Source organism: Rhizobium sp. UGM030330-04, from assembly GCF_003208455.1.
Lineage (GTDB): Bacteria > Pseudomonadota > Alphaproteobacteria > Rhizobiales > Rhizobiaceae > Agrobacterium > Agrobacterium rhizogenes_A.
Genome location: NZ_QKML01000009.1, coordinates 1 through 230686, shown reverse-complemented (window position 1 = coordinate 230686; position 230686 = coordinate 1). Strand labels below are relative to the sequence as shown.

The following is a 230686-nucleotide window of genomic DNA, read 5'->3' as shown; positions in this document are numbered from 1 at the left end:
AGCAGAAGATCGAGACCATGAAACTCCCGGTGGCCGAGGATGCGATGAACCGGCTCCCCCCCGGCCCGCCTTTCGACCATGGCGGCGATGCGGGCCTGCTCTTCGCACGTAAGCGGATGGTCGGGCTTCATCACGAAATCGGTCAATGAAAAGCCGATGATCTCCGCGATCAACAGACGCGCATCGAGAAACGGATCGGACACGCCCGCCACCTGCAGCCGTTTGCGGGCGGCGGCAAGTTCGGCCGAAACGGTTCCTTCAGCGCCGCTCAAGGCTGCTGTTCGCCAAGAAGTGCGAGCTGGCCGGCCTGGTAATCGGCGATCAGCGCATCCACAAGCTCATCGATTTCGCCTTCGATCATCCGGTCGAGCTTGTAGAGGGTGAGGTTGATGCGGTGATCGGTGACGCGGCCCTGCGGGAAATTATAGGTGCGGATGCGCTCGGACCGGTCGCCCGAACCGACCTGGCTCTTGCGGTCGGCCGAACGTTCGCTGTCCACCTTCTGGCGCTCGATGTCGTAAAGGCGCGAACGCAGAACCTGCATGGCCTTGGCGCGGTTCTGGTGCTGGGATTTCTCCGAACTGGTGACGATCAATCCCGTTGGAAGATGGGTGATACGAACCGCGGAGTCGGTGGTGTTGACGTGCTGGCCACCAGCGCCGGAAGCGCGCATGGTATCGATGCGGATGTCTTCCGGGCGGATCTCGATGTCGATATCTTCCGCTTCCGGCAGCACCGCAACCGTGGCAGCAGAAGTATGGATGCGGCCGCTCGCCTCCGTTTCCGGTACACGCTGAACGCGGTGCACGCCGGATTCGAATTTCAGCTTGGAGAACACCCCTCGCCCGCTGATCGTGGCGATGATTTCCTTGTAACCGCCCGCTTCACCTTCACTGGCGGAAAGAACTTCCACCTTCCAGCCCTTGGTCGATGCGAAGCGCTCATACATGCGGAACAGATCGCCGGCGAAAAGCGCCGCCTCGGAGCCGCCGGTGCCGGCGCGGATTTCAAGGATCGCGCTTTTTTCATCGGCCGCATCCTTGGGAAGCAGCAGGACCTGCATGTCCTTCTCAAGCTCGCCGATGCGGATCTCGATCTCCGGCAGTTCCATTTCCGCCAGATCGCGCATGTCCCTGTCGGTTTCCCTGTCGGCAAGCAGCGCCTCAAGATCGGCAGCCTCGGCAATTGCCTTCTCATAATCGCGGATCTTGTTCACCACCGGCTGGAGTTCGGAATATTCCGAGGCCAGCTTCACATAGACATCCGCTGCCGGGCCGGCCGACATCCGCGCTTCGATCTCTCCGAAACGCCTTTCCAACTCGCGCATTTTTTCGACGGGAAGCTTCGCCACCAGTCACTCCGATAATAAAATAAGTCTTTTAAATGGGAATGGAATGCGCTGCGGCAAAGCGTAACAACACCTCGCGCCCGCTTTCCAGCGAATTATGATCGTCGAGCACGGCATTCAGCTCATCGGCCAGACGCGCGGCGTCGAGGCCGAGCAGCATGGCCTTGACCGGGCCGATTGCCGTCGGCGACATGGAAATCGACCGGAAACCAAGACCGATCAGCGCCATGGCGGTCAGTGGCTTGCCCGCCATCTCGCCGCACAGTGTGACCGAGGTGTGATGCCTTTCGCCAGCCCGGACGATATCCCGCAGGATGCGCAGGAACGGCTTGCCGAGATTGTCGAAACGATCCGAAACCCTTGCATTGCCACGATCGACCGCCATGGAGAACTGGAACAGGTCGTTCGAACCGACGGAAACGAAATCCACCTCCTGCATCAGCTCGTCGAGCTGCCACATCAGCGATGGCACTTCCAGCATCGCGCCGAATTGCAGCTTCTTCGGCAGCGCATGGCTGAACTTCGAAAGATGCTGCACTTCCTTCTGCAACAGATCGCGTGCCGCGCGGATTTCGGACACTTCCGTCACCATCGGCAACATCATCCGCAGTTCCGCTCCGGAGGCAGCCCGCAGCAACGCCCGCATCTGCGTGCGCATCAGGCCCGGCCGGTCGAGCGACAGGCGGATCGCCCGCCAGCCCAGCGCCGGGTTTTCCTCTTCCTGGCCGCGCATATAAGAAACGACCTTGTCGCCGCCGATATCCAGCGTGCGGAAGGTGACGCTCTTGCCCTTGGCCTGCCGCAGCACGGAGCGGTAGAAGGCCTCCTGCTCCTCGCCCTTCGGCATGTTGGAGGCGATCATGAATTGCAGCTCGGTGCGGAACAGGCCAATGCCGTCGGCGCCGGATTCGTCAAGCTGCGGCAGGTCTACCAGAAGGCCCGCATTCATCTTCAGATTGACCTTCTGGCCATCCTTGGTGATCGGCTCGACATTGCGCAGCGCGCGGAACTGCTCCTGCCGCCGGGCGCGAAGCCGCACTTTTTCCTCATAGGCGCGCTGCAAATCCGACATCGGGCGCAGATGCACCTGACCGTCATCGCCATCGATGATGATGGGATCGTTGTTTTCGGCGAGTGCGACGATACCGGTCGCCTGCCCGATGATCGGAATGCCCATGGCACGCGCCACGATGACGACATGGCTCGTCACCGCGCCATCTTCCAGCACCAGACCGCGCAATTTTTCGCGCGGATAATCGAGCAACTCGGCAGCGCCCATGGCGCGCGCAAGCACGATGGCGTCGAGCGGGAAATCCTGCTCCGGTCCACGTCCGCCGAAACCGATCAGCTGCCGCAGCAGCCGGTTGGCGAGATCGTCGAAATCATGCATGCGCTCGCGCAGATAAGGATCGGTCAGGCGCATCATGCGCGCCTTGGTGTCGCTCTGCACCTTCTCGACCGCCGCTTCCGCCGTCAGGCCGTTGCGGATCGCCTCTTCCATGCGCCGCACCCAGCCCTGATCATGGGCGAACATGCGGTAGGTCTCGAGAACCTCGCGATGCTCGCCTTCGGTCGGCACGTCGCGGCGCTGCAACATGTCGTCGATGGAGAGCCGCAGCGAACCGATGGCATCGGCAAGACGCCGGATTTCCGTGTCCGCATCCTCATTGAGCAGATTGGTGACGACGATGCGGGGATCGTGCAGCACGACGTGACCAAGACCGATACCCTCACCATAGGCGTCGCCATCGATGGAGACGGCGCGCGTCAGGTCCAGCTCCACGCCGGGGCGGGTGATCTTCTTCAACTCGCCGCTCGCCACTATTTCAGCGATAAGCATCGCGGTTGTCTCGAGCGCTTCAACTTCATCCTCCCGGTACGTTCGGCTGGCCTTGTTCTGGACCACAAGAACGCCAAGAGTGCGACCGGAGCGCAAAATCGGCACGCCGAGGAAGGAATGATAAATTTCCTCACCGGTTTCAGGAAGATAGCGGAAAGCGGGATGCGCCTGCGCATCGGAAAGATTGAGCGGCTGGGCGGAAGCGGCGATGGTGCCGACAAGACCTTGCCCCATTTTCAGCTGGGCAAGATGCACGGCATCCTTGTTGAGACCTTCGGTGGCGTAAAGCTCCAGCACGCTGTCGGAACGCAGCACGTAGACCGAGCAAACCTCCGCCACCATGTTGCTGGCAATCTGACGGACGATCTGGTCCAGACGATCCTGCGGTTCAAGGTGCTCCGCCATCATTTCGCGCAGCCGCTTGAGCAGGACGCGCGGACCTGCGGAAAGGTCTCTCATCGCGTTTGCTCCCCGACACTTCCGATCCGAATGTCATAATATTCGAGAATCGAAACGTCATTTAAAAATTTATAGCGCCAGAAGCGCGTCCCGCAAGGGACACGCTTTCATGAAACGCCACATCGGAAGAACGCAACTCCGAAGAATCGGAGTATCGGGAACCGATGTCTCGGCTTAGCTCTTATCGAGACCGTAGGCGGAATGCAAAGTGCGAACCGCAAGTTCGGCATAGGCGCCGTCGATCAGGATCGAAATCTTGATCTCCGACGTCGTGATGGCCTTGATGTTGATGTTCTTCTCGGCAAGTGCCTTGAAGGCGCTTGCGGCAACGCCGGCGTGGCTGCGCATGCCGATACCGATGACCGAAACCTTGGCGAGACCCGTCTCGTTCTGCGCGACATCGAAACCGATCTGGGCCTTGTTGTCTTCCAGAACCTTGAGCGCCTTGGCAACGTCGCCCGAAGGAACGGTGAAGGTCATGTCGGTGCGCGAGCCGTCTTCGGAGATGTTCTGCACGATCATGTCGACATTGATATGCGCTTCCGCGAGCGGACCGAAGATCGCGGCGGAAACGCCCGGACGGTCGGCCACGCGGCGCAGCGAGATCTGTGCTTCATCCTTGGCATAGGCGATGCCGGTTACGACTTCCTGTTCCACGATTTCATCCTCGTCACAAATCAAAGTACCGGGCGGGTTGATGAGGTCGCCCATGCCCGGCGCATCGGGATCCTCGAAACTGGAGCGAACGAAGGTGCGCACCTTGTGTACCATGGCAAGCTCGACCGAGCGAACCTGCAGAACCTTAGCGCCGAGAGAGGCCATTTCGAGCATTTCCTCGAAGGCGATCTTCTTCATGCGGCGAGCCTTGGGCTCGATGCGCGGGTCGGTGGTGTAGACGCCGTCGACATCGGTATAGATGTCGCAACGGTCCGCCTTGACGGCGGCGGCAATCGCAACGGCGGAGGTGTCCGAGCCGCCGCGACCGAGCGTCGCGATGCGATTATCCGGGCCGATGCCCTGGAAACCGGCAACGACGGCAACCTGTCCCTCACCCATGCGCTTGACGATGTCGGACCCGTCAATCTCGAGAATACGGGCGGCGCCATGCGCATTGTCGGTACGGATCGGAATCTGCCAGCCCTGCCAGGAGCGTGCATTGATGCCCATGGATTGCAGGGTGATCGCCAGCAGACCGGAGGTGACCTGCTCGCCGGATGCGACAACCGCGTCATATTCGCGCGCATCATAAAAAGAGGCGGCGTTGGTGCCGGCCACTTTCGCAGCATTCTGCACCCAGTCCACCAGCTCGTTGGTTTTGCCGGACATGGCGGAAACGACCACGGCCACTTCATGGCCGGCATCCACTTCGCGTTTCACATGCCGTGCGACATTGTGAATGCGTTCGAGGTTCGCGACGGACGTGCCGCCGAATTTCATGACAATGCGAGCCATAGCCTTGACCAGTACCATCCCATTTTCCCGCCGGCTCGTTCAAAGAGCGGACGGACAAGAACAAACCCAGTCGGCCCTTCCTGACAAAGAGCCTCAAGTTGCGGGTCTCTTAGCGAAAAGGAGGGGGGCACGCAATGCCGTTTATGAACCATGCGGTACGCCTTTTTCGCAGCGCCGGGCGTGAACAATGGCGCGATGAAAACGGCGGGCGGATAAAGCACCCGTAAAAGAGCGTACCGCAGTGCACTGTACAAACCGGCCCATTCGCAGTATGAGCGCGGCAATGCAACCGGCCAGATGGCCGAAATGGCCTGTATCGGCTGCCCCGGAGACTTTAGGACCTATTGGTTTCGGGCGGATGCGGGCAGCTTCATATCCGAAAGACGGTAGATGACAGACACCCAGGGTATCGCCCCGGCGATCGCGCAGGCGTTGGAAAAACGCGGCTATAAAGACTTGACCCCCGTGCAGAAGGCCATGCTTGCGCCGGAACTGGCCGAAAAGGACGCGCTGGTTTCCGCGCAGACCGGTTCCGGCAAGACGGTCGCCTTCGGCATTGCACTGGCGCCGACCCTTCTGCCGGAGAATGGCCGCTTCGGTCAGGCTTCCGCACCGCTGGCGCTTGCCATCGCGCCGACCCGCGAACTGGCCATGCAGGTGAAGCGCGAGCTGGAATGGCTTTACGAATTCGCCGGGGTCTCCATCGCATCCTGCGTCGGCGGCATGGATATCCGCACCGAGCGCCGGGCGCTGGAGCGTGGCGCCCATATCGTCGTCGGCACCCCCGGGCGTCTGTGCGACCACATCAAGCGCGGCGCGCTTGATCTCTCCTCGATCCGCGCCGTGGTGCTGGACGAGGCGGACGAGATGCTCGATCTCGGTTTCCGCGAGGATCTGGAATTCATTCTGGAGGAATCCCCGGAAACCCGCCGCACCCTGATGTTCTCGGCCACCGTGCCGCGCAGCATCGCCAAGCTGGCCGAAAGCTACCAGAAGAACGCAGTACGCATCGCCACCGCTTCCGAACAGAAGCAGCATGTGGATATCGAATATCGCGCCATGCTGGTAACGCCGGCCGACCGCGAGAACGCCATCATCAATGCGCTGCGCTTTTACGAAGCCCGCAACGCCATCGTCTTCTGCTCCACCCGTGCGGCAGTGAACCATCTGACGGCGCGGCTCAACAATCGCGGCTTTGCCGTCGTTGCTCTCTCCGGCGAACTCACCCAGAACGAGCGCACCCACGCGCTGCAGGCCATGCGCGACGGCCGCGCCCGCGTCTGCGTGGCGACCGACGTTGCCGCCCGCGGCATCGACCTGCCGGGTCTCGAACTCGTCATCCATGCCGACCTGCCGACCAATTCCGAAACGCTTCTGCACCGCTCCGGCCGTACCGGCCGCGCCGGTCAGAAGGGCGTCAGCGCCATCGTGGTACCGGTCAACCAGCGCCGCAAGGCAGAACGCCTGCTGGACGGCGCCAAGGTCAGCCCGGCATGGGTACGTCCGCCTTCCGCCGAAGAGATCGTCGAGCGTGATGGCGCCCGTCTTCTGGCCGATCCGTCGCTCACCGAGGCCGTGGCCGAGGACGAACGCGATTTCGTCACCAGACTGCTCGAACAGCACGGCGCGGAAAAAGTCGCCGCCGCTTTCGTGCGCCTTTACCACGCCGGACGTTCCGCGCCCGAAGACATCGCCGAAGTCTCGCTGGACAACAATCGCAAGCCGCGCCGCGACAGTTTCGAGACGGTCGAAAACAATGCGCCGCGCCGCGAACGCTCTGATTTCGCCGACAGCGCCTGGTTTTCGCTGTCCGTCGGCCGCAAGCAGAGCGCCGAGCCCCGCTGGCTGATCCCCATGCTCTGCCGTTTCGGCAAGATCACCCGCCAGGATATTGGCGCGATCCGCATGCAGCAGACGGAGACCTTTGTGGAACTGGCGGCCGATGCCGTCGATCGCTTCACCTCCGCCATCGGCAAGGACATGACGCTCGAAAAGGGCATTCGCCTGAAGGCGCTCGAAGGCAAGCCGGAAATGACCGGCGGCTTCCGCGAAGACACGCGCCCGGCAAAGGCGCAGCGCAAATTCGGCAAATCGGACCATGCCGGCGGCGAGCGTGACGACCGCAAGGGTGGTGACGACAAGCCCTGGAAAAAGAAGAAGCCCTTCGGCGACAAGCCGAAATACGAGGGCAAGAAGGACAAGCCCTTCGAAAAGCGTGGACCGAAGCCGACGAAGGGCTGAGGACGCCCCGGCTTTCAGGTTTATCGAGATAAAGGTCCCGTTTGCACGGGACCTTTTTTATTGCGCCATCGCAACGCGACCGCTGCCGACATTCCTGCGATCAGTCTTTGGTTGTCACTTCGACAAGAGCCGTGACCGGCTTGCCGTCGACCAGAACGGGCCGGTGGTGGTCATCTGCCAGCAGAATGCCGATGACGTGCCGGCCGGTTGGGCTTGGGCAATGTCCGAACCTTGCCTTGATGAGATCACCGCCGAAGTCGCTGTTCATGCTGTTATAGGCCCGGCCGGGAATGTTGCATGTATCACCCGAAGGGTCGATTTTCATATGCACATGGCCGCATTGGCCGTCTCCTCCACACTGCCCGGCGGGAAGCAGCTTGAAGCTGCTTTTCACGACGACGCCGATGGCCCGTTCGGGATCATGGCCCAATTCGATGACATCGCCCGCTTGCGGCCACACGATTTCCAGCTTCGGGCTGTCCTGCGCATGGGCGGCGGCGATCGGGAAAAATGCAAATGCGAGAGTGATTTTTAAAACCGGGTGCACCATTGAAATCTCCATATCTCAATGTAATCGATGCTTACATCAAGCTTCATTTCGACGCAATAAAATAATCAGTGATTACATCTCGATTTGGTGCTACCCCAAGGCCCATGGAAAAAGCTCAGGACAAGAAGACGGGACGCGACAGGCCCTACCACCACGGCAATCTCGTCGATGAACTTGTTGCGGCAACGATCGCAATCATCGAGGAACGGGGCGCTGAAAATGTTTCCGTCCGTGAGGCCGCCAAGCGTGCCGGCGTCTCGCCGGGAGCGCCATTCAGGCATTTCCGTTCAAAAGCGGCCTTGATGACCGCTGTTGCGGAGCAGGCCATGAACCGGCTGACGGAATCCGTCGAAATCGCGAGAGCGCAGGCCGGCGATGAGGACCCGCTTGTCGCCTTCGAAGCCATTGGCCACGGTTATCTGCGCTGGGCGCTGGCCAATCCGACGCATTTTGAGGTCATAAGTTCGCGAACGCTGATCGACTTCAATTCGTCCGATATTTTACGTGAGCAGAACGACGCCATAAGGCGCCTGATGATCAGCCTGTTGATGCGGGCGCGTGAAAACGGCCAGCTCCCCCACGGCCTCGATCTGGATCAACTCGTGCTGGGCGCCCGCGCGCTGGTCTATGGCCTTGCCCGCATGGCAATCGATGGACATTTTCCGGAATGGCATGTTGCCGAGCCCCCTTCGGAGGCAATGCACAAAACGCTGCATCTGTTCATAGGGCAGCTCACCAGAAGCTGAGGCCGCCATTAAAAAGCCCCGCTTTCGCGGGGCTCCATTGTCTCGACAGATCAGAGCACCATCACTCAGAATGTGAGCGCGCGGTCGCCGTTCTCGTCCTTGATGCGGTTCGGCAGGCCGATCCTGTTCAGGAGGTTGAGGAACGGCTTCGGCGGCAACTCTTCCACATTGGCCATCTGCTTCACGTCCCATTCACCTGTCGCGATGAGCATGGCAGCGGCGACCGGCGGAACGCCCGCGGTGTAGGAAATGCCCTGCGAGCCGACTTCTTCGTAGGCTTCCTTATGGTCGGCCACGTTGTAGATGAAGACTTCGCGCTCCTTGCCGTCCTTGATGCCCTTGACGATATCGCCGATGCAGGTCTTGCCGACGTAATCGGGCGCCAGCGAAGACGGATCGGGCAGCACGGCCTTGACGACCTTCAGCGGCACGACTTCGAGACCTTCAGCCGTCTTGACCGGCTTTTCGGACAGAAGGCCGAGGTTCTTCAGCACGGTGAAGACGTTGATGTAGTGATCGCCGAAGCCCATCCAGAAGCGCACATCCGCGCCGTCCATGTTCTTGGACAGCGAATGCACTTCGTCGTGACCCGTCATATAGGCCTTCTGCTTGCCGACGACCGGCAGGTCGAATTCCTGGCCGACTTCGAACATCTGGTTCGTCTGCCACTCACCCTTCTGCCAGGAATAGACAACGCCCGTGAATTCGCGAAAGTTGATTTCCGGATCGAAGTTGGTCGAGAACCAGCGGCCGTGGCTGCCGGCATTGATATCGACGATATCGACCGAAGTGACCTTGTCGAAATACTCGTCCTTGGCGAGACGCGCATAGGCGTTCACCACGCCCGGATCGAAGCCGACGCCGAGAATGGCGGTCAAGCCTTTTTCCTTGCACTCTTGCGCGCGCTTCCACTCGTAGTTTCCATACCACGGCGGCGTCTCGCAGATCTTGGTCGGATCCTCGTGGATCGCCGTATCCATATAGGCAACACCCGTGTCCATGCAGGCACGAAGAACGGACATGTTGACGAAAGCCGAACCGACATTGATGACGATTTCCACGCCGGTTTTCCTGATCAAGGCCTTCGTCGCCTCGATATCCATCGCGTCAAGCGCATGGGCCTCAAGTTTCACATCTGTCTTGAGGCTCTTCTTTTCGCGTACGGACTCGACAATCTTGCGGCACTTTCCCAAAGTCCGTGACGCAATATGAATGTCTCCCAATACATCGCTGTTCTGGGCGCATTTATGCGCCACGACCTGTGCTACGCCACCGGCGCCGATGATCAGAACGTTCTTCTTCATTTCAGGTGATGCCTCCTTTTCCCCGCGGGGATGAGCTTCGTTTCATGTTAAAAACAGGGTTTAAGACAGGCTTTGCTCGAAATCGGCAAAGTCGAATTCACGAACGGCGCGAACGGTGCCGTCCAGTTCCTTGATGGCGATCGCCGGCATCTTCACGCCGTTGAACCAGTTCTTCTTGACCATGGTATAGCCGGCCGCATCCTGGAAGGAGATGCGGTCGCCGACCTTCAATTCCTTGTCGAAGCGGAAGTCGCCGAAAATATCGCCGGCAAGGCAGGACTTGCCGCAGACCATATAGGGATGCTCGCCTTCGTTCGGCGAAACCTTGGCGGTTTCGCGATAGATCAGCAGATCGAGCATATGGGCTTCGATGGAGCTGTCGACGATGGCCAGATTCTTGCCGTTGAACAGCGTGTCGAGAACCGTCACTTCCAGCGTCGTGCTCTTCGTAATCGAGGCTTCGCCCGGCTCCAGATAGACCTGCACGCCGTATTTTTCCGAAAACGCCGCCAAGCGGTCGCAGAACTGGTCGAGCGGATAATTGTCACCGGTGAAGTGGATGCCACCACCGAGGCTCACCCATTCGGCGCGCGACAGCAGCGATCCGAACTTTTCCTCGATCTGCGTCAACATCCGGTCGAACAGGGAGAAATCGCCGTTTTCGCAATTGTTGTGGATCATGAAGCCGGAAATGCGGTCCATGACCTTGTCGACCTTGGCCACGTCCCATTCGCCCAGCCGGCTGAACGGGCGCGCGGGATCGGCAAGATCGAAGCTTGAGGAGCTGACCTGCGGGTTGAGGCGCAGACCGCGCGTGATACCGGAAGCCTTGTCGGCGAAACGCTCCAGCTGACCGATCGAATTGAAGATGATCTTGTCGGCATTCGCAATCACCTCGTCGATTTCATAATCGGCATAGGCGACGGAATAGGCATGGGTCTCGCCGCCGAATTTCTCGCGGCCGAGACGCACCTCGTATAGCGAGGACGAGGTGGTGCCATCCATATATTGCGACATGAAATCGAACACCGACCATGTGGCGAAGCATTTCAGCGCGAGCAGCGCCTTGGCGCCGGATTTTTCCCGCACATAGGCAATCTTCTCCATGTTGCGAAGAAGTTTTGTCTTGTCGATGAGGTAATAGGGCGTCTGGAGCATGTCGTTTCACATATTGATTGAAGTCAAGGTACGTCTCGATGATGGGCCTTATAGGATGCTTGTGACAGGAAAACAAATGTCCGGCACCGAATTCCCGGAAAATCGCCCCCGAGCCGAAATGCCCATGAAGAAAACACCTCCCCTTGCGGAACCAAGCCGGCATGGGTGCGTTTGAATGGCGGACAGGCGGGTGTTCCGCCGCCGTAACGAAGGTTCGTGAGCGGCGGCAGTCTGGAACATGCCGCCATTCCCATCAACGATGTTCAGGAAGGACTTCACCTATGGCAAGCGTGCGTAGCAGCGTGAATGACAAGATCCAGCAATCCCTCGAAAACGGTGATGCGGCCGATGTGGCAGCGCAGCTCGCCCAGCTTCGCGAAGATCTGGCAAATCTTGCCAAGAGCGTGAAGGCGCTCGGCGTCGGAGCATCGCACGAACTGAAGGCGCAGGCAGCCCGGGTGGCCGATGATGCGCTCACCGCTTCCGGAGAGATGGCCGACAGCGTCCGCAGCGAAATCTCCACGCTGAACGACAATCTGACAGACCACGTCCAGAAAAATCCGCTCCAGTCCCTCGGCATCGCCGTCGGCGTCGGTTTCGTGCTTGCCCTTCTCACACGTCGATAAGGCGGCCGCTCATGCTTGAGGCATTGCTGGTCTATCTGGGAGACACCCAGCGCGAAGGACGCGTGGTCACACGGCGCCTGCGCGCCACCATCATCCTCTGGGTGTTGACCGCGGTCTTTTTCCTGATCGCCTTCGTGGCCGCGGTGGTGGCGGGGTCCATTTACCTCGCGCATCATGTCGGGGCAGGCCCGGCGGCGCTGGTCGTTGCCGGCTCGGCCTTCCTGCTTGGCGTCATCATGCTGGTGGCGCTGGCGATCGTTAAACGCCCGAAAGCCTATGCCGCAAGACCGGTCGCGCCGCTGACGGCCGCTGCTCCGCTAACGGCAGCGCCTCTGGCCCTGCAGTCGCTGCTGACCCTTGCCATTCAGGCACGGCCCTACGCAACGCTAGCCGTGGCTGTCGCTGCCGGTTTTCTGGCCACCAGGGTCAATACGAAAAAGCCCAAGTAACTTCTTGGCGGCATGACAGGGCAAACCGCGCATCCACAGCATGGATGCGCGGTTTTTTTTATGTTACCCGCGAAGGATAGATTGGTTGATGGCATCCTGCGCCACGCCGCCCTTATTTGAACAAAGTGACATACAGTCTCGGCGCGTCCGTAATTTTCTGAAAGGCGATTGATGAAGAAGAAAGTCCTTGTCGTCGGCGGTGCCGGCTATATCGGTTCGCACACCTGCCTTCTCCTGTCTGAGCGAGGATATGAACCGGTCGTTTTCGACAATCTGTCCAACGGGCATGAGGAATTCGTCCGCTGGGGGCCCTTCGAACAGGGCGATATCCGCGACCGGGCGCGGCTCGACGAAGTCTTCGCCAAACACCGGCCGGAAGCCGTTCTGCACTTCGCCGCGCTGATCGAAGTCGGCGAATCGGTCAAGCAGCCCGTCGCCTTCTACGATAACAACGTCATCGGCTCGCTCAACCTGCTCTCGGCCGCCATCGATGCCGGCGTCACCGCCTTCGTGTTTTCCTCCACCTGCGCCACCTACGGACTGCCGGAACAGGTGCCGATCGACGAGACGCACCGGCAGGTGCCGATCAACCCCTATGGCCGCACCAAATGGGTGGTGGAGCAGGCGCTGAAGGACTACAGCACCTATAAGGGGCTGCGTTCGGTCATGCTGCGCTACTTCAATGCCGCGGGCGCGGATTTCGAAGGCCGGATCGGCGAATGGCACAAGCCCGAAACCCATGCGATCCCGCTGGCCATCGAGGCGGCTCTCGGACGGCGTCAGGGCTTCAAGGTGTTCGGCACGGATTACGACACGCGCGACGGCACCTGTGTGCGTGACTACATTCACATTCTCGACCTTGCCGATGCGCATGTGCGGGCGGTGGATTATCTGCTCGCCGGCGGCGAAACCGTGGAACTCAATCTCGGCACCGGCACCGGCACCACGGTAAAGGAACTGCTGGCAGCAATATCCGACGTTTCCGGCCGCCCCTTCCCGGTCGAATATACCGGGCGGCGCGACGGCGATTCCACCACCCTTGTCGCCAATAATGACAAGGCGAGAGAAGTTCTCGGATGGGAACCGCGTTATTCGCTGTCGGATATCATCAGATCCGCCTGGGCATGGCATTCCTCGCGCAACGCCGGAGATTGAGCAGCCCGCAGGCCAAAACAAAAAGACACCGGCCGAGGGCCGGTGTCTCCCGCGGGACGGCTTTTAAGAGCCCGGTCCCGCTCCTGCCTCCCAGGTATGGGATCAAGGCTTGGTCGCGGATGTCGTCGTGCTGTCCGGCGCCGCCGGAGTTGCCGCATTCTTCTCGCTGGCCTTCTGTTCCAGCGTCTTGAATTCGGGCGCAGCCTTCAGCGTTTCCGCCGTTTCCGTGGTTGTCAGACGGATGGTACCGTCCTGCGCATTGCGGGTCATCGTCACCTTGTCCATCGGCACGGCCACATCCTTTGCGCCGATGCCGAGGAAACCGCCGACACCGATCACGGCCGCGACGAGGCCGCCATCTTCTTCCATGATGAGATTGGTGACGTTACCGATGCTCTCATCGGCTGCGGTGTAGACCGACTTGCCGATATAGTCATTGGCGCTGATCTGGGTTTCGCCCTGCTCGGTTATATAGGCGCCGCCCGTGGTCGTGGCAGCGCTGTCATTGGCCGAAGGGGCGGCAGGCGTCATCGGAGTTGCAGGCGGCGTTGCCGGCTCTGTCTGCGCGCCCGGATTTGCCGGTGCGGGCTGGGTGGTGCCCTGAGCGATGGCCAGCGGCGCGAAAGCCGTCGTGCCCATCAGGGCGGCGGTGACGAGTATCGTAAGTTTCTTTGTCATTTCGTACCTTCCTTTCATCGTTCTCAACTGGCCGGGCGATGATTGATTTTACTTTCGCTCCCGGGCCGGTTCGTTTTGCAAACGGGCTCGTCGTTGAAATAGTTCCGATTTTTTCCGGTCACGCCGATGCAATTGTCGCGTGTTGCAACAACCGAAGGTAAAAAACAGGCATTGCTAACGGGGGACAGCGCGCTATTATCCCTGCCGTAACAATGCCATAACTGCCGGAGTTTTTTGTATGCCTCCACCCGGCGACAGACTGAAAGACATGATCTCGGCTTTGCGTCGGCGCAGCGCGAATTTTTTCCCGACCGCCTCAATCGGCACCTATCTGGTGGTGATGGCAACCGTCATCACCCTGCCGCTGATTCTTTTCGTCGGCTATCTGATGCTGCGGCTTGAAGCCGAAAAACGCGACGACCTGCAGAGGGAAACCATCGAGGATGTCCGGGTCGTCAGCCGCAACATCGACCGTCGCCTGCAGGAAATGGCCACCTCGCTCAACCTGCTGTCGCAGTTTCCCGAGCTTGAGAGCGGCAATCTCGCGGCGTTTCAGGGGCGTGTCGCCGAAAGCCTGAAAAGGGAGGGCCTTTACGCCCTTCTTGCCACCAAGGACGGCCAGCAGCGCCTCAACACCCGGCTGCCCTATGGCCAGCCTCTCGGCAAGGTGCCGGCCGAGGCAAATCTGGCCAGGGCGATCGATTCCGGCCGTATCACCGTTTCCGACATGTTTTTCGGCTCCACCAGCAAGGAATGGGTATTTAACGTCACCATGCCGCTCGATCCGGACCTTGGATCAGCCGGCGACGCGCTGATCCTGACGCAGAATGCCAGCGATCTCAGCCGGCTCATTCCCACGGAAAACCTGCCGCGCAACTGGGCGGTCGCCATCATCGATGGCACCAACCGCGTCGTCGTTTCCAGCGCGCAGGATGAGGCGGAAGTGGGCAAGCCCTTTGTCAACCCCGCCATACTTTCGGAAATGCAGGCCTTCAGCGGCAATTTTTTCGATGGCAAGGGCAATCTCTATGCCTATGCGCAATTGCCGGGCTGGCAATGGAAGACCGTGATGTGGGGACCGCTGGCCGCAAGCCAGGCGGCGCTGATCGACACCTGGCGGCAGATGATGATCGGCAGCCTTGTGCTGGTGCTGATCGCCATCGGCGGCGCCTATCTGGTCGGGCGGCAATTGCGCAGCTCCATCCGCGATCTGACCCACATGGCCGAGCGTATCGGTGAAGGCGAGATCGTGGCCCCCGTCGATACCAAGATAAAGGAGGCCAACCAGGTCGCCATCGCGCTTTCCAACGCCTCCTTCGACAGGAGCCAGTCGGAAGAGCGGCTGCAACTGCTGCTGCACGAACTGGTTCACCGCTCCAAGAACATCCTGACGCTGGTTCAGGCGATGATACGGCAACTGGGCCGGGAAAATAAAAGCATTCCGGAGTTCCAGAAGGAGGTCGACCACCGCCTGCGCGGTCTCGGCATGTCCATCCGCGCACTGGCGGAGGTTCAGTGGCAGGGCCTGCCGATCCGCAAGCTGATCGAGACCCATCTCGACGTTTTCGGCACCGTGGCCGAACGTGTCGTGCTGGAGGGAGAGGATTTCATGCTTTCGCCGGAAGCGGCGCAGAATTTCGGGCTCGTGGTGCATGAGCTGACGACGAACTCCATCAAATATGGCGCCCTTTCGGTTCCGGCCGGAAAGATAATTGTAAGCTGGAAGCCGCTCGAAAAAGACGGTCGGCAAATGCTGCATCTCGTCTGGACGGAAACAGGCGGGCCGCCCGCGACCGAGCCGAGCCGCAAGGGTTTCGGTACCACCGTCATCAAACGACATGCGGAAGGCGCGTTCGGCGGGCATGTGACGACGGAATATCGCGACACCGGTTTTGAATGGTCTCTGGAAGCGCCGATGCGCTATTTCGCCCCCAAGCGGCCCGAGCAGACGCATTGAGGCATCCCCTCGCGGGCCGCTTGAATTTGGCCCCTGAATTTGGCCATTGTCAAAAAAATTGCATTTTCCGGGAACCGAATGCGGCAGTGCGCATTTTTACTGCAGGCCAAGCAATTCCCCCGTCCCCGCCTGAAGCTTGGCTGAATATAAACGGGTTTCGCCCCTGAAAACCCGTCATAAAATAGCACGGCTCTCCTATGGGCCGTGCTTTTTTATTATGGTCCTGCGCTATGGGAGACGGGCGCCCGGCATCATCCACGCCCCCGCAATTCTGTCAGGAATCCGCGCCGTCACCCGAAGGGAACTTCAGGCGGTAGACGATCCGCTCCGGTGTCAGCTGGTATTCGGCGCTCCCTCCGAGAGCCGATGGCACCACCTTTTCCAGCACCACGCTGCCGAAGCTGCCGCGCCGGGCCTCCACCGGTTCCTTCGACGGCATCATCGGCTCGTTCCATTCGACGATATAAAAATCGCCGTCCTGCCGACACTGAAGAGAGATCGGCGGATGATAGGCGAGATTGCCGCTGTGGCTGACGGTATTGACCACCAGTTCGTGAAAGGCGAGCCCGATATAAAGCGCCCCGTTCGGGTTGAGCAGAAGGTTCTCGCCTTCCATGTGGATGAGGTTGGGATATTCCGGCACATAGAGATCGAATTGCTGCCGCAGAAGCTCGAATATGCGCGCGCCGCGCCAGTCCGAATCCGTGATGAGATCCTGGCTCTGGGCAAGCGCGTGCAGGCGGCCCCGGAACTTGCGCAAAAAATCATCCTTGGTGAGGCTGAAACGGGCCGTCTGGCCCGCAAGGCTCTGGATGATCGCCAAAAGGTTCTTGGAGCGGTGGCTGACCTCGCGCAGCAGCGAGCGCAAAAGCTGCTCGCGCCGCCTTTCCGCCGTCACTTCGCGAATGGTGGTTTTCATCACCATCTGGTTTGACTGATTGAAGGTCGAATGGACCTGGAACTGGAAGACACGGTCCTTGCCGGCATTGACTTCCAGCATGCCACGGCTGCCCGCCGTCACCATATCCTTTTTCAGCTCGGCAAGCCGAACCGACAGGTCATTGCCGAACAGAATTTCATCGGTGGGATGGGAATCGGCTGGCAGCTTCCAGACATCGGGAAGATTGGCAACGAATATATAGTCGCGGTTCCAGTCCTGAAGCAGGACTGTCTCACCTGAATCGAGCAAGGCAAGGATAAGCGAATCGTGCAGCTCGCCCTCGTCCCTCTCCGCGTTATGCCATGCCAGCCGATGCAAATTCGTCTCCTTGCAGAAAGCCGCAGGTCAAGCCCACGACCGTAACCGCCAACGCCCGGGGACCGTACTGGTTCCCGGCCCGCCCGCAGTTTCGGCAAATTTCACGCTGCGACGCGAGAGCTTTCGTTGAAAAACAGGGCCTGGCTGATAAGCGCTTTCACCATGTCCGGATTGAAGGGTTTCGTCACAAGGAATGTCGGCTCGGGCCGCTCGCCCGTCAAAAGACGTTCGGGGAAGGCCGTGATGAAGATGACCGGGAGGGTGGTCATCTGCAGGATGTCCTTCATCGCGTCGAGACCGGAACTGCCGTCCGCAAGCTGAATATCGGCAAGGATCATTTTCGGCTGGGTACGGTGGAAAAGGTCGAGCGCCTCGGTATGCGTGCGGGCGATGCCGGTGACACGGTGGCCGAGATCGGTGACCATCTGTTCGATATCCATGGCGATGAGGGGTTCATCCTCGATGATCATGATATCGGTCGCGACCTGGCGGGCGATTTCGGAAGCCGCTTCGTCGATCAGTCCGCCGACCTGGTCTTCCGACACTTTCAGAACCTCAGCGGCCTCCGAAGGCGTGAATTCCTCAACCGTCGTCAGCAGGAAGGCCTGGCGGGCAAGCGGCGGCACGGCGGAGAGGTTCGCGGAAGCGCGCTTTTCCCATCCCGACAGGTTTTCGTCGGCCTTAATATTGATCGTGACGGAACTAAAGATCGATACGAACAATTGATAGAGCGAAACGCGATCGCTGGTTGTCTGCGGGAAGATGCTGATATCGGCGATCAGAGCTTCGAGTGTTGCCGCAACATAGGCATCGCCCGTGGATTGTGAGCCGCAAACGGCACGCGCGAACCTGCGCAGATATGGCAGGTGCGGTGCGATGCGTGTAGAAACTGACATGGAATTCTCCCCTTTCATGCGGTCTGCAACGCAAACCCAAGATAGCAACGTGCGCATCGCAAAAAAAGTTCCGGGCCGCCGGAACTATTTTTTTCACCGCGCATTCTTTGCCACGACACAAAAGGAATACCGGACGTTATGAGCATATTTCAATCGGACCAAGATCAGCCGGATAATTCGGCCGCCCCCCAGGTTCCGCACTCCGGGCGGGCGGTGATTTCCCGCAAGCTCAGGGAGCTTTATGATGCCGTTCAGGATGAAGGCATCCCTGACAAATTCCTCGACCTTCTCGAAAAACTCGATGAAGCCGAAAGCAAAGCCAAAATGAAGGCTTCGGAGGAATGATGGCGAAAGAGCCGGAGCAGACAGAATACAATTTCAAGCGGGAAATGCTGGCGGCGCTGCCGAACCTGCGCGCCTTTGCGATTTCGCTCATCCGCTCGCGGGACCGTGCCGACGACCTCGTGCAGGACACGATCATGAAGGCATGGGCGAAACAGGACAGCTACCAGCCGGGCACCAATATGCGGGCATGGCTGGTGACGATCCTGCGCAACGAATTCTACAGCCAGATCCGCAAGTCGGGACGTGAAGTGCAGGATACGGATGGGGTCTATACGTCGCGCCTTTCAGTGCCGCCGGAACAGCATGGTTCCGTGGACCTTCAGGATTTCCGCGCCGCGCTCGCAAAGTTGCCGGATGACCAGCGGGAAGCGATCCTGCTGATCGGCGCCTCGGGTTTTGCCTATGAGGAAGCCGCCGAGATTTGCGGTTGCCCGGTCGGCACGATCAAGAGCCGCGTCAGCCGCGCAAGACTGCGCCTGCAGGAATTGCTCGGCATCGAAAACGAAAACGAATTCGGCCCGGACGCGCAGATGAGCGCGGTCACCGCCGCCGCGACGGCACGCTGAGAGCGCTGAATTCGAACAGTGGCGAACGGGCAGGCCTGCGTCTGCCCGTTAAAACGATGACAAAGGCCGCAAACCTCTCCTCCGTCATGCCGGACTTGATCCGGTATCCAGCCACGGCGCGTCTGCGCCGTGAAAAGACTCTCTCGCGATCAATGACTTGATCGCACTGGACCCCGGATCTAGTCCGGGGTGACGGTGTGCGGATGATACGGCGAGCGCGCGCCAACCACTGTCTCCGTGTTACCCCTTCAGATACCCGTTTCCTTGACCGATTGCATGACCACGAAGGTCGAGGTGTTGGCGACCGATGGCAGGCTCGAGATTTTCTCACCGAGCACCCTTCGGTACTTGCGGATATCGCTGGTGCGCACTTTCAGGAGATAATCGAAGGCGCCGGCGATCATGTGGCACTCCTCCACCTCCTTGATCTTGCGCACCGCCGTGTTGAACTCCTCCAGAGCCTTTTCGCGCGTATCGGAAAGCTTGACCTCGGCGAAGGCGATATGATCGACGCCGAGCTTGTGCGGATTGAGCACGGCCCGGAAGCCAAGAATATAGCCCTCGTCCACCAGCCGCTTCAGCCGTGTCTGGCACGGGGTCTTGGAAAGACCGACCCTCTTTGACAGTTGCAGCACGGACATGCGCCCGTCCTCGCTGAGCGCCTCGAGAATCTTGAGATCGAAATGGTCCAGATCGTCTGTTTTTTGACTATTTGCCATGTCTTTTTACGCCATATCCGAATAATAAAAGTGCATATTACCTGTTTTATCCTGAAAATAAGGCCATAGCAATTTCCTCTGTGATGCTATTGTCAGCGGCAGGATGAAAAGCGGCGGGCGGAGGACACGCGGCCGCCGAAGGTCTGTCTTCAACAGCGTTTTCAGGATTTTCAGAATGGCCGATGGTGCAAGCAACGCCGGTGTAGTGGCGAACGGTATTTTCCAGAATTTTGCGCCGCCGGTGCGCGAGCAGAGCCTGCTGCGCAAGGCGATCACCGCCGCCTATCGCCGCCCGGAGGAAGAATGCCTGGCGCCGCTGATCGAGGCGGCAACGGTGACGGCTGAGGAGGCGAAAGCCATTCGCGACACCGCCCGCAAGCTGATCGAGGCTCTGCGCGCCAAGACCAGGGGCACCGGCGTCGAGGGGCTGGTGCAGGAATATTCGCTTTCCAGCCATGAGGGCGTGGCGCTGATGTGCCTTGCCGAAGCGCTGCTGCGCATTCCCGACACCGCCACCCGCGATGCGCTGATCCGCGACAAGATCGCGCGCGGTGACTGGAAGTCCCATATTGGCGGCGGGCGCTCGCTCTTCGTCAACGCCGCCACCTGGGGCCTCGTCATCACCGGCAAGCTGACCTCGACGGTCAATGACAGAGGCCTTTCGGCGGCGCTGACCAAGCTGATCGCCCGCGCCGGCGAACCCGTCATCCGCCGTGGCGTCGATATGGCCATGCGCATGATGGGCGAGCAATTCGTGACCGGCGAAACCATCGGCGAGGCGATCAAGCGTTCGAAGCCGCTGGAAGAGCAAGGCTTCCAATATTCCTACGACATGCTGGGCGAAGCCGCGACCACCGCCAAGGATGCGGAGCGTTATTACAAGGACTACGAAAACGCCATCCACGCCATCGGCAAGGCGTCCGCCGGCCGTGGCATCTATGGCGGCCCGGGCATTTCCATCAAGCTTTCGGCGCTGCATCCGCGTTACGCCCGCGCGCAGGCCGAGCGGGTGATGGCGGAGCTTCTTCCGCGCGTCAAATCGCTGATGCTGCTCAGCAAGAAATACGATATCGGCCTCAACATCGATGCGGAAGAAGCCGACCGGCTGGAACTGTCGCTCGATCTTCTGGAGGAGCTGGCGCTCGACAGGGACCTCGCAGGCTGGAACGGCCTCGGTTTCGTGGTGCAGGCCTATGGCCGCCGCTGCCCCTTCGTTCTGGACTACATCATCGATCTCGCCCGCCGCTCGGGCCGCCGCATCATGGTGCGTCTTGTCAAGGGCGCCTATTGGGATGCGGAAATCAAGCGCGCGCAGGTGGAGGGGCTGGAAGACTTCCCGGTCTTCACCCGCAAGATGCACACCGATGTTTCCTACATTGCCTGCGCCCGCAAGCTGCTCGACGCGCGCGATCTGGTCTTCCCGCAATTTGCGACCCACAACGCGCAATCCATGGCGACGATCTACCATCTCGCCGGCCCCGGCTTCAAACTCGGCGACTATGAGTTCCAGTGCCTGCACGGCATGGGCGAACCGCTTTACAGCGAAGTCGTCGGCAAGAAGAAGCTTGACCGGCCGTGCCGCTTCTATGCCCCCGTCGGCACCCATGAGACGCTGCTGGCCTATCTCGTTCGCCGCCTGCTGGAAAACGGTGCGAACTCTTCCTTCGTCAACCGCATTGCCGATCCCGCCGTGCCGGTGGATTCGCTGCTGGAAGACCCGGTCACGGTGGTCAAGGCCTATGCCGTACCCGGCGCGCGTCACGACCGCATCGCCGCACCCGAAGGCCTGTTCGGCCCGGAACGCAAAAATTCCGCTGGCCTCGATCTTTCCAGCGAAACGACGCTCGCCGCATTGGACAAAACCCTGAAGGCTGGTGCTGCGACGGAGTGGAAAGCGTCGGCACCGCAGGCAGGTGGCAACACGCGCCCGGTTCTCAATCCCGGCGACCACAATGATATCGTCGGCCATGTGACCGAGCCGACTGAAGACGATGTCGAAGCTGCAATGCAGCGGGCAGCGGCCTCAAACTGGCCCTCCACCCCGGTGGAAGAACGCGCCGCCTGCCTAGAGCGGGCCGCTGACGCCATGCAGGCCGAAATGCCCGCCCTGCTCGGCCTCATCATGCGCGAGGCGGGAAAATCCATGCCGAACGCCATTGCCGAGGTGCGCGAGGCCATCGACTTCCTGCGTTATTACGCGGCGGAAGCCCGCAGGAACTTCAAGAGCGGAGAAACCCCGCTCGGCCCGGTCGTCTGCATCAGCCCATGGAATTTCCCGCTCGCCATCTTCATCGGTCAGGTGACGGCGGCGCTGGTTGCCGGCAATCCGGTTCTGGCAAAACCCGCCGAAGAAACGCCGCTGATCGCGGCGCAGGGCGTGCGCCTGCTGCATGAGGCCGGCGTTCCGCAGGATGCCGTGCAGCTTCTGCCGGGCGACGGCAAGACGGGTGCCGCACTTGTTGGCTCACCCCTTACAGCCGGTGTGATGTTCACGGGCTCGACGGAAGTGGCGCGGCTCATTCAGGGCCAGCTTGCCGGCCGGGTTCTCGCCAATGGCCAGCCGGTGCCGCTGATTGCCGAAACCGGCGGCCAGAACGCCATGATCGTCGATTCCTCCGCACTCGCCGAACAGGTCGTCGCCGATGTCATCGCATCCGCCTTCGACAGCGCCGGCCAGCGCTGCTCGGCATTGCGCATCCTCTGCCTGCAGGAAGATGTGGCGGACCGCACGCTGACCATGCTGAAGGGCGCGCTGCATGAATTGCGCATCGGCCGCACCGACAAGCTTTCCGTCGATGTCGGCCCCGTCATTACCGCCGAGGCGAAGGGCATCATCGAAAAGCACATCGAGGGCATGCGCGGGCTCGGCCATCGCATCGAACAGATCACGCTTGCCGGCGAAACCGGCAAGGGCACCTTCGTGCCGCCGACCATCATCGAGATGAAATCGCTCGCCGATCTGAAGCGCGAAGTCTTCGGTCCGGTGCTGCACGTCATCCGCTTCAAGCGCGACAATCTCGACCGGCTGATCGATGAGATCAACGCCACCGGTTACGGCCTGACCTTCGGCCTGCATACCCGTCTTGACGATACGATCCAGCATGTGCTGTCACGCGTCGCGGCCGGCAATCTTTATGTGAACCGCAACATCATCGGCGCGGTTGTCGGCGTGCAGCCCTTTGGCGGGCGCGGCCTTTCCGGCACCGGCCCCAAGGCCGGCGGTCCGCTCTATCTCGGCCGCATGACACAGATTGCCCCAAAGATAGACCGGGTTGCGAGCCAGCAGGATCAGGCCGCAGTCGATCTTGCCCGCTGGCTGGATGAAAACGGCGAAACCGTTGCGGCCGAAGCCGCACGGCAGACGGCAGTTCTTTCCGGCCTCGGCTTCGAAACCGAGCTGGCGGGTCCCGTCGGCGAGCGCAATGTCTATGCGCTGCATCCGCGTGGAAAGGTTCTGCTGGTCCCGGCAACCGAACAGGGGCTTTACCGCCAGCTTGCGGCAGCGCTCGCGACCGGAAACGCGGTTGTCATCGACAATGCTTCGGGACTGGAAAAGTCGATCTACGGCTTGCCGGCAACCGTGACCTCTCGCATCGTCTGGGCGGATGACTGGGCGAAGTCCGGTCCCTTCGCCGGCGCGCTGGTCGAGGGCGATGCGGAGCGTATCGTGGCCGTCAACAAAAAGATCGCCGCCCTGCCCGGCCCGCTGGTTCTCGTACAGGCCGCGACGACGGAAGTGCTTTCCGGGGAAAGCCAGCCCTATAATCTCGACTGGCTGGTGGAAGAAGTCTCCGTCAGCGTCAACACCACGGCCGCCGGCGGCAATGCCAGCCTGATGAGCATTGGTTAAATCAGGTTCGGGCGGGGTCTCGGCCCTGCCGGCTCATGCCTCACCCGTTGCTGTCGCCACGGCCGAAGAGCTGGTTCAGAACCTGCTCTTCCAGCCTTGCGAATTCCGCCGTGCCATGACGGCGCGGACGCGGCAACTTCACATCGAGATCGAGCGCGATGCGCCCTTTATCGATGACGACAATGCGATCCGCAAGCGCCACGGCCTCCGAGACGTCATGGGTGACGAGAACGGCGGTGAATTTCTGCTTGCGCCAGATGCGCTCCAGCAGAAGCTGCATTTCGATGCGGGTGAGCGCATCGAGCGCGCCGAGCGGCTCATCCAGCGCCAGGATTTGCGGATGGGCCACCAAGGCACGCGCCAGCGCCACGCGCTGTTTCTGGCCGCCGGAAAGCACATAGGGCCATTCGCCAGCCCGGTCCTTCAGTCCCACCTCGTCGAGAATGGCAAGCGCCTGTTCCTGCGCCGCCTCGCCTCTGGCGATGCCGGTCAGCCCCACGGAGACGTTGCTCGCGATACGTTCCCACGGCAGAAGGCGCGGCTCCTGAAACATCATGCGGGTGCGGCTCGATACATCCTTCGAGACGGTTCCGGTCGTCGGCGTGTCGAGGCCGGCCAGAATACGTAAAAGCGTGCTCTTGCCGCAGCCGCTCTTGCCGATGATGGCCAGAAACTCGCCTTCCCGCACATCGAGATCGATGCCGCGCAGAACCGGTTTGTCGCCGAAGCTCTTCACCACATTGCGGAAGCTGAAGGCGACCTTGCCTTCGGTCGTTTTCTCGCGTTGTTCGATTTTCCCCTGCGACGGGAGGGATGGCGGGGCATCCGGGCGTCTCAGCGTCGTCACATTGCCGGTCGACATGGGTTACCTCAGACTTTCTTGAAGGCTGGATGCCATTGCAGGAAGATGCTTTCGAGGAAGCGGGCGAAACTGTCGGCCAGCTTGCCTAGAAGCGCATAGATGAGGATCGACAGAACCACGACGTCGATCAGCAGGAACTCGCGCGCCTGCATGGCCATATAGCCAAGGCCGGACGAGGAAGAGATGGTTTCGGCCACGATGAGCGTCAGCCACATGATGCCGAGCGCATACCGCAGGCCGGTGAAAATGGCGGGCAGCGCGCCGGGCAGGATGACCCGCCGGAACAGCGTGAAGGGCGACATGCCATAGGTGCGACCCATTTCCACCAGTTGCGGATCGACACCCTGAATGCCGAGCAGCGTGTTGATGTAAATCGGGAAAAACACCCCGAGCGCGACGAGGAAAAGTTTCGCCTCCTCATCGATGCCGAACCAGAGGATGACCAGCGGAATGAGCGCCAGATGCGGAATGTTGCGGATCATCTGCAGCGTCGTATCGGTGAAACTGCGGGAGAATTTCGAGAGGCCATTGGCCAGCCCGAAGATGAAGCCGATGGAACCGCCGATAGCGAAACCAGCCAGTGCGCGGGCGGAACTGACACCGATATTGGCGACAAGCTCCCCCGATAGCAGAAGCCGCCAGAAGGCTTCCGCGACGGCGGAAGGGGCCGGCAGCACATTGGCGGAAATCAGGCCGGCGCGCGCCGCCGCCTCCCAGCCTGCAAGAATGAGTGCGGGAAGCAGCCAGCCCGTGGCTCCGTCAATCCCGATGCGCTTTGTGGTGCTCACGGCGTTTCCTCCGGCTCAGTTCGTCGCGCCCGACCAGACGGCATCCTTGATGCTGATCTGTTTCGGGATCAGGCCGAGACCATAAAAGCGATCGGCGGTTTCCTGCTGGCGGGTGATGGCTGGCATTTCATCTCCTTGTCACCAGCCCCTCTGGCCAGCCTGCGATATGGAGCAATGCTAGGTTTTTCTATTAAAACGATAGAGAGACGATAATTCAATGTGAGCAATGTTGCGGGAATAAAATTTCGCGCAAATGCATCTTTTCCGCAAATCGTCGTGAACGTTCCCGCCTGAGCCATCGCATGGAAATGCCGGCGCGGATGACGCCGCGCCGGCATGATGGATCAATTTCTCTATCGCCGATGCGATTGGCGGGGCGATTATTCGATATCGAAGGAAACGCCCTGCGCCAGCGGCAGAGCCTTGGAATAATTGACCGTGTTGGTGGCGCGGCGCATATAGGCCTTCCACGCATCCGAACCGGACTCACGGCCGCCACCGGTTTCCTTCTCACCGCCGAAAGCACCGCCGATCTCCGCGCCGGAGGTGCCGATATTGACATTGGCAATGCCGCAATCGGAGCCTTCCGACGACAGGAACCGTTCCGATTCCTGAATGTCGCGGGTGAAGATCGACGACGAAAGGCCGGCGGCGACGGCGTTATGGGCGTCGATTGCCTGATCCAGATCGCTATATTTCATGACGTAGAGGATCGGCGCGAAGGTCTCTTCCAGCACGGGGCCAACCTGCTTCGGCATTTCGACCAGAGCGGGCTTCACATAATAGGCATCCGCCGCGCCGGTATCCACGCGGCCGCCGCCATTCACCACGCCGTCATGGGCTTTCGCCGCTTCGAGCGCCTTCTGCATGCCATCGAAAGCCGCCTTGTCGACCAGCGGGCCGACAAGTGCCGATGTTTCCAGCGGGTTGCCGACGGAGACGGAGGCATAGGCCTTTTTCAGGCGCGGCACGAGCTGGTCGTAAACGCTGTCATGCACGAAGAGACGGCGAAGCGTGGTGCAGCGCTGGCCGGCCGTGCCCATGGCGCCGAAGGCAATGGCGCGCAGCGCCATGTCGAGATCGGCGGAAGGGCAGACGATGCCGGCATTATTGCCGCCGAGTTCCAGAATGGCGCGGGCAAAACGTTTCGCCAGACGCGGGCCGACATCGCGGCCCATGCGGGTGGAGCCGGTGGCGGAGACGAGCGGCACCTTGGGATTGTCTACCAGAGCTTCACCCACGGCGCGATCGCCGATCAGCAGCTGGGACAGACCTTCCGGCGCGTCGCCGAAACGGGCGGCGGCGCGTTCGAAGATGCCCTGAACCGCCAGCGCCGTCAGCGGCGTCTTTTCCGAAGGCTTCCAGACCACCGAGTTGCCGCAGACGATGGCGAGCGCTGCATTCCACGACCAGACGGCGACGGGGAAGTTGAAGGCCGAGATGACGCCGACGACGCCGAGCGGATGCCAGGTCTCCATCATGCGGTGGCCGGGACGTTCGGTGGCGATGGTCAGGCCATAAAGCTGGCGGGAAAGACCGACGGCGAAATCGCAGATATCGATCATTTCCTGCACTTCGCCGAGACCCTCGGACGGGATCTTGCCCGCTTCCAGCGACACGAGACGGCCGAGATCGGCCTTGAAGGCGCGCAGCTCTTCGCCGAGCAGCCGGATCAACTCACCACGACGGGGTGCCGGCACGTTGCGCCACTGCTTGAAGGCGGCATCGGCCCGGTCGACCACGGCTGCGACACCTTCAACCGAAACGGTCTTGAGACTGGCTACCTGCTCACCCGTCACCGGGCTGAAGGACGCCATATCGCCACCGGTATAAAGATCACGGGCAACGCCCATCCTGTCGAGCAGGGCGGCGGCTTCCTGTTTCACGTCAAGCTTCGTGGTAGCATCCATGTCCATGGTCCTTTTGGTTGAAAGGGGAGGAAAGGCCGTTTCGATACGGCGCTTTCAACTCCCGTCACTCGTCTTTCCCCGAATTTGTCATTCGTTCTGTGAAACTGGCGTTTTGCACCGTTCCATTCTTTCCCGTAATCATATATGGCCATAATGACCCTTTTCCAATGAGGAAAGCGGGTAAGTTGATGCGAGAATGGAATGGATCCGCGCAGAAGACTGGTCCCTGACATCGTCACCCTGCAGGCGTTCGAATGCGCGGCACGGCATGGCAATTTTACGCGTGCGGCGGAAGAACTCAACCTCACGCAGAGCGCGGTGAGCCGGCAGATCGGCGAACTGGAAGCACAGACAGGAATGCAGCTGTTCGAGCGCATCCGCAGGCGGGTCGTGCTTTCGGAGGCGGGGCGCAAATTCCTGCCGGATGTGCGGCGCCTGTTGCAGCAATCCGAGCAGCTGATGGTGCGCGCGGTGTCGGCCGGAACATCGCACGCATCGCTTTCCGTCGCGACATTGCCGACATTCGGCAGCCGCTGGCTGATGCCGCGCCTCCACCGCTTCATCGACACCAATCCGGAAATAACGATCACCATCGGCTCGCGCTCGCATCCTTTCGATTTCGACGAGGAAGGGTTCGATCTCGCCATTCATTATGGCCAGCCGGTCTGGGCGCATGGCACCTGCACATTTTTGTGCAACGAGGTGATCGTGCCAGTAGCAAGCCCCGCCCTTGTGCGCCGCGCCGGAGTGAACCAGCCGCAGGATCTGACGGGGCAGCCGCTCTTGCATGTGACGACGCGGCCGAAACTGTGGACGGAATGGCTGGAGATGAACGGGGTGACGGCGGACAATGCCTATCAGGGCAGCCGTTTCGACCAGTTCTCGATGATCATCGAGGCAGCCGCAAGCGGCATCGGCTTTGCCCTTTTGCCGAAATATCTCATCGAGGCGGAAATCGTCTCGGGCCGCCTCGAAATCGTCTTCGACATCCCCCTGCAGACCGACAAGAGCTATTACGTCGCCCTGCCGGAAGGACGGCAGGACAATGCACTCGCCCGCGCCTTTCAGGCCTGGCTGCTCGAGCAGGTCGGCAAGCCGGTGTAATCCGTCATCCGCTCAGTTCGAAGGGCGGAGGGAAACATCATCCAGCCCCGGAAGATCGGGACCGACGGGCACGATACGGGTCGGATTGAGCGCCTTGATGGAATAATAACCGCGCTTGATATGGTCGATATTGACCGTGTCGCGCACGCCCAGAACGTTCAGTATCCGCATCATATAGGCCTGCAGCGCGGGATAATCAGCGATGCGGCGAAGATTGCATTTGAACAGGCCGTAATAGGCGGCATCGAACCGCACCAGCGTCACGAAAAGCCGGACGTCCGTTTCGGTCAGCAGATCGCCGAACAGGAAAGGCCCGCCTGAGACGAGGCGCTTTTCGAGTTCCTGAAGTGTTTCGAACACATCGGCGAAAGCCTCTTCATAAGCAACCTGCGTGGTGGCGAAACCGGTTCTGTAAACGCCGTTGTTGAGACGCGGATAGATGTGGTCATTGAGAGCGTCGATCTCATCCCGCAGCGCTTCCGGATACAGGTCCAGGCTATTGTCGGCCAGATCGCCGAAACCGGAATTCAACATGCGCAGAATATCGGCGGATTCGTTGTTGACGATGGTTTTCGTCTTTTTGTCCCATAGCACGGGCACGGTGGCGCGGCCGGTATAATGGGGATCCGCGCTGGTATAGACCTCATGCATATAGGTGAAACCGTTGAGCGCATCGCGGTCCGAGCCCGGATAGTCGCCGAATTTCCAGCCCTCGTCGGAAAGGGCGGGCTCGACAACGGAAACGGAAATCACCTCTTCCAGCTTCTTCAGCTTTCGGCCGATCAGCGTGCGCGATGCCCAGGGGCAGATCAGCGCGACGTAAAGATGATAGCGGCCGGGCTCGGCCGCAAAACCGCCCGCACCCGTCGGCCCCGCCGAACCGTCAGGCGTCACCCAGTTGCGGAAGCCGGAGGTCTGACGGACAAAGCCGCCCTTCCTGTCGGTCGCCTGCACCGGATGCCATTCGGCGGTCCATTTTCCATCCACGAGCATTTGCGGCTCCCCGTTCATCTAGAGATGAAAGCCTTATGGGCCGGGTTGCCGCCGCTTCACAAGCCGCGCTTCGGTTGACGCACTGTTTCCGATCAAGGGTGAATTCAGAGACGATTGCGGAAAAACGGGTTCCAGCGCACGGTGCCAAGCCTCACCTTTTCGCGGATCATCGTCAGCAGTCCCGATGCGGCGATGACGGCCAGACCAAGCACGGCGACCGCATCCGGATATTCGTGGAAGAAGGCCATGCCGATCGCCACCGCCCAGAGGATTTGCGAATAATGCGACGGCGCGATCTGGCTTGCCGGCGCGATGCGGGTTGCGACCAGAAGGGTGATCTGCCCAGTCGCCGTGCAAAGGCCGATGAAGGCGAAGGCCAGGAGCTGGTGCAGGTTTGGCATGACGAAATCGGGAATGGCGGCAATACCATTGAAGGTGAGGCCGTAGATCAGCAGCACACCCATGATCGAGGTGCGCTTTTCCTTGCCCGCAAGCGAGCGCAGCAAAACGATGGTCATCGCCGCGAGGAACGCGACGCCGATGGCGGCGAAATGCCCGAGTTCGAGTGTCTTGAAGCCCGGCCGCACGACGAGGATCACGCCGACGATGCCGGCCAGAACCGCCGCCCAGCGCCATGGACCGATGTTCTCCTTCAGGACCACGGCGGAAAGCACGGTGACGAAGAGCGGCGACAGGAAGATCAGCGCATAGGCCTCCGCCAGCGGAATGGTGGTGAAGGCATAGATGCCGAAAATACCGGCGAAAAGGCCGGAGATGGCGCGCCCGTGCACGGCGAAGGGCCGGCTCATGCGCCAGAATTCACGCCACCTTTCCTCACGCGGCTTGCTGAAGAAAATGAAGATGCCGGAAAACAGAATGCTGAAGAAGCCGATTTCGAAAACGCTGATCTGCGATCCAAGCGACTTGATGGTGGCATCGCCCATGGAAAAGGTCGCATAAGCGAACAGACCGAGCAGAAAACCCTTTTGCATTTGACCTCCCCGAACACCGACCGCAACGCAAAGTTTCTCCCGGCCGCGTTAAACGCGACCCGGACGCCCCTTTGTGGGACAGACAGTCTGGCAGATTTGATCCTCACCCTATGGCTAGACCCGGCTACCTATGAGTGCAAGCCGGAAAAACCGCAAAATGACCCGATTGAACACGACCGGTGCAAATGGCTGCAAGGTGCGGCAAATTTGTCCCGCCATGGCCATCACATCCCCGTCATGGAAAGAGGTTAGCCGGTGTTGATCGTGGCGCTTGGCGACGGGCATGAAGGCGGCTAAATATTATCGTGTGTTTTTCGCCCGCCGGTTTCCCCGGCTGGTATTGCCGCGTTAACATGGCCTCGCTAACCGAAAGGAATAAGAATGCGGATTGTAATGATCGGTTCGGGTTATGTCGGCCTCGTGTCCGGCGCGTGTTTTGCGGATTTCGGCCATGACGTGGTCTGCGTCGACAAGATGCCGGAGAAGATCGAAGCCCTGAAAAATGGCCACATCCCGATCTTCGAGCCGGGTCTCGATGTCATCGTCGCCAACAATGCCAAGGCCGGGCGGCTGAGCTTCACCACAGACCTTTCCGCAGCCGTCGCCAATGCCGATGTCGTCTTCATCGCGGTCGGCACGCCCTCGCGGCGCGGCGATGGCCATGCCGATCTCGGTTATGTCTATGCGGCGGCGAAAGAGATCGCCCATGCGCTTGATGGTTTCACCGTCATCGTCACCAAATCCACCGTTCCCGTCGGCACCGGTGATGAGGTGGAACGCATCATTCACGAGGAAAACCCCTCGGCCGATTTCGCCGTCGTCTCCAACCCGGAATTCCTGCGCGAAGGCGCCGCCATCGAAGATTTCAAGCGGCCGGACCGCATCGTCGTCGGCCTTTCGGACGAGCGTGCCCGCCCCGTCATGACCGAGGTTTACCGCCCGCTTTACCTCAACCAGTCGCCGCTGCTCTTCACGACGAGGCGCGCTTCCGAACTGATCAAATATGCCGCCAATGCCTTTCTGGCGATGAAGATCACCTTCATCAACGAAATGGCGGACCTGTGCGAAAAGGTCGGCGCCAATGTGCAGGATGTTTCGCGCGGCATCGGTCTCGATGGCCGCATCGGCTCGAAATTCCTGCATGCCGGCCCCGGTTATGGCGGCTCCTGTTTCCCGAAGGACACGCTGGCGCTTGCGAAAACCGCGCAGGATTATGATGCGCCGGTGCGGCTGATCGAGACCACCATCGCCATCAACGACAACCGCAAACGCGCCATGGGCCGCAAGGTCATCAATGCGGTGGGCGGCGATGTGCGCGGCAAGAAGATCGCCGTGCTTGGCCTGACCTTCAAACCGAATACCGACGACATGCGCGACAGCCCGGCAATCGCCATCATCCAGACCCTGCAGGATGGCGGCGCGAAAGTGGTCGGTTACGATCCGGAAGGCATGGCGAATGCACGCCACCTGATGGAGGATATCGAATACGCGGCCGGCCCCTACGAAGCGGCGGAAGACGCTGACGCCGTGGTGATCGTGACGGAATGGAACCAGTTCCGCGCACTCGACCTGCCGCGCCTGAAGGCAATCATGAAAAGCCCTGTTCTGGTGGACCTGCGCAATATCTATCGCACGGATGAGGTCGCCGCGCATGGCTTCATCTATGCCGCAGTCGGTCGCCCGCACGAAGGCGGTTCCGGCAACGGCGCTTAAGGGTTTCGCTTCGCAATTTCATTAAAAGGTTTTTTGCGCTTCGGTCAGACCGCAAACGCACCAACGGATTCGGGATATAATCATCATGCGTTATCTGGTTACCGGCACGGCTGGCTTCATCGGCTTTTACGTCGCAAAGCGGCTGCTGGATGCCGGCCATTTCGTGACCGGCTTCGACGGCATGACGAAATATTACGATGTCAGCCTGAAAGAAAAACGCCACGCCATCCTTTCCCGCTCCAACGGTTTCCGGGCCGAAATCGGTATGCTGGAAGATACGGATGCGCTGAAGCGCGCGGCGGAGGCCGCCGAACCTGAGATCATCATCCACCTCGCCGCACAGGCAGGCGTCCGTTACAGCCTTGAAAATCCGCGCGCCTATATCGATTCCAACCTCATCGGCTCGTTCAACATGCTGGAGCTCGCCAGAAGCCTTGAGGTCAAACACCTGATGCTGGCATCCACCTCCTCCATCTACGGCGCCAACGAGAAAATACCCTTCGCGGAAAGCGACAAGGCCGACGAGCCGATGACGCTTTATGCCGCCACCAAAAAATCGATGGAGCTGATGGCGCACAGCTATGCCCATCTGTACAAGCTGCCCACCACGGCCTTCCGTTTCTTCACGGTCTACGGTCCATGGGGACGGCCGGACATGGCGCCGATCAAATTCGTCGACGCCGTTTCCAACGGCCGGCCGATCGACATTTACGGGCAAGGCAATATGAGCCGCGATTTCACCTATATCGATGATCTCGTGGAAGGCATCGTCCGGCTGAGCGCGGTCATCCCTTCCGAGGAAAACCGCGTCACGCAGGAAGGCGTCATCGATACGCTCTCGCACCACGCGCCCTTCCGTGTGGTCAATATTGGCGGCGGCCAGCCGGTGGAACTAATGCATTTCGTGGAAACAGTCGAAAAGGCGGTCGGAAAACCGGCGATCCGCAACATGCTGCCGATGCAGCAGGGCGATGTGCCCCGCACATTCGCCTCGCCGGATCTGCTGAGAGCCCTCACCGGTTACGTGCCGCAAACCCCGGTCGAGGAGGGCATCAAGGCCCTCGTCGCCTGGTATCGCGAGATGCATCCGGCCGAATTACGGGAATAACCTCACAGCGTCGCCAGCAGGCGGTTGGATATGGTGCCGCCGGAAGCGCTCTGCATGGTAATCTTGGTTTCCACGGCCTCGATGATCGTGTCACTGAAATCCATCTCGGTGAGATCACGGATATTGGAAAGTCCGCCCGGAGAAAAGACGTTCACTTCCAGTATTTTGTCACCGACGATATCGAGCCCGACGAGGAACATGCCGTCCTCCACCAGCTTCGGTCGCACCATTTCGGCAAGCGCCACGATCTCATCCGTCACCTTCACGGCCTCGGCGGTGCCTTTGGCATGGATGTTTGAGCGCAGATCGCCCTTGGCAGGCACACGGCGAAGGGCGGCATATTTGCCGTCCCGCATCAGCGGACGGCCATTCATCATGAAAAAGCGGATATCGCCGTCCTTCGCAGCCGGCAGATAGGCCTGCGCGATCAGATAACCCTCAAGGCTGACCGCCTCGAAAATCTGGTTGAGATTGGTCTCCTTGCTGGAGCCGATCTTGAAGACATTCTTGCCGCCGGAACCCTGCAGCGGCTTGACGATGACACCCTTGGGGTGCGCATCGGCAAAGGCGCGGATTTCCTCGACATTGCGCGAAATGATCGTGGTTGGGCGGACAATTTCGGGAAAGCTCTGAAAATAGAGCTTGTTCTGCGCCAGCGCCAGACCTTCGGGATCGTTCAGCACCACGACGCCGCGCTGTTCGGCAAGCCGCCCGAACAGGATGCCGGCATGCACCGCCCATGGCCGCGTCGTCTGGTCGAGCGAGGGGTCGTTGCGCAGCATCAGCGCATCGATTTCCTCGACATCCATGGTGCGCCGCTCCAGCGCCTTGTCCTGAAGCGTGGAATGGAACGTCTCTCCTTTCTTGATTTTACCCTTCGGCAGCACGGTGGCATGAATGGTCAGGCTGTCATCCGAGCGTAATGTGAAATCGCCGGGCGTCAGATAGACCACCTCATGGCCGCGATTGAGCGCCGCCATGGCAAGCAGGCCGGTCGCGTAGTTCGGTCCTTCTGTTTCGATGGAATTGACGAAAAATGCGATACGCATGAAGCCCCTCCTATAATGTCGCCAGTTCGGCAATGGATAATCCCGCCCGTATTTTTTCCAGCCGTTCATTGGCCTTGGCGGGCAGCAGGAATGCGGGTCTGACGCCCGGCGGGCGAAGCAGGCCGCGCAGGGCCAGCTCCTGCATCACCGGAAAATGGGCGGCGGCAATCTTGCCCATCCAGAACGGATCGAGCGCCCCGCCCCTGCGCAGATGGTCCAGCACTTCAGCCAGCCCGCGCAGATAGATCGCGTCCTTGGAAAGACCGCCGCCGCGATAGATGCGCAGCACCATGTTGAAGGCGCCAGCCTCATCGAAACCGTGCTCGCGGGTCATGGTGCGGAAGGTCTCCACGAAAGTCGCCCCATCCAGCATGGCTGCGCAGCCGACGACACGGCCGGCGATCAACCGCAGACGCTCACGCGTCATGCCACCGGCCAGATATTCCGCCAGCACCGCCAGTCCCTCCTGCACGCCCTCATAACCGGAAAGGCCGGTGCGGAAGAGCCGCAGCCCCTGAAACGAGCCGTTGAAATAGGTGAGAAGATGCACGCCGATCTCATGCGACAGCAGCGCCTCGACACGACGCTGTTCCATGACGGTATGGCGGGAAATCAGAAGCTTCTCGCCCGTCACCATCAGGCCCGGCGGCAGGTCGTCGCGAATTTCGACGCGCGCCTTGAACTCCGGGTCTTCGGCAAGATAGGTCTCGACCATTTCCCGTGACTTTTTGGCGACGGCGTAACAATCAACCATGGCGATTTCGCCGCCCTCCTCCCTGCGCGGGCAATCCGCAAGTACGCGTAGCGCCAGTGTCAGGAGCGCCGGTTCGACCGCACCGTACAAGGCACGCGAAAAATCGGTGAAGGTGCGATGATGCAGGTTCGCGAGCATCGTCAGCTGCAGATCGATTTCCTGCTGTTTTTCCCGGTAGAGATGATAGAGTACGGGATCTTCCAGATGGTCGAAGACGACGGAATAGAGCTTGCGTTTCTGCTCCTCGACATCGACGCCGAGCGGTCGGTAAAGCAGGCGGGGCGCGAACTGGAAGCCGCCGTCGCGAAATTCCTCGAAGGCCCGGCGGGCGTTGATGGGCGTGACGGACAAAAGAAAATCGAAGGATGAGACAATATCGTCGATCGACCGGTCGGCGCGTCTGACGGCATCGACAAAGGCCTTGCGGCCAAGCGCCCGGTGGCTGGTGACCTTCAGTGCATCCATACCGGAAGAGAAGGACGAGAAGGCCTGCAGACCCGCATCGAAAAGATCGGCGATCATCGTCTCGCGCAGGCCGGGATAATCGGCACCGGATTCCGGCTGGCGATAGATCGGCGCAAACCGCACGCTGATGCAGGGGAAATCCAGACCGGCATTCTGAAACCTGAGGATCGGATCGGATTCCGGTTCCGGCCGGGTGATGCGCGGCGTGCGAAAACGCACTTCGGCATCGCAGACCGCTTTGATGAAGACCCGCCGTGCTTCCTGCGTTTCCGGTTCCGAGGTCGCCGAAACGGAAACCTCATAATGTGGAAGGAAAGGCGAGTCGTCCGCCAGCAGGATATCGTGTTCCAGCTCGCCGATATCGAGAACGATGAAGGCGCCGAAACGCTGCCACATGGCAGCACCAACCGCCTTGATCAGCGGTGCGGCCTCCTGAATGGTGGAAGCGATGAGATAGGAGGCATGGGCAGCGGCGATATCGCGCGCGGCGAGATCTTTCGTGCCACCGGTCAGATGCAGACAGAGGAACGGCAATGGCCGGTCGATATGCAGCCGGCCGTCCTTTCCGAGATCACGGCGGATCGCCTTGCCCGACGCCAGGCAGGACACGACATCATCCACCAGATCGGCAAGGGGGGCAGGTGCGCTGCGAGCGGAGGAAACGCTCATCGCCGCGACCTCAGGCATTCTTCGAGAACCGGCTGAAGGGCTGCGATCGTATCGCCGATATCCGCGATCACCCGCGTATCCGGCTTTCCCGTCCATTCGTCCATGAAGAATTTCTTGAACTCAATCGCAATGGCGCAGCCGTTTTCGGCAAAACGCTCATGGATGAAACGGGTCTGCTCGCCCTTGCCCTGAAAGGCGACATTCTCGCGAACATCGAGGCGGCGTCCGCCGATGGTCGCCGAGGCGAAATGGCGCCCGACCGTGCTCACGATATCGCCCCAGCGGCTGCGATCCATGGAAAAGGTGCCGATATTGATGTCGGGCGCCTCCGCCTGTGCCGTCGGCGGCGCGGCAGCGCCCTGCCGGCGATGATTGTAGCTGTGCACATCCAGCACCACGAAAACGCCGTGCCGTCGCTCGACAGCTGAAAGAACCGCTTCAAGCATCGCGTAATAATCCGCATGAAAATCAAGCGATTGCCGGACCGCCTCTCGCGATGGCTCCTCCTTCCAGACCTCAAGCCCCCAGGATTGTTCCGGCTTCAGATAGATCGCCTGATCGGCGGCACGGTTGAGATCGATTTCGAAACGGGAATGGTGAACGACGAGACGGTTCGTCAGCCCCGCGATCATCTGTCCGGTAAAGGGGTCTTCCTCCCGCAGCCGCCCGTCGGCGGATAGAGCCATGCGGCCGGCTATGTCGGGGCGGATGAAATGACCGTCGTGAATGGCCGTTCCGACAACGGGCGAATGGCCGAAGTCGATCGACCAGAACCCCCTGTGTTCATCGTTGCCTGTGTATTCACCGCCGCTCTGTCTGGCTGTCATGCCGCCTCCCCTGCATCAGGGGTAAGCCGCCCCTGCATCGCGGATAAAACAGCGCGACTTGCCCGTTTGTTCCGGTAAAAATTGCGCGCTATTCATTTGCGCCCGGCGATGACACCCCTTGAAAAACTGCGGAACCACACCGGAAAGCTGACATCGTTCTGGGAGAAGCGCCGTGTCAAACGGAAGCGATGGCGCTGAAGGACATCGGGATTTTTCCGTTTTCTCTGGGTGGCTCCGGCAAACGGGCGCGCGCCAGGACTTCGGTCAATGCCGCCGCCCGGAAAAAGGCGGCGTGAGGCCATTCAGGACATGCAAAAGAAAAACCGGAATGGTCACCCATTCCGGTTTTTATTGTCTTGAAGCCGGTGAAAATTACGGCAGCGTGTAGGCGATCACGTAATCGCCCGGCTTGGTTCCAACCGAACCGTGGCCACCCGCAACCATAACGACATATTGCTTGCCGCTATCCAGCGCGTAGGTCATGGGGGTGGCCTGTCCGCCGGCCGGCAGACGCGCTTCCCACAGCTGCTTGCCCGTGGTGAGGTCATAGGCGCGCAGGTAGTTGTCGACGGCAGCGCCGAGGAAAGCCACGCCGCCCTTGGTGATCATCGGACCGCCAATGCCCGGCACGCCAACCTTGAAGGGCAGCGGCAGCGGTGTCATGTCATAGACCGTGCCGTTCTTGTGCTTGTAGGCGATATCGCCGGTGCGCAGATCGGCACCCGCGACATAACCCCATGGCGGCGCCTGGCAGGGGATTTGCAGCGGACCGAGGAACGGCCCCATGAAGACGCCATAGGGCGCGCCATCATTGCGGTTCAAGCCCTGCTCGCTGCCTTTCTCATCCTGCCCCTTCGGCGGGATCTGATCGCGCGGAACGAGCCTGGAGGTGAAGGCAAGATATGTCGGCATGCCGAACATGACCTGACGTTCCGGATCCACCGCCACGCTGCCCCAGTTGAACGTGCCGAAATTACCCGGATAGATGATCGAGCCATTGAGCGAGGGCGGCGTATAGCGACCCTTGTAGTTCAGCTGATGGAAACGGATACGGCAGGCAAGCTGGTCGAACATGGAGACGCCCCACATGTCCTTTTCCTGCAACGGCGCCGGCTTGAAAGACAGGGCCGTCGTCGGCTGCGTCGGGGAGGTGAAGTCCTCCGGGATCGCCCCGCCCGGTGCCGGTTCTTCCGTGATCGGCAGAAGCGGCTCGCCGGTGCGCCGGTCCAGCACATAGATGTCGCCCTGCTTGGTGGGTCCGACAAGGGCCGGCACGGTCTGGCCGTCCTTGGTGATGTCAAGCAGCACCGGCTGAGCCGGAACATCCATGTCCCAGAGGTCGTGATGGACCGTCTGGCGCACCCACCGGTCCTTGCCCGTGTTGATGTCGAGCGCGACAATGGAAGAGGAGTATTTCTCCACATTCTCGCTGCGGCCCATACCGAGCTGGTCCGGCACCTGATTGCCGAGCGGAACGTAAACGAGGCCAAGGCCCTCGTCATAGCTCAGTACCGACCAGCTGTTCGGCGAGTTGGTGGTATAGGTCTCGCCCGCCGCAATCGGCTCGGTCTTTTCCGGATTGCCGGAATCCCAGTTCCAGATCAGCGCACCGCTGTTCACATCGAAAGCACGGATGACGCCAGACTGTTCCTGCGTGGAATAGTTGTCGTTCACCGCGCCGCCGATGATGATCTTGCCCGCCGCGATGACGGGCGGCGAGGTCGAATAATAATAACCGGCAGGATTGTATTTCATGCCCTGTTCGAGATGCAGAACACCCTGATCGGCAAAGGAGGTGCAGACCTGACCGGTCGCGGCATCAAGCGCGATCAGCCGCGCATCCGAGGTCGGCAGGTAGACGCGCTCGGCGCATGCCGTGCCTTGGGCGGCATTCGGTTCGGCATAATAGGAAACCCCGCGGCACGTCTGGTGCTGGCGGTCCGGATTGAGACCGACATTCGGGTCGTATTTCCACTTTTCCTCGCCGGTTGCCGCATCGATGGCAATCGCCCAATTATGCGGCGTGCAAATATAAAGCGTGTTGCCGACCTTCAGCGGTGTCACCTGATAGGTGGTTTCGCCGACATCGTCAGGCAGCTTCACGTCGCCCGTCTGGTAACGCCAGGCTTCCTTGAGCTGCGAAACATTGTCGACATTCACCTGGGTCAGCGGTGAATAACGCTGGCCATAGGGCGTGCGGCCATATTGATGCCAGTCGCCATCGGGCACGTTGCCACCATAGGCCGGCGCCGCGGACGCCGTCTCCTGAGGCAGGGAACCCGCCTGATCATGCGGATCCTGCGTCATGGAATATCCCGCCACCACGATGGAAGCGAGAACCGATAGCGCAAGCGGCCAGGCATTGGGACCGTAATTCAGGCCGGTCGGGCTGGCAAAACCAAGCGGCCTTCTCACCCACGGGACCAGAAGCCACAGGCCAATGAGAATGATGAGGCCGCCACGCGGGCCAAGCTGCCACCAGTCGAAGCCGACTTCCCAGACAGCCCAGACGAGCGTCGCGACAATGAAGACAGCATAGACATGGAGTGCGGCGCGATTGCGCTTGAACAGCAGAATGGCCGTCAAAAGGAAGGCCAGTCCGGAAAGAACATAATAAAAACTGCCGCCCAGCATCACCAGCTGGGAGCCGAAACCGAACAGCGCAAGGCCGATCAGCGTAAGAACAACTGCAGTGACGGTGACTGCCATGAATGAAACCCCCGATTCCTGTCACTTTGCGTGAAATGAAATCGGGGCCAATCTGGTTCCATACAAACTGTTCATTTGTCGTGAAAAATTTCACGCCATGGTCGTTACGGGTTCTGCGGCGCCCCCGTCGAGTCCTGACGCGAGGGGTTTGCGTCCGTCGAGGCGGGCGGCGAAGCGCCGCCATTGGCGGGATTGTTGTCGAAGCTTCCCGTTCCGGAAGGCTGCTGCGGCACGGGCGCAGTCTCGGTCTGCGTGTTTTGCGGGCGGTTTTCATCCGGTTCGAAAACCGAATATTCGACGACCGCCCAGACCACCAGCGCAAGAAGAAAGCTGACAATCAGGATCACAAGCACCGGGCGTCCGCTGGACCCTTGCCGTGCCCGTGTTGCCGTCTCTCTTTTCGGTGCGTCGCGACCGTGAAGATAGCTGGCATTTTCTCTGGCCATGTCGTTTACTCCCTGTAACCCTGTCGATTTAATCCACAGGGTCACAGTTTGGTTCCAGACAGCCCGGGAACGCCTTCAGTTACATTCTGCCGGATGGCAGCCGACATCCGGATCGCCGCCGGCAGCCATATCGACCGCGCTGAAGTTCTGCCCAAGCCCCAGCCAGGAAAGTGCCTGCCGCGCATCGGCATCTTCCATGTCGGGCAGCGTATCCGGCAAGGTTTCGGTTCCCGCCGCGCCGGCAAAGGTCTGATTTGGCCGCAAAGGCACGCGTGCCGCGCCGAGTTCGAAATGTCCGCCGGCGGCCCGGTATTTTTTTGCCTCAATGCGGCGGCTGCGCCATACCGGCAGCATTTCCAGAAAAGTAAGAATTCTAAACATCATGATTGTCGGAAATAAATATCAACTAAAACAGCGTTCCCACTGTGACATGTTCGCCGGCAATGTGCACCCCCCGTGGCTTCACAACCACAGCGAATGGTCAGATTGTGCCAGCAAACCGGCATAAAGTGTCAGATCAACCGCAAAAACCGTTGTCAGCGGCCAAGCTGCACGATCCATCGCGTCCATTCGGCGCTGTCCGGCTTCAGTATATCCGATGTGGCGTCACGGCTTTCCGACGCGAAATGACGCAGCTGGCGCGGCGACAGACCAAAGGTCTTTTTGAAGGCGCGGCTGAAGTTTTCCGGATTGGTGAAGCCATAGGTCGCGGCCACCTCCGCGATTGTCATATGGCCCGATTGCGGTGACCGCAGGAAATCCATCGCCCGCTCAAGCCGCCGATGGGTGATACATGCCGAAAAACCGCCCAGCGGCTCAAAAAGCCGATAAACGGTGCGGCGCGACACCCCGAATTCGGCCATGACCTTCCCCACTGAAAGGGCAGGATCGAGAAGGTGACTGTCGATATAACGCCGGATGGATGCCCTCAACGCACGCTGGACGCCTTCGGCATTGTCCTCCCGAACGTGATTGTTGATGGCAGCCGCGGCGAGTTCCAGCAGCGGCGAGACCGTGGCCGCGCCGTCGCTGGCGGTCATGACATCGAAATGGCGGTAAACGCTCGTCATCGTTTCCCGCAGCAACGATACCAGCGGCAGACCCGCCGGCAGCACGCGCTCATGATGATTGCCGGAGCCGATGAGCCTGCCCTCCAGCAGACGGCGCGGCACGACAAGGCTCAGGTGATCGTGATCCGTCGTGGCTGTGGCGAGGGGCTGCGCCATGTCGATGATATAGAGATCTCCCGGACCGGCGGTTTCGCCCGTTCCGCGCCGCGACATGCTTTGTCCCCGGGCATAAAACTGCAGGAGAAAACCGTCCATGCCGTCGCGGGCCAGCTTGTGGCGCGAACGGTCGAAATCCTGTGCCGATGACTGGGTGCGGCCGAGCGCGACATTGCCGATGAAAGCGGCGTCCACGCTTGCAGAGAAACCGTCATCCGGCGATCTGCGCAGGCGCGCGTCAAACAGCACGTTGATCGAATCCTGCCACAACGTCAGCGCATCACGTTTCGGCACCTGACGTGTATCGAAGCGCGAGCGCGCCAGCGGCGCTTCAAAAGACCCTGTGTTCATTATTATCAGCTGTTCCGTGAACACGGCGCTGACCCCGCCGTCCGCGAAAACTATACAGGATTGAAATCGCCTAACAATGCCGGATGCCGGCGAGACGGTTCGCCGGAGGCGGGTGCGCGAAAATTATTTCGCGGTCCAGCCGCCGTCGATGGAAATAGTCGTTCCCGTGATCGACCGCGCCATGTCGCCCGCAAGATAAAGCGCCATTTCCGCCACTTCTTCCGGTTGCACAAACCGTCTGGTCGGCTGCGGCGCAAGCATCACCTTTTTCACCACCTCCTCCTCGCTCATGCCATGCACCCGCGCCTGATCGGCAACCTGTGCGGCGACAAGCGGCGTCCAGACGTAACCGGGGCAGATGGCGTTGCAGGTGATGCCGAGTTCGGCCACTTCCAGCGCCACGCTTTTCGTCAGCCCCACCACCGCATGTTTGGTCGCGACATAAGGCCCCTTGAAGGGCGAGGCGCGCAGGCCGTGGGCGGAAGCGATGTTGACGATGCGGCCCCAACCCCTTTCCTTCATGCCCGGCAAGGCCGCATGGATGGTGTGAAACGCGCTGTCGAGCGAGATAGCGACGATGCGGGAGAAATCGGCGAAATCGAACTCGTCGATCGGCGCGACCTTCTGGATGCCGGCATTGTTGACCAGCACATCGATATGGCCGAATTCGGCGATGACGGTTTCCGGCAGATGGGCGCTTTCGTCGTAGTTTGCGAGGTTGGCCGAAAAATAGACCGGCCTGTGCCGTGCCACCTTCGCGACCGCCTCCAGCGCCTGCCTCGCCTCCTCCGCCGTCTCTATGCCATGCACAGCAACCAGAAATCCCGCCTCGGCGAAACGCTTGGCGATGGCGAGCCCGATGCCGCTGGTGGAACCCGTGACGAGCACGGTTTTCGGTTGATCCTCCATCGGCCTAGTCCTTCAGCTGCGGCAGGTTGCGGTAAAGTTCGAGCGCTTCGGGATTGGCAAGCGCATCGGCATTCTTCACCGGCCGGTCATGGATGGTGTCGCGCACCGCGATTTCGGAAATCTTGCCGGAGCGTGTGCGGGGAATGGCGCTGACGGCAATGATCCTTGCCGGCACATGCCGTGGCGTCGCGCCCGAACGGATGCGGCTGCGGATGGTCTTTTCCAGCTCCTCCGTCAGGGCCGTACCTTCCTTCATGCGCAGGAAAAGGATGACCCGCTGGTCGCCCTCGATATCCTGCCCCACGGCGATGGCTTCCTCGACCTCTGGCACGGTTTCCACCTGCCGGTAGATTTCGGCCGTGCCGATGCGAACACCACCGGGATTGAGCGTCGTATCCGAACGCCCATGGATGACATAACCGCCGGATGGGCGCATTTCGGCAAAGTCGCCATGCGCCCATATGCCCGGAAACCGGTCGAAATAGGCGGCCCGATACCGTGAACCGTCCTCATCGCCCCAGAATTTGACCGGCATGGACAGATGCGCATTGCGGCAGACGAGTTCGCCGGCAACGCCGCGAACGGAACGGCCCTCGTCATCAAGCGTGTCGATATCCATGCCGAGCATCGCGCCCTGCAATTCGCCGCGATGCACGGGCTGCAACGGATTACCGCCGAGGAAACAGGCGCAGATATCCGTGCCGCCGGAGATGGAGGCGAGATGCACGTCGGCCTTCCAGTCGCGATAGATATAATCGAAGGATTGCGGGATGAGCGGCGAGCCGGTGGAGAGAATTGTCCTCAGCGACGAAAGATCGTGGCTTTCGCGCGGCTTCAGCCCGGCCTTCAGGCAGGCGTCGATAAACTTCGCCGACGTGCCGAAAGTGGCGATCCGTTCGGCGTCGATGAGATCGATCAGCCGCGCGGGGTTGGGATAACCGGGATTGCCGTCATAGGTGACGAGCGTTGCGCCGAGCGCCAGACCGGAAACCTGCCAGTTCCACATCATCCAGCCGCAGGTGGTGAAATAGAAGAAGCGCTCCCCTTCCTGAATATCGCATTGCAGTTTCAGCTCCTTCATGTGCTGAAGAAGCAGACCGCCGCCGGAATGGGTGATGCATTTCGGCTTGCCTGTCGTGCCGGAGGAATAAAGGATCGCCAGCGGCGCCTTGACGGGCAGACGGTTGAAGGCAATCTCGCCCGCCGCATAGGGCGCGACGAAATCCGTAAGCGTCACACAGCCGAGATCGGCAAGGCTTTCGGGAACGGCATCGCAGATCAGCACGATCTTTTCAGGAGCCGCACTTTCCGCCACGGCGCGGATGGTCGGGCCGACATCGATGCGTTTGCCGGCATAACCATATTCCGGCACGGCGATGAGGATTTTCGGGCCGATCTGCGACAGGCGGTCGGAAGCTCCCGCCGGGCCGAAATCCGGCGAACAGGAGGACCAGATCGCCCCGATGGCGCTGACAGCCAGATAGCTGACGATCGCCTCGATATCATGGGTGACGATGGCCCCGACGCGATCGCCTTCCTTCACGCCGGCATGGGTAAGCGCCTGCACCATACGAGACACTTCCTCGTAAAGCTCTCTGCGGCTTATCTCGCGCCGTGTGCCGTCGTCGCGATGGGCGATGATGGCCAGCCGTTCATCCGCATCGCGCAGCAGGTTTTCGGCATAATTGAGCCTCGCGCCCGGATAGAACTCGGCCTCCCTTATCGTCGCGCCCGGTTTGAACGCGGTTTCGCCGCGCGTGCCGATAATGCCGAGTTCATCCCACAGCGCATTGTAAAATTCATCCGGCGCGTCGATGGACCAGCGCAACAGGCCGGCATAGTCATCGGCGGCCACCCCGTGCAGTTTTGCCGTTTTCGTCGCGAAGGCGAAAAGCGCCGAACGCTCCACCCTCTTCTCCGGTGGCACCCATAAGATGTCGGATGGCGCGGCGTCCGTCATGCTTCGCCCCCGCGCAGCATTTCGACGATGGCGGAAAAATCACGTCCGCCGCCGCCTTCGCCGACAAAGTTCTCATAAAGCGTCGATGCCGCTGCGCCGAGCGGGGTGGAGGCTCCGGCTCCACTCGCGGCCTCCTGCGAAAGCTTCAGATCTTTCAGCATCAGGGCCGCCGCAAATCCGGGCTGGTAATCCTTGTTGGCGGGCGATGTCGGCACCGGCCCCGGCACCGGGCAATAGGTGGTGAGCGACCAGCATTGCCCGGAAGAGGTGGAGGCGACATCGAACAGCGCCTGATGCGAAAGGCCGAGTTTTTCGCCAAGCACGAAAGCTTCGGAAACGGCGATCATGGAAATGCCGAGGATCATGTTGTTGCAGATTTTCGCCGCCTGGCCGTTGCCGCCCTTGCCGCAATGCACGATCCTCTTGCCCATCGCCTCCAGCACCGGCTTTGCCGCAGAGAAAGCCGCAGCCTCGCCGCCGCACATGAAGGTCAAAGTGCCCGCCGCCGCCCCACCCGTGCCGCCGGAAACGGGTGCATCGACCGAGGGGCAGTGGGCGGAAGCGGCCAACTCATGCGCCTTCAGCGCGCTATCCATATCCACCGTCGAGCAATCGATAAGGAGCGTGCCGGCAGGGATTTTCCGAACCAGATCGCCATAGACGGAAACGACATGTTCGCCCTTCGGCAGCATGGTGATGATCACCTCGGCAGCTTCGATGGCCTCTGCGGAACCCGCAGCAACGGGAATGCCCGCCTCTCTCGCCGCCGCGCGGCAGGCTTCGGAAAGATCGTAACCCTGAACGGCATATCCGGCCTTGACGAGATTGGCGGCCATGGGCAGGCCCATATGTCCCAGCCCGATAAAAGCGACGGTCTTCATGGAAGCGCTCCTTTCAGCGATTATCCGCAAGGATCATGTCGGCGGCCTTTTCGGCAATCATGATCGTCGGCGAATTGGTATTTCCGGATGTGATGCGTGGCATCACCGATGCGTCGGCGACGCGCAGCCCGGCGAGCCGGCGGAATTTCAGCCTGTTATCGACAACGCTTTCCACATCCGACCCCATGCGCAGCGTGCCGACAGGGTGGAAGATGGTGGTGCCGATATCGCCCGCCGCCCTGGCGAGATCATTGTCGTTTTCGAAGGAGGGACCCGGCTTGTATTCCTGTGGCTTGAACCGGGCAAAGGCCGGCTGGGCGACGATGCGGCGCGTCAGCCGCATGGAATCGATGGCCACCTGGCGGTCGCCTTCCGTGGAAAGATAGTTCGGGCGGATTTCCGGCTGCATGGCGAAATCCGGTCCTTTCACATGCACTGAGCCCCGGCTTTCCGGCCGCAGATTGCAGACACTTGCGGTAATGGCCGGAAAAGTGTGAACCGGATCGCCGAACTTGTCGAGAGAAACCGGCTGGACATGATATTCCAGATCGGCGGTTTCTTTTTCCGGCGAAGAACGGGTGAAGACACCGAGCTGGCTCGGCGCCATCGACATCGGCCCGGAGCGGGTCAGCGCATATTCAAGGCCGATCCTCGCCTTGCCGAACAGGGTGGAAGCCCTTTCATTCAGCGTCAGAACACCGGAGACCTTGTAGACCATGCGCAGTTGCAGATGGTCCTGCAGGTTTTCGCCCACACCCTGAACCTCCGCCACCGTATCGATACCGGCCGCCTGAAGCACATCGCCACGGCCGACGCCGGAAAGCTCCAGAACATGCGGCGAACCGATGGCGCCGGCAGACAGCACCGTCTCGCGCCGCGCCCGCATCTTTTTCAAGACGCCGTCATGGTGGAATTCGACACCCGTAACGCGGCCTTCTTCGATGACAAGCCGCTTGACGTGAGCCTTGGTCAGAACCGTCAGGTTCTTGCGGCCAAGCGCCGGTTTCAGGAAGGCTTTCGCCGTGTTCCAGCGCCAGCCGGCCCGCTGGTTGACATCGAAATAACCGGCGCCCTCATTGTCGCCCCGGTTGAAATCATCGGTCGCGGGAATGCCGGCCTCGCCCGCCGCCTTCTGGAAGGCATCCAGCACATCCCAGCGCACACGGGCCTTTTCCACGCGCCATTCGCCGCCGGCGGAATGCATCTCGCTCTTGCCGCGATAAAAATCCTCCGACTTCAGGAAATAGGGCAGGATATCGTTCCACCCCCAGCCCTCGCAGCCGAGCTGCCGCCACATATCGTAATCGCGCGCCTGGCCGCGCATATAGATCATGCCATTGATGGAGGAGCAGCCGCCCAGCACCTTGCCGCGCGGATAGATCAGCGAACGGCCGTTAAGGCCCGGTTCTTCCGCTGTCTTGAAACACCAGTCGGTGCGCGGGTTGTTGATGCAATAGAGATAACCGACCGGAATATGGATCCAGTGGTAATTATCGTTGCCCCCCGCTTCCAGAAGCAGCACCCGGTTGTTCGGATCTTTCGAAAGGCGGTTGGCGAGAACGCATCCGGCACTCCCCGCTCCGATGACGATATAGTCATATTCGCCCATGCTCTTCTCCATACGCCGCCCTTGCCGCGTCGTCCCGGACGCGGGGGGAGGCCTTGCCTGTGTTTTCAAAAATATCTAGCCGCGGTGCTGGAAGCCGAGTTTTCTCCCGAGCCGCGACGCGTAAAATTCACCGATCAGACCGCGCCGGAACACCAGAACACAGGCCATGAACACGAGGCCGGTGATGATGGTGACCGGGAAATCCGATGTCGCGAGATAGTTCTGCAAAGTGACCACGAGGCCCGCACCAAAAATCGGGCCGATCATGGTGCCGATGCCACCGAGCAGCGTCATCAGGATCACTTCGCCCGACATCTGCCAGGTCACATCGGTCAGCGTGGCGAACTGGAAGACCAGCGCCTTCAGACCGCCCGCAAGCCCGGCAAGCGCCGCCGACATGACGAAGGCGCCGAGCTTGTAACGCTGCACGCTGTAACCCAGCGAAATGGCGCGCTGCTCGTTTTCGCGGATGGATTTCAGGATCATGCCGAAGGGCGAGTTGACGAAGCGCCAGATGACCAACAGCGCCAGAACAAAGGCCGCCAGCACCGTGTAATAGATGTTGAGTGGCGCGTTGAGATCGAGAAGGCCGAAGAGATGGCCGCGCGGCACGCCCTGCAACCCGTCCTCGCCATGGGTAAACGGCGCCTGAAGGCAGAAGAAATAAAACATCTGCGACAGCGCCAGCGTGATCATGGCGAAATAGATGCCCTGACGGCGGATGGCGACAAAACCGATGACGAGCCCGAGAAGGGCCGCCCCCGCCATGCCGATGACAAGGCCGATCTCCGGCGTCACGCCCCATTCCTTCACCGAATAGGCGGTGAAATAGGCGGCCCCGCCAAAAAACGCCGCATGGCCGAAGGACAGCAGTCCCGTGTAACCGATCAGCAGATTGAAGGCACAGGCAAACAGCGCAAAGCACAGGAGCTTCATCAGAAAGATCGGGTAAACGAACATCGGCGCAGCGATGAGCACGGCGAGCCCCGCCAGAATGAGCACGGTCTTGATGGTTCCGGCAGTCGTCGAAACTTCCGTCTGCGGCATTGCTCCAGCGGTGGGGCTATGGGTGGCTTTGGACATATCAGGCGTCCTTTCCGAAAAGTCCGGCGGGGCGGATGAGCAGCACAAAGGCCATGATGACGAAGATGACGATGTTGGAGGCCTCAGGGTAGAACACCTTGGTGAGGCCTTCAGCGACGCCCAGCATGTAACCGGTGACGATGGCCCCCATGATTGATCCCATGCCGCCGACCACGACCACGGCAAAGACGACGATGATGAGGTTGGTGCCCATCAACGGCGAGACCTGATAGATCGGCGCGGCGAGAACCCCGGTGAAACCGGCAAGGCCGGCACCCAGCGCGTAGGTCAGCGTCAGGAGAACAGGCACGTTGATGCCGAAGGCCTGCACTAGCGTCGGGTTTTCGGTGGCAGCGCGCAGATAGGAGCCGAGACGCGTCTTTTCGATCAACGCCCAGGTGGCAAGGCAGGCAACCAGCGAAATGACGACAACAAAGGCGCGATAATTCGGCAGGAACATGAAGCCGAGATTGGTGCCGCCGGCAAGCTCGCGCGGCACCGAATAGGGCTGGCCGGCAGCGCCGTAAAGCCAGCGGAACGTGCCTTCCACCACAAGCGCCAGGCCGAAGGTGAAAAGCAGCCCGTAAAGCGGATCAAGATCATAAAGCCGCGACAGCAGGAAGCGTTCGACGATCGCCCCGAACAGCGCGACGACGAGCGGCGTGACGACAAGCGCCATCCAGAAATTGATGCCGAAATATTGCAGGCCGAGGAAAGCGACGAAAGCGCCGAGCATATATTGCGCCCCATGCGCGAAATTGATGACGCGCAGCAGGCCGAAAATGACGGCAAGGCCGAGCGACAGCAGCGCATAAAACGACCCGTTGATGAGGCCGATCAGCAATTGCCCGAGCAGGGCCTGAATTGGAACGCCGAAGATCATCGTCATCGTTAAACCCCCAGCACCTTGTTGAGTTCGCCCATGCGGCCGGAAAGTTCGCTGACCGGAAAATTGCCGACCATCTGGCCGTGATCCATCAGGTAGAAGCGGTCGGCGATGCGGCTTGCAAACCGGAAATTCTGTTCGACCAGAACAATGGTCATGCCACGGCTCTTCAGCTTCTGCAGCACTTCGCCGATGCGTTGCACGATAACCGGGGCGAGCCCCTCGGTCGGTTCGTCAAGCAGCAGCACCTTCACGCCGGTGCGCAGGATGCGCGCCATGGCAAGCATCTGCTGCTCGCCGCCGGAAAGCTTCGTGCCGGGACTGGTGCGGCGTTCGTGAAGATTGGGAAACAGCTCGTAGATTTCATCGAGCGTCATGCCGCCGGATGCAACCACGGGCGGCAGCTTCAGGTTTTCCTCGACGCTCAGCGTCGCGAAGATGCCGCGCTCTTCCGGCACGAAACCGATGCCGTATTTCGCCGTGCGATGCAGCGGCACCGGCATCATATCCTTGCCGCCCAGCTTGATCACACCCTTGCGGTTGCGGATGATGCCCATGATGGTGCGCAGCGTCGTGGTCTTGCCCACGCCGTTACGGCCGAGAATGGTGATGGTTTCCCCCTCGCCGACGGTCAGATCGACGCCGTGCAGGGCCTGGCTTTCGCCGTACCAGGATTTCAGGTTGGAGACTTCGAGCATTGCCGCCATATCAAGCCTCCTCCGTGCCCATATAGGCCGTGCGCACACGCGGATCGGCGGAAACGGCGGCATAATCGCCCTCCGCCAGAATTTCACCGCGCTGCAGCACCGTGACGTGGTGGCAGATATCGGCCACGACTTTCAGATTATGTTCGACCATCAGCACCGCGCGTGTCTTTGCCACCTCGCGGATAAGCTCGGCGACGTGGGAGACATCTTCCCCGCCCATGCCGGCCATCGGCTCATCCAGCAGCAGAACCTTCGGATCGAGCGCCAGCGTGGTGGCGATTTCGAGAACCCGCTTGCGGCCGTAGGAAAGATCGGCCGCAAGCGCATGTTTTTCCCGTGTCAGGCCAACCGTCGCGATCAGCTCCTCGGCGCGGGCATTCAGCCTGTCGAGCGAGGAGAGCGGCAGCCAGAATTGCGTTGCGAGGCCATTCGGCCGCTGCAACGCTACCCGCACATTTTCCAGAACCGTCAGATGCGGAAACACCGCCGATATCTGGAAAGACCTGACGAGGCCGAGACGCGCCACCTTGTCCGGCGGCGTCCTTGTTATGTCCGTTCCCATGAAGGTGATCGCCCCGCCTGTCGGCTGGAGAAACTTGGTCAACAGGTTGAAGACCGTAGTCTTGCCGGCGCCGTTTGGGCCGATCAGCGCATGAACGCGGGCATGGTGGACGTCGAGATCGACGTTTTTCACGGCCGCGAATGCGCCGAAGGTCTTGGTGAGACCGCGCGCCGAAAGAACGACACGGGGTTCCGCCTGCCCGGCAAGGGCGGGAGCGATCGTCATGACTTTCCCCTTTTTTCAGTTTCTTATTGCGTCACCAGCGGGCAGCCGCTTTTTGCGGGGTCCATGAAGGCTTCCTTGCCGGGGATGGTGGCGAGAACCTTGTAATAATCCCACGGCTGCTTGCTCTCATCCGGCTTCTTCACTTCCATGAGATACATGTCGTGGATCATGCGGCCGTTAGCGGCCACATGGCCGTCCTTGGAGAAGACGTCGTTGACGGGCATTTCCTTCATGGCCTTGGCGACGGCATCGGCATCGTCGGTGCCGGCCTTTTCGATGGCCTTCAGATAGTGCAGCACGGCGGAATAGGTGCCGGCATGCACCATGTTCGGCATGGCGCCGGTGCGTTCCTTGAAGCGTTCGCCGAACTTGCGCGATTCATCGTCGCGGTCCCAGTAAAAACCTTCCGTCAGCGTCAGGCCTTGAGCCGCCTCAAGGCCGAGGCCGTGGACTTCGGCGAGCGTGAAGAGAAGCGCCGCAAGCCGCTGGCCGCCGGCGACGATGCCGAATTCGGCCGCCTGCTTGATGGCGTTGGAGGTATCGAGACCGGCATTGGCAAGACCGATGACCTTCGCGCCCGAAGACTGCGCCTGCAGCAGGAAGGAGGAATAATCCGTCGTGGCGAGCGGATGGCGCACGGAACCCAGAACCTTACCGCCATTGGCCTTGACGAAATTGGCGGTGTTTTCTTCCAGCGAATAACCGAAGGCATAATCGGCGGTCAGGAAGAACCAGCTGTCGCCACCCTGCTTGACGAGCGCGCCGCCGGTGCCGACCGCCAGCGAATAGGTGTCATAGGCCCAGTGGAAACCATAGGGGCTGCACTGCTTGCCGGTCAGTTCGGTGGTTGCCGCACCGGTATTGATGGTGATCTTCTTTTTGTCCTTCGACAGCGCCTGCACGGCAAGGCCCACCGACGACGAGGTCAATTCCATGATCGAATCGACCTGTTCGGTGTCATACCATTGCCGGGCGATGTTGGAGGCGACATCCGCCTTGTTCTGGTGGTCGGCGGTCACAACTTCCACCGGCGCGTCCAGCACCTTGCCGCCAAAATCCTCGACCGCCATCTTCGCGGCTTCATAAGAGTATTTGCCGCCGAAATTGGCGTAGACGCCCGACTGGTCGTTCAGAATGCCGATCTTGACCTTGCCGTCCGAAATCTCGGCGGCATAAGCGGCGGTGCCGGCGGCCAGTGCCATGGCCGTGGATAAAACGATACTCTTGCGCATGACTTCTCCTCCCAGAGATGATTGCGAGCCTCAGATTGTCTGTGCAGGGGTGAACGAAACCCCGTAGCGGGCTTCTTCATCCTTGCAGCGAAACGGTCACGCCGCCCTCCTCAAAGCGGCGCATCCTGAGCCTAGACTTCTCGAATTCGGCCGTTGACACAAGAGCGGGGCATCATCAAATTGCGAACAGGAACTGTTCATTTTTGAACAGAACTCGTGATGGAGACGGAAATGGCCACGCCTTTTACCTGGGACGACCTGCAATATTTCCTGGCCGTGGCCCGCACGGGACAACTTTCATCTGCGGCGAGAAGCCTGCGCACCAGCCACGCCACCGTCTCCCGCCATATCGACCGGCTGGAATTCTCGCTTAAAACCAAGCTGTTCGAGCGCAACCCGCGCGGTTACGAACTGACGACGGTGGGACGGCGGCTGGTCGATACCGTCGAGCGCATAGAAGCGGAAGCCGAAAGGTTGCAATCGGATATTTCCGAAAGCGGCAGCCTGCTGCGCGGCGTGGTGCGCTTAAGCGCCCCTGAAGGTTTTTCCAATTTTTTCTTCGTAGAAAGGCTGAAAGACTTCGCCGTCACCCATCCCCACATCATGGTGGAGATGGTGACGATCCAGCAAATCATGGCGCTGTCCAAAAAGGAGGCGGATGTGGCGGTAACGCTCGATCCGCCAAAGGCCGGTCCCTACATCAATGAACAGATCATCGATTACACGCTGCATATCTATGCCTCGCGTTCCTATCTCGCCGGGCGGCCGAAAATCGTAAAGCGCGAGGACCTGCTCGACCACTTCTTCATCGGCTACGTACAGGACCTGATCTTCTCACCGGGCCTCGATTATATGCGTGACGTGCTGCCGGGTCTGCGGCCGAGTTTCCAGTCCTCAAGCATTTTTGCGCAGCTGACCGCAACGCTGAGCGGCAGGGGGCTGTGCATCTTGCCGAATTTCATCGCCGCCCGCTTTCCGGATCTGCAAATGGTGCTTCCCGGTGAAGTGGAGCTGCGGCGAGGCTATTGGCTGACGAGCCACCAGGACCTTGCCAACGTGCCGCGGGTGCGCTCGCTCATGGATTTCATTCTCACCACGGCCCGCGCCCACCAAAATCTCTTCGTTCTCGACCGAAAGACGACCGCCTGAGCGGCATCGTTCACATTTCGGCGACACCGTGTTTACGGGTGGCCGATTGGAGGATGCGCCCGGTTGCCTATATGAATGACAACAACGAAGCCGGTTTGTGAAAGCCGGCATCCTCCGACATCTGGAAGGTCATCATGAAAAAGATCGGATTCCTGTCCTTCGGCCACTGGACACCCTCACCCCAGTCGCAGACCCGCTCGGCTGCGGACACGCTGCTGCAATCGATAGACCTCGCCGTGGCCGCGGAAGAACTGGGCGCCGATGGCGCCTATTTCCGCGTGCACCATTTCGCCCGCCAGCTTGCTTCGCCCTTTCCGCTTTTGGCCGCCATCGGCGCCAGAACGAAAAAGATCGAGATCGGCACCGGCGTCATCGACATGCGTTATGAAAACCCGTTTTACATGGCGGAGGATGCCGGTTCGGCCGACCTCATCGCCGGTGGACGCCTGCAACTCGGCATCAGCCGTGGTTCACCGGAACAGGTGATCGATGGCTGGCGTTATTTCGGCTTCCGCCCGGCCGAGGGCGAGAGCGAAGAAGACATGGCGCGGCAACATACCGAGGTCTTCCTGGAGCTTCTGAAGGGCGAAGGTTTCGCCCAGCCGAACCCGAGACCGATGTTCCCGAACCCGCCCGGCCTTTTGCGCCTGGAACCCCATTCCGAAGGGCTGCGTGAGCGCATCTGGTGGGGTTCGAGCTCCAATGCGACGGCGGTGTGGGCGGCAAAGCTTGGCATGAACCTGCAAAGCTCCACCCTGAAGACGGATGAAACGGGCGAGCCTTTCCATGTCCAGCAGGCGCAGCAGATCCGTATCTTCCGGGAAGCCTGGAAGGAAGCCGGACATGCCCGCGAGCCGCGTGTATCCGTCAGCCGCAGCATCTTCGCCCTCGTCAGCGACCGTGACCGGGCCTATTTCGGTTACGGCAATGAAGGCGATGACAAGATCGGCTATATCGACGACAAGACGCGTGCGATCTTCGGGCGCAGCTATGCCGCCGAGCCTGAAGCGCTGATCGAACAGCTGAAAGCCGATGAAGCCATTGCCGAGGCCGACACGCTGCTCCTGACCGTGCCGAACCAGCTGGGTGTCGACTACAACGCCCATGTGATCGAGACGATCCTGAAGCAGGTGGCGCCGGCTCTCGGCTGGCGCTAACGGCTGGTCCTGAAAATGAGCAAGGCGGCGCAGTCTCTGCGCCGCCTTTTTTATTTCACCGCCTTGCCATAACGGGCAAAGCTTTCCGCCAGCGGCGTCGTGCTGGCACCGGGCTGCTCCGGCCTCCTGTAAACGCCATCCCGGACATGGATCGGCTCTTCGAAATGATCCTTGATCCACGGAATATATTCGAGAATGGTCGAAGCCGGATGCCAGTAGCTCAGATGCACATGCACCTGGCTCATCTCACCCGCATGCGGCACCACCGGCAGGCGATGGGCGAGTGCGAGATCAGCCACCTGAATATATTCGGTGATGCCGCCAAGCCGGGTCACATCCGGCTGGACATAAGCCACCGCGCCGGCATCGATGAATGAGCGGAACGCATCCACCGTATAAAGCTGCTCACCCAATGCAATGGGAATGGATGTATTGCGCGCCAGCCGGGCGTGGCTGGTGACGTCGTCATACCACAGCGGTTCCTCGAACCAGTAGATATCCAGATCCTTCGCCGCGGCGCAGAAGCGCTGGCATGTCGGCAGGTCCCACTTGCCATTGCCGTCAATGGCGATGCGGATGGAGGAGCCGACACGCTGGCGGACGGCGGCAAGCCGGGCAATGTCGATATTCGGATCATCATGACCGACCTTGAGCTTCAGGCGGGTGAAGCCATCCTCCTCCACGGCCTTTGCACTGCCGGCCAGCAGGTTTTCCAGCGTAAAGGAAAGCCAGCCAATATCGGTGTTATAGGCTTCCACGCCTGCCGTGCGCGCACCGCCGAGATATTGCCAGAGCGGCACGCCCGCCTTTTTCGCCTTCAAATCCCACAGCGCCACGTCGATGGCGGCAAGCGCCAGATGGGTGATGCCGGCCCGGCCGACCCATTGCAGCGAGGGATAACGGGCGAGCTTCGTCCAGAGCCGTGAATGGTCGGACGCATCCTCACCCAGCAACAGGGGCGCATAACAATCGCTGATGCAGGCGGTGATCAGCCTGTCGGACGGCAGATGCGCGTGGGTGCCGGTGAAACCATAACCCTCAATGCCGTCACTCGTCGTGATTTTTGCCCCGACGACGCCCCAGTGGGTGATGCTGTGGGTGGAATCGGAAATCGACTCCGACGTGAGCGGCAGATGCAGGATGAAAGGTTCGACAGCGGTAATTTTCATGATCGGTCATTCCTCGATGCTTGGACGCTTCTGGGGAGGAAAGGCGGAAGTCCCTTTTCTGAGCGGCGCTTCGCCGACTGGCGGGTGAAGTCGCGTCATTGTCCCGCGCCCAATGGTTGCGGGAACTGAAACGTCAGGGGATCGCCGGACCGCCCTCCTCCGGCAGCCGGCTTCCGATGACAGATAGAGCTAACGGAAAAACGGATTTTGTAAAATAAAAAATTTTTTATTTTTAATATTTGATTGTTGCCTGTCTTCCGAAGCTGGGCAATGATGCGGCCATGAACACACTCGTCAAAGTCACGCTCGCCGAACAGGCGCACCGGGAACTGCGCGCCCGCATCGTCAGCGGCAGATTGCGCGGCGGCGAAAGGCTGCTGCCCAACGAGCTTGCCGCCGATCTGGGCATCAGCCCCACCCCGGTCAAGGAAGCCTGCGTGAAACTCGAGGCCGACGGGCTGGTGGTCAATTCCTCAAGGCGCGGCATGGTGGTGCGTGATTTCACGGTGGAGGATGTGGAAGAGCTCTACGCCGCCAGAATGCTGCTTGAAAAAGGCGCCGTCGAAGTGGCGTTCGATGCCGGGCAACTGGACGGGACGCTGCATGCGCAGCTGCTGGAAAGCCTTGCCAAACATCGCGAATTCGCCAAAGGCCCGACGCTCGACGAATTGTCGAAAGCGCTTTTTTACGACCGCAGCTTTCACACGACACTGGTTTCAGCGGCCCGCATTCCGGTCATTTCCGGTTCGCATGAGCGTATCCTCGACCAGACCCATACGGTTTTCGTATCGATTCTGGGTGATTACGCCCGTTCGGTGGAAGAGCACCAGAATATTGCCGACGCCATCGCCGCCGGCAGCAAGGCCCAGATCGTCGATGCCCTGTGGCGGCATCTCGAGCGCAGCCGCCAGAACACGCTGCGTCAAGTCCGGCTGCTCAAAGAAGCCGGTGCCTGATCCATTCAGAAAGCAGGGGAGGAACTGACATGCGCGAAAACCCGAGCGCCGTAAGTCCGGCGGGGCGAACCACAACTGGCTCGTTCCAGACGGAGATTTCGCATCGATGACAGACCGCCTTTCCGCTGCCGCCCTTCCCCACCTGCCACAATCCGTTGCAAGGCCCGCCTATGACCGCCGGACCGTAACGCCCGGCATCGTTCACCTCGGGGTCGGGGCCTTTCACCGGGCGCATCAGGCGGTTTTCATCGACGATTGCCTCAATCGCGGTGAGACGCAATGGGGCATCGTCGCCGCATCGCTGCGCAGCCCGGAGACGCGCGACGCCATCGAGCCACAGGACAATCTCTACACATTCTGCCTGCGTGACGGAAAGAGGGAGCGCCTGCGCATCATCGGCTCCATCATGGAAACCATCGTCGCACCGGAAAATCCCGAACGGCTTGTGGACAGGATGTCCGATCCGCGCGTTCTCATCGTTACCCTGACCGTGACGGAGAAGGGTTATGTCACCAATCTCGCCTCCCGCAGCCTGCTGCGCGATCACCCCGATATCGTCCACGATCTTGAAAATCCGGACCGGCCACGCTCGATCTTCGGTTTCATTCTGGCTGCCACACGGCGCAGGCGCAAGGAAGGCTCCCTGCCGCTAACGCTTCTTTCCTGCGACAACCTGCCCGCCAACGGACATGTGTTGCGAAAGCTGCTGCTGGAGTTCGCCGCACTTGCCGATCCCGAACTGGCCCCGTTCATCGAAGCCAATATTGCCTGCCCCTGCTCCATGGTGGACCGCATCGTTCCCGCAACCACCGACGCGGATCGGGGCACGATATCGGCAGCACTTGGGGTGCGCGATGCCTGGCCGGTGGTGGCGGAGCCCTACTTCCGCTTCGTCATCGAGGACGATTTTCCGCATGGAAGACCGGCGCTCGAGAGATCGGGCGTGGAGTTCGTCAGCAATGTCGAGCCCTATGAACATATGAAGCTCAGAATGCTGAACGGCTCCCACAGCGCCATCGCCGCCATAGGCCAGATCGCCGGCCTTGCGACGGTTGCCGACGCATGGGGCGAAAAACCCGTGCGTGATTTCATCGACGCCTATTGGCGCGAAGTCGACCGGACGCTCGATCCCGCCGTCGACGGCACCGAATTTGCAGCCGGTCTCAGGGAGCGCTTCGCCAACCCCTCCCTGCAACACAAGACGATGCAGATCGCTTCCGATGCCTCGCAGAAGGTGCCGCTGCGTATTCTTGGCCCCTTGCGCGAATTGTTGGAAGAAGAGGCCGCCAGTCGCGCCGTTATTTTTGCCGTCGCTTTATGGATCAGATCCTGCGCAGACCGGGATGAAAAGGATCAGCCGATCACCATACTCGACCCCGCTTTCAAGGAATGGGATGCGCCGGACCAGCTGGCAATGGCGCCGGATGCTGTCGTGGACCGGTTCCTCACCTTCAGGCGCACATTCGGCGATGACCTGCCGGGCAACGAAAACTTCGTGTCGACACTGAAAGCCGCTTATCGCGACATTCGGGAACTTACTGCGCTGGGCGCCATTGAGCGTTTTTTGAAGTCCTGAAAATGAGTGGGCGAGAAACGCTCCATCGTCATGCTCGGGCCTGTCCCGAGCATCTGCGCCGTTCCGATTTACGATACGTGCGTGGATCCTCGGGACAAGCCCGAGGATGACGTCGCGTGTGAGGGAAGTCTGTCAGCAGCCTAAGCCGGGAGGCTTAGCCTGCAACTACAATCCCGCCGCTCAGGCCGTGGCGGCCTGCCGCGCCGCCTTGCGGCGCTCCACGCGGGCGCGGATGGCATCGACATCCGTGATCGGTGTCGCCGCAAAGAGCTGGCGCGTATAGGGGTGCTTCGGATCGGCGAAAAGTTCCTCGCGCGTTCCCTGTTCGACTGCCTCACCCTTGGAAATGACCATCACATCGTCGGCGATGTAACGGACCACCGAGAGATCGTGGCTGACGAAGACATAGGTCAGTTCGAATTCCTCCTGCAGATCCCGGAGCAGGTTCAAGACCTGCGCCTGCACCGAAAGGTCGAGCGCGGAAACCGGCTCGTCCAGCACCAGCAGCGCCGGATTGAGCATCAGCGCGCGCGCAATGGCGATGCGCTGGCGCTGGCCGCCGGAGAACATGTGCGGATAGCGGTTGAAATGTTCAGGACCGAGGCCGACCTTCACCAGCATGGCTTCGGCCCGCTCGCGGCGCTCGGAGGCCGGAATTTTCGTGTTGATGACCAGCGGCTCCATCAGCACGTCACCCACCTTCTGGCGCGGATTGAGGCTGCCATAGGGATTCTGGAACACCATCTGCACCTTGGAGCGCATCTGCGTGTCCGGACGTCGCCTGGCGATATCGACCGGCTGGCCGTCGATCTTCAGCTCGCCGCCGGATGCCGGGTCGATCAGGGCGATGATGCGGGCAAGCGTCGACTTGCCCGAACCGGATTCGCCGACGATGGCGAGCGTCTTGCCACGCTCGACGGCAAAATCGATGCCTTTCAGGGCCTGAACAGTCTTGGCGCCACCGAACAGGCCGCCGGGAACGTGATAATCGCGGGTGATACCCTTGCCTTCGACAACGATACTCATTGAACGCCCTCCTTGCCGAAGAAATCGGAAACCGTGGGCAGGCGGTCGCCGGTGGCGTTTTCCGGCAGGGCCGAAAGCAATGCCTTGGTATAGGGATGCTGCGGGGCTTCAAAGAGGCTCAAGACATCCGCCTCCTCCATCTTGCGGCCCTTATATTGCACCACGACGCGGTCTGCGGTTTCCGCCACCACGCCCATGTCATGGGTGATGAGGATCAGCGCCATGCCGTATTCCGCCTGCAGGTTCATCAGGAGATCGAGGATCTGCTTCTGAATCGTTACATCGAGCGCGGTTGTCGGCTCGTCGGCAATCAGGAGACGCGGTTTGGAGGCGATCGCAATCGCGATCATCACACGCTGGCACTGGCCACCGGACATCTGGTGCGGATAGGCCTTGAGCTTGGCTTCCGGCTCGGGAATGCCGACCGCGCGGAACAGTTCCAGCGCCCGCGCCCGGGCGGCGGAGCCACTCATGCCGAGATTGAGGCGCAGCACCTCCTCGATCTGGAACCCGACCGTGAAGGACGGGTTGAGCGAGGCGACAGGTTCCTGGAAGATCATGGTGATCTCGCGGCCGATCACCCTGCGGCGCTCCTGCGGCGACATGGTCAGCAGGTTCTTGCCGTCGAAGGTCATCTCATCGGCGGTGATCGTCGCCGTATCGGGCAGAAGCCCCATGACGGCGAGCATCGATACCGACTTGCCGGACCCGGATTCGCCGACAATGGCCAAGACTTCGTGCTTGTCGACGGAGACATCGATGCCGTTGACGGCGGTGAAGGCGCCGGTGGCGGTGGCGAATTTAACCGTGAGGTTCTTGATTTTCAGCAGGCTCATCGCTCAGCTCCGCTTCAGTTTGGGATCGAGCGCATCGCGCAGGCCGTCGCCCATCAGGTTGATGGCGAGCACCGAGATCAGGATCGTCAGACCGGGAAGGGTGACAACCCACCAGGCGCGCAGAATGAATTCACGCGCTTCGGCCAGCATCGTTCCCCATTCGGAGGCGGGCGGCTGGGCGCCCATGCCGAGGAAGCCGAGGGCGGCCGCATCGAGGACCGCGGACGAGAAGGACAGCGTTGCCTGAACGATCAGCGGCGCAAGGCAGTTCGGCAGGATGGTCTTGAACATCAGCCGGAAATTGCCAGCGCCGGCCACACGGGCGGCGGTGACATATTCGCGACGCAACTCGCTCATGACAGCAGCACGCGTCAGACGCGCGAAATGCGGCTGGTAAACGATGGCGATGGCGATCATGGCATTGGTGAGCCCCGGCCCGAGGATCGCGACCAGCACCAGCGCCAGAAGCAGCGACGGAAACGCCAGGATGACGTCCATCACGCGCATGATGACGGTATCCACCCAGCCGCCGAAAAAGCCGGCGACGAGGCCGATGACGATGCCGCCGACAAGGGCGATGGAAACAACGACGATGCCGATGAACAGCGAATATTGCGCGCCGTAGATCAGGCGGGACAGCATGTCGCGACCGACGGCATCGGTGCCGAAGAAGAAGCCGGCGCGGCCGCCTTCCTGCCAGACCGGCGGGACGAGCAGCGCATCGCGATATTGCTGTGTCGGATCATGTGGCGCGATCAGCGGCGCGAAAACCGCCACCAGCACCAGGAGAATGAAGACGGCAAGGCCGATGACGGCACCGCGGTTCTGACGGAAGTAGAACCAGAAATCGGCGAGCATCCGGCGGCGGATGGCGGCGTCCGAAAGGCGGACGCCGGGGGTGGTGGTCACATCGCTCATTTGTGACGGATCCTCGGATTGATGAGGCCATAGGTCAGATCGACAAGCAGGTTGACGACCATTACCAGACCCGCGATCAGCAGCAGGCCGCTCTGCACGACCGGATAGTCGCGGCGCGAGATGGAATCGATCATCCACTTGCCGATGCCCGGCCAGGAAAAGATGGTTTCGGTCAGGATGGCACCCGCCATCAGCACGCCGATCTGCAGGCCGATGGTGGTGATGACCGGGATCATGGCGTTGCGCAGCGCGTGTACGCCGACGACGCGGGAGGCCGACATGCCTTTTGCCCGTGCCGTGCGCACATAATCCTCACCCAGGACTTCCAGCATGGCCGAGCGCGTCTGGCGCGCGATGACGGCAAGCGGAATGGTGGCAAGCACCACCGACGGCAGGATGAGATGCGACAGGGCCGAGACGAAAGCGCCCTTCTGCCCCGAAATCAGGCTGTCGATCAGCATGAAACCGGTGACGGAGGGGAAGAAATACATCAGCGAGATGCGTCCCGACACCGGCGTCCACTGCAGGATGCCGGAGAACATGATGATCAGCAGCAGGCCCCACCAGAAGATTGGCATGGAGAAACCCACCAGCGCCGTCGTCATGGAAATCTGGTCGAACCACGAGCCACGGCGGATGGCGGCGATGACGCCGACCGGCACGCCGATCAGGGTGGCGATGATGATGGCAACAAGACCAAGCTCGACCGTCGCGGGGAAGAGCGACAGGAACTCGGTCAGAACAGGTTTCTTGGTGACCAGCGAATTGCCGAGATCGCCCTGAAGCAGCCGTCCGAGGAAATGAAGATATTGCTGCCAGACAGGCTGGGCAAAGCCGAGCTGTTCGGCAAGCTGCGCATGCCTTTCAGGCGATATGCCGCGTTCACCCGCCATCAGCAGCACGGGATCGCCCGGCAGGACGCGCACGAAGGCGAAGGCGACAATGGTGATCCCGAGGAATGTCGGAACGAGATAAAGAAGTTTGCCGAGAATGAACCGGATCATGGTTTTTTCCTGAAAAGACGCGCGGAAGAACAGGGTTCTTCCGCGCGTCCGGTTGTTCGGGATTACTCCGCGATGTCGACGTTTTCGAAGGTGAAGTCGCCAAGCGGGCTCATGGTGAAGCCGGAAACCTTGGCGGACATCGGAACGAACTGGGTGGAGTGCGCAAGCGTCGCCCACGGAGCCTGTTCCTTGAAGATCACCTGCGCCTGCTCATAAAGCTTGGTGCGCTCGGCAACATCAGTGGTCTGCTTTGCCTTGGAAAGCAGCTCGGAGAACTCCTTGTTGCACCATTGCGCACGGTTCGCACCGCCTTCGCCGGTTGCGGCGCAGGAGAGCAGAACGCCCATGAAGTTGTCCGGGTCACCGTTGTCGCCGGTCCAGCCGAGGATGACGGCGCCGTCGCGGTTCACTTCGGTCGACTTCTTGAGGTACTCACCCCACTCGAAGGAGACGATCTCGGCCTTGACGCCAACCTTGGCGAAATCCGACTGGATCAGCTCGGCCGTGCGGCGTGCGTTCGGCATGTAGGGACGCTGAACCGGCATCGCCCAGATCTTCATCGACAGATCCTTGACGCCAGCGGCTTCGAGAGCCTTCTTGGCGGCTTCCGGATCGTACGGATCGTCCTTGATGCTGTCGTTATAGGACCACATGGTCGGCGGGATCGGGTTCTTGGCAACCTGGCCGGCGCCCTGGAACACGGCGTCGATGATCGCCTGCTTGTTCATCGCCATGTTCAGCGCCTTGCGGACTTCCGGCTTGTCGAAAGGCGCAACGGTCGTGTTGTAGGCGAAGTAGGCGACGTTCAGACCCGGCTGCTCATCGAGCTTGAGGTTGGAATCGGCGCGGATGGCGGCAAGGTCAGCCGGGGCCGGGTAAGGCATCAGGTGGCATTCGCCGGCCTTCAGCTTCTGCAGGCGCACGGCGGCGTCAGGCGTGATCGCGAAGATCAGGTCGTCGATCTTCGGCGCTTCGCCCCAGTAGTCGGCGTTCTTCTGGTAGCGGATGACCGCGTCCTTCTGATAGGCGACGAACTTGAACGGACCCGTACCGATCGGCAGGTTGTTGAAGTCTTCCTTGGTGCCGGCCTTATCAAGCGTATCGGCATATTCCTTCGATACGATCGATGCGAAAGGCATGGCGATGTTGGCGAGGAACGGCGCTTCCGGGCGCGTCAGCACGAACTTGACGGTGTAATCGTCGACCTTGACGATTTCCTTGATCAGCGACGGCATTTCCATGGAATTGTAATATTCGTAGGTGATGCCTGCGATATACTGGTTCCACGGGTTTTTCGCGTCGCCCTGGCGGTTGTAGCTGAAGATCACGTCATCGGCGTTGAAATCGCGGCTCGGCGTGAACTTCTCGTTGGAGTGCCACTTCACACCCTTGCGCAGGTGGAACGTGTATTCGAGGCCATCGCTCGAAACATCCCATTTCTCGGCAAGGCCCGGCTCAACTTCGGTCGTGCCCTTCTTGAACTCGGTCAGACGGTTGTAGACCGGATGCGCGGAAGCGTCGAAGGTGCCGCCGGCGGTGTAGGGCGACGGATCGAAGCCTTCCGGCGATGCCTCGGAGCAATAAACGAAGGTCTTCGCCATGGCAGGCATGGCGGAAGTGATCGCAATCGCAGAGGCGATAAGCAAACTGCGGGTCAGCGTTTTCATCTGGTGGTCCTTTCCCTCTTTTTCTGAGTTCCTGCGGCCCCGTTCGGGGGCCTACCTCTTCTGGTCAGCGGCGACGCGCAACCCGTGTCGCCGTTCGGTCCTTTGCCTCCCGACCAATTACCCGGCGACCGGCTGAAACAGCCGGTCGAGGTTCGTTTCCGGCGGGCAGAACCAGCGCGGTCCCGCCTCCGTCATATATACGATATCTTCGAGACGGACGCCGCATTCGCCATAAACGCACAGCATCGGCTCGATGGAAAAGCACATGCCCGGTTGAAGAGCCGTGGCATTTCCAGCAACGATATAGGGTTCTTCGTGAATATCCAGCCCAAGCCCGTGGCCTGTGCGATGCGGCAGGCCGGGAAGCTGGTAATCCGGGCCGAAACCGGCCGCTTTCAGGCTGTCGCGCGCGGCCCTGTCCACATCGGAACAGGCAGCGCCGATACGGGCCGCCGCGAAGGCCGCCGCCTGCGCGTCGCGCTCGGCGTTCCAGAGGAAACGCTGACGCTCTGTCGGTTTGCCGAAGACATAGGTTCGGGTGATATCGGAACGATAGCCGTGAAGAATGGCGCCGAGATCGACCAGCACCATATCGCCTTCGTTCAGCGTCTGCGCATAGGGCACGCCGTGCGGATAGGCCGTCGCCTCGCCGAACTGCACCGCCACGAAAAGCGGCTTCAGGCCAAGCGCGATATGGGCGGCGTTGACGAAATCCGCCACTTCAGTGGTGGAAATGCCCGGACGCAGCCCTTCGAACACCGCCTTCTGCACGCCATAGCTTGCATCCATCGCCGTCTGGATAAGGGCGATTTCAGCGGCGGACTTGACCTGCCGCTGGGCAACGATCAGCGGCTGGGCGGAAATGATCCGCCCTTCCAGACGCTGCATCAGGGCCGATGCGAAAACGAAGGGCGTTGCGGGATCGATGGCGACAAGATGACCGGGACAGGCAAGAGAGCCGATACGTCCCGCCATCAGATCGAAAGGACTTTCATCCTCTTCCCAGACAGCAACCTCGCCCGGAATACGGATCAGGGTCTGGAGTTTCGGCTCTTCAAAAGTCGGGCTGATATAGACCGGCGCGCCTTCGGCCGGCACCAGGGCGCCATGAATGCGCTCCGAAAGGCCGAGCGACAGGCCGGTATAATAGGTCAGCGACGATGATGCATCGAGCCAGACCGCCTTCACATTCTGCTGGATCATCCGCGCCTGAAGTCCGCGCAGCCGCAAACTGAATTCGTCTTCAGCGATCGATGAAACCGCGATCGGCTGAAACCGCTTCAGCGCCTCTTGAAAGTCTGCCATTCTCTCCCCGCCGCTTTCGGGCGCACAGGCACAACGTGCCGGCAACCTCCCAAGCGTTCTTTTGCCCATGCTTAACCACAGGCCGGAGGCTAAGCAATGGGCCTGCACCTTCCACCGCCACAAAACTGTGCATATTTATCTAGACATAACGAAATCGTGATCGACGCGCGTCCGATTCCCGCACTCGTCACCTTGACGGAGGAAACCAAAATCCCCCGGAAATCCAAGGGGAAGACACCGGAGTCCTCGCGACGCATATCCGGCGCGCGGAAATGCGCGGATGAAAACACTTCAAAAAAGGCCCTGAAAAGGAAAAAGCCTGCCGCGGGAGGAGGTGCGGCAGGCTTCAAACTTGATCGGCGACTGGGAGGAGGAGTGTCACCGATCCACATCGAGCGACGCTGGGAGGAGGAGTGCGTCGCTTCGATGATTGGAATATAGCGACATCGGCGATTTTTAACAGAGCAAGTCTCGCAATGCAGCATTGCATTTCTGCATAGCTTGAGGATTCCTGCTTGGTTTTTCAGCACTCCCGCCAAACCCGAAGGAGATCAGCTTTCCCGGTGCACTTGAAAACCGGCAAAGGACTGGTTGACCGGCATGAGTTCGAGACTGTTGATGTTGATATGTTTGGGCTGCGAGGCGACCCAATAGATCGTGTTGGCGATATCGTCGGCCGTGATCGGGTTCACGCCCTTATAGAGATTGTCCGACACATCCTGATTGCCGCCGGTGCGCACCAGCGTGAACTCCGTTTCGCACATGCCGGGTTCGATCGAGGTTACCCGCACACCCTTGCCATGCAGGTCGGAGCGGAGGCCGAGCGAGAATTGCCGCAGGAAGGCTTTTGTCCCGCCATACACATTGCCGCCGGTATAGGGCCAGTGCGCCGCAACCGACGAAAGGTTGACGACAATGCCCCGGCGTTCGATCAGCGTCGGCAGAAGATGATGGGTGATGTTCAGGAGACCGGTGATATTGGTGTTCACCATGGTCTGCCAGTCCTTGAGCGGCACCTGCGGCGCAGGCGCGGTGCCAAGCGCCAGGCCGGCATTGTTGACGAGAATGTCGATATCCCGGAAACCTTCCGGCAAAGCGGAAAGCGCCTTTTCGGTCGCGTCCTCATCCGTGATATCGAAGGCGGCGCCATAAAAGGCCGAACCGAGTTCAACCGCCAGCGCCTCCAGCCGTTCCGCGCGCCGGCCCGTGCCGATGACCTTCCAGCCTTCCTTGACGAAACGCCGCGCCGTGGCCTGTCCGAAACCGGACGTCGCGCCTGTGATAAGGATGGTGCCGCTCATGATGATGCCTCCGCTAGCTTCGTTCTGTCAGAATCAGTCTGTCCCAATAATCTTTCCGCTGCCGCCGCAAGACAGCGCCTGTAGGCGTCGAGATCCGTATACAGGGCCTCTTCAGGCGCATTGCCGACAATGATCACGCCGCCGCGCCGCAGGATACCGCCGTGCAGCATCAGATTGTCGACCATGTCGAAATTCTCGATCGACAGCCCGTCCGTCCCGCGATAGCGGCCCGTCTCATCCATGGCGGCAACGCCGCCGTAATGCGCCTTGATACGGGCGAAATGATTGGCCGCGACATTGGTGTAGGCGAAAACCGGCTTGCCCAGAGCGCACATGAAGCCCAGCTCGTAACTCGTTCCGGTATCGGCGGCGATGCCGCGAAACGGCGTGAGATTGGCGATCACCGCATCCGCCTCCAGCATCATCCGTTCATCGACTTCATTGATGTTGCAGCCATGGCCGATCCGGGTGTCCGCCGGCGGAATCTGCAAATCGCCCGGCGAAAGCGGCGTAAAACCGGCTTCCCGCGCAAGCGATGCCTTGAGATCGAGCATTTCCCGCGCGTTCGGGAGGAAGACTTCCGGTCCGGCGAGATAGATTTTCTTTGTCATCGGGAATTCATGCAATCTGGAAGAATGGAATTTCCCGAACCTAACCCGGGGGCTTTCGCAAAGGCAAGCCGAAGCAGCACGGAAACAGCCTATAAAAGCGGTATCGTCCGGCCGCTCTTTCCGTTATAGCCGGAGCAACGAACTGGAATTCCTGGAGCAAGACATGGCCGCACCCATCCGTTACCACGAAGGCGATATTTCCGCCGAAGACGCCGCACGTTACACCGGCGCCATCGCAATCGATACGGAAACGCTGGGGCTGGTACCGCGCCGCGACCGTCTGTGCGTCGTCCAGCTTTCGCCGGGCGACGGCACGGCGGATGTCATCCGCATCGCCGCCGGCCAGAAGGAGGCCCCCAACCTCGTTCGCATGCTTGCCGATCCCGCGCGCCAGAAGATCTTTCATTACGGCCGTTTCGATATCGCCGTTCTGTTTCACACATTCGGCGTGACGACCACGCCGGTTTTCTGCACCAAGATCGCCTCGCGCCTCACCCGCACCTATACCGACCGGCACGGGCTGAAAGACAATCTGAAGGAAATGCTGGAGGTCGATATCTCCAAGGCGCAGCAATCATCCGACTGGGCAGCGGAGACGCTGTCGCCCGCGCAGCTCGAATATGCCGCCTCCGACGTGCTCTACCTGCACGCGCTGCGCGACAGGCTGACCCAGCGCCTTGTGCGCGACGGTCGCCTCGAGCACGCCGACGCCTGTTTCGCGTTTCTGCCGACCCGCGCGAAGCTCGATCTTCTCGGCTGGGAAGAAACCGACATTTTCGCCCATAGCTGAGCGTTTTCACGCTTCGTTTAAGCTCTGATTTACCGAAATTGCCTATTCTCGGCCGCAACTTTGGGCGGCCGGGGACTTTCCAGATGATTACTCCGCTACAGCAGACAGCGGGCATAGCAGTCAGCGATCTCATGCGGTCGATGGTGCAAGCCATCGAGGAACGCCAGCGCGAAGAGCAGGAAAAGGCGAACGGCACCAAAAAGGACGATGCGGTCAAGACACAGCCGCAACCCGACCAAAGCCAGCGGGTCGCCAATGAAAAGATAAGCGCCTATCTGTTCGGCTTCATGAAGCAGGACCCCGATGCCTTCGTCTCGCTTGTCTTCCGTTTCTCGTCTGCCCTCGGCATCACCCAGGAAGCGGACGAATCGAGCTTCTCCTTCGCACGGAGGCTTCAGGACGCGCTGACCCTGACCGAAAGTTTCGGAAAGACCGACGCACAGGGAAAAGCCACGACGATCTCCCTGACATCCTTCGGTGTTTCGGAAGCGCAGGTCGTGGACGTGCTGAACAACGGCGCAACCGCCAAAACCGATCCCATGGCCGCCCTTGCAGCCCGCATCGCCCAGAGCGCCGGCCTGACGGGCAAGGAAGAGGATTTCGGCGGCGAGATGTCAAAAGCCATCATGGACATGCGTGCGACCGCGCCGAAAAACGTGACCGAACTCGAAAAAGCCACCGGCCTCAAGGACCTCGGCATTTCAGCGCAACAGATGATCGCCGCCATCGCCAATCCCTTCGGTGACGCGGCGCGTGCGGTCAAGGATGCGCTGAACGATCAGGCGCAGGGCACCCGCTTCATGACGCGCGAGGCCCTGAAGGTCATCCAGCGGCTGGAAGATGTCGCTGACCCCAAGACCAAGGAAGAGTTGCAGGCCGAACGCGGCGAGGATCGCATCGGCGAAATCAACGATGCCGAAGTAAAGGCCGAGCGGGAACAGGATATCCAGACCCGCGACGCGCAGGGCAAGCTCGAGGATGTGCAGGAACTTCAGGACGTCGTGAAGGAGCATATCGACACTTCCGCCGATGACAAAACGGATGGTGCCAAAGGGCAAGGCCCGGTCGATATCTCATCGGAAATCACCCTCATCTCCGTGCTTGCCGCCGCACCGGCCGAGGAAGCCGTCCCGGCTGAAAACGATAACACCCCATCCAAGGCAGACGCAGCCGCCACGCCGGCCGAGGCGGAGGATGACGCTGAAAAGCTGCTCGATGCGCTCGCGGTTGTCGATGACGCCCGCAACGCCATCGTGCCGATCTCTATCGATGACAATGGTCTTTATGAACTGCTGAAGAAAAAGGCGGCATGATTGCCGCTTCCAACAGTCTTTGAGCGAAACATGATGTGAGTTCAGACATGTCCGATATTTCCGCCCTATCCGGCAACACCGGCCTCGACGCCGAACCGAATGCGGCACAGGCGCTGCTCTCCATGGCCGCCCCGCCGCTCGCCCCGGATAACGCTGCCTTCCTTACTTCCCGCGAGGACGACAATCCCGTCGATCCCGTGGAAACCCGCCCGGAGAGAAGCTTTCCCAAGGCAAGCTGGCTCGATGCCATGCCGCCGGAGGCCCTGGAAGTGACAGTCAGTGAACCCGATCACATTTCCTCGGTCAATTCCGACGATAACGGGCTTTACCGCATGTTCATCGGCGTTTCGCCCTGAGCGAGATGCGCCGGCGCGACTTTATGGTTAGCCAAATATTAATATCTGCACGGCAAGCTGCGACTTGATGATTCTGTATGTGCGGAAAGCCCGGCATTCGCGCCAGCGGCACATACAGGCGCTCCCGCATGAGCGGGCGAGATGACACCTGTACATCACCGGCGCGGCAACCTCCCAACAGACGGGCCAGATACGGATCAAAGAGCCAGCGGAAATGGCCCTTTCGCAGCCAGCGGCGGTAATCGATAGGAATGGAGCGCACCCATGTTACCGCCTGTACCGAAAATTCCGGCAGCCGATGCCACCTATGGAGCCATGGTTCCGCCGGCGCCGCGCGGGCAGCCGAAAGAAGCCGCAGTGCCGCAGACGGTCAATCCTGCTCCCGACCATAACGGCAGCATTTTTGCCAGAGCGGCGGTCGCTTCCCTGACCAGCGAATTCCAGCTTTCCCGCGGCACCGCCGTCCTTGCGGAAACGCTCGGCAAATTGATGAACCTGCCACGGCGCGACGGCGAGGCGATTGAAACCTATGTGGTACGCCTGACGGACGCCCTGCGCGCCATGCCCGCCGCACAGCGTCTGGCGCTGGAACAGCAGGTCGGCAAGGCCCTGCAAGGGCTGAGCCTTGCGATGCTGGCCGAAATCCTGAAACAGCCCACCGGACCGGAAGCGGCTCGTCTCGCGCTGCTGATCGAGCTTTCCCGCTACAAGGGCACGGATCTCGCGGCAAAGGCGGTGGTTTCTTCCTACCAGCAGAATAATCCGGCCAGCCCTGCACCAGCGCAACCGAGACCACAAAACGCCCAAAACCAGAATGCCACGAGCCAGCCGAATGCGACAGCGACCGCTGCTGCGCAACCGGCAAACGCCACAACGGCCAATCGGCTTCTGCCGCTGCTCATCAGCCCGCTTGCCCTCGGTGGCGCGGCGATAAAGAGCGTCATCGCGGCGCGGGTGCCGCTACCGGATCTGCCGGCAAACCTTCCCGCCCCGGCTGCAGGCAAACCCGGTTCTTCGCCCCAAACCACAAGGCCGGATGGAAAAGCAGAAGGCACGGCGCCGCAGCCGCAGCCGGCCGCAGGCAGCGTGGCGAAAGATGTTCCGGCGGAAGCGCGCCCGGTGAATTCATCTCGGGTCGAAAACAGCGATATGCGCACCACACTCCCGCATCGGGAGATGATGAAGGCGGAACAGAAGGAGACGCGTGCCGTCCTAACCTCCCCGTCAGGCCAGCCCGCAGGTGATGCCAAGACCGTGGAAAACCTGCTTCTTGCCACTCTTGCCGGAAAGCTTCCCGCCAGAGCCGCAACCGGTGCACAGCCATTCGCCGCGCCTGAGGCCATACCACCGCAACAGACAGAGCTTCGGCCGGCCGAAAAAACCCCGATGGCGACGCCTGCCCCCGCATCCGGCGAAGAAACGGAAGCGACCGCCGCTCGCCCCGAACCGCTGCCCCTCCCCCGCACCGCGGCCGATCCGGAAACAAGGATGGCGATGCTCGAACAATCGGCTTCGCAATCGCTGGCCGCCGCCGCACTCGTCAAAGACGGCACGCCGCTGCCGCTCGTCGCCTATCCGCCGGCGGACGAAGACTATGAATCGGAAACACCGCCGCGCGGAGGCGGCCCTTTTTCAGAAGACGAGGCAGAAAGCGAGGCGGAGGGCGAAAATGCCGAAAGCCCGGAAGAGGCGGAGGAACGGATGGAGGCCGATGGCGAGCCCGGCGAGCCGGAAACCCTTCTGCACATGGCTGCCGACGACGACAATGCGGAAAATTACTACCTCAAAATGAGCGGGATGCCCTGAATTCCAGAGGGCTGCGCCGCGCCATGCGGTCAAAATCGACGCAAATAAAAAACCCGCCGGAAAATTCCGGCGGGTTCTTCATTTCGAATGATCGAAGCGATTATTCGCCGCGGTTCTTCAGAGCCGCGCCGAGAATGTCGCCGAGCGAAGCGCCCGAGTCGGACGAACCGAACTGTGCGACGGCTTCCTTCTCTTCAGCGATTTCCAGAGCCTTGATCGAAAGCATGACCTTGCGGTCCTTCTTCGAGAAGTTGACGACGCGGGCGTCGACAACCTGGCCAACCGAGAAGCGCTCGGGGCGCTGCTCGTCGCGGTCACGGGAAAGGTCAGCGCGACGGATGAACGAGGTGAGGTCTTCGTGGTTGACGAGCTTCACTTCGATGCCGCCATCGTTGACGCCGATGACTTCAGCGGAAACGACTGCGTTCTTGCGCAGATCGCCGGAAGAAGCGGCTTCGCCGACAGCATCCTTGCCGAGCTGCTTGATGCCGAGCGAAATGCGTTCCTTCTCGACGTCAACGTCGAGAACGACTGCCTTGACGACGTCACCCTTGTTGTACTCTTCGATGACCTGCTCGCCCGGACGGTTCCAGTCGAGATCCGACAGGTGAACCATGCCGTCGACATCGCCTTCGAGGCCGATGAACAGACCGAATTCGGTCTTGTTCTTGACTTCGCCTTCAACTTCAGTGCCGGCCGGATGGCTGTAGGCAAATGCCTGCCACGGGTTTTCCAGCGTCTGCTTGAGGCCGAGCGAGATACGGCGCTTGGACGGATCGACTTCGAGAACGACAACGTCGACTTCCTGGCTCGTGGACAGGATCTTGCCGGGATGTACGTTCTTCTTGGTCCAGGACATTTCGGAAATGTGGATCAGGCCTTCGATGCCCGGCTCCAGCTCGACGAATGCACCGTAGTCGGTGATGTTCGTGACCGTACCGGAGATCTTCTTGCCAACCGGGTACTTGGCGGAGATGCCATCCCACGGATCGGACTCGAGCTGCTTCATGCCGAGCGAGATACGGTGGGTTTCCTGGTTGATGCGGATGATCTGAACCTTGACCTGCTGGCCAATGTTGAGGATTTCCGAAGGATGGTTGACGCGGCGCCATGCCATGTCGGTAACGTGCAGCAGGCCGTCGATGCCGCCGAGGTCAACGAACGCACCGTAATCGGTGATGTTCTTGACGACGCCGTCAACAACCTGGCCTTCTTCGAGGTTCTGAACGATTTCAGAACGCTGCTCGGCACGCGACTCTTCGAGAACCGTACGGCGCGAAACAACGATGTTGCCACGACGCTTGTCCATCTTGAGGATTTCGAAGGGCTGCGGGTTGTGCATCAGCGGGGTCACGTCGCGGATCGGACGGATGTCGACCTGCGAACGCGGAAGGAAGGCAACAGCGCCGTCCAGATCGACGGTGAAACCACCCTTGACCTGGTTGAAGATGACGCCTTCGACGCGCTCGCCAGCTTCGAACTTGGCTTCGAGCTTGACCCAGCTTTCTTCGCGGCGAGCCTTCTCGCGCGACAGAACGGCTTCGCCGAGAGCGTTTTCGATGCGCTCGACGTAAACTTCGACTTCGTCGCCGACCTTCAGCGTGCCGTCCTTGGACTTCGCGCCGAATTCCTTCAACGGTACGCGGCCTTCAACCTTGAGGCCGACGTCGACGATGGCAACGTCCTTCTCGATTGCCGTTACGATACCCTTGGCAACATAGCCTTCGGCAAGATCGTTAGAGGCAAAGGATTCTTCGAGAAGCGCTGCGAAATCTTCGCGCGTGGGGGTAGATACTGACATGAAATCTCCTGATTGCATCCGCACGAGGGCGGATACAAAAGCGCCGGTGGGCTGGTGTTGTTGATACCCGAACCCATGCCCGCCTTTTCAAAAAGGCTTTCCGGCGCAAGGACATGTCTTCGGGCAATTCCGGACTAAACGCGGACCGGATGAACGGGTTCCGCGAAAAACCTATTTCTCCAGGGCGGCGTCGATGATCGCCCGCGCGGCCTGAAACGCCGCCTCTATACTCATTTCCGACGTATCTAGCAAGTGCGCGTCTTCCGCGGGCTTCAGCGGGCTGTCGGCGCGGCCCATGTCACGCTCGTCGCGCTTCTTCACCTCGGCGAAGATGGCATCGTAATCGGCTTCCCCGCCATTGGCGAGAATCTCGTCATAACGGCGTCGCGCCCGCACGTCAGGCGAAGCGGTGACGTAAAGCTTCACCGGCGCATCCGGGCAGACCACCGTTCCGATATCGCGGCCGTCCAGCACCGTTCCCGGCTCCTTTGCGGCAAAACGCTGCTGGGCCTTGACGAGCGCGCGTCTTACCGGCGTCATCACCGCAATCCTCGAGGCGGCCTCGCCGATATCATGCCGGGCAAGCACCGAACGGTCGAGGCCGGCAAGGTTCAGCTCCAGCGCCACCTTTTCGGCGACAGCCTCGTCATCGAGCGGCAATCCCGCATCCAGAAGGGCCTTGGCCGTGGCCCTGTAGGTCAAGCCGGTATCGAGATGGTGGAACCCGTAGGTCTGCGCTATCTTGCGCGACAGGGTTCCTTTACCCGCCGCAGCAGGTCCGTCTATGGCGATCGTGAATGTCATTAAGCTTTCTGTCCGTGTGTCTGTCGATTCATATAATATGGCGCGAGAGGGTCTTCCAATCTTTATCAGCAGCCCGGCATATAAGCGCAGCAGCCGGGGCCAACGGCCGAAGTTTGTCTTTGACACGAAAGACCGCAACGATTAAGGGGACCGGCTAGAAATTTTACAGTCTATGCCGGTTTCACGGCGTACACACCGAAACTCATTCGACAATTTGAGGCTTAGACAGTGGCAAAAGCGGAACTTGGTACCAAGCGCACAGACCCCGATACCGGCAAGAAGTTCTACGATCTGAACCGGGACCCGGTCGTTTCTCCCTACACCGGCAAGTCCTGGCCACTCTCCTTCTTCGAGGAAAGCACGGCGCAGGCAAAGCTCGAGCAGGCTGAAGAAGAGGATGTGGCGGAAGTCGATACCGAAAACACGGAAGTCGAACTCGTATCGCTGGAAGATGCCGATGGCGACAACAGCGGCGACGAGATTCCGGATATGGGCGATGACGACGACGTTGAAATCGACGACGATGACGACACCTTCCTTGAAGCCGACGACGAAGATGACGACGACGACATGTCCGGCATCATCGGCGTAACGGGCGACGACGAAGAAGCTTGATCTTATTGAATAATTCAGCCCGGCGACAAAAAAATGACGCCGGGCTGTTTTTTATGCTTGCACTCGTCGGAAAGCCGCAGTAGTAAGCCGCCACCGAACGGAACAACAACCGCTTCGGTTCCCGGAACCGGACGAAATGCCGGAACCCTTATGGGGCTATAGCTCAGCTGGGAGAGCGCTTGCATGGCATGCAAGAGGTCAGCGGTTCGATCCCGCTTAGCTCCACCAAATCTTCCCGGACAACGACAATCATTCACAGACAAACATCCCTGGACGCCCTATCGGCCGGCTACCGGCATAACCGTCTCCTGCAATAGCGCCCGCACGTCCTGCCCCCTGATCAGGCACTCTACCGCACGAACGCCATCACTCTCCTCCGCCACCCGGCATTCGAGATATTTGCCGCGCAACCGGTTCTCCAGTGCCTTGAAGGCATTCAGGCCGCAGGCATAGCGGCGGCCATCGGTGCCGGTGCAGACGCGGTTGCGATCGACGTCTTCCACCCCGGCGAGACGGAATTCCTGCCCCTTGAAGGTGAAGCTGTTGCTGGCGATCACGCGCAGGCGCTGATCCGCATGCATTTTGAGCGGATAGGGATCGGGCGGGGTCGGGATGCGTTCATAATTCTGGCGGCGGACATCGATCCTTACCGGGGATGTCGTCCACAGCATCTCGGTGTTCGCCGCAAGGCCGGAGGTTTCGTAGGCATTCTCGCCGTTGAAAAACGAGGCGATGCGTATGCCGGCAATGCCAAGCCCCGTGACCAGCACGATCTGAAACAGCAAAATTGCAATCTGCCGGACCATGTCACCGAAACATAAAAGAGCTGAAACAGGACCCTGCCGCGCGCCGGAGCAGGAGAGGGATGCATTACATCAACAGAAGCCTGCGCGCACTGACATCACGCACCGTACCCATGGCCATGACCGGAACGCCGTCACGATCGTTGATGACCCTTCCCGTCGTCCTCAGCCAGCGAAAGCCACCGGCCTTGAGCCCGATGCGGTATTCCTGATCATAAAAATCACCGCTTGTCAGCGAATTATGCACCGCCCTTGCCACGCGAGCCCGGTAACAACCGTCCACCTGGGCGATAATGGCTTCCACCGGCATGCCGCGAGACGCCTCCTCAAAGGAAAAATCGCGCAGACGCGACGCCACGGCATCCAGATAGACCAGATTTTGCCCGATGTTCCACGTATAATAACCAACAAGCGTCTCTTCTAGAGATATATCTTCCAACATCGGCTTTCTACACTATATGAGTGCTTATAACGTTTTTATAACATAACAAAAGATGCATGACTAACCACAAGAATTCATGCTTTTGTCTGACGAAGCCCTACTTTAGATTTTACGCAGATATTGAAAGCACTTTCACCGCCCCTTGTTGGCGAAGCGGTTTTCCTGTGCCAAAGAAGGTTGATATCGCCACCGAAGACAGGAGTCGCCGTGACCATCGGGCTTGCCCATGCCGAACTCATCGCCGTCGTCACAGCCATTACCGGAGACGAACCGCGGGTGATGACCGTGCGGGCGGGCGCGGCGCTTCCCTCGGGCCCGTTCGAATTCGGCCACAGGACGCTGCAAAGCGGGCTGCGGGAATGGATCCATGAACAGACCCATCACCCGGTCGGTTATCTCGAACAGCTCTACACATTCGCGGATCGTGACCGGAACAATGACATTCCCGGCGGCAGAACCATCTCCATCGGTTATCTCGGGCTGGTCCGCGAGCAGGAATCCTCCGGCAATGCGCATGCGCTGTGGCACGGCTGGTATGAATATTTCCCCTGGGAGGATCATCGGCAGGGCCGCCCGGCGGTTCTCGGCACCATCATCGACAGGCTGCGCGCCTGGGCGGATTCCGAGCCCGCCTGCAGGAGCCAGCGCCACCTGCGCGCCGATTTCACCTTCGGCCTCGATGGCGGCGGCTGGAACGAGGAGCTGACCCTGCAGCGTTATGAGCTGCTGTATGAAGCCGGGCTGGTCGAGGAGGCACAGAACGAAAACCGGATCAATTTCGGCCGGCCGATGTTCGCCGATCACCGCCGCATCCTCGCCACCGGCATCGCGCGTCTGCGGGCCAAGATCAAATATCGCCCCGTGGTGTTCGAACTGATGGCGGATGCCTTCACGCTGCTGCAGCTGCAGCGCGCCATCGAGGCGCTGGCCGGACTGACCCTGCACAAGCAGAATTTCCGCCGGCTGATCGAACAGCAGCAGCTGGTGGAAGAAACCGGCGACATGGCGACCGAAACCGGCGGCCGCCCGGCGAAGCTTTTCCGCTTCCGCCAGACCGTCCTTGATGAGCGCGCCCTTTCCGGAACGAAACTGCCCCTCTCCCGCAATTGACATATACTCACAATGAGAATATGTCTTTGCCTTAGATATACTCAAAAAGAGTATAAATGGGAGAGCGCCGTGAACGAACAGATTTCCGCAGCAAGCCTTTATGATCGGGTCAGCCGCGTCATTCCAAAAGCGGAGTGGATGGGTTTTCAGGACGATGTGGAGGCGATCCTCGAGCTCAAACGCAGGCGCAACGCCGTCATCCTCGCCCATAATTACCAGACGCCGGAAATCTTCCATGGCGTCGCCGATATCGTCGGCGACAGTCTTGCCCTTGCCCGCAAGGCAATGGAGGTGGAAGCGGATGTCATCGTTCTGGCCGGCGTGCATTTCATGGCCGAGACGGCAAAGCTGCTCAATCCGGAAAAGACCGTGCTCATTCCGGATATGGGTGCGGGCTGCTCGCTGGCCGATTCCATCACACCTAAGGACATCGCTCTTCTGCGCAAGGCCTATCCCGGCGTTCCCGTCGTCACCTATGTGAACACGTCTGCGGCAGTAAAAGCGGCGTCCGACATCTGCTGCACGTCGGGCAATGCACGCCAGGTGGTGGAATCGCTCGGCGTACCGCGCGTTTTGATGCTGCCGGACGAATATCTGGCAAAGAACGTGGCGCGTGAAACCAATGTCGAGCTGATAGCCTGGCGCGGCCATTGCGAGGTGCACGAGCTTTTCACCGCCGACGACATTCGCGAATTGCGCGAAAGCCATCCCGGCGTCACCGTTCTCGCACATCCCGAATGTCCGCCCGATGTCGTGGAAGCTGCGGATTTCTCCGGCTCCACCGCCGTCATGTCGGATTATGTCGGCCGCAAACGCCCTGCCCGCGTGGTGCTTTTGACAGAATGCTCGATGAGCGACAATGTCGCCGTGCATCACCCGGATGTCGAATTCATCCGCCCCTGCAATCTCTGCCCGCATATGAAGCGCATCACGCTCGGCAATATCCGCGCGGCGCTGGAGGAAAACCGCCATGAAGTGACGGTGGATCCAGCCATTGCCGTCGCCGCCCGCCGCGCCGTGGAAAGGATGCTGCAGATATGAGCGAGCGTCTTCCCCCGCCGCAGGACTGGACGGCCATTGTCGGCAGCGGCATTGCAGGCCTGATGGCGGCGCTGACGCTTGCGCCGCAACCCGTACTGCTTCTGACACGCGGGGCGCTCGGCGGTGAAACCTCAAGCGCCTGGGCGCAGGGCGGCATTGCCGCAAGTCTCGGCCCTGACGACAGCGTTGCGCAGCATCTTGCCGATACGCTCGCCGCGGGCGACGGCCTCTGCGATGCGGAAATGGCTGCGGATATCATCTCCGCCGCCCCCGCCGTCATCGATGCGCTGGAGCGGGCCGGCGTGCGCTTCGACCGCGATGCCGAGGGAAAGCCCGTCTTCGGGCTGGAAGCGGCCCATAACCGCCGGCGCATACTGCATGCGGAAGGCGATGGCTCTGGCGCGGCCATCGTCAGGGCTCTCGCCGCCGCCGTTCTTCGCACGCCGTCCATTACGGTTCTGGAAGGCACGGAGGTACGCCGCCTGCTGACGGAAGACGGCGCGATCACCGGCCTCGCCTGCATCGGCCCCAAGGGCGGCTTCACCCTGCCGGCCACACAGGTGGTTCTCGCCACCGGCGGTCTTGGCGGGCTTTACGAGGCAACGACCAATCCATCCGGCAATTATGGACAGGGCATCATGCTCGCCGCGCGCGCCGGTGCCGTCCTTGCCGACATGGAATTCGTCCAGTTCCACCCGACGGCGCTTTCCTCGCCCAGACGGCCGCTGGCGCTGGTCAGCGAGGCGGTGCGGGGCGAAGGCGCGCTGCTTCTCAACGAAAACGGCGAGCGTTTCATGGCAGCCGTCCCGGGCGCGGAGCTTGCGTCGCGCGATATTGTCGCCCGCGCCATCGACCGCGAAATCCTGCGCGGCGGCGCGGTCTTTCTCGATGCCCGCAAGGCGCTCGGCCCCGGCTTTTCCAGCCGTTTCCCCTCGATAGACCTGCTCTGCCGCGAGGCCGGAATAGACCCCGCCCGGGAACTCGTGCCGGTTCGTCCCGCCGTGCATTACCATATGGGCGGCATCGCCACGGATGGCAGAGGCCGAAGTTCGGTGCCGGGCCTTTGGGTTGCCGGCGAAACCGCCTGCACGGGTCTTCACGGTGCCAACCGGCTTGCCAGCAACTCCCTGCTGGAAGCGGCCGCGCTGGGCATGCGCGCCGCACAGGATATCGCCGGCACACAGCCACCCACCACAAGACCGGCAGCTGCGGCGTCGCGCACAGCCCCCGGTTTCGCGGTCGCCGATCCTGCCATCGTCCGCCCCATCGTTTCCCGCCATCTCGGCATTGTGAGACATGCCGCAGGGTTGAGCGAAGCGATCCGGGATCTGCTGCCATTTGCCGAACAGGAAGGCCCGGCATCCGATCCCGCCCTTGTCGGCCTCGCCATCGCGGTCTTCGCATTCCTGCGCACGGAATCACGCGGTGCGCATTTCCGCGACGATTTTCCCGGAAAGGACGCGGCAGCCTCACGGCGCAGGCTGGGCCTGACCGAAGTGATCGCCATTGCCCATGACCTGTCCTCATCCAGCCTTTCCCCTTCCAGCATTGCGCGGAGCGCCTGACATGACCCCTGCCCCCCTGCCACACCTCGTCATAGAACCGCTCGTGCGCAACGCGCTTCTGGAAGATCTGGGACTTGCGGGCGACATCACCTCCGCCGCCGTCATCCCCGCCGACCATCGCTCAGTCGTCGTCATGGCGGCGCGGGAACCGGGTATCATCGCCGGTCTCGATGCCGCGGAACTTGCCTTCCGGCTGGTGGACCCGGCAATCGTCATGAAACGGCATGTGCAGGATGGCGCCGCCGTGGCGCCCGGCGATATCATCGCAACGATCGAAGGCCCCTCGCGCGGGCTTCTGACAGGGGAGCGAACGGCGCTGAATTTCCTCGGCCACCTGTCGGGCATCGCCTCCGTCACCGCCAGAATCGTTGCAGCCATCGCCGGTACCGAAACCTCGGTCGCCTGCACCCGTAAAACGACACCCGGCCTCAGGGCACTGGAAAAATATGCCGTGCGCGCCGGCGGCGGCATGAACCATCGTTTCGCGCTTTACGATGCGGTTCTCATCAAGGACAACCATATAGCCGTGGCCGGCGGCGTGCGTGAGGCCATCCGCCGCGCAAGGCAGGGCGTGGGCCATCTCGTCAAGATCGAGGTGGAGGTCGATACGCTCACTCAATTGCGCGAGGCCATGGACGAAGGTGTGGACGCGGTTCTTCTCGACAACATGACACCGGAACAGTTGCGCGAGGCGGTAGGAATCGTTGCGGGCCGTGCCATCACCGAAGCTTCCGGCCGCATCAATCCGCAGACGGCGGCGGCCATCGCCGCAAGCGGTGTCGATCTCATCTCCGTCGGCTGGCTGACCCACAGCGCGCCGGTTCTGGATATCGGACTGGATTTTCAAAGTCAGCGCTAAAGAATAGAAGGCCCGGCCCACCCGCACGGAACCAATCGCCCGCATCTTCGTTATCAACCCGCCTGGGGTCTATTCAAGGCGGGGGGATCAGTGCGCGCAAAAGCCTGTCCATATGCCTTTGACCTCTCTCACAAAGGAAAGGCCTGTTATGGAAGACGCACAAGTTGGCTGGATTGCAGCAATCATCATCGGCGGCGTAGCCGGTTGGCTCGCCGAACAGTTCATGAAAAGCAATATGGGTGTTTTCATGAACATCATCCTCGGTATAGTCGGCGCCATCGTCGCCAATTTCCTTCTGGGGCTCGTGGGCATCTCGCTCGGAGGCTGGATTGGCTATCTCATCGCCGGTTTCATCGGCGCCTGCATTCTCATCGCCGTAGGGCGTGCATTTCGCCGATAAGGAGAGGACACAATGAGCTTTTTCGACAAGATCAAAAACGCGATTTTCGGCAAGGCCGAGGCCGCTCCGCAGACTTCTGCTCCGGCCGGGACACCGACGACCACCGCAAGCCCGGCCGCACCGGCCGAACCCGCGGCACCTGCTCCGACAGCCGGCGCCGCACCATCCGCCGGCAGCGTCGATGTCGCCTCCATTCTGGATGCGGCTGTCAAAAAGAACGGCCAGAAGCTCGACTGGAAACATTCGATCGTCGACCTTCTGAAAGCGCTCGATCTCGACAGCAGCCTCAATGCCAGAAAGGAACTGGCGGGCGAGCTCGGCTATACCGGCGACACCTCGGATTCGGCGACCATGAACATCTGGCTGCACAAGGCCGTCATCAAGAAGCTGTCGGAAAATGGCGGCAAGGTTCCAGCCGAACTGCTGCATTGACCATCGGACCGGGAGAGCCGCAATGGACGACTATTCGAGCTTGAGAGAACAGATCGGACAGGATCTCGACACCCTGCAGGGTACCGAGAATCCGAAGTCGATTTTCGAGATTGCCGACGACTATCTTCTGGGAAATCCAAATCTCAAGAGAGCCGTCGTCGAAGACATCATCAAGGAAGAAGCGGACAGGCGCGGCATCGCGATCCACTGAACCGCCCTCGTAAGCGCGGTAACTTTATCAAGGGGCGGCGTCTGGTTCAGACGCCGCCCCTTGATTGTCTGAAGCCCTATTTTTCCAGCTTTGCTTCGGCCTTTCTGGCATTTTCCTCCATCAGCTCATACCACATGGCGTTCATGACGGCAAAGATGGCGGCGAGAGGCAGGCCGAGCAGCCAGGCGAAATACCACATGTCGATCTCCTTCTATCGATGTCCTGTTTTTTCGGACGCAGTTGCGGACGAAAAACCGCGTCCTGCTTTTTTTTGCAGTTGCTTCAGTATGCATGACCGCTGTCGTCGCGGATCGCCTTTTCATCCACCTTGCCCCACAGCACGCGATAGACCCACGAGGTATAGGCAACAATGATGGGGACGAAGATGAGGGCGACAACCAACATGATGAACAGCGTCATATGGCTGGACGAGGCATCCCACACCGTCAGGCTCGACTTCGGATCGACCGAGGACGGCAGGATGAAGGGAAACATCGAAAGCCCGACGGTGGCGATGATGCCGAAAATGGCGAGCGAGCTGGACAGCAGCGCCAGCACCTCCCGGCGAGCCCTGAACAACAGGAGGGCGACGAGCGGGAAGGCAAGACCAAGCGCCGGCGCCAGCATCATCCACGGATGCGCGGCATAATTCGAGAACCAGACGCCGGTTGCGACTTCGACCGTTTTCGACAAGGGATTGGACGGCCCGTCGGTTACGATTTCCGAGGTGAAACGATAACCATCGACACCGAGCCACAGCAGGATGCCGCCCAGCGCGAAGAGAAGGGTGGTGGCAAGTGCCGCGATGCTGCCGAAGTTGCGGGCGCGGGCGGCCACGGGGCCTTCGGTTTTGAGCACCAGCCAGGCCGCACCGTGCATCACCAGCATGGCAACGGAAACGAGGCCACACAGAAGGGCATAGGGATTGAGAAGCTCGAACAGCGTCGTGCCGTCATAGAAAATCCTGAGGTCGTCGTTGAAGTAGAAGGGGACGCCCTGCAGCACATTGCCGATCGCCACGCCGAAAATCAGCGCCGGCACGAAGCCGCCAACGAACAGGGCCCAGTCCCAGCCGCTGCGCCATGCCGCACTTTCACGCTTGGAACGGTATTTGAAACCGACCGGCCGCAGGATCAGCGCGAACATGATCGCCGCCATCGCCAGGTAGAATCCTGAAAACGACACGGCATAGAGCGGCGGCCAGGCGGCAAAGATCGCGCCGGCACCAAGGATGAGCCAGACCTGGTTGCCCTCCCAGACCGGGCCGACCGCATTGATGACGACACGCCGCTCTATGTCGGTCTTTGCCACGAAAGGCAGCAGCGCGCCCGTGCCGAGATCGAAACCGCCGGTAATGGCAAAACCGATGAGCAGAACGCCAAGCAGCAGCCACCAGATGATGCGGAGGATTTCATAGTCGATGAGTTGGTGCAGGATCATGATGATTTACTCCGCAGCGACGAGTTTTTCAGGAACGAGGGGCGCTTCCGGCTCATGGTCCGGGTCAGGCCCCTTGCGGATCGCCTTCAGCATCAGCCCCATTTCGACGATGAACAGCACCGTGTAGATGGCGATGAAACACAGAAGCGTAATCAGGACCGTCGAGGCGCTGAGGCTGGAGACGGCGGCGGCCGTGGGCAGCACGCCCTCGATGATCCATGGCTGGCGGCCGAATTCGGCCACCACCCAGCCCATTTCCGCCGCGATCCACGGCAGCGGGATGGCGAAGACCGCCACTTTCAGCAGCAACGGATAATGATCCAGCCGGCGGCGGGCCGAGAGATAAAAGAAGGTTGCCGTCAAGAGGATGAAGAACATGCCGAGGCCGACCATGATGCGGAACGCCCAGAACAGCGTCGGCACATGCGGAATGGTATCCGCCGCCGCCTTGGCGATCTGCTCTTCGTTCGCCTGACGCGGATCGTCAACGTAACGCTTCAGCAGCAGGGCATAACCAAGTTCATGGCCGAGTTCGGCAAAAGTGCCGCGCACTTCCTCGGGCAACTCGGCGCCTTTGCCGGTGGCGCGTATCTGCATCAGCGCATCATAGGCCTTGATGCCATCGCGGATACGGGTCTTGGCCTGTTCCACGAGATCGTTGATACCGGGAATTTCCGTATCGAGCGAGCGGGTGCCGATAAGGCCCATCACCCACGGAATCTTGACCGCAAAATGCGTCTCGCGCGCTTCCTGATCGGGAAAACCTATTGCCGTGAAAGGTGCCGGCGCCGGCTCCGTTTCCCACATGGCCTCGATGGAGGCGAGCTTCATCTTCTGGTGTTCGGTGGAAAGATAACCGCTTTCGTCACCCAGCACGACGACGGACAGGGCGGACGCCAGACCGAAGGAGGCGGCGACCGTCATCGACCGCTTGGCGAGATCGACGTGGCGGCCTTTCAGCACATACCAGGCGGAAACGCCCAGCACGAAGATGGAGGCCGTGACATAACCCGCGGAAACCGTATGAACGAATTTCGCCTGCGCGACCGGATTGAACAGGACCGCTGCGAAATCCGTCACTTCCATGCGCATGGTCTGGGGATTGAAAGCCGATCCCGTCGGGTTCTGCATCCAGCCATTGGCGATCAATATCCACAGCGCCGAGAAATTCGAGCCGAGCGCCACGCACCAAGTCGCGACGAGATGGCCCAGTTTCGACAGCTTGTCCCAGCCGAAAAAGAACAGACCGACGAAGGTGGCCTCCAGGAAGAAGGCCATCATGCCCTCGATCGCCAGCGGCGCGCCGAAAATATCGCCGACATAATGGCTGTAGTAACTCCAGTTCATGCCGAACTGGAATTCCATGACGATGCCGGTGGAGACCCCCAGCACGAAGTTGATGCCGAACAACGTGCCCCAGAATTTCGTCATCTGCCGCCAGATCGCCCGGCCGGTCATGACATAGACCGTTTCCATGATGGCGATCACCACCGACAGCCCGATCGTCAGGGGAACGAACAGGAAGTGATATAAAGCCGTCACTGCAAATTGCAGGCGCGACAGCGCCACTATGTCGAGTTCCATCGTCTTATCCACCTTTTCCGGAAGGCCGGCCGCCCGTTTTCGGCGCGAAACCGGCTCTCAAAAAATACTCAGTCCCGGCGTAATGTTTGCAGCAATACGTCGTATTCCGGTGTCCCGCTTTGACATTCATCAAATTGGCGCCCGTCTTTCAGCATGATGATGCGATCAGCAAATTCCGCCTCACGGCGATTATGGGTGATCATCACGACAGTCTTGCCCTCGGCCCTGGCAAACAGCCGGAAGAGCACGTCGCGCGCCGTCTCGCCGTCCAGTCCTTCCGTTACCTCGTCGAGAAGCCAGAGCGGTTTGTCGATGAGCAGAAAACGGGCAAGCGCCAGCCGGCGCGACTGGCCGCCGGAGAGGCCCTGCCCGGCTTCGCCAAGCCTCGTTTCCAGCCCTGCCGGCAGGCTCCTGACGTGTTCGGCAAGACCCGCGGCTTCAAGGGCGCCCCACAATTCACGCTCGGTGGCGGCGGGTTTCGCCAGCCTCAGATTATCGGCAATGCTATCGCGGAAAAGCTGGCTGCGCTGCGTCATGGGTAAGGACGGAAGGGCACTGACCGTGCCGGCGGCCGGCCGCAATTCACCCGCCAGAAGCTGGATGAGGCTGGTCTTGCCGGCACCGCTCGGGCCGATGATCGCGACCCTCTCTCCTGCTGCAACCGCAAGATTGATATTCGTCAGGACCGGCTGGTCGTTACCGTCCCGCTCCAGACGCACGCCTTCGAGTTCCGCAGCCATGCCACGGCGGGGCAAAGCCGGACAGTAGGTCTGGGCCGGCGCCGAAAGGCGTGGCGCGATGCGCCTTGCGGAAAACAGGGTACGGCCGAGTTCCATGGCGCCACGCCGCAATGCCGTGAAAGGCTCCAGCGCGGCAAAACAGACGAGCAGGCCGAGCGCGGCGGCCGGCGCGCTCACCGTTCCCTGCTCCGCAAGCCAGGCCATGCCGAGCAGGGCCGCACTCAGAAGCACCGCCGTTGCAAGCCCGAAGGAAAAACCGGCATTCGTTTCAATGCGGTTCAAGGCTTCGTCGCAGGAAAGCAGATAATCATCGGCCTGTTTCACCGCCGAAACCTGGGCGGACAGACGGGCGGTGGTCAGCAATTCCGCCTGCCCGTTGACGAGATCCGCCGTGCGTGCGCGCAGCGCTTCAAGCCCGACGGCCCGGCGGCGCGAGAATTTTTCCGCCTTCAATGCGGAACGCACGGGAATGCAAAGCCCTGCCGCAACGAGAAAAAGCGCCGCCAGAATGCCCGCGAGCGGATCAAGGAAAGCAAGGCCGATGCCCGTTGCAACAGCCGCAAGGACCGCAACGGCGGCGGGCACCAGCACACGTAGATAAAGCGAATCCAGCGCGTCGATATCCGCGGTCAGCCGGTTCAGCAGGCGGGCAGGCCGTGCCTGCAGGTTTTTCGCCGCCTGTGGCGCGGCAAAACCGCGAAACAGCTTTTCACGCAGCGCCGCAAGCACGGAAAGCGTGGCTTCATGGGTGGTCATACGCTCGCCATAGCGGGCGGCGGTACGCGACAGAGCGAGGAGGCGAATGGCCGCTGAGGGCGCAAAAACATCGAAGGCATAGGCCGTCGCCGGAAGCAGGCCGGCGATTGCGGTGGCGGTGATGAACCAGCCGGACACCCCGAGAAGGCCGATGCCGGCCAGCACCGTGGTGGCGGCCAGAACCGCACCGGCAAGCAACATGCCGCGACGGGCCGACCAGAAGAGGGCAATGACAGGTTTCAATATGGCAAAACGTGCAATCATGACCGGTCTCCCGAATGGATCGCCGTCATATCCACGATCCTGTCCATGCGCGCGGCCAGCACGGGATCATGGGTTGCGACGATCAAGGTTCTGCCCTTTGCGAGTTGCAGCAGGTTTTCCGTAATGAGCGCGGCGGTTTCCCGGTCGAGATGCGCTGTCGGCTCGTCAGCCAGAATGAGGCATGCCGCGGGATCGGCGACGGCGCGCGCAATGGCCAGCCGCACCGCCTCGCCGCCGGAAATGCCATGACCGCCATCGCCGACGATGAGGTGCTGCCGGGCGGAGGACAATCTGTCGAGCCCGGTCTGTTCAAGCGCCGTCCCGACCATATCCCGCTTGATGCCCGTGCGGCCGAAACGGACATTCGCCGCAAGCGAACCGGCAAAAAAGAACGGCTTCTGGCCGATCCAGCCGATCGATTTGCGCAGCCTGTCCGCCGTTTCGTTATCGAGGGCAATTCCACCGATTTTTATCGTGCCGCTTCTTGCCGGAGCCAGACCGGCAATCAGCGACAGCACGGTGGATTTGCCGCAGCCCGACGGCCCCAGAAGGGCAACCGTCTCGCCCGCCCGAATGTCGAGGTCGAAATTTCGCAACACGGGCAACGCGCCGGGATAAGCGAAGGACAGATCGCTCATCTCTACCGTCGCGGGACCGGGCAACCCAGCCGGCATCACATCCTCGCCCTTGCCCACAATGGCCGCGCCAGCCTGCGCCAATTTGTCGAGCGCACCGAGCGCCGCCTCACCGGCCGCCCGGTCATGCCAAACTGCGGATAGTTCCCGCAGCGGCTCGAAAAAAGCCGGCGCGAGAAGCAGGATGAACAGACCCTCCGCGAGAGTGAGCTTTTGGCCCCAGGCACCGAAGTCAAGAAAACCGAGAAGGTGGAAGCCGATATAGACCGCCGTCATGGCAACGCCGAGCGCGGCGAAAAGCTCCAGCACCGCCGAGGAGAGAAAGGCGATCCGCAGCACCGCCATGGTTCGCTTCTTAAGGTTCTGCGCATCGGCGCTGAGACGCCCGGCGGTCAGATCGACGGCCTCCAGCGCGCGGATCGTTTCCAGTCCGCGCAGACGATCCAGCAGGAAAGCGTTCATATTGCCCGTCTCGGCCAGCTGCTTCTCGCTGGCCGCCTTGGCCTGCCAGCCGATCAGCGCCATGAAGAGCGGGATGGTGGGCATGGCGAGCAGGAGCACCAGCGCCGCAATCCATGTAAACGGCAGGATCACCAGCACGAAAACCAGGGGAATGATGGTGGCCTTCATGCGTGCCGGCTGGAAACGGGAAAGATAGGGCACCAGCGCTTCCGCCGTCTCGGCCACGACGCCTGCGGCCTCGCCGGACGCGGTTCGGGAGAGATCAAGCGGGGAAACCTTCGCCACGGCCTGCAACACGTCCAGCCGCCGCTGCGAAAGGGCGGCGCGTGCAGCCCTGAATGACAGCCGCGCCGCCATCTTTTCGAGGAAAGCCTTGATGAGACCAAGGATGAGAACCGCAACGGCGGCCGGGACGATCGCCATCATCGGCTGGCCATCAGCGATTTTTCCGACTGAAAAGGCAAGCAGGCCCGCCTGCGGCAGCCAGAGCAGGCCCGCCAGAACATGCAGCAGGGCCACGGACCGTCCCACCATTGGCGCTCGTGTCGTTTTCACGGCGCCCTTGTCACGCACGCTCCTGCGGTTGGCGCTGCCGAAGAAGCGTCGCCGCGCCGTATCGGGCGAAATCGCGGCGGGCGCGGGACAGCCTGCACCATTGCTATCGGCCGACTGGCGGATCTGTGCGGACATGTTCATGGCCGGTCTCCTCACCCGTCCTTCTTCGCGCCGCGGGGTCTGGCGAGAGAGACGATCTTGTCCTTGGCCTCCAGAAGCTTCGTAACCTTCGAGCCGAGCGCCAGAAGCGACGCCAGCCTTTCCGTCTCCAGCCGCTTCACATCATCATACCAGCCGGTGAGCTGCTCGATCAGCGTCTTCATCTCGTCGATGCGCTTTTGCGCGTGCCGCTCGCCCTCGTTTTCCGGTGTCTCCATCAGAATTTCACGCAGCACGCTGAGCGTCGGATCGATCTCACGCTTCTTGCGCTCTTCGGCAAGCGTGCGGAGAATTTGCCAGACATCTTCCGGTGTCGTGAAGAAATCGCGCCTGTCGCCGGGGAAATGCTTGAGAATTGCAAGGTTCCACGCCTGAAGCTCCTTCAGGCTCATCGACACGTTGGAACGGGAAATGCCGAGCGCTTCCACAATATCGTCCGCGCAGAGCGGCTGCGGCGAAATATAAAGCAAAGCATAGACTTGGCCGACAGTGCGGTTGATTCCCCAGCGGCTGCCCATCTCGCCAAAATGCAGCACGAAGGACTGAACGAGCGGGGAGAGCGTGGTCGGCATTTCTTTGCTTCCTGAATTTTCAGTAATTTCTGAAATTTCGATAACGCAAAAAACGAAAAGCGGCAAATCACCTTTTTGACCTGCGTCAAAATGTGCAGTCCGTTCGGGGAAGACGTCGGCGGATCGGGACCGGCTCGCCGGGGAGCAGGAGCAAACCTCTCGCAACCAAATTGATGATACCGATAACATCGGCAGCTATCGGCCGAGACTGAAATCCCGCGATAAAAACCGGCGGCGGAACCATCCGCCGCCGGTCAAAGGACCGCACACAAATACGGGAAGGCGCTCAAGAAAAAGCGATCTGGACCTTCATGGCGCGGCTTCGATCAGAAGCGAATTCGAAGGCCGAAATGGCATCGTCGAGATCGACGGTCTGGGTGATGAAGGGCTTGACGTCGATCAGGCCCTTGCGCATCAACTCGACACCGGTGGCGAATTCCTCGTGGAAGCGGAAGGAGCCGCGCAGATCGAGTTCCTTGGCGGTGATCGCCATCATCGGCAGGCTCATGTCGCCACCCAATCCAAGCTGGACGATGATGCCGCGCGGCCGCAGCGCGGCAATGCCGCCGGCGAGCGCCACGGCGGCACCCGAGCATTCGTAGAGAACGTCGAAAGTACCCTTGTTCGCACCATAGGCGGCAAGCGCATCGGGCTCATCCTTGCTGTTGATGACACGATCCGCACCCGCTTCGCGCGCCTTGGCAAGCGTGAAATCCGACAGATCGGTCGCGACGATTTCAGCCGCACCCGCCCGGCGGGCGGCGAGAATGGACAGGATACCGATGGGGCCGCAGCCGGTGACGAGCACGCGCTTTCCCAGCAGATCTCCGGCGCGGCGGGTGGCATGCAGCGTCACCGCCAGCGGTTCCGCCATGGCCGCCTCACCGGCGCTCAGACCGTCGGCCGGCACGCATTGCAACGCATCCGCCACCAGAACCTCACGGAAAGCACCCTGAATATGCGGGAAAGGCATGGCGCTGCCATAAAAGCGCATGTTGAGGCACTGGTTGTGCAGGCCTTCCTGGCAGAAGCGGCAGGTCCGGCAAGGACGCGACGGCGACACCGCCACCAGACCGCCGACCTTCAGCCCTTCCACGCCTTCGCCCAGCTCTTCGACGATGGCGGAGACCTCATGACCAAGCACCATGGGTTCACGAAGCCGCACGGCACCGAAACCGCCATGGTTGTAATAGTGGAGATCGCTGCCGCAAATCCCGCCGCGGACCAGACGAAGCCGCACTTCTCCCGGTCCCGGCGCTTCCTCCGGCCGCTCCTCGATGCGCACATCCTTTGCCCCATGGGCGACAATCGCTCTCATAAACAACTCCCGTTCAACCGCGCGCCACTGCGGCGCGCCCAAATTTCCGCATCCAGATCGTGACCGCACGGCGCACATTTCCCCGCCCTGCGGCCTCCTCCCGCGCCGGGTCCGTACCGAAACCGGGCGTTTAAGCCTTGACATCCACGTCTGAAAGGGATGAATGTTATCGATAACATAAACCTGTACGAATGCAATGTCGAGAGACTGGAGGAAACAGTGGGCCTTAATTTGTTCGATCTTTCCGGCCGCCGCGCCCTGATCACGGGTTCGTCCCAGGGCATCGGCTTCGCGCTGGCGCAAGGGCTGGCGGAAGCGGGAGCGGAAGTGGTGCTGAACGGGCGTGACGAAGCCAAGCTGAAGGCAGCCGCCGCCGGTATCAAGGGTGCGAAAACGCTTGCCTTCGACGCTACCGACCACGGCGCGGTGCGCGAGGCCATCGACCGTTTCGAAGCCGAAGTCGGCCCCATCGATATTCTGGTCAACAATGCCGGCATGCAGCACCGCACGCCGCTTGAAGATTTTCCGGCGGATGCCTTCGAGCGCCTGTTGCAGACCAACATCGCCTCGGTGTTCCACGCCGGACAGGCCGCCGCGCGCCACATGATTTCCCGCGGACGCGGCAAGATCATCAACATCGCCAGCGTTCAGACCGCCCTTGCCCGTCCCGGCATCGCGCCCTACACCGCCACCAAGGGCGCTGTCGGCAACCTGACGAAAGGCATGGCGACGGACTGGGCAAAATACGGCCTGCAGTGCAACGCCATCGCGCCCGGCTATTTCGACACGCCGCTGAACGCAGCCCTGGTCGCGGACGAAACCTTTTCGGCATGGCTTGAAAAGCGCACGCCGGCCGGCCGCTGGGGCAAGGTCGAGGAGCTTGTCGGTGCCTGCATCTTCCTGTCGTCCGACGCTTCATCCTTCGTGAACGGCCATATTCTCTATGTCGACGGCGGCATCACCGCCTCGCTATAAAAACGTCCATTCCGGAATGGCAGGCTGCGGCCGCCATCCGGAATGAACTGACGACACCGCGATCAGCCTGGGAGGAGGCCGTGAACACCATGACCGAGCAGAATAAAGTCGCCCTCATCGGCGCGGGCGCCATGGGCGGCGCAATCGGCACCCGGCTCATCGAAACAGGCAATCAGCTGACGGTTTTCGATCTGGATGCGGAAAAGGTAGCGGCACTGACCAACCTCGGCGCGCAGAGCGCCGGCACGGCGGCGGAAGCGGCGGCTATCTCCGATGTCGTGATCCTCAGCCTCAATTCGCCGAAGATCGTCCGTATCGCCGTCTTCGGCAAGGATGGCGTGGCGGCAGGGGCACGGCCCGGCACGCTGATCATCGACATGTCCTCCATCGATCCGGAAGCGACCAAGGAACTGGCCGCCGATGCCGCCGAGAAGGGGCTGCGCTGGGTGGACAGTCCCCTTTCGGGCGGCGCGCCCAAGGCACTCATCGGGCAATTGACGCTGATGGCGGGCGGCAGCGAGAAGGATGTGGCCGATGCCCATCGCGTGCTGCAACACGTGGCCAGCAACTACACCCATATGGGACCCTGCGGCGCCGGGCAGACGACCAAGCTGATCAATCAGGTTCTCTGCGGCCTGAATTTCCTTGCTGTCGCGGAAGCAACGCAGCTTGCGCTCGACGCGGGCGTCGATGCCGCCAAAATCCCGCAGGCGCTGAAGGGCGGCCGGGCGGACAGCGCCATCCTGCAGGAATATATGCCGCGTTATGTGGCGAAGGATTACCGCCGCACCGGCCGCATCGACAATATGGTGAAAGACCTGAACGGCGCGCAGGATCTTGCCCGGCGCACCAACACCGCCATGCCGCTGACGACGCTTTGCGCCGAGGTGCACCGCATGCTGACGGCTGCGGGACTGGGCGGCGAGGATCAGGCCGCGCTGATGGAATTTTTCAGCGGCGCGAAACGCACCTTCCCGGACTGATTGCGGTCAAGGACCAGAGCATTTTCGGCAAAAATGCGTAGCGGTTTTACGTCCGGAAAATGCGGAAAAATAAAAGGCTCGAGCACGTTCGACGCTTCCGCCAGACCGGACGCGCTCTAACGCTGACACATCGCAGCGGCGGCGGCCCTGTTGATGCAGCCCGTTATCGCCATTGCGAAATCGTCCCGCAGCGAAGATGATCGGGCGAATCGGCGCGGCGACTGCCCCGGCGACCGCAGATGCACGCATGCAGAGGATAATTTCCCGATGACCACCTCCGCGACCGGCACGGGGATTACAGGTATAGCCGTTTCCGGCAAGGGTTTCAGCGCCGAGATCGCTTATGAGGGCGCAACGCTTCTAAGCTGGCGGCCGCGGCCTGCCGATGGCGGCGAAGGCGAAAACCTTGTCGATGGTTATCTGACGCCCGCCGAGCTGCAATCACAGAATGGCGTCAGAAACGGCATTCTCGCGCCTTTCACCAATCGCATCCCGGACGGCCAATATGGCTTCGGCGGTGAAACGCACCACCTCGAACCCGTCCTTTCCCATGAGGCTCTCGTCTTCCACGGATTTGCCAGGGCCCTGCCCTTCGCGCTTCTGCAATCTTTCGAAGAATCCGGTGCACATATCCTCGTTTTCCGTACCGAAATATCGCCGACCGATTTCAGGGGTTATCCCTATCGGCTTGCCATCGAGGTGGAATATCGCTTTGCCGGCCACGAGGTCATCCTCGACATACGCGGCATCAATCGCGGCGACCGGCCCCTGCCTTTCGCCGCCGGCTGGCATCCCTATTTCCGCCTGCCCGGCATAACGTCCATCGACGATCTCCTTCTGACGCTGCCCTCGCGAACGGCGATTGAAACGGACGAGGATTTGATCCCTCTGCGAGCTCCCCAGACGGGAATAATCAAACGGGACGATCCCCGCTTTCTCCATGCGCCGCTGGCAGGCCATGTGCTCGATGTCTGCTTCACCAACCTTGTCGCATCCGAAAACGGGCTTTACGAGACGGTACTGGAGAACCGCCATGACGGTTCGAGCCTCACGGTCTGGCAGGAGCGTGGGCACATGCATGTCTTTACCGGCGACACGCTGGCCCGCGACAGGCGACAATCCATCGCGCTTGAACCGGTGGAGACGCCCACCAATGCCTTCAACCATCAGGAACTTGCGGATGCGATGACGCTGCAACCGGGCGAGACGCGAAGTTTCCGCTTTGGCGTCCGTTTTGTGGCGGCGCGCTGATCAGGGTTCGATGAACCCTCAGATATGCGTCGTCGGCAGTGACGACGATAGTTTCACCGTCTCCATGGAGATATAGGCTGACATGTCGTAAAGCTGCACGCGGCGCAGGATCTGTTTGTAGATCGTGTCGTAATATTCGACATTCGGCAGCACGAGTTTCAGAATATAGTCGAAATTGCCGGTGAGCCGGTGAACCTCGACGATTTCCGGTATGGTGCTGACGGCGGCATGAAACTGGTCCAGCCAGTCCTCCGCGTGCAGGCCGGTTCTCACCAGCAGGAAAACCGTGGTCGGCAGGTTGATCTTCCGCCGGTCGAGCAACGCCATCGTGCCCGTCACGTAACCTTCCGCCCGCAGCCGCGTGATGCGGCGCGAGCACGCGGATAACGACAGCGAAACCTCCTCCGCGATGTCAGTGAGCGGCGTTTCGGCATTTTCCTGGAGAATCGCAAGGATTCGGCGGTCACGGTCATCAATCATCCGCCGACAATGCACCGGTTAACGCAATGGCGCAAGAAATTTGCGATATTTTCTCATAAGGCGCGTCAGGTTTGCATCATTGCTGCGCAATCCCTTAAAAAACGCATGCCGTTTTCGTGCCCGTGATGGCATTCTTGTCTTCAATCAAACTTGATAAGGGAACTCTTATGAAACGGATCGGCCTGATCGGCGGCATGAGCTGGGAATCCACCGCAACCTATTACCGCATGATCAACGAGGCCGTGCGCGACAGCCGCGGCGGGCTGGTCTCGGCCGATATCGTCATGCATTCGCTCGATTTTTCCGAAGTCGTCGCCCTTCAGAAGGCTGACCGCTGGGACGAGGCCGGCGCGCTTCTGGGTGCTGCCGGTGCGCGCCTTGCCAATGCGGGTGCCGATTGCGTGCTGATCTGCACCAACACCATGCATCTCGTCGCTGAACAGGTGGCGAAAATGTCGGGCGTGGCGCTGATCGATATCATCGACGAAACCGCCGCAACGCTGAAGGTGGACGGACGCCGCAAGCCGCTGCTGCTCGCCACCCGCTACACGATGGAACATGGCTTTTACACCGACCGCATGCGCCGTCACGGTGTCGAGGTGGTCGTGCCCGATGCGGAAGACAGGGCTGCGATCCACGACATCATCTTCGGTGAACTCTGCCAGGGCGAGATCAAGTCCTGCTCGCGCGAGCGCTATCTCGCGGTCATCGAGAAGGCCCGCGCACTCGGCGTCGATTCCGTCATTCTCGGCTGCACCGAAATTTCCCTGCTGATCGACCCCGACGCCCTGCCGCTGCCGGGTTACGATTCGACCGCCATTCACGCGAAGGCCGCCGTCGGCTTCGCGCTCGGAAACAAGGCCCTGAACAGAGCCGCATGAATGTGCCGACTCTTTGCCTATTCCGGTAAACCGGTCTGGCTCGACAGCCTGCTGATCGAGCCGGAAGCGTCGCTGGTCAGCCAGTCCATGGCCGCAAGGGAAGCGAAAACCGTCGTCAATGGCGATGGTTGCGGCCTTGGCTGGTATGGCGAACGCGGAACGCCCGGCGTTTTTCGCGATACCAGACCCGCATGGTCCGATGCCAATCTGGCGGCACTTTGCCATCAGCTCCGCTCGGGCATGTTCATGGCGCATGTCCGCTCCGCCACATCAGGCGAGGTTTCCCGCGCCAATTGCCACCCCTTTTCCCATGGCCAATATCTGTTCATGCATAACGGCCAGATCGGCGGTTACGAACAGATAAGGCGCGATATCGATTCCCTCATTCCCGACGATATCTATGCATCCCGGCGCGGCACCGGCGACAGCGAAGCGATCTTCCTCATCGCCGCCGGCCTTGGCCTCGATGCCGATCCGGTGCACGCCATTTCCACCGCCCTTCGCCTCTGTCAGGAAAAGATGATCGCAGCTGGCGTCTCCTCCGCGCTGCGGTTCAGCGCCGTGCTGATGGATGGCGATTGCGTGCACGCCTTCCGCTGGTCGAGCGATGACAAGCCGCCGACACTCTACTGGCGCGGGCTGGAAGAAGGCATTGCGTTGAGTTCCGAACCCTTTTCCTTCGATTGCACTCCCTGGTGCGCCGTTCCACCGAATACCAGCGTGACGATCCGCGCCGGGGAAATGACGGCGCAACCTTTTTGCCTGCCGTAAACATCCGCTTTCACCACCGTATTTTCCGGTTTTCACACCGCCGCCGGCCGCGACCGGCGCAGCCGCGGCAACGCCCCATTTATTTTCATTGAATTTTCGCAGCCGCGAAGGCTAGTGTGTGATCCATGGCATCGGATCGAGATATGCACGATCTTCGGTTCGACGCGGAAAACAGAATATTAGAGCGAAACAGATTTCAGGACCGGTGAACCATTTAAAAGTGTTGCAGCCCCTCTCCCTTTCTTGAACGATGCCCGCCATCGCAACGACTATGCAGACCCGTTCGGGAACGGCGCATAATGGGCCGGCAATGCCTTCGGCGATCCTTGGAACGCAGAAGAAAAAGTCTTATTTTTCATAAACTTACGCTCTTCAACTTTCCGGAAAAATTGCTGTTGCCACACCTCCATATCGATGCATAAACTGGCATCAGCAAAGGCAACACGGATCGACCTCATCAGACCCTCTCCTCCCACCAAGGTGCTGACCGACCAATGATCAATAATCTCAACGCCGCCGATCTTCCCCGCCCCGCCCCGCGCAGTTCCAACCCGGAAATCATGGCGTCGGAAATCATCGAACGCCTGACCTACCGCATCGGCAAGGACGTCAAGGTTGCAAAACCGCACGACTGGCTGACCGCAACCATCCTCGTCGTGCGCGACCGCATCATCGACAAGTGGATGGAATCCACCCGCAAGGCCTATGCCAACAATTCCAAGCGCGTTTATTACCTGTCGCTGGAATTCCTGATCGGCCGCCTGATGCGCGACGCCATCTCCAATATCGGCCTGATGCATGAAATCCGCGACGCGCTGTCCTCGCTCGGCGTCGACCTTGACGTCATCGCCGGGCTGGAGCCGGATGCCGCGCTTGGCAATGGCGGCCTTGGCCGTCTCGCCGCCTGCTTTATGGAATCCATGGCGACCGTCGACATCCCCGCCTATGGCTACGGCATTCGTTACGTGCACGGCCTCTTCCGCCAGCAGATGGCGGATGGATGGCAGGTGGAGCTGCCGGAAACATGGCTGGCGCACGGCAACCCCTGGGAATTCGAGCGTCGCGAAAGCTCCTATGAAATCGGCTTCGGCGGATCGGTGGAGACAATCGGCGGTTATGAAGATCCGCAGCGTTTCGTCTGGAAACCGGCCGAACGCGTCATCGCCATGGCTTACGACACACCGGTCGTCGGCTGGCGCGGCACCCGCGTCAATACGCTCCGCCTCTGGTCGGCACAGCCGATCGACCCCATTCTACTGGCCGCCTTCAATGCCGGCGACCACATCGGCGCCCTGCGCGAGAGCAACAAGGCGGAAAGCCTGACGCGCGTTCTCTACCCTGCGGATGCGACGCCCGCCGGTCAGGAACTGCGCCTCAGACAGGAATTCTTCTTCTCCTCCGCCTCGCTGCAGGACATTCTGCGCCGCCATCTGCAGCAGTACCCGGATTTCACCTCGCTGCCTGAGAAGGTCTCGATCCAGCTCAACGATACGCATCCGGCCATTTCCATCGCCGAAATGATGCGTCTTCTGTGCGATGTCCACGGGCTGGAATTCGAGGAAGCGTGGAAGATCACGCAGGGCACCTTCTCCTACACCAACCACACGCTTCTGCCGGAGGCGCTGGAAAGCTGGCCGGTGCCGCTGCTCGAGCGTCTTCTGCCAAGACATATGCAGATCGTCTACGCCATCAACGCCAATACGCTGCTCTTTGCCCGCAAGGAAAAGAAGATGGCGGATCAGCAGATCCGTTCGATCTCGCTGATCGACGAAGGCGGCGAGCGCCGGGTGCGCATGGGCAACCTCGCATTTATCGGCTCACATTCCATCAACGGCGTTTCCGCCCTTCATACCGACCTGATGAAGGAAACGGTCTTTGCCGACCTGCACAGCCTTTATCCTGACCGTATCAACAACAAGACCAATGGCATCACACCGCGCCGCTGGCTGATGCAGTGCAATCCCGGCCTCACCGGCCTGCTGCGCGAGACGATCGGCGACGATTTCCTCGACGATGCGGAAAAGCTCACCCCACTCGACCGTTTCGCCGACGATGCCGGTTTCCGCGAGAAATTCGCCGAGGTGAAGCGTCTGAACAAGGTGCGGCTGGCAAACACGGTGGCGCAGCGCATGGGCATCCGCGTCGATCCCTCGGCCATGTTCGACATCCAGATCAAGCGTATCCATGAATATAAGCGCCAGCTTCTGAACCTTGTGGAAACGGTCGCGCTTTACGACCAGATCCGTTCCCACCCGGAACTGGATTGGGTACCGCGCGTTAAGTTCTTCGCAGGCAAGGCGGCGCCGAGTTATCACAACGCGAAGCTGATCATAAAGCTTGCCAACGATATTGCCCGGGTCATCAACAACGATCCGGCCGTGCGCGGGCTTCTGAAGGTGGTGTTTATTCCGAACTACAACGTTTCGCTTGCGGAAATCATGGTTCCCGCCGCCGATCTTTCGGAACAGATTTCGACGGCCGGCATGGAAGCCTCCGGCACCGGCAACATGAAATTTGCGCTGAACGGCGCGCTGACCATCGGCACGCTCGATGGCGCCAATGTGGAAATGCTGGAGCATGTCGGTTCCGACAATATCGTGATCTTCGGCATGACGGCGGATGAAGTGGCCAAGGCGCGTGCCGAAGGCCACAATCCCCGCGCGATCATCGAAGGATCGGCCGAGCTGTCGCAGGCGCTGTCTTCCATCGCCTCCGGCGTTTTCTCGCCGGATGACCGCTCACGTTTCGCCGGCCTGATCGACGGTATTTACAACAGCGACTGGTTCATGGTCGCCGCCGACTTCGACGCCTATGCCAATGCACAGCGCGAAGTGGACGCGATCTGGAGCGATCCGGATAGCTGGTATGCCAAGACAGTGCGCAACACGGCGCGCATGGGCTGGTTCTCGTCCGACCGGACGATCCGCCAATATGCCACCGAGATCTGGAGAGCCTGATGAAAAAACCGCTCAATTCGGCCGAAGAGAAAAAGACTGGCGACATCACGAAGGCTGAAATCGAGGCGATCAAGAGCGGTTTGCATTCCAATCCCTTTGCCCTTCTCGGCGTGCACGAAACGCCGGAAGGGTTTTCCGCCCGCTGTTTCATTCCCGGCGCCGAGGAGGTTTCCGTCCTGACGCTGGACGGAAATTTCGTGGGCGAATTGAAGCGGCTCGATCCGGACGGCTTTTTCGAAGGCCGGATCGATCTTTCGAAGCGACAGCCGGTGCGGTATCGCGCCAGCCGCGACGATGCCGAATGGGCGGTGACCGACCCTTACAGTTTCGGCCCGGTTCTCGGCCCCATGGACGATTATTTCGTCCGCGAAGGATCGCATCTGCGGCTCTTCGACAGGATGGGCGCGCATCCGCTGAAGCTCGAGGGCGTCGAAGGTTTCCATTTCGCCGTCTGGGCGCCCAACGCACGGCGCGTTTCCGTCGTCGGCGATTTCAACAATTGGGATGGCCGCCGACATGTCATGCGGTTCCGCAAGGATACCGGCATCTGGGAAATCTTCGCGCCTGACGTCTATGCCGGCTGCGCCTACAAATTCGAAATCCTCGGCGCGAACGGCGAGCTCCTGCCGCTGAAGGCCGATCCCTATGCCCGTCGCGCCGAGCTGCGGCCAAAGAACGCTTCCGTCACCGCACCGGAACTGGCGCAAAAATGGGAAGACCAGGCCCACCGCGAACATTGGGCGCAGGTGGACCAGCGCCGCCAGCCGATCAGCATTTACGAGGTGCATGCCGGCTCCTGGCAGCGCCGTGAGGACGGCACGTTCCTCAGCTGGGATGAACTCGCCGCCCAGCTCATTCCCTATTGTACCGATATGGGCTTCACCCATATCGAATTCCTGCCGGTTACCGAACATCCCTATGACCCCTCCTGGGGTTACCAGACGACCGGGCTTTATGCCCCGAGCGCCCGTTTCGGCGATCCGGAAGGTTTTGCGCGTTTCGTCAACGGCGCCCACAAGGTTGGTATCGGGGTGATCCTCGACTGGGTTCCGGCGCATTTTCCAACCGACGAGCACGGCTTGCGCTGGTTCGACGGAACGGCGCTTTACGAACATGCCGATCCGCGGCAGGGTTTTCACCCTGACTGGAACACGGCCATCTATAATTTCGGCCGCATTGAGGTGATGTCCTACCTCATCAACAATGCGCTTTATTGGGCCGAGAAATTCCATCTCGACGGGCTGCGCGTGGATGCGGTCGCCTCCATGCTCTATCTCGATTATTCCCGCAAGGAAGGTGAGTGGATCCCCAATGAATATGGCGGACGGGAAAATCTCGAATCCGTCCGCTTCCTGCAGAAGATGAATTCCCTCGTCTACGGCACCCATCCGGGTGTCATGACGATTGCCGAGGAATCCACCTCCTGGCCGAAAGTATCGCAGCCCGTCCACGAGGGCGGCCTCGGCTTCGGCTTCAAATGGAACATGGGCTTCATGCACGATACGCTGAGTTACTTCTCGCGCGAGCCGGTGCATCGCAAGTTCCACCATCAGGAACTGACCTTCGGCCTGCTTTACGCCTTCAGCGAAAATTTCGTGCTGCCGCTTTCCCATGACGAGGTGGTGCACGGCAAGGGATCGCTGATCGCCAAAATGTCCGGCGACGACTGGCAGAAATTCGCCAATCTGCGGTCCTATTACGCCTTCATGTGGGGTTATCCCGGCAAGAAGCTGCTGTTCATGGGGCAGGAATTCGCACAATGGAGCGAATGGAGCGAAAAGGGCTCGCTCGACTGGAACCTGCGCCAATATCCGATGCATGAGGGCATGCGTCGCCTCGTGCGCGATCTCAACCTCACCTATCGCTCAAAACCCGCCTTGCACGCCCGCGACTGCGAACCGGAAGGTTTCCGCTGGCTTGTGGTGGATGACCACGACAATTCCGTCTTCGCCTGGCTGCGCATGGCGCCGGGTGAAAAGCCGGTGGCGGTCATCTGCAATCTCACCCCGGTCTACAGGGAAAACTATTATGTGCCGCTTCCGCTTGCGGGGCGGTGGCGGGAGATTCTCAACACCGATGCCGAAATTTATGGCGGCAGCGGCAAAGGAAATGGCGGACGCGTTCAGGCGGTCGATGCCGGCGGCGATATCGGGGCGATGCTCGTCCTGCCACCGCTTGCCACGATCATGCTTGAGCCGGAAAACTGACAGACAGAGAGGGAGGACACCATGTCGGAAAAAAGAGTTCAGCCTTTGGCACGTGATGCAATGGCCTATGTCCTCGCAGGCGGCAGAGGAAGCCGCCTGAAGGAGCTGACGGACCGCCGGGCAAAACCCGCCGTCTATTTCGGCGGCAAGGCGCGCATCATCGATTTTGCGCTTTCCAACGCGCTCAATTCCGGCATTCGCCGTATCGGCGTCGCCACGCAATACAAGGCGCACTCCCTCATCCGCCACCTGCAGCGCGGCTGGGACTTCTTCCGTCCCGAGCGTAACGAAAGCTTCGATATTCTGCCGGCCTCCCAGCGCGTGTCCGAAACGCAATGGTATGAAGGCACGGCCGACGCCGTCTATCAGAACATCGACATCATCGAGCCCTATGCGCCGGAATATATGGTCATCCTCGCCGGCGACCATATCTACAAAATGGACTACGAATACATGCTGCAACAGCATGTCGATTCCGGTGCCGACGTGACGATCGGCTGCCTTGAAGTGCCGCGCATGGAAGCGACCGGCTTCGGCGTGATGCATGTGAATGAAAAAGACGAGATCATCGACTTCATCGAAAAACCCGCCGATCCGCCGGGCATTCCCGGCAATGAGGGTTTCGCGCTCGCCTCGATGGGCATTTACGTCTTCCACACGAAATTCCTGATGGAAGCCCTGCGCCGCGATGCCGCCGACCCGACCTCCAGCCGCGACTTCGGCAAGGACATCATTCCCTATATCGTCCAGCACGGCAAAGCCGTCGCCCACCGCTTCGCCGATAGCTGCGTGCGTTCGGATTTCGAACATGGCCCTTACTGGCGCGACGTCGGCACCATCGACGCCTATTGGCAGGCCAATATCGACCTGACGGATGTGGTGCCGGACCTCGATATCTACGACAAGTCCTGGCCGATCTGGACCTATGCGGAAATCACCCCGCCGGCGAAATTCGTGCATGATGACGAGAACCGCCGCGGTTCGGCCGTGTCATCGGTCGTCTCCGGCGACTGCATCATTTCCGGCGCCTCGCTCAATCGCAGCCTCTTGTTCACAGGCGTGCGCGCCAATTCATACTCCCGCCTTGAGAATGCCGTAGTACTGCCGAGTGTGAAGATCGGGCGTCATGCCCAGCTCAGCAATGTCGTCATCGACCATGGCGTGGTCATTCCGGAAGGACTGATTGTAGGAGAAGACCCAGAACTGGATGCCAAACGTTTCCGCCGCACCGAAAACGGCATTTGCCTTATCACCCAATCGATGATCGACAAGCTGGACCTGTAGAGCCGATGAATGTCCTTTCGGTTTCATCCGAAATCTATCCCCTGATCAAGACCGGAGGGCTCGCCGACGTTGCCGGCGCGCTCCCCATCGCGCTTGAAGCCCATGGCGTCACGACGCGCACGTTGATACCCGGATATCCGGCGGTGAAAGCCGCCGTGACGGACCCCGTCAAATGTTTCGAATTTACCGATCTGCTCGGCGAAAAAGCCGATGTGCTCGAAGTGCGGCATGAGGGGCTCGACCTCCTCATTCTCGATGCGCCCGCCTATTACGAGCGCTCCGGCGGCCCCTATCTCGACCAGACCGGCAAGGATTATCCCGACAACTGGAAGCGTTTCGCGGCGCTGTCGCTGGCAGCCGCCCGCATTGCCGCCGGCGCGCTTCCCGGCTGGCGGCCGGATATGGTGCATGCCCATGACTGGCAGGCCGCGATGGCGCCGGTCTATATGCGTTATGCTGAGACGCCCGAAATTCCGAGCCTTCTCACCATCCACAACATCGCCTTCCAGGGCCAGTTCGGCGCAAATATTTTCAGCAAGCTTGGCCTGCCCGCCCATGCCTTCGGCATGGAAGGCATCGAATATTACAACGATGTCAGCTTCCTGAAGGGCGGCCTGCAGACGGCGACGGCGCTCAGCACCGTCAGCCCGTCCTATGCCGAGGAGATCCTCACCCCGCAATTCGGCATGGGCCTGCACGGCGTCATCGGCAGCCGCTCCCATGTGCTGCACGGCATCGTCAACGGCATCGATGCCGATGTCTGGAACCCGGCGACGGACCATCTGATCCACGATAATTATTCGGCCGCCAATCTCAAGAACCGCACCCTGAACAAGAAGGCGGTGGCCGAACATTTCCGCATCGACGATGATGACAGCCCGCTTTTCTGCATCATCTCCCGCCTCACCTGGCAGAAGGGCATCGATCTCATGGCGGAAGCTGTGGACGAGATCGTTTCCCTCGGTGGCCGCCTCGTGGTGCTGGGCGCAGGAGAAGTGGCGCTTGAAGGCGCGCTTCTGGCGGCCGCATCCCGCCACCATGGCCGCGTCGGCGTTGCCGTCGGTTACAACGAACCGCTGTCGCATCTGATGCAGGCGGGCTGCGATGCGATCATCATTCCCTCGCGTTTCGAACCTTGCGGCCTCACCCAGCTTTACGCGCTGCGCTACGGCTGCATTCCGGTCGTCGCCCGCACCGGCGGCCTTGCCGACACGGTGATCGACGCCAACCACGCCGCCATCGCCAATAAATCGGCGACCGGCGTGCAATTCTCGCCCGTCACGCTCGATGGTCTGAAACAGGCGATCCGCCGGACCGTCCGTTATTACCACGACCCGAAACTATGGACACAAATGCAGAAACTCGGAATGAAATCCGATGTTTCCTGGGAAAAGAGCGCCGGCCTTTACGCCGCGCTTTACAGCCAGCTTATTTCGAAAGGCCATTGAAACAATGATCAAGACCGTTCAGACCAAGCCCTATCAGGACCAGAAGCCGGGCACTTCAGGCCTGCGCAAGAAGGTGCCAGTCTTCGCCCAGGAAAATTACGCCGAAAACTTCATCCAGTCGATCTTCGACGCGCTTGAGGGCTTTCAGGGCCAGACGCTGGTGATCGGCGGCGACGGCCGTTATTACAACCGCGAAGTCATCCAGAAGGCGATCAAGATGGCCGCCGCCGCCGGTTTCGGCAAGGTTCTGGTCGGTCAGGGCGGCATTCTTTCCACGCCAGCCGCCTCCAACGTCATCCGCAAATACAAGGCTTTCGGCGGCATCGTGCTCTCCGCCAGCCACAATCCCGGCGGCCCGAACGAAGATTTCGGCATCAAATACAATATCGGCAATGGCGGCCCCGCACCGGAAAAGATCACCGACGCGATCTATGCCCGCTCGAAGGTCATCGACAGCTATAAAATCTCCGACGCCGCCGATATCGATCTCGACAAGGTGGGCAGCTTCAAGGTGGACGACCTGACGGTCGAGGTGATCGACCCGGTTGCCGACTACGCCGCCCTGATGGAAGAGCTGTTCGATTTCGCCGCCATCCGCGCGCTGATCGCCGGCGGTTTCAAGGTCGTGGTCGATTCCATGAGCGCCGTCACCGGCCCCTATGCCGTGGAAATCATCGAAAAGCGTCTCGGCGCGCCGAAGGGTTCGGTGCGCAACGCAACGCCGCTGCCGGATTTCGGTGGCCACCACCCCGATCCCAACCTTGTCCACGCCAAGGAGCTTTATGACGACGTCATGAGCCCGGAAGGCCCCGATTTCGGCGCGGCTTCCGATGGCGATGGCGACCGCAACATGGTGGTCGGCAAGGGCATGTTCGTCACCCCGTCCGACAGCCTCGCCATCATCGCGGCCAATGCCAAACTGGCCCCCGGTTATGCCGCCGGCATTTCCGGCATCGCCCGCTCGATGCCGACGAGTGCGGCAGCGGACCGTGTCGCCGAGAAGCTCGGGCTTGGCATGTATGAAACGCCGACCGGCTGGAAATTCTTCGGCAATCTCATGGATGCCGGCAAAGTGACGATCTGCGGCGAAGAAAGCTTCGGCACAGGCTCCAACCATGTGCGCGAAAAGGACGGCCTGTGGGCCGTGCTCTATTGGCTGAACATCGTCGCCGCGCGCAAGGAAAGCGTGAAGGACATCGTCACAAAGCACTGGGCCGAATATGGCCGCAACTATTATTCCCGCCACGACTATGAGGAAGTGGATTCGGACGCCGCCAACACGCTGGTCGCCACCCTGCGCGAAAAACTCGCCACGCTTCCCGGCACCAGCTATGGCAATCTGAAGGTCGCGGCGGCGGATGATTTTGCCTATCACGATCCGGTCGATCAGTCGGTCAGCAAAAATCAGGGCATCCGCATCCTGTTCGAAGGCGGTTCGCGCATCGTGCTGCGCCTTTCCGGCACGGGTACTGCGGGCGCCACACTTCGCCTTTATGTCGAGCGTTACGAGCCGGATGCGGCCCGTCACGGCATCGAAACGCAGGAAGCGCTCGCCGATCTGATTTCCGTTGCCGATACGATCGCCGGCATCAAGGCCCATACCGGCCGCAACGCACCGAGCGTTATTACGTAAGGGCTTGCCGCCCGCTCATGAGGGACGCACTGAAAGCGTCCCTCACTCGGCCTTGCCTCCCTTTTCCATTCTGGAAGAGAAACACCATTTCCCGGAGAGACAGACCATGCAGACACCTTCCGTTTTCCCCAAAGGTGCAATCCAGACGGAAAACGGAACGGAATTCACGGTCTATTCCCGGCACGCCTCGCAGATCGATCTCTGCCTTTTCGATGCGAAGGGCGAAAAAGAAACGGCCCGTTTGCCGATGGCGCGCGGTGAAGATGACGTTCACCGGTTGACCGTCGCCGACGCCGGCCCCGGCAAGCGATACGGCTTTCGCGCTCACGGCATTTACGCCCCCGAGCACGGCCTCTGGTTCGATCCTGCGAAACTGCTGCTCGACCCCTATGCCACGGAGATCGACCGCCCCTTCCGGCACGATCCCGCGCTTTACGCCTTTGGTGCGGAAACCGGCGGGATCATGCCGAAGGCGATCCTTTCGCAGCATGAGCCGGTCCGGCGTCAACCGCCGTTTTTTGCCGAAGGCGGACTGATTTACGAACTCGCCGTCAAATCCTTCACCCGGCTGCACCCTGAAGTGCCGGAAGAGATCAGGGGCACCGTCGCCGCACTTGCCCATCCCGCCATTGTCGCGCACTTGAAAAAAATCGGTGTCGATGCGGTGGAGTTGATGCCGATCACCGCATGGATCGATGAGCGCCACCTGCCGCCACTCGGCCTTTCCAATGCCTGGGGTTATAATCCCGTCGGTTTCATGGCGCTCGATCCGCGCCTCTGCCCCGGCGGCGTGTGGGAATTGCGGGATACGGTTGCGGCGCTGCATGCGCAAGGCATCGGCGTCATTCTCGATCTGGTCTTCAACCATACGGGCGAAAGCGATATCGAAGGTTCTATCCTGTCGTTGCGTGGGCTCGATAACCTCACCGCCTTCCGCCACCCACCGGGAAAGCCGGGTGTGCTGGTCAACGATACCGGCACTGGCAACACGGTCGCCTGCGACCATCCCTATATTCGCCAGCTCATCATCGATTCCCTCAGGCATTTCGTTCTGAATGCCGGGGTAGACGGCTTCCGCTTCGACCTCGCGCCCGTGCTCGGGCGAACGGCCAATGGCTTCGACATGGCAAGCGAGACGCTCGCGGCCATGCATTCGGACCCGGCACTTTACGACCGCCTGCTGATCGCCGAACCATGGGATATCGGCCCCCGCGGATATCAGCTCGGCAATTTCCCCGAAAGCTTTCTGGAATGGAACGACCGCGCCCGCGACGATATGCGCCGCTTCTGGCGCGGCGACGCCGGCACCACCGGGGCGCTGGCCGATGCGCTTTCCGGATCTTCGCCGATCTTTTCCCGCCATGGCCGCTTAAACAGCCGCAGCGTCAATTTTCTCGCCGCCCATGACGGTTTCACCCTGTTCGATCTCGTCAGCCACGAACACAAGCACAATGAAAAAAACGGCGAGAACAATCGCGACGGCCATAATGAAAACCACTCCTGGAACAATGGTTTCGAAGGCCTGACGGATGATCCCGCCATTGTCGCCGCCCGCATTGCGGACGTTAAGGCGCTGCTTTCCACCCTGTTCGTCAGCCGCGGCGTCTTGATGCTGACCGCCGGCGATGAGGGCGGCCGCAGCCAGCATGGCAACAACAACGCCTATTGTCAGGACAATGACATCACCTGCGTCGACTGGTCTTCGCTTGCCCCCGAGCTGATCGATCACACCGCATTTCTCGCAGCGCTTCGCAAACGCTTCGGCGTCTTTTCTCAGACCGGTTTCTTCTCTGGTCGCGGCGACGTGACATGGCTTGCCCCGGGCGGGAAACCCATGACAGTCACTGACTGGGAAAGACCGGATGGGCCTTCCTTCGCCATGGTGCTTTCCACCCCGGACCGGGAGGCTGGCGAGGAGGCCGAGCTTGCCGTGCTCATCAACCGCAGCCGGGAAGTCGTGCCTTTCACCCTGCCCGGCGACGACTGGCGCGCGATCGGCACGGACTTCGGCAATCCCGCATTCCTGCCGGCCCGTTCGGTGGTGTTTTATCTGAGAGCAAAACCATCGAATTGACCGGGAGTATGCTGTCCCCGACAAGACGGCGGGAACAGCAGGGTCAGACACGGCTCACGCCGAGGCCGGTGTCGCTGTCGCAATGTCTTCCAGACAAAGCCAATGGTGCATGCGCTCCGGCCAATGCAACATTCTGGGCGGAGGGAAATCCGCCTCCCCGAAACAGCCAGCGGAAACGGAAATCGCACCGGCCAACGCCTCGGCGCTCATAAAGACGACCGTTCCGCAATCGGTGCAAAAATGCTGCTCCAGCCAGCGCCCCGATGTTCCCGTGCGCCGCCATGCCTTCGTATCGCCCCTTCGCCTGATGATCGCAGTCTCCGGATAGATGGCGCGATAGGCGAAGGCCGTGCCGGTGCAACGCTGACATTCGTTGCAGGCGCAGGCATAGACCGATCGCGGCTCACCGTTCAGTTCAAGTTCCACGCTCCGGCAGGAACAGCTTGCCTTGCGCAGCTTATGCATTCGCCACACAAACATCTGGTTTCATGATGTCTCTCTTTGCTAGATGTCTCTCTCAAGGTTTGGGCGAGCGCTCGCGGTGAAACTATCGTTTTCACACGGCGCCATGAAGTACGCACCTTGAGGTTCGTGCCTAAATCTGTCAGGAGGCGACACATGACCAGCGGCCAGAAGGGCGATACCGAAGAATGCGGCTTTGCCGGAGCCTTGAAGGCGATTGGTGGCAAATGGAAACCGTCACTCTTGTGGTCCCTGCATATTCGGCCGCATCGTTTCTCCGAACTGCGGCGATCCTTGCCGGGTATCAGCGAAAAGGTTCTCACCCAGCATCTGCGGCAAATGGAGAGCGACGGGCTGATCAGCCGCCATGATTATGGTGAAGTGCCGCCACGGGTCGAATATTCAATCACACCGCACGGCTTCAGCTTGAACGACGCTGTCACCGCCATGTCAAAATGGGGTAAGCAGCATGAAAACCGGAAATCGCAGAGAACGACCGAACCATTGACGAGGTAACATGGCAAAAGACATAGGGCTGGCGGAGATGAAAAATCTGGTCGGCACGGAAATGGGCGTTTCCGACTGGATTACCGTCGACCAGACGATGATTGACGCCTTCGGAAAAGCGACGCTGGACGAACAGTTCATCCACACCGACCCGGAACGCGCCAAAGCGGAAAGTCCGTTTGGCGGCACCATCGCGCATGGGTTCCTGACGCTGTCCCTGCTGTCGGCGCTGAATTACGATGCCCTGCCCCGCATCCGCGAACAGACCATGGGCATCAATTACGGCTTCGATGCCGTGCGCTTCGTCACACCGGTCAGGAGCGGCGCGCGGGTGCGTGGCCGTTTCACGCTGGCGGAAGCGCGGTTTCGCGGCGCGGCGATGCTGATGACGACCTATGATGTGACGGTGGAAATCGAAAACGAGAAGAAGCCGGCGCTCACCGCCCGCTGGACCACCATCAGCCAGTTCAACCCGGAAGACAGGCCGGAAGACGCCTGAGACCGGGCACATGCCCGCCGCCACGCTGCAAATCTGGCAATGCGGCGGGAAGGTCGGGAATGGTGCGAGGGGGTTAGTCCTGCCAGATGAAGAAGGTTTGCCTCCTCATCCGGCCTTTAGGGGTCTCTTCTCCCCGGCGGGGAGAAGAGAGAAGCCATAAGCTTCGTGCGAGATTACGCTGCAGTCGGACACGATCCGCGTTTAAACCGCTACGTCCGCGGCCGCCTCCTGCAACAGCCCGCCAACATATTCGGCAAAAGAGCGCCAGCATTCCACCCGGAACGTATCGTCCGCCGTGCGCAGCAACACCACCTCCGCCTTGCCGAAAACAGTTCGCGAGCAGGCGCCGACCGGGAACCTTGTCAGGGAAAGATCCTGCGGGCAGCCGGCATTGAGTGCCGCTTCCGCACCGGGACCGGAGACAATGATGGCCGTGTTACGGTGGGAAATATCGGTTGCCGAAAACAGGCCGGAAACGCCGGAGAGCACCGCCATCAGGTCGCTTTCACCCTGATCGATCACCAGCCATTCATCCGGGCCGAGCCACAAAGCGGATCGCAGGCCCGAGGTGACGGAGCTTTTCGGGCCGGTGGGCAAGGCAAGACCGAGCGCTTCCGACAGGGCCGTCACGGCGCTTTCCCGGGCGCGCAGCGACAACCGCGAGGCGGAGGCGGCCGGTTTCAGCGAAACGAAGGGCGAGCCGCCGTGAAAATCCTCAAGCACGGATTTGCGTTTTGCGTGAAGTTTGTCAGCCATTGAGACGGGCTCCTTCCTTGTCGAGGAAGACCATGTCGGTCACTTCGACGGCAATGGTTTTATCGGCGAGCGGAATGTAGAGCGTTTCGCCCATGCGCGCCCTGCCATCCGCCACCAGCGCGAAAGCGATGGAATGGCCGAGATTTTCCGACCAATAAGCGGAGGTGACATGGCCGAGCATGGTCATGGGTTTCGGCTGGTTCGGATCGACGACGATCTGGCCGCCCTCGTCCGGAACGGTCAACCGGTCCTTCGTTTTCAGACCCACCAGCTGCTTGCGGCCGGAGCGCGTGAGATCGGGGCGTTTGAGGCCACGAATGCCGACGAAATCCGTCTTCTTCTTGGAAACGGCCCAGGCAAGCCCGGCATCGTCAGGTGTCACCGTGCCGTCCGTATCCTGCCCGACGATGATATAACCCTTTTCCGCACGCAGGATATGCATGGTCTCGGTGCCATAAAGGCAGCCGCCGACGGCTTCCGCCCTTTCGCGGATCGCCGACCAGACGGCTGCGCCATAATCGGCCGGAACGTTGATTTCGAAACCGAGTTCGCCGGTAAAGGACACGCGGAAGAGCCGCGTCGGCACGCCGCAGAAAGTGCCTTCGGCCACCGCCATATGCGGGAAGGCCTCCGGCGAGAGATCGATGCCCTCGACGAAGGGCGCGATAACCTCGCGCGCCTTTGGCCCCTGCACGGCAATCACGGCCCATTGTTCGGTGGCCGAAGTGAGCCAGACATTGAGGTCGGGGAATTCGGTCTGGAGATAATCCTCCATGTGCTGGAGAACGCGCGGCGCGCCGCCCGTCGTCGTCGTCACATGGAAACGATCTTCGGCAAGACGGCCGACAACACCGTCGTCGTAAACGAAGCCGTCTTCGCGGGTCATGATGCCGTAACGGCAGCGGCCGGGTTTCAGCGTGTCCCAGGCATTGGTATAGATGAGGTTCAGGAACTTCGCCGCATCCGGGCCGACCACTTCGATCTTGCCGAGCGTGGAGGCATCGAACACGCCGACACTTGTCCGAACCGTCTTGCACTCGCGGTTGATCGCCTCATGCATGTCCTCGCCCGCCCGCGGGAAGAACCAGGCGCGCTTCCAGTTGCCGACATCCTCGAACACCGCACCGGCCGCGAGCTCTTCCTCGTGCATCGGCGTCTTGCGGGCCGGGTCGAACAGTGCGCCGCGCGAATGATTGATAAGCGTGCCGAAGGTGACCGGCGTATAGGGCTGGCGGAAGGTGGTGAGACCGACCTTGGGCAAGTCCCGGCCAAGCGCCTCCGATGCGATGGCAAGGCCATGCATATTGGACATCTTGCCCTGATCCGACGCCATGCCATTGGTGGTGAAGCGCTTGATATGCTCGACGGAATGCATGCCTTCACGCACGGCAAGGCGGATATCCTTGGCGCAGACATCGTGCTGGAAATCGATGAAGGCCTTGACGCCGGTGCCCTCACCCGCGCCTTCGGCCGCACCGATCATGCCGCCTGTCCAAATCCTGGCATTCTCGCCGGAAAACTCCACGGCACCACCGCCGGCAGCCGCAGCCTCGGCGATCAGCGCGGAAAGATCGTCCGTGCCGTTGCAGGCGCCGATGGAAACACCGTTCTGCACATGGATATCGGGCAGGAAACGCTGGTTAGCCGCGTCAAACTTCAGCTTGCCGCGCGATTGCGAGAAAAGATGCACCGATGGCGTCCAGCCGGCGGAAACCACAAGCGCATCGATGGCGATCTTGCGCTTGTTGGAGCCGCCATTGCGGCCAACGGTCATGGAAGACACACGCAGGCGGCCGGCGGTGTTGTAAACGCTATGGCCAGCCAGCACTTCGATGCCGAGCGCCCGCGCCTCATCCAGCAGGCGCTGATCCGGGTTCTCGCGGCAATCGACGATGGCGGCGATCTTCACCCCGGCCTTCTTCAGATCGAAGGCCGTCTCATAGGCCGAATCATGGGCGGTGTAGACCCCGACATTGTGGCCGACGGCCACACCGTACTGGTTGAGATAGGTGCGTGCGGCCGAGGCCAGCATGATGCCGGGGCGGTCATTATTGGCAAAGACCATGTGGCGTTCGATCGCACCCGCCGCCAAAACGACCTTTTTGGCGCGCACCTGCCACAGCCGCTCGCGCGGCTGGTGTCTGGCGGGCGTTGCGAGATGATCGGTCACCCGCTCGGCCAGCGCCACGAAATTATGGTTATAATAACCAAAAGCGGTGGTGCGGGTTAGAACCCGCACATTGGGCAGGGACTTCAGTTCGGCAAAAACCTTTTGCGCCCATTCGTAACCGGGCAGGCCGTCGATGACAGTACCAGTGTCGAAACGCAGCGCGCCGCCGACTTCGGCATTTTCATCGACCAGAATGACGCTGGCGCCGGTTTTCGCGGCAGCAAGCGCCGCGGTCAGACCGGCGACACCGGCACCGGCCACCAGCACGTCGCAATGGGCGTAACGGCCGGAATAATGATCCGCATCCGGCTCGCCCGGTGCCTTGCCGAGACCGGCGGCGCGACGGATCAGCGGTTCGTAAATCCTGTGCCAGGCGGCCTTCGGCCACATGAAGGTCTTATAATAAAAACCAGCCGCGAACATCGGCGACAGGAGATCGTTGATGGCGTTCAGATCGAAGGAGAGCGACGGAAAGCGGTTCTGCGAGGAGATGATCGCGCCGTCGAACACTTCCTGCACCGTGGCGCGAACATTGGGCTGCTTGCGCAGGCTGTCCCGCGACACATCGATCAGCGCATTCGGCTCTTCCGGCCCGGCGGACAGGAAACCGCGCGGCCGGTGATATTTGAACGAGCGGCCGATCAGATGCACGCCATTGGCCAGAAGCGCGGAGGCGACCGTGTCCCCCTCCAGCGCCTGATAAATCTTGCCATCGAAGGTGAAGCGCGCGGTTCTGGCCGGGGTGAGACGACCGGCCCCCTTGATACGAAAATCGCCGCTCATTGCCCGGCTCCCTTTTCTGCGGAAAGGACCGTTTCAGCGTCCGGCTTCGGTTCGCCTGCCTTGTAGGTCATCAGGAATTTGTCGCTGACCGAATCGCGGGCGGCGTTGAAGAAGCGGCCGCAGCCGTGAATGTGACGCCAGCGCTCGAAAACGAGGCCCTTGTCATTGTCGCGGATGAAGAAATAGTCGGCGAAGGCCTCGTCGGAAATATCGGCGATGTTTTCCGGCCGGGCGATATGGGCTTCGCCCGCCCAGCGGAATTCCAGTTCGGAACGGTCTTCCCCGCAATAGGGGCAATGGATCAGAAGCATCGTCGCTCCACCTAGAGAGAATTTTCCGGAAGCGCTGTTCCGGCGGGTTGGTCACACAGCCGCTTTCCCATGGCTACGAAAGGGGAAAGCCGCTTTAAAAGCTGCTCGAAATTATCGAAAGGGCGTAGCGCCGAGGCCCGGCCCATATTGACGATGGCAACCGCCATCATGTCGGTGTCGATTGCGAAGGGGTAATCCTGCTCGCCATCCTCCTTCTCGCCGACAAAATAAACCATCTTGTTCGCGAGACTCGGAGCACAGAGAAGCAGGCCTTTTTCCGCCATGAAGGGCCAGTCTTTCTCACCCTGCATCCTCGCAATCTTCTGGCTGCGAAAATCCCTGGCCTCGGGAATGACGCTGCCGACGGGCACGGCCACGGCCACGCCTGATATGGTGATCGCAAGCATGGCCGCCGCCAGCATCAATGCGCCACCGCGGCAGCGGCAGCCTCATCGATAAGACGGCCGGTGCGGAACCGGTCGAGCGTCAGCCCCGCCGCCAGACGATGCGGTTCGCCGCGCGCAATGAGATGCGCGAAAAGATTGGCCGAACCCGGCGTCGCCTTGAAACCGCCCGTACCCCAGCCGCAATTGACGAAGAGGTTCGGCACCGGCGTCACGCTCTGGATCGCCGAGCGGTCGGGCGTGTTATCGGTGATGCCGCCCCATTGCCGCATCATCTTGACGCGGCGGAAGATCGGGAACAGCTCGCAGATGGCGTCCAGCGTATGGGTGATGATCTGCAGGCCGCCGGTCTGGGAATAGGAGTTATATTGGTCGGTGCCGGCGCCGATGACCAGCTCGCCCTTGTCGGATTGCGAAATATAGGCGTGGACCGTGTTGGACATGACCACGCAGGGGAAGATCGGCTTCAGCGGCTCCGACACCAGCGCCTGCAGCGGGTTGGAATGCAGCGGAACGCGGACATCCGCCATCTTCATGATGACGGAGGAATGACCGGCGGCGGAAACGCCGATTTTTTTCGCGCCGATGAAACCGCGATTGGTCTCCACACCCGTCACCGCACCGTCCGGTCCACGGCGAATGCCCGTGACCTCGCAGTTCTGGATGATGTGCACGCCGCGGTCGGAGGCCGCGCGGGCATAACCCCAGGCCACCGCATCGTGGCGCGCCGTGCCGCCGCGGCGCTGGAGGGCAGCGCCGTTGATCGGATAACGCGCATTGCCTGATATATCGAGCGGCGGGCAATAGGCTTTCGCCTGCTCCGGCGTCAGCCACTCATTGTCGATGCCGTAGAGACGATTGGCATTGATATGGCGGCTGAAGGACTGCCGATCATGGATATTGTGCGACAGCATCATCACGCCGCGCGCCGAATACATGACGTTGTAATTGAGATCCTGGCTCAGGCCTTCCCACAGTTTCAGGGAATGCTCATAAATATCCATGCTCTCTTCATAGAGATAGTTGGAGCGGATGATGGTGGTGTTGCGGCCGGTATTGCCGCCGCCGAGCCAGCCTTTTTCCAGAACCGCGACATTGGTGATACCGTGCTCCTTGGCAAGATAATAGGCGGCACCGAGACCGTGGCCGCCGCCGCCGATGATGATGACATCGTAATCCTTGCGCGGCTCGGGTGAGGACCATTGCGCATCCCACCCCTTGTGACCCCTGAGCGCCTCGCGCGCCACGGCGAAAACGGAATATTTGCGCATTCGCAGTCTGCTCCTTAAGAACCGGCCTGATGCCGGAAGCATGGTTCCGGCCCGTATCATACACATGGCAAATCGGGATGGGAGGCAATATCCATTTTGCGACGCCGCAATGCTTTTGTTTCGACATCGCAGGCACATTGCCGGGGAGGCTGCATTTTACAGGCTGATTCTGCGCTACCGGCTGGACTTGCTGCAAATGATCTGTTATTGCACGTCACCAATCGCCCGGCTCGACAGCCGAACGAACGATTTTTTATTTGCGTGCGAATGCCTTATTCACATAGCAAATTAACCAAACCAAAGGAACGGGATTCACGTGCAGGTACTAGTCCGCGACAATAACGTTGATCAGGCGCTCCGCGCCCTGAAGAAAAAGATGCAGCGCGAAGGCATTTTCCGTGAAATGAAAATGCGCGATTACTACGAAAAGCCCTCCCAGAAGCGCGCCCGCGAAAAGGCTGAAGCCGTTCGCCGCGTTCGCAAGCTGGCACGCAAGCGTGCACAGCGCGAAGGTCTGGTTGCAGGCCCCCGCGCAGGCCGTTAATAGGCCGTCTTTTGGACGTTTTTGAATGCTTGTTGGGCGGGGGCGATCAATTCGCCGCCGCTCTTTGTGTTTGTGGCCGGAGAACGCTCTTGAAAACGACCGTGAGACCGGCCTGCGAGGGAACCCACACCGAATGATCGCTGTCGACGCCTGTGTTGTGAAAAACTCCGATGCCTCCACGCGCCGGGTGCCATTGAAAAACAACAGAGGGTTCCGCGCTTCTCTGGTCGTCTGTACCGTCCTTGCCGGTCTTTCCGGCTGTGCGACATCCAACCAGACGGAAGATGTCTTCAGGATCGACCGCGCCCAGGGTTCGCAGGAAAACATCGCCTCGCTCACCTCGGTCATCAACGCCAATCCGCAGGATCCCGAAGGCTATAACGTCCGTGGCTCGGCTTACGGCCGCGCCGGCGATTCGCGCCGCGCCATCGAGGATTTCAACAAGGCGCTGCAGCTCAACCCGCGCTTTTATCAGGCCTATGCCAACCGCGCGCTGGTCTATCGCAACTCCGGGCAGCAGCAGCAGGCCCTGCAGGACTACAACGCCGCCCTGCAGATCAATCCAAGCTACGATGTAGCGCTGATCGGCCGTGGCAATCTTTACCGCCAGTCCGGGCGTGTGAACGAAGCCTTCAACGATTTCTCCCGCGCCATCGAGCTTGAAACCACCGATGGACGCGCCTGGCACAATCGCGGCCTGATCTACCAGCTGCGCAACCAGCATGCCCAGGCCATCGAGGACTTCTCCAAGGCAATCTCGCTGTCATCGACATCGCCGGAGCCCTATAACGGCCGCGGCCTTTCCTATGTCGCGCTGAATGACGACGAAAACGCCTTCGCGGATTTCAACCACGCCATTTCGCTTGACGACAAGGTGGCGGAATCCTGGGCCAACCAGGCGCTGGTCTATGAGCGTCGCGGCGAGATGGCCAAGGCCGCCAAGTCCTATTCGCACGCGGCACGGCTCGATCCAAAATACAAGCCGGCGCTCGATGGCGTTGCCCGCACACGCGGCGCCAGCGCTTCCTGAAGCCAGAAAAAGGCTGACAAAAAAGCCGGCGGTGCAAGGCACCCGCCGGCTTTTTTATGGGAAAAGCGCAGGCCTCAATGGCTGTCGCGGCGCGCCTCGGGGGCGGCGGCACCCGACCACAATTCGGCCTGCACGGCGTTTTGAAATTCCATGACCTCGCGCCGCATGGCAGCGTCCTCATAGCCCAATCCCGTCAGATAGGCGGCCAGCTCGCGGCATTCCCTGCGCCAGAAATCATTCGCCTCCACACCATGCAGACGGTCAAGCATGGTTGCGCACCGTTTTACATCGGCAATGCGGTTCTTTGCCGGAAAGGCGATTACTTCTGAACTCGTCGTCACGCGGGCACCCTGCTCTTCGAGGAATCAATACCGACTTTTTAAAGGCGAGATGGTTAACGAAGTCTGCAGAGCGATGGAGACAGCCGGCAAAGGCCGGCCGGAGAGCGATTCTTCGCCTGTTCGGAGCGCAAAATCATGTTTCAAGGTCGCCCCGACCGGGAGGAATCATCGATTACCAAGGAATTTACCAATCAAGATTACCGAAATTTCATGCCGCGGCAGATAGAAGAAGTATATGTGTGTTGAAACAACACCAGTCTCATCGTATATTTCTTGCAAAGAAAAAAAATGCCGCAGCGCAGCCAAAAATGGAGAAATCGTTCTCGGGAGGAGAGCACCATGTATGCACCTCGTGTTTTTTTCAGCATGATCGGTGCATTGCTTGCCTTTGCAGTTGCCACATACTTCATTCACGGATCTTTCTATACGGCATTCATCCAGACGCTCATCTGTGCCGTCATTCTGCAAATCGGTTATTTTATTGCGATTCTCGTGCTCGTTGCCCGCGAAAAGCGGCGGATGCGGGAAACCTTCGCGCGCGAGCGCGGCGCCGAGACACTGCAGGCCGACACGGCCAAGAGCCCGCCGCCGCATGGCGCCAAACTGACGGATATGTAGGCTTAACGCGCCGGCTTTTATTGCGTCGCAAAAAAATCGCTTGCATCCACACCCATGACACTTTCTGCTGGCCAAATCCTGACGGTTCGTCAAAGCAGAAGGACAACACATGGTGAGCGGTTCACAGCCCATTTGCGTCATCATCGCTGCGAAAAATGCATCCGAAACGATCGATATCGCCATACGCTCCGCACTTGTCGAGCCGGAGGTCGCCGAAGTCGTGGTCATCGACGACGGCTCCACCGATACGACAAGCGATGTGGCACATGCGGCCGATGACGGTACCGGCCGTTTGCGGGTCGTGCGATTCGAGGTCAATCGTGGCCCCTCGGCTGCACGCAACCATGCGATTTCGATTTCATCGGCACCGCTCATCAGTATTCTCGATGCGGACGACTTCTTTTTCCGGGGCCGTTTCGCCGCCATGCTGGCCGATGACGACTGGGACCTCGTGGCCGACAATATCGCCTTCATCCAGCAGTCGGTTCCGGGCGCCTCCTCCATGCAGCCTGCCCGTTTCGAACCCCAGGCCCGCTATCTGTCACTCACGGAATTCGTGGAAGGCAATATTTCCAGGCCCGGCATCGAGCGCGGGGAAACCGGGTTTCTGAAACCCGTGATACGCCGCGCTTTTCTCGACAAACATGCGCTGCGTTATGACGAAGCCATGCGGCTCGGTGAGGATTACGAGCTTTACGTGCGCGCACTTGCCGCCGGCGCCCGTTACAAGGTTATCCGCCATTGCGGTTACGGCGCGATCATACGCGGCAACTCGCTGAGCGGCCGCCACAGCACCGAGGATCTCCGCCGCCTATACGAGGCGGACAAGGCCATACTGGCCGGCTGCAGGCTTTCCACTGCGGAAACCGCGATCCTGCGCGAACACGAAAAACACATCCGCGCCAAATTCGAGCTTCGCCATTTCCTCGATGCGAAAAAGCAGAAGGGCATGGGCGGCGCGCTGAGCCACGCCCTTACGCGGCTGCCCGCCCTGCCCGCCATAACGCGCGGTATCTGGACCGACAAGACCGCCCGATTCCGTAAATCCCCGCCGGTGCGGGATGTGCGTTATCTGCTGGACGGTACGCCGGTTTCGTAGGGGCAGATTCACTGCTGCAAGAACGACGACAAGTCGCCTTTCGTTCCTCCGTCATGCCGGTCCCCGGAACTAGCCCGAGGATGATCCGGCATCCAGCCACGGCGCGTCTGCGCCGTGAAAGAGTCTTTCGCGATCAATGACTTGATCACGCTGGACCCCGGATCAAGTCCGGGGTGACGGCCTGCGGATTCTCCGCTTTCGCCAAACACATAGGTACCGCTACACCTTGTCCCTGGCGCGAAAGGAAGCACCACCGCCGACTATGTTAGATCACCCTCAGAGATAATCCCGCTTCACCGTTTCCAGAACGGCGGCAAAACGCTCCTTGCGTTCCTCCAGCCGGCCATCCGGGCTGAGGCGCGGTTCCGCGCGGCTTGCCTGCCAGAGCGCCAGCGTGGAAGGCGCGGCCAGCACCTGCTTGGCCAATTTACGCAATGACCGGGACTGCGTTTCCTGCGGCCGCACCAGCACGTCGCCCTCATGCGCCGGGCCCTCATACGCCGGAACGGAACCGGTCTCGGCAATGACGGGTCCCGCCGGCGGCGGGAAGCTCATGCCCCAGAAGCGCGAGCCCTTTTTCGCCGCCTCGGCGCGGGTCGAAACCGGCACGTAGCGCGGCTGATAATCGACGCCCACGCTGCCGGCCCAGTCGCTCCATTTGAAGCTGTTGATCGACGGCGAGGTGCTGACCGCGACCCATGGCACGCGGAAGGCATCGGCAAGGATTGCGCCATGCATGGATTCGGCAACGATGAATTCCGACTGGGCGATGGCGCGGATCACCGCTTTCGCCTCGCCGCGCGGGTCGAGATAGGTCAGTCCCGCCGGTTCGCAGACGGTTTCCCACATGCCGAATTCCGCCGATTCCCAATGGGGAACGAAGGTCTTCTTGTAGAGCTTCGGCAGACCTTTGAAATCAGGCATCTCGGTGACCATGACGGCCGGGTCGACGATGCCCTTTTCAGGCGCGAGCCCCAGTTTGGCGGCGGTTTTTTCGCCGCGCACGCAGCGAATATCCCAGAACTCGGTGCTGGTATCCGGCACCGCGCCATAACCATAACCGCTGCCGATCACCAGCTTGCGCTGCCTTGCGGGCAAAAGAACGTCGTTCAGCACGGTGCCGACGCCGACGAGCATGACATCGTCATGCACATCGCGCAGGCCCGGAAGCAGAAAATCCCACAGCCACAGGTTGAGATCGTCACCGAAATTTCCGTGATGAGATTCCCAGTGGTAAGGTTTCATGAGGTCACTCCTGGGTGAAAAAACATATAAATTCTTGCGGGCGAGAATTCGCTCATCTGGAGCGGACGATTTTTCCAGCACCTAGCTCGAAAGCGGCGCGCAGCAGTGCCGGATCGCGCATCGCCCATTTCAGGAGCAGCCCGAATTCGGGCGCCTTGCGCCGTTTCAGATTGCCCGCCTGGCTCCACAGCGCCTGTTTACGTGCCGTGTTTTTATAGGAAGCGATGGAGGCGACATCGTCCGGCCGGCGTGAAAAACGCCCCTCCAGCGTATCGAGCGCCACCCAGGTATTGAACTGCTGGCGCAGGAATTCCGGCGAGGTATTGTCGATGCTGTGGAAGATATTGACCCCCATGCCGCGCATCGCGCCGGCATCGTCACACAGAAGCGTGCGCTTCGATGCGAGGATGGAATCGCAGAAAAACAGCACGTCTTCCGCCGCCAGACGAAGCGCCGGGTCGAAGCGGATTTTCTCAAAAAGAGGACGGCCGATCACCATGCAGGAGAGATGCAGGAAGCTCCAGTTGCGCAGCATGACGCTGGCGAGATCCGGCAGTTCGATCACCAGCGGCTTCTCGGAAAGCCGTGCCGCGCCCTCATTCTTCTCCAGCTCGGAAATGGCGAAATGATAATAAAATTCGTCACTTGCCTGCATGGATGCCCAGTAACACTCGCCGCCATAGGTCTGAAGCGCGAAGGCCGCATTCTGCAGATGATCGGGTGTCCAGATATCGTCGGAATCAAGAAAAGCGACATAGTCGGTGCCGTCAGGCACATTGTCCAGACCGGTGTTGCGGGCGCCGCCCGGGCCGGCATTGGCCTGCTTAATGACGAGAATCCGGTCTTTCTCACCCTGCGAAAGTTCCGCAAGTTCCTGATCGATCGGGTATGGCGATTCGTCATCGACGATGACAAGATCGAAATCCTGGTAAGTCTGCGCAAAAACCGATGCGAGTGCACGTCCAAGGACACCGTGCTGCTTTTGGTAGTAGGGAATGACGACAGTAAATCTTGCCATTGTTTCGCCCCTTGCGTTGATCAAGAAGTGTCGGGCCCGATCCTAAAAGCGGCCCCGATGGTATCGGCAACTCCCAACCGGCTTTCCTCCCGCCGGCCTCCAGAAACAGGATGCTTGTATGCCCCCAGCGCCAAATGTAAAGACCATCACCACGAATGTCGGCTGGAGCGTTTTATCAAAAACAGGGACATTCGGGCTTAAATTTGTCACGGTCCCCATTCTCGCAAGACTGCTTTCCCCGGAGGAATTCGGGGTGGTGGCGGTAGGACTAACGGTTGTACAGTTCCTGACGATGATCGCCGGCGCGGGGCTGACCTCTGCCCTCATCGTCGAAAAGGAAGAGGATATGGAAACGATCCATACCGTCTTCTGGGCCAATCTGGCGATCTCCTGCACCATGGCCGCCGCCCTCTACATCTGGGCAGAGTTTTTCGGCGGGCTGCTGGGCGCGGTGGAAAGCGCTTACCTGCTGCGCATCATGGCGTTCCTCATTCCGCTGCAGCTTGCCGGCGATGTCGCTTATTCGCTGCTCGCCCGGCGCATGAATTTCAGCAAGGACGCGCTCTGGAGCATGGCGTCGGAAAGCATCGCGGCCATCGTCGCGGTGGCGCTCGCCTTCATGGGCTTCGGCGTCTGGGCACTCATCATCCAGCTTTTTGCCGCGGCCCTCATCCGGCTTGTCGGGCTTTATGCCGTTTCCCGCTATTGCCCGCGCTTCGTCATGAAACCGCGCCGGCTGGTGCCGCTTCTCGGCTTCAGCTCGGGGCTGATGGGCTCGGAAATCGCCAATTTCGTCACCTTCCAGTCGCCGATGGTGGTCATTGCCCGCCACCTGGGGCTGGCGGATGCCGGCGCCTATTCCGCCTCCAACCGCTTTGCCAGCATTCCCAATCAGGTGGTTCTGTCGGCCGTCATGGGTGTCCTGTTTCCCGCCTTCAGCCGCATGATGGATGATCCGCAGCGCCGGCGCGATGCGCTGATGTTCAGTACGCAGGTGCTGACCGTGCTCTTGGCACCGATGATGTTCGGCCTCTGGGCGGTGGCGGAACCCGCCATGCTTGTCATCTTCGGGCAGAACTGGGCCTATGCCTGGCCTGTCCTCGGTCTGCTCGCCCTGTCCAAGGCCATTCTGACGCCGTGCAGCACCTTCATCCCGTATTTGAAGGGTGCAGGTTACGGCCGCGTGCTGTTCTGGTCGGCGACGATCCGCGCCATCGTCACCACCGTCGCGGTCTGGCTCGCAGCACTTTATGGCACCCTGATCGACGCGATGGTGTGGCTCTGCATCGTCAATGCGGTAACGCTGGTCGCCTATTCCTGGGCCGTGTTCAAGGCAAGCGACACGCCGTTTTTCCGCGGCCTTTATGTCAGCAGCAGGCCGATGATCGCGGCGCTCATCATGGCCGTTGCGGTTCGCCATCTGCTGCACATTCTGGCTGAGCGCATTCCCAATGCCACCCTTCAGGTTCTCATCGGCGCTGCCGTCGGCGGCCTCATCTATGCGGTGCTGATCCTGCTGACCGAACGAGCGCTGCTCGGGAAAATTCTCGGAATGGTCAAATCGCGGCGCATGCGGGACACTGCAACCCAAGGTTAGTCAAGCCACAGGAAAACGCGCCTCATTTCTGCCGTTAACCAACCTTTTCCGCGGTGATTTCCCTCACCGCGGCAAGGTCGGATAGCCGTTCATTTTGCAGCGCAGCATCACGACAAATGACAATTTCACACGCTTGAGCGATTTTTAATATTGTCCAGATTTATGAAAAAATAAGTTATATCAGTATCTTGATTTTTCGAAGCGGCGAGAATGGCCGAAACGCCAGACATTCACCCGCAAAATCTAAGCTTGTGTTTTTCCCGCGTCGCCACATTTTATCCCAAAGTCGAAACCAGACTTTCCAGTGCGGGCTTAAGTTCGCTCTGGTTGCAACGCGGCGTGGGTGGACGCCGCCCAATAGGGGTGACTGATGTGACTGTCGATCAGAACCTATCCTCCCGTATCAATTTGATGCGCATATTGCTGATTTCAGGAATCGTGTTCGTTCATGTGCCGCACGATGCCGAAACCAGCCCCTTTCTCGGCCTTTATGGCTTCTTCGACTGGCTGCGGGTTTTCCTGGGCGATGCGCTGTTCCGCATCGGCGTGCCCTGTCTCAGCGCCATTTCCGGCTACCTGCTGTTTCGCCGCGGCATGAGCGGTTTCGATTATCCCGCGACGATCCGTTCCAAGTCGAAAACCGTGCTGCTACCCTTCCTTCTGTGGAATGGAGCGCTGTTTGCCGCCGTGCTGCTGATCCAGCTGTTCGATGTCGGTGTGGGTTATTTCCCCGATCTGTGGAATGCCAGCCCGCGTGAAATCATCAGCCATGGAACGGCGCTTGAGGAACTGCCGGTGAATGTGCCGCTGTATTTCCTGCGCGATCTCTTCGTCTGCATCCTGCTGTCGCCGGTGCTCGCTTTTCTGATGCGCCGTTTCGCGCTGCCGACGCTTGCCATCCTGCTCGTCATCACCGCCATGCCTGACCTGACGATCTTCATCGTCCAGAAGAAATCCATCCTCTTCAGCTTTTCGCTCGGCATCGCGCTCGCGCTGCACCGGGTCGATGTCAAGGCGCTTGATCCCTACGCCTTGCCCATCATGGTGCTGACCTTCGCCGCCTCCGCCATATTGGCCACCGGCCTTTATTTCACCGGCCCGGAATTCACCTTCTGGCTGAACATCTCACGCAATCTGCTCGCGGTCTTCGGCGCACTCGGTTTCTGGGTTTCCTCTGCCATCCTGATCCGCAGCCGGCTGGGTCAGCGGCTTGCCGAAACCGGCAGCCTGAGCTTCTGGATTTTCTGCGCTCATTACCCCTTGCTCGTGATCATGTGGATGATCTGGAACAAGGGCGGGCCGGACTTCTATCCTGCCTTCTATATCAGCGCGACGCTTTCCGCCTTCGTCATTCTGGTGATCAGCAATGCCCAGATCCGCAAATACCTGCCCGCCGTTTATGCCGTACTGACCGGAAGCCGCAGCGGCAAACGCAAGGCCAGCGCCGAACTCACGGCAAAACGGCCCGCCACGATAGGCCCGCCGAAATCCGAAACGCTTTATTCGCAACGACAGAGGTGAACCAATGACAACATTTGTCACCCGCGTTCAGACACGCATTTTTCTTGCCGCAGCCCTTTCGGCCACCGCTTTTGCAGCACCGGTCCACGCGCAGGAAGGCAACGGCACATCCTTCATCGAGAATTTCGATTCCATGGACCGGTCCTTCTGGTACGTCTCAGACGGCTGGAACAACGGTTCGCATCAGAATTGCACCTGGTCAAAGAAACTGGCGACGGTGGAAAACGGCCAGCTCACGCTCGGTTTCGAGGAAGCCAAGGCTGGCGATCGTAACTTCGCCTGCGGCGAGATCCAGACCAAGGGGCGTTATCGCTACGGCACCTATGAGGCACGGATGAAGGCCGCCACCGGCTCGGGCCTGAACTCCGCCTTCTTCACCTATATCGGCCCGACCGACAAGAAGCCGCATGATGAAATCGACTTCGAGGTTCTGGGCAGGAATACGGGCCAGGTGCAGCTGAACCAGTATATTTCCGCCAAGGGCGGCAATGAGAAGCTGGTGCCGGTGGAAGGCGGAGCCGATGCCGGTTTCAACGATTACGCCTTCGTCTGGGAGCCGCAGCGCCTGCGTTATTACGTCAACGGCAATCTCGTCCACGAAGTGACCGACGAGACGAAAATCCCCCAGAATGCCCAGAAGATTTTCTTCAGCCTGTGGGGCACCGACACGCTGAAGGACTGGATGGGCCGTTTTTCTTATGCCGGACCATCGCAGATGACCGTTGACCGTTTTGCCTTCACGGCGCTCGGCGACAAATGCCAGTTCCCGGAATCCATCGCCTGCGCCCTCAACTGATTTTTTGAAGCAAATCGTACGCCGCGGCGTCTCCGACGCATGAACCAACCGGACCCTTGCATGACCCATGTTCTATATCTCGCGCATGATCTGTCGGACCCCGCCATTCGCCGGCGGGTGCTGACCCTGCTTGCGGGCGGGGCGCGGGTGACGCTGGCCGGCTTCCGGCGCGGACAGAACCGGCTGGCAGAGATCAAAGGCGTCGTACCCGTCGCGCTTGGGGAAACCGCCGACGGACAGTTTCTGCAACGCATGGCGGCGGTGGCGAAAGCCAGCCTTTCGCTCGGCAAGACATTGAGCGGCATCCCCGCCCCCGATGTCATTCTTGCCAGAAACCTGGAAATGCTGGCGCTGGCAAAGCGCGCCATGTCGATCTATGCCGGGCAGCCGGCGCTGGTTTACGAGTGTCTCGACATTCACCGCCTGCTTCTCAACAAGGGCAAGCCCGGACAGATGCTGAATGCCGCGCAGCGTTATTTCGCCCGCGACGCCAAGCTGCTGATCACCAGTTCTCCGGCATTCGTGGAGAATTATTTCAAGCCCGTCTCGGGCCTCGGCCTTCCCGTCCTGCTGCAGGAAAACAAAGTGCTGGCGCTTGACGCCACCGTTGCCGCCACGTCGCAACCGCGCCCGCCCGCCCCGGGTGAGCCATGGAAAATCGGCTGGTTCGGCGCGCTTCGCTGCCGCAAATCGCTAGAAATCCTTGCCGAATTCGCGAAGCGCATGGAAGGCAGAGTCGAAATCATACTGCGCGGCCGACCGGCCTATTCGGAATTTTCAGATTTCGACGGCTTCGTGGCTGGCGCTCCGCATGTGCATTTCCATGGGCCTTACAAAAACCCCGAAGACCTCGCCGCGATCTACAACGAGGTGCAGTTCACCTGGGCGATAGACTTTTTCGAGGAAGGCCAGAATTCCAGCTGGCTGCTGCCCAACCGGCTGTATGAGGGCTGCCTTTATGGCGCCCTGCCGATTGCGCTTGCCGGCACAGAAACCGCCCGCTTCATCGAAAAGCGCGATATCGGCTTCGTCCTGCAAAATGCCGGCGCTGACGATCTCGCCGCGCTGTTTAACCGGATGAACCCGCAAACCTATGCGGATGCCTTCAACACCCTCTCGGCACTCGACAGGAAACAATGGCTGACCGACCGCGACGATTGCCGTCTGCTGGTGCAGCAATTGTCCTCTCTCGCCAAATCCGCTTCCGGCCATGCCCGCGAAGCGCAGTTTTCACCCGTGTAGTGCGTAGGGGGCAAATCATGGAAGGTCTTGGTCATTCCGGCATCAGAACGCTGATCGTCATTCCCTGCCTCAATGAGGCGAAGACGATCGAGGGGCTGCTTGTCAAATTCACCGGCGCGATGCAGGGGCGTCTTTTCCGCATCGTGGTTGCCGATGGCGGCAGCACGGATGGAACCCGCGATATCGTTACCGCCTTTGCGGCGGCGGATGACCGCGTGACGCTTCTCGCCAATCCGAAGCGCATCCAGAGCGCCGGCATCAACCTTGCCGTCGCCACCTTCGGCGAGGATTTCGATTACCTCATCCGCATCGACGCCCATGGCGATTATCCCGACGATTATTGCCAGCGGCTGATCGAGGATGCCGAGCGCACCGGCGCGGATTCCGTCGTCGTCGCCATGGATACCGTTGGCCACGGCCTGTTTCAGAAGGCGACGGCCATCGCCCAGAATTCCAAGCTCGGCAATGGCGGCTCCAAGCACCGCGAAGGCGCGAAAGGTCACTGGATCGACCATGGCCACCACGCGCTGATGCGGATCGCCGCTTTCGACGCGGTCGGCGGTTATGATGAAAGCTTCAGCCATAATGAGGATGCCGAACTGGATTTCCGCCTGCGCAAATCCGGTTTCCGCATCTGGATGACCGACAAGACCCGCATGACCTATTATCCGCGCGCGAGCGTCATGCCGCTCTTCAGGCAATATCTCGCCTATGGCCGCGGCCGGGCGAAGAACCTCCTGAAACACCGCTCCATCCCGAAAATCCGCCAGATGATTCCGCTGGCCGTGCTGCCGGTCTTCATCTTCGCCTTGCTGTCGCTTGTGCATTGGGCGGCACTTATTCCGCTCGGCCTCTGGATCGCCGCATGTGTGGGTTATGGCTTGTGGATGGCAATAGGTCAGAAAAACCCATACGGCCCGCTCGCCGCCTTTTCGGCGATGGTGATGCATCTGGCCTGGTCCACCGGCTTCTGGCTGGAACTCCTGAAATTCCGGGGAAGAAAGGCTGTCTCATGACCGACAACACCGTCACCCGCCCGCATGATTCGAAAACCGTCGATATCGGCATCTGCACCTACAGACGCCCCGCACTCGTCGCCACACTTCTGTCACTCTTCGAACTGGACGTGCCGGAAGGCGTGAAAGTTCGGCTGATTATTGCGGATAATGACGAGGAGCCGAGCGCCAAGGCCAGTGTGGACCGCCTGCGCGAAACAGCACCCTTCGAGATTACCTATGTTCATTGCCCGAAATCGAATATTTCGATTGCCCGCAATGCCTGCCTGTCGGAATGCAAGGCGGATTATCTGGCCTTCATCGACGATGACGAAACCGCCCCACCGCACTGGCTCACCGCCCTTCTGGAAAAAGCCGACGAGACCGGTGCGGAAACCGTTCTCGGCCCCGTGACGGCGGTTTACCGGGACAATGCGCCGGGCTGGATGAAACGCGGTGATTTCCACTCGACCGTTCCGGTCTGGGTCAATGGCGAAATCATCACCGGCTATACCTGCAACACATTGCTCAGGATGGATGCGCCCTCGGTGAAGGGTCGGCGTTTTGCGCTGGCGCTCGGCCAGAGCGGCGGCGAAGACACCCATTTCTTTTCGCATCTTCACGCCGCAGGCGGCCGCATCGTTTTTGCGGAAGATGCCATGCTGTCCGAACCGGTGCCGGAAAATCGCGCCAGCTTCATGTGGCTTGCCAAACGCCGCTTCCGCTCCGGCCAGACCCATGGCCGCGTGCTGGCGGACAGGAAACCCGGTGTACGCCGCGTGGTGCAGGTGCTGAAGGCAGGTTCGAAAGTGCTTTATTGCGCCGTCTTCGCCGCATTGAACGGTTTCAACGCCGTGCGCCGCAATCGTTATGCGCTGCGTGGCGCGTTGCATATGGGCTCGATGAGTGGCGCTTTCGGCGTGCGTGAAATCCGCCAGTATGGCGCGGTGGAGGCGACCTGATGGAGAACCTTGCCCCGTCGCCCGATATCAGCTTCGTCATCGCCGCCTATAATGCCGCCGATACGATCGAAGCCGCCGTTCAAAGCGCGCTCGACCAGCAGGGTGTGACGCTGGAAGTGATCGTCGTCGACGACCGTTCCGCCGATGACACCATTGCGCTCGTGGAAGGTATCGCCATCATCGACCCGCGCGTCCGTCTGCTTGCACTTGCCGAAAATCTCGGTCCGGGCGGTGCGCGCAATGCCGGCATCGAAGCCGCGACCGGACGCTGGATCGCCGTACTCGATTCCGACGATGTCATTCGCCCGGAACGTTCCGCCTGCATGATGTGCCGGGCGGAAGCCGCCAGTGCGGCGATTGCGGTCGATAATCTCGATGTGGTCTATACCGACGGCAGGCCCATGGAGACGATGTTTCCGGAAGAATTTCTGGAGGAACGGCCGGTTCTCACGCTTGAGGACTTCATTTCCTCCAACATCCTGTTCCGCGCCACCTTCAACTTCGGCTACATGAAGCCGATGTTCCGGCGCGACTTCCTCAATGCCGAGGGGCTGCGCTTCCGCGAGGATATCCGCATTGGCGAGGATTATATCCTGCTCGCCTCGGCGCTCGCCGCCGGCGGCCTCTGCGTCATCGAACCCAAACCGGGTTACATCTACAATATCCGCGAAGGTTCGATTTCGCGCGTGCTCGAACTTCATCACGTCGAAGCGATGATGCGGGCGGATCAGGAATTCCTGAGCCATTACACTCTGCTGCCCGCCGCCATGGATGCGCAGCAGGCGAGAAGCCGCAGCCTGCGGCTGGCGCATAATTTTTTGACATTGGTGGAAAACATCAAGCGCCGCTCGGTACTCGGCGCCTTGAAGACCACGATAAGGGATCCTGCCGTGCTGGGGCATTTGCGAATGCCCATTGCAGTGCGGCTGAGGAGGCTGCGGGACGCCATGTTTGCACCTGCGGCGAATACAGGGGTGAAAAGACAGATTTCGTGAAATTTGCGCGTGGACGAAATCTGCGCGGGGACTGGGGACAGATCAAACCTTGATGAAGGAGAACGCGATGGACCTGAACAAAACTGTCAGAAAAGCCGTCATTCCCGTAGCTGGCAACGGCACACGGTTTTTGCCCGCCACCAAGGCGATGCCGAAGGAAATGCTGACGATCGTGGATCGTCCGGTCGTGCAATACGCCGTTGACGAGGCCATGCAGGCTGGCATCGAACACATTATTTTCGTGACGAGCCGCAACAAGACCGCCATCGAAGACTATTTCGACAGCGCGCCGGAACTCATCAATACGCTCACCCGCTCCGGCAAGACCGTGCAGGTGCTACAGCTTGAAAAGATGCTGCCGGTTGCCGGCACTGTCAGCTATACGCGCCAGCAGGTGCCGCTCGGCCTCGGCCACGCCGTCTGGTGCGCGCGCGAACTGGTGGGCAAGGAGCCTTTCGCCCTGCTTCTGCCTGACATGGTTTCCTACGGCGCACGCGGCTGCATCGCTGGCCTGATGGAGCTTTATGACGAAGTCGGCGGCAATATTCTCGGCGTCGAGGAGTGCCTGCCGGAAGAAGTCTCGTCCTATGGCGTCGTCGGCGTCGGCCAGAAGGTCAATCATGGCTTCGCCGTCACCGAAATGGTCGAAAAGCCGGAACCATCCAAGGCGCCTTCGAACTATTACCTGAATGGCCGTTACATCCTGCAGCCGGAAATTTTCGATATTCTCGCCAAGCAGGAGCGCGGCGCGGGCAATGAAATCCAGCTGACCGACGGCATGAAGCGGCTTGCCGAAAAACAGTCTTTCCATGCGCAGAAATATAGCGGCCGCACTTTCGACTGCGGCAGCAAGCAGGGCTTCATCGCCGCCAACGTCGCCTTCTCGCTGCTGCGCGCCGACATGGAGGCGCAGGTTCTCGCTTCCGTGAAGGAACTGGTGGCAAACCACGAAAGCCGCGTCCAGGCGGCCTGACTTTAATCGCGCCGCCGGGGGAGGCGGCCGGCGCACCAATAACGGGGGGCGGGAAGGCGAGCATTGTTCGGCTTCCCGCGTACCATTTTAATTCACAAGGTAGGTCCATGCACCACAAGACCTTTAAATCCAACATCGGTTTTCCGGAGTCCGGCAAGGATTCCGACACGTTCATCGACCTCGACCGCCTGTGGGCCGCCGTGGTGCGCCGTGCCAATGTCATTGCCGCATCGGTCATCGCCGCCGTGGTTCTGGCCGGCCTTTATCTGGTGCTTGCGACCCCCGTTTACACCGCGATGACGCAGGTGCTGCTGGATGAGAGCCTTTCCCGCTATGCGGAAGAGGAATCGCCGGTGCCCGCCGCGCAGATCGTCGACAACCGCATCGCCAGCGCCGTGGAAATCTTGAAATCCAAGGAAATGGCGCTGACGGTGGTCGACAAGGCCAAGCTCGATGAGAACGACATCATCGTCAATCCGCCGATGTCGCCGGTCGAGCTCGTCAAATCCTCCGTGCGTGGCATTCTCGATCTCGTCCTGCCGGGCGATCCGCCGGTCTCCGAAGCCGCAATCCGCGCCGGACGCCGCGAAAAGGCCGCCGCCGTTCTGCAGCAGTCGCTGACGGTGGAACGTGTCGGCCGCAGCTCGGTCATTGCCATCTCCACCCGCTCGACCGACCGCCAGCTTGCCGCGCAGATCGCCAAGACCTATGCGCAGGCCTACCTCACCGAACAGCTGAATGCCAATTTCGACGCCAGCGAGCGCGCTTCGGTATGGTTGCAGGAACGCATGACGGACCTTAACCAGCGCGCCCAGGCGGCTGAACTGGCGGTGCAAAAGTTCAAGTCGGACAACAACATCGTCTCCTCGCGCGGCGAGTTGATGTCCGAAGGCCAGCTTGCCGACCTGAACGGCCAGTTGATTGCCGCTCAGGCCGATGCCGCGACGGCCTCTGCCCGTTACAACCAGTATAAATCGATCATTGACCGCGGACCGGATGCGGCTGTCGACAATGCCGTGGTTTCGGCCCGCGACACCGACAACTCGGTCATTCAGGATCTGCGCAAACGCTACATCACCATTTCCGACCGGCACCAGGGCATCGTCCAGCAATTCGGGGCCGATCACCCGCAGGCGGTCGCGCTGGACGCCGAAAAGAAAGAGGTTTCGCGGCAGATTTATCAGGAACTGCAGCAGCTGACCGGCAGCCTGAAGAACGAATACGACGTCACCAATTCCCGCGTGCAATCGCTGCGTGACAATATCGATCGTGTTGCAGGCCGCAATTCCGAAGCCAACATCACCATGGTCCAGCTGCGCGAACTCGAGCAGCGGGCAACGGCACTGCGCACCCTCTACCAGTCCTATCTCGGCCGCTTCGAGGAAGCATCCCAGAAGCAGTCGCTGCCGATTGCCAAGGCGCGCATCATCTCCGAAGCAGGTCTGCCGACATCGCCTTCCAGCCCGAAAAAGACCATGACCATGGCGCTTTCGGTCATCCTCGGCCTGATGCTGGGCGGCGGTATCGCAGCGCTTCTCGAGTTCCGCGATCGCTTCTTCCACACCGGCAACGATGTGCGTGACAATCTGCGCATGCGTTTTCTGGGTTACCTGCCGTTTATTGGCGAGAGGGGCGTGGAAACCGCAAAACCCGGCACCAGCGCCGCCACCCCCGGCAGCGAAAACGCCACGCTTGACGAAAGCGGACAGGTTTCGTTCCAGAAAATGCTGCGCCTTGCTGTCGACAGCCCGCGCTCCAGCTTCGCCGAGACGCTTCGCAATGTGAAACTCACGGCCGATGTCGTCATTCAGGAGCGCCAGTGCCGGGTCATCGGCGTCATTTCCTGCCTGCCGAACGAAGGCAAGTCGGTCGTGGCGCTCAATCTCGCCGGGCTGATCGCCTCCACCGGCAAGCGCACGCTGGTGGTGGATGCCGATATCCGCAATCCCGGCCTCAGCCGCATGTTGACGACACGGCAATCCGCCGGCCTGGTGGAAGTCGTGCTCGATGAAGTTCCGTGGACGCAGGCGGTGAAGGTCGATACGCGCACGAAGATGGGCATCCTGCCGGTTTCCACCAGCAACCAGTTCGCCCATTCCAGCGAGCTGCTCTCCTCCTCCGGCATGCGCAAATTCATCGAATCTGCCCGCGAAGCCTGCGATTACATCATCGTCGACCTGGCGCCAGTGGTTCCCGTCATCGACGCCAAGGCCTTCGCGCCGCAGGTGGACGGTTTCGTGTTCGTCACCGAATGGGGCAAGACGCCGATCCAGATGGTGCAGAACCTGATGGCGAACGAACCGCAGATCGCCAACAAGACGCTGGGCATCGTGCTGAACAAGACCGACATGACGGAATTGCAGCGTTATGCCGGCCCCGGCGGTTCAGAGCATTATCACGAGAGCTTCTCTGCCTATTACGGCGACGCAAAGCCGCCGGTGAAGGAAAACGCGTGATCGTGAAACGGCCCGGTGAAAACCGGGCCGTTTTATTCTGTTGACGATTCCAACGACAAACCGATGGTATTGCCCGCCGAAATTGCGCATTGATGGCGTAAGGCTAAAATCGCAAGCAGGATCAGTCCCATGCCATCACCCATCGCCTTTGTTTCGCGGATGAATGCGGAAGCGGAGGCCGTCTGGAAACAGGCGCTGCGCGCCGCCATGCCGCAGGAGGAAATCCTCTCCTTCGCCGAATTGACCGACGACCAGAGACGGGCCGTGGATTTCGCCATCGTCGCCAATCCAGATCCGGCCGATATTGCCGCACTGCCGGGCCTCACATGGATCCACAGCCTCTGGGCAGGCGTCGAGCGGCTGGTGCTGGAGCTGGGCGACAAGGCCCCGCCCATCGTCCGCCTGAAGGACCCGGAGCTTTCGCGCGTCATGGCCGAAGCGGTACTGGCATGGACCTATTATCTGCAGCGCGACATGCCGGCCTATCGCGAAAACCAGCAAAAAGCCCTCTGGCAGGAGCTGGACTACCGCCATCCGGGCGAGATGACCATCGGTCTCCTCGGCCTCGGGGCACTCGGCACGGCCGCAGCGGAACGCCTCACCCATGCCGGGTTCAACGTTGCCGGCTGGAGCCGCTCGGCCAAGGCGATCGCGAACGTGGAAACGCTGACCGGTGACGATGGGCTGCAGGCATTGCTGGAAAAAAGCGATATCCTCGTCTGCCTCGTGCCGCTCACCGATGCGACGCGCGGTTTGCTCGATGCTCGCCGTCTCGCTTCGATGAAACAGGGAGCAGCGCTTGTCAATTTCGCCCGTGGCGCCGTGATCGTCGCCGACGACCTGATTTCCGCACTCGATTCAGGCGGGCTCTCGCATGCCGTTCTCGATGTCTTCGAACAGGAACCGCTGCCTGCCTCTTCGCCATTCTGGCGGCACGCGAAAGTCACCGTCCTGCCGCATATTTCCGCGCCGACGAGCCGGGAAAGCTCTGCGCGGATCGTGGCCGGCAATGTTCGCACATGGCGCGAGACGGGCAAATTGCCGGAAACAGTCGACATGGCGCGCGGTTACTGAACCGGCAGCAAGAGGCGGGCGGCCTATTCGGCCGCCACCACCCTGCTTGGTGGCACCAATTCGGTATCCCGACACCACAGATATGGAGATCGCACCCGCCAGATCGGGTCATTGATTGACAATTGCCATCCTCAATACGCCAGAAATTGCCGCAAACGGAACGGCCACAAAGGAATTATTAAGCCTCAATACGGGCGCTGACGGTCGCGGTGCCGTCCGCGCCCGGGTCTTCGCCACACCGCGACCAGAGGGAACAACAATGAAAATACTTTTGGGTGCCACAATTCTTTCCGCCGGCTTCGCCTTTTCAGGCGGCGCAGCCCTTGCCGCCGACTGCGGAAACGTGACGATCGCCAGCATGAACTGGCAATCCGCCGAAGTCGCCGCCAATCTCGACAAGTTCATTCTTGAAAATGGCTATGGATGCTCCGCCGAAATCGTCACCGGCGACACCGTGCCGACATTGACCTCCATGGCCGAAAAAGGCCAGCCGGATATCGCGCCGGAAGCCTGGGTCAGCCTGCAGCCGGAAATCGTCAAGCAGGGGCTGGAAGGCGGCAAGGTCGTCGCGGCTGCGAAAATCCTCTCCGACGGCGCGGTCCAGGGCTGGTGGATCCCGAAATATGTCGCCGAAGCCAATCCTGACCTCAAGACCATTCCGGACCTTTTCAAGCATCCCGAACTCTTCCCCTCGCAGGAAGACAAGGCAAAGGGCGCTGTCTTCAACGGCCCGCAGGGCTGGGGCGGCACCGTCGTCACCGCGCAATTGTTCAAGGCCTTCGGTGGTGAGAAGGCCGGCTTCACCCTGGTCGATACCGGCTCCGCCGCAGGTCTCGACGGCTCCATCGCCAAGGCTTACGAGGCCAAGCAGCCATGGGTCGGTTATTACTGGGCGCCCACCTCGCTGCTCGGCAAATATGAGATGGTGAAGCTCGGCTTCGGCACGGACTATGATGCGGCCGAATGGAAGCGCTGCACCTCGATTGCCGATTGTCCGGACCCGAAGCCGAACGCCTGGCAGGTGGACGATGTGCAGACGCTGGTCAGCAAGACCTTCGCCGACCGTGCCGGCCCGGCCATGGATTATCTGAACAAGCGGGCCTGGACCAACGACACCGTCAACAAGCTGATCGCCTGGATGACCGACAACCAGGCGACCGGCGAAGATGGCGCCAAGCACTTCCTGAAGGAAAACGAGGCTCTGTGGACGGGCTGGGTGTCTCCTGACGTCGCGCAAAAGGTCAAGGCCGCCCTTTAAGGCGGATCCGACACATCTGCCCGGCACCCGGCGTTCGTCACAGGCGGCGCCGGGCGGCATCGATGCCGAAAACCACGCGGTTTTCTGAGGGCGCGATGCACCGGCTCAACATGATGGAGCGTTCAGCCCGGCATCCCCGAAGATGCGGCCGCGCTCTGGCGACTTTACTCCCGGAGCGCGGAGGATATCGGTCCCCGCCTCCGGTTCGTCATGGAGAACAGGATATGGAATGGCTTTTCAAATTTCCGACCATGAATGACGATGCTCTGCGCGCGCTGAAAAAAGTCATCGACGAAGGCTTCCGGGCATTTACCCGAACCTATGGCAGCGCAATAGAGGGGCTGTTCACGCCCCTTCAGAGCTTCCTCATCTGGGCGGAAAGGCTTTTGATCGGCGCGCCCTGGCCGGTCGTTATTCTTATTGTCGGCTTGCTCGCCTGGTTCGCCAGCCGCAGCGCCACCATTGTTGCCCTCTGTTGCGGCATTCTCTTCGCCATCGGCTGGTTCGGCATGTGGGAAGACACGATGAAGACGATTTCGATGATCTTCGTCTGCGCCGTGCTGTCCATCGTCATCGGCCTGCCGATCGGCATCGCCATGGCGCGCTCCAACCGCCTGCAGAATGTGGTCAATCCCGTTCTCGACGTGATGCAGACGATGCCGAGTTTCGTCTATCTCATTCCCGTCGTCATGCTGCTCGGCATCGGCCGCGTGCCCGGTGTCATCGCCGTCGTCATCTACGCCATTCCGCCGATGATCCGTCTCACCAATCTCGGCATCCGCATGGTCGACCGTGATGTGCTGGAGGCGGCGGACGCTTTCGGTTCTTCGAAGCGCCAGAAGCTTTTCAAGGTGCAGCTGCCGCTGGCGCTGCCCACCATCATGGCCGGCATCAACCAGACCATCATGATGGCGCTCGCCATGGTCGTCATCGCCTCCATGATCGGCGTACAGGGCCTCGGCCAGCCGGTGCTGAAGGCCATCGCCAACCAGTATTTCACGCTCGGCGTATTCAACGGGCTTGCCATTGTCGGCATCGCCATCATCTTCGACCGCATCAGCCAGGCCTATGGCCTTCGCCTGCAAAAACACCGGGAAGTGGCGCATGGCTAGTCAATCGATCGAAATTCGCAGCCTCTACAAGATTTTCGGCTCCAAGGCGGCAGATTTTGTCGAACCCGTCAGGGCCGGCATGTCCAAGGCGGAACTCAACGCCAAACACGGCCATGTGCTTGGTCTGCGCGATATCAACATCACCATGCCGGGCGGGCAGATTACCGTCATCATGGGCCTTTCCGGCTCCGGCAAATCGACGCTGATCCGCCACGTCAACCGCCTGATCGACCCGACGGCCGGCGAAATCCTCTATGGCGGAGCCGATGTCTGTCGCCTGAACGAAACGGAGCTTCTGGAATTCCGCCGCCACAAGACGGCGATGGTGTTCCAGAAATTCGGCCTCCTGCCACATCGCAACGTGCTGCAGAATGTCGTCTACGGCCTTGAAGTGCAGGGCATCGACAAGCGCGAGCGGGAAGAACGCGCCGAAGTCTGGATCAGGCGCGTGGGGCTGGAGGGATTTTCCAGCCACTATCCGAACCAGCTTTCCGGCGGCATGCAGCAGCGCGTTGGCCTTGCCCGGGCGCTGACCAACAATGCCGAAATCCTGCTGATGGACGAGGCCTATTCGGCACTCGATCCGCTCATTCGCGTCGACATGCAGACGGTGCTGCTGGAATTGCAGAAGGAATTGAAAAAGACCGTGGTCTTCATCACCCACGATCTCGATGAGGCGCTGCGGCTGGGAGACAAGATCGCCATTCTGCGTGACGGCGAAATCATCCAGCAGGGCACGGCGGCCGAAATCGTCATGTCGCCGGCAGACAGCTATATCGAGGCCTTCGTTGAAGAGGTCAATCGCGGCCGGGTCATCCGCCTCGGCGCCATCGTCCAGCCGGAATTTTCCGGCCAGTCGCGGCTTCAGCTCGATGCGGATATGACGGTTGAGGAAGGTCTGCGCGCACTCGTGCGGGAAAATGTCGGCAGTGCCACGGTCGTTGGAGAAAACGGCAAGTCGCTCGGCGCCGTCACCACCGATGCCATCATGCGCTGCCTCGTCAGGACCGCACATGGCGAAGAAGGCGGCATGTCTGAGCGCCTTTCAGGCTGAGCCTTCAAACCATCCGGCCATCCCCTTCGCCGCCGCCTTGCCGGTGGCGAAACAGGCGGTCAGCAGATAACCGCCCGTCGGCGCTTCCCAATCCAGCATTTCCCCGGCAACGAACAGGCCGGGGAGCTTTTTCAGCATGTAGTTTTCATCAAGGCCGCTCCATGCGATACCACCGGCCGATGAAATCGCTTCGGCAATCGGCCTCGGCCGCGAGAGCGGTATTTCCGCATGTTTTATTCTCGCGGCGACGAAATCGTCCGGCATGGCCGCGATGTCGGGAAAGATTTCCCGCAGAAGCCCGACCTTCACAGCCGATAGGCCCGCCGCCTTGCGCATGCGATTTGCAAAACTCTCCTTCCGCCCGAGCTTCGCCAAGTCCCGGCTGAGGCGTTCCACCGTACGTCCGGGGGCAAGATCAATGGCAAGCGAGGCCTTGCCCGCCTGTTCCAGCCGGTCGCGCAGAGCGGCGGAATGGGCATAGACCACGCTGCCCTCGATGCCGTGCTTGGTTATCACGAACTCGCCCTGAAACGCTCCGGCCGGTGAAATGGTGATAGTGGATTTCACTGCCTCACCGGCAAAACGCTGGCGGAAGACATCACTCCATTCGACATCGAAACCACAATTGGCAGGACGGAAAGGGGAAATCTCCACACCCTTTGCCGCAAGCGGGGGAACCCATGCGGCATCCGAGCCCAGACGCGGCCAGCTTGCGCCGCCAAGGGCCAGAAGAACGGCATCGGCCTCAATGGCAAGATCGCCCTCCGGTGTCGCAAAAACCAGCCGCTCGCCGGAAAAGCCCGTCCAGCGGTGCCGCGTCCTGATGGTCACACCCTGCGCCTCCAGCCGGGCGAGCCATGCCCGCAGCAGCGGTGAGGCCTTCATGACTTTGGGGAACACCCGGCCCGATGTGCCGACGAAGGTTTCCTGCCCCAGCCCATGCGCCCAGTCGCGCAGCATGTCAGGTGTGAAATCATCGAGAGCGGCGCGCAGCGCCGGTTCGGCATCGCCAAACCGGTGGCGGAAACTGTCGTAGTCTTCGGCATGGGTGATGTTGAGGCCGGATTTTCCAGCCATCAGCAATTTGCGCGCCACGGTCGGCATGGCCTCGAACACTGTCACGGCATGGCCTGCGGCAGAGAGCATTTCGGCCGCCATCAGCCCCGCCGGCCCACCGCCGACAATCGCGACCTGCCTCGCCTTTGCCAAAACCCTCTCCATCACCATCTTCGCCATTGAGAGCCTTATACCGATTTCCGTATGTGAATATATGCGATATTGAACGGCCATGTTCACGCTCGACCGCCCCGTTACCTTTTCACAGGATATCAAGAAAAGCCGCTTCATCGCCTTTGCCGCGCCGATAACCGGCGAGGAGGATGCAAAAAGCTTCCTCGTGGCGCATTCGGACCTCGATGCCAACCACAATTGCTGGGCGTGGCGCACCGGTCAGACCTATCGTTTCAGCGATGACGGCGAACCCTCGGGAACAGCCGGAAAGCCGATCCTTCAGGCCATTGACGGTCAGGCACTGGATAATGTCGCCGTTCTCGTCATCCGCTGGTTCGGCGGCATACTGCTCGGCAGCGGCGGCCTGATGCGCGCCTATGGCGGCACGGCGGCAGCCTGCCTTCGGCTTGGTGAGACCTCGCCGGTCATCGCCTATGTCAGCGCCACGCTGAGCTGCCCCTTTTCCGATCTGGCGCTCGTAAAATCCCGCCTTTCCGCCACGCAGAACCTGCGGCTGGAGAGGGAGGATTTCACCGGCACCGGTGCGGATATGCTGCTCTCGGTTCCGGCCGGGGAAGCCGAACGTCTCACCCGGCTTTTAAGCGACCTGACCAGCGGGCGCGTCAATCTCCATATTCCCGACTAAGCACGCCTGTCCGAATACGAGATTCGTGCTAAGGAAGCGCCATGTCATCTGAGCTTTCCAACCCCATCTACAATCCGCCGCTCGAACCCTGGCTCACCATTGTCCACCGGGATGATGATCTGCTGGTGCTGGACAAGCCGAGCGGGCTTCTCTCCGTGCCGGGGCGCGATCCGGCGCTCTTCGACAGCCTGATGACGCGGGTGCAGAAACAGTTTCCGAAAGCGCTGATGATCAACCGGCTCGACAAGGACACTTCAGGCATCGTGCTGATGTCGTTGAACCGCAAGGCCCACGCCGCCATCGCCGCCCAGTTCGAGAACCGTGAGACGCGTAAATCCTATGTGGCCGTCGTCTGGGGTACGGTCGCGGATGAAGCGGGCGAGGTGGACCTGCCGCTGGCGATCGATCCCGATAACAAGCCTCGCCATCGCGTGGACCATGAAAATGGCAAGCCGGCGCAAAGCCTTTGGCGAGTGCTGGAACGATTGCCACTTCCGGCGACAAGGCTGGCGCTCACGCCCCTCACTGGCCGCACCCACCAATTGCGGGTGCATATGAAGGCGCTCGGCCATCCGATTCTCGGCGATGAATTTTATGCCGACGGCGAGGCGCTCGCCGCCGCCCCGCGGCTGATGTTGCATGCGCAGGAGGTCGGCTTCCGCCATCCCGATGGCCACGACGTCACCTATACCGTGCCCTGCCCGTTCTGAGGTCGCAGATGAAGGAAGAAAACGAAAGCTTCGTGGTGGATTTTGTCGGCGGTGCGGTCGGGCACCGTTTCCGCTCCGGCGAGGGGCGAGGACAGGCCCTGCCCAAAGCCGCCGGTTTTACCAAGGGCCGCACGCCAAAAATCGTCGATGCCACGGCGGGGCTGGGGCGAGATGCCTTCCTGCTTGCATCGCTCGGGGCGGAGGTTACCCTCATTGAACGCTCACCGGGCATGCACGCCCATCTTGCCGATGGCATTCGCCGCGCCCTTGAAGCGGGCGGCGCCTATGCCGAGGCAGCTGCGCGCATGACGCTCCTCAATGGCGATTCCCGTTATCTGCTGAAAGAGCTGTCACCCGAGGTGGTGATCGTCGATCCCATGCATCCGCCGCGCCACAACACGGCGCTGGTGAAAAAAGAGATGCGGGTGCTGAGAGAACTGGTGGGTTCCGATCCCGATCAGGTGGAACTGATGGAGGCGGCGCTTGAACATGCAACGAAGCGGGTGGTTCTGAAATGGCCGCTGCGCGCCGCTCCGATGCCGGGCATTCGCAAGCCCTCGCATCAGATAATGGGCAAGAATACCCGTTATGATGTCTTCATGATCTTCGGAAAATCTCTCGATCCCGAGGAATGATCAGCGGAAGCTCGGCTTGCGCTGCGCATTCATCAGAAGCTCATGCCGCGAAGCGAACTCGCCGAACAGCTTTCTGAGTCTCGTCTCCTCCGCCTTGTCCAGCCGGTAACGGCGGCAGAATTCCGCGACATTCAGGATCGGCTTGGTTCTGTTCCCGTTTATTGTCTTGTTGTCGATGATTTGCATGGCGTCCTCCGTCTGACAGAGGCCAAACGTGACGGCGGGCTTCCGGTTCCCTATAAATTCGCATGGATGAAAAAAGGGCGCGTGACAGCACACGGCCTCATCAAGTTTTCTTGAAACTCTCGCAGGAAACGAAATCCTCCCCAAATGGTTCTCTGCCTGACGTAAACGAAGGAAGGGAGACCCATGTTCCACAACAACCGATTTCTGAGTTCGACGATCTTATGTGCGCTGCTTACCGTGCCACTTGCCGGCGCTGCCCATGCACAGACCGCCCCGGCTGCCGAGACGAAACGGGCTAATGCGCCGGATCAGAAGCCGGCTTTCGAGGGCCAGACGCGCGCGCCGCAGGCTGACGTCCAGCCAAACGTTGAAAAAACCGTTGTCGCCGAGGGTCTGCCGCATCTCTGGTCGATGGAATTCCTGCCCGATGGCCGCATGATCGTCGCCGCCAAGGAAGGCGCCATGCATATCGTCGCTGATGGCAAGGCAGGCCCCGCGATAGAGGGTGTACCTGAGGTGGCATCCGCTGGACAGGGTGGTCTCCTCGACATCGCGCTGGCTCCCGATTTCGAGACATCGCGTAAAATCTTCTTTTCCTTCTCCGAACCACGGGATGGCGGCAACGGCACCTCCGTCGCCTCAGCCAAGCTGACCGAAGATGGCGGTGCGGCAAAACTGGAAGATGTCTCGGTGATTTTCCGCCAGATGCCCACCTATGACGGCGACAAGCATTTCGGCTCCCGCCTCGTCTTCGGCCCTGACAACGAGCTTTACGTCACCGTCGGCGAACGTTCGGATGCCACACCGCGCGTGCAGGCTCAGAATCTGTCGAGTGGTCTTGGCAAGGTCTTCCGCATTGATACCGAAGGCAAGGCTTTTGAGGGCAACCCCTTCGCCGGCCAGCAGAATGCGCTGCCGGAAATCTGGAGCTACGGCCACCGCAACCTGCAGGCCGCAGCACTTGATGGAGAGGGCAGGCTCTGGACTGTGGAGCACGGCCCGAGGGGCGGCGATGAGCTGAACATGCCAAAAGCGGGCCTCAATTACGGCTGGCCGGTCATCACTTACGGCATCGAATATAGCGGCCGGTCGGTTGGCGAAGGCGCCACCGCCAAGGAAGGCATGGAACAGCCGGTCTATTATTGGGACCCCGTCATCGGCCCCTCCGGCATGGCCTATTATGGCGGCGACCAGATTCCCGAATGGAAGGGCGCCTTCATTGTCGGTGGTCTGGTAAGCCAGGGTCTCGTCATCCTGCATATCGATGGCGACAAAGTCGCGACCGAAAGCCGGCTACCGCTCGAAGCGCGCATCCGCGACGTCAAGATCGGGCCGGATGGCGCAGTTTATGCCGTAACCGAACAGCGGGGCGGCAACTCGCAGATTCTCCGGATTGCCAAAGCCAGCTGAAAAACGATCGGCTGCAAAAACTGATGATCAAAGCAACAGGCCGCCGGAACGAAGGCGGCCTGTTTTTCGTTTGCCGCAGCGTAAAACCTGCCGGAAAAACCATGCCACAACCGCCTACCCGCCTTCTTGCCAAAATCGGACTTACCTATGTCAATGATCAGGAGCCGGGTATTTCCCGCGAAAAACGCGGGCGCGGTTTCTGCTACCGGCTGCCGGGCGGCGAACTTCTCTCCGACGGCATCGAACTGAAGCGCATCAAGTCGCTCGGCGTGCCACCCGCCTACCGGGACGTATGGATATGCATCGATCCATCAGGACATTTACAGGCAACCGGCTTCGATGCGCGTGGGCGAAAACAATATCGGTATCATCCAGACTGGCACGCGTTGCGCGGCGAAACGAAATTCTTCCAGCTCAAGAGTTTCGGCAAGGCGTTGCCCGCCATTCGTCGCCGGGCCATTGCCGATATCGAAAAGCAGGATCACGGGCCGGACATGACGCTAGCCGCACTCACGCTGCTGCTTGACGCCTCCTATCTGCGCGTCGGCAACCGTTCCTATCTCGAAACCAACGGCACCTATGGCGCGACGACGTTGCTCAAACGTCACATCTCTTTCGGCGAAACCATCGAATTGCGCTTCGCCGCCAAGGGCGGGCAAAAAGTGAAGCGGCAACTGCGCCACCCCCGGCTTCAGAAAATCCTCGAGGAAATCGCCGATCTGCCCGGCAAGGAACTCTTTGTCTGGCAGGACAGCGAAAACCGTGTGCATTCGGTCGATTCCAGCGATCTCAACGCTTACCTCTCCCGCACCGGCGGAGCCGGTATTTCCGCCAAGACCTTCCGCACCTGGGGCGGCACGCTTGCGGCCTTCTGCGATGCGATGGAGTATGTGGCGGCAGGGGAAAAACCAAGCATAAAGGGCATGTGTCAGGCAGCGGCGACTGAGCTTTCCAATACCCCCGCCATCTGCCGCAAAAGTTACGTGCACCCTGCCATCCTTGAGATTGCGACGGAGGAAAAGGCACAGAAAAAGCTTAGCCGCATTTTGAAAGTCGGGGCAAAGCCCGTCTCCGGCCTCAGGGCGGATGAAAGACGGCTGCTTGCCTTCCTGCCGTGAGGCTCAGCGGCTAGCCGCCCACTCCACCAGTTCCCGCTCGGCCCTTTCCAGCGCGCTATAATTCAAAAGCTTGCGTAGGAAAGCCACCGTGACGGCGCGGGTTCGAAGATTATACCGGCCTTCCGCATCGTCGTCACCCGGCGCCTGATGCACGTTCAGCTTTTCATAGAGGCTTTGCAGCCGGTTCTGCACGCTGCGCAGCGACAGGTTGCGGCGGCGCGCAATCGCCTTGTCGGTGAGGCCGAGCGCGACATCGACAAGGATTTCATATTCGGAATCGGTAAAACCATGCGCCTTGCCGAGGCTCTTTTCCTGCAGACCACGCACTTCCCGGTCGATCACGCATTGCGCCTCGATGAAGATGCTGCGCAGCGCCAGCCGCAACCGGTCATCGGAGGCCGATTTCAGCACGTAACCATAGGCGGCACCCTCCGGCACAATACGGGAAACGCCGCGCACATAGGCCTCGTCGGAATAGTTGGACCAGAACAGGATGCGGGTATCCGGCCTCTCCTTCCAGATGGTGCGCGCCGCCTCGATGCCATTGCGCTCGTTCATCTGCAAATCCATGACGATATGGGCGGCCCGGTTCTCCCGCGCCAGCTTTTCGCCGGTTCTGCCGTTGGAGGCTTCCAGTACCTTGTCGCATTCCGGCAGGGCGGCACGCACGGCCTCATTGAGATAGGCGCGGTGCAGCGCATCGTCTTCAACGATCAGCACATCCATGTCACACATCCTCCCGCCGGTCGAAAGCGCTTTCCGGCAGCGTCACGGTAATGCGGGTTCCGGCTCCCGCGCCGTTGCCGCCGATATCGAACCGCGCCGAAATCAGCCGCGCCCGCGTCTTCATGTTGCCGATGCCGAGACCGCCGGAGGCCCCGCCGCCACCGCCGCCGCTGCCGTCATCACTGACAGTCACCCGCAAACCGCCATCGACGGACGAAAGCGTCACGGCAATGGTTTCCGGCTGGGCATGGCGAATGGCATTGTTGACCGCCTCCTGCACGATGCGGAACAGCGAGATGGCCACCGTCTTGTCGAGTGTTTCGACCAGCCCGTCGGTCTCATCGGTTACCGACCATTCAATCACATTTCCGCTGTCACGAACGGAGCGGTCGACATAGGTCTCGATGGCCTGCACGACGCCGAACAATTGCAGGATGGAGGGTTTTGCCTCCTCGATGATCTCGCGCAGGTCCTGCATGCAGTGCTGCAGGCTGCGCACCACCGGCTCCAGCATCTCGCCCGAAACATCGGCGGCATGACTCATGCGTTCGATGCGCCGCGCCAGCCGCGTGAGATCCGCCAGCGTCTGGTCGTGCAAATCCATGCCGATGCGCTGCCGCTCGGCCTCCAGCGCCTCGGTCAATTGCAGGGCGCCCAGCCGCAGGCCCTCCTCGCGGGCATTGGCGCGCGCCTCCTCGATGGCCGAACGCTTGGCCTGCTCGGCGGCGCGGATGGCGTAGAAATAGGGCGCCAGCAAATCCGCAACCGCGCGGGCGTTGGCGACATCCTCCATCGAATAAGCATCCGACTGGTGTGACGAACAGCTGAGCGCGCCGATGATATCGCCATGCACCTTCATCGGCACATGCAGGCGGCTATGCAGGCCAAGTTCGATGATCGGGCTTGAAAACGAGCCTTCGAAATGAAAGCGCGGATCGGCGCAGGCATCGCCGCTCAAGAGATATTCGACCGCACCTGACAGCAGGGACCGGATCGGGCTACCGGTCAGAAGGGCGGGCGGCTGCCGGCTCCAGGCACTGACCAGACCGCTCTCATAGGCAATATGGTACTTGTCATCCAGCTGTTTGATGCAGACATCCATATGGTCATGCGGGATGATATGGCTGATCTCTGTCGCAACCGCCTGAATGATGGCATTGAATTCCAGCTGCCCGGCAAGCAGCCGCGAAATGCCCATATAGTGGTGAAAGAGCGCGCTTTTCGGCGTATCCAGCATGTGCGGACGCCCTCCCAAGCGTCTGCCTTCGACCATTGCGGCTGATATGACCCGTCAGAACGCCGCATCATCCATTCTGCGCCGGGCAAGGCCGTTTCGTCCTGCGGGTTCCCGCATGCTTTCTGCGGAAACCCGCAGGAAGATTGCCGTGATCCGCCTGTACAAGCCAAATCTTCTTGGTCATTCTCGCTTGTACTGGGGAACGGAGCTCCAGTGCAACGGGATTTCGTCTGCTGCGGAGGAGATTTGCGGCGGGTGAGGGTTCCGGCCCCGAAAGGGCAAGCCACCAGGGAGGAAAATCAATGGCTTTCAGGAAGATGCTTCTGGCGTCGGCCGCTGTCGCGTGCGCAGCCTTGCCGATCACCGCTCATGCCGATACGTCGGCCAAAAAAATTGCGCTTTCGAACAATTACGCAGGCAATTCCTGGCGTCAGGCGATGCTGACCAGCTGGGACAAGATCACCAAACAGGCTGTCGCCGACAAGCAGGTCGCGGCCGCTGACGCCTTCACGACCGCCGAAAACCAGGCGACCGAACAGGCGGCGCAAATCCAGAACCTCATTTTGCAGGGTTATGACGCCATCGTCATCAACGCCGCTTCGCCAACCGCCCTCAACGGCGCGGTAAAGGAAGCCTGTGATGCCGGCATTACCGTCGTTTCCTTCGACGGCATCGTCACCGAACCCTGCGCATGGCGTATCGCGGTGGATTTCAAGGCGATGGGCGAAAGCCAGATCGACTATCTGGCCAAGGCCATGCCGAAGGGTGGCAATCTGCTCGAAATTCGCGGTCTTGCCGGCGTTTCGGTGGATGACGAAATCCATGCCGGCATCGCCGCCGGTGTCGCCAAGAACCCGCAGTTCAAGATCGTCGGTTCGGTCAATGGCGACTGGGCACAGGATGTCGCGCAGCGCGCCGTTGCCGGTATCCTGCCAAGCCTTCCCGAAGTTGCCGCCGTGGTGACGCAGGGTGGTGACGGCTACGGTGCCGCACAGGCTTTCGCCGCCGCCAAGCGCCCGACGCCGACCATCGTGATGGGCAACCGCGAAGACGAGCTGCAATGGTGGAAACAGCAGAAGGATGCGGGCGGTTACGAGACCATGTCCGTCTCCATCGCCCCCGGCGTTTCGACGCTGGCTTTCTGGGTAGCGCAGCAAATCCTCGACGGCAAGGATGTGAAGAAGGATCTGACCGTTCCATTCCTGCGCATCGACCAGGCCAATCTTGAGGAAAACCTCAAGACCACCCAGAAGGGCGGCGTGGCGAATGTGGAATATTCGCAGGCGGACGCCCAGAAGGCCATCGCCGCCAAATAAGCGGACCGGTTCACAACAGATAGCTGCGGCGCTCCGAAACGGGCGTCGCAGCAACTACCGATATTATCCGATTTTCACATCACTGGCGTAATTGCTCATGAATGACATCATTGAGGCGGAAGAGGTCGTCGCCGCACGCGGCGTCAAGGTCGTGTTCGGCGCCGTGCGCGCGCTGGATGGAGCCGACCTCATCATCCGCGCCGGGGAATGCCTCGGGCTCGTCGGCCATAATGGCGCGGGAAAATCCACCATCGTCAACGTCATCAATGGCGGGCTGACGCCACATGAAGGTTCCGTTTCCTATCGCGGCGAGCAAGGCCGGCATGGCATCGCCGCCGCCCGCGCCAGCGGCGTTCGCTGCGTGTTTCAGGAACTGTCGCTCTGCCCGAACCTCACGATCAGCGAAAATGTCCGCATCATGCATGCCGCAATCGGCGGCCGGAACTGGCGCGGCCGGGCGCTTACGACGATCCGGCAGACATTGGACGAAATTTTCCCCGGCCATGGCATCGATTGCGAACTGACGATTTCCGAATTGTCCATCGCCGAACGGCAGATGGTGGAAATCGCCATCAATTTCTGCCGGACCCCGGAGGCGCCAAGGCTGGTGATCCTCGATGAGCCGACGTCTTCGCTCGACGCCGGTCTTGCCGAACAGTTGATGGATTATGTCCGCCGCTTTGTGCACGAGGGTGGCTCGGTTCTGCTGATCTCGCATATTCTCGGGGAAATTCTTTCGACGGCCACCCGTATCGTGGTGATGAAGGATGGCCGGGTGGTGGCCGACCGGAATGCGGCGGAGTTCACCACCCGCTCGCTGGTCGAAGCCATGGGCAGCGTCGTCAAGGAACAGGACAGGCGGCGGGGAGAAAGCCGCAAGGCAGGCGAAAAAGTGCTCTCCATGCCAGCGCGGCGTGGCGAAGGCCTCGCCTTCGAGGCCTTTCGCGGCGAGATCATCGGCCTTGCCGGCCTCGGCGGCCACGGCCAGACCGAAGCATTGCTCGATCTTTATCTCGCGCAGAACAACAGCTGGCTACCGTCGCGAAAGACCGATATCGCCTTCGTGGCGGGCGACCGCAGCCTGAACGGCACCTTCCCGCTCTGGAGCATCCTGAAGAACCTTTCCATCGCCTCGCTCAGGGATATTTCATCGGCAGGTATGGTGGACAGGGACAGGGAAAAGGCGGTCGGCGCGCAGTGGAAACAGCGCATCGAAATTCGCACGCCCGATATGGGCAACAAGATCCTCTCGCTCTCCGGCGGCAACCAGCAGAAGGTGCTTTTCGCCCGTGCGCTCGCCACCACCGCCAGCACGGTTTTGATGGACGACCCGATGCGCGGCGTCGATATCGGCACCAAACAGGAGGTCTATGACATCTTGAGAACCGAAGCTTCCCACGGCCGCACCTTCATCTGGTACTCCACCGAAATGGATGAAATCCGCCTTTGCGACCGGGTCTATGTCTTCCGCGACGGCACCATTCAGGCGGAACTCGTCGGCGATGACATTACCGAGCAGAACGTGCTGGCCGCCTCCTTTGCCGGAGAGGACCACGCATGAAACTCTCGGCAAACGCGCTCCGCCTCATCATTCCCGCCGCCTCGCTCGCCTTCCTGCTGGCCGCCGTCTTTTACATGCAGCCGCGCGCCATGAGCTATACCGGCATGAACCTGCTGTTCAATCTGGCGGTGCCGATCGCGCTTGCCACCATTGCGCAGATGCTGATCATGTCGGTCAACGATCTTGACCTGTCGATGGGCACCTTCGTCAGTTTCTGCGCCTGCGTCACCGCCACCTTCCTGCAGACGACGCCGCTGCTGGGGATCGCGATCTTTGCCGGCGCGATTGCGGTTTATGCCGCACTCGGGGCCATCATCCATATCCGTTCCCTGCCCTCCATCGTCGTCACGCTCGGCATGAGCTTCGTCTGGGGCGGTCTGGCCGTGCTCATTCTGCCCTCGCCGGGTGGCCAGGCCCCCGCCTTCATTCGGGCACTGATGACAGCCAAACCACCGCTGGTGCCGATCGCCATCGTCGCCAGCATCCTGATCGCGGTCGTCGCGCATTACATCGTCATGCGCTCCTCCTTCGGCGTTTTGATGCGCGGCGTCGGCGGCAATTTCCGCTCCGTCGAGCGTTCCGGCTGGTCGGTGGTCGGCATCCGTGCCGCCACCTTTGCGCTGGCCGGTTTCTTCGCGGTGCTGTCGGGCATCGCCCTTGTCGGACTGACGACCGCGGCCGATGCCAATATCGCCCTGCGCTACACGCTGCTGTCGATTGCCGGCGTGATCCTCGGCGGCGGTGAATTCGTCGGCGGAAGGGTGTCGCCCATCGGCGCCGTCATCGGCGCGCTGACGCTGACGCTTGCCGGCTCTTTCCTGTCCTTCATGCGCATTTCGCCGGACTGGCAGATCGGCGCGCAGGGCGCGATCCTCATCATCGTGCTTGCCTTACGCATCCTGCTCAACCGTCTTGAAAAGCGGGAGAAAAATCAATGAACGGGCTGTCATCCCTCACGAAAAAACCGTGGATCTGGTCGTTCGCCGCAACGGCTGCGGTGTGGATCATCACCGTGCTTTTCACCGGCGGAGCAAGCTCCTTCGGTCTGTCGCATGCGGCGCTGACCTTCGCGGCCTTTTCCGTCATCGTCGGCATCGGCCAGATGTTCGTCATCACGCTCGGGCCGGGCAATATCGACCTCTGCGTTCCCGCGACAATGACGCTATCAGGCACGCTGGCGCTGAAATTCATGGATGTGTCCGATGGTCTCATTCTGCCCGGACTGCTGATCGCCATCCTGATCGGTATCGCCATCGGCATCGGCAATTATGCGCTGATCAAGCTCTTGCGCATCCCGCCGATCATCGCGACGCTGTCGATGAGCTTCATCGTGCAATCCATTGCCATCTGGTCGAACCGCGGTCTGCGTATCAAGCCGCCTGAGACACTGGCGACATTCGCGATATCCAGCTCTTTCGGCATTCCGAACGTCGCACTTGTCGCGTTGCTGCTCTCGGTCGTCGCCTGGCTGCTGCTAGATCGCACTTTCTATGGGCGCTGGATTTCCGCGATCGGCCAGAGCACCTTTGCCGCCCACATGACCGGCATTCCGGTGGATGGCACCCGTTTCATCACCTATGTGCTCTGCGCGGTGCTGGCGGCGATTGCCGGTTATCTGCTCGCCAGTTTTTCCGGCGGTGCTGCGCTCAACATGGGCTCGGAATATCTGCTGATGTCCATCGCCGTCGTCGTCATCGGCGGCACGGCGGTGGCGGGCGGTGATTCCAACGTGCCCGGCATCTGGGGCGCCTCGCTCTTCATGTTCCTGGTGGTTTCGATGCTGAATACCTATGGTTTCGGCGCCGGCATCCGCCTCATCCTCACCGGCCTCATCATCATTTCCGTCATTCTTCTGGCAAGCGGCCCCAAGGCCACGCGCTGACCCCAAACAACAAGCCCACAAGCGGACCACGCTCATGACCACAGACAACACCTCCCCTTACGAAATCCACGATGACCGCTTCCGCCATCTGATCGTCGGCAATGCCGAGCTGGAAGAGCTCTATTCCGGCTGCCGCTGGGCCGAAGGCCCGGTGTGGTTCGCCGATCTGAACTGCCTGCTATTCAGCGACATTCCCAATCAGCGCATGCTGCGCTGGGTGCCGGATGGCGGGATCTCGGTATTCCGCCAGCCCTCCAACTTCACCAATGGCAATACGCGCGACCGGCAGGGGCGACTGGTTTCCTGCGAACATGGTGGCCGCCGCGTTACCCGCACCGAAGTCGACGGGTCGATCACGGTTCTCGCCGATAGCTATGGCGGCAAGCGACTCAATTCGCCCAATGACGTGGTGGTCAAGTCCGATGGCAGCATCTGGTTCACCGACCCGACCTACGGCATTCTTTCCGACTACGAGGGCTACAAGGCTGAGCCGGAGCAGAAGACGCGCAATGTCTACCGGCTCGATCCCGCAACCGGAAAGATCGACATCGCCATCGATGACTTCATGCAGCCGAACGGCCTTGCCTTCTCGCCGGATGAAACGAAACTCTATATCGCCGACAGCTCCTACAGCCACGATGTCTCCCGCCCGCGCCATATCCGCGTCTTCGATGTGGTGGACGGCGTAAAGCTCGCCAATGGTCGGGAGTTCTGCAGTCTCGACAATGGCCTGCCGGACGGATTCCGTCTGGATACGGCCGGCAATCTGTGGACCAGCGCCGGTGATGGCGTTCACTGCTTTGCGCCCGATGGCGCGCTTATCGGCAAGATCAAGGTGCCGCAGACGGTTGCAAACCTCACCTTTGGCGGCCCGAAAAAGAACCGGCTGTTCATCACCGCAACGAAATCACTCTATTCGGTGTATGTGGCCGCAACCGGAGCGCAGACACCCTGAGACGCTGAAAGCGTAGAATTCAGACCGGCAAGGAACTGGCAAGACGGCTTCGCCGCGTTATAAATGCGGTATGAGTGACGATTCCAGCCCCTTCCTGACTGATGACATGGAGTTCGATGGCGAAGCGCAGGCCGTTGAACCCACCAGCCGAATGCTGTCCTGGGCGCGCAATTCCGCCCTCTACCGGCTGGAACAGCGGATGATGACGGAAAGGCAGCTGCGCGATGCCATCATGCGCAAGGCACGGGAAAAATTCGAGGAGATCAGCCCGGCGCAGGTGAAGGCGCTCGGCGATTTTGCCGTGACCTTTGCCTACGGCATCAAGGCGCTTGATGATACCGCTTATGCGGAAATTGCCGTGCGAAGCGGCCAGCGCAGCGGCAAATCGAAACGTGGGCTGGCGCAGAAACTTCAGATCAAGGGCATCGCCCGGGAAACGGCAACAGCCGCGTTGCAGGAAACCAACGATCTGGTCGCCGCCATCATCTTCGCGCGCAAGCGCGCCTTCGGGCCGTTTCGCCGTGTCGAACTTGACGAGAAACGAAAGGGCAAGGAGTTTTCCGCCTTCGCCCGCAATGGCTTCGGCTTCGAGATCGGCGCGAAGGTCATGGCGATGACCTTCGAAGAGGCGGAAGAGATCATCGCGGAAGCACCGCTCTGACGATTATTGCGGCAGGGGATGCGTTTTCAGATAGGCGATCAGGTCCGTTATATCGGTTTCGCTCCACAGCCCGAAAAAGCGCATCGCATTGCCCGGGATCGCCTTCTTCGGGCTGGCGATGAACTTCTGCAGTTCGTCTTCCGTCCAGACCCGGCCAGCCGCGCCGGCATCCTTCAGCGCCTGCGAATAATGGCCGTAATCGGCCACCGAAGCCATCGGCCTGCCGACCACACCCATCAGATGCGGACCCATGCGGGTGCGCGGCGTATCGGCACTGTGGCAGGTGGAACAGCGGCTGAAAACCTTTTCCCCATGCGCCGCATCGCCTTCGGCAAAGGCGCTCGCCGCAAGAAGGGAAAACACAGTCGCTGCCGCAATATATCTGGATACGGAAATCATGGCCCGGATAATACAACGCCCTCCCCGTCTGACAACGAAGAGGGCGTGTTTTGACATGCGACAGAATGCCCGGTCAAAGCACCGGGCGCTTTGCCAATCAGTTCATGGCCGTCAGCGTAACCGAGGTGCCGGTGGCAGCAAGGTTGAGACCAACCTGACCCGTCACGCTGACCGTCTGCAGCTGGATCGAGCCGGAGGTGCCGCCAACGAGGATGTTGGTGCCAACGCCGAGACCGACGGTGACTTCAGCCGTTGCGCCCTGATAAAGGCCGCCGAGCGAACCACGGTGGTAACCGGCGGTCGGGGCGAAAACGGCCCAGACCAGACGGCCCTGCGTGGTGAAGCCGAGATCAACGCCCATCTTGCGGATGGCGCCGGTGTAATGGTCGGTGCGGCGTGCGCCCATCGTGGACTGGAAGGTGCAGTCCAGTTCCTTGGCGGAACCGAGAACATAACCGACACCACCGCCGATATCGCAGGTGAGATAACCGATCTTGACGCCGTTGCGGTCGTCCTGTTCCTGGGGAGCCGGTTCGTATCTCGCAAGGTCGGCAGCGAGTGCGGATGCAGCCCCGCCGAGGCCCATCGTCAATGCGGCAAAAGTTACGGCAACAGCCTTTTTCATCTTGTTTTCTCCTGTTTTATTCCTACCCGCAGCAGCCCTTCTTGCCCTCTCCGGATATTGAATTCCGCACTGTTAACGTTTGTTCCCTGAAATCGATCCAAAACAACTTAATTGGATGCAAGGAAAGCAAAGCGGTTAACAATGTCTAATGGCGGTAGGATGCCATTAAGACATTGTTAGGGCGGAAAATGCGTTGAAAATTCCTGTCAACAACAAGCGCTTTCAGGCGTTGTTTTGCTGCAACAAACTCAAAGCGGCAGCGCGACGGGCAAGCCGGTGGCGGCATGCGTCATGACATCCATGCGCACCCCATAAATCCGCTCCAGCGCCTCCGGCGTCATGATCTCCTGCGGGGTTCCTCTTTCAATCAGATTACCGGAATGCAGGGCGACGATCTCGTCACAAAAGCGTGCCGCCATGTTGACATCGTGCAGCACCACGATGACGCCAAGACCCTTTTCGCGCGAAAGTCTCTGCACCAGCGACAGCACTTCGATCTGATGTGCGAGATCAAGCGCCGATATCGGTTCGTCCAGCAGCAGGCTTTCGGCATTCTGGGCCACCAGCATGGCAAGCCATACGCGCTGGCGCTCGCCACCGGAAAGCGTGTCCACAAGCCGGTCGCGAAAGGCCACGGTGTCGGTCAGCTCGATGGCCTCATCCACCTTCTCCTGATCGGCCCTGGTGAACTGGCCGAGCGCGCCATGCCAGGGATAACGACCGAGCGCCACCAGCTCCTTGGCGAGCATGCCGGAGGCGGCCGGTGTATATTGCGGCAGATAGGCGAGTTTTCGCGCAAACTCCCGATTGCCCCAGTCACCCAGCGCCTTTCCCTCAAACGACACTTTACCCGCCGTGGGCTCCTGGATCCGCGCCAGAATCTTGAGCAGCGTCGATTTTCCCGAACCATTATGGCCGATCAGGCCGATTGTCTTGCCGGTCGCAAAACTTGCCGTCAGCGGCTGCAGCAATGTTCGGCCGGGTACCTCCATCGTCACGCCTTCCAGCGAAAAAAGCAGGGTATCGTCGTAGCCGGCGGCAAGTGCTGCCTCACCCATGGTTCTTATCTCCGTAAATGCCCAGACACATCATTGGCGCCTGCCTGAAAGCCAGATCAGATAAGGCGCACCGGCCAGTGCCGCAAAAAGCCCAAGCGGCAGCTCATAGGGAAAGGTGACCGTTCGCGCCCCGAGATCGGAAAGCGCCATCAACACCGCTCCGAAAAGGAATGAAGCGAACAGATGGTCGCGCGGCGTGGTGAAGCCGGCGCGAAGCGCGATATGCGGCGCCATCAACCCGACGAAACTCAAGGGACCGACAAGCAGCGAGGCCGCACCGGTGGCGATGCCGGCCACCGCGATGACGGCAATGCGTGCGAGACTGAGCGGCAGCCCGAGGGAAAGCGGCACATCCCGGCCGAGCGGCAGGATTGTCAGCCAACGTGTCACCGACAGCGCACCTGAAAGAAGAACGACGGAGAGCACGGCAAGAAAAATCGCCGAAGCGGGCGTCGCCGTCGAACCCGAACCGCTGAGCCAAGCGAGAATCTGCCAGGCGCGCTGGTCGCCAATGGCAAGCAGGGCCGAAAGCACCGCCGAGCAGAGCGAACTGACGGCAATGCCCACGAGCAGTATTTTCTCAGGCGCCAGATACCGGCGCACCGCAAAGAACAGCACGAGGGTCATGACCGCCGCCGAGCCGATGCCGGCACCCGCGAACAATTCAAAGAGGCCTGCCGCCGGAAAAATCGTGATGGCGGCGGCAAAACCGAGGCCGGCGCCGCCGCTGACGCCGATTACCTCCGGGCTTGCCATGGGATTGCCGGTCAGCCGCTGGAGAAGCGCCCCGGCCATGGCCAGCAGACCGCCGGCCGCCATGGCCGCTACCAGCCGTGGCCAGCGGAACGGCAGAAGGCTTTGCAGGTCACCGGCACCCAGCACCGTCCAGCCATCCGGGCCTTTGCCGATGGCCAGCGCTGCAAAGATCAGCACAGCCATGATCACAAGCACTGGCAGCAGCGCGGCAAGCCGGCGTCTTGCCGCAACATCGCCGCCTTCGCCGCGATGGACATCGGTCGGTCGGATTTTCGGCAATAGCCACAGAAGCAGCGGTCCGCCGATCAGCGCCGTTACCGCGCCCGTGGGGAAAACTTCGGCCGTCGTGCTCGCCAAAAGCTGAACGAGACCATCGCAGAACCAGAGCAGCAGCCCGCCCAGCAGTGGCGAAACCATGAGCACGGCGGATGACCGCCGCACGCCGAGTGCCCGGGTGAGCGCCGGTGCGGCAAGGCCGATGAAACTGACGAGGCCAACCGCAGCGGCCACGAAGGCGGCAAGCGCAACGGCAACGGCCGCGACCGCCAGCCTGATCGAAAACAGCGATATGCCGAGCGATCGCGCACCGGCATCGCCAAGACCGAGAACCGTCAATGGCCTTATCAGCAAACCGGTCAGCGCAAGGCCGGCGAGAAGCTGGAAGGCAAGAGAAAAGGCATTCGACCAGTCCTGCTGGCTGAGCGAGCCGCCGTTCCAGACGACAAGCGACATCAGATATTCGCCCTGCGCCAGCGTCAGCGCCGCCGAAACGGAGGCGGCAGTAATGCCAACCAGAAGCCCTGATACCACCATGGTCACCGGTTCGAAGGACCGCCGCCAGCCGAGAAGGAAGACAATGGCGGCGGCAGCGGCAGCGCCCGTGAGTGCCACCAATGCACGATTGCCATCCAGCACTGAGGGAAAGAACAGGGTGGCGATGACGATGGCCAGCTGCGCACCGGCGGAAATGCCGAGCGTCGAAGGGTCGGCAATCGGATTGCGCAGCAATTGCTGGAGAAGCGCACCGGACAGGCCGAGCATCGCACCCGCCAGAATGGCGACAGCTGCACGCGGCATCAGGCTGAAGGCGAAAATCACCTGATCCATCGACAGCTTGGCGGCATCGAATGGCAGGCCGGGCCATGCGCTGAAAGGTAGCCGCTGCAGGCCGGCATGCAGCGAAAGCCCGCAGGCCAGCACGAACAGAAGCCCGCAGAAAAGCTGGAGAGGCCGCGCCGTCACAGGGCTTCTCCCTGCGCCGTCAAAGCCTCGGTCAGAAGCCGCGCAAAACGCACACCGGCGGTGATACCGCCATAGGGGCTGACATTGCCGAGCGTCACCACGCGGTTTTCCCGCACGGCCGGAAGGGCCCGCCAGATGGCGCTGTTGCGCAGGCTCTCGCGGGCTTCCACCGGAATATCGGAGACGATCACGATACGCGCCTCCGACGACGCGGCGAGATTTTCCAGCGGCACCGGCGCTGCGAAAGTGAATTGCGAACGATCCACCCAGGCATTGGCGAGCCCCAGCCGACCAAGCACATCCCCGAACATGCTGTCCGCACCAAAAGCACGAAAATGCCGGGCGTCACCAATATTGATCACATAGGTCGGCCGCGCGGAAAAACCGGCGAGGCGGGTGCGCATGGCTTGCAGCGCCGCGTCCGTTTCGCTCAAAACCCTGCGCGCCTCATCAGCCCGGCCGAGCTTTTCGCCAAGAGCCGACACTGCCGCAAGCGCCTTTCCGAAAGGCGGCTCGCCCTTCACGTAAAAGGGCAGCGAGAAGACCGGCGCAATCGCTTCCAGCCTGCCGGTATAGCGCGTGTAGAAAGGCGAGATCAGGATTAGATCCGGCCGGGTCAATTGCAGTAGCTCGAAATTCGGTGCGCCGCGCAGACCAAGATCAACGACGTTCTCAGGGATTTCCGGCTCGACCGCACCGACCCTGAACTGAATGAGCTCGGTTGCAGCCACCGGCATGACGCCGAGCGCCACGGAGGTTTCGAGCATGGCCCAGTCGATTGCGGCGATGCGGGGCGTCACCGCCGCCCGCGCCTTGCCTGCAAGAGCCGAAGCGGCGAGCAGGCCTAAAAATTCCCGCCGCCCCCAAAGGGGGGACATCCATGGATCCTTGCGCGTCATGCCCCTGCTGCTTCACTTGATATGGCGTCACCAACGATAGGTCAGCTTGCCCATAACCGTTCTTCCGTCACCGTAATAGCATCCGAAAGTGGAGCAACTAGAAATATATTCTTTATCAGTCAAGTTTTGCACGAGGAGCGAAGCGCGATAGCCGTTCTTCTCGTAATGCACGCCGAGATCGAGCAAAGCGAGACCCTTCATTTCGAAGGTATTGGCGGCATCGCCATAACGCTTTCCGACATAACGGACGCCGCCGCCGATCCCGAAGCCTTCAAGCGCCGTATCCTCCGCGAATGTATAGTCGAGCCAGAGGCTCGCGGCATGCTGCGGTGCATTGTCCAGTTCCCTGCCGTTGTTGACGCGGCCCGCCACTTCGCTGTCCATGTAGGTATAGGCCGCACGCAGATCGAGCCCGTCGGCAAGGCTTGCAACGCCTTCAAGCTCGAGGCCTTTCACGTGCGCCTCGTCCATCTGCTGCGTCACGCCGCCCACCGTCGTCGTCACATTCTTCTGCTTCAGATCATAGATCGCCGCGGAGAAGAAACCGTCGAAACCTTCGGGCTGGTATTTGATGCCGGCTTCCCATTGCTCGCCGGTGGTCGGCTTCGGCGCATCGCCGACAGCCGGCTGCGGCACCGGTTCGAAGGACGTCGCATAGCTGACATAGGGTGCGATGCCGCCATCGAAGAGATAGCTGACGCCGACGCGACCGGTAAGCTTGTGGTCGTCCTTGTCGAGTGCACGATAGGTCGTGCCGTTGAAGGTCGTGCCGCCGGTGCTCGCCCAGTCCTGCCGAAGGCCAGCAGTGATGCGCCAGTTCTCAATCGCCATCTCGTCCTGCGCATAAAGGCCGATCTGCGAGATATCCGTCTTCACATCGGCATAAAGCGTGCGTGAGGTCAGGCTGACCGGTCCGCCATAGACGGGATTGACAGGGTTGAGTGGCGTCGCGGCCCAGAATTCGGTTTTGACGTTATTGTCGAAATAACGGTAATCCAGCCCGACAAGCAGGGTGTGATCCACCGGCCCGGTGGAAAAATCCGCCTGCAGGCTGTTGTCGATGTTGAACGTGTTCAGCAACTCGTCCTGAAACGTCGCATTGCGGCGGATGAGATTGCCGATCATGCCGCCGCTGCTCGAAGACATGCCGAGCGCCCGGTAGGACCAGTCGAAATTGGAATAGCGCGCATTTTGCCGGAAGGTGAAGGTCTCGTCGAAACGGTGCTCGAATTCATAACCGATATTGGTGAACTTGCGGTTCGACGTATCAAAGGACGGATCGCCGACATAAAAGCTGCGGTCCAGCATGTTGCCGGGCCGAGCGTAAGTCAGCGCCGGCGGCAGGCCGGAAGGTGAACTTGGATTATCGTGCTGATAGGACGCAAGAACCGTCAGCTTCGTATCCTCGTCCGGCTGCCATGTGAGAGCCGGCGCAATGAAGTAACGATCGTTCTGCAGATTGTCGGTCTGAGCATGGGCATTGCGGGCAAGACCGGTCAGACGATAGGCAAAGCTGTCGCTATCCGCCACCGGACCACCGATATCGAACATCGACTGATAATAATCGAAGCTGCCGATCCGCGCGCCCACTTCACCGAAACGCTCGAAGGTCGGTCGCTTGCTGACAAGATTGATGAGTCCCCCGGGATTGCTCTGACCATAAAGCACCGAGGCTGGCCCGCGAATGACCTCCACCCGCTCCAGACCATAGACTTCGTAGGAGGGCGCGCCGGCCGTGCGCATCAACCGCAGACCATTGAGGAACTGCAGCTGGTTTCCCGCAAACCCGCGAATACGCGGCGCATCAAAGCGCGGATCGGAACCTGATGGCTGCGCGACGACGCCAGGCACATAATTCAGTGCTTCGCTGAGATTGCGGACAGTCTGCGCCTCCATCTGGTCCCGGGTGATGACGGAGACGGATTGCGGTGTCTCGATCAGGGAGCGGCCCGTCTTGGTGGCGCTGGCGCTGCTTTTGGCCACATAACCTTTCACCGGTGCCTTGGGGTCCTGCTTTTTACCACCTTCCACGGTGATGGTCTGCAGCACCGTCGTTCCGGCTTCCTGCGCAAGGGCGGGAAGCGGGGACAAAAACGCCACATAGGCAATGGCGGCGCAACCGCCCGCCAGAATGGAAATGTGTTTGGTTTTTCCCTGCACGCCAAGACCCTTCATCACCCGCGCCGTCACAAGACGGATAGTTTTCTGGAGAAATTAAGTCATCTTATTACGCAAGGTGCAGATTGTGATCCAATAAGCGCAGCCGGTTTTTTTCAGAACTATTGATTATGAAAATAGGCGCCGATAATAGCTTGGAATTATTCAAATCTGGCAGGAGAGGCCACGACGATGGGCAGGAAACCGGCAAGCCGGGCGGACACATTCGAATTGCGTCACCTGCGCTATTTCACCACGCTGGTGGATGAGCGCAATTTCGAGCGCGCCGCCGCCCGCCTCGGCATTGCCCAGCCCGGTTTGAGCCAGCAGATCATGGCGCTTGAGGATATTGTCGGCATGCCGCTGCTCGACCGGACACGCCGGTCGGTAAAGCTCACCACTCCGGGCCAGCTTCTCTATGAGGATGCCCGGAAAATCCTTGCCAATGCCGAGGCGACCCTTGCCGCACTCAAACGTGTCGATCGTGGCGAAACCGGCCGCATCTCCATCGGTTATGTCGCCTCCGCCGCCTATTCCGGCCTGCTGATAAAGTCCATCGCCAGTTTTCGCGCCTCCCATCCCGATGTTGAATTGCAGTTGATCGAGATGGAAATGCGGCTGCAGCTGGCCAAGATTGCCGATGGCAACCTGGATTTCGCCTTCATCCGCCCACCAGCCCCTATCCCCGAAGGGGTTACGACCCATGTGGTTCTGCGAGAACCGCTGATGGCGGCCCTGCCGGAAAATCATCCCCTGGCCTACACATTGCAGGTCGATCTCAGGAACCTTGCCGGAGAAACCTTCATCACGCCACGACAGCCGCCGGATGTCGGCTTTCATTACAATACGATAGAAGCCTGCAACGAAGCCGGGTTCCAGCCGGCGATAAGCCCGGAAGGCCGCGACTACACCACCATCGCCAGCATGGTGGCGATCGGCCTCGGCGTCGCGCTGGTGCCACGCTCGCTCGATTGCCTGAGGTTGCCCGGCTTGCGCTACGTGCCGCTTGCTGCAAGCTCCACAACCTCGGATCTCGCCATCGCCCACCGGAAAACGGAAGCCTCTCCCGCCGTCAGGGCCTTCATTCTCCACACCCGCAGCTGAGGCGGAGGGCATTCATCTCCCACCCCACCCCGCTCTCGGACGTGGATGCAAAATCCGCCATATCCGACGGAATAGCGGTAATGGCGATGCGGCCGGTAAAGCCAACCGCATGAGATTGCAGAGGGAACGCCGGTGTTTCGGAAAACCGCGTGCGGAAATAAAGGCCAACCTCACATATATCGTTCCCGCTTTTCCCCGCAGCTCCCGCCCGTTGCATAATCACGGCAGATTTCGATTTACGGGAGACAGCAATGGCTGAGACTTACGAACACTACGCCGCCGGCCTGGAATCGCCGGCATCCCACGGTTTCGACATCGTTCCCGACGATACGACCCCGCTTCCTTCACCAACGCGCGCCCTTTATATCGGCCATGGCGGTCAACTCTGCCTCACCCTGCTTTCAGGAGCGACGGTCACCTTTCAGAACATTCCTGCAGGCTGCCTGCTGCCCGTCAGGGCTACGCGTGTATTTTCAACGCGCACTACTGTGACGGGTATAATCGGGCTCGGTTAGGTGATATATTCGTGTCACCTGACCATCGGCCTGAAAACACGACCGCCTTCATGTGACAGTTTCATGACAAAGCTTTCAGGTTGATGTCAGCTAAATAACGCATCCGCCATCAATCGGCCCTAGCGGCAGCGTGAACAGGAGCATTTTGTCCCGTTTCGCGCCGCCGCCGGCACATGTGAAATCTGGTGGACTTGGCAGTGGCTCTTTTTACCGCGAAAGCGACAGGCATCGAATCGTATCGTCCGGAAATAGGTAGCGTGCCGCTCAGCCTGCTGACGGGCGCCTATCTGCTGTTTTTCATGAACCAGACATTCTGGTCGAAGGTCCATACCTATCTTTCCGCTTATCCGGTTGCCATCGTTGCACTTTATGTCGCCATGGCGGCGCTTTTCGGCGCCCTCATCACGATTTTTTCCGCCAAATATCTCATCAAGCCGTTTCTGATCTTCCTGGTATTCGCCGCCGCCGCCGCATCCTGGTTCATGGACCGCTACGGCATCGTCGTCGACAGCGACATGATCCGCAACGCCATGGAAACGACGCAGGCGGAAGCCGGTAATCTGATTACCCCCGGCTTTCTCTGGCATATGGCGATTTACGGGCTGGTTCCATCCATCGTCATCATCGCCATCCGCATCCGGCATCGGCCGATTCTCGAGAAGCTGCTGTGGAACACCATCAGCATCCTGGTCTGTCTCACCATCGCGGGCATCATCAGCTTTGCGAATTCAAAGACATTCACCACCGCCGTCCGCCAGCACAAGGATATCGTCAAGAGCGTCAACCCGCTGTCGCCGATGATGTCCACCATTCACTATTTCACGCAGGCCGGTCAGGAAGCCGAGATACAGGTCAGCCCCCTCGGCAAGGATGCAAGGCTTCTTCCGGCGCTCGGCGGCGTGCGCAAGCCGCGCATCACCGTCATCGTGGCCGGCGAAACCGCGCGCGCCGCGAATTTTTCCCTGAACGGTTACGAGCGCGACACCAATCCGGAACTCGCCAAGCGCAACGTGATCTATTTCCCCAGCACCACCAGCTGCGGCACGGCGACGGCGATTTCCATTCCCTGCATGTTCTCGAAGTTCCCGCGCTCGGAATACAGCCACAGCAAGGCGCTCGCCAACGAGAACGTCATGGATGTCCTCGTCCACGCCGGCGTCGGCGCCACATGGCTGGACAACAACACCGGCAGCAAGAACGTCGCCGACCGCATTCCCTATTTCGACCTGCCCTCCACCAATGACAGCCGCTTCTGCACCGGTGGAGAATGCCGCGACGACATCTTCTTCGACAAGCTCGACTCCTGGCTCAACAACGTCAAGAAGGACAGCGTCATCGTATTGCACCAGATGGGCAGCCACGGGCCGACCTACTACCTGCGCTACACCGACGAGTTCCGCAAATTCACCCCGGATTGCCGCACCGCCGAGCTTGGCAATTGCAGCGATGCCGAGATCGTCAATTCCTACGACAATACGCTGCTTTACACCGACCATTTCCTCTCGACCGTGATCGACAAGCTGAAAGCGCACTCCGACACCCTGGCGACGGGCATGATCTACGCATCGGACCACGGCGAATCCCTTGGTGAAAACGGCGTCTACCTGCATGGAGCGCCCTATCTGCTCGCCCCGGATCAGCAGACCCATGTGCCGTTTCTTGTCTGGTTCGATGACGATTTCGCCAAATCCATGGGGCTGGACCGGGCATGCCTTGCAAAAACCGCAGCAGAGGGCGGGCGCTCCCACGACAACTATTTCCACAGCATTCTTGGCATGATGAACGTCTCCACTTCCGTCTACGATCCCTCGCTCGATGTGTTCGGTGGGTGCACCCAGCGCCAAAACAGCTGAACAGACAGTGCTTGACGCTTATCCCGTGAAAGCGATACGCAGGACGACGCGATAGAGGGAGCTGTCTTGCGGGTTCTGCTTGTTGAAGACGATCATGTCCTGGGAGAGGCGTTGCGAGACCATGTCGCGGCGGCCGGGCACGCTGTGGACTGGTTCAAGACGCTCGGCGACGCCATGGCGGCGACGCTGACCATGGCTTACGGCCTGATCCTGCTCGACATGCGCCTGCCGGATGGCGAAGGCATCACTCTTCTGCAAGCGCTGCGCAGGCGCGACGATGCGACGCCGGTGATCATTCTGACGGCACATGACCAGGTTTCCGACCGGATAGCCGGGCTGAATGCCGGCGCGGACGACTATCTGGTCAAGCCTTTCGACCTCGACGAGCTTTCCGCGCGCATGCTGGCGGTCTCGCGCCGTTACGAGGGCCGCTCGGCCCCCGTCATCCGCCTGCCCGGCATCGAGATCAATCAGGTGGCACGCAATATCACGGTCGATGGAACGGCGCAGACGCTGAGCGCCCGCGAATGGGCCGTATTGGAAAAACTGGTCGAACATCCCGGTGCGGTCGTCTCCAAAGCGCAGCTGCACGACACGCTCTACGAATTCGGCGCGGAAATAGAAAGCAACACGGTCGAGGTCTATATCAGCCGGCTGCGCAAGAAAATCGGCCATGACCGCGTCGAGACGGTGCGCGGCGTCGGCTACACGATCAAGTGAACCAGACGGCAAGTGAACCAGACAGCAAGTAAGCCGGACGGCGAGCAGGCAGATAACAAGTAGGCGCAGATGGCCAGACCGACCAGCATGACCCGCAAGCTCGTGACGGCGCTGACCAGCGTCGTCGCCATATCCTGGCTTCTCGCCTGCGGGCTGGGCGTCATGGTGATGCAGGACGAATTTGCCGAGATTTTCGATGCCGGCGTGCAGGAAACCGCCGAAAGGCTTTTGCCGCTTCTGGCCGACGATCTCAGGGAAAACAACACGGCGCCGGCCTCGCGCAAGCTCAACCCTTCAGCGGAAGGCGCGGAATATCTGACCTATCAGGTGCGCGACCGGGAAGGACAGGTCGTGCTGCATTCACATGACAGTTCGACGGAACCTTTCGAGGTGTCGCTCGACCCCGGCTTTTCCGAAACTGCGACACAGCGCATCTATACGGTCGTGACACCGGACGGCAATTATTTCCTGCAGGTCGCCGATGCCTTCGCCAACCGGCGCGAAGCCATCGAGGAGGCAGGCAGCGCGCTGCTTCTGCCCGTTCTCATCCTCATACCCGCCAGCATCTTTGCCGTCATCGTGGTGGTGCGCAGAACCCTGCAGCCGATACAGACCCTGCGCGACGAGATCGGGAAAAAGGATGGCGGCAATCTGGCGCCGCTCGAAACACAGCCTTTTCCGGGCGAACTCCATCCCATCGCCCGCTCGGTCAATCTGCTGCTCGGACGCCTGCGGTCGGCAATCGACGCGGAGCGGGAATTCACCGCCAACAGCGCTCACGAATTGCGCACGCCGATTGCCGGCGCCCTGGCGCAGGCGCAACGGCTCCACGCCGATATTCCGCCGGAACTGGCGCCAAGGGTGGAAAATATCGAAAAGTCCCTGCAGCATCTCGGCCATCTCGCTGAAAAACTGCTTCAGATGTCGCGGGCCGAAGCAAGAATCGGCGTGACCGATACGGCAACCGATCTCATTCCCGTTCTCGAACTCGTCATCGATGACATGATGAGAACGGCGATCGGCACCTCCCGCATCCGCTTCACCAATCATTGCGAGGACGGCCTGCTCTGCAGGATGGGCGCGGATGCCTTCGGCATCATCATCCGCAATCTCCTCGAAAACGCCCTGATCCACAGCCCGGCGGAAAGCCCGGTGCAGATATTGGCCGAAGAGGACGGGACGATCCGCATCGTCAATTCCGGACCGGCAATCGACAGGGCGCTGCTGCCCAAGCTGACGACACGTTTTGCCAGGGGGCCGACCACCGCGGATGGCACCGGTCTTGGCCTTGCCATTGTCAAAAGCCTGGTGGAACAGACCGGCGGCGAACTGGTGCTTTCCTCTCCCGCACCCGGCCGGAAAGACGGCTTCGAGGCCCGCGTGGTTCTTCCTGCCCAAACCGCCTGAAGGCGTTGAAAACAAAAAAGCCCCGTCAGGAACGAGGCTTCTTCCGGATCGGATCGTGTCGCTCAATCCTCGTGGATATGGCTGTGATCGCGCGTGTCGCGCATCTTCACATAAACCACCAGCGACAGCGCGATCATGATCGTCACATACCAGAAGAACCAGTTTTCATGGCCGATCTGCTTGAATTTCAGGGCCACGAATTCCGCCGTTCCGCCAAAAATGGTGTTCGCCAGCGCATAGGGCAGAGCCACGCCGAGCGCGCGGATATGGGCGGGGAACATTTCCGCCTTCACCACCGCATTGATGGAAGTGTAACCGGTCACGATCAAAAGGCCGACCAGAACGAGGGCGAAAGCCATGATCGGATCGGTCGTCGTCGCCAGTGTACTGAAGATCACGTAGGTGAACAGCGTTCCGAGAATACCGAAACCGACCATCAGCGGCTTGCGGCCGACCTTGTCCGACAGCGCGCCGGCGAGCGGCTGGCACAGCATGAAGACGAAAAGCGCCGCCGTGGTGATTTCGGTCGCGCTTTCCTTGCTGAAACCTGACGTGTTGACCAGGAATTTCTGCAGATAGGTGGTGTAGGCATAAAAGGCGAGCGTGCCGCCCGAGGTCAGCGCCATGACCATCAGCGCTTCCCGCGGATAGTGCTTGAACAGCGCCCATCCGCTGGATTTCGGCTTGTCGGCCTCACCGGCCTTGGCGTTTTCGAAAGACTGCGTCTCGGCAAGGCCACGACGGATATAAAACACCGCAATCGCCAGAATGCCGCCGATGAAGAAGGGAATGCGCCAGCCCCACTCGCCAAGCTGTGTCGGCGTCAGGGCGCGCTGCAGCACCAGAAGCACCGCCAGCGCCAGAAGCTGGCCGGAAATCAGCGTCACATACTGGAAGCTGGAGAAGAAACCGCGGCGGTTCCTGCCGGCCATTTCGCTGAGATAGGTGGCGCTGGCGCCATATTCGCCGCCGACGCTGATACCCTGCAGAAGGCGGGCAAAAACCAGAATGGCAGGTGCCGCGATGCCGATCGTCTCATGGCCGGGCGTGATGGCGATCAGCAGCGAGCCGAGACACATCAGCGTGACGGAGAGTGTAAGGCCCGCCTTGCGGCCCTTGCGGTCGGCATAGGTGCCCATGAACCAGGCCCCGATGGGCCGCATCAGAAATCCGACGGCGAAAACGGCGGCCGCGCTCAACAGTTCGGCCGTCTGGTTTCCTGAAGGGAAGAACACCGGCGCGAAATAAAGGGTGAAGGCCGAATAGACATACCAGTCGTACCATTCGACGAGATTACCCGCCGATCCGCCGATAATGGATTTCAAACGGGTTTTCTGGTCCGGCGCGGTGGCGGGACCATTTGCCATAATATTCACGGTAAACTCCAATTCATCTTCGTCTGGAGATGGAAGGGCGAACGGAAGGTGTGATAATTTGTCGCTCTCGGCGAGGGTATATACCCGCCATATTGCAATGCGCAAGCTTATGCCGCACCGCAACATGGCGGCAAGAACGGCGATAGAGGCCCGCATCGTCGTGATTCCCGGCCCTCCACACCGGTTCGCGCAACAGGATCGGGGCGATGATAGCGGGAAAAGCAGAACCGGACCATTGCAATCCGCCTTGTAAGCCAGGCTTGCCCAAACTAAAAAATATCAATGATTTATGAGATATCGGACATCCAGCTGGAACAGCTTCTCATCGCCGCCGCCCGTGCGGGCGAAGCGCTGGCGCGGCTGGACGAACGCATCAGCCGTTCGCCGATGAGACACGGTTTCATCGAAAGGCAGGATTTTACCGACGCCATTTCCTCCATGTGGGTCGATGGCGAACTGGTCCATATGGAAGATCTTGTCCTGCATGATGCCCATATGGACGTGCGCGCACCGACTCACGAGATGACCGCGGCGCACCGGATACTCCGTTCGAGGCGGCTGATCTTCTCCAGCGGCGCCGGCTGGGCCTTCACGGCGCCGGGACTTTCCAGATTGCGGGGCAGAGCGGCGCTTGCAGTCGAAGAGGCAACGCCTCCCCGGGAAATCGTGGATAGCTCCCGCAGCGATGAGACCGAATCAGACGTGGACGCCTCGCTGAACGGTGCCTTTTCCGAGCTGGACGCGCTGCTGGCGCGAAGTTCCGCGACACTGGACGCGATTACCGCCGGTCACATGCCAGCACCCCTGCTGCGGCAGGAAAGCAATCCGCTCATCAACGAGCCCGATTGGGATGAGGAAGAACGGCTGGAAGAATGGCTGAAGGTGCAGGCGCGGACGGAGGAACTGCCGGCGATCCTGCGAACCGCCATTCTGCTCGATGCCTGGAACATGATCGAGGTGCTGCAGCGCAGCCCCTGGCTCGGCCGGCTTCTGGCCGCCGCCTTTCTGCGCGACGGCGCCGTCACACCCGATCACCTGCCAGCCCTCAGCACCGGTCTTCGCGCCGTTCCGCGCGATCGCCGGCACGCCAGAAACCAGACGCAGCGGCTCCTCGCCCTTCTGGAAAGCTTTTACGAGGCGGCGCAGGCCAGCCTGAAGGAACATGACAGGCTGTCCCATGCGAGAGAGCGCATGATGCGCAAGCTGACCGGCCGTCGTTCCTCCTCGCGCCTGCCGGAACTGGTGGAGCTGGTGGTTTCCCGGCCGGTGGTCTCGGCGGCGATGATCGTCAAGGAACTCGGCACCACGCCGCAGGGCGCGATCGGGCTCGCAAATCAGCTGGAATTACGTGAGGTTACAGGTCGTGGCCGCTTTCGCGCCTGGGGGATGCTCTAGCAGCCGCACTTCCGCCAGACCGGGGAAAACAGAAAAAACGGCAGGTATCGGCGTCTCTTTCATCATGGAAAAATCCCGCGGAAATGCGGCGATCACGAATCTTAACAAAATTTAACTATTGCGTAGGTGGGCGAAGCGTCTATGTTCCTCGCTGCGTTGCAACATGATTTCTTCTCCGGCAACGCGGTCGCATTCGGCCCGGCAGCGTTTCTGTGCCGCCCGCATTTAAGTGTCCATTATGAGGGAGATGCAATAATGACAATTTCAGTCACACAACCTGATTCCGATCACGAAACCGATGCTCCTTTTGCCAAAAAGGTTCTGACCGCACGCACGCTTGCCGGCTATACGGTCGAACAGCTTGCCGTCACCTGCGGCCTGACCACCAGCGAAATCCGTGCGCTGGAAGACGGAACCGACAGCGATCCGCTGCGTATCCGGCGCGTTGCCGCCGCTCTGCAGATTCCTGTCGAAACCGTTATCTGATCGTTCGCAACAATCACGAGAAACTCAGCGCCGCCGGGGACGATGTTCTCAAGAACATCCGGGCGGCGCGCGCGGCCTGAGGCCGCCAATGTCTTTCGGAACATTTTCCGCCGCGCTCTCTTAACATTTTCGTTATCCGGCACCACATGGGGTTCACGAGCGGCCATGTTCGGCATGACTGCGCCCGTGCGAGAGCAGCAACAACCTCCGGAATCCTGCCATGACACTAAGTCTCGACACCGAAGAACGGGTTTCTTCCGCATTGGATGAATTGTGGCCGGCGGAGAAGACCGAAATTCTTGACTGGCTCGTCACCGGCACCAAGGACGAACGCTTTATCGACGAGATATTCGTGGAGCTTTGCAGCAGGTTGCGGGCGAGCGGGATTTCCGTTGCAAGGGGCGTCCTTGCTTTCCGCATTCGCCATCCGCAATGGCTCGGCGCGCGGATATTGTGGAAAGCCGGCATGCCGTCCGCCGAAATCGCCACCTATGGCTATGGCTCTGAAAGCACGCCCGAATATCTCAATAGCCCCATCAACGACATTCATCAGGGTGCTTCCGAAGTCCGCCACCGGCTGAATGGCGATGAAACCGATGAGCCAGGCTATACGATCTATGAAGAGCTGCGGGCCGAAGGGCTGACGGATTATTGTGCCTGGCCCATCGAACACACCTTCGGCAAGCGCCACGTCGCGACATTTTCCAGTGACAGGCCCGGCGGATTTTCCGACGGCGAGGTTGCCGCCTTGAAAAACCTGCTGCCGGCGTTGGCGCTGGTGAGCGAAATACGCCTGAAAAACCGGATGACGCGCACCCTCTTGGAGACCTATGTGGGACCACATGCGGGTGAAAAGATCCTGAACGGCGCCACGACACGCGGCAGCGGCATGACGGTGGGGGCAGCGATCCTCATCTGCGACCTGCGCAATTTCACCCATATCTCCGACCTCTGGCCACGTGACGATGTGATCGAGCTTCTGAACGGCTATTTCGACGCCATGTGCGACCCTATCGAGGAATTCGGCGGCGAAATACTGAAATTCATGGGCGACGGGTTGCTGGCGATTTTCCCGCTCAGCGATCCGAAGGCCTGCGAAAATCTGCTGAAGGCCATCGCCAGCGCCCAGACGGGCCTCGTTGCGCTTAACGAGATCAACCGGCAAAAGGGCCATGATCCGCTGGGTTATGGCATCGGCGTGCATGTCGGGGATGTCATGTATGGCAATATCGGCTCCAAAACCCGCCTCGATTTCACCGTCATCGGCCCGGCCGTCAATATCGCCTCGCGGCTTGAAACGCTGACGAAGGAAACAGGACGCACCGTGCTTTTCTCCGAGGAATTCGTCCGCATGGCCGGAAACCGGGGAGAGCTGGAAAATCTCGGTCCCTGGCTGCTGCGCGGCCTCGAAACCCCGGTCGAGGTTTATGCCCTTCCCCAGAATGCGGTACAGGCGCCCCTGGCTCAGTAGCCTGTCGGCGCCCCGCACCCTCGAGCGCATTTCAGGACGACATCCGACATCGCCGGACAGATTTTCGACGGGATGATTTCGGCCGCCCAGCCCATCGTCAAAACGCTTGACACGTCTCCGATGTCGATCTAGCAAAATGGAACATATATTCCATATCGAAATATTGTTTGCATTCATATTCTGTCTCTCCGGGAGTGAGACGGATATGAGGAACCGGAGGAAAGATGGTTACGAAATTGGCACTGCTCGGCGCTGGACGGATCGGCAAGGTCCACGCCAAGGCGATCACCACCGACAGCCGTGCGCAGCTGGTGGCCGTTGTCGACGCCATGGCCGGTGCCGCGGAAGCAATCGCCCGCGAGGCGCAGTGCAAGGTGAGCACGATCGACGAGGTTCTGGCCGACAAGACGATCGACGCCGTCATCATCTGCACGCCGACCAATACCCACGCCGACCTGATCGAGCGTTTCGCCAGGGCCGGCAAGGCCATCTTCTGCGAAAAACCCGTTGATCTCGATGTCAGCCGCGCCGAAGCCTGCGCCAAGGTGGTGGAAGAAACCGGCGCAAAGGTGATGCTCGGTTTCAACCGGCGCTTCGATCCGCATTTTCAGGCCGTGCACAAGGCAATCGAGGATGGCCGCATCGGCAAGGTGGAAATGGTCACCATCACCAGCCGCGACCCCGGCCCGCCGCCGGCCGAATATATCAAGGTTTCCGGCGGCATCTTCCGCGACATGACCATTCATGATTTCGACATGGCCCGCTTCCTGCTCGGCGAGGAAGTGGACAGCGTGTTCGCCACCGGTTCCGTTCTCGTTAATCCGGAAATCGGCGCGCTCGGCGATTTCGATAGCGCCAGCATTATCCTGACGACAAAGAGCGGCAGGCAGGCGATCATTTCGAATTCACGCCGCGCGACCTATGGTTACGACCAGCGCATCGAAGTGCACGGTTCGCTGGGCTCGGCCGCGGCCGAAAACCAGCGTCCCGTTTCCATCGAGATCGCCAATGCGGAAGGTTACACCCGCCCGCCGCTGCATGATTTCTTCATGACGCGTTATACGGCAGCCTATGCCGCGGAAATCACCGCTTTCATCGACAGCATTGAAAACAATGTCGCCCCGTCGCCGTCCATCAAGGACGGGCTGGTCGCGCTGAAGCTGGCCGACGCCGCGCTGAAATCCGCGACCTCTAAGACAGCCGTAACGATCGGCTGAGGACCGTGGAAATCACTCTGTGAACCGGGTGCCGCCCCGCTGGCGGGCAGATGTTTCATGGATGTTCCACCGGCCGCGACATCACCCTCGGGCTTGACCCGGGGGTTCAGGATTTCAGCCTCTCGTCAGTCCCCCGGCCAAGCCTCGGGGATTGACGGAGGAGATGCTGCCGCGAAAAACGCCAGCGGCGATCTGCCTGCCAAAAAGGCGGTTTACGGCCTTGCATGGCAGCTATTCGGAAAATAAGGTTGTCTGACAAGGTGCGGCATAACATATGGCTGCCACCCACCTCATTCATGCCGAATTCTCTTTTGCCGGCAATTGCCGGACAGCGGTTTTTCCATGCCATCACCCAAGACCGGTTTTCTTTATGCGCTCGTCGCCTTCACGATCTTTGCGGCACAGGATGGCATATCGAAACATCTGGGCAGCGCCTATCCGCCGGTTTTTATCGCCATGCTGCGATACTGGGCCTTTGCCGTCTTTGTTCTTTTGATGGCCGCAAGGTCGGCGGGCGGCATCCGGGGCGCCGTCATGGCCAACCGCCCCTGGCTGCAGATCGGCCGCGGCGTCCTTCTCGCCGTACAGATCGTTATTTCGATCTTCTCCTTCGCCGTCGTCGGACTGGCGCATAGCCATTCCATCCTCGCCTCCGCACCGCTGATCGTTGCGGCGCTGTCCATGCCTTTGCTGGGAGAACATGTGGGCTGGCGGCGCTGGTGCGCCATTTTTGTCGGCTTCATCGGCGTTCTCGTCATCCTCAAGCCGGAGGGCGACGGTTTTGACAACCGGCTGGTGATCACCTTCGTGGCCACCTTCATGCTTGCGCTCTACAGCGTCCTGACCCGCCTCGGCAGCAAGAGCGATTCGGCGATGACAAGTTTCTTTTACACCGGCGTGGCCGGTGCGGCGGCCCTGACGCTGGTTGGTCCGTTTTATTGGGTCAGCATCGCGCCGTGGGATTGGGGCTGGATGCTGGCGCTCTGCATCACGGGCATGAGCGGCCATTATTGCCTGATAAAGGCGTTCGAACTGGCGGATGCGGCCTCCGTGCAGCCCTTTTCCTATTACCAGCTCGTGCTCGTCTCCATCATCGGCGTCACTATCTATGGCGAGGTCGTGACACCCAATATGGTCATCGGCGCAGCCATCGTCATCGCCGCCGGCCTTTTCACCATCTGGCGGGAACACGTGGTCGCACGGAGACAGCGCCGGGAAATGCAATAGACCAGCCGGCAGGGCGGCTCTAGACGAGCGCCGCCTCACAACGCAGCAGCATGCCGAAGAGGTCGCGCGGCTCATCCGGATCGGCCAACAAATCCAGCTCCGCGTAAAGACCGGTGCCTGGCAGTTTCGAGCGCACATAACGCAGCGCGGAGAAATCTTCCGTCGCGAAACCGACACTGTCGAAGAGCGTGATCTGCCTGTCGCCTGTCCGCCCCTGTTTTTCGCCGGTTATGACCTGCCAGAGCTCGGTCACCGGATAATCCTCCGGCAATTGCTGAATTTCGCCTTCGATGCGCGTCTGCGGTGGATATTCGACGAAAATATCGGAGCGAAGCAGAATATCCCGGTGCAGTTCCGTCTTGCCGGGACAGTCTCCGCCAACGGCGTTGATATGAATGCCGGGGCCGACCATGTTGTCGGTCAGGATCGTCGCATATTGCTTGTCCGCCGTGACTGTCGTGATGATATCCGCCCCTTCGACCGCCGCCTCTGCGCTGCCGCAGATCTCGATGGCAAAACCCTGCCCGGCAAGATTGCGGGCGCATTTTTCACTTGCGGACCGGTCAATATCAAAAAGCCGCAGGGTGTCGGTGCCGAGAATGGCCTTGAAGGCGCGCGCCTGGAATTCGCTCTGGGCGCCATTGCCGATGATGGCCATGGAGCGGGAATTGGGGCGGGCAAGGTGCCTGGCGGCGACGGCCGAGGTGGCGGCGGTGCGCAGCGCCGTCAGGATCGTCATTTCGGTCAGGAGCAGCGGATAGCCATTGCCGACATCGGAAAGCACGCCGAAGGCCGTCACCGTCTGGCGGCCCTCCCTCATGTTCTTGGGATGACCGTTGACATATTTGAAGCCATACAGCGTGCCGTCGCTGGTCGGCATCAGCTCGATGACGCCCTCCTTCGAATGCGAGGCGACGCGTGGTGTCTTGTCAAAGCTTTCCCAGCGGCGGAAATCCTCTTCCACCACACCGGCAAGCTCTCGCAGAAACGTGTCGATCCCCACCCGCAGCACGAGCTTCATCATATGGTCGACGCTGACGAAGGGAACGATATTGAGGTTCGGTATCACGGTCATCGCAGCCCCCTTTCTCAGCCAGCCCGCGTCGGGCGGTCCATGACCCGCTTGCCCATCAGGCTGGCGGCCAGATCCACCATCAGGGTCGCCGTCCTGCCGCGCTCATCGAGAAACGGGTTGAGTTCCACCAGATCGAGACTGCAGACCAGCCCGCTATCATGCAGCATTTCCATGACCAGATGCGCCTCCCGGAATGTCGCCCCGCCGGGAACGGTGGTGCCGACGGCAGGCGCAATCGACGGTTCCAGAAAATCGACATCCAGACTGACATGCAGCAGGCCGTTCGCCGCCTGAACCCGCGCCAGAAATTCACGCAGCAGCACCGCAACGCCATGTTCGTCTATCGAACGCATATCGTGAACGGTGATGCCGCTCTTTTCCAGCGCCGCCCTCTCGGCAGGATCCACGCTGCGGATACCGATCATCCCGATATTGTCTTCGGGTACCGCGTGGGAGAGCGGCGGGAAATAACCGGCGAACCCGTCACGCCCGCTGAAATAGGCGACGGGTGTACCGTGCAGATTGCCGCTGCGCGTCGTCTCCAGCGTGTGATAATCGGTATGGGCATCGAGCCAGAGTACAAAAAACGGCCGGCCCGTCTCGGCAACCCGGCGCGCCATGCCGGCCACGGTTCCCGCCGAAATCGCATGGTCGCCACCGAGAAAGATCGGCACGGCATCGGCGCTTTCACGATAGGCGGCCTCCGTCAACGCCTCGGTCCAGGCCACGGTTTCGGCCAGATGGTGAACGGCCGGGTTGGGATGGCAAAACTCCTTAAGCGGCGCCGGCGTCACATTGCCGGTATCGACCACCCGGTGTCCCAGATCCTCCAGCGCCCGCGTGAGGCCGGCGATGCGATAGGCGCTCGGTCCCATTTCACATCCCAATTGCCCTGCCCCGATCTGCAGCGGCGCACCGATAAGCCTGATATCCATTCCCGTCCTCGCTTTCCCAACCGACTGTCTCACTAAACCATAGAGCTATGGCGGAATGAACATCAAATATTGGCAAGATTATCGAAATGAGTTATCGATCTGGCAAAATCTATTTATCAAAATGGACATCCATGGATAATCTCGACGAACGGCTCGTCACCCTTTTGCGTCACAACGGCAGGCGCAGCATTTCCGATCTGGCGGTGGAGACGGAAACCTCGCGCGCGACGGTTCGCTCCCGCATCGAAAGAATGGAAAATGACGGCACCATCATCGGTTACACCGTCATCCTGCGCGCCGATGCCGTGGAAGCGGCAATTCGCGGCATCATGATGATCGAGATTGAAGGCCATGTGACGGATCGCGTCATCCGCACCCTTGGCGGTTTCCCGGAAATATCCGAAATCCACACCACCAACGGCCGCTGGGACCTGATCGTGGAACTTAACGCCGCAACGCTCAGCGATTTCGACGCCGTGCTGCGCCGCATCCGCCTCGTGCCCGGCATCACTGGCAGCGAGACCAGCTTGCTGCTTTCCACCCCGCGCTCCACCCGCGCGAGGCTTTGACCCTGAAGTGAAACGCAAAAGCGGGATAAAACGCATTTTTCGATTTTTTCGACTTGCGCCCCGGAATAAATCATCTATATGACGACCCACCAAAGCGAATGCGCCACGCGCTTCCAAGCTTTTGGGGAATAGTTCAATGGTAGAACAGCGGACTCTGACTCCGTCGATCTTGGTTCGAATCCAGGTTCCCCAGCCAAATTTTCCTAAATGAAATCAATTGCCTGGCTACAGCATTTGGTGGCCCTGCGTCGCGCCGCAGCTTGCATATTCACGCCCGATAAACAACCGCTCCGCCCGTCATTCCCGCACCGGCGGCGGTCAAGAGCAGTGTCTCGCCTCCTGCAAGCGGCCGTTCGGCATTGGTGACCGACAGTGACAGCGGAATGGTGGCAGCGGAAGAATTACCGAAGCTTTCCACTGTGCGGACGGTTTTTTGCCGGTCGATGGCGAGATTGCCGCAGACGGCGTCGAACATGCGGGCATTGGCCTGATGGGGCACAAAACGGCCGATATTGGCGGCGGGCACCCCCGCCTGTTGCAACACCTGCTGCGAAGTCCGGGTCATCAGCGCCACGGCGCGGGAGAAAACCTCGCGGCCGTCGCGCATTGCCATCAACGTATCCTCGGCGGGGCTATCGGCGGAAAAAGGCTGGCTGCTGCCACCTGCCGCTATCCGGATCAGATCGTAACCGCTGCCATCGGAACGGAGATCGGCCGAAAGAAGGCCGCGCTGCCCTTCCCGGCACGGTGTCAGCACAACCGCGCCGGCGGCGTCGGCGAACAGGACCGCGCTCGCCCTTTCCAGGGGATTGATACGGCGGCTCAAAATATTGGCGGCGACGATGAGCACGGCGCGGCCGTGGGTGCGCACAAAACCATCGGCAAGGGTGAGTGCATAAAGAAAGCCTGAACAGGCACCGGCGAGATCGATCCCGCCCGACCGCGACAGGCCCAGCCGGTGGGCAAGCAGCGGTGCGGAGGGTGGCAGAAGATGGTCCGGCGTGGAGGTTGCCAGCAATGTCAGTGCGATATCATCGGGATCGATTTTTGCATCTTCCAGCGCCATGCGGCCGGCTTCGGCGGCAAGGCCGCTCAGCGTGTCGCCCTCCTCCGCCCAATAACGCCTGAGGATGCCGGTTCGCCGCTCGATCCAGCCGGACTCCAGCCCAAGGCGCGCCTCGATCTCGTCGTTGCCGACGCACCGCCCCGGAACGGCATGTCCAAAACCGGCCATGCGCGAAGAAAGTATCTGCATTGTCTGGTCTTTCAAGAATGTTGCAGGAGGATGCGGATATCCGGCGTCACACGGCCCCGATCACGATCGAGGCGACTTCATCGATGGCGTCGAAGGCGCGGTCCAGATCTCCCGATGTCGAACAATAGGGGGGCATCAGATAAACCACGTTGCCGAGGGGGCGGATGACAAACCCGCGCTCGCGGAACAGGCGCCGCATACGCGGCCCCGCTTCGGCGAGATAACCGCCGGAAGGCACCACGATATCGAGTGCGGCTATGGTGCCCACCTGCCGGAGACTGGTGAAACGTCCGTCATCCGCAAAGCGCCGCAGATTGTCGCTCAGCATCTGTTCCAGTTGCCCGATACGCTCCGCCACCGGCTCATCCCGCCAGACCTGAAGATTGGCGACGGCGGCGGCGCAGGCGATCGGATTGGCGGTGTAGGAACTCGAATGGAAAAAGGTCTTGCGGCGGTCGGTCGAATAATGCGCCTCGAATATCTCACCGCTGCACAGCGTGGCCGCCAGCGGCAGGGAACCGCCGGTCAGGCCCTTGGAAGTGCACAGAATATCCGGCGAAACCTTTGCCTGCTCACAGGCAAAACGCGTTCCTGTCCGGCCCCAGCCCGTCATTACCTCATCGGCGATGAACAGGCAGCCATGGCGTTCCGCAATCTGCTTCAGCCCGGCCAGAACATCCGCGCCATACATCTTCATGCCACCGGCACCAAGCACCAACGGCTCGATCAGCAGGGCAGCGACCCGGCCTGAACGGCAGAAGCGCTCGAACATGTCGAGGGTCGCCTGCGCGCTGCCCTGTTCCGGAAAAGCCAGACGGTCGACGCCGAAGAGCAGCGGTTCGTAGGCGGCATTGAACACGCCGCGTTCGCCGGTGGACATGGTACCGATCGTATCGCCGTGATAACCATGGTTCATCACCACGATGCGGTCGCGCTTTTCCCCGCGGTTATGGAAATAACCGAGCGCCATTTTTAGCGCCACTTCCACGGCGGTCGAGCCGCTGTCGGAATAAAACACGTGCTCCAGCCCGGCCGGCGCAAATTCGATCAGCGCTTTTGCCAGCGTTTCGGCAGGCTCATGGGAGAATTCCGCAAAAATCACCTGATCGAAGGCGTCCGTCGCGGCACGGATCGCGGCCATGATCGCCGGGTGCCGGTGACCATGGGTGATGACCCACCAGGATGAAATCGCATCGAACAGCCGTGCGCCATCCTCATCAACCATATAGGCGCCCTCCGTCGAAACGATGCGTTTCATCGGGGGCTCCAGCCCGTGCTGGGTGAAGGGATGCCAGATGGGCGAGCGGCTCATGCCGGCACCTCCAGAAAATCGGCTAGATCAAATTGCCGGGCGAAAGCCTGATGCAGCGCCCCGGCGGTCATTTCCGGCAGACGCGGCAGCCGGCCGAGCCTGCGAACCCCGCCGATATTAGTGATGACGCGCTCATTCTCCGCGTTCTCGTCACCGATGAAAACCAGACCATGCACCGGAATGGCCCTTAGCCGCAGCGCCTCCAGCGACAGCAGCGTGTGATTGATGGTGCCGAGCGCGGTTCTGGCACACAGGATCAGCGGAATTTGCCAGCGGACGAAGATATCGGCGAACAACAATTCATCGGTCAACGGCACCAGAAGCCCGCCCGCCCCTTCAATGATCAGCGGCCCCTCCGTTTCCGGAGGCAGCAGAAGTGCCGGATCGATCGCCACATTGTCGAGGCGGGCCGAAAGATGCGGAGAAGCCGGCATTTTCAGGCGATAGGCTTCCGGCAGGATACGGGCGCGCGGTGCACCGCCCAGCCGCTCCACCGTGGCGCTATCGGTCTCTTCCTCCAGTCCGGACTGTATCGGCTTCCAGTAAAAGGCCCGCAGGGCGTGGGTCAGCGCCGCGGCAAAAACCGTCTTGCCGATGCCCGTGTCAGTGCCGGAAATGACGAAACGGGGGCTCATGCCGGCTCCTCCTTCAGTGTCAGGGCAAGCAGCCCGACCATATCGGCGATCTGGCCCTCGTCCACATTGAGCGTGATGGAGAGGCGCAGGCGCGCCGTTCCTTCCGGCACGGTTGGCGGGCGGATGGCCCGCACGTCGAACCCGCCATCGCGCAGGCGCGCGGCGACAGCGAGCGAACGGGCATTGTCGCCGATCACCACCGGCATGATCTGCGAGCCGCTCGGCGTTATCCCGAGCCGGGAGCGAAGTTCTTCGCCGGCAAAATTTATCAGTTCCGCCAGCCGCAACCGCCGCCAGCCTTCATCGGCGACGACCCGCAACGCCTCCCGCACCGCCGCCGCCATTAGCGGCGAAGGCGCGGTGGAATAGATGAACCCCCGGGCGCGGTTGACAAGGTAATCGGCGAGAACCGCAGGCAGGCTCACAAGTGCGCCGGAAAGGCCGAGCGCCTTGCCGCAGGTATGCAGTGCCACCACATTGCTCCGCCCTTCCAGCTCCGCAGCAAGACCACGCCCGTCAGGCCCGAATATGCCGGTGGCATGTGCTTCATCGACCACCAGAAAACCGCCATGGGTCTCGGCAAGAGCGGCAAGGGCAGCCAGCGGCGCCCGGTCACCATCCATGGAATAAAGGCTCTCGACGGCGATCCACGGCCGTCCACGACCGCCGGCCTGTCGCCAGCGGCTTATTTCCCGTTCGAAAGCCTCGACCTGATTATGCGGCACGGCGAGCGCCTGCGCCTTGCCGGCCGCAATACCGTCATGCACGCTGGCATGGATCAGTTCATCATAGAGGACAATATCCTCCCGCAGCGGCAGAGTTGAGAAAAGCGCGACATTGGCGGCAAAACCGTTGCCGAAATAGATCGTTTTTTCCGCGCCGAAAAACGCCGCTGCCTCCGCCTCCAGCGCCTCATGCTCCGGATGATTGCCACGCAGCAGCCGCGAGCCGCCGGCGCCGGCCGGCACGCCCCTTGCGATTGCATCGGCAATCGCAGCCTTCAGACGGGGTGCATCGGCAAGCCCGAGATAGTCGTTGGAGGTGAAATCGATCCCCTGCCGGGGAGCGAGCACCCGCAGCCGCGATTTGCGGTGCAGGCCGGCAAGTTTCGCATCGTAAGGAGAAAGCGCCGATAGGTTCACGGCTCCTCTCCCGCCTGCACAGGCTGCAGTTCCATAGGCTTCAGGCCCAGACGCCGGAACAGCGCCGTATCGTGATCCTCACCCGGATTATCCGCCGTCAGCAACGTTTCGCCGACGAAAATGGAATTGGCCCCGGCGAGAAAACAGAGTGCCTGCGTTTCATCACTCATCTCCGTACGCCCGGCGGAAAGCCGCACGTGCGAACGCGGCATCAGGATGCGCGCCAGCGCGATGGTGCGGACGAAATCGATCGGATCGACCGGGTCGGCCTCGGCAAGCTTCGAGCCGGGGATCGGGATCAGCATGTTGATCGGCACGCTTTCCGGCGGAACCGGCAGGCCGGCAAGCGTCACCAGCATCGAAATGCGGTCCTCGATCGTTTCCCCCATGCCGAGAATGCCGCCGGCACAGACCTTGATGCCCGCATCGCGCACATTGGCGAGCGTTTCCAGCCGGTCTTCAAAGGTGCGGGTGGTGATGATCTGCGAATAAAAGCGCTCGGATGTATCGACATTGTGATTGTAATAATCGAGCCCCGCCTCGGCCAGCCGTCCGGATTGTTCAGGCGTCAGCATGCCAAGCGTCATGCAGGTTTCCATGCCCAGCGCCTTGACGCCCTCGACCATGGCCACCACGGCCTCCATGTCCCGCTCCTTGGGATTGCGCCAGGCTGCGCCCATGCAATAACGCGTCGCGCCGCCCTCCTTTGCCTTGCGCGCCTCCGCAAGAACCCGCTCCACCTCCATGAGCTTGGAGGCCTTCAGACCTGTCGGGTTGCGGGCGGACTGGCTGCAATAGCTGCAATCCTCGGGGCAGCCACCCGTCTTGATCGATAAAAGCCGGCTCATCTGGATGGCATTGGCATCAAAATGGCGGCGGTGCACCTGCTGGGCGCGAAACAGCAGATCGTTAAACGGTAAATTATAGATAATTTTTGCATCCTCGAGTGCCGAACTTGTCGCAACCGCAGAAACCGGCGTTGGATTTTCCGGGATTTCCCTAACCATCTGATGCATTCGGCGACCTCTCCGTTAAAATAAATAGATAGAACTTCTTTTTATCTATTTTTTTTAGCGTGACTTTTGCAAGCGCTTTTTTCGGGAAAAATCGCCAGCGCCACGGACAGGCTGAACAGGCAGGGCCGGAATCACACCGGAAATCCGGCGAATACGAAAATCTTCACGCAAAAGAGCGAGAGGGGCCCATGGCGTGAAAAGACCGCAATTGCTAAGGGTGGGACATGATCACACTTCGCCCCTCCACCAGCCATGACACCGCCCGCATCCTCGACATATGGAGCCGGGCCGTTGATGCCACCCATGGCTTTCTTCTTCCGGCGGATCGCGCCGCAATCGGCGAGGAAGTCAAAGCCTTCCTGCCACAGATGCCCCTGACGCTTGCGGTCGATGTTTCGGATCGTCCGCTCGGCTTCATGTTTCTGCACGAAGGGCACATGGAAGCGCTTTTCATCGATCCGGATCACCACGGCAAAGGCATCGGCAGGATGCTGGTGCAGGCGGCCATCGCCTCGCACCCCGCGCTGACGACCGACGTCAACGAACAGAACATCGAGGCCATGGGCTTTTACCGCAGGCTGGGGTTCGAACCGACCGGGCGCTCCGACCTTGACGGGCAGGGGCGGCCCTACCCGCTCGTGCACCTGAAATTTCGCGCGACGGAAAAATAAGCCGCCGGAACCGTCGGGGAGGACCAGGCCACGAGCACCATCATCCGCTTCGCCACCGACGATTTCCTGCCCGAGCACCGTTTCGACCATTGGCGCGAGGTACGCGGCAAAAACCTGTTCGGCGTGACGATCGAACTTGCGCCGGATCGTCGCCAGACGTTTCAGGGTTCGTTTCAGGCGCGCGCCATCGCTGGCGCGGTCGTAAGCGAGATGCGCGCTTCCGCCTACCGCGTCAACCGCACCGAGGCGGATATTGCCCGTATTGCCGGCGACAGCCTCTGTATCGGCCTGCAGGTCAGGGGTTCCGGATTGCTATATACGGGCGGGGACCGGGTTCATGCCGTTGGCGGCGGCGATATCACCATCAATCATTCGGATTTGCCCTATGCCGGCATACCGGACGGCGAAGAAGATTTTCATTTCCGGATGCTCAAAATCCCTGTCGATTACGAGGTCATGCTCGGCCAGACGGCCTATGACCTGTTTGCGGCGCGTTATGCCGACAATGCCGCCTTCTCCCGCCCGTTCCGGGCGCTCTTCAATGCGCTGAATGGCGACCACGGCCATCTCATCGACCCCGCCCGCGATGTGACCCACATCACCCGGCTTGCAATGACGGCGCGCGGGCGGCTTTCTCCCGCCATGCCGGAGGTGCGCGCCGCCCTGCGGACCGGGCTGTGTTATGCGGCCCGGGATATCATGATACGGAAAAAATCCCGCCAGAACCTGACACCCGCCGCAGTCGCGAAAGAACTGGGCATTTCGCTGCGTCAGTTGCATGTCGTGTTCGAGGGCGCGGAACTGTCATTTTCCCGCACCCTCTCCTTCATGCGCATCGAGGAGGCAAAACGGCTGCTGCTGGAATCTCCCGCTTTGCCGATCACACAGATCGCCTTTGGCTGCGGTTTCGACAGCCTCGCGACCTTCTACCGGGTGTTTGCCGCCACCTATGGCGGGACGCCCGGCGACATCCGCGCCATGGGCGCGCCCGCGGTTTAAAATTTCGCCTCTGCGCGCAATGAGAAGACGCCTCGCCATCACCCCTGTAAGGCCCATGGATCGATCAGTTCCATGCACCTTCAAAGGGAAACGGGTCCGGCAGCTTCAGGAGCGCGCACCATGACCAATTTTTTCGATTTTGCGATTTCCCGGCTGCCGGACGCCGCCACCCGATGCAGCCGACCGCCGCTGGGCGAAATCGACGCGCTGGCTCAAAAGGCATCCTTCGCTGCCGCGCTGCGCCTGCTGGCGGGAAGTTTCATCAGCCTCTATGAAGGTTCGCCCGAAATGACCGCGCTTTTCGCGACACGCCAGAGCCGGCTTCTGTGCCACGCGCTGGTGGCGCTTTATTTCCAGAAACGCGGCACCTGCGACGCCGAGACGGAAGAGCCCTTTCTGACACGGGAGGATTTCGCGCAGCTGGCGCTGAAGCACGGCCTTGCCAGCCACGATGTCGCCTATGCTTTCTTCAGACAGGCACTGGAACGCGGACTTACAAACCCGTCGGATCAATCCGACGGAGAAAGGGCTGGCGGCGTGGTGCCCTCACCGCTGACACTGGCGATGCTCGCGCACTGGTATGACGTCCATTTTCAGGCGCTCGACCTTGTTGACGAAGGGTTCAGGGCCTGCCGTTTCATCGAGCGGTCCGAGACCATGCTGGCGCATATTCATCCTCGTGTGGCACAGGCGCTGCTGTCCAATCCGGAGGTGCGCTGCCCCGGCCCGCTTTCCATCATCTTCAACTGGTTCGATGCGGGCGGGTTGCTGATGGACCGGCTGATTGCCGGCATCGACCGGGAGAACCCTCTCGAACAGGGCAGGCACCTGACGGATGTGAAGACGGTCTCGCAACTGGCGAAATCGCTGTCGCTGTCGCGAACCCATGTCAGCCGCAAACTCGCAGCGGCCGAACTGATCGGCGGCATCGGCTGGAGCGGGCGGCGAGGCCGCTCCGCCCTCTGGATCTCCCAGGGTTTTTACGAGGAATATGCCCGCACGCAGGCGCGCAAGCTGCTGATCCTCGATGACGCCTTCATGGCGATCTGACAAGGCATGAGTCATCGCCAGACGTCATGACCCGGCATGGCGATCACCCTGCGGCCCGGCGTGATCCGCCGGAGCTGCGGGAAAAGGCGGTGTCGATCGCATATCGATATCTCAGGAACAGCCGGTGCAGGCAAAGAAATACCGCCAGCATCAACGGCCACGCGATCAGGACATCGGAAAGGAAATGTGCGCCCATCGCGACCCTGTTCAGCGAGACAACCACGATGAACGGCATCAAAATCGCCGCACAGATGAGGCGGAGTCTTGCAGGCAGGAGGATGGTGAAGGCCAGCAAAGCGATTGCGGTCGAGCTTTCACCGGACGGAAAAGAACAACTGCGCGCGCAGGCCCCGTCGAGCGAAAGAACCGGCGTGAAAAACAAATCCCCTCCGAATTCGCCGAGTTGCTGCGGTCTTGCCCGGGCGAACAGGGTTTTCAGAATATGGACGGTTGCCCCCGGCCCCAAAGCAAAGAAGGTGAGGACAAGCAGCAACTTGTAAGGGTGAAAAATCCGCCTTAGACCGGCGAAAAACGGCATGGCAAGAAGCACGCATGCCAGCCCGGGCAACAGGACGGACGGCAGCGCACGGTTCAGGTCGCGGACGGCAACCAGGAACCTGTCCTCCCCCAGGCGAAAGCCGTCGTCCCAGAAGACGAGGCTGACATCAAGATCGATACCCGGCCAGATCGAGAAAAACAGCATCATCGCAAATGCGACGAAAAGGGCGAGCAGGGCGGGATTACGGAAAGCCCGGCCGGCAATGTGAACGGCGCTGAAGCGAAACTTCGGCCTTGCGGGCCGGTTCAGCTTTTCCGCCCCGGCTTTACTGAAGAGATACTGGTGCATGACCGGTTTTCTTGCCCGGAAATGTCAAGCCTTTGCGGAGGAATACCCAAGAGCGTGAGGAAAACGGCTCCGACAGCCGATATCTCGCACAAGAACCCTTGCCCGATGCTTCACACCGGCCTAGCGTCCCAGTATTAACGCAACTTATATAAGTAAATTTGCAGGTTCAGCATGGACAGAGGGCTCATTCTCATCGTCGAAGACGATCCCGACATCATGCAGATTCTGGATGCCTATCTCATCCGCGATGGATACAGAACCGTCAGGGCGGGCGATGGAGAAACGGCGATCACGCATTTTTCCATGCTGAGACCGGATCTCATTCTTCTCGATATTCGTCTGCCCAAGCTCGACGGCATCGACGTGCTGACGCGCATCCGGCGGGAGCGGGATACGCCGGTCATCATGGTCACCGCGCTTGCGGAAGATATGGACAAGCTGGCGGGCCTGCGCCTCGGGGCCGACGACTACATCGTCAAGCCTTTCAATCCGCATGAAATCATCGCGCGGGTGAATGCCGTCCTGAAACGCACGCGACAGCCGGCGGGCACCGGCATCCTGCGCTTCGGTGCCATCGAAATCGATACGGAAGCCTATATCGCGGCGGTTCACGGCGAGACGGGCAAAACCGTTCTGCCCCTGACGCTCAGCGAATTCAGGATACTGGCCCATATGACGCGCCGCCCCACCCACGCGTTCCAGCGGGCGGATATTCTTGATGCCTGCTTGCCGGAAAGCGACGCGCTGGCGCGCACGATCGATACGCATATCGCCAATCTGCGCAAGAAACTGACGGATCACGGTGCTTGCGGTTATCTGGTCTCGGTGCGCAGCATCGGCTACCGGCTTGCCGGGGAGCTAAAGCCATGAGGGTCCAGCGCCTCAGCCTCAGCACGATGACAGCGATCACGATCACCACAATGCTCGTCTTCGCCGTCGCAATGATCTATCACGGCGTCTCCTGGTATGCGGACAATGTTCAGGAGCGGGCGATTGCCACTCTCTCGCCCGACGCCGCAAGGGCATTCTCCGACATAGACCGCGGCGTCATGCCGGACCAGCAGCAGCTCCGGGCGCTTCTCGAGGTTTTGCCCCGTGTGCAGAACGCAGCCGATGACGAACTCGTCGCATCGGTGTTCGTCTTCGGGCTGATCGGGGTGCTGCTGTGCAGCCTGCTTGGTTACATCATTTCCAGACGCATTGCCGCCCCCCTGCGGGAGTTGACCCGCGCGGCACAGCGCATGGCGGCCGGCGACTTCAGCGGAGGCGAAAAGGTCAAGGCGAACCGCATCGTCGAAATCGTCTTTCTGGTCGACAGTTTCGAAAGCCTGAAACAGGAGCTCCAGATGATGGAGCGCCGCCTGAAATTCAATACGATGGCGGTTGCCCACGAGTTGCGCACCCCTCTCACCATCCTGCAAGGCCGTCTGCACGGCATTGCCGATGACATCTTTCCCCTCGACAAGCAGGCCATTCGCCACCTCATCGTGCAGGTGGAAGGGCTGGCGCGCCTGGTGGATGATCTGCGCACACTCTCCCTGGCGGAAACCAACAGTCTCGTGAAGGACATCGAGCCTCTCGATCTCGCAGCCGAATGCGCGGCGGTGACGGAAGCCGCGCGGCCTCTGCTCGACGAGGCCGGTATCCGTCTCGATCTTTCGCTGGAGCCGGCTCCCGTTTCTGGCGATCGCCAACGCCTTCGCCAACTGCTCCTTATCCTGATCGACAATGTACGCCGTTATGCCGCAAGCGGGAAAAGCCTGCGCTGCTCAACCGGCATACGGGACGGGCAACCCTTCATCGCCATCGAAGACAGGGGACCGGGTTTTCCGCCCGGCGTCGAGGCGCACGGTATCGAACTCTTCTGGCGCACAGAACCATCGCGGGCCCGCACCACCGGCGGCACGGGGCTCGGCCTATCGATCGCCCGGGCCATTGCGCAGGCCCACAATAGCGACATGCAGATCGCGGCCGCGCAGGATGGCGGAACAGTTGTGACGATCCTCTTCAAAGCACCCTCCTGAAAAACCGTCGCCTGCCGTCCCCTTTCCTGCCGCAAGGACGATCCGCGCCTCGCGCAAGCTTCACCGTTTCTCGACACGGTCTTCACAAATCCGGCGCATGCACCAGCTGCAAAACCCATGCTCGCCGGAAGCCGAACCCATGCCGCACACCAACGATGCCGTCATTCAAGCAGAAAAATTTCCGGTCACGGATGATCGGCCGCAGAAGGCTTCGGAGGCAGCCGATTGCACCTTGTTCTGGAAAATCATCACCTTTGTCCAGCGCGTGCGCTGGAAGCGGGCGGTCCTTTTCTGGATGCGCTTCGCCATCAATCCCGTTGTCACCTTTCAATGGTGGCAGTTTCTGGCCGCTTTTTCGGCAAAGCGGAAATTGCCGCCACCCCACGATGAACTGCTGCAGAAACCGCTGTCTAAGTTCCTTATCGGCCAAATCTCGCATCAAAGACGGCTGCATTTTCTCGTGGAGAATTTCGCGATCGCCGACCGTCATTTTACCAGGACGGTCATGAGCGGGCTCTGGACGGGAAGAAATCTGGAGATGGGCGCCGTTCATGGCCGAAACGACGAATACCGGTGCACCCTCGCTCTCGCGGATTGTTGCGGCGGCCGGCACGAGGGCGCTTTCGCCGTCCGGCTGGTGCGCAACCGCGACGACGCCATTCTGTGGACCGCAAAGTTCATCTTTCTGGGAACATGCGGGCACCACCATACGATTGTCGTCGGAGGCATGCAGGGCCCCCGCGCCGCCAAGGAAGAGATGGTGTCGGTCACGCGTGATCTCTGCGGACTTCGTCCCAAGGAGGCCGTGTTGATGGTTCTGCAGGGCCTGATGCCCGAGGGCACATCCGCCTATTTTGCCGTGGCCCGCGCCAGACATCCGATTCACTATCGCCGCGCCCGACGACAGAAAATGCTGATTGCGGATATCGACGCCTTCTGGCGGGAACGCTCCGCGGAACCGGATGAAACATTCGGTTTCAAGGTGCCGGTCTCCACTCTTGAGGGTGCGGACAAACGCAGCCGGATGAAACTGTCTTTCTTCGACATCGGCAGACGCTTTGCCGAAAGCGGGGCCGACAAGGGCGCCCGGGATTCCACCAGCGGAACGGTGACGGGGTCGACAGTCTCGCCTGCGCGGGCTCAGTAGGGCACAACGTATTTGTTGATGGTTATGGGTGATACCCATTGACAAATCTCAGGACTGCGGCTCTTCTACGGCGCATGAATGGGATGTTGCGAGCATCGAAATTGATGGCCCTGTTGTTCCGGCTGGTGATGGTATTGTCACTGGCGGGCTACAGCGTTTCCACCGTCAATGCCGCAATGCATGCTGAAAACGACGTCCAGATTTCGCAGATCGAAAACGATCATTCCTCAGGCCGGGGCCACCACGACGCGGCCGTCCAGGACCACAGTGACCACGCGAATCAGCACGACCACGCCAGTACGGAAAAAACAAAGAACTCCTGCTGTCAGGATTATTGCGGCGTAGCGGCCATTCCGTGCCCTTCCTCGTCACTGAGCCACCCGACCGTCATTTCCCTTCGCGCGTTCATCGACGATACGAACGCCGCCGGTCTGGCACCGAAGCTTCAGCGCCCACCGAATATCTGAAATCCGGAACCGCTTCGCGGGCTTTCCTGCACCTGCATGCGTGAGCGTGCTGGAGCAACCATGATCTTATTCCCGGATTTTCACCATGAAACGTTTGTTCCTGGTGGTTGCCCTGCCGCTTTTTGCCGGCGGATGCGCAGCCACCTTACCTGAAGTCGTCGTATCGCCCGACAGCCCCGACGCTATCTCCAGCCTCAGGCCCATTCCCTACCAAAACCCGATCGGAGCTTACACGCACCGCGTTCCCGTCGATCCGAAACCCTGGCGTGGTCTGAACGACGCACAAGCGCCGGCAAAGGGAGGCGCATGATGATCGTACGCCATATCAGGCTGGTATCCTCCCTCGTGCTTCCGCTTATCGCGGCTGGCTGCGTGACGACCGACTATGCCGCCAGGGATGCGGGCTTTGCCGATGCGACATTGAAAAGCGCCGAGGCAACCGGCAAGCAGACTGTCTGGGTGCAGAACCAGCAGCAGGCACAGGTGGTGCGCGACCGCGTCAAGGCGCTGATGGCCAAAAAGACCATCGACGTCGAAACCGCCGTTCAGGTTGCATTGCTAAATAACAAGGGACTGCAGGCATCCTATGCGGATCTCGGCGACAGCGCCGCCGATGCCTGGCAGACGCAACTCTCCGTCTTTCCGACCTTTTCCGTCAGCCTGAACGGCATCGGAACGCCCGGGCTTGGCATGTATCGCGTGCTTGAAGGGGCCGTCACCGCCAATATTCTCGCTTTGGCGACCTATGACAAGAATATCAGGCTGGCGGATACGCGCTTCCGTCAGGCACAGGTCAATGCGGCGATCGCCACCGTATCGCTTGCCGCGGAAACCCGCCGGGCATGGATAAACGCCGTGGCTGCCTGGGAAAACGTCGCCTATCTCAATCAGGCGAAGGTTGCGGCCGACGCCTCTTCGGAACTTGCGAAAAAGATCGGCGAAGCGGGTTCGATGCCCAAGGCCAATCAGGCCCGCGAGCATGTGTTTTATGCGGAACTGACGGGAGAAACGGCAAAGGCGCGACTGGCGGCAAAACTCGCCAAGGAAGAGCTGATCCGGCTGATGGGCCTTTCCGGCACGGACGCCGAGTTCCAGATACCCAACCGGCTTCCTTCCCTGCCGAAGACCCTGATAGCGCGCAACGATATCGAGGCGGAAGCAATTCACAAACGCATGGATTTGCAGGTCGCCCGCCTCGAATTGCAGGCAACCGCGCAATCCTATCGCCTGGAAGACGCCACCCGCATCGTCACCGATATCGAGCTGGCCGGAAACTGGGAGAAGGAACGCGAGCGCGAGGACGGCATTACCCGTTCGGACATTGCAAGAACCGGTTCGCTGTCCTTCACGATCCCGATTTTCGATTCCGGGCAGGCGCGTCTGCGCAAGGGCGAGCTCGCCTATATGCGGGCGGCCAACCAGCTGGCCGGGCTGGCCGTCGACATCCGTTCGCAGGCCCGTTCCGCCCATCTGGCCTACAGGTCGAATTACGACATTGCGCGCCATTACCGCAACAATGTCCTGCCCCTGCGCAGCGCGATCGAGGAGCAATCGCTGCTGTCCTATAACGGCATGATTACCAGCACCTTCGAGCTGATCGCCGATACCCGCGAAAAAGTCGAATCCACCATCCTCGCAGTCAACGCCAAGCGCGACTTCTGGCTGGCCGAAGCCAACCTTGCCCCCGTCATCTATGGCGGAAGCACCGGCAGTGCCGCGGCCGAAACCGAAGTCGCGACGTCCGAAGCCCCGGCTGGCGGCGGTCATTGAGAAAGGAAACGGGAATGTTCAGCAGAAGACAATTGCTTGGAGCAGGCGCCGCCGGCGCGGCGCTCGTCTCCTCCAAAACCTGGGCGCAGACGTCCAATATGGGCCTGCCGGAAGCAGCCAGCATGGAGGGTGCCGCGACCCAGACACCCACCCGCCCCTCAACCGGCCCGGATTACAACCCGGTCGTCACCCTCAACGGATGGACACTGCCCTTCCGGATGAACAATGGCGTCAAGGAGTTCCACCTCGTTGCCGAACCGGTGGAACGCGAGATGGCCGAGGGCATGACCGCCTATCTGTGGGGTTACAACGGCCAGTCCCCCGGCCCGACCATCGAGGCTGTGGAGGGTGACCGGGTGCGTATCTTCGTCACCAACAAATTGCCCGAACATACGACGGTTCACTGGCACGGCATGATCCTGCCTTCGGGCATGGACGGTGTCGGCGGCCTGTCGCAGCCGCATATCCCTGTCGGCAAAACCTTCGTTTACGAGTTCGATCTCGTGAAATCCGGCACCTTCATGTACCACCCGCATTCCGACGAGATGGTGCAGATGGCCATGGGGATGATGGGCTTTTTCGTCGTGCATCCCAAGGACCCGGCGTTCATGCCGGTGGACCGGGACTTCGTGTTCCTGCTCAGCGCCTTCGACATCGATCCGGGAAGTTACGTGCCCCGTGTCATGGAGATGACCGATTTTAATCTCTGGACCTGGAACAGCAGGGTGTTTCCCGGCATCGATCCGCTGGTCGTGTCGAAAAACGACAGAGTGCGGGTGCGGGTCGGCAACCTGACCATGACCAACCACCCGATCCACATGCATGGTTACGACTTCGAGGTCACCTGCACCGATGGCGGCTGGGTACGACCCGAGGCGCGCTGGCCGGAAGTCAGCATCGACATTCCCGTCGGCGCGATGCGCGCTTACGAGTTCGACGCCAAATATGAGGGCGACTGGGCGATCCATTGCCACAAGTCGCATCACACCATGAACGCCATGGGTCACGAAATCCCGACATTCATCGGCGTCGACAAAAAGGAAGTCGCCAAGAAAATCCGGCAAATCCGCCCCGAATACATGCCGATGGGCACAGCCGGCATGGCTGACATGGCCGAAATGTCGATGGAGATACCCGAAAACACCGTGCCCATGATGACCGGCTGGGGTCCGCACGGCCCCATCGAAATGGGCGGCATGTTCTCGGTGGTGAAGGTCCGCGAAGGTATCTCCGCGGGCGATTACGCCGATCCGGGCTGGTATGAAAACCCGCCCGGCACACAGGCCTTTGAGTGGACGGGCAACCTGCCCGACGCGCCGAAAGCCAAAGATGCAAGCACACAGCCACCCTCTGCCCATTCCAACCACGGCTGACCGTCAATCCTCCCAAACGAAAAGGAAAACAACATGAACACTGCAATTCTTGGCCTTGTGCTGGCAGCACTTGCGACCCCCGCTCTGGCGGCCGGCAGCCATGCCGGCGGACACAGCGAGGTCATGGCCGTCGGCGAACCCGGCGACGCCACGAAAGTCACCCAGACCATCCGCGTCAGCATGAAAGAAACGCCGGATGGCAAGATGATCTTCACGCCCAACAACTTCAAGGTCCGCAAGGACCAGACCATCCGCTTCACCGTCAAGAACGAAGGCGAGCTCGATCATGAATTCGTTCTCGATGAAGAAGCGAAGGTCATGGAGCACAAGGCGCTGATGGAGAAATTCCCCGAGATGGAACATGCCGATCCGAACGCCATCCGCCTGGCGCCCGGCAAGACGGGGGAAATCGTCTGGAGGTTCACCAATGACGGCGTCTTCAAGGTCGCCTGCCTTGTGCCCGGACATTACGACGCCGGCATGCACGGCGATGTCACCGTTGCCAAAAAGTAAGCAAACAAGGAAACCGATCCATGAAAACAATCATCAACACCACCCTCGCCGCAGCCCTCTTTCTCGCCTCTGCCGCCGGCGCCTTCGCGCAGGAATTCACCGCCGGCACGGTGAAGAAACTCGATACCAAGGCTAAAAAGGTCACGCTTATCCATGAGGAACTGAAAAACCTGGACATGCCGGCAATGACCATGGTCTTCGACGTCAAGGACGAAGCCATGCTGGCGAAATTGCAGGAAGGCGCGAAAGTGCAATTCGTCGCCGAGCGGGTGAACGGCAAGCTGACCGTGACGCAGCTGAAATAACTGCGGCGGACCCCCCTAGGACCAGCGCGCACCCCTATCGGCAAAACCGGTGGGGGTGCGCCTCATTCGCCTGCGGTACATTAATCGCAGGCGGGTTTTCGCACCGGGCCGAAGACCACGAAGCTGATGGCGGAAAGCAGCCAGACGCTGATACCGGCATAAAGCATGACCAGGCCGAAGCCATCCGCCAGCGCCTGATGGACGAGCACCTCCGACAGGCCCTGCACCGACGAACCGGCAGTTCCCGCCGCAACCTTTTCAGCGAGCAACTGCAATGCGTTCATATCCGTGCCGGACGGCAGCTTTGCCTGAAGCGAAGAGCGGACGCCCTCCACCAGAATGAAGCCCATGACCGGAATATTGATGGCGAGCGAGATCATGCGCGCACTCATGTCGATGCCGGACGCCATGCCGGAACGCGCCGGCGGCACCGCACCCGTGGTCGTGTTGGTGACCGGCGTATTGGTCAAACCAAGCCCGATGCCGGAAAGAATGCAGCCGGGCAGCATGGTGAGCCAGTTGGCATTTTCGATGCCGCTGCCCAGTTTCATCAGCATGAAACCGAGACCGATGGTGAAAAGCCCGGCCGGTATGACAAGGCGTGGCTGATAACGCAGGGACAGGCGCTCCGCCAGCGGCGGCATCACCAGCGCCGGCAGCGTGTAGGCAAGCAGGCCAAGACCGGCGGTGACGCTGTCATAACCGAGACCCGCCTGAAACCAGATCGGCAGATAGATCATGAAGGGCCAGAAACTGATGTTCATTGCCGCCGAGCCGATGATGGCCCCGGAAAACGGCCGGATGCGGAACACGGAAAAATCGAACATCGGCCTTGGCGTAAGCTTTTCCACGATGAGAAAGGCAATGAAACTTGCGACGGACCCAGCAAGGATCAATAACGCCGCCTGACTGGCAAAGCCGAGTTCAGGGCCTTGCGTAATGAAAAACGCAAGGAGAAACACGGCCAGCGACAGCGTGGCGATGCCGGCAAGATCAAGGCGGGTCGCTTCCGGATCAAGCGATTCCCGCACGCCGCCCACTGCAGGCAGCAAAGTGCCGGCGCTGAGCGCCACGTGAACGAGGAACACCCATTCCCAGCTCCACAGCGCGACGATGGCCCCGCCGATAATCGGGCCAAAGCCCAGCCCCACGCCGGAGACGATGCCCCACCAGCCGAATGCCATGCCACGCTCACCGGCCGTGCGGAACTGGTGCGACAGGATGGCGATCTGGCACACCAGCATCGCACCGCCGCTCAGTCCCTGAAGGAAACGCGCCGCAATCAGCACCACCACATTTTCCGTCATTCCGCAGGCAAGTGACGAAAGCGCAAAAGCGGCAATGCTGGCAATGAAGACGCGCTTGCGGCCGAAGCGGTCTGCCAGCGCGCCTGTCGCCATCAACACCACCGTCACGCCGATCGTATAGGCGTTCATGATCCACTGAAGCTGCCGGAAATCCGCATGCAGCACCTGTTCGAGTGTCGGCAGGATTGCCGGGACGCTGGAAATCTCCAGTCCGAACATCAGGGCGGAAAGACAAACGGCAGCGAGCGCCATCGCGCTTCTGCTGCCTGCGGGTGCGGTAACGGCAAGGGTCATTCTTCAGCCTTTCATGGGTCGGATCGCAAAAGCGAAATCCGGTCTGCGGAACCGGACGCAAACTAGCCAAAGCTTGACCATAACTGAATTGGATGATTGGCTATTTCAGAGACAACAGATTGGAATTACCGATATGCGCACGCTGGATGTGGATGCCGTCGAGGCTTTTGTCACCATTGCCGATATGCAGAGCTTCACCCGCGCTGCCGAAGCACTGGGAACCACGCAGGGCGCCATCAGCGTCAAGCTCAAGCGGCTGGAAGACCGGCTGGGCCAGCGGCTGCTTGAGCGCACGCCCCGGTCCGTGCGGCTTTCGGCGCAAGGTGCGGTGTTTCTGGCGCCCGCCCGCGAATTCCTCGCCGCGCATGATCGCGCCCTTGCCGGCCTTTCATCCCCGCGCCGCCGTTTCGGCCTTGGCATTGCCGCCCATGTTGCGGGGCCGGAGGTGCCAACCCTTCTGGCGCGGCTTAATGCCCATGATCCGGGGCTGACGATCGAAGTGCGCATGGACAATTCCCGCGTGCTGCTGGACGCCTTTGACCGTGGCGAAATCGACGCCGCGATCATCCGGCGTGAAGACGACCGGCGCGACGGCGAGGTGCTGGGGGCGGAGCATTTCGGCTGGTACGCCGCTCCGCAGTTCGAACACCGGCAGGGCGAGCCCCTGCGGCTGGCAGCGCTTTCACCCGCCTGCGGCGTGCGCGACATTGCCGCCCGCGCGCTGGATTCGGCCGCCATTGCCTGGACGGAGGTGTTTCTTGGCGGCACCTCGTCGATGGTTACAGCGGCGGTCTCCGCCGGTCTCGCTATTTCCGCGTTTTCCTGCCGTCTTGCACCGCCCGGCACGGTCGAGGTCAGCCAGCGCTTCGGCCTGCCGTCGCTGCCCTCCACCGAGGTCGTGATGTTCTCCACCCTCACCGACAGCAGATCCCGCGAGGCGTTGCGCACGCTTGCCGCTGCATTCCGGGAACATCGGCCCTGATACGGCCTCCAGGTAGCAGCGGATAGCGCCGCCTATTTCAGCGGCTCGCGCGCCTCTTCCAATGTCTTGAGAATATCGATCAAACGTGGCGCCATCTCGCGGATTTCGGTGAGATGAATGGCGGTCAGCCGTTCCAGAACCGCCTGCGCCTTGTCCGTCAGCGCCAGCGTCTGGCGCCGCCGGTCGGCAGGGTCAGTGTGCCGGGTGACATAGTCGGCGGTGACCAGCCGGCCCACCAGTTCCGTTGCCGAATGGGGTGCGATCAGCAACCGTTCGGCAAGCCTGCCGACGGTCATCGCCTCTTCATCGCGATGCCCGCGGATGGCAAGCAACGCCTGATGCTGCTGGGCCGGAAGCCCCTCCTCTTGCGCTGCAGAGGTGCTGAAATCCATGAAGCGGCGCAGCGTGTAGCGCAGGTTGGAAAGGGCCTCGTAATCGGCATCGCTCAGCCTGTCCTTTGGCATTTTCCACACTCCCGATCTCTGCGATTCATCCTGCTCAAGGCGCCCAAGGCGGAAAGATCTCCCCGGCGCCATACGTCCGGCTTAGCGCAGGACGGCGTTCTCCGCCAGTGCGGAGCGGCTGATCGGCGCGCCACTTCCCCACACCCGTGTTGATTTATATCGTATTACGATGTATTGACGCCGCCATCCACATCACAGCAACGGAAAATGCCATGCCGAAAACCACGCCTCACCGCCGGCTACACGATTTCACGGGCGGCCTTGCCCGGCGTGAAGCGGGCGATTTTACGACCGACCGCCGCGTTCTGGCCCTTATCGGCATGGCGCTGATCGTCGGCACCGGCGGCGCTTTCGCCGCAAAGCTGCTGGTGAGCCTGATCGCGCTTGTCACCAATCTCGCCTGGTTCGGACAGCTGAGCATGGCAGCCAGCTCTCCCGCCGAAGCGCCGCGTTCGTTGTGGATGGTGGCAATCCCCGTGCTTGGCGGCCTCGTCATCGGCCTGATGGCCCGGTTCGGATCGGAAAAAATCCGCGGCCACGGCATTCCCGAAGCGATCGAAGCCATACTCATCGGCGGCAGTCGCATGTCGCCGAAGGTCGCCGTCCTGAAGCCACTCTCCTCGGCAATCTCCATCGGCACCGGCGGGCCGTTCGGTGCGGAAGGGCCGATCATCATGACCGGCGGCGCGATCGGATCGCTGTTCGCCCAGTGTTTTCACCTGAGCGCGGCCGAACGCAAAACCCTTCTCGTCGCAGGCGCGGCAGCCGGGATGACCGCCATCTTCGGCTCGCCGATCGCCGCCCTGACACTCGCCGTCGAACTGCTCTTGTTCGAATGGAAACCGAGAAGCTTTATTCCCGTCGCCCTTGCCACCTGCATTTCGGCGTGCTGGCGTCCTTTCCTTTTTGAAGCCGGCGCGCTCTTTCCCCGGCAATTCCACATGGACCTGCCATGGTGGGGGATCGGCCTGTGCGCCATGGTGGGCATCATCGCCGGCCTGCAATCGGGCCTTCTGACGACCCTGCTCTACCGGATCGAGGATGCCTTCGAGGCGCTGCCGATCCACTGGATGTGGTGCCCGGCAATTGGCGGCCTTGCCGTTGGCCTCGGTGGCCTGATCGAGCCGCGCGCGCTTGGGGTCGGTTACGACATTATCGACGGCCTTCTGAACGGCCGGCTGCTGCCGCAGGCGGTCCTGACAATATTGCTGGTCAAGTCCGCCATCTGGCTCATATCGCTTTCGTCAGGCACATCGGGCGGTGTGCTTGCCCCCCTCCTCATCCTTGGCGGCGCACTTGGCTGGCTGGTCGGTCTGGCGCTGCCCGGCGACCCCGGTTTCTGGGCGCTTCTGGGTATGGCAGCGATGATGGGCGGGACAATGCGTGCGCCGCTCACCGGCACCTTCTTTGCGGTTGAACTGACCGGAGACGTCTCAACCCTCCTGCCACTGCTCGCCGCCACCATTTCCGCCTATGCGGTAACGGTGCTTCTGCTACGCCGCTCGATCCTGACGGAAAAGATCGCGCGCCGCGGCCAGCATATCACCCGCGAATACGGCATCGACCCCTTCGAATATACCCGCGCCCGCGACATCATGATCGATACGGTCGATACGTTGCCGGCGGATATGCGCGTCGGCGATGCCTCGGCTTTCTTCGCAACCACCGAAAACACGCATCGGATTTATCCTGTTGTCGATCAACAAGGCGTGCTGAAAGGCATCGTTTCACGCGGCGATGCGCTGCAATGGCAGCAGAACCCGGCGCTTGCCGATCAGAGCCTCGACGAGCGCGTTTCCGACACCTCGGCTCCCGTGGCGCATCCTGAAGATACCATCGGTTATGTCGCGGATTTGATGCTTGCGACCGACACGGGCCGCATCCCTGTCGTTGATGCGGAAACCGGTCGCCTTGTAGGTCTCGTGGCCCGCAAGGATCTGCTGCGGCTTCGCCATGCGGCCAATACGCTGGAGAACGAGCGCAAGCCCTATCTCGGACCACGCAAAACCGGCCCCGCAAGAGCAGACTGATAAGGCTCATCTGAACAGCCATGGCCGGAAAGCAAGCATCCGCCTTGCCGACCGGCCGCTCCGGCTTTATAGAACAAATGTCGAAAAGGCACGACTTGGTGTGGTCTAGCCCAAGTCCTTTCGGAAACGAAAGCTCTGTCCATGCCGCGCGCATGAGTCCCACGACGAACAACGACGCTATCCATGCGTCAAATTGTTCGTCCGTGTGGTTCTCAAAACGATGAGCTGCTCCGGTCGAACGACCAAGGAGCATTTCATGTCAAATACCCCTCAGATTTACGATGTCGTGATTGCCGGCGCTGGTCCTGTCGGCCTTTTTCTCGCCTGTGAGCTACGCTTGGCCAGGGTTTCTGTTCTGGTGCTGGAGCAGGCCCCCGACCCTTCCTCTCCGCTGAAGACACTCCCCTTCGGCATGCGCGGCCTTTCCGTGCCCACCATCGAAAGTTTCCATCGCCGTGGCCTGCTGGAAGACATCACCGAAAATCAGCCAACGAAAGAACAGCCAAACGGCAACCATGGCCTGACTGCGCATTGGATGCAGCAGCAGTGCCGCCCGGGCGGCCACTTTGCCGGCATCCAGTTCTTCCACGATAATATCGATACGTCAAAATGGACTTACCGATTTCCGGATTCAACGCCTGTTACCATGGCCTCCAGCATGGAGGAGATCGAAGCCGTTCTGGAGAGACGCGCAACCGACATGGGGGCCGAGATCAGACGGGGCGCCGGCGTTGATGGTTTCGAACAGTCGGATGTGGGTGTGACCGTTTACGCGGGTGGCCAGATATTTCACGGGCGGTGGCTTGTTGGCTGCGATGGCGGCCGCAGCACGGTGCGCAAGGCGGGCGGCTTCGATTTCGTCGGTACCGATCCGGAATTCACCGGCTATTCCGTTAAGGTCGAAATGGCTGACCCTGAAAAGCTCGCTCCGGGCCGTCACTACACATCGACCGGCATGTACACCTATCAAAAGCCCGGAACCATCGCGATGGTCGATTTCGACGGCGGCCGGTTTCACCGAACCCAGCCGATAACGCCGGAGCATGTGCAGACGGTGCTGCGGCATGTTTCCGGCAGCGACATCACGATAACGGGCCTTAGCCTTGCAACGACATGGACGGATCGCGCCTATCAGGCCACAACCTATCGCAACGGCCGAATATTGCTAGCGGGCGATGCCGCGCACATACACTCTCCGCTTGGCGGACAGGGGCTTAATCTCGGGCTGAGCGATGCGTTCAATCTTGGCTGGAAACTTGCAGCGACGATCCACGGCGATGCCCCGGACGGATTGCTGGACACCTATACCGGCGAGCGGCACCCGGTGGGAGCACAGGTCCTCGACTGGTCACGCGCGCAGGTCGCTCTCATGCGCCCGAGCCGGAGCACAAGAGCGCTGGAAGCCATCATCCGCGATCTCATCGAAACCCGCGATGGCGCGACATATTTCGCCGAGCGTGTCTGGGGTGTTTCCCTGCACTATGAGCTTGGCGGCCAACACCCGCTTGTCGGCCGCAGCGTTCCGGATTTCGCACTGACCGATGGAAGGAAGACCGGCGAACTTCTGAGAGAAGGCAAAGCTCTGCTGTTGGACTTTGGCGCGGATGCATCGCTTGAGGCGCTTGCAGGCCGTTGGAACGGGCGGATTGCTTATGTAGCGGGCAATGCCGTCAACCACCTCTACTTACGCGCCGTGCTCGTGCGTCCCGATGGCATCGTCGCCTGGGCCACGGGGTCAACTCCTGACAAGGAGGAACTTACAGAAGCCGCTAGCCGGTGGTTCGGCACATTATAAACTACATCTGAAGCGGGAAATCAGCTTATGCAGGGTTGAAAAAACTGGCATCGCCCCTTGAAAGCACCAATGGAGTGCTTTATGTATTTCACATGAGCACGAAACTTCTGTCCAACGTCGTTCTAGCACTCAATCTTTCACGGGAAGACCGATCTTCCCTCGAAGAAACGCTGCTTGCCTATCGACGTGCGATGGCAATCCTCGATCAGACCGAAGGCGCCAACCTCGTGGCGCTGCATGCCGCGGCTTACGAGGAGATAAGGGTCAAGACAGGCCTCCCATCCCGCATGGTGACGCTGGCTTTGCGCGACCATAGCCAGCGTGATCCGCAGGAGCAGGTGCGCGACATCCCGCTCGACAGCAAGCTGTTTTCGGTCAAGGGGCCTGACAGCCTCAGCATCGCCACCCTCTCGGGCCGCGTCGTCGTGCCCTACACCGTTCGTGGTTATCACAACGGCTGGAATGACTTTTCAGAAGCGCGTCTCGTTTTCGAGGGCGAGACCATCAGCATCCATGCCGGCATAAAAACCGGCTTCCAACCGAACAGGGAGGCTTCGATGAACAATGAAGGTATTCTCGGGCGGCTCGGGCGTGTCATCGCCGGTGTCATGAACAACGCCGTCGACGCGGCCGAGGCGTCCAATCCGGTCGCCGTTGCACAACAGGCCGTGCGGGAAATTGCCAAAATCGCCGAGGAAGCGCGAACGGCCCTGGGCGTGGCGGTTGCCGCCGGCCATCGCCTCAAATCCAAGGCCGCCGATCTCGATGAGGAAATCAGCGACCTCGACGACAAGATCAGGATCGGGCTTGAAAACGGCCGCGAAGATCTGGCCCGGGCCGCAACCGGGCTGCAGATCGATCTGGAGGCGCAGCGCGAAGCGCTGAACAAGGCAATCCTCGAGAATGCCGCCGAAATTGCCGAGGCGGAAACCACCTTGCGCAGCATCGCCTCTGCAAAGGCGGATGCGCAAAAGCGGCTCGAAGATGCCAAGCGTGCCGAACGCGCCGCACCTGCCAGCGTGGACGCCACCCCGTCCCAGCGCAATGACCGCCGCCTGGCCGAGGCGCTGGAAGCGATCGAAAGGGTGACCGGCACACCGGCCAAGCCCAATACCGGCGCAGCCGAGGTGGAGGAGCTGGGCCGCATGCAGCGACAGAGCGCCATCGAAGCGCGGCTCAAGGCTTTCCGGGAGGGACAACGCTGATGGAGGGCATTGTCCAGCCAGGCACCGCGCCCTTCTGGATCGCCCTCTTGACGGTCGCTGGCCTCGGCATTGTCGAACTCGTCTCGGTCCTGCTCGGCGTATCGGCCTCCGGGCTGCTGGACGACAGTTTCAGCTACCATGCGCCAGGCGATACCGAAGCGGGGTTGCTGGGAAGCTGGATGTCGTGGCTCAACGCCGGCGGCGTGCCGCTGCTTGTTCTCGCGGTCATTCTGCTTTCGGTTTTTGCCGTTACCGGTTTCTTCATTCAAGGGGTCGCTTCCACGGTGCTTCTCGGACCCTTGCCGCTCCCTCTGGCCATGACCGGCGCGGTTGCTGCGGCCATTCCGGCCACGCGGTCGCTCAGCCTTGCTGTTGCAAAGGTCATTCCACGCGATGAGACCAACGCGCTTGAGCAGGCCGACTTTCTGGGGCTCACAGGCGTCGTCACCATCGGGCCGCTTGACCAGGGCAAGCCCGGCACCGTGCGGGTCAAGGACCGGCATGACAATATTCACTTCCTGCGCGCGCAGGCCGCATCCGGTCACACGATCGATACGGGTGCGCAGGTATTGATCGTCGATGGGGCGGATGGGCTTTTCCAGGCCATCCCCGCACCGCCGGATCTGAAAAATTCATAATAGCAGGCACAACAGGGGTTAATTCACCATGGACTTCTTTTCTTTGAGCCTGATTGCCGGTGCCATCGTCACGGCGATCGTCGTCATCGGCATCATCATGACATCGCTTTATACGCGCTCGACGCGCGACAAGGCCTATGTCAGAACCGGCCTTGGCGGCAAAAAAGTCGTACTCGACGGCGGCGCAATCATTCTGCCGATCTTCCACTCCTATTCCTGGGTCTCGCTCAGCACGTTGCGGCTGGAAGTGAAGAGATCCGAACATGAATCGCTGATCACCAAGGATCGCATGCGCGCCGATATCACCGCCGAATTTTATGTGCGCGTAAAACCTGACGCCGAAAATATCGCGCTCGCCGCCCAGACGCTTGGCGACCGGACAAATGATGCCGATGCGCTGAAATCCCTGGTCGAGGCGAAGTTCGTCGACGGCCTGCGCTCGGTTGCCGCGACCATGTCGCTGCGCGACCTGCAGGAACAGCGCGCCGAATTCGTCAAATCCGTGCAGGCGGCCGTCGCCCACGACCTGCAGTCCAACGGTCTGGAGCTGGAATCGGTGTCGCTGACACGGCTCGACCAGACCGACATCAAGCATTTCAACCCCAACAACACCTTCGATGCGGAGGGCCTGACGGCGCTGACGCGGATCACCGAGGAGCGCAAACGCGAGCGCAACCAGATCGTCCGCGACAACGAAGTCGAAATCGCCACCAAGGACCGCGAAGCCGTGCTGCGCCGCCTGACCATCGAGCGCGAACAGCGCGATGCGGAACTGACGCAGGAACGCGATATCGCCAACAAAACAGCGGAAACCCGGGCAGAGGCGGCACGCGCCGAACAGGCGGCCCGTCTGAACGAGGAGACCGCAAAGCTCGATACCGAACGGGGCATTGCCGAGCGGGACGCGGAAGCCCGTCAGGCGCGCGAGACCGCCCGCATCGAAGCGGAGCGCGGCATCGCCGAGCGCGAGGCGGAGGCCCGCAAGATCACCGAAACCGCCCGGATCGAAGCGGCGATCGCCGTTGCCCAGAAGGTGGAGCAGGAACAGGCTGCGCGTGCCAAGGCTGATGAAGCCAAGGCAGCCGCCATCACCGCCGAAGAACAGGTGGCAACCGCCCGCGAAGTGGAAATCGCCGAACGCGCCAAACGCATTGCCGTGATCGACGCCCGCAAGGCGGCCGAACAGGAAGCGACGGCGATCACCGTGAAGGCGGAAGCCGAACGCGAAGCTGCGGAAAATCTTGCCGCCGCCGCCAAGATCGGCGCCGAGGCCGAAGCGCAGGCCGCCAAAATCCGCGCCGAAGGCGTCATCGCGCTCGGTGATGCCGAGGCGCAGGCGGAGCGTGCGAAAAACGATGCACGCAATGCGCTTTCCGGCGACATCATCGAATTCGAACTTGCCCGCGCAAGGATCGCCATCATCCCCGAGGCGCTGGCCGAAGCGATGAAGCCGATCGAGAAAATTTCCGACATCCGCATCTTCAGCGCCGGAAATCTGGCCGGCGCGCTCGGTGGCGGTAGCGACGGGCAAAGTGGCAATGGCCTGGGCGACCTTTCAAGCCAGCTGCTGAGCTTCACCGCGCAGAAGCCGGTTCTCGATGAAATCCTCGCACAGGCCGGCTTCAAGGGCGCCGACCCGACACAGGCCCTGCTCGCGGCATCGATTACGAATGCCACGGATCGCCCAACGCCGGAAAGGCAACCAGCGAAGGAAACGTAAGGAAGCCCGGCATTCCTTCCGGCAATGACACCAAGCGCGGTCACCCTGGCGGTGGCCGCGCTTTTTGTTCCAGGCTTGTTTTGAGAGACCTTACCTACCACACACAGGATTACAGCCCCGCAGTCGGGTCCCGCCATTCGCGGAAACAGGCCTGGAGAGACTGCCGCAGGCTGTGCTCCAGCGTATCGAACGCGGTCATGTTCTGACGCGCCAGCGAAATAACCCATGCGCCCTGAAGCCCGATTACCAGTCTCTCGGCATCGGCCTCCGGGTGCTGACTTCCGAACCGCCGTGCCTGGGCAGCGATCCGGGCCAGCCAGTCACCGAGCACATCCGCACCGATCTGGCGCAAATCGGGCTTTTCATCCCCGGCCTGAATGATGCTGAGCACGGGGCAACCCATGATCCGGCCGTTGTCCTGCGAAAGGCGGGCTATTGCGCGGCAGAGCGCCACCGAACCGATGGCGAAGCTCTCCGCATCATTGAAACTCGCATCGATCAACTCGGCGATCTTCCGGCCCGCCCACCGTGTCGCCTCGGCGGCGAGCTGCTCCTTGCCGCCGGGAAAATGATAATAGAGCGAGCCTTTCGGCAGGCCCGCTTCGGCAAGTATCTCAGCCAGCCCAACACCCGCATAACCGCGCCGCCGAAACAGCGCGGAGGTGGCCCTGATCAGGGTATGGCGGTTTTTGCTCTCATCCATCCCCATGTTTTAAACACTGTAGACCGTTCGGTCCAGCAATGTTATTAGACCAATCGGTCCAAAGGGAGCGAGGTATGGATGACTGACATCGCAGAAAGCCGGGAAATCAGTATCGCCTCGGAGGGGAACATGCTTGCCGGGCGGTTTTTTCCGCCTGTGGGACCTGTAGCTGCTCACCTTGTCCTTCACGGTGCCACCGGCGTTCCCGCGCGCTATTATCGTGCCTTCGCCACATGGGCGGCAAGACAGGGCATCGGCGTCCTGACCTATGATTACCGCGACTTCGGCGCATCGCGGCGGCGCCCGATGCGCGAGAGCCGGGCGACGATGGCCGACTGGGGAGTTGCCGACCAGATGGCGGCGGAAACGGCACTTCGCCAGATTGCGCCGCACGGGCCGATCTGGCTGCTCGGCCATTCCCTCGGCGGACTGACATTTCCCTTTCGGCGTCATGACGAGCGGCTTGAACGAGTTATCACCGTCGGCTCCGGCTTCGCCCATGTCAGCGACCACCCGTGGAGTTATCGACCGGCGGTGATCGCGTTCTGGTATCTGCTGGGCCCGCTCGCCACCGCCCTGACGGGCTATCTGCCCGGACGCAGGCTGCTTCTGGGCGCGGATCTGCCCGCCGGAATTTACTGGCAATGGCGCCGCCCGTTTCGATCTGCGCATGATGACGATGGCGGACGATGTCGTGGTTCCGCCTGCCGCCGTCTGGCGTTATGCCGACGCTTTTCCGCCGGGAAGCCTTAGCCGCAGAACCCTGCGGCCGGAAGAATTCGGCCTTACGTCCCTGCGCCATATCGAGGTCATGTCGGAACGTGCCGCAGCGGCATGGCCAGCAATATTAGGGCTGGAGGAGATGCCCACCGGGTCGCGGTTTTAGTAGTCAGCCACCATTCAATCCGTCGCGGGCGGTTTTGCGCGCCTGAAAGCCGACGATCAGCGCAACGCTCAACACCACCAGCGGCGCGATGGCGTGACCGAACTCCCCATTCGACAGGACGGTACCGGCTGCCGCAACCATCACCACGCTGGCAAGCGCCGCACCCGCCAGCCGTGTCGGCCGATATGCGATGAGAAGAGCCGCCGCGAATTCCAGAGTTCCGGTGAGATAGTTGAACCCGTCGGGATAACCCCAGCGTCTGTAATCGGCGAGGATCGTTTCGGATGCGAAGATATTGCCGATCCCGCCGAGAACGAAAAAGGCGGATAAAAGCCAGGCAAGGATGGATTTCCAGGGCAGGTTACGCATGAGGGCTCCTGATTGCGGGCTGAGTGCCATGAAGGAAGGTGGAAACGGCGTCATGCGCGAGACGGGAGACTTCGCCGGCCGGAAGCGGCAAGCTTATGGCCCCGACGAGCGCACGCAGCTGCGGACCGGTAACAACAAGCCCGATAAATTGCTCGGCAAGCTTTTCCGGCGGGAGATTTCCGCGCAATTCCGGTAAGCGCAGACGCAGCCAGTCGGCAAGAATCTCAACGCCCGTATCATGACCGGAACGCAGGATTGCCTGCGCAAGCTCGGGAAAACGTTGCCCCTCGGCAATCATCAGGCGCTGCAATGCCAATGTGCGTGGCTGCAGCACCACCTCAAGCAGCCTCTCGCCAAACATGACAAGCGCCGGACCGATTTCTCCGCTGCCGACATCGAGCTGGCGAAGCGGTGCAGCCTGTTCGTTGCAGAGCCGTGTGATGACATCCACGAACAGCCCCTGCTTGCCGCCAAAATGCTCATAGATGTTTCGGCGCGATCCACCGGCCTTTGCGATGAGCGTGTCCAGCGATACCGCCTCATATCCCTGATCGAGAAAGAGGTTGGCGGCAGCATCCATCAGGGCCTGTATCCGCGCCACACCGCGCGCCGTTGGCAAATGGTCTTCCGTCATGTCCGATTCCTGTTCGCTTTATGGTATGGTATGATACCGTACCATTTTACGCAAGATGTCTGCGACTTGCCGGTTCGCGCCGATGCATTTGCCCGAAAACGATTGCCACTCGCTCCCGATTTGGCTAGAAAGCCCTCGCGCGGGACGACCCGCGCCTTGAAACGTTCCGGGGACGGCCCTGACTCTCAATCTTGGGATCAGGATGACCGATTTACCGAACGCCCTCCCTGTTTCCGACCTTCCATTACACGCACGGTCTTCCTGCGTCCGGCGCAGCCGCGACTCCGGATACCGGCGCATCCCCGTCATTGCCGAAATTTACTGAAGGATCTTCCATGGCCGACCCCATCGAGCAATTCGAAGTCAGACCTATCGTTGAAATCACAGTCGGGGATATCGACCTCAGTTTCACCAATGCCTCGGCATACATGTTCCTCACCGTCACACTGGCCAGTTCATTCCTGCTTCTGGCAACCGGCAAGGCCCGCCTCGTGCCCGGCCGCTGGCAATCAGGCGCTGAACTGCTTTACCAGTTCGTCGCCAGGACATTGCGGGACAATGCCGGTGAACAGGGGATGCGGTTCTTCCCCTTCGTATTCTCGCTTTTCATGTTCATCCTGGTCGCAAACGTGATCGGCATGTTTCCCTATGCCTTCACCGTAACCAGCCAGATCATCGTCACATTCGGCCTGGCCATGATGGTGTTTGGCACGGTCACGCTCTACGGCCTGTTCAAGCACGGCATCGGATTTTTCGGCCTGTTCAAACCCGCCGGCATCCCGGCAATTCTGGCGCCCATCATCGTGCCGATTGAAATCATCTCCTACATGTCGCGCCCGGTCAGCCACTCCGTTCGCCTGTTTGCGGTGATGCTCGCCGGTCATATCACCCTGAAGGTCTTTGCAGGTTTTGTCGTCTCGCTTGCCAGCGTCAATGCCCTCGGCGTGATCGGCGCCATCGCGCCGCTCTTCATGACGGTGGCGATCACCGCACTGGAATTTCTGATGGCCGCCATTCAGGCCTACGTGTTCACCATGCTGACCTGCATGTATCTCAACGACGCCCTGCATCCGGGACACTGACACGCCGCCCGCAATCCGGTTTCGAATGGAATATCTACCGCCATGCCTGATGCCCCTTGCCCGAAAAAGGGACATCAGGCGCGCTGACGCTCCCCGGAAGGCCGGTGCAAACGTTCAAGGATCAGAGGCAAAACCCCGCCGGCACGCAAAATGGCGATCTCCGCCCTCGTTTCGATCGCCGCAGACGCCTCGAAGGAAATCGAAGCCCGGTCGGGCCGCGTGATCGTTACGGGTACCGCACAGCGGGGCGCAATCGACAGGGCATCGGCATCGACACTGATCATGTCGCGAGCGGTCAGCCTGAGCTGCACGGGGTCCAGCCCTTCCGGAAGCCGAAGCGGCAGGACACCCATGCCGATCAGGTTCCAGCGGTGAATGCGCTCAAAACTCGTCGCCAGCACCGACCGAACACCCAGAAGCGCAACGCCCTTGGCCGCCCAGTCGCGGGAGGAGCCCATTCCGTAACGCTCTCCCGCCACGACAACGACCGATCTGCCTTCGGCTTCGTATCGCTGCGCCGCATCCCAGAGAGAAAGCATGTCGCCCGTTCCGGCATGGATGGTCGAGCCGGCGGGAATGCCGGCCTCCAGAAGATTGCGCACCGTCTTGTTGGTGAAGAGGCCGCGTATCATGACCTCCCAATTGCCGCGCCGTGAAGAAAAGACATTTAGATCAAGCGGATTTTCACCGTGCCCGATGAGGTAGCGCCCCGCATCGCCCGCTGCGGGAATGGCACCGGCGGGCGAGATATGGTCGGTCGTAATATCGTCGCCAAGCGCGAGGATCGGATGGGCGTCATAGGCGCCAAGCCTCGTCCCATTGCCGAAGCCGGCGAAAGGTGGCCGCCGGATATAGGTCGACTTTTCATCCCAGGGAAAAAGCGTCGTTGTGGGCGCGGGAAGCTCCTTCCAGGCTTTGCTTGCCTCGGCGGCATCATAGGCGGGGGCGAAATCCGCGATCCGCGACGCCCTCTCCACGGCCGCATCGATCTCGGCAGCGGTCGGCCAGATCATCGGAAGCGTGACGGGCGTACCGTCTTCTGCGATGCCGAGAGGATCATTCATGATATCGAGCTCGACCGTACCGGCCAGCGCGAAGGCCACGACCATGGGTGGTGAGGCCAGAAACCCGGCTTCCAGCTGGGGATGAACCCGGCCGGGGAAATTGCGGTTGCCGGAAAGAACCGCGACGGGAAGAATGTCCCGCTCCGCCATCGCCTTCGCAACCGGGCTGGTGAGCGGACCGGAATTGCCGATGCAGGTCGTGCAGCCGTAACCGACGATGCCGAAGCCGACAGCCTCCAGATCGGCCAGCAGCCCGGCGCGGGCAAGATAATGCTCCGCGGTCGGTGATCCGGGAGCGGTGGAGGTCTTGACCCAATGCGGCGGACGCAGGCCATGGGCGTTGGCTTTGCGCGCCAGAAGCCCGGCGGCGATCAGGAGCCGGGGATCGGATGTGTTGGTGCAGCTGGTTATCGCGGCGATTGCGACAGCCCCGTCGTTCGGCTCACCTTCAAGAGAAAGCGCGCCTTTTTTCCTCATCGCGGCAATCGCCTTGCGCGTTGCACTCACGGAAATCCTGTCCTGGGGGCGGCGTGGCCCGGCAAGGCTTGGCTCGACACTGGAGAGATCAAGATCGAGGGTCGCGGTATAGCGGGGATTGGCGTCGGGATCGAACCATATTCCAACACGTCTGGCATAGGCCTCCACCAAGGCGGCATGATCCGGCGTTCGCCCGGTCTTGAGCAGATAATCGACCGACTGGCGGTCAATCGGAAAATAACCGCTATTCGCTCCGAATTCCGGAGTCATGTTGGCGATGACCGCGCGGTCGCCCGCCGTCAGGCCGGAAACACCCGGCCCGTAAAATTCCACATATTTATCCTGCAGATCGATCTGGCGCAGCAGATGCGTGACGACGAGCGCGAGGTCCGTGGCAAGCACACCCTCTTTCAGCGCTCCCGTCAGCCGGACCCCGACGACATCCGGCACACGGAGGGCGACGGGCATGCCGAAAAAGACGCTTTCAGCCTCCAGCCCGCCGACACCCCAGGCAAGCACCCCGATGCCATTGATCATCGGCGTATGGCTGTCCGTACCGATCAACGTGTCCGGCATGGCCCATAATGTCCCGTCTCGGCACTGCGCGGTCACAACAGTCGCCAGCCGTTCAAGGTTGAGCGTATGCATGATGCCAGTGCCGGGAGGATGGGTCCGGAAATCGGCAAGCGTATTCGTTGCCCATTTCATGAAACTATATCGTTCCGCATTCCGCTCATATTCGCGCTCCATATTGCGAAGAAGAGCGGATGAAGTGGCAAAGACATCCACCGCGACGGAATGGTCGGTCGACACATCCACCGGGACGACCGGATTGAGAAGGGCCGGATCGCCCCCCGCTTCCGCAAGCGCCGAGCGCATTCCGGCAATATCGACCAGAGCCGGGCCGCAGGTCGTGTCATGCATCAGGACCCGGTTCGGCAGAAACGGAATTTCAACCTCGCTGCTACCAGTTTCAAGCCAGTCGATCATCGCGGCTTTCGCGCGGGCCGCATCGTCTCCTCCAGTGCGAAGAACGTTTTCCAGCAATATGCGATGAACATAGGGCATGCGCGCCAGGCAGCTTCCCGCCTCCGCGGGAAGATCGATAATGTCGTAACTGAGGCCGTTTATATCGAGTTTGGTACGCATGCTATTATGTTCCGTTCAGGCACTGCGGGAAGAGGACTGGCCGACCTTGAACTGCCCGGTCGGACTATCATCGGCATCTGGGCCGGGGAAACGCATGAACCATGTCATGAAGAACGAAATGATCAACAGGACCGCAAGGAACATGAGGCCGCCCAATGGGCTTCCCGTCGCCGTTTTCGCATAGCCCATGGCATAAGGACCCACAAAGCCGCCGAGATTGCCGATGGAATTGATCGCCGCGATCGAGACGGCGGCCGTGGCGCGTGTCAGGAACAGGCCCGGAAGCGACCAGAACGGCGACTTGAAGGCATATATGCCCGCCAAAGCCACGGAAATCAGACCGATTGCGACATAGGGATCACGCGTCAGGCCCGTGGCGGCCAGCGCGACACCGCCGATCAGCAGCGGTACGGCGCTGTGTTTCTGTCTTTCACCCGTGCGATCCGAGTTCTTCGACCACAGCACCATGGCAACGGTGGCAAGAGCGTAGGGCACCATCGCGACGAGACCGATCTGGAAATGGGTCAGATCCTGTCCGAGTCCCTGAATGATCTGCGGCATCCACAGACCGATTCCGAGATTGCCGACCTGATAGATGAAATAAATCGCCGAGAGAAACAAAACCTTCGGATTGGAAATCGCCTGCCAGAGACCAAGATGCTGAACGTGCCGCCGTTTTGTGTGATCGGCCTCCAGTTCCCTGACAAGCCAGTTGCGCTCCTCATCCGTCAGCCACTTCGCCTTTTCAGGCCGGTCAGTCATATAGAAATAGTTGAAGATACCGGCTGCAACGGCGGGGAGCCCTTCAAGGATCAGCATCCAGCGCCAGCCGGCAAGTCCGAAACCGCTGACATTGTCCATGATCCAGGTGCTGAGCGGCGCTCCCATGAGATAGGAGACCGGAATGGCGGCCGTGAAGAATGCGACCGTCGTTGCCTGCTCCCTGGCCCGGAACCAGTAGGTCAAATAGATGATGATGCCGGGAAAAAAGCCCGCTTCGGCGACGCCAAGCAGGAAGCGCAGCGTATAAAGCTGCCAGGCCTCCTGGACAAAACCCGTCAGGACGGCAACCGCACCCCACGTCAGCAGGATACGCGAAATCCAGATACGCGAACCGTATTTCTGCAGAGCGACGTTGCTCGGCACTTCGAAAAGAAAATAACCGATGAAGAAGATGCCGCCGGCAAATCCGAAGGCTTCCGCGGACAAGGCCAGATCCTTGTTCATCTGAAGCGCGGCATAACCAAGATTGGCGCGGTCAAGATAAGAGATGACATAAAGAATGAAGGTGTAGGGGACGATCCTCCAGAAGACCTTTCTCATCGTGGTCTTCTCGAGTCTGCCGATATCTGTGAGCGTCATGGCTACCTCCCCCAACGCATCATTGTTCAATTGCCTCCCAAGGCACGGCATTTTTACATAACGTGATTATAAAATGCAATTGATATTTACGAGGCCTCAATTTAATAAAGGCCCATGACGCTGGAGGAGCATCGGCATGAAACATGCGAGGGACCTGTATGCCTATGTCGGGGCAAGAACGACGCAAAAGCGCAATGCCCGTGGCGACGGCCTGAACGTTTACCGGCTGACGCGGGAGTTCCAGTGGGTTCACCTGCAATTGCTGGCACTCGAAAACCCCTCATTCCTGGCCTTCGACCGCACCGGACAATGTCTCTATACCGTGCACGGCGATTCCGACCGTGTCTCCTCATTTGCCATTGGCAAGGACACGGGCACGCTCACCCTCCTCAACGAACAGTCGACGAGGGGGCACAATCCCGTTCACCTGTCCTTCGACCCTTCGAACCGGTACATGGTGGTGGCAAACCACATTACATCGTCGCTGGCACTCCTGCCCCGGTTCGATGATGGCAGTCTCGGGCCGGTTTGCGATCTGGCGGATGTCACGGGCGCCATCGGCCCGCATCGCATCGAGCAGGCGCTGCCGAAACCGCATCAGGTCGAGTTCGATCCCAGCGGAAAATGGATTGCCGTTCCGGACAAGGGAACGGACAAGGTGCTTGTCTTTGCCATTGATACGGCGGGCAGCGTCCTGAAGGAAATCGGCCATTGCGCAGCGCGCGAGACCTCCGGGCCGAGGCACATCGCGTTCCATCCGCAGGGCCAGCTGGCCTATGCCATCAATGAACTTGATTCCACCGTCACCGGCTATCGCTTCGATCAGCACACCGGAAAGCTGGAACCGTTTCAAATCCTGTCCTCCCTTCCGGACAGCTTCACCGCGAATAGCCGTGCATCGGAAATCCGGATCTCGGATGACGGACGTTTTGTGTATGCCTCCAATCGCGGCAGCGACACGATCGCGGGCTTCGCCATTGGCGATGGCGGCCGCCTCGATCACATCGGTCATTGGTCGACAGCGGGAAGAACACCGCGGTTTTTCACGATTCTGCCCGGCAACGGGATGCTTGTGGCAAACGAGGATTCCGACACCGTCGTCGCCTTCGATATCGACCAGCATACGGGACGATTGATCCCGAGGCATGAGGTCCTTCGCGTCGGAAGCCCGGTCTGTATCGTGACGAAACCCGTGGGCTAGATTTTCGGAGACTTGATACGGCTGGCGCCCATGATGTGGGTATAGAGAAAAGCGGCAGCCTCGTTGCGGCGCCCATGTTCGATCAGGTCGAGGATTTGCAGATGCTCCTCCGTCTGCCGGGGCAGACGGCTGCGGTCTATGGTGATGTGATATTCGATGAGCCGGCGCAGACGGTTGATACGTTTGATCGCATCCAGGAAAAATTCGTTCTGCGAGCAGGCGACGAGCATCTCATGAAACTCGTTGTTGGCCTTGAAGATTTCAGCGCGTGACCACGTCTCAAATCCGCCGTCGCGCAGCCTTGTCTGCACCTCCCGCGCCCGCTTGAGCCCTTCGGCATTGGGCTCGAAACTTGGAAGCAGCATGGCCTGCTGCTCGACCACGGCGCGAAAAGCATAACCGTCCTCATAGCTCTTTTTCGACGTCAGGGCCTGCGTGAACGCCCAGCCATTGCCGGGCAGGCGCTCGATCCAGCCTTCTTCCGCAATGCGCCGAAGAACTCTCAAAAGCTTGGTGCGCGGCAGATCGTAAAACCGCATGAGTTCGTTCTCGCTCAAGCGCTCGTCGAGTTTGCCCGCGAGACGATCTTCGGCGATGCGGAAATAGATCGCCTCATCACCCTCGCCATCCTCGACACCCGCAGATTTCACATCCTCGAGACTGCCGGGATCAACGGCCAGAAAATAACCCCGATTGGGCTCCGCCCGCACAACGCCCTGGGTCTCGAGTTGCTTGAGCGCGCTCATGATGGGGGCACGGGAAACACGAAAGGCATCCGCCAGCATTTGAAGAGGAAGGTGCTCGCCCTTGCCGATGCCGTTCGTCTGGATGAATTCAATGACGTTTCCGACGATCTGAGGCGTAAGACTTTTCCGTACCATGGGGCTCGCTCTGTAGTTTTACCCAGTTTTGTATGATCCCCCGCTTCAAAGCAACAGGCGGCAGCCCCTTCGGGCTGCCGCCTCACCGTTCAATCCTCGTCCTGCCGGAAGCGGGAAAGCCCCTTGAAGACGAAGGGTGCGATCAGCGCAATCAGTGCGAAGGCGATCATCGTCGCCGAACTCGGATGCTGCAACAGGATCATCGGATCACCAAGGCTCATCTGCAGCGAACGCCTCAGAGCGCTGTCGGCCAATGGCCCGAGGATGAGACCGACAACGGCGGGCGCGACCGGATAGTCGAATTTCCGCATGAAAAAGCCGACAACGCCAAACCCGGTCAGCAGCAAGAGTTCCACGACGGAAGGATTGGCCGCGATGGTTCCCATGGAGGCGAAGACGAGGATACCCGCATATAGCCATGGCAGGGGAATGGCCAGAAGACGCACCCACAATCCGACCAGCGGAAGATTGAGCACCAGCAACATGACATTGGCAATGAAGAGGCTGGCAACCAGCCCCCAGACGAGATCCGCATGCTGCGCAAACAGCAGTGGACCCGGCTGGATATTATACTGCTGGAATCCCGCCAGCATGACCGCCGCCGTGGCGGAAGTGGGCAGCCCAAGCGTGAGCAGGGGAACGAGCGTACCGGCGGCCGAAGCATTATTCGCGGCTTCGGGACCGGCAACGCCCTCGATTGCGCCACGGCCGAATTCTTCCGGCTTTTTCGACAGCTTCCGCTCGATATTATAGCTGAGGAAGGTCGGAATCTCCGCGCCGCCGGCGGGCAGCGCACCGATCGGAAAACCGATCACGGTCCCGCGCAGCCACGGTTTCCATGACCGTTTCCAGTCCTCGAGCGTCATCCAGATCGATCCTTTGACGGGGATCGGCTTTTCCGGCTTATGCAGGTGACGGGAAGCGACAAGCAGCGCTTCGCCGATGGCGAAGAGGCCGACCGCCAGCGTCGTCACCTCGACACCGTCCAGAAGTTCCGGCACGCCGAAGGTCAGGCGCGCTTGCCCGGTCAGTTGATCGATACCCATCAGGCCGAGCCAGAGACCGAAGGCAAGGCTGGTGAGGCCCCTGAGCGGTGATGAGCCGAATGTCGCGGAAACGGTGACGAAAGCGATCAGCATCAGCCCGAAATAATCCCACGGACCGAACTGGACGGCGACCTTGACGAGAATGGGCGCAAGGAATGCAAGGCCGAAAGTGGCGATCAAAGCCGCGACAAAGGAACCGATCGCGGCTGTGGCAAGCGCCGGACCGCCGCGACCCGACCGCGCCATCCTGTTGCCCTCCAGCGCCGTCACCACCGACGCACTTTCTCCCGGGGTATTGAGCAGGATGGCCGTCGTCGACCCGCCATACATGCCGCCATAATAGATGCCGGCAAACATGATGATCGAACCGCCGGGATCGAGCTTGAAGGTCACCGGCAGCAGAAGGGCGACCGTCAGCGCCGGGCCGATGCCGGGAAGGACACCGACAGCCGTGCCGATGATGACCCCCACGGCGGCAAAGACCAGATTTGCCGGCTCGATCGCGGTGGCAAAGCCTTGAAACAGGGCAAGAAGCGAATCCATGACCACCTCAAAACAGACGCTCGAGCGGCCCCAGGGGCAGCGCAAGGGTCAGGAGCTTGTTGAACATGAGAAAGATGAGGACGGCGATGATCGCTCCCAGACAGAGGTCCACCGGCAGCGCCCTGCGCCCGAATGCCCGGGCAGTGAAGGCGAAAAGCAGCGTCGAACCGAGAATGAAGCCACCGCCAAGCCAGATTGCGCCGATCAGACCCAACAGGGCAATGGCGATCCAGCCCACCGCCTTCCAGTCGGTTGGCTCGTCCTCCAGTTCGGCTGGCCTGAAGGCGCTGACCAGATGCCCGAGCGCCAGGGCGACAAACAGCAGGGCGACGAAATAGGAAGCCGCATTCGCTCTCATGCCATAGGTCGCACGCGCCGTCATGTGGCTCGCATCCCAGTAAGTGATGACCGCTATGGCGAACAGAATGACGGCGACGGCCACCGCGGGCGGATTGCGCAGTGAAGATGTTTTGAATGTCATGATATTCCTCGCAAGCGGGAAGCGGTCTCTCCGCTTCCCGCGCTGGCCAGATCAGTCGGCAAGGCCGATGGATGTCAGGATGGTCCGGACGCGTTCGGTTTCAGAGCCGATAAAACTCTTGAACTCCTCCGAGGGCGCATAATAGTCGGTCCATCCGCGAGCTTTCAGAACGGTCTGCCACTCGCCCGATTTGACGGTCTTTTCAACGGCCGCCTGCAATGCCTCCAGCTCCTTGCCCTCGACACCCGGTCCGGCGAAGACACCACGCCAGTTCACCAGCTCTATGTCGAAACCCTGAGCCTTCAGCGGCTTGGCTTCGATGCCTGGGATAGGCTCGGGATAGGATATGGCGAGCGCCCGCAGGTCACCGGACTTGATCTGACCTTCCCATTCGCCATAACCCGAAACGCCTGCCGTCGCCTGCCCGCCAAGCATCGCGGCAAGGGACTCGCCGCCGCCGGAATAGGCGACATAATTGACCTTGGCCGGGTCCTGCCCGGATGCCTTGGTCACCAGCGCCGCCAGAATATGATCGGCGCCGCCGGCCGATCCTCCGACCCAGATGGCCTTGGCCACGTCCTTGCCGATGGTCGCCTGCAGATCGGCCATCGTCTTGATCGGCGAATCCTTCGGCACGACAATGACAAGCGGATCGCCGGTGAGGCGGGCAAGAGGTGTCACCTGCGTCAGATCGACGGGCGACCTGTTGGAAATGCTGGCGCCGACCAGCGTGATGCCGGCAACGAGCAACTGGTTGGAGCTGCCCTTGGCCTGCCCGACAAATTGCGCCAGCCCAACCGTGCCGCCGGCGCCGGGTACGTTTATGACCTGTACGCTCTTGGCGGCACCGGTCGTCATCATGACCTCCTGAAGCGAGCGTGATGCCGCATCCCAGCCGCCGCCTGCCCCGGCCGGCGCGGTGATCGTCAATTCCAGCTGCTGCGCCTTCACGGGTGTTACGGCGAAGCTTGCGGCAGCGAGTGCGGCCGCAAAGCCAAATCCGATTAATTTTTGCATAGGTTCCTCCGACAGACTTCATGCTCCCTCCGAGCATTCGGCGAACTTGCATTATATAATTACAAAAGTAAATATCCGTGTGAAAGCGATTTCTGCCTGCAGGCCTTTGCCGGTCCTCCCGTGCACATGATGCAGCCGAGATGCACCGAACGAAGCGCCCGACACCCCTCGCGCATTTTCTTCCCCGGTCAGAAACAGGGACGCACTCTGCTTTTATGATTTTATGATGCCATGCTGCGCTTCAGACGCTGAAAGACATTCGCGATCCAGCGGTTTCGAAGGGCGTTTCCTTGCCTGCTGGAACAGGTGGAGAATACGGAGCGGAGTTGCAAAATGGGGAAACGCGGCATCTCAGCGCGAGACCGGTTGCCCTATGCGACATTCTGCCCGGTCATTGCCTCAAGCCGATGCGTGGCGGAAAGAACGGGCATCACGACTGGCGCGATGCCTGGTTGTCTTCAAAAGCCGCCATCTTCGACCTGACCGGCTATCGCCTTTCAGGACGGTCGCTTTCAGAGCGCAGGGAAAGTCCGAACGACACCATCGTGAAACCCGCCACGAGAAGATCCGCGGCCAGAATGATGTCTGGTCCGGCACCGAGCCGGAAACAACGGTCGACGACCAGCCAGAGGATAAAAAACAGTGTGGTCCATCCACCCGCCAGGAGGGATGCGGCGCCCCGGCGCGGGCGGAGCGTTTCGCCAACCCAGAGCCGCAGCAATGCGAGACCGAGAAACAGGCAGCAGAAAACCAGGAAAATGGCGGGGGACAGCAGGCCCTGATCGACACAGACGACGCATCCCATGGCCGCCTGAAAAGCGCCGATGGCAATCCAGTCCAGGTAAGGTGCCGGACGCGCAAGCCGCATGATGATGATCGCGAAAAGCAACCCGCCCAGCATTGGTGCCAGACCCGGCAGATACCCCTCGAAATTTCGCTCAAGAAACCTGTTGGCGAGCGACAACAGGGCAAAATCAAGAAGAATCACACCGAGCGCGACGATCCTCAGCCAGTCGGACGGTTTCTGGAAACGGTTCGAGCCGGTCTCCCGTCCCCAGCGGATGAAAAGGCGGAGCCGGGGGAAAAGAGACGGGGCACGTTGGTGGGGAAAAACGTGCCCCGTCCGATGTCCGGCGATGGGCGCTGCGGACATCACAGGCCCTGACTGTGGGGGACGATACGTCAGAGCCATGATTGTCGGAGGCGGACCGGCCGCGAAGTCCGCATAGCCTCCCGAAACGAACAGGTCGCCACGGAGCGAAAGGGACTGGTGTGGAACATTTTCCCGATCCTGCGTCATTTTCGGAAACGCCTCCTCCATTCGCCAACCGGTTCGCTTTCGAGGTCACACCGGTCAACCAGCCCCTTCCGCAAGGGTGGAAGGGGCCATGTCCTTATATATACATACAACACGTTTGTAAATTCGAACCTAATCATCTTTCCTCACCAGCGCGCGTCAGACGTGGTTTGCCTGCCCTGACTTTTTTCAGGAGTGGTTCAGTTTCGATCCGGGTGTTTTTGCTGAAGCCCGGCCAGCAACGTTGTAATCAGAAGGCTTCCATCCTGAGAAAGCGTGAAGACGCTCTTTCTCAAGGCCCATTCCGTAATGAGGCCGCCTATGGCCGCATAAAGCATGGACGCAGCCTTTTCCGGTGTCCATGGCTTCATCATTCCGGGGCTACGCTCGACGGCCCTGAATATGCGCACGAACAATTCGTGCATTTCCTCGGGAAAGGTATTTTGCGCCGCTTCGTCTTTTTCCGCCATAACGATATCGAGCCGCATCATGACCCGCAGCAGACCGCGTTGACGGGGATCCTGCTCCAGCTGCCTGAAGGTGTCGGCGATGATGCCGCCGAGCTTTTCGATGGAGGCGGAGCTGCGACCCTCGGAAAGTTCATCGGCAAATCGCCTGAATGGTTCCTGCGCCTCGTTTCTGAGGGCAAGCAGAAGACCGTGCTTGTTCTTGAAGTGCCAGTGGATCGCCCCGCGGGTCACGCCGGAAAGAGCAGCGATTTCTTCCAGGCTCACATTGTCGTAGCCCTTGTCCAGAAACAGGGTCTCCGCCGCCTGCAAGATCTGGCGACCGGTTTCCGCCGCCTGCTCCTTGGTTCTCCTCACGTCTCTCAACTCCCATGACTGAATTGCGCCGTTGCTTTTCTACATGGACCAGCACGGCAAAAGCAAACCGTCGTCCCGCCGCAGCTCGTCGCGGCGGGGCGGTAATTCATCGGCCTCAGGCGGTTTTCGGCTCCACCACCTTCACCCTCCTGCGGCGAAAGATATCCGATATCAGCACGAAGAAGACCGGCACGAAAACAATCGCCAGCAAAGTCCCCGTCACCGTTCCGAAGAAGGTGGCAAAGCCGATTGCCTGACGCGCGCCGGCGCCGGCGCCTGTCGATATGACCAGCGGAATGACACCGAGACCAAAGGCGAGCGAGGTCATCAGGATCGGCCGGAAGCGAAGTTTCGCCGCCTGGCAAACCGCCTCGAATGCGCTTTCGCCAAGCTGCGCCATTCTCTCTCGCGCAAATTCGACGATCATGATGCCATTCTTGCCCGTCAGGCCGACCACGGTCAGAAGACCCACCTGGAAATAGACGCCGTTCGACTGCCCACCGATCCACGCACCCAGAAGCGCACCGAGGATACCGACCGGCATGGCGAGCAGAACCGCAACGGGAATGGTCCAGCTTTCGTAGAGCGCCGCAAGGCAAAGGAACATGGTTGCCAATGCCAGCCCGTAGAGAGGTAGGGCGCCGGCACCGGCATCCTTCTCCTCGAGCGACATTCCCGTCCATTGCAGGCTGAAGCCCGGCGGCAGTTTCGCCGCTAGCGCCTCCATTTCCGCCAGCGCCTCACCCGAGGAGAAACCCGGAGCCGCCGACCCTTCGATCGACATGGCAGGCAGGGCGTCATAACGGCTGACCTGTTGAGGGCCGAAAACCCAGTTCTGGCTGGCGATGGTCGAAAGATCGACGAAATCGCCATTCGCATTCGGCACCCGCCAGAGAGCAAGATCCTCCGGCCCGGTGCGGGCCAAAGGCTCGCCCTGCACATAAACGCGCTTCATGCGCCCCTCGTAAAGGAAGTCGTTCACATAGGAACTCGACCAGACGGTGGTCAGGAACGAGCCGACATCCGCAGCGCTGAGGCCAACGGCGCCGGCCTTGCCCCAGTCGATGTTGAGTTCGAACTGGGAAGCATCCTCCACACCGTTCGGCCGGACCGCCATGAGTTTCGGGCTTTGCGCCGCGAGACCCAGCAGCATGTTGCGCGCTTCCAGAAGCTGCTCGTGGCTCTGGCCGGAACGCGCCTGGAGGAAGGCGGTAAAGCCGTTGGAATTGCCGAGTTCCGTGACCGCCGGCGGTACCAGCGGAACCACGATCGCCTCCTTGATGCCGCCCATCAGAGGCCCGAAGGCACGCGCGGCAATGGCCTGGGCGGAGTTTTCCTTGCCCTTGCGCTCTTCCCAGTCCTTCAGCTTGACGAACATCATGCCCATGTTCTGGCCCTGACCGGCAAAGGAGAAACCACGAACCGAGAAGACAGACTCGACGTTCTGGGCTTCGGCATTCATGTAGTAGTTTTCCACCTTACCCAGAACCGCCTCGGTATTTTGCGCGGTCGAACCGGGCGGCGTCTGGATGATGGTCATCAAGGTTCCCTGATCCTCGTCGGGAAGGAACGAAGTCGGCGTCTTCTGGTAAAGGAAGACCATGGCGCCGACCAGTAACAGGTAGACGAGGAACATTCGCAACGGCCTTTTCGCCGAAGCCCTGACGACATTGCCGTACCGCGTCGTCAGCCATGAGAAGTTGCGCTCGAACCAGTTGCTGAAACGGCTGGCGAGGCCGGACTTCGCATTGTGGTCATGGGCCTTCAGCATGGTCGCGCAGAGCGCCGGTGTGAAGATCAGGGCGACCAGCACCGAGAGCGCCATGGCCGCGACGATCGTCACCGAGAACTGCTTGTACATTTCCCCCGTTGCGCCGCCGAAAAACGCCATCGGCACGAAGACGGCGGAAACCACCATGGCGATGCCCACGAGCGCGCCCTGGATTTCTCCCATCGATTTTTTCGTGGCCGCGACAGGATCGAGATGCTCGTCGCGCATGATGCGCTCGACATTTTCCACCACCACGATCGCATCATCCACCAGCAGACCGATCGCCAGAACCATGGCGAGCATGGTGAGCGTGTTGATCGAAAATCCGAGCGCCGCCATGATGCCGAAGGTTCCAAGCAGAACCACCGGCACGGCCAGCGTCGGGATCAGCGTCGCGCGGAAATTATGCAGGAAGATCAGCATCACGAACACGACCAGCACGATCGCTTCGATAAGCGTGTGAATGACCGCCTCGATGGAAAGCGAGACGAACGGCGTCGTGTCATAGGGAATGACATAGCTCACGCCGGCGGGAAGAAACGCGCCGAGATCGGCCATCTTCGCCTTCACCAGTTCCGCCGTTTCAAGCGCATTGGCGCCGGATGCCAGCTGGATCGCCATGCCTGACGACGGTTTGCCGTTATAGAAACTGGAGATTTCGTAGTTTTCCGTTCCAAGCTCGGCCCGCGCCACATCGCGCAGCAGCACCAGCCCGCCATCGGTATCGGCACGCAACACGATGCGTTCGAAATCCTGCGGCGTCTTCAGGAGCGACTGGGCGGTGACGGTGGCATTGAGCTGCTGGCCTTCCGGCGCCGGCATCGCGCCGAAGGAACCGGCCGATATCTGCGCATTCTGGGCGCTGATGGCATTGATGACGGTGGTGGGAGAGAGGCCGTAATATTTCAGCTTCTGTGGATCGAGCCAGATCCGCATCGCATATTCCGACCCGAACACTTCGACCTTGCCGACACCCTTCAGTCTCGACACCGGCTCGACCATATAGGAATTCAGATAATCGGCGAGATCGATGGCGCTTCGGGCTCCGTCGTCCGAGATCAGCGCGATCACCATCAGGAAGCCGGTTGTCGATTTTTCAACCGTCACGCCCTGGCGTGTCACTTCCGAAGGCAGGCTCGCTTCGGCCTGGCTGAGCTTGTTCTGGACCTGAACCTGGGCGATGTCGGGATCGGTGCCGAGATTGAATGTGAGTGTCACGGTGGCGCGACCGGTAGAGGTCGTTGACGAGTCGATGTAGCGCAGCCCGTCAAGGCCCGTCATTTCCTTCTCGATGATCTGCACCACCGTATCCGCGACCGTCTCGGCGGATGCGCCGGGATAGGTCGCGCCGATGACCACGGACGGGCCGGCGATCGAGGGATATTGCGAGATCGGCAGTCTCATGATCGACAGGACGCCGAGGCCCATGATGATGATCGCGATGACCCAGGCGAAAATGGGTCTGTCTATGAAAAACCGCGCCATGGATCAGTTACTCCCGACCCGGGCAGCCTGCTGGCCCACCGGCTGCTGCTCTATTTCCACCGAAGCACCCGGCGCCACCTTCTGGAAACCGGACATGACGATCTGGTCCCCCGGCTTCAGGCCGCTGCTGGTGACCCAGCGATTGCCGGCACCGGTGACAATCGTTACCGGACGGGGAACAATCTTGCCGCCTTCCACGATCCAGACGGAGGCTTCGCCTTTGGCGTTGCGCATCACGGCGCTTTGCGGAACGAGGATCGCGTCCTTGGTAACGGCCTGCGGCAGTTCGACCTCGACATAGAGGCCCGGCAGAAGCCTGTTATCCGGGTTGGAAAATGAAATTCGAAGCGTGACCATGCCCGTCGTCGGTTCGACCCTCGGTTCGGCCGCTTTCAGATCACCCTTGATCGGGTAGGTCTGGCCGTTGGGAAGGATCATCGTTGCGACGGACAGGGACTGGCTGCCCCCCAGCCTTTTGTCGGCATTCCACCGCAACAGGTCGTTTACGGACTGGGTTACGTCGACATAGATCGTGTCGAGCGCACGGATCGTGGTCAAAGCCGTCGTCTGCTGCGCAGCCACAAGCGCACCGGCCGTCGTTTCCGAAAACCCGATGATGCCGGAGATTGGCGCGCGGATCGTCGTTCTCTCCAGATCGATCTCCGCTGTCGTCAGCTGTGCCCGCGCCACCTGAAGTGCCGCCTGTGTCTTGTTTCTTTCGGCGATCTTGTTGTCGCGGTTGGCTGCCGAGCTGACATTGTTGGCAAACGTCTCTTCGGCACGGCGCGCATCGACGAGGGCGAAGTCATAGCTGGCCTGCGCCTGCGCGACATTGGCCTTTGCCGATTCCACCGCCGCGACATAGGTTTCATCCTCGATCTTGTAGAGGACCTGGCCCGCTTCCACGCGGGCGCCTTCTTCAAACAGCCTTTCCCGGATGATGCCGGAGACCTGCGGCCGCACTTCCGAAACCGTGGACGGCTTGATACGCCCCGGCAGACGGGCAGTCAGCGTAAAGTCCGCTGCCTTGGCGGTTTCGACCGTGACCGACGGGGTTGGCTGCTGCTGCGCGAGCACTCTTCCGGGATAGAGGACGCAGGATAGGATCAACGCAAGGACCACAGTTCGCCCGCGCCGCCACTGACTTTTCTCGACCATTTTTCACCTTTTGATGCAAACGAGCTGCCGGACACATCGCAGCGCCCAATCATTCGACGCATATACATACATTCTGAATGTAAATATCAAGCGAAATATTTTTGCCGCTCGGCATCGGCTGCTCACAATCGCCCTGCGTCAAAGTGTAAAAAATGGCTGCGACAGGGCGCCAAAAAATAAAGAAAATCAGAATGTTGAATATGCCGCTCCGCGGGGAGCAGCTATTCCCCGCAGACGGATGCGGAAGAAAAATTAACATTGCCGACAGGCCGGTTTTCTGGCCCAATGTCTCATTCCCGGTGCGGGACAATCGTCATCGTCCCGCGTAAAACACGGCCGATCTGGCCGCCCCTGCCGACGTGGAGTCATCATGCCCCTTCCCCAGAAAATCGGTTTTATCGGAACCGGAGCAATCACCGACGCAATGGTACGGGGCCTGCTTCTGAAGCCGGCGGCGGTGCCGCATATCATGGTATCGGCGCGCAACACGGATATCTCGGCCAGGCTTGCCACCGATTTCCTGCAGGTCATCGTCTCCGGCGACAATCAGGCTATCGTCGACGGCTGCAATACCGTCGTTCTGGCGATCCGGCCGCAGATCGCCGAGGAGGTCATCCGCCCGCTGCAATTCCGGAAGGGACAAAAGGTCATCAGCGTCATTGCCGCAACTGGCCGTGAAGCGCTTTTCGACTGGATCGGCGCGGATGTCAGCCTTACGCAGGCAATTCCCCTGCCTTTCGTCGCCCGACGCAAGGGTGTCACCGCCATTTATCCGCCGGATGCCGATACGTCGGCCATTTTCAACAGTCTCGGCAATGCGGTCGAATGCGAGACGAAGGCGGAATACGATCTTCTCGCCGCGGCAAGTGCCCTGATGGCCACCTATTTCGGCATCATGCAGCATACGACTGAATGGCTGGCCGAAAACGGCCTTCCGGAAAAAAAGGGCCGCGCCTATCTTGCTCCGCTCTTCGCCGGCCTTTCCGAAGTGGCCCAACTGGCAGACAAGGACACCAGTTTCCTCGATCTCAGCGGCGAATTCGCCACCAAAGGCGGACTCAACGAGCAGGTTTTGCAGGATTTTGACCGTAATGGCGGTTCAAACGCACTGAAAGGGGCGTTAAGCCGTGTCTTCGAGCGGATCACGAAATAATAGCGATGAACGACCACAAAGCGCTCAAAACATTTCTGATGGCAGCTGAAAAACGCAACTTCGCACAGGTTGCGCGCGAGCTGGGCATGACGGCAGCGGCCGTCACCCGGGCCATTGCCGCGCTGGAATGTGATCTTGGGGTGCAACTGTTTGTCCGCACCACCCGTCAGGTGTCGCTGACGACTGATGGAGCCATTTTCGCCGCGCAGATTCAGCCGGCGGTCGAAGCACTCGAAAATGCCCGGCGCGACGTCAGGAATGCCCACAAGGCCGATCAGGGAAGATTAAGGATCAGCGCGCCGACCTGGCTTGGCAAGACCGTACTGCCGCCGATCCTGTCGGGCTTCCGGGAATTATATCCGAAAATGTGCTTCGAGATTTCCCTGTCGGACGGCCTAGTCAATATCGTCGACGATGATTACGATCTCGCAATCCGCATTTCGTCAGCCCCTTCCGACAAGTTCACCATCTGGCGCAAGATCAGGGCCGTACCGAGAATATTGGTGGCGGCACCGGGCAGCCGGTTCACGCAGATGGAACACCCGGGCGAGCTGACACCGGATGATTGCCTTGCCTATAGCGGAGAGAGCCGCCGGGAAAACTGGGTTCTGTCAGACAGCGGAGCTAGTATCACGATTGCTGCAGGCCGCAGATTCAGCGCCAATAATGGCGAGGTTCTGGCAGATTTGGCGGCAGATGGCGCGGGAGTGGCCATGCTGCCCGGATTTCATATCGCCGAACATATCCGCAGCGGCCGGCTCGTTCATGTTCTGCGCGGCTGGTCGCCACCGGAACTCTGGCTGACGCTCTATTATCCACCCTACCAGAAGCTCCCGCCCCGCATCGCGACATTCTCGAAGTTCTTCGAGGAACAACTGCCGGCGCATATGGTGATGCTGGACTAAACAAGAGGCCAGCGCTGCACCTGTCCGCCGTGGTCCATCCATCTCCCGTGCTGGACGAACCGGCCGTATCCGCATAAGCTGCACGAACAGTCTGCGGCAACCCCGACGTTCATATCGTCCATTCATGGAGGGAGCAGGGTCATCGGCGAAGGAGGCTCCACAAGGAAGGAAGAGCCGAGGCTTGCCTGGTGGATCGTGCGTTGGGCGCTGCTCGCGCTGGCAATCCCCGGGGCATCGCAATCGGCGCTGGCCGATGCACCGCGGCTGGGCCCCTTTGAACTGCCGAAGCCGCGCGAACTGACCGTCTTCCGAAACGACGAGGCTTTCAACCCCTATGAGGCATTAAACGGCTCTTTCACGTCACCGGAGACCTGTGCCGCCGTTCCCGATGGACTATGGGTCGAGGCGGAAGGCAAGGGAGACTGCATTCGTTATTATCCGCAGGCGCTGGCCGATGGCGGGAACCCGACAGTCCTCGTTTATTTCGGTGGCGACGTGATGCTGCGCAATGCGAAGGGCGTGCGTTTCATCACCGATTCCTACATCCGCCAGTCCCCCGCCACGATCGGGGCCGAGATGGCGGAGTGGGCAAAAAAGGCCGGACACCCGGTAATCTTCATGGCACGACCCGGCATCTATGGCTCCTCGGGCAATCACAACAATCGCCGCCATACCCGCGAAATCGCCCTTATGGATGGCGCACTCGACCAGATCAGGCAAAAATACAATATATCGTCCTTCATCTTGACTGGCCATTCCGCCGGCGGACAGATCGTGGCAAGCCTCATGAACAGGCGCAAGGACGTCTCGGCAGCGGTCATCACCTCCGGCCTGGTCTCGGTAAAGCAGGTTTCCGCCTTCTGGGAACGGCGCCGCAAAATTCCCGGCAAACTGCTTTACAACGCCGCTGAATTTTACGACCCCATCACGGAAATCGAGCGCATTTCGACTGATCCCCGACCAGACATCTACGTCATCTCGGATCCGGAAGATCGGGTCGTACCGTTTTTCAGCCAGCTTTTTTATGTCAGAAGACTGCGCGCCGCCGGTTTCGAGCCGCATCATATCTATGCCCAGGCGACAGATCGCCAGCGGCATCTGCTGGCCTATCATGGCCGCCTCGCCGCCGCCCTGATCGCCCAGGGCAGGTCTGAGGTCGAAATCCGCCGTGCCGTCCATGAGATGGACCTTGAACAGTTCAAATAGCAGCCGGTTCGCTCAGCCAATCAATTCAGGCGGCGGCGCTGCCATCGGCGCTCTTCTTCAGCCACGCCACCAGCTCATGCATTCCGGTGCTGTGCGAGCCCTTGAAAAGAACGACATCGCCGTCCGTCAGCCGGTCGCGGAGGATTTCCTTCAGCGCCTGCCGTGAGCCCGCATGGACACCACGCCTTGCCGGTGAAAGCGCATCCCAGAAATCGGTGTAAAGCTCACCCGTAACATAGACCTGATCGATCGAACTTTCCCGCATGAATGCGGCAAGCTCGGTGTGGTAGGCTGCCGCACCGGGGCCGAGCTCTGCCATTTCGCCCAGAACTGCAATCCGCCGTCCACCGCCTTCATGACCGTTCAGGCGCTCCAGCGCCGCGCGCATCGAACCCGGATTGGCATTATAGGCGTCATCGATCACCGTCAGCCGCCGTCCGTCGAGCGACAGGTCGATCTCCTCACCACGTCCGGGCAAAGCGGCAAAACTGTCGAGCTGGGCAATCGCGGGCTCCAGAGGATGACCGAGCGCCGATACGGCAGCAAGGATCGCAAGCCCGTTCAGGGCCATGTGCTGCCCGGCCGCGCCGACGCGATAGGTGATCTCCTGCTCTTTGATCCGGGCACGGGCCTGCCCGCTGGCAACATCGTAATGCAACAATTGAAACAGGCATGCATCCGACGTCCCGTAGGTGAGAATATCGAGCCCGCGCCCGCGGGCAGCATCATGCACCGTGTCCCATTCCAGCATGTCGCGGTTGAGGACCGCCTTGTCGCCCGGCGCCATACCGAGAAAGATCGCGCTTTTCGTTCTCGCAATGTCGAAAACCGTGCTGGTTTCTCCCAGATGGGCCGGCAGGACATTGGTAAAGATGGCAACCTTCGGGCGCGCCATGCGCGCGCTTATCGCCATCTTGCCAATCGCCAGTTCCAGAACGACATGCGGCATGTCCCACGGGATCGAGGCCAGGTTCCAGGCGACTCCGGCTGGCAGGTTTGCATTGTGATGGCTTTTGCCGACGGCACCCCAGGCGGAAAGCACATGCGCAAGCATGGCGACAACAGTGGTCTTGCCGGCGCTACCGGTCACGGCCAGCACATTGCCCGTCATCCGGCTGCGGGCGTAGTCTCCCATCGCCAGAACGGCCTGCATGCCCTCCGCCACCTGAAGTGCCGGCTCATCGCGATCGCTGACCAGCCCGGGGTCGGTGGTCATAAGACAGGCCGGCTTATGCAGCCCTTCAAGGGCATGCACCGGCACGCCCGTATCGCCCTCGCGGGCGCGCAGAACAACCATGCTTTCCGGCTGCATGGCCGTCGCGAAGATGCAAAGTCCCTTTGCCGTCCAGCCCTCGGGCGGGTGGCGAAGCCAGGTGCCCCCGGTTGCGGCCTCGACATCGGCCGCCGTCCATTCCCTCTGCTGCGGACAAGCCACAGGCTTCTCCGTCTGGCGACCGGGACGATTGCGCGGCGGCGCATATTGACGGACGAGTTCGCGAAACGCTCTCCGTTCCCTGAGGTAACTGCGATAGGCAACGAAACCGGACAGATAATGTTCGACATCATCGATCCGCACGCGAAATGCGTGGTGGCGGATGAAGAAGGAACCCGCGATACGGTCGGGCCTGCGGCAATACATGGCCATTTCCGGCCAGAAGTGACCATTGAGCAGGTGGTGCGCCCGCTTTTCAAGGGCGCGTTCAAAATGCGCGAGGTCGACTTCGTCAAGGAGCCGACGCAATTGGGGGTCGGCAGCGATCCGCGACAGGGTCTGGCGCGCCGCCATCATCAGTTCGAGCAATGTCGGGAAGGTGGTGATGCGATTTTCGACGAAGTCGAGATATCCGGTAATGTTGCGGATAGCGAAACGGAAGTAGCGTTCTTCCGGGCGGTACAGCGTCAGTTCGTTGACGCAATAACCCAGCCAGTGGTCATGGTGTTTCCAATGATCCTTCGCGATGAAATGCTCGAACGCCTTCTCGACGGTCGTGAGCCAGATGGCGTCCCCCGTGAGGCCGTAAAGGCGCATGAGCCCGAATGCCGCCTCACCCTCGTAATAGATGGTGCGATACCTTTGCTTGATGGCCAGATCAGGGAAATTAAGGACATGCACGAACGCCCCGGTCCTGCTGTCCTGCATGTGCCGGATGCCGCGCGCAAGCCTTTCCGCCAGCGCCCGCCATTCATCCTTGCCGCTGACGGTCATGTATTTTACGAGCGCCAGTATCGCGACGGCATTGCCGCCAAGCTTGATTTCATTGTCGGCTTCGACAAGAAACGCGGCCTCCTCGCCATCCGGAAGGCTGGCCGGCTTTACGAGGGTGCCTGCGAGATATTTCAGGGCACGCTCGATTGCACCTTTCAGCTTCGGGTCGTGCGTAACCTCCCAGGCCTCGATCATGGCATAGGTGGTGCTGGCGTGGCGCAGCGCATTATAGGCCTCTATGCGCCGGTCGAAGCAGGCATGATAACCATAGATGAAGGAGCCGTCCTCATTGACCTGCCGGGCAAGATAAGCGGATGAATCGCGCAGCAGCGACAGCACCACGCCGCCGTCGAGCCTCTCGATCCTGCGCCTCCCGGCATCGAGACCTTCCCCGTCGAGCGGATGCAACCAACCGGTTTCGTCACAGAAAATGCCCCTGGTGGCAAAAAGGAAAATCGCTTCCTCATCCGAAAACCGCAATGGCGGCATGTCTTCATGGCGGGTTGCGGCATAAAGGCTGAAATTCTTCTCGTTGAGCACGGCGTTGCCAATGGTATTGCCGCCGTAAAGCATCGCATTGGCGTTCAGCTCCTGTTCCGTGAAGGCGAAGCGGAACGCCGGGTCAAGCCCGATACCGAAGCGGAAATAATTGCGTTTGACCTTTGCAAGCAACGCACGCAGACGCGGCCATGTGGTCGCTTCCACAATCTCTACCCAGTCCACCCGGATCCAGCGCCCCTCGATACCCTCCGCTTTCATGGCGGCAAGAAGCAGGGGGACACCCTTTTGCCATGCCGATTCCAGCGACGGGCCGGAGGCATTGACGACACGCGCCCGCCTGTCACCATCCGAAACGGAGAAGAACAGCGTTACGGCTGGAAACGGCATTTCCAAAGGCTGAACTTTTCCGCGCAGGAACGTCCTTATATCGGAGAGACGTTCCTTCACGTCCTGCGGTTTCGTCGCAAGAATCGCTCCGGTCTCAACGTTCACGTAATGCCTCCCGGGCCTTGTTGAAGGGCTTGACGAGATATTCCAGCACCGTCTTTTCGCCGGTATGGATATCGACTGTCGCGACCATGCCCGGCACGATCGGGAATTCCCGGCCTGCGGCATTGACCAGCGCATCCTTCTCCGTCTTGATGAAGACGCGATAATAATAGATTTCCCGGTCAACCTCGTCCTGGATCGTATCGGGCGAGATGGTCGTCACCTGCCCGTCCAGACTGCCATAGACCGCATAGTCATAGGCACTGATCTTCACGCTGGCACGCTGGCCGGGATGGATATAGGCGATGTCGCGCGGCGAGATGCGCGCTTCAATAAGAAGCTCATCTCCGAGCGGAATGATGTCCATGAGCTTGCCATTCGGCGGCGCAACGCCACCGATCGTCGAAACCTCGATATTCTTGACGATGCCACGCACCGGCGAGCGATGGGTCAGGCGGGCGAGACTGTCCGCACGGCCGGTGACCACGGGCGACAGCGAATTGACCTCGGCATTCACCTTGGTCAGTTCCTCGCGGGCGCGCACCACATATTCGGACTTGATCTCGACCTTCTTCAGTTCCAGCTCCACCATCTGCCTGCGCAGGCGGATGACTTCGACGTTGCTTGCCGCGCCGACGGCCCTGAGTTCCTCGTTAAGCTTCAGTTCGCTGCGCACAAGCGCAAGCGACTCTTCCACCCAATGCAGGGATTCCTCCAGCGCCCGCCGACGTGCCGTATAAAGCTCGGTTTCGGCGGCTGTGAGCGTGGAATAGGGATTGAGAGCCGCCGGGAAGGTAAGGGGGGTGGCGTTGACTTCCGCTTCGAGGCGGGAAGCCGCCGCCAGTGCGGCGCGATACTTGGCCGCGCTCTCCTCGACATCGGATTCGCTTCTGGTCGGATCAAGCTGGGCAAGAATCTGCCCGGGTTCAACCACCTGGTCTTCCCGCACATGGAGCGCGGCGAGAATGCCGCCCTCCAGCGACTGGATGACCTGCTCACGGCTGGTCGGAACCACCCGGCCATCGCCGGAGGAAACCTCGTCCAGCCTGGCGAAATAGGCCCAGACCAGCAGGGCCACCAAAAGGGCGACAAAGAGCTGCACCACGCGGGAGGAACGGGTCAGGTTTCGCCCGTCGTCATCACCGAAGGCCCAGCCGCCCCGGCCGGAGAAATCGCGATCGCCGATAGCCGCCATTTAAACCTCCTCCGTCGATTTGAACGGGAAGCCGGCCACGGTGGCGGCAGGCTTCTTTTCCGGCATCTTCCGGCGAAGGCCGTTCGGCGGCGCCACCTTGTTCACACCGCGAAGGGTGTTGAGAACCTCCTCCTTGCTTCCGTCAAGCACGACCTGTCCGCTTTCGACCACGATGATACGCTGAACCAACTCGAGAACGCGCATGCGGTGGGTGGCGACGACCACCGTTCGTTCCGCGCTCCAGGACTGGAAGCGGGCGATGAACTGGCGCTCGGTCGCCTCGTCCATCGCCGCGGTCGGCTCGTCCAGCAACACGATGGCCGGATCGCGGATCAGCAGGCGCGCCAGCAGCAATGCCTGCTTCTGCCCGCCGGAAAGACCCCTGCCGCCCTCGAGGATCGGGTGATCCAGCCCACGGGGAAGCCTGCGCACGAAGTCATCGGCACCGGTCATGGCAAGTGCTTCGAGCAGCAGCGGTTCCGGCGCATGCAACGCCCCCAGCATGACGTTTTCCCGGATCGTTCCGTGAAAAAGGCGTGTGTCCTGCGTCAAAAGGCCGACATTGCGGCGGACATCGGCGGGATCGATCTGGGAAAGCGCGAGATCGTCAAGCAGCACTTCGCCGGCCGCCGGCTCCACCATGCCGGCCATTGCTAGAAGCAGGGTGGACTTTCCAGCGCCGTTCTTGCCCAGTATCGCAACCTTTTCCCCGGCGGCAACGGCGAGATCGCCGATCGCAAGCGCCGGTTTTCCGGCCCCGCTGCCGTAATGAAAGGCGGCACCCCTGATCCTGTAGGCGCCGCGCAGGGTCGGCGCGCTGACCCGCGTTTCGGTTTCCGGATGATCAGACGGCATGCGCAGGATGGAATCGATGCTGTTGAGCCCGACCCGCGCCTGCTGGAATCTGCCGAGGATCTGCGTCAGCTGCGCCATCGGCGCCATCATGCGTGACCCCAGAATGGAGCAGGCAACGAGCGAACCGGTCGTCATGTCGCCTTCCATCACGATCGGCGCACCGACGAAAACGACGGCGGCGAAAGTTCCGGTCTGGACGGTGTGGCTCCACGCCGCAAGGCCGTTGGTGATGGAGCGCAGGCGAAGCTGCCCATCGGCCGATACCGCATTATAGTGGTTCCAGCGCTGCTGGAAGTGATCTTCGGCCTGCAACGTCTTGATGTCCTCGATGCCTTGCACCGCTTCCACCAGCATGGCGTTTCGCAGGGAGGATTCCCGCATGGCCTCGTTGGCGGCCGACCGGAGCCTGCGCTGCACCAGCAGGCCCGGCAAGATCAGGAGCGTCAGTGCCGCGACGGGAATAATCACCAGCGGCCCGCCGATCATCCAGAAGATGAAGAGGAACAGGAAGAAGAACGGCAGGTCGGCAACCGCAGCCACCGTGGTGGAAGTCAGGAGTTCGCGCACCTGCTCCAGATCACGCAACTGGGCGATGAAGGCGCCGGTGGATGTGGGCCGGGCCTGGTTCTTGACCCGCAGGGCATGACCGAAAACGAGATCCGAAATGCGCATGTCGGTTCGCTTGCCCACGATGTCGATGATGCGGGTGCGCAGGCGGCGCATGATGAAATCGAACAGGGCAGCCAGAAGTACGCCGATGAACAGCACATAAAGCGTGTTGAAGGATTTCGCCGGTACGACCCGGTCATAAACCTGCATGGAGAACATGACACCCGCAAGCGCCAGGACATTGGCCACCAGCGAGGCCAGCATGACATGGCCGTAGGAGCCGATGTCACGGAACGCGATGGTGCGGAACCAGTGTTCGCGGTAAGGTGCGATATAGCTGTCCACACGCTCATCGACCGTCCCGCGCTGCGGCCGTGCCACGATGACAAAATCGGTCTGGGACAGCAGGATGTCCAGCGGCAGCGTCGTGGCGCAGCCACCGTCGCCGCTGAAAACAACCGAAGCTTCCTTGTTTGCCGCAAGCGCGGTGACGACACCCACCGCCCCGTCTGCAAGCTGCAGGATCACCGGCAGCCGCCAGCTGGTCAGCAGCCGCGGCGCCGGTGCCGCATGCTTGATCCGCAGCCCGAGCTTGTCCGCCATGCGGGTGAGGCAATCTTCAGTGTCGGTGGCCCGCAGCGCCTCGACAAGCTGCCGTGCACCGCCGGGAGAAAACGGCACGCCATAATGACGCGCCACATATTGGAACGCCTCGCTCCAGCCCCCGATATCGAGACCGGCAGCGTTGGTATCAGGGCAGGATTCCGCCATCATGTCGGAAACAGGCATCGATGCTCCTCGCGACGGCAGGCGGACGATCATGTCCACCTGTCGCCCTCAAATCATTCAGACCACATGCGAAGTGTTGGAGTTCCACTCATCCTCTGTTGCGAGATGCCCGAGCGGATCGACGGGCAGCTCCAGCGGATCGGGCATGCCTGTTATATCCGCACGCTCTTCCGCGGCGGTCAGGTCTGCATCCGCATCGTCTGGCTCGGACAGGGAGGCGAGGCCATCGAGCGGGACGGTCAGTTCGCCGCCATCCTCCTCGATCAGCTGCGACAGATCATCATCGCTGTCCCGATCAGAAGCCGGTGGATCATCGCTTGCCGCGACATCGATGCTATCGAGCCCGGCGATGTCATCCGCGACGAACATCATCGCCTGATCCGGCACGCCTGCACCGGAGGGCTCGACGGTAACCACCAGCTCGGATTGCTCCACCGCGCCAGAGGGATGCACCAGTTGATAGGTGAAGGTGTCCGTTTGCGCCTCGGTGAAATGCGCCAGCGTCGTGTCCGGCGCATAGCTGTAATTGCCGTCGGCATCGACGGTGAGCGTCCCGTAGGTGCCCTGTATGCTCATTGCGCCGGTCACCTTGACGAAGCTCGTGCCGTCAAAGATCTGGAACGCCGTGAAGGTGGACCCCAGTTCGTCGTTGGTGAGCAGGTTACCATCGTCGCCGGCCACACTTCCAACCTCATACTGATCGGTATATGTGACATCGACATTGGTGGTGACGGTGGCTGAAACGTTGACCAGCGTTCCGCTCAATGTCGACCGTATGCGATAGGTCCCCGCGGTGAAGTCGATTGTGGCGAGATCAAGCGACGCCACGATGCCGAGACCGCCAAGGATGATGTTGAAGGAATCGCTCGCCACCGTCTGCCAGGTGCCGGGGGTCGTCTCCCTTTCGAGATAGAGCACGCCGTTGGACAGCGCCGCAAGCAGCACCGACACGCTGACGCTGCCGGAAACTTCCATGCTGTCGGTGATGACGAAGCTGTTGCTGATATAGGTGCTGGTCTGCCCAAGGCCGCCCGAAAGCAGATTGGAGCCGCTGGCATTGAAGAATTCGTCATCGGTCACATTGTCCCACACGACGGACGCGCTTGCGGCGTCGCCGGTGGCTGCGAATTCAAATGTCGCGGGCAGGCCGGGATCGGTGTCGCTCCATGTCATGGTGACACTGTCGCTGCCGATCTGGACGTAGAGCGTCGCGGTGCCGGTATTGCCGGCGGCATCGACCACCGTATATTCGAACCGGTCCACCTGACCGATCCCCGCACCGTTCTCGAAGGGCGTATAGGTATAGGAGCCATCCGGCAGGATCACGAGCTCGCCGAAGTCGCCCTGAATAGTGGTTCCGCCCGGATCGATCGTCTGGCCATCCACGCTCTGAACGCTTGTACCGGCCGGCACGTTGTCATTGTCAATGACGTTGCCGGTAACCTCGACGGCCTCATATCCTCCGACTTCGGTGAAGTCGTAATCCGTACCTTCCAAAGTCAGGGTACCGCCGACACCCACGCCAAGCAGGCCGGTGAACCCCATGAAGGCTCTATATTCTCCTGGATCCAGCCCCTGAACGGTTCCGCTGGTTCCGCCAAACAGCGACAGGGACAGGATCGTGGCGGGGCCTGTACCATTGATACCGGTCCATTGTTGGGTGGCGGCATCCCATTTCTGCACGACCAGGCTGTAGTCACCAAGAACCCCGGCTCCAAGAATTCCGCTGAAATCGAAGCCCAGATCCTGTTTGTGACCCGTCTCGACATCGAACTCGATCGCATTTGCAAATAGCTGCAGATCAAGGCCGGCGAGGCTGACGACGGCCAGATAGGTATCACTGCCAAGCGGCACATCTTCCGTCACCGTCGGCAAAATGTTCACCTGAGCCGTTACGACATCATCAGTGGGCTCGAGATCGGCATCAGCGTCGGCATCCGCATCTGCATCTGCATCCGCGTCGGCATCCGCATCTGCGTCAGCATCCGCGTCAGCATCTGCATCTGCATCCGCGTCGGCATCAGCATCAGCATCAGCATCTGCATCCGCGTCGGCGTCAGCATCGGCATCCGCGTCAGCATCCGCATCCGCATCGGCATCTGCATCAGCGTCGGCATCTGCATCCGCGTCGGCGTCAGCATCCGCATCTGCGTCAGCATCTGCATCCGCATCGGCATCTGCATCGGCGTCGGCATCCGCATCCGCATCAGCGTCGGCATCCGCATCGGCATCGGCATCCGCGTCGGCGTCAGCATCCGCATCTGCATCCGCGTCGGCATCAGCATCAGCATCCGCATCGGCATCCGCGTCAGCATCAGCATCCGCATCGGCGTCTGCGTCTGCGTCCGCGTCAGCATCAGCATCCGCATCGGCGTCTGCGTCTGCGTCCGCATCAGCGTCGGCATCCGCATCTGCGTCAGCATCGGCATCGGCGTCGGCATCCGCATCCGCATCAGCGTCGGCATC

At 60.7% G+C, this 230686-nt stretch carries 206 protein-coding genes, 2 tRNA genes and 1 pseudogene (1 of these 209 cut by a window edge); 106 read left to right on the top strand and 103 right to left on the bottom strand.

The features are described 5' to 3' along the window. The 4 genes from prmC to N434_RS15790 all read right to left on the bottom strand — a co-directional run. Positions 1 to 272, bottom strand: the start of a protein-coding gene (gene prmC / locus N434_RS15805) for a peptide chain release factor N(5)-glutamine methyltransferase (protein ID WP_110759161.1). 595 nt of this gene lie to the left of the window's left edge; the window shows 272 of its 867 coding nt (coding positions 1-272); the start codon lies at positions 270 to 272; its stop codon lies off the left edge, out of view. Then, positions 269 to 1351 carry a peptide chain release factor 1 gene (gene prfA, locus N434_RS15800; protein WP_065116397.1) on the bottom strand — a complete coding sequence of 361 codons (1083 nt, stop codon included), beginning with the start codon at positions 1349 to 1351 and terminating at the stop codon, positions 269 to 271. Before prfA ends, prmC begins: the two co-directional genes overlap by 4 nt. 28 nt (positions 1352 to 1379) lie before the next feature. Further along, positions 1380 to 3647, bottom strand: coding sequence for a phosphoenolpyruvate--protein phosphotransferase (gene ptsP, locus N434_RS15795; RefSeq protein WP_110759159.1), 2268 nt, complete (start codon positions 3645 to 3647; stop codon positions 1380 to 1382). Between the two features lie 174 nt (positions 3648 to 3821). Further along, entirely contained in the window at positions 3822 to 5099 is a 1278-nt protein-coding gene (locus N434_RS15790; RefSeq protein WP_065116412.1) for an aspartate kinase, read from the bottom strand. A 390-nt stretch (positions 5100 to 5489) separates the two neighbouring features. On the opposite strand from N434_RS15790, the gene N434_RS15780 reads away from it, so the two are divergent. After that, positions 5490 to 7340, top strand: a complete 1851-nt coding sequence (locus N434_RS15780) for a DEAD/DEAH box helicase (RefSeq protein WP_065116395.1) — start codon at positions 5490 to 5492, stop codon at positions 7338 to 7340. Between the two features lie 100 nt (positions 7341 to 7440). On the opposite strand, the gene N434_RS15775 is transcribed toward N434_RS15780, so the two are convergent. Next, positions 7441 to 7890, bottom strand: a complete 450-nt coding sequence (locus N434_RS15775; RefSeq protein WP_110759197.1) for a hypothetical protein — start codon at positions 7888 to 7890, stop codon at positions 7441 to 7443. Between the two features lie 104 nt (positions 7891 to 7994). On the opposite strand from N434_RS15775, the gene N434_RS15770 reads away from it, so the two are divergent. Continuing rightward, complete coding sequence (locus tag N434_RS15770) at positions 7995 to 8636, top strand: TetR/AcrR family transcriptional regulator (protein WP_110759158.1); 642 nt, start codon at positions 7995 to 7997, stop codon at positions 8634 to 8636. A gap of 65 nt (positions 8637 to 8701) precedes the next feature. Here N434_RS15770 and N434_RS15765 read toward each other — a convergent pair whose 3' ends face one another. After that, complete coding sequence (locus tag N434_RS15765; protein WP_110759156.1) at positions 8702 to 9940, bottom strand: saccharopine dehydrogenase family protein; 1239 nt, start codon at positions 9938 to 9940, stop codon at positions 8702 to 8704. A 60-nt stretch (positions 9941 to 10000) separates the two neighbouring features. Continuing rightward, positions 10001 to 11098 (bottom strand): carboxynorspermidine decarboxylase, encoded by a 1098-nt coding sequence (nspC, locus tag N434_RS15760; RefSeq protein ID WP_065116391.1) that lies wholly within the window; start codon positions 11096 to 11098, stop codon positions 10001 to 10003. Positions 11099 to 11379: 281 nt separating this feature from the next. Between nspC and N434_RS15755 the strand changes: the two genes are divergently transcribed. From N434_RS15755 to galE, 3 genes are all read left to right on the top strand, one after another. Next, on the top strand, positions 11380 to 11724 hold the full coding sequence (locus N434_RS15755) for an ElaB/YgaM/YqjD family protein (RefSeq protein WP_020009943.1): 345 nt from the start codon (positions 11380 to 11382) through the stop codon (positions 11722 to 11724). A gap of 11 nt (positions 11725 to 11735) precedes the next feature. Next, the gene (locus N434_RS15750) at positions 11736 to 12173 is read left to right on the top strand and encodes a hypothetical protein (protein ID WP_065116390.1); all 438 of its coding nucleotides are present in this window, start codon (positions 11736 to 11738) and stop codon (positions 12171 to 12173) included. Positions 12174 to 12344: 171 nt separating this feature from the next. Next, entirely contained in the window at positions 12345 to 13328 is a 984-nt protein-coding gene (galE, locus tag N434_RS15745; RefSeq protein ID WP_110759154.1) for a UDP-glucose 4-epimerase GalE, read from the top strand. A 102-nt stretch (positions 13329 to 13430) separates the two neighbouring features. Here the strand turns inward: galE and N434_RS15740 are convergent, their stop codons facing one another. Then, positions 13431 to 14006 (bottom strand): PRC-barrel domain-containing protein, encoded by a 576-nt coding sequence (locus tag N434_RS15740; RefSeq protein ID WP_110759153.1) that lies wholly within the window; start codon positions 14004 to 14006, stop codon positions 13431 to 13433. 238 nt (positions 14007 to 14244) lie between these two features. Between N434_RS15740 and N434_RS15735 the strand changes: the two genes are divergently transcribed. Next, the gene (locus N434_RS15735; protein ID WP_065116387.1) at positions 14245 to 15963 is read left to right on the top strand and encodes a sensor histidine kinase; all 1719 of its coding nucleotides are present in this window, start codon (positions 14245 to 14247) and stop codon (positions 15961 to 15963) included. Between the two features lie 274 nt (positions 15964 to 16237). On the opposite strand, the gene N434_RS15730 is transcribed toward N434_RS15735, so the two are convergent. After that, entirely contained in the window at positions 16238 to 17221 is a 984-nt protein-coding gene (locus N434_RS15730) for a sensor histidine kinase (RefSeq protein WP_065116386.1), read from the bottom strand. Between the two features lie 101 nt (positions 17222 to 17322). Continuing rightward, complete coding sequence (locus N434_RS15725; RefSeq protein ID WP_065116385.1) at positions 17323 to 18117, bottom strand: response regulator; 795 nt, start codon at positions 18115 to 18117, stop codon at positions 17323 to 17325. Positions 18118 to 18255: 138 nt separating this feature from the next. Between N434_RS15725 and N434_RS15720 the strand changes: the two genes are divergently transcribed. Next, positions 18256 to 18462 carry a NepR family anti-sigma factor gene (locus N434_RS15720; RefSeq protein ID WP_065116384.1) on the top strand — a complete coding sequence of 69 codons (207 nt, stop codon included), beginning with the start codon at positions 18256 to 18258 and terminating at the stop codon, positions 18460 to 18462. After that, positions 18462 to 19028, top strand: coding sequence for an RNA polymerase sigma factor (locus N434_RS15715; protein ID WP_003508744.1), 567 nt, complete (start codon positions 18462 to 18464; stop codon positions 19026 to 19028). Before N434_RS15720 ends, N434_RS15715 begins: the two co-directional genes overlap by 1 nt. A gap of 248 nt (positions 19029 to 19276) precedes the next feature. Here N434_RS15715 and N434_RS15710 read toward each other — a convergent pair whose 3' ends face one another. Then, positions 19277 to 19747, bottom strand: a complete 471-nt coding sequence (locus tag N434_RS15710; protein WP_110759151.1) for an Lrp/AsnC ligand binding domain-containing protein — start codon at positions 19745 to 19747, stop codon at positions 19277 to 19279. A 175-nt stretch (positions 19748 to 19922) separates the two neighbouring features. On the opposite strand from N434_RS15710, the gene putA reads away from it, so the two are divergent. Next, the gene (gene putA / locus N434_RS15700; RefSeq protein WP_065116383.1) at positions 19923 to 23597 is read left to right on the top strand and encodes a trifunctional transcriptional regulator/proline dehydrogenase/L-glutamate gamma-semialdehyde dehydrogenase; all 3675 of its coding nucleotides are present in this window, start codon (positions 19923 to 19925) and stop codon (positions 23595 to 23597) included. 40 nt (positions 23598 to 23637) lie between these two features. Here the strand turns inward: putA and N434_RS15695 are convergent, their stop codons facing one another. From N434_RS15695 to amaB, 4 genes and pseudogenes are all read right to left on the bottom strand, one after another. Beyond that, positions 23638 to 24459 carry an ABC transporter ATP-binding protein gene (locus N434_RS15695; RefSeq protein WP_065116382.1) on the bottom strand — a complete coding sequence of 274 codons (822 nt, stop codon included), beginning with the start codon at positions 24457 to 24459 and terminating at the stop codon, positions 23638 to 23640. An 8-nt stretch (positions 24460 to 24467) separates the two neighbouring features. Further along, the gene (locus tag N434_RS15690) at positions 24468 to 25247 is read right to left on the bottom strand and encodes an ABC transporter permease subunit (RefSeq protein WP_110759149.1); all 780 of its coding nucleotides are present in this window, start codon (positions 25245 to 25247) and stop codon (positions 24468 to 24470) included. A 15-nt stretch (positions 25248 to 25262) separates the two neighbouring features. After that, positions 25263 to 25364 (bottom strand): annotated as a pseudogene (locus N434_RS26230) (sulfonate ABC transporter substrate-binding protein); the annotation flags it as partial. A gap of 263 nt (positions 25365 to 25627) precedes the next feature. Continuing rightward, complete coding sequence (gene amaB / locus N434_RS15685) at positions 25628 to 27157, bottom strand: L-piperidine-6-carboxylate dehydrogenase (RefSeq protein ID WP_077768042.1); 1530 nt, start codon at positions 27155 to 27157, stop codon at positions 25628 to 25630. A 201-nt stretch (positions 27158 to 27358) separates the two neighbouring features. Between amaB and N434_RS15680 the strand changes: the two genes are divergently transcribed. After that, complete coding sequence (locus N434_RS15680; RefSeq protein WP_110759147.1) at positions 27359 to 28261, top strand: LysR family transcriptional regulator; 903 nt, start codon at positions 27359 to 27361, stop codon at positions 28259 to 28261. Between the two features lie 12 nt (positions 28262 to 28273). Here the strand turns inward: N434_RS15680 and N434_RS15675 are convergent, their stop codons facing one another. Both N434_RS15675 and N434_RS15670 read right to left on the bottom strand, forming a co-directional pair. After that, positions 28274 to 29254, bottom strand: coding sequence for a glutathione S-transferase family protein (locus N434_RS15675; protein ID WP_110759145.1), 981 nt, complete (start codon positions 29252 to 29254; stop codon positions 28274 to 28276). Positions 29255 to 29358: 104 nt separating this feature from the next. After that, the gene (locus N434_RS15670; protein WP_065116377.1) at positions 29359 to 30246 is read right to left on the bottom strand and encodes a DMT family transporter; all 888 of its coding nucleotides are present in this window, start codon (positions 30244 to 30246) and stop codon (positions 29359 to 29361) included. A gap of 381 nt (positions 30247 to 30627) precedes the next feature. Between N434_RS15670 and N434_RS15665 the strand changes: the two genes are divergently transcribed. Together N434_RS15665 and N434_RS15660 are read left to right on the top strand one after the other, a co-directional pair. After that, complete coding sequence (locus N434_RS15665; RefSeq protein WP_065116376.1) at positions 30628 to 31959, top strand: UDP-glucose dehydrogenase family protein; 1332 nt, start codon at positions 30628 to 30630, stop codon at positions 31957 to 31959. 85 nt (positions 31960 to 32044) lie between these two features. Next, positions 32045 to 33067, top strand: a complete 1023-nt coding sequence (locus N434_RS15660) for an NAD-dependent epimerase (RefSeq protein ID WP_110759143.1) — start codon at positions 32045 to 32047, stop codon at positions 33065 to 33067. A 2-nt stretch (positions 33068 to 33069) separates the two neighbouring features. Here the strand turns inward: N434_RS15660 and N434_RS15655 are convergent, their stop codons facing one another. From N434_RS15655 to N434_RS15575, 16 genes are all read right to left on the bottom strand, one after another. Continuing rightward, positions 33070 to 34116 carry a glutathione synthase gene (locus N434_RS15655; protein WP_110759142.1) on the bottom strand — a complete coding sequence of 349 codons (1047 nt, stop codon included), beginning with the start codon at positions 34114 to 34116 and terminating at the stop codon, positions 33070 to 33072. Positions 34117 to 34126: 10 nt separating this feature from the next. Beyond that, complete coding sequence (locus N434_RS15650; RefSeq protein WP_110759194.1) at positions 34127 to 36004, bottom strand: flavohemoglobin expression-modulating QEGLA motif protein; 1878 nt, start codon at positions 36002 to 36004, stop codon at positions 34127 to 34129. Then, positions 36001 to 36831 carry an N-formylglutamate amidohydrolase gene (locus tag N434_RS15645; protein WP_110759140.1) on the bottom strand — a complete coding sequence of 277 codons (831 nt, stop codon included), beginning with the start codon at positions 36829 to 36831 and terminating at the stop codon, positions 36001 to 36003. Before N434_RS15645 ends, N434_RS15650 begins: the two co-directional genes overlap by 4 nt. 372 nt (positions 36832 to 37203) lie before the next feature. Further along, positions 37204 to 39540 carry a glucose/quinate/shikimate family membrane-bound PQQ-dependent dehydrogenase gene (locus tag N434_RS15635; protein WP_110759138.1) on the bottom strand — a complete coding sequence of 779 codons (2337 nt, stop codon included), beginning with the start codon at positions 39538 to 39540 and terminating at the stop codon, positions 37204 to 37206. 104 nt (positions 39541 to 39644) lie between these two features. After that, a complete protein-coding gene (locus N434_RS15630; RefSeq protein ID WP_065116370.1) occupies positions 39645 to 39986 on the bottom strand; it encodes a hypothetical protein in 342 nt (113 codons plus the stop codon). A gap of 75 nt (positions 39987 to 40061) precedes the next feature. Continuing rightward, entirely contained in the window at positions 40062 to 40367 is a 306-nt protein-coding gene (locus N434_RS15625; RefSeq protein WP_065116411.1) for a hypothetical protein, read from the bottom strand. Between the two features lie 155 nt (positions 40368 to 40522). Continuing rightward, positions 40523 to 41563 (bottom strand): helix-turn-helix domain-containing protein, encoded by a 1041-nt coding sequence (locus tag N434_RS15620; RefSeq protein WP_286172282.1) that lies wholly within the window; start codon positions 41561 to 41563, stop codon positions 40523 to 40525. Between the two features lie 123 nt (positions 41564 to 41686). Next, on the bottom strand, positions 41687 to 42472 hold the full coding sequence (locus N434_RS15615) for a 3-hydroxybutyrate dehydrogenase (protein ID WP_110759134.1): 786 nt from the start codon (positions 42470 to 42472) through the stop codon (positions 41687 to 41689). A gap of 4 nt (positions 42473 to 42476) precedes the next feature. Beyond that, a complete protein-coding gene (locus N434_RS15610; protein ID WP_110759132.1) occupies positions 42477 to 44432 on the bottom strand; it encodes an acetoacetate--CoA ligase in 1956 nt (651 codons plus the stop codon). Further along, on the bottom strand, positions 44429 to 45313 hold the full coding sequence (gene mmsB, locus N434_RS15605; protein ID WP_110759131.1) for a 3-hydroxyisobutyrate dehydrogenase: 885 nt from the start codon (positions 45311 to 45313) through the stop codon (positions 44429 to 44431). The genes N434_RS15610 and mmsB overlap by 4 nt, the downstream gene beginning before the upstream one ends. A 13-nt stretch (positions 45314 to 45326) precedes the next feature. Next, positions 45327 to 46922, bottom strand: coding sequence for a GMC family oxidoreductase (locus N434_RS15600; protein ID WP_110759129.1), 1596 nt, complete (start codon positions 46920 to 46922; stop codon positions 45327 to 45329). A 75-nt stretch (positions 46923 to 46997) separates the two neighbouring features. Next, positions 46998 to 48005 carry a branched-chain amino acid ABC transporter permease gene (locus N434_RS15595; protein ID WP_110759126.1) on the bottom strand — a complete coding sequence of 336 codons (1008 nt, stop codon included), beginning with the start codon at positions 48003 to 48005 and terminating at the stop codon, positions 46998 to 47000. A 1-nt stretch (position 48006) separates the two neighbouring features. Beyond that, positions 48007 to 48894, bottom strand: coding sequence for a branched-chain amino acid ABC transporter permease (locus tag N434_RS15590; RefSeq protein ID WP_065116364.1), 888 nt, complete (start codon positions 48892 to 48894; stop codon positions 48007 to 48009). A gap of 2 nt (positions 48895 to 48896) precedes the next feature. Then, a complete protein-coding gene (locus tag N434_RS15585; RefSeq protein WP_110759125.1) occupies positions 48897 to 49598 on the bottom strand; it encodes an ABC transporter ATP-binding protein in 702 nt (233 codons plus the stop codon). A gap of 1 nt (position 49599) precedes the next feature. Continuing rightward, positions 49600 to 50385, bottom strand: a complete 786-nt coding sequence (locus N434_RS15580) for an ABC transporter ATP-binding protein (RefSeq protein ID WP_110759123.1) — start codon at positions 50383 to 50385, stop codon at positions 49600 to 49602. Between the two features lie 23 nt (positions 50386 to 50408). Next, positions 50409 to 51617 (bottom strand): ABC transporter substrate-binding protein, encoded by a 1209-nt coding sequence (locus N434_RS15575; protein WP_110759122.1) that lies wholly within the window; start codon positions 51615 to 51617, stop codon positions 50409 to 50411. Positions 51618 to 51848: 231 nt separating this feature from the next. Here N434_RS15575 and N434_RS15570 point away from each other — a divergent pair, with 231 nt between their 5' ends. Continuing rightward, positions 51849 to 52766 carry a LysR family transcriptional regulator gene (locus N434_RS15570; protein ID WP_080820005.1) on the top strand — a complete coding sequence of 306 codons (918 nt, stop codon included), beginning with the start codon at positions 51849 to 51851 and terminating at the stop codon, positions 52764 to 52766. A gap of 134 nt (positions 52767 to 52900) precedes the next feature. Then, the gene (locus N434_RS15565) at positions 52901 to 53923 is read left to right on the top strand and encodes an LLM class flavin-dependent oxidoreductase (RefSeq protein WP_110759121.1); all 1023 of its coding nucleotides are present in this window, start codon (positions 52901 to 52903) and stop codon (positions 53921 to 53923) included. Between the two features lie 50 nt (positions 53924 to 53973). Here N434_RS15565 and N434_RS15560 read toward each other — a convergent pair whose 3' ends face one another. Further along, positions 53974 to 55092 carry a mandelate racemase/muconate lactonizing enzyme family protein gene (locus N434_RS15560; RefSeq protein ID WP_110759120.1) on the bottom strand — a complete coding sequence of 373 codons (1119 nt, stop codon included), beginning with the start codon at positions 55090 to 55092 and terminating at the stop codon, positions 53974 to 53976. A gap of 281 nt (positions 55093 to 55373) precedes the next feature. On the opposite strand from N434_RS15560, the gene N434_RS15555 reads away from it, so the two are divergent. Both N434_RS15555 and N434_RS15550 read left to right on the top strand, forming a co-directional pair. Beyond that, positions 55374 to 56048: a GntR family transcriptional regulator gene (locus N434_RS15555; protein WP_110759191.1), complete on the top strand. Its 675-nt coding sequence runs from the start codon at positions 55374 to 55376 to the stop codon at positions 56046 to 56048. 106 nt (positions 56049 to 56154) lie between these two features. Continuing rightward, on the top strand, positions 56155 to 57624 hold the full coding sequence (locus tag N434_RS15550) for a mannitol dehydrogenase family protein (protein WP_110759118.1): 1470 nt from the start codon (positions 56155 to 56157) through the stop codon (positions 57622 to 57624). A gap of 180 nt (positions 57625 to 57804) precedes the next feature. On the opposite strand, the gene N434_RS15545 is transcribed toward N434_RS15550, so the two are convergent. The 8 genes from N434_RS15545 to N434_RS15505 form a co-directional block, all read right to left on the bottom strand. Next, on the bottom strand, positions 57805 to 58650 hold the full coding sequence (locus tag N434_RS15545; RefSeq protein WP_065116357.1) for an ATP-binding cassette domain-containing protein: 846 nt from the start codon (positions 58648 to 58650) through the stop codon (positions 57805 to 57807). Continuing rightward, positions 58647 to 59486, bottom strand: a complete 840-nt coding sequence (locus N434_RS15540) for an ABC transporter ATP-binding protein (RefSeq protein ID WP_110759116.1) — start codon at positions 59484 to 59486, stop codon at positions 58647 to 58649. The genes N434_RS15545 and N434_RS15540 overlap by 4 nt, the downstream gene beginning before the upstream one ends. 3 nt (positions 59487 to 59489) lie before the next feature. Beyond that, positions 59490 to 60404 carry an ABC transporter permease subunit gene (locus N434_RS15535; protein WP_065116355.1) on the bottom strand — a complete coding sequence of 305 codons (915 nt, stop codon included), beginning with the start codon at positions 60402 to 60404 and terminating at the stop codon, positions 59490 to 59492. Then, complete coding sequence (locus N434_RS15530; protein WP_065116354.1) at positions 60401 to 61408, bottom strand: ABC transporter permease subunit; 1008 nt, start codon at positions 61406 to 61408, stop codon at positions 60401 to 60403. Before N434_RS15530 ends, N434_RS15535 begins: the two co-directional genes overlap by 4 nt. A gap of 62 nt (positions 61409 to 61470) precedes the next feature. Beyond that, positions 61471 to 63075 carry an ABC transporter substrate-binding protein gene (locus N434_RS15525; protein WP_065116353.1) on the bottom strand — a complete coding sequence of 535 codons (1605 nt, stop codon included), beginning with the start codon at positions 63073 to 63075 and terminating at the stop codon, positions 61471 to 61473. A gap of 117 nt (positions 63076 to 63192) precedes the next feature. Then, positions 63193 to 64380 (bottom strand): M24 family metallopeptidase, encoded by a 1188-nt coding sequence (locus N434_RS15520; protein WP_110759114.1) that lies wholly within the window; start codon positions 64378 to 64380, stop codon positions 63193 to 63195. A gap of 551 nt (positions 64381 to 64931) precedes the next feature. Next, positions 64932 to 65681, bottom strand: coding sequence for an SDR family oxidoreductase (locus N434_RS15510; protein ID WP_110759112.1), 750 nt, complete (start codon positions 65679 to 65681; stop codon positions 64932 to 64934). Continuing rightward, positions 65678 to 66292, bottom strand: coding sequence for a nucleoside 2-deoxyribosyltransferase (locus N434_RS15505; RefSeq protein ID WP_174032830.1), 615 nt, complete (start codon positions 66290 to 66292; stop codon positions 65678 to 65680). Before N434_RS15505 ends, N434_RS15510 begins: the two co-directional genes overlap by 4 nt. A gap of 163 nt (positions 66293 to 66455) precedes the next feature. Here N434_RS15505 and N434_RS15500 point away from each other — a divergent pair, with 163 nt between their 5' ends. The 4 genes from N434_RS15500 (at position 66456) to N434_RS15485 (ending at position 70557) form a co-directional block, all read left to right on the top strand. Next, positions 66456 to 67082: a ribonuclease D gene (locus N434_RS15500; protein WP_110759108.1), complete on the top strand. Its 627-nt coding sequence runs from the start codon at positions 66456 to 66458 to the stop codon at positions 67080 to 67082. A gap of 83 nt (positions 67083 to 67165) precedes the next feature. Further along, positions 67166 to 68395, top strand: coding sequence for a hypothetical protein (locus N434_RS15495; protein ID WP_110759107.1), 1230 nt, complete (start codon positions 67166 to 67168; stop codon positions 68393 to 68395). 47 nt (positions 68396 to 68442) lie between these two features. Further along, positions 68443 to 68751 carry a hypothetical protein gene (locus N434_RS15490; protein WP_110759105.1) on the top strand — a complete coding sequence of 103 codons (309 nt, stop codon included), beginning with the start codon at positions 68443 to 68445 and terminating at the stop codon, positions 68749 to 68751. A gap of 264 nt (positions 68752 to 69015) precedes the next feature. Continuing rightward, a complete protein-coding gene (locus tag N434_RS15485) occupies positions 69016 to 70557 on the top strand; it encodes a hypothetical protein (RefSeq protein ID WP_110759103.1) in 1542 nt (513 codons plus the stop codon). A gap of 100 nt (positions 70558 to 70657) precedes the next feature. Here N434_RS15485 and rpsA read toward each other — a convergent pair whose 3' ends face one another. Both rpsA and cmk read right to left on the bottom strand, forming a co-directional pair. After that, a complete protein-coding gene (gene rpsA, locus N434_RS15480) occupies positions 70658 to 72358 on the bottom strand; it encodes a 30S ribosomal protein S1 (RefSeq protein ID WP_003522474.1) in 1701 nt (566 codons plus the stop codon). A 171-nt stretch (positions 72359 to 72529) separates the two neighbouring features. Then, positions 72530 to 73162, bottom strand: coding sequence for a (d)CMP kinase (gene cmk / locus N434_RS15475; RefSeq protein WP_110759101.1), 633 nt, complete (start codon positions 73160 to 73162; stop codon positions 72530 to 72532). A gap of 228 nt (positions 73163 to 73390) precedes the next feature. Between cmk and N434_RS15470 the strand changes: the two genes are divergently transcribed. Together N434_RS15470 and N434_RS15465 are read left to right on the top strand one after the other, a co-directional pair. Beyond that, a complete protein-coding gene (locus N434_RS15470) occupies positions 73391 to 73777 on the top strand; it encodes a TIGR02300 family protein (protein WP_065116344.1) in 387 nt (128 codons plus the stop codon). A gap of 152 nt (positions 73778 to 73929) precedes the next feature. Beyond that, positions 73930 to 74005: transfer RNA gene (locus tag N434_RS15465), tRNA-Ala, on the top strand. 50 nt (positions 74006 to 74055) lie between these two features. Here N434_RS15465 and N434_RS15460 read toward each other — a convergent pair. Both N434_RS15460 and N434_RS15455 read right to left on the bottom strand, forming a co-directional pair. Then, on the bottom strand, positions 74056 to 74583 hold the full coding sequence (locus N434_RS15460) for a thermonuclease family protein (protein ID WP_110759099.1): 528 nt from the start codon (positions 74581 to 74583) through the stop codon (positions 74056 to 74058). 64 nt (positions 74584 to 74647) lie between these two features. Further along, on the bottom strand, positions 74648 to 75022 hold the full coding sequence (locus N434_RS15455) for a PAS domain-containing protein (RefSeq protein ID WP_065116342.1): 375 nt from the start codon (positions 75020 to 75022) through the stop codon (positions 74648 to 74650). Between the two features lie 207 nt (positions 75023 to 75229). Here N434_RS15455 and N434_RS15450 point away from each other — a divergent pair, with 207 nt between their 5' ends. From N434_RS15450 to N434_RS15420, 7 genes are all read left to right on the top strand, one after another. After that, entirely contained in the window at positions 75230 to 76132 is a 903-nt protein-coding gene (locus N434_RS15450) for an NUDIX hydrolase (RefSeq protein WP_110759097.1), read from the top strand. A gap of 69 nt (positions 76133 to 76201) precedes the next feature. After that, the gene (gene nadA, locus N434_RS15445; RefSeq protein WP_181423993.1) at positions 76202 to 77173 is read left to right on the top strand and encodes a quinolinate synthase NadA; all 972 of its coding nucleotides are present in this window, start codon (positions 76202 to 76204) and stop codon (positions 77171 to 77173) included. Further along, positions 77170 to 78738 carry an L-aspartate oxidase gene (locus tag N434_RS15440; protein ID WP_110759093.1) on the top strand — a complete coding sequence of 523 codons (1569 nt, stop codon included), beginning with the start codon at positions 77170 to 77172 and terminating at the stop codon, positions 78736 to 78738. The genes nadA and N434_RS15440 overlap by 4 nt, the downstream gene beginning before the upstream one ends. A gap of 1 nt (position 78739) precedes the next feature. Further along, a complete protein-coding gene (gene nadC / locus N434_RS15435; RefSeq protein ID WP_110759091.1) occupies positions 78740 to 79597 on the top strand; it encodes a carboxylating nicotinate-nucleotide diphosphorylase in 858 nt (285 codons plus the stop codon). 148 nt (positions 79598 to 79745) lie between these two features. Next, entirely contained in the window at positions 79746 to 79997 is a 252-nt protein-coding gene (locus N434_RS15430; protein ID WP_065116337.1) for a GlsB/YeaQ/YmgE family stress response membrane protein, read from the top strand. A gap of 12 nt (positions 79998 to 80009) precedes the next feature. Then, the gene (locus N434_RS15425; protein WP_065116336.1) at positions 80010 to 80429 is read left to right on the top strand and encodes a DUF3597 domain-containing protein; all 420 of its coding nucleotides are present in this window, start codon (positions 80010 to 80012) and stop codon (positions 80427 to 80429) included. Positions 80430 to 80451: 22 nt separating this feature from the next. Then, positions 80452 to 80640, top strand: coding sequence for a hypothetical protein (locus tag N434_RS15420; protein ID WP_110759089.1), 189 nt, complete (start codon positions 80452 to 80454; stop codon positions 80638 to 80640). Positions 80641 to 80716: 76 nt separating this feature from the next. Here N434_RS15420 and cydX read toward each other — a convergent pair whose 3' ends face one another. The 7 genes from cydX to N434_RS15385 form a co-directional block, all read right to left on the bottom strand. Beyond that, the gene (cydX, locus tag N434_RS15415; protein ID WP_035223662.1) at positions 80717 to 80839 is read right to left on the bottom strand and encodes a cytochrome bd-I oxidase subunit CydX; all 123 of its coding nucleotides are present in this window, start codon (positions 80837 to 80839) and stop codon (positions 80717 to 80719) included. An 83-nt stretch (positions 80840 to 80922) separates the two neighbouring features. After that, complete coding sequence (cydB, locus tag N434_RS15410; protein ID WP_065116334.1) at positions 80923 to 82080, bottom strand: cytochrome d ubiquinol oxidase subunit II; 1158 nt, start codon at positions 82078 to 82080, stop codon at positions 80923 to 80925. A gap of 6 nt (positions 82081 to 82086) precedes the next feature. Then, on the bottom strand, positions 82087 to 83664 hold the full coding sequence (locus N434_RS15405; RefSeq protein WP_065116333.1) for a cytochrome ubiquinol oxidase subunit I: 1578 nt from the start codon (positions 83662 to 83664) through the stop codon (positions 82087 to 82089). 68 nt (positions 83665 to 83732) lie between these two features. Then, a complete protein-coding gene (gene cydC, locus N434_RS15400) occupies positions 83733 to 85424 on the bottom strand; it encodes a thiol reductant ABC exporter subunit CydC (RefSeq protein ID WP_110759087.1) in 1692 nt (563 codons plus the stop codon). Continuing rightward, complete coding sequence (gene cydD / locus N434_RS15395; RefSeq protein ID WP_110759086.1) at positions 85421 to 87211, bottom strand: thiol reductant ABC exporter subunit CydD; 1791 nt, start codon at positions 87209 to 87211, stop codon at positions 85421 to 85423. The genes cydC and cydD overlap by 4 nt, the downstream gene beginning before the upstream one ends. Positions 87212 to 87228: 17 nt before the next feature. After that, positions 87229 to 87807, bottom strand: coding sequence for a GbsR/MarR family transcriptional regulator (locus tag N434_RS15390; protein ID WP_065116406.1), 579 nt, complete (start codon positions 87805 to 87807; stop codon positions 87229 to 87231). Positions 87808 to 88093: 286 nt separating this feature from the next. Continuing rightward, positions 88094 to 89125: an L-idonate 5-dehydrogenase gene (locus tag N434_RS15385; protein ID WP_110759084.1), complete on the bottom strand. Its 1032-nt coding sequence runs from the start codon at positions 89123 to 89125 to the stop codon at positions 88094 to 88096. Positions 89126 to 89344: 219 nt separating this feature from the next. On the opposite strand from N434_RS15385, the gene N434_RS15380 reads away from it, so the two are divergent. From N434_RS15380 to N434_RS15365, 3 genes are all read left to right on the top strand, one after another. After that, a complete protein-coding gene (locus N434_RS15380) occupies positions 89345 to 90100 on the top strand; it encodes an SDR family oxidoreductase (RefSeq protein WP_110759189.1) in 756 nt (251 codons plus the stop codon). An 89-nt stretch (positions 90101 to 90189) separates the two neighbouring features. Next, the gene (locus N434_RS15375; protein ID WP_110759083.1) at positions 90190 to 91083 is read left to right on the top strand and encodes an NAD(P)-dependent oxidoreductase; all 894 of its coding nucleotides are present in this window, start codon (positions 90190 to 90192) and stop codon (positions 91081 to 91083) included. Between the two features lie 267 nt (positions 91084 to 91350). Then, positions 91351 to 92334, top strand: a complete 984-nt coding sequence (locus N434_RS15365; RefSeq protein WP_110759080.1) for an aldose 1-epimerase — start codon at positions 91351 to 91353, stop codon at positions 92332 to 92334. An 18-nt stretch (positions 92335 to 92352) separates the two neighbouring features. Here N434_RS15365 and N434_RS15360 read toward each other — a convergent pair whose 3' ends face one another. After that, positions 92353 to 92814, bottom strand: coding sequence for an Lrp/AsnC family transcriptional regulator (locus N434_RS15360; RefSeq protein WP_110759078.1), 462 nt, complete (start codon positions 92812 to 92814; stop codon positions 92353 to 92355). A gap of 167 nt (positions 92815 to 92981) precedes the next feature. Here N434_RS15360 and N434_RS15355 point away from each other — a divergent pair, with 167 nt between their 5' ends. Both N434_RS15355 and N434_RS15350 read left to right on the top strand, forming a co-directional pair. Beyond that, positions 92982 to 93695, top strand: a complete 714-nt coding sequence (locus N434_RS15355) for an aspartate/glutamate racemase family protein (RefSeq protein ID WP_110759076.1) — start codon at positions 92982 to 92984, stop codon at positions 93693 to 93695. Beyond that, positions 93696 to 94466: a class II glutamine amidotransferase gene (locus N434_RS15350; protein ID WP_110759074.1), complete on the top strand. Its 771-nt coding sequence runs from the start codon at positions 93696 to 93698 to the stop codon at positions 94464 to 94466. It begins immediately after the preceding gene. Between the two features lie 269 nt (positions 94467 to 94735). On the opposite strand, the gene N434_RS15345 is transcribed toward N434_RS15350, so the two are convergent. Continuing rightward, positions 94736 to 94924, bottom strand: coding sequence for a hypothetical protein (locus N434_RS15345; protein ID WP_286172277.1), 189 nt, complete (start codon positions 94922 to 94924; stop codon positions 94736 to 94738). 36 nt (positions 94925 to 94960) lie between these two features. On the opposite strand from N434_RS15345, the gene N434_RS15340 reads away from it, so the two are divergent. The 6 genes from N434_RS15340 to glgX all read left to right on the top strand — a co-directional run bounded on the left by N434_RS15340 (position 94961) and on the right by glgX (position 106069). Further along, positions 94961 to 97423 carry a glycogen/starch/alpha-glucan phosphorylase gene (locus N434_RS15340; protein WP_110759073.1) on the top strand — a complete coding sequence of 821 codons (2463 nt, stop codon included), beginning with the start codon at positions 94961 to 94963 and terminating at the stop codon, positions 97421 to 97423. Next, positions 97423 to 99630, top strand: a complete 2208-nt coding sequence (glgB, locus tag N434_RS15335) for a 1,4-alpha-glucan branching protein GlgB (protein WP_110759071.1) — start codon at positions 97423 to 97425, stop codon at positions 99628 to 99630. Before N434_RS15340 ends, glgB begins: the two co-directional genes overlap by 1 nt. A gap of 21 nt (positions 99631 to 99651) precedes the next feature. Beyond that, positions 99652 to 100914 (top strand): glucose-1-phosphate adenylyltransferase, encoded by a 1263-nt coding sequence (glgC, locus tag N434_RS15330; RefSeq protein WP_065116322.1) that lies wholly within the window; start codon positions 99652 to 99654, stop codon positions 100912 to 100914. A 5-nt stretch (positions 100915 to 100919) separates the two neighbouring features. Continuing rightward, positions 100920 to 102362, top strand: a complete 1443-nt coding sequence (gene glgA / locus N434_RS15325; protein WP_110759069.1) for a glycogen synthase GlgA — start codon at positions 100920 to 100922, stop codon at positions 102360 to 102362. Positions 102363 to 102366: 4 nt separating this feature from the next. Then, entirely contained in the window at positions 102367 to 103995 is a 1629-nt protein-coding gene (locus N434_RS15320) for an alpha-D-glucose phosphate-specific phosphoglucomutase (RefSeq protein ID WP_003522148.1), read from the top strand. 106 nt (positions 103996 to 104101) lie between these two features. Continuing rightward, entirely contained in the window at positions 104102 to 106069 is a 1968-nt protein-coding gene (glgX, locus tag N434_RS15315) for a glycogen debranching protein GlgX (protein ID WP_110759067.1), read from the top strand. 54 nt (positions 106070 to 106123) lie between these two features. On the opposite strand, the gene N434_RS15310 is transcribed toward glgX, so the two are convergent. After that, on the bottom strand, positions 106124 to 106534 hold the full coding sequence (locus tag N434_RS15310; protein ID WP_110759066.1) for a GFA family protein: 411 nt from the start codon (positions 106532 to 106534) through the stop codon (positions 106124 to 106126). Positions 106535 to 106687: 153 nt separating this feature from the next. Here N434_RS15310 and N434_RS15305 point away from each other — a divergent pair, with 153 nt between their 5' ends. Continuing rightward, positions 106688 to 107047 carry a winged helix-turn-helix transcriptional regulator gene (locus tag N434_RS15305; RefSeq protein ID WP_110759064.1) on the top strand — a complete coding sequence of 120 codons (360 nt, stop codon included), beginning with the start codon at positions 106688 to 106690 and terminating at the stop codon, positions 107045 to 107047. Between the two features lies 1 nt (position 107048). Beyond that, the gene (locus tag N434_RS15300; RefSeq protein ID WP_110759062.1) at positions 107049 to 107537 is read left to right on the top strand and encodes a MaoC family dehydratase; all 489 of its coding nucleotides are present in this window, start codon (positions 107049 to 107051) and stop codon (positions 107535 to 107537) included. Between the two features lie 201 nt (positions 107538 to 107738). Here the strand turns inward: N434_RS15300 and N434_RS15295 are convergent, their stop codons facing one another. From N434_RS15295 to N434_RS15275, 5 genes are read right to left on the bottom strand one after another with little or no spacing between them, the layout of a single operon-like run. After that, a complete protein-coding gene (locus tag N434_RS15295; protein WP_110759060.1) occupies positions 107739 to 108293 on the bottom strand; it encodes a sarcosine oxidase subunit gamma in 555 nt (184 codons plus the stop codon). Continuing rightward, positions 108286 to 111246: a sarcosine oxidase subunit alpha gene (locus N434_RS15290; RefSeq protein ID WP_110759059.1), complete on the bottom strand. Its 2961-nt coding sequence runs from the start codon at positions 111244 to 111246 to the stop codon at positions 108286 to 108288. Before N434_RS15290 ends, N434_RS15295 begins: the two co-directional genes overlap by 8 nt. Further along, positions 111243 to 111557: a sarcosine oxidase subunit delta gene (locus N434_RS15285; RefSeq protein ID WP_110759057.1), complete on the bottom strand. Its 315-nt coding sequence runs from the start codon at positions 111555 to 111557 to the stop codon at positions 111243 to 111245. The genes N434_RS15290 and N434_RS15285 overlap by 4 nt, the downstream gene beginning before the upstream one ends. An 11-nt stretch (positions 111558 to 111568) precedes the next feature. Next, positions 111569 to 111979, bottom strand: coding sequence for a hypothetical protein (locus N434_RS15280; RefSeq protein WP_181423992.1), 411 nt, complete (start codon positions 111977 to 111979; stop codon positions 111569 to 111571). Continuing rightward, positions 111979 to 113232, bottom strand: a complete 1254-nt coding sequence (locus N434_RS15275; RefSeq protein WP_065116312.1) for a sarcosine oxidase subunit beta family protein — start codon at positions 113230 to 113232, stop codon at positions 111979 to 111981. Before N434_RS15275 ends, N434_RS15280 begins: the two co-directional genes overlap by 1 nt. 316 nt (positions 113233 to 113548) lie before the next feature. Between N434_RS15275 and rpsU the strand changes: the two genes are divergently transcribed. Together rpsU and N434_RS15260 are read left to right on the top strand one after the other, a co-directional pair. Beyond that, a complete protein-coding gene (gene rpsU / locus N434_RS15265; protein WP_003508541.1) occupies positions 113549 to 113776 on the top strand; it encodes a 30S ribosomal protein S21 in 228 nt (75 codons plus the stop codon). Between the two features lie 133 nt (positions 113777 to 113909). Next, entirely contained in the window at positions 113910 to 114806 is an 897-nt protein-coding gene (locus tag N434_RS15260) for a tetratricopeptide repeat protein (RefSeq protein WP_110759053.1), read from the top strand. A gap of 74 nt (positions 114807 to 114880) precedes the next feature. Here the strand turns inward: N434_RS15260 and N434_RS15255 are convergent, their stop codons facing one another. After that, on the bottom strand, positions 114881 to 115147 hold the full coding sequence (locus N434_RS15255) for a DUF6074 family protein (RefSeq protein WP_065116310.1): 267 nt from the start codon (positions 115145 to 115147) through the stop codon (positions 114881 to 114883). Between the two features lie 339 nt (positions 115148 to 115486). Between N434_RS15255 and N434_RS15250 the strand changes: the two genes are divergently transcribed. Together N434_RS15250 and N434_RS15245 are read left to right on the top strand one after the other, a co-directional pair. Then, positions 115487 to 115765 (top strand): exopolysaccharide production repressor protein, encoded by a 279-nt coding sequence (locus tag N434_RS15250; RefSeq protein ID WP_065116309.1) that lies wholly within the window; start codon positions 115487 to 115489, stop codon positions 115763 to 115765. A gap of 109 nt (positions 115766 to 115874) precedes the next feature. After that, on the top strand, positions 115875 to 116864 hold the full coding sequence (locus tag N434_RS15245; protein ID WP_110759051.1) for a glycosyltransferase family 2 protein: 990 nt from the start codon (positions 115875 to 115877) through the stop codon (positions 116862 to 116864). Between the two features lie 276 nt (positions 116865 to 117140). Here the strand turns inward: N434_RS15245 and N434_RS15240 are convergent, their stop codons facing one another. Together N434_RS15240 and N434_RS15235 are read right to left on the bottom strand one after the other, a co-directional pair. Further along, positions 117141 to 118109: a polysaccharide pyruvyl transferase family protein gene (locus N434_RS15240; RefSeq protein WP_110759050.1), complete on the bottom strand. Its 969-nt coding sequence runs from the start codon at positions 118107 to 118109 to the stop codon at positions 117141 to 117143. 52 nt (positions 118110 to 118161) lie between these two features. Further along, positions 118162 to 119127 carry a glycosyltransferase family A protein gene (locus N434_RS15235; RefSeq protein ID WP_059755880.1) on the bottom strand — a complete coding sequence of 322 codons (966 nt, stop codon included), beginning with the start codon at positions 119125 to 119127 and terminating at the stop codon, positions 118162 to 118164. Between the two features lie 118 nt (positions 119128 to 119245). Between N434_RS15235 and N434_RS15230 the strand changes: the two genes are divergently transcribed. From N434_RS15230 to N434_RS15170, 13 genes are all read left to right on the top strand, one after another. Then, positions 119246 to 120724 (top strand): lipopolysaccharide biosynthesis protein, encoded by a 1479-nt coding sequence (locus N434_RS15230; protein ID WP_110759048.1) that lies wholly within the window; start codon positions 119246 to 119248, stop codon positions 120722 to 120724. A gap of 372 nt (positions 120725 to 121096) precedes the next feature. Next, positions 121097 to 122245 (top strand): acyltransferase family protein, encoded by a 1149-nt coding sequence (locus tag N434_RS15225; RefSeq protein ID WP_077768045.1) that lies wholly within the window; start codon positions 121097 to 121099, stop codon positions 122243 to 122245. A 4-nt stretch (positions 122246 to 122249) separates the two neighbouring features. Continuing rightward, positions 122250 to 123041 carry an endo-1,3-1,4-beta-glycanase ExoK gene (exoK, locus tag N434_RS15220; protein WP_110759047.1) on the top strand — a complete coding sequence of 264 codons (792 nt, stop codon included), beginning with the start codon at positions 122250 to 122252 and terminating at the stop codon, positions 123039 to 123041. 60 nt (positions 123042 to 123101) lie between these two features. After that, positions 123102 to 124283, top strand: coding sequence for a glycosyltransferase family protein (locus N434_RS15215; protein WP_110759045.1), 1182 nt, complete (start codon positions 123102 to 123104; stop codon positions 124281 to 124283). A gap of 17 nt (positions 124284 to 124300) precedes the next feature. Next, the gene (locus N434_RS15210; protein WP_110759044.1) at positions 124301 to 125299 is read left to right on the top strand and encodes a glycosyltransferase family 2 protein; all 999 of its coding nucleotides are present in this window, start codon (positions 124301 to 124303) and stop codon (positions 125297 to 125299) included. Then, entirely contained in the window at positions 125296 to 126240 is a 945-nt protein-coding gene (locus tag N434_RS15205) for a glycosyltransferase family 2 protein (RefSeq protein ID WP_110759042.1), read from the top strand. Before N434_RS15210 ends, N434_RS15205 begins: the two co-directional genes overlap by 4 nt. Next, complete coding sequence (locus tag N434_RS15200) at positions 126240 to 127235, top strand: glycosyltransferase family 2 protein (RefSeq protein WP_110759041.1); 996 nt, start codon at positions 126240 to 126242, stop codon at positions 127233 to 127235. The genes N434_RS15205 and N434_RS15200 overlap by 1 nt, the downstream gene beginning before the upstream one ends. A gap of 67 nt (positions 127236 to 127302) precedes the next feature. Beyond that, positions 127303 to 128208, top strand: coding sequence for a UTP--glucose-1-phosphate uridylyltransferase (locus N434_RS15195; protein ID WP_026363575.1), 906 nt, complete (start codon positions 127303 to 127305; stop codon positions 128206 to 128208). Between the two features lie 107 nt (positions 128209 to 128315). Continuing rightward, positions 128316 to 130664: a polysaccharide biosynthesis tyrosine autokinase gene (locus N434_RS15190; RefSeq protein WP_110759039.1), complete on the top strand. Its 2349-nt coding sequence runs from the start codon at positions 128316 to 128318 to the stop codon at positions 130662 to 130664. Between the two features lie 129 nt (positions 130665 to 130793). Then, positions 130794 to 131738: a 2-hydroxyacid dehydrogenase gene (locus N434_RS15185; RefSeq protein WP_110759038.1), complete on the top strand. Its 945-nt coding sequence runs from the start codon at positions 130794 to 130796 to the stop codon at positions 131736 to 131738. Between the two features lie 259 nt (positions 131739 to 131997). Further along, positions 131998 to 132996: an ABC transporter substrate-binding protein gene (locus N434_RS15180; protein WP_110759036.1), complete on the top strand. Its 999-nt coding sequence runs from the start codon at positions 131998 to 132000 to the stop codon at positions 132994 to 132996. Between the two features lie 224 nt (positions 132997 to 133220). Continuing rightward, positions 133221 to 134108, top strand: coding sequence for an ABC transporter permease (locus N434_RS15175; RefSeq protein WP_110759034.1), 888 nt, complete (start codon positions 133221 to 133223; stop codon positions 134106 to 134108). Next, positions 134101 to 135162: a quaternary amine ABC transporter ATP-binding protein gene (locus N434_RS15170; RefSeq protein WP_110759185.1), complete on the top strand. Its 1062-nt coding sequence runs from the start codon at positions 134101 to 134103 to the stop codon at positions 135160 to 135162. Before N434_RS15175 ends, N434_RS15170 begins: the two co-directional genes overlap by 8 nt. Here the strand turns inward: N434_RS15170 and N434_RS15165 are convergent. Then, positions 135154 to 136398 carry a TIGR03862 family flavoprotein gene (locus N434_RS15165; protein ID WP_181423991.1) on the bottom strand — a complete coding sequence of 415 codons (1245 nt, stop codon included), beginning with the start codon at positions 136396 to 136398 and terminating at the stop codon, positions 135154 to 135156. The genes N434_RS15170 and N434_RS15165 overlap by 9 nt on opposite strands. 52 nt (positions 136399 to 136450) lie before the next feature. On the opposite strand from N434_RS15165, the gene N434_RS15160 reads away from it, so the two are divergent. Genes N434_RS15160 through N434_RS15150 form a run of 3 tightly spaced genes read left to right on the top strand, consistent with a single transcriptional unit; the run spans position 136451 to position 138383 of the window. After that, positions 136451 to 137038 carry an IMPACT family protein gene (locus N434_RS15160; protein ID WP_110759184.1) on the top strand — a complete coding sequence of 196 codons (588 nt, stop codon included), beginning with the start codon at positions 136451 to 136453 and terminating at the stop codon, positions 137036 to 137038. Positions 137039 to 137079: 41 nt separating this feature from the next. Then, a complete protein-coding gene (locus tag N434_RS15155) occupies positions 137080 to 137748 on the top strand; it encodes a pseudouridine synthase (RefSeq protein ID WP_110759033.1) in 669 nt (222 codons plus the stop codon). Positions 137749 to 137756: 8 nt separating this feature from the next. Next, positions 137757 to 138383: a class I SAM-dependent methyltransferase gene (locus N434_RS15150; protein WP_110759031.1), complete on the top strand. Its 627-nt coding sequence runs from the start codon at positions 137757 to 137759 to the stop codon at positions 138381 to 138383. On the opposite strand, the gene N434_RS15145 is transcribed toward N434_RS15150, so the two are convergent. Further along, the gene (locus tag N434_RS15145) at positions 138384 to 138569 is read right to left on the bottom strand and encodes a hypothetical protein (protein ID WP_065116289.1); all 186 of its coding nucleotides are present in this window, start codon (positions 138567 to 138569) and stop codon (positions 138384 to 138386) included. A gap of 183 nt (positions 138570 to 138752) precedes the next feature. On the opposite strand from N434_RS15145, the gene N434_RS15140 reads away from it, so the two are divergent. Continuing rightward, complete coding sequence (locus N434_RS15140; RefSeq protein ID WP_110759028.1) at positions 138753 to 139979, top strand: PQQ-dependent sugar dehydrogenase; 1227 nt, start codon at positions 138753 to 138755, stop codon at positions 139977 to 139979. 101 nt (positions 139980 to 140080) lie between these two features. Then, positions 140081 to 141097, top strand: a complete 1017-nt coding sequence (locus N434_RS15135; protein ID WP_110759180.1) for a DNA topoisomerase IB — start codon at positions 140081 to 140083, stop codon at positions 141095 to 141097. Between the two features lie 3 nt (positions 141098 to 141100). Here N434_RS15135 and N434_RS15130 read toward each other — a convergent pair whose 3' ends face one another. Next, the gene (locus tag N434_RS15130; protein WP_110759026.1) at positions 141101 to 141823 is read right to left on the bottom strand and encodes a response regulator transcription factor; all 723 of its coding nucleotides are present in this window, start codon (positions 141821 to 141823) and stop codon (positions 141101 to 141103) included. Between the two features lies 1 nt (position 141824). Then, positions 141825 to 143060 (bottom strand): GAF domain-containing sensor histidine kinase, encoded by a 1236-nt coding sequence (locus N434_RS15125; protein WP_110759025.1) that lies wholly within the window; start codon positions 143058 to 143060, stop codon positions 141825 to 141827. 302 nt (positions 143061 to 143362) lie between these two features. Between N434_RS15125 and N434_RS15115 the strand changes: the two genes are divergently transcribed. The 6 genes from N434_RS15115 to recX all read left to right on the top strand — a co-directional run bounded on the left by N434_RS15115 (position 143363) and on the right by recX (position 149435). Continuing rightward, positions 143363 to 144376, top strand: a complete 1014-nt coding sequence (locus N434_RS15115) for an ABC transporter substrate-binding protein (RefSeq protein WP_110759023.1) — start codon at positions 143363 to 143365, stop codon at positions 144374 to 144376. A 97-nt stretch (positions 144377 to 144473) separates the two neighbouring features. Next, on the top strand, positions 144474 to 145937 hold the full coding sequence (locus tag N434_RS15110; protein ID WP_110759022.1) for an ATP-binding cassette domain-containing protein: 1464 nt from the start codon (positions 144474 to 144476) through the stop codon (positions 145935 to 145937). Continuing rightward, positions 145934 to 146875, top strand: a complete 942-nt coding sequence (locus N434_RS15105) for an ABC transporter permease (protein ID WP_110759020.1) — start codon at positions 145934 to 145936, stop codon at positions 146873 to 146875. The genes N434_RS15110 and N434_RS15105 overlap by 4 nt, the downstream gene beginning before the upstream one ends. After that, complete coding sequence (locus tag N434_RS15100; protein WP_110759018.1) at positions 146872 to 147819, top strand: ABC transporter permease; 948 nt, start codon at positions 146872 to 146874, stop codon at positions 147817 to 147819. Before N434_RS15105 ends, N434_RS15100 begins: the two co-directional genes overlap by 4 nt. A 34-nt stretch (positions 147820 to 147853) precedes the next feature. Next, positions 147854 to 148774 (top strand): SMP-30/gluconolactonase/LRE family protein, encoded by a 921-nt coding sequence (locus tag N434_RS15095; protein WP_110759017.1) that lies wholly within the window; start codon positions 147854 to 147856, stop codon positions 148772 to 148774. A 70-nt stretch (positions 148775 to 148844) separates the two neighbouring features. Beyond that, on the top strand, positions 148845 to 149435 hold the full coding sequence (gene recX / locus N434_RS15090; RefSeq protein ID WP_110759016.1) for a recombination regulator RecX: 591 nt from the start codon (positions 148845 to 148847) through the stop codon (positions 149433 to 149435). Between the two features lie 3 nt (positions 149436 to 149438). On the opposite strand, the gene N434_RS15085 is transcribed toward recX, so the two are convergent. From N434_RS15085 to N434_RS15060, 6 genes are all read right to left on the bottom strand, one after another. Continuing rightward, positions 149439 to 149834, bottom strand: a complete 396-nt coding sequence (locus N434_RS15085; protein ID WP_161991799.1) for a c-type cytochrome — start codon at positions 149832 to 149834, stop codon at positions 149439 to 149441. Between the two features lie 97 nt (positions 149835 to 149931). Continuing rightward, positions 149932 to 150459 carry a DUF992 domain-containing protein gene (locus N434_RS15080; protein WP_065116278.1) on the bottom strand — a complete coding sequence of 176 codons (528 nt, stop codon included), beginning with the start codon at positions 150457 to 150459 and terminating at the stop codon, positions 149932 to 149934. A gap of 248 nt (positions 150460 to 150707) precedes the next feature. Then, positions 150708 to 151517: an ATP-binding cassette domain-containing protein gene (locus N434_RS15075; protein ID WP_110759012.1), complete on the bottom strand. Its 810-nt coding sequence runs from the start codon at positions 151515 to 151517 to the stop codon at positions 150708 to 150710. 30 nt (positions 151518 to 151547) lie between these two features. Next, the gene (gene fhuB, locus N434_RS15070) at positions 151548 to 153515 is read right to left on the bottom strand and encodes a Fe(3+)-hydroxamate ABC transporter permease FhuB (RefSeq protein WP_110759010.1); all 1968 of its coding nucleotides are present in this window, start codon (positions 153513 to 153515) and stop codon (positions 151548 to 151550) included. Beyond that, on the bottom strand, positions 153512 to 154414 hold the full coding sequence (locus tag N434_RS15065; protein ID WP_181423990.1) for an iron-siderophore ABC transporter substrate-binding protein: 903 nt from the start codon (positions 154412 to 154414) through the stop codon (positions 153512 to 153514). The genes fhuB and N434_RS15065 overlap by 4 nt, the downstream gene beginning before the upstream one ends. Before the next feature lie 27 nt (positions 154415 to 154441). Beyond that, the gene (locus tag N434_RS15060) at positions 154442 to 156604 is read right to left on the bottom strand and encodes a TonB-dependent siderophore receptor (RefSeq protein ID WP_181423989.1); all 2163 of its coding nucleotides are present in this window, start codon (positions 156602 to 156604) and stop codon (positions 154442 to 154444) included. Positions 156605 to 156763: 159 nt separating this feature from the next. Here N434_RS15060 and N434_RS15055 point away from each other — a divergent pair, with 159 nt between their 5' ends. From N434_RS15055 to N434_RS15035, 5 genes are all read left to right on the top strand, one after another. Further along, positions 156764 to 157675, top strand: coding sequence for a LysR family transcriptional regulator (locus N434_RS15055; protein WP_065116273.1), 912 nt, complete (start codon positions 156764 to 156766; stop codon positions 157673 to 157675). Between the two features lie 251 nt (positions 157676 to 157926). Continuing rightward, positions 157927 to 158190 (top strand): spike base protein, RCAP_Rcc01079 family, encoded by a 264-nt coding sequence (locus N434_RS15050; protein WP_065116272.1) that lies wholly within the window; start codon positions 157927 to 157929, stop codon positions 158188 to 158190. 185 nt (positions 158191 to 158375) lie between these two features. Beyond that, on the top strand, positions 158376 to 160043 hold the full coding sequence (locus tag N434_RS15045; protein WP_110759008.1) for a phosphoethanolamine transferase: 1668 nt from the start codon (positions 158376 to 158378) through the stop codon (positions 160041 to 160043). Positions 160044 to 160109: 66 nt separating this feature from the next. Next, a complete protein-coding gene (locus N434_RS15040) occupies positions 160110 to 160763 on the top strand; it encodes a response regulator (RefSeq protein WP_065116270.1) in 654 nt (217 codons plus the stop codon). Between the two features lie 69 nt (positions 160764 to 160832). Continuing rightward, complete coding sequence (locus N434_RS15035) at positions 160833 to 162170, top strand: sensor histidine kinase (RefSeq protein WP_110759007.1); 1338 nt, start codon at positions 160833 to 160835, stop codon at positions 162168 to 162170. A 62-nt stretch (positions 162171 to 162232) separates the two neighbouring features. Here the strand turns inward: N434_RS15035 and N434_RS15030 are convergent, their stop codons facing one another. Next, positions 162233 to 163537, bottom strand: coding sequence for an MFS transporter (locus N434_RS15030; protein ID WP_110759005.1), 1305 nt, complete (start codon positions 163535 to 163537; stop codon positions 162233 to 162235). Between the two features lie 291 nt (positions 163538 to 163828). Here N434_RS15030 and N434_RS15025 point away from each other — a divergent pair, with 291 nt between their 5' ends. From N434_RS15025 to N434_RS15005, 5 genes are all read left to right on the top strand, one after another. Further along, the gene (locus tag N434_RS15025) at positions 163829 to 164941 is read left to right on the top strand and encodes an RHE_PE00001 family protein (protein WP_110759003.1); all 1113 of its coding nucleotides are present in this window, start codon (positions 163829 to 163831) and stop codon (positions 164939 to 164941) included. Positions 164942 to 165196: 255 nt separating this feature from the next. Then, complete coding sequence (locus N434_RS15020; RefSeq protein ID WP_065116266.1) at positions 165197 to 165427, top strand: helix-turn-helix domain-containing protein; 231 nt, start codon at positions 165197 to 165199, stop codon at positions 165425 to 165427. A 220-nt stretch (positions 165428 to 165647) separates the two neighbouring features. Further along, positions 165648 to 166898 carry an adenylate/guanylate cyclase domain-containing protein gene (locus tag N434_RS15015; protein ID WP_110759001.1) on the top strand — a complete coding sequence of 417 codons (1251 nt, stop codon included), beginning with the start codon at positions 165648 to 165650 and terminating at the stop codon, positions 166896 to 166898. A gap of 224 nt (positions 166899 to 167122) precedes the next feature. Further along, the gene (iolG, locus tag N434_RS15010; protein ID WP_110759000.1) at positions 167123 to 168115 is read left to right on the top strand and encodes an inositol 2-dehydrogenase; all 993 of its coding nucleotides are present in this window, start codon (positions 167123 to 167125) and stop codon (positions 168113 to 168115) included. A gap of 342 nt (positions 168116 to 168457) precedes the next feature. Further along, complete coding sequence (locus tag N434_RS15005) at positions 168458 to 169342, top strand: DMT family transporter (protein ID WP_110759174.1); 885 nt, start codon at positions 168458 to 168460, stop codon at positions 169340 to 169342. Positions 169343 to 169361: 19 nt separating this feature from the next. Here N434_RS15005 and ocd read toward each other — a convergent pair whose 3' ends face one another. Continuing rightward, entirely contained in the window at positions 169362 to 170417 is a 1056-nt protein-coding gene (gene ocd, locus N434_RS15000) for an ornithine cyclodeaminase (protein ID WP_110758998.1), read from the bottom strand. Between the two features lie 14 nt (positions 170418 to 170431). Further along, on the bottom strand, positions 170432 to 171352 hold the full coding sequence (gene rocF, locus N434_RS14995; RefSeq protein WP_065116261.1) for an arginase: 921 nt from the start codon (positions 171350 to 171352) through the stop codon (positions 170432 to 170434). Between the two features lie 131 nt (positions 171353 to 171483). Here rocF and N434_RS14990 point away from each other — a divergent pair, with 131 nt between their 5' ends. Together N434_RS14990 and N434_RS14985 are read left to right on the top strand one after the other, a co-directional pair. Further along, entirely contained in the window at positions 171484 to 171921 is a 438-nt protein-coding gene (locus N434_RS14990) for an Lrp/AsnC family transcriptional regulator (protein WP_065116260.1), read from the top strand. 122 nt (positions 171922 to 172043) lie between these two features. Next, a tRNA-Gln gene (locus N434_RS14985) sits at positions 172044 to 172117 on the top strand. 72 nt (positions 172118 to 172189) lie between these two features. Here N434_RS14985 and bioZ read toward each other — a convergent pair. From bioZ to bioB, 5 genes are read right to left on the bottom strand one after another with little or no spacing between them, the layout of a single operon-like run. Continuing rightward, on the bottom strand, positions 172190 to 173176 hold the full coding sequence (gene bioZ / locus N434_RS14980) for a 3-oxopimeloyl-[acyl-carrier-protein] synthase BioZ (protein WP_110758996.1): 987 nt from the start codon (positions 173174 to 173176) through the stop codon (positions 172190 to 172192). A 46-nt stretch (positions 173177 to 173222) separates the two neighbouring features. After that, entirely contained in the window at positions 173223 to 174488 is a 1266-nt protein-coding gene (locus N434_RS14975) for an adenosylmethionine--8-amino-7-oxononanoate transaminase (protein WP_110758994.1), read from the bottom strand. Beyond that, a complete protein-coding gene (gene bioD, locus N434_RS14970) occupies positions 174485 to 175123 on the bottom strand; it encodes a dethiobiotin synthase (protein WP_110758992.1) in 639 nt (212 codons plus the stop codon). The genes N434_RS14975 and bioD overlap by 4 nt, the downstream gene beginning before the upstream one ends. Then, entirely contained in the window at positions 175120 to 176265 is a 1146-nt protein-coding gene (locus N434_RS14965) for an 8-amino-7-oxononanoate synthase (protein ID WP_110758991.1), read from the bottom strand. Before N434_RS14965 ends, bioD begins: the two co-directional genes overlap by 4 nt. Continuing rightward, entirely contained in the window at positions 176262 to 177272 is a 1011-nt protein-coding gene (gene bioB, locus N434_RS14960; RefSeq protein WP_502695777.1) for a biotin synthase BioB, read from the bottom strand. The genes N434_RS14965 and bioB overlap by 4 nt, the downstream gene beginning before the upstream one ends. A gap of 233 nt (positions 177273 to 177505) precedes the next feature. On the opposite strand from bioB, the gene N434_RS14955 reads away from it, so the two are divergent. The 3 genes from N434_RS14955 (at position 177506) to N434_RS14945 (ending at position 180001) form a co-directional block, all read left to right on the top strand. After that, complete coding sequence (locus N434_RS14955; protein ID WP_065116254.1) at positions 177506 to 177952, top strand: acetyltransferase; 447 nt, start codon at positions 177506 to 177508, stop codon at positions 177950 to 177952. A 66-nt stretch (positions 177953 to 178018) separates the two neighbouring features. After that, entirely contained in the window at positions 178019 to 178951 is a 933-nt protein-coding gene (locus N434_RS14950; protein WP_110758987.1) for an AraC family transcriptional regulator, read from the top strand. Positions 178952 to 179071: 120 nt separating this feature from the next. Beyond that, complete coding sequence (locus N434_RS14945; protein ID WP_110758985.1) at positions 179072 to 180001, top strand: hypothetical protein; 930 nt, start codon at positions 179072 to 179074, stop codon at positions 179999 to 180001. 43 nt (positions 180002 to 180044) lie between these two features. Here N434_RS14945 and N434_RS14940 read toward each other — a convergent pair whose 3' ends face one another. Further along, positions 180045 to 180848: a phosphatase PAP2 family protein gene (locus tag N434_RS14940; RefSeq protein WP_110758983.1), complete on the bottom strand. Its 804-nt coding sequence runs from the start codon at positions 180846 to 180848 to the stop codon at positions 180045 to 180047. Positions 180849 to 181019: 171 nt separating this feature from the next. On the opposite strand from N434_RS14940, the gene N434_RS14935 reads away from it, so the two are divergent. From N434_RS14935 to N434_RS14895, 9 genes are all read left to right on the top strand, one after another. After that, a complete protein-coding gene (locus N434_RS14935; RefSeq protein ID WP_065116250.1) occupies positions 181020 to 181718 on the top strand; it encodes a response regulator in 699 nt (232 codons plus the stop codon). Further along, positions 181715 to 182872: an ATP-binding protein gene (locus N434_RS14930; RefSeq protein WP_110758981.1), complete on the top strand. Its 1158-nt coding sequence runs from the start codon at positions 181715 to 181717 to the stop codon at positions 182870 to 182872. The genes N434_RS14935 and N434_RS14930 overlap by 4 nt, the downstream gene beginning before the upstream one ends. Positions 182873 to 182969: 97 nt before the next feature. Next, the gene (locus N434_RS14925) at positions 182970 to 184019 is read left to right on the top strand and encodes a DUF535 family protein (RefSeq protein WP_353618484.1); all 1050 of its coding nucleotides are present in this window, start codon (positions 182970 to 182972) and stop codon (positions 184017 to 184019) included. Positions 184020 to 184123: 104 nt separating this feature from the next. Next, positions 184124 to 184486, top strand: a complete 363-nt coding sequence (locus tag N434_RS14920) for a hypothetical protein (protein WP_236771432.1) — start codon at positions 184124 to 184126, stop codon at positions 184484 to 184486. A gap of 85 nt (positions 184487 to 184571) precedes the next feature. Continuing rightward, positions 184572 to 184796, top strand: a complete 225-nt coding sequence (locus tag N434_RS14915) for a hypothetical protein (protein WP_110758980.1) — start codon at positions 184572 to 184574, stop codon at positions 184794 to 184796. Then, positions 184796 to 186256, top strand: coding sequence for a TolC family protein (locus tag N434_RS14910; protein WP_110758978.1), 1461 nt, complete (start codon positions 184796 to 184798; stop codon positions 186254 to 186256). Before N434_RS14915 ends, N434_RS14910 begins: the two co-directional genes overlap by 1 nt. A gap of 14 nt (positions 186257 to 186270) precedes the next feature. Continuing rightward, the gene (locus N434_RS14905; protein WP_077767865.1) at positions 186271 to 187629 is read left to right on the top strand and encodes a multicopper oxidase family protein; all 1359 of its coding nucleotides are present in this window, start codon (positions 186271 to 186273) and stop codon (positions 187627 to 187629) included. A gap of 33 nt (positions 187630 to 187662) precedes the next feature. Beyond that, complete coding sequence (locus tag N434_RS14900) at positions 187663 to 188142, top strand: cupredoxin domain-containing protein (protein ID WP_110758976.1); 480 nt, start codon at positions 187663 to 187665, stop codon at positions 188140 to 188142. A gap of 20 nt (positions 188143 to 188162) precedes the next feature. Beyond that, on the top strand, positions 188163 to 188447 hold the full coding sequence (locus N434_RS14895) for a copper-binding protein (RefSeq protein WP_065116661.1): 285 nt from the start codon (positions 188163 to 188165) through the stop codon (positions 188445 to 188447). Positions 188448 to 188527: 80 nt separating this feature from the next. Here the strand turns inward: N434_RS14895 and N434_RS14890 are convergent, their stop codons facing one another. Then, on the bottom strand, positions 188528 to 190048 hold the full coding sequence (locus N434_RS14890) for an MFS transporter (protein ID WP_110758974.1): 1521 nt from the start codon (positions 190046 to 190048) through the stop codon (positions 188528 to 188530). Positions 190049 to 190181: 133 nt separating this feature from the next. Between N434_RS14890 and N434_RS14885 the strand changes: the two genes are divergently transcribed. After that, positions 190182 to 191030 (top strand): LysR family transcriptional regulator, encoded by an 849-nt coding sequence (locus N434_RS14885; protein ID WP_065116568.1) that lies wholly within the window; start codon positions 190182 to 190184, stop codon positions 191028 to 191030. A 32-nt stretch (positions 191031 to 191062) separates the two neighbouring features. Here N434_RS14885 and N434_RS14880 read toward each other — a convergent pair whose 3' ends face one another. Beyond that, positions 191063 to 191494, bottom strand: a complete 432-nt coding sequence (locus N434_RS14880; protein ID WP_065116569.1) for a MarR family winged helix-turn-helix transcriptional regulator — start codon at positions 191492 to 191494, stop codon at positions 191063 to 191065. Positions 191495 to 191706: 212 nt separating this feature from the next. Here N434_RS14880 and N434_RS14875 point away from each other — a divergent pair, with 212 nt between their 5' ends. From N434_RS14875 to N434_RS14855, 5 genes are all read left to right on the top strand, one after another. After that, the gene (locus tag N434_RS14875; RefSeq protein WP_110758972.1) at positions 191707 to 193524 is read left to right on the top strand and encodes a chloride channel protein; all 1818 of its coding nucleotides are present in this window, start codon (positions 191707 to 191709) and stop codon (positions 193522 to 193524) included. 256 nt (positions 193525 to 193780) lie between these two features. Further along, positions 193781 to 195319 carry an FAD-dependent monooxygenase gene (locus N434_RS14870; protein WP_110759171.1) on the top strand — a complete coding sequence of 513 codons (1539 nt, stop codon included), beginning with the start codon at positions 193781 to 193783 and terminating at the stop codon, positions 195317 to 195319. Between the two features lie 92 nt (positions 195320 to 195411). Further along, positions 195412 to 196524 carry a PspA/IM30 family protein gene (locus tag N434_RS14865; RefSeq protein WP_146227658.1) on the top strand — a complete coding sequence of 371 codons (1113 nt, stop codon included), beginning with the start codon at positions 195412 to 195414 and terminating at the stop codon, positions 196522 to 196524. Further along, on the top strand, positions 196524 to 197162 hold the full coding sequence (locus N434_RS14860) for an OB-fold-containig protein (RefSeq protein WP_110758969.1): 639 nt from the start codon (positions 196524 to 196526) through the stop codon (positions 197160 to 197162). Before N434_RS14865 ends, N434_RS14860 begins: the two co-directional genes overlap by 1 nt. 28 nt (positions 197163 to 197190) lie before the next feature. Beyond that, the gene (locus N434_RS14855; protein ID WP_110758967.1) at positions 197191 to 198882 is read left to right on the top strand and encodes a flotillin family protein; all 1692 of its coding nucleotides are present in this window, start codon (positions 197191 to 197193) and stop codon (positions 198880 to 198882) included. Between the two features lie 109 nt (positions 198883 to 198991). On the opposite strand, the gene N434_RS14850 is transcribed toward N434_RS14855, so the two are convergent. After that, on the bottom strand, positions 198992 to 199585 hold the full coding sequence (locus tag N434_RS14850; RefSeq protein ID WP_110758965.1) for a TetR/AcrR family transcriptional regulator: 594 nt from the start codon (positions 199583 to 199585) through the stop codon (positions 198992 to 198994). A 78-nt stretch (positions 199586 to 199663) separates the two neighbouring features. Here N434_RS14850 and N434_RS14845 point away from each other — a divergent pair, with 78 nt between their 5' ends. Beyond that, positions 199664 to 200338, top strand: coding sequence for an alpha/beta hydrolase family protein (locus N434_RS14845; RefSeq protein WP_286172270.1), 675 nt, complete (start codon positions 199664 to 199666; stop codon positions 200336 to 200338). 136 nt (positions 200339 to 200474) lie between these two features. On the opposite strand, the gene N434_RS14840 is transcribed toward N434_RS14845, so the two are convergent. After that, positions 200475 to 200840, bottom strand: coding sequence for a DoxX family protein (locus N434_RS14840; protein WP_110758963.1), 366 nt, complete (start codon positions 200838 to 200840; stop codon positions 200475 to 200477). Then, positions 200833 to 201474, bottom strand: coding sequence for a TetR/AcrR family transcriptional regulator (locus tag N434_RS14835; protein ID WP_181423988.1), 642 nt, complete (start codon positions 201472 to 201474; stop codon positions 200833 to 200835). Before N434_RS14835 ends, N434_RS14840 begins: the two co-directional genes overlap by 8 nt. A 335-nt stretch (positions 201475 to 201809) precedes the next feature. Here N434_RS14835 and N434_RS14830 point away from each other — a divergent pair, with 335 nt between their 5' ends. Further along, positions 201810 to 202556 (top strand): F0F1 ATP synthase subunit A, encoded by a 747-nt coding sequence (locus N434_RS14830; protein ID WP_110758961.1) that lies wholly within the window; start codon positions 201810 to 201812, stop codon positions 202554 to 202556. Between the two features lie 74 nt (positions 202557 to 202630). Here N434_RS14830 and acnA read toward each other — a convergent pair whose 3' ends face one another. Both acnA and N434_RS14820 read right to left on the bottom strand, forming a co-directional pair. Next, positions 202631 to 205246, bottom strand: coding sequence for an aconitate hydratase AcnA (gene acnA, locus N434_RS14825; protein WP_110758959.1), 2616 nt, complete (start codon positions 205244 to 205246; stop codon positions 202631 to 202633). Positions 205247 to 205261: 15 nt separating this feature from the next. Continuing rightward, on the bottom strand, positions 205262 to 206608 hold the full coding sequence (locus N434_RS14820; protein ID WP_065116580.1) for an MFS transporter: 1347 nt from the start codon (positions 206606 to 206608) through the stop codon (positions 205262 to 205264). Between the two features lie 136 nt (positions 206609 to 206744). Between N434_RS14820 and N434_RS14815 the strand changes: the two genes are divergently transcribed. Further along, positions 206745 to 207809 (top strand): lactonase family protein, encoded by a 1065-nt coding sequence (locus tag N434_RS14815; protein ID WP_110758957.1) that lies wholly within the window; start codon positions 206745 to 206747, stop codon positions 207807 to 207809. Here N434_RS14815 and N434_RS14810 read toward each other — a convergent pair. The 8 genes from N434_RS14810 to N434_RS14775 form a co-directional block, all read right to left on the bottom strand. Beyond that, on the bottom strand, positions 207806 to 208690 hold the full coding sequence (locus N434_RS14810; RefSeq protein WP_110758955.1) for a GntR family transcriptional regulator: 885 nt from the start codon (positions 208688 to 208690) through the stop codon (positions 207806 to 207808). The genes N434_RS14815 and N434_RS14810 overlap by 4 nt on opposite strands. Positions 208691 to 208779: 89 nt before the next feature. Next, on the bottom strand, positions 208780 to 210279 hold the full coding sequence (locus N434_RS14805; protein WP_110759168.1) for a tripartite tricarboxylate transporter permease: 1500 nt from the start codon (positions 210277 to 210279) through the stop codon (positions 208780 to 208782). 7 nt (positions 210280 to 210286) lie between these two features. Next, the gene (locus N434_RS14800; RefSeq protein ID WP_110758953.1) at positions 210287 to 210760 is read right to left on the bottom strand and encodes a tripartite tricarboxylate transporter TctB family protein; all 474 of its coding nucleotides are present in this window, start codon (positions 210758 to 210760) and stop codon (positions 210287 to 210289) included. Positions 210761 to 210811: 51 nt separating this feature from the next. Then, positions 210812 to 211777, bottom strand: coding sequence for a Bug family tripartite tricarboxylate transporter substrate binding protein (locus N434_RS14795; RefSeq protein ID WP_110758951.1), 966 nt, complete (start codon positions 211775 to 211777; stop codon positions 210812 to 210814). A gap of 487 nt (positions 211778 to 212264) precedes the next feature. Then, entirely contained in the window at positions 212265 to 213077 is an 813-nt protein-coding gene (locus N434_RS14790) for a hypothetical protein (RefSeq protein WP_146227657.1), read from the bottom strand. A 197-nt stretch (positions 213078 to 213274) separates the two neighbouring features. After that, complete coding sequence (locus N434_RS14785; RefSeq protein ID WP_181423987.1) at positions 213275 to 213898, bottom strand: TetR/AcrR family transcriptional regulator; 624 nt, start codon at positions 213896 to 213898, stop codon at positions 213275 to 213277. Between the two features lie 115 nt (positions 213899 to 214013). Next, positions 214014 to 217154 (bottom strand): efflux RND transporter permease subunit, encoded by a 3141-nt coding sequence (locus N434_RS14780; RefSeq protein WP_110758945.1) that lies wholly within the window; start codon positions 217152 to 217154, stop codon positions 214014 to 214016. 3 nt (positions 217155 to 217157) lie between these two features. After that, positions 217158 to 218312: an efflux RND transporter periplasmic adaptor subunit gene (locus tag N434_RS14775; RefSeq protein ID WP_110758943.1), complete on the bottom strand. Its 1155-nt coding sequence runs from the start codon at positions 218310 to 218312 to the stop codon at positions 217158 to 217160. A 370-nt stretch (positions 218313 to 218682) separates the two neighbouring features. Here N434_RS14775 and N434_RS14765 point away from each other — a divergent pair, with 370 nt between their 5' ends. The 3 genes from N434_RS14765 (at position 218683) to N434_RS14755 (ending at position 221576) form a co-directional block, all read left to right on the top strand. After that, positions 218683 to 219465: a pyrroline-5-carboxylate reductase gene (locus tag N434_RS14765; protein ID WP_110758940.1), complete on the top strand. Its 783-nt coding sequence runs from the start codon at positions 218683 to 218685 to the stop codon at positions 219463 to 219465. A gap of 5 nt (positions 219466 to 219470) precedes the next feature. Next, a complete protein-coding gene (locus tag N434_RS14760; RefSeq protein ID WP_110758938.1) occupies positions 219471 to 220370 on the top strand; it encodes a LysR family transcriptional regulator in 900 nt (299 codons plus the stop codon). Positions 220371 to 220565: 195 nt separating this feature from the next. Beyond that, positions 220566 to 221576 (top strand): alpha/beta hydrolase family protein, encoded by a 1011-nt coding sequence (locus N434_RS14755; RefSeq protein ID WP_286172268.1) that lies wholly within the window; start codon positions 220566 to 220568, stop codon positions 221574 to 221576. Positions 221577 to 221601: 25 nt separating this feature from the next. On the opposite strand, the gene N434_RS14750 is transcribed toward N434_RS14755, so the two are convergent. Genes N434_RS14750 through N434_RS14735 form a run of 5 tightly spaced genes read right to left on the bottom strand, consistent with a single transcriptional unit; the run spans position 221602 to position 230649 of the window. After that, positions 221602 to 224775 (bottom strand): Mur ligase family protein, encoded by a 3174-nt coding sequence (locus tag N434_RS14750; protein ID WP_286172267.1) that lies wholly within the window; start codon positions 224773 to 224775, stop codon positions 221602 to 221604. Next, the gene (locus tag N434_RS14745) at positions 224765 to 225967 is read right to left on the bottom strand and encodes a beta-barrel domain-containing protein (RefSeq protein WP_110758936.1); all 1203 of its coding nucleotides are present in this window, start codon (positions 225965 to 225967) and stop codon (positions 224765 to 224767) included. The genes N434_RS14750 and N434_RS14745 overlap by 11 nt, the downstream gene beginning before the upstream one ends. Further along, positions 225968 to 228220 (bottom strand): type I secretion system permease/ATPase, encoded by a 2253-nt coding sequence (locus N434_RS14740; RefSeq protein WP_110759166.1) that lies wholly within the window; start codon positions 228218 to 228220, stop codon positions 225968 to 225970. A gap of 57 nt (positions 228221 to 228277) precedes the next feature. Beyond that, positions 228278 to 230086 (bottom strand): BapA/Bap/LapF family large adhesin, encoded by a 1809-nt coding sequence (locus N434_RS25805; protein ID WP_353618487.1) that lies wholly within the window; start codon positions 230084 to 230086, stop codon positions 228278 to 228280. Positions 230087 to 230112: 26 nt separating this feature from the next. After that, positions 230113 to 230649 (bottom strand): hypothetical protein, encoded by a 537-nt coding sequence (locus N434_RS14735; protein ID WP_181423985.1) that lies wholly within the window; start codon positions 230647 to 230649, stop codon positions 230113 to 230115. Positions 230650 to 230686: the final 37 nt, after the last annotated feature.

Coding starts and splice junctions, on each gene's coding strand:
- N434_RS15340 (WP_110759073.1), top strand. CDS start 94,961: ATGATCAATAATCTCAACGCCGCCGATCTTCCCCGCCCCGCCCCGCGC.
- N434_RS15085 (WP_161991799.1), bottom strand. CDS start 149,834: ATGATTTCCGTATCCAGATATATTGCGGCAGCGACTGTGTTTTCCCTT.
- N434_RS15095 (WP_110759017.1), top strand. CDS start 147,854: ATGACCACAGACAACACCTCCCCTTACGAAATCCACGATGACCGCTTC.
- N434_RS15125 (WP_110759025.1), bottom strand. CDS start 143,060: ATGCTGGATACGCCGAAAAGCGCGCTCTTTCACCACTATATGGGCATT.
- N434_RS15375 (WP_110759083.1), top strand. CDS start 90,190: ATGACCGAGCAGAATAAAGTCGCCCTCATCGGCGCGGGCGCCATGGGC.
- N434_RS15275 (WP_065116312.1), bottom strand. CDS start 113,232: ATGCGCAAATATTCCGTTTTCGCCGTGGCGCGCGAGGCGCTCAGGGGT.
- N434_RS15390 (WP_065116406.1), bottom strand. CDS start 87,807: ATGCCGACCACGCTCTCCCCGCTCGTTCAGTCCTTCGTGCTGCATTTT.
- N434_RS14930 (WP_110758981.1), top strand. CDS start 181,715: ATGAGGGTCCAGCGCCTCAGCCTCAGCACGATGACAGCGATCACGATC.
- N434_RS15150 (WP_110759031.1), top strand. CDS start 137,757: ATGAAGGAAGAAAACGAAAGCTTCGTGGTGGATTTTGTCGGCGGTGCG.
- N434_RS15005 (WP_110759174.1), top strand. CDS start 168,458: ATGCCATCACCCAAGACCGGTTTTCTTTATGCGCTCGTCGCCTTCACG.
- N434_RS15345 (WP_286172277.1), bottom strand. CDS start 94,924: ATGAGGTCGATCCGTGTTGCCTTTGCTGATGCCAGTTTATGCATCGAT.
- N434_RS14820 (WP_065116580.1), bottom strand. CDS start 206,608: ATGACGCTCACAGATATCGGCAGACTCGAGAAGACCACGATGAGAAAG.
- exoK (WP_110759047.1), top strand. CDS start 122,250: ATGACAACATTTGTCACCCGCGTTCAGACACGCATTTTTCTTGCCGCA.
- N434_RS15100 (WP_110759018.1), top strand. CDS start 146,872: ATGAACGGGCTGTCATCCCTCACGAAAAAACCGTGGATCTGGTCGTTC.
- N434_RS15710 (WP_110759151.1), bottom strand. CDS start 19,747: ATGGCAAATAGTCAAAAAACAGACGATCTGGACCATTTCGATCTCAAG.
- N434_RS15455 (WP_065116342.1), bottom strand. CDS start 75,022: ATGTTGGAAGATATATCTCTAGAAGAGACGCTTGTTGGTTATTATACG.
- iolG (WP_110759000.1), top strand. CDS start 167,123: ATGGTTACGAAATTGGCACTGCTCGGCGCTGGACGGATCGGCAAGGTC.
- N434_RS15145 (WP_065116289.1), bottom strand. CDS start 138,569: ATGCAAATCATCGACAACAAGACAATAAACGGGAACAGAACCAAGCCG.
- mmsB (WP_110759131.1), bottom strand. CDS start 45,313: ATGAAGACCGTCGCTTTTATCGGGCTGGGACATATGGGCCTGCCCATG.
- N434_RS14740 (WP_110759166.1), bottom strand. CDS start 228,220: ATGCCTGTTTCCGACATGATGGCGGAATCCTGCCCTGATACCAACGCT.
- bioD (WP_110758992.1), bottom strand. CDS start 175,123: ATGAGCCCCCGTTTCGTCATTTCCGGCACTGACACGGGCATCGGCAAG.
- N434_RS15600 (WP_110759129.1), bottom strand. CDS start 46,922: ATGGGCGAATATGACTATATCGTCATCGGAGCGGGGAGTGCCGGATGC.
- N434_RS15245 (WP_110759051.1), top strand. CDS start 115,875: ATGGTGAGCGGTTCACAGCCCATTTGCGTCATCATCGCTGCGAAAAAT.
- N434_RS14945 (WP_110758985.1), top strand. CDS start 179,072: ATGACCAATTTTTTCGATTTTGCGATTTCCCGGCTGCCGGACGCCGCC.
- N434_RS14925 (WP_353618484.1), top strand. CDS start 182,970: ATGCACCAGCTGCAAAACCCATGCTCGCCGGAAGCCGAACCCATGCCG.
- N434_RS15285 (WP_110759057.1), bottom strand. CDS start 111,557: ATGCTTCTGATCCATTGCCCCTATTGCGGGGAAGACCGTTCCGAACTG.
- N434_RS14910 (WP_110758978.1), top strand. CDS start 184,796: ATGATCGTACGCCATATCAGGCTGGTATCCTCCCTCGTGCTTCCGCTT.
- N434_RS15670 (WP_065116377.1), bottom strand. CDS start 30,246: ATGCAAAAGGGTTTTCTGCTCGGTCTGTTCGCTTATGCGACCTTTTCC.
- N434_RS15425 (WP_065116336.1), top strand. CDS start 80,010: ATGAGCTTTTTCGACAAGATCAAAAACGCGATTTTCGGCAAGGCCGAG.
- N434_RS14800 (WP_110758953.1), bottom strand. CDS start 210,760: ATGACATTCAAAACATCTTCACTGCGCAATCCGCCCGCGGTGGCCGTC.
- N434_RS15035 (WP_110759007.1), top strand. CDS start 160,833: ATGGCCAGACCGACCAGCATGACCCGCAAGCTCGTGACGGCGCTGACC.
- N434_RS15595 (WP_110759126.1), bottom strand. CDS start 48,005: ATGTCCAAAGCCACCCATAGCCCCACCGCTGGAGCAATGCCGCAGACG.
- N434_RS15540 (WP_110759116.1), bottom strand. CDS start 59,486: ATGAGCCTGCTGAAAATCAAGAACCTCACGGTTAAATTCGCCACCGCC.
- N434_RS15580 (WP_110759123.1), bottom strand. CDS start 50,385: ATGACGATCGCTCCCGCCCTTGCCGGGCAGGCGGAACCCCGTGTCGTT.
- N434_RS15320 (WP_003522148.1), top strand. CDS start 102,367: ATGATCAAGACCGTTCAGACCAAGCCCTATCAGGACCAGAAGCCGGGC.
- N434_RS14870 (WP_110759171.1), top strand. CDS start 193,781: ATGTCAAATACCCCTCAGATTTACGATGTCGTGATTGCCGGCGCTGGT.
- galE (WP_110759154.1), top strand. CDS start 12,345: ATGAAGAAGAAAGTCCTTGTCGTCGGCGGTGCCGGCTATATCGGTTCG.
- N434_RS15080 (WP_065116278.1), bottom strand. CDS start 150,459: ATGAAAAAGGCTGTTGCCGTAACTTTTGCCGCATTGACGATGGGCCTC.
- putA (WP_065116383.1), top strand. CDS start 19,923: ATGGCCGATGGTGCAAGCAACGCCGGTGTAGTGGCGAACGGTATTTTC.
- N434_RS15065 (WP_181423990.1), bottom strand. CDS start 154,414: ATGACGCGCAAGGATCCATGGATGTCCCCCCTTTGGGGGCGGCGGGAA.
- N434_RS15725 (WP_065116385.1), bottom strand. CDS start 18,117: ATGTCAGTTTCTACACGCATCGCACCGCACCTGCCATATCTGCGCAGG.
- N434_RS15200 (WP_110759041.1), top strand. CDS start 126,240: ATGGAGAACCTTGCCCCGTCGCCCGATATCAGCTTCGTCATCGCCGCC.
- N434_RS15115 (WP_110759023.1), top strand. CDS start 143,363: ATGGCTTTCAGGAAGATGCTTCTGGCGTCGGCCGCTGTCGCGTGCGCA.
- N434_RS15740 (WP_110759153.1), bottom strand. CDS start 14,006: ATGACAAAGAAACTTACGATACTCGTCACCGCCGCCCTGATGGGCACG.
- N434_RS14975 (WP_110758994.1), bottom strand. CDS start 174,488: ATGAGCCGCTCGCCCATCTGGCATCCCTTCACCCAGCACGGGCTGGAG.
- N434_RS15530 (WP_065116354.1), bottom strand. CDS start 61,408: ATGATCCGGTTCATTCTCGGCAAACTTCTTTATCTCGTTCCGACATTC.
- N434_RS15545 (WP_065116357.1), bottom strand. CDS start 58,650: ATGAGTATCGTTGTCGAAGGCAAGGGTATCACCCGCGATTATCACGTT.
- N434_RS15525 (WP_065116353.1), bottom strand. CDS start 63,075: ATGAAAACGCTGACCCGCAGTTTGCTTATCGCCTCTGCGATTGCGATC.
- N434_RS15240 (WP_110759050.1), bottom strand. CDS start 118,109: ATGAAACCTTACCACTGGGAATCTCATCACGGAAATTTCGGTGACGAT.
- N434_RS15650 (WP_110759194.1), bottom strand. CDS start 36,004: ATGAGCGTTTCCTCCGCTCGCAGCGCACCTGCCCCCCTTGCCGATCTG.
- N434_RS15055 (WP_065116273.1), top strand. CDS start 156,764: ATGGGCAGGAAACCGGCAAGCCGGGCGGACACATTCGAATTGCGTCAC.
- ocd (WP_110758998.1), bottom strand. CDS start 170,417: ATGACCGTGATACCGAACCTCAATATCGTTCCCTTCGTCAGCGTCGAC.
- N434_RS15180 (WP_110759036.1), top strand. CDS start 131,998: ATGAAAATACTTTTGGGTGCCACAATTCTTTCCGCCGGCTTCGCCTTT.
- N434_RS15645 (WP_110759140.1), bottom strand. CDS start 36,831: ATGACAGCCAGACAGAGCGGCGGTGAATACACAGGCAACGATGAACAC.
- nspC (WP_065116391.1), bottom strand. CDS start 11,098: ATGCTCCAGACGCCCTATTACCTCATCGACAAGACAAAACTTCTTCGC.
- N434_RS15030 (WP_110759005.1), bottom strand. CDS start 163,537: ATGGCAAATGGTCCCGCCACCGCGCCGGACCAGAAAACCCGTTTGAAA.
- N434_RS15720 (WP_065116384.1), top strand. CDS start 18,256: ATGAGCATATTTCAATCGGACCAAGATCAGCCGGATAATTCGGCCGCC.
- N434_RS14795 (WP_110758951.1), bottom strand. CDS start 211,777: ATGCAAAAATTAATCGGATTTGGCTTTGCGGCCGCACTCGCTGCCGCA.
- N434_RS15665 (WP_065116376.1), top strand. CDS start 30,628: ATGCGGATTGTAATGATCGGTTCGGGTTATGTCGGCCTCGTGTCCGGC.
- N434_RS14990 (WP_065116260.1), top strand. CDS start 171,484: ATGGATAATCTCGACGAACGGCTCGTCACCCTTTTGCGTCACAACGGC.
- N434_RS15165 (WP_181423991.1), bottom strand. CDS start 136,398: ATGGCGAAGATGGTGATGGAGAGGGTTTTGGCAAAGGCGAGGCAGGTC.
- N434_RS15210 (WP_110759044.1), top strand. CDS start 124,301: ATGGAAGGTCTTGGTCATTCCGGCATCAGAACGCTGATCGTCATTCCC.
- N434_RS14840 (WP_110758963.1), bottom strand. CDS start 200,840: ATGCGTAACCTGCCCTGGAAATCCATCCTTGCCTGGCTTTTATCCGCC.
- N434_RS15015 (WP_110759001.1), top strand. CDS start 165,648: ATGACACTAAGTCTCGACACCGAAGAACGGGTTTCTTCCGCATTGGAT.
- N434_RS14830 (WP_110758961.1), top strand. CDS start 201,810: ATGGCCGACCCCATCGAGCAATTCGAAGTCAGACCTATCGTTGAAATC.
- ptsP (WP_110759159.1), bottom strand. CDS start 3,647: ATGAGAGACCTTTCCGCAGGTCCGCGCGTCCTGCTCAAGCGGCTGCGC.
- N434_RS15485 (WP_110759103.1), top strand. CDS start 69,016: ATGTTACCGCCTGTACCGAAAATTCCGGCAGCCGATGCCACCTATGGA.
- N434_RS14760 (WP_110758938.1), top strand. CDS start 219,471: ATGAACGACCACAAAGCGCTCAAAACATTTCTGATGGCAGCTGAAAAA.
- N434_RS15355 (WP_110759076.1), top strand. CDS start 92,982: ATGAAACGGATCGGCCTGATCGGCGGCATGAGCTGGGAATCCACCGCA.
- N434_RS14895 (WP_065116661.1), top strand. CDS start 188,163: ATGAAAACAATCATCAACACCACCCTCGCCGCAGCCCTCTTTCTCGCC.
- N434_RS15615 (WP_110759134.1), bottom strand. CDS start 42,472: ATGGAGGATCAACCGAAAACCGTGCTCGTCACGGGTTCCACCAGCGGC.
- N434_RS15790 (WP_065116412.1), bottom strand. CDS start 5,099: ATGGCTCGCATTGTCATGAAATTCGGCGGCACGTCCGTCGCGAACCTC.
- N434_RS15735 (WP_065116387.1), top strand. CDS start 14,245: ATGCCTCCACCCGGCGACAGACTGAAAGACATGATCTCGGCTTTGCGT.
- N434_RS15110 (WP_110759022.1), top strand. CDS start 144,474: ATGAATGACATCATTGAGGCGGAAGAGGTCGTCGCCGCACGCGGCGTC.
- N434_RS15490 (WP_110759105.1), top strand. CDS start 68,443: ATGTCCGATATTTCCGCCCTATCCGGCAACACCGGCCTCGACGCCGAA.
- N434_RS14875 (WP_110758972.1), top strand. CDS start 191,707: ATGCCGAAAACCACGCCTCACCGCCGGCTACACGATTTCACGGGCGGC.
- N434_RS15385 (WP_110759084.1), bottom strand. CDS start 89,125: ATGAGAGCGATTGTCGCCCATGGGGCAAAGGATGTGCGCATCGAGGAG.
- N434_RS14920 (WP_236771432.1), top strand. CDS start 184,124: ATGGCCCTGTTGTTCCGGCTGGTGATGGTATTGTCACTGGCGGGCTAC.
- N434_RS14835 (WP_181423988.1), bottom strand. CDS start 201,474: ATGACGGAAGACCATTTGCCAACGGCGCGCGGTGTGGCGCGGATACAG.
- N434_RS14745 (WP_110758936.1), bottom strand. CDS start 225,967: ATGGCGGCTATCGGCGATCGCGATTTCTCCGGCCGGGGCGGCTGGGCC.
- N434_RS15365 (WP_110759080.1), top strand. CDS start 91,351: ATGACCACCTCCGCGACCGGCACGGGGATTACAGGTATAGCCGTTTCC.
- N434_RS15420 (WP_110759089.1), top strand. CDS start 80,452: ATGGACGACTATTCGAGCTTGAGAGAACAGATCGGACAGGATCTCGAC.
- N434_RS14890 (WP_110758974.1), bottom strand. CDS start 190,048: ATGACCCTTGCCGTTACCGCACCCGCAGGCAGCAGAAGCGCGATGGCG.
- N434_RS15405 (WP_065116333.1), bottom strand. CDS start 83,664: ATGGAACTCGACATAGTGGCGCTGTCGCGCCTGCAATTTGCAGTGACG.
- glgX (WP_110759067.1), top strand. CDS start 104,102: ATGCAGACACCTTCCGTTTTCCCCAAAGGTGCAATCCAGACGGAAAAC.
- nadC (WP_110759091.1), top strand. CDS start 78,740: ATGACCCCTGCCCCCCTGCCACACCTCGTCATAGAACCGCTCGTGCGC.
- N434_RS15130 (WP_110759026.1), bottom strand. CDS start 141,823: ATGGATGTGCTGATCGTTGAAGACGATGCGCTGCACCGCGCCTATCTC.
- N434_RS15295 (WP_110759060.1), bottom strand. CDS start 108,293: ATGGCTGACAAACTTCACGCAAAACGCAAATCCGTGCTTGAGGATTTT.
- N434_RS14955 (WP_065116254.1), top strand. CDS start 177,506: ATGATCACACTTCGCCCCTCCACCAGCCATGACACCGCCCGCATCCTC.
- N434_RS15500 (WP_110759108.1), top strand. CDS start 66,456: ATGGCCGCACCCATCCGTTACCACGAAGGCGATATTTCCGCCGAAGAC.
- N434_RS15570 (WP_080820005.1), top strand. CDS start 51,849: ATGGCCACGCCTTTTACCTGGGACGACCTGCAATATTTCCTGGCCGTG.
- N434_RS14735 (WP_181423985.1), bottom strand. CDS start 230,649: ATGCCGATGCTGACGCAGATGCGGATGCCGACGCTGATGCGGACGCAG.
- N434_RS15765 (WP_110759156.1), bottom strand. CDS start 9,940: ATGAAGAAGAACGTTCTGATCATCGGCGCCGGTGGCGTAGCACAGGTC.
- bioB (WP_502695777.1), bottom strand. CDS start 177,272: ATGGTTAGGGAAATCCCGGAAAATCCAACGCCGGTTTCTGCGGTTGCG.
- N434_RS14780 (WP_110758945.1), bottom strand. CDS start 217,154: ATGGCGCGGTTTTTCATAGACAGACCCATTTTCGCCTGGGTCATCGCG.
- N434_RS14850 (WP_110758965.1), bottom strand. CDS start 199,585: ATGGATGAGAGCAAAAACCGCCATACCCTGATCAGGGCCACCTCCGCG.
- N434_RS15190 (WP_110759039.1), top strand. CDS start 128,316: ATGCACCACAAGACCTTTAAATCCAACATCGGTTTTCCGGAGTCCGGC.
- rocF (WP_065116261.1), bottom strand. CDS start 171,352: ATGGATATCAGGCTTATCGGTGCGCCGCTGCAGATCGGGGCAGGGCAA.
- N434_RS15305 (WP_110759064.1), top strand. CDS start 106,688: ATGACCAGCGGCCAGAAGGGCGATACCGAAGAATGCGGCTTTGCCGGA.
- N434_RS14900 (WP_110758976.1), top strand. CDS start 187,663: ATGAACACTGCAATTCTTGGCCTTGTGCTGGCAGCACTTGCGACCCCC.
- cydD (WP_110759086.1), bottom strand. CDS start 87,211: ATGTCCGCACAGATCCGCCAGTCGGCCGATAGCAATGGTGCAGGCTGT.
- N434_RS15510 (WP_110759112.1), bottom strand. CDS start 65,681: ATGAGCGGCACCATCCTTATCACAGGCGCGACGTCCGGTTTCGGACAG.
- N434_RS15140 (WP_110759028.1), top strand. CDS start 138,753: ATGTTCCACAACAACCGATTTCTGAGTTCGACGATCTTATGTGCGCTG.
- acnA (WP_110758959.1), bottom strand. CDS start 205,246: ATGCGTACCAAACTCGATATAAACGGCCTCAGTTACGACATTATCGAT.
- N434_RS14815 (WP_110758957.1), top strand. CDS start 206,745: ATGAAACATGCGAGGGACCTGTATGCCTATGTCGGGGCAAGAACGACG.
- N434_RS14905 (WP_077767865.1), top strand. CDS start 186,271: ATGTTCAGCAGAAGACAATTGCTTGGAGCAGGCGCCGCCGGCGCGGCG.
- N434_RS15360 (WP_110759078.1), bottom strand. CDS start 92,814: ATGATTGATGACCGTGACCGCCGAATCCTTGCGATTCTCCAGGAAAAT.
- N434_RS15635 (WP_110759138.1), bottom strand. CDS start 39,540: ATGGCAGTCACCGTCACTGCAGTTGTTCTTACGCTGATCGGCCTTGCG.
- N434_RS15300 (WP_110759062.1), top strand. CDS start 107,049: ATGGCAAAAGACATAGGGCTGGCGGAGATGAAAAATCTGGTCGGCACG.
- cydC (WP_110759087.1), bottom strand. CDS start 85,424: ATGATTGCACGTTTTGCCATATTGAAACCTGTCATTGCCCTCTTCTGG.
- recX (WP_110759016.1), top strand. CDS start 148,845: ATGAGTGACGATTCCAGCCCCTTCCTGACTGATGACATGGAGTTCGAT.
- N434_RS15260 (WP_110759053.1), top strand. CDS start 113,910: ATGATCGCTGTCGACGCCTGTGTTGTGAAAAACTCCGATGCCTCCACG.
- N434_RS15160 (WP_110759184.1), top strand. CDS start 136,451: ATGTTCACGCTCGACCGCCCCGTTACCTTTTCACAGGATATCAAGAAA.
- N434_RS15625 (WP_065116411.1), bottom strand. CDS start 40,367: ATGTTTAGAATTCTTACTTTTCTGGAAATGCTGCCGGTATGGCGCAGC.
- N434_RS15235 (WP_059755880.1), bottom strand. CDS start 119,127: ATGGCAAGATTTACTGTCGTCATTCCCTACTACCAAAAGCAGCACGGT.
- N434_RS14880 (WP_065116569.1), bottom strand. CDS start 191,494: ATGCCAAAGGACAGGCTGAGCGATGCCGATTACGAGGCCCTTTCCAAC.
- N434_RS15170 (WP_110759185.1), top strand. CDS start 134,101: ATGGCTAGTCAATCGATCGAAATTCGCAGCCTCTACAAGATTTTCGGC.
- N434_RS15230 (WP_110759048.1), top strand. CDS start 119,246: ATGCCCCCAGCGCCAAATGTAAAGACCATCACCACGAATGTCGGCTGG.
- N434_RS14865 (WP_146227658.1), top strand. CDS start 195,412: ATGAGCACGAAACTTCTGTCCAACGTCGTTCTAGCACTCAATCTTTCA.
- N434_RS15655 (WP_110759142.1), bottom strand. CDS start 34,116: ATGCGTATCGCATTTTTCGTCAATTCCATCGAAACAGAAGGACCGAAC.
- glgC (WP_065116322.1), top strand. CDS start 99,652: ATGTCGGAAAAAAGAGTTCAGCCTTTGGCACGTGATGCAATGGCCTAT.
- N434_RS14940 (WP_110758983.1), bottom strand. CDS start 180,848: ATGCACCAGTATCTCTTCAGTAAAGCCGGGGCGGAAAAGCTGAACCGG.
- N434_RS14915 (WP_110758980.1), top strand. CDS start 184,572: ATGAAACGTTTGTTCCTGGTGGTTGCCCTGCCGCTTTTTGCCGGCGGA.
- N434_RS15575 (WP_110759122.1), bottom strand. CDS start 51,617: ATGCGCAAGAGTATCGTTTTATCCACGGCCATGGCACTGGCCGCCGGC.
- N434_RS15105 (WP_110759020.1), top strand. CDS start 145,934: ATGAAACTCTCGGCAAACGCGCTCCGCCTCATCATTCCCGCCGCCTCG.
- N434_RS15135 (WP_110759180.1), top strand. CDS start 140,081: ATGCCACAACCGCCTACCCGCCTTCTTGCCAAAATCGGACTTACCTAT.
- N434_RS15550 (WP_110759118.1), top strand. CDS start 56,155: ATGACAGACCGCCTTTCCGCTGCCGCCCTTCCCCACCTGCCACAATCC.
- N434_RS14935 (WP_065116250.1), top strand. CDS start 181,020: ATGGACAGAGGGCTCATTCTCATCGTCGAAGACGATCCCGACATCATG.
- N434_RS15555 (WP_110759191.1), top strand. CDS start 55,374: ATGAACACACTCGTCAAAGTCACGCTCGCCGAACAGGCGCACCGGGAA.
- N434_RS15630 (WP_065116370.1), bottom strand. CDS start 39,986: ATGGCCAGAGAAAATGCCAGCTATCTTCACGGTCGCGACGCACCGAAA.
- rpsA (WP_003522474.1), bottom strand. CDS start 72,358: ATGTCAGTATCTACCCCCACGCGCGAAGATTTCGCAGCGCTTCTCGAA.
- N434_RS14810 (WP_110758955.1), bottom strand. CDS start 208,690: ATGGTACGGAAAAGTCTTACGCCTCAGATCGTCGGAAACGTCATTGAA.
- N434_RS15175 (WP_110759034.1), top strand. CDS start 133,221: ATGGAATGGCTTTTCAAATTTCCGACCATGAATGACGATGCTCTGCGC.
- N434_RS15460 (WP_110759099.1), bottom strand. CDS start 74,583: ATGGTCCGGCAGATTGCAATTTTGCTGTTTCAGATCGTGCTGGTCACG.
- N434_RS15290 (WP_110759059.1), bottom strand. CDS start 111,246: ATGAGCGGCGATTTTCGTATCAAGGGGGCCGGTCGTCTCACCCCGGCC.
- N434_RS14885 (WP_065116568.1), top strand. CDS start 190,182: ATGCGCACGCTGGATGTGGATGCCGTCGAGGCTTTTGTCACCATTGCC.
- N434_RS15750 (WP_065116390.1), top strand. CDS start 11,736: ATGCTTGAGGCATTGCTGGTCTATCTGGGAGACACCCAGCGCGAAGGA.
- N434_RS15620 (WP_286172282.1), bottom strand. CDS start 41,563: ATGAACACAGGGTCTTTTGAAGCGCCGCTGGCGCGCTCGCGCTTCGAT.
- cmk (WP_110759101.1), bottom strand. CDS start 73,162: ATGACATTCACGATCGCCATAGACGGACCTGCTGCGGCGGGTAAAGGA.
- N434_RS15350 (WP_110759074.1), top strand. CDS start 93,696: ATGTGCCGACTCTTTGCCTATTCCGGTAAACCGGTCTGGCTCGACAGC.
- N434_RS15025 (WP_110759003.1), top strand. CDS start 163,829: ATGATTTATGAGATATCGGACATCCAGCTGGAACAGCTTCTCATCGCC.
- N434_RS15560 (WP_110759120.1), bottom strand. CDS start 55,092: ATGAAAATTACCGCTGTCGAACCTTTCATCCTGCATCTGCCGCTCACG.
- N434_RS15775 (WP_110759197.1), bottom strand. CDS start 7,890: ATGGTGCACCCGGTTTTAAAAATCACTCTCGCATTTGCATTTTTCCCG.
- N434_RS15610 (WP_110759132.1), bottom strand. CDS start 44,432: ATGACGGACGCCGCGCCATCCGACATCTTATGGGTGCCACCGGAGAAG.
- N434_RS15310 (WP_110759066.1), bottom strand. CDS start 106,534: ATGCATAAGCTGCGCAAGGCAAGCTGTTCCTGCCGGAGCGTGGAACTT.
- N434_RS14860 (WP_110758969.1), top strand. CDS start 196,524: ATGGAGGGCATTGTCCAGCCAGGCACCGCGCCCTTCTGGATCGCCCTC.
- glgB (WP_110759071.1), top strand. CDS start 97,423: ATGAAAAAACCGCTCAATTCGGCCGAAGAGAAAAAGACTGGCGACATC.
- N434_RS15695 (WP_065116382.1), bottom strand. CDS start 24,459: ATGTCGACCGGCAATGTGACGACGCTGAGACGCCCGGATGCCCCGCCA.
- cydB (WP_065116334.1), bottom strand. CDS start 82,080: ATGATCCTGCACCAACTCATCGACTATGAAATCCTCCGCATCATCTGG.
- glgA (WP_110759069.1), top strand. CDS start 100,920: ATGAATGTCCTTTCGGTTTCATCCGAAATCTATCCCCTGATCAAGACC.
- N434_RS15155 (WP_110759033.1), top strand. CDS start 137,080: ATGTCATCTGAGCTTTCCAACCCCATCTACAATCCGCCGCTCGAACCC.
- N434_RS15215 (WP_110759045.1), top strand. CDS start 123,102: ATGACCCATGTTCTATATCTCGCGCATGATCTGTCGGACCCCGCCATT.
- N434_RS15680 (WP_110759147.1), top strand. CDS start 27,359: ATGGATCCGCGCAGAAGACTGGTCCCTGACATCGTCACCCTGCAGGCG.
- bioZ (WP_110758996.1), bottom strand. CDS start 173,176: ATGCAGATACTTTCTTCGCGCATGGCCGGTTTTGGACATGCCGTTCCG.
- N434_RS15020 (WP_065116266.1), top strand. CDS start 165,197: ATGACAATTTCAGTCACACAACCTGATTCCGATCACGAAACCGATGCT.
- N434_RS15520 (WP_110759114.1), bottom strand. CDS start 64,380: ATGGCAGACTTTCAAGAGGCGCTGAAGCGGTTTCAGCCGATCGCGGTT.
- N434_RS14805 (WP_110759168.1), bottom strand. CDS start 210,279: ATGGATTCGCTTCTTGCCCTGTTTCAAGGCTTTGCCACCGCGATCGAG.
- N434_RS15430 (WP_065116337.1), top strand. CDS start 79,746: ATGGAAGACGCACAAGTTGGCTGGATTGCAGCAATCATCATCGGCGGC.
- N434_RS15770 (WP_110759158.1), top strand. CDS start 7,995: ATGGAAAAAGCTCAGGACAAGAAGACGGGACGCGACAGGCCCTACCAC.
- N434_RS14855 (WP_110758967.1), top strand. CDS start 197,191: ATGGACTTCTTTTCTTTGAGCCTGATTGCCGGTGCCATCGTCACGGCG.
- cydX (WP_035223662.1), bottom strand. CDS start 80,839: ATGTGGTATTTCGCCTGGCTGCTCGGCCTGCCTCTCGCCGCCATCTTT.
- N434_RS14845 (WP_286172270.1), top strand. CDS start 199,664: ATGACTGACATCGCAGAAAGCCGGGAAATCAGTATCGCCTCGGAGGGG.
- N434_RS15565 (WP_110759121.1), top strand. CDS start 52,901: ATGAAAAAGATCGGATTCCTGTCCTTCGGCCACTGGACACCCTCACCC.
- N434_RS15590 (WP_065116364.1), bottom strand. CDS start 48,894: ATGACGATGATCTTCGGCGTTCCAATTCAGGCCCTGCTCGGGCAATTG.
- N434_RS14765 (WP_110758940.1), top strand. CDS start 218,683: ATGCCCCTTCCCCAGAAAATCGGTTTTATCGGAACCGGAGCAATCACC.
- N434_RS15755 (WP_020009943.1), top strand. CDS start 11,380: ATGGCAAGCGTGCGTAGCAGCGTGAATGACAAGATCCAGCAATCCCTC.
- N434_RS15280 (WP_181423992.1), bottom strand. CDS start 111,979: ATGCTGGCGGCGGCCATGCTTGCGATCACCATATCAGGCGTGGCCGTG.
- N434_RS15205 (WP_110759042.1), top strand. CDS start 125,296: ATGACCGACAACACCGTCACCCGCCCGCATGATTCGAAAACCGTCGAT.
- amaB (WP_077768042.1), bottom strand. CDS start 27,157: ATGGATGCTACCACGAAGCTTGACGTGAAACAGGAAGCCGCCGCCCTG.
- N434_RS15780 (WP_065116395.1), top strand. CDS start 5,490: ATGACAGACACCCAGGGTATCGCCCCGGCGATCGCGCAGGCGTTGGAA.
- N434_RS15585 (WP_110759125.1), bottom strand. CDS start 49,598: ATGGCGGCAATGCTCGAAGTCTCCAACCTGAAATCCTGGTACGGCGAA.
- N434_RS15075 (WP_110759012.1), bottom strand. CDS start 151,517: ATGGGTGAGGCAGCACTTGCCGCCGGCTACGACGATACCCTGCTTTTT.
- N434_RS15675 (WP_110759145.1), bottom strand. CDS start 29,254: ATGCTCGTGGATGGAAAATGGACCGCCGAATGGCATCCGGTGCAGGCG.
- N434_RS15505 (WP_174032830.1), bottom strand. CDS start 66,292: ATGACAAAGAAAATCTATCTCGCCGGACCGGAAGTCTTCCTCCCGAAC.
- N434_RS15185 (WP_110759038.1), top strand. CDS start 130,794: ATGCCATCACCCATCGCCTTTGTTTCGCGGATGAATGCGGAAGCGGAG.
- N434_RS15535 (WP_065116355.1), bottom strand. CDS start 60,404: ATGAGCGATGTGACCACCACCCCCGGCGTCCGCCTTTCGGACGCCGCC.
- N434_RS15440 (WP_110759093.1), top strand. CDS start 77,170: ATGAGCGAGCGTCTTCCCCCGCCGCAGGACTGGACGGCCATTGTCGGC.
- N434_RS15195 (WP_026363575.1), top strand. CDS start 127,303: ATGGACCTGAACAAAACTGTCAGAAAAGCCGTCATTCCCGTAGCTGGC.
- N434_RS15660 (WP_110759143.1), top strand. CDS start 32,045: ATGCGTTATCTGGTTACCGGCACGGCTGGCTTCATCGGCTTTTACGTC.
- N434_RS14775 (WP_110758943.1), bottom strand. CDS start 218,312: ATGGTCGAGAAAAGTCAGTGGCGGCGCGGGCGAACTGTGGTCCTTGCG.
- N434_RS15495 (WP_110759107.1), top strand. CDS start 67,166: ATGATTACTCCGCTACAGCAGACAGCGGGCATAGCAGTCAGCGATCTC.
- N434_RS15715 (WP_003508744.1), top strand. CDS start 18,462: ATGGCGAAAGAGCCGGAGCAGACAGAATACAATTTCAAGCGGGAAATG.
- N434_RS15050 (WP_065116272.1), top strand. CDS start 157,927: ATGGCTGAGACTTACGAACACTACGCCGCCGGCCTGGAATCGCCGGCA.
- N434_RS15250 (WP_065116309.1), top strand. CDS start 115,487: ATGTATGCACCTCGTGTTTTTTTCAGCATGATCGGTGCATTGCTTGCC.
- N434_RS14790 (WP_146227657.1), bottom strand. CDS start 213,077: ATGACGCAGGATCGGGAAAATGTTCCACACCAGTCCCTTTCGCTCCGT.